The following is a 230,686-nucleotide window of genomic DNA, read 5'->3' on the forward strand; positions in this document are numbered from 1 at the left end:
ATCCATTTCCTCAGAGGAAAAGTGATCACCGGTAGGGTCTAGATACTCATTCATAGAAAAACAAAGATACAGGAAAGAAGGCAGAACTTTTAAATACGGGATTATCAAAAATATGGCGTTCTATTTTTTATTTCCTCAAAAACCCATGAAAAATTAAATCAAAAAAATCGTAAATTCATTTTATGCAAAAAAAAGTATACCCTCCGCAAGTATTAAAATACATTCCTCTATTTTATGTGATTTGGTCAGACAATTTGGTAACCGCTTCGGAAATCAACGTGGTTCAAAACACCATTGAACAAGATGAAAAATTATCCCCTACGGAAATAAAGGACCTTTTAAATTGGTTGCAGCCCAAAAATCCCCCCGCGGACGATGTCATGAAAAGCTGGAAGCATTTTATCTCCAACTCCCAAGTAAAGTTAATCGAGAGCGAAACGCATCCACTGGCATCCTTAAGTGAAAAAGTAATACGGCATTACCATACCGCTACCGTGGAAACAACACCCTTAGAACATATTGAAGTTAACCTAGGAATTCAACCCAATCATTACAACCATTTATTTGATGTTGAAGTAGTACATGAAAGTAGTTCCAATTACTACGACGCAACCCGTTTAGATAAACTGTTAAAAGGCAAACATGCCCCACTGATAGACAACTTTAGACAAGCCCTAAACGACCCAACTTTTAAGTGGGACATTCACCGAAATAAGGAAAACTTCCGGCAAAAAGTATTGAATCAGGTGACCTTTTTGGCCGAAAAGGGATTTGGGGCGTTAGCTTACCCAAACGACTATGGCGGTAAGAATAATATGGAAGGCTACGCTTATATGTTCGAAAATATGATGTATGCGGATGGTAGTCTTTGCATAAAATTCGGTGTTCAATTCGGACTTTTTGGAGGTAGCATTCAAAAGCTTGGCACTAAAAAACACCATGACCAGTATTTAACCGATACTGGAAAAGCAAAACTATTAGGATGCTTTGCCATGACAGAAACCGGTCACGGCTCCAATGTTAGGGGAATTAAGACGACGGCAACCTATGACCCAAAAACGGACCATATCATCATACATACACCGGGGAACAATGACAACAAGGAATACATTGGAAATGCCCTTCATTCCAAAATGGCATCTGTGTTTGCCCAGCTTATCGTTAACGGAAAGAACGAGGGAGTCCACGCTATTTTAGTGCCCCTAAGAGATAAAAACCATGAACTATTGCCCGGTGTAAAAGTAGAGGACAACGGATATAAATTGGGACTTAACGGGGTTGATAACGGTAAAATATGGTTTCATCAAGTAGCCGTACCAAGGGAAAATCTCTTAAACAAATACGGAGATATAACGAAAGATGGCAATTACAAATCAGACATCAAAAATCCTAACAAGAGGTTCTTTACCATGTTGGGCACCTTGGTGGGAGGTAGAATTTGTGTGGCTCGTGCCGGATTGGGAGGTGCAAAATATTCCCTAACCGTAGCCATAAAACATGCTTTACAAAGAAGACAGTTTAATGATAGCATAAAAGTACAAGAAGACCTTTTAATGGACTATCCTTCTCACCAACTCAGATTAACACCTTTGGTAGCTAGCGCCTACGTTTACCATTTTGCATTGGACAAAATGATGGAAACCTATTGCGATGAAAGTCAACCGGACAAACGTGTGGTGGAAACACAAGTGGCCGGACTCAAATCCATAATTACATGGTATGCCAATAGCACTATTCAGGAATGTAGAGAGGCTTGTGGAGGAAAAGGGTATTTATTGGAGAATAGAATTGCAGATTTAAAAGGTGACGTTGACATCTTCACCACATTTGAAGGGGACAATACGGTACTGCTTCTATTGGCCGCAAAAGGGGTATTAAGTGATTTTAAAGCAGAATTTAACAGTGCCGGGTTTACCGCGGTATTGAAAATACTGGGCATGCAACTTAATAATACCCTTACCACTAGTAATCCTGTTTACTCCAACAAAGTAGACAAAGAGCACTTATACAATCCTAAATTTCACAAACATGCACTTAATTATAGAACAAGAAGGTTGACCTATACACTGGCCATGCGCATACGGGATTACATAAAGCAGGGAATGCCTTCCTATCAAGCATTCTTAAAGGTTCAAACCCATTTGTTGGCTTTGGGAAAAGCCTATAGTGTTGAATTGGCTTATGAAACTTTTTCCAATTATATTAAAACTATGGAGGAAGACAAATACAAAAGTCTTTTTGAAAAAATGGCTACGCTTTATGTACTTTATGAACTAAGAAAAGACGCAGCTTGGTACTTGGAACAAGGATATTTGGGTAGCACAAAATCGAAGGCTATTAGACAAAGAGTAGAAAGGCTGTGTACAGAGTTACGACCTCATTTGAACAGTCTTATTGATGGATTTGGAATCCCTGAACATTGCTTGACCGCTCCAATAGCACAGTAAGGAAAACCCTATTTTTCCTTATGGAGTTCCGCAGTGTCATTAAACTCTAAAAGGGTCACTTGTGGACTACCATATAAATGAGTTCTGGTAGAACCGTTGGCTGTTAACTCTAAATCTTCACTTGCATTAACATCTGCATTGGCAGAATGTTGAATAGTCAAAAAGACTTTAGTAGCCTCCAACCGTTCTGCTTTTAAACTAGCGCTTTCCATAAGATCTGCAAATAATTGATCGGTAGTACCCTCCAATTTTATAGATGCGTTCTTATACATTTTAACATTGTTCAACTGCGTCATGGTATATACTTTGGCATCCACTCGATCTTTGAGAATTAGACTTATTTCACCACCATTCACATTAAAGTCCCCAAAACTATTCCCTTCCATCTTTACATTGGTAAGGTCTGCGTCCGTACTCAATTCAAGTTTAGAAGAGTTATAAGTATTTATGTATAGTTCTCGAGTACTTATAGGGCCATCAGCAATCAGTTTGCCATCCAATAGCGTTATTGCGCTCAATTCATTATAGTATACGGTAATATCTAATTTTTTCTTAACTGTGATATTATAAAATGAACTTATGACCAAGGTGCTATCCTCCACTTTAAATTTTAGAACATCAATTAGATTATCATCAGCAGTAATGGCATACCCCTCAGAAGCAGCTCTCTGTAAATGAATTTCCAAATCATCCTTTAACTCAATGGCACTATAGGGTGGTAAATCTTCCTGATAATCCACAACTTGTTTGTTCCCTTTAATTTTGGGCTTACGTTGAGCACTTACCTGTACTACACACAAAAAGGAGATAAATAAAATAAAATGCTTCATAATGGTTTAGTGTTTAAGCTACAGTTACAAATACATGATGACTGAGGATGATAAATTTCAATCCGTAAGAATTATAGCCTATCTCAATATATCAAAAAAAATGCCCAACTATATCAGTCGGGCATTTTTTATTTAATCAAGTATATTTTTAGTGATGTAGTTCCTCTTCGTCTTTTTGAAGCGGAACAATCTGTGGAACAAAATCCTGACCAGGAATGATGTATTCCCCATTTTCATCAACTTTACTGTAGTCGTAAGCCCAACGGTGTACTTCAGGTATAGGCCCGTCCCAGTTACCGTGAATATGCTTATTACCGGTAGTCCATTCCAAAGTGGTAGATTTCCAAGGGTTTTGTGGACCCTCTTTTCCATAGAAAACACTATGAATAAAGTTATAAACGAATACCAACTGAGCTGCACCAGCAATTAAAGCAAATACGGTCATCAATACTTGAACATCGGCCAATTCATCAAACATCGGGAATGCAGTATTCTCATAATATCTCCTAGGAACCCCTGCCATACCAACGAAGTGCATTGGGAAGAAAACCCCGTAAGCACATACTGCGGTTACCCAAAAGTGCACATAGCCCAAGTTCTTGTTCATCAATTTACCCTCAAACATTTTAGGGAACCAATGATAAACCCCTGCAAACATACCATATAGCGCAGAGATACCCATTACCAAGTGGAAGTGAGCCACCACAAAATAGGTGTCATGAACATTGATATCCAAGGTACTATCACCTAAAATAATCCCTGTAAGACCTCCAGTGATGAAAGTAGAAACAAGTCCTATGGAGAATAACATAGCAGGATTGAGCTGTAGGTTACCTTTCCAAAGAGTAGTGATATAGTTAAACGCTTTTACTGCAGAAGGTATAGCAATCAACAAGGTTGTAAATGTAAATACCGATCCAAGAAATGGGTTCATTCCAGAAATAAACATGTGGTGCCCCCAAACTATGGTAGATAAAAAGGCGATAGCTAAAATGGAAGCAATCATGGCCCTATAACCAAAAATTGGCTTTCTTGCGTTGGTTGACATAATTTCTGAAGTAATTCCCAATGCCGGAAGCAATACAATGTACACCTCAGGGTGTCCTAAGAACCAAAATAAGTGTTCAAACAATACAGGCGAACCCCCCTGGTAGTGCAAAACCTCTCCCTGAATGAAGATATCGGATAAGAAGAAAGAAGTACCAAAACTTCTATCCATTATCAAAAGTAAAGCTGCTGATAAAAGAACTGGGAAAGAGATAATACCAATTATAGCCGTTACAAAAAAGGCCCAAATGGTCAATGGCAGTCTTGTCATCGCCATTCCCTTTGTTCTAAGGTTGATTACAGTAACAACATAGTTCAATGATCCCAAAAGGGAGGAGGCTATGAATATGGCCATCGAAACCAACCAAAGGGTCATTCCCAAACCAGATCCTTGTTGCGCCATTGGCAAGGCACTTAATGGAGGGTAAATAGTCCATCCTGCCGCTGCAGGACCTGCTTCAATAAATAGGGAAGCCACCATTACCACACATGAAACAAAGAACATCCAAAAAGAGAGCATGTTCATAAATCCTGATGCCATATCCCGCGCACCAATCTGTAGTGGAATCAATAAGTTACTAAAAGTACCACTAAGACCTTGAGTAAGTACAAAAAATACCATCAACGTACCATGGATAGTAACCAATGCCAGATACACATCGGCATCCATAACACCTTCCGGCGCCCACTTTCCTAGAACAGCTTCAAAAACAGAGAAAGACTCCCCTGGCCATGCCAACTGCATACGGAATAATAAGGACATTGCAATACCCAAGAATCCCATTATCAATACACCAGTAATAAAATATTGCTTGGCAATCATTTTATGATCCTGGCTAAATATGTACTTGGTTACAAAAGTCTCTTTGTGATGGTGCCCATGATCGTCATGTGCATGGTCATCTACGTGTGCATGTGCTGTAACAGACATAATCTTAATTTTATTAATTTTCTTTTCTAGCTTCTAAATTTGTATTTACTCACCGAAACTTATTGAACACCGTTCATCGCAGTATCGGAATCTCCCTGATTTAAAACCGTTTCTGCAAAAGTACCTTGGTCGGCAATCCACTTCTCATACTCTTCTTGCGTTTCTACCACAATTTTCATTTGCATATTATAGTGCGATTTACCACAGATTTTATTACATAAAAGAATGTAATCAAACTCCCAAGGATCGGAGTTAGGTTCACCATTTGCGGCTCTTTCTGAACGTATTTCATTGGTACGTCTAACCTTATCCTTTATATCAGGATTTTGACGCATTTCCGCTGTAGTATAAATAGGAGTAAAAGAAAACTCCGTAATCATACCTGGCACACAATTCATCTGAGCTCTAAAATGGGGCATATAAGCCGAGTGCAGTACATCTTGAGATCTCATTTTAAAATTGACCTTTCTACCTACCGGTAAATGCAATTCCTTAACTACAACATCATCAGCTGCGTAGGAATCCCCCTCATCAAGACCCAATATATTGGCTTTGTTAATATCTATCATGCGCACATTAGCGTCACCCAATACGTTGTCCTCACCGGCATATCTAGCCGTCCAACCAAATTGCTGTGCATAAAGCTCAACTACAAGTGGGTCATCCTCATCATTCACATCCATAATAGTAGTCCAAGTGTAAAGACCCCATAAAATCAAACCTGCCAAAACAACCACAGGAATAATGGTCCAGATAAACTCCAACTTATCGTTATCAGCATAAAATAAAGCCTTATTGCCCTTTTTACCTCTGTATTTATATCCAAAGTAATGAAGTAATGCCTGAGTAATGGTTTGAACAAAAAATATAATTACAAAGGATACCAACATTAGGCTATCATACTCGTCACCGTGTGCCGAAGCCGCCTCGGGCAATAAGAATTTACCATAGTTATAGAAACTAAAGATGGTAATAGCGTAAATGAAAATTAAGAAAGCGAATAATAAATAACCATTGGTCTGGTTATCACTATCGTTTGCTATTTGGGAGGTCTCGGCCTTTAATTGTGACAATTCAAATATTTTGGTCATTTGCCAAATAGCAATTGCCACTAATACCAAAACCGCTAAAATCAATACTGTAGTCATCGTATGCTCTACTATTATACGTTAAAATTACTCTAGTAATGGAAATGCCTGCTTTCCTCTATAAATGGATTTCTCTTTGGTTGTAAAGGAACTGTTGCCAATGCTCTGAACACAAAGAATATGAACAATCCTGCAAAGAACAATACAGCACCAACCTCTGGAATACCAATAGACCATTGGTCACCCACCGTGGCCGGCATAACCATATTAAATATATCAAGGTAATGACCAAGAAGGATTACTATTCCTCCTAGGACAACAAACCAATTAATACGTTTATAATCACTATTTATTAATAGCAATACAGGGAATAGGAAGTTCATTGCTATCATTCCAAAGAAAGGTAATTTGAAGTCCTCAATTCTAGTAATGTAATAAGTAACCTCCTCGGGAATATTAGAATACCATATTAACATAAATTGAGAAAACCATAAGTACGTCCAGAAGATACTGATACCGAACATAAACTTGGCTAAATCATGGATATGACTATCATTTACGTCTGGCAACAATCCTTTGGATTTCAAATAAATAGTTACCATCGCTATTACGGTAATACCCGAAACGAACATACTCGCAAATACATACCATCCAAACAAAGTACTAAACCAGTGCGGGTCCAAACTCATAATCCAATCCCATGACATCATGGATTCAGATACCAAATAGAAAACCAAAAAGCCAGCGGACCACCTAAAATTCAATTTAAAGTTGGCATTATCATTGGCCTCGTCCTGTTGTAAAGACAATTTTCTGGAATACTGTCTGTAGAATATCCATCCTCCTAAAAATATTGCCGCCCTAATCAAAAAGAAAGTAGGATTTAAATATCCGGATTTGCCCTGAATTAGTTCATCATGAGCAACGACCTCAGGATCCATCCAAACAAAAAGATGGTTCATATGCAATACGGACATAACCAATATTACGAATACAATGATACCACCAGGCACCAAATAGGCAGTAATGCCTTCCATCACCCTAAACAACAATGGAGACCATCCAGCTTGTGCTGCACGTTGTATAGCGTAAAACGCCAAAACCCCAAGAGAAATCATAAAGAAAAAGAAAGCTCCCACATAAAGGGCAGCCCACGGTTTGTTCTGTAATTGATGCAAAACATGTTCATCATGAGAAGCATCATGTGCTCCGTCATGCGCATCAGCACCATGGCTACCTGTAGCAGCGTGAGCTTCACTGGCATGAGCTCCATGACCGTCATCATGACTGGCTACAATTGCCTTTGCTTCCTCAACGGTGCTTGGCATGCTGATAAAACCAATTGCTATACCCAGCAATCCTACAGCCATTAAAATGAACGAACCTATTTTTAGTTTGTTTGAAAACGTATACATATCGCTTCTCTAGGAATTATTTCGTTAAATCTTCTTTAAGTTTCATAACATACTCTGAAACTTGCCACATTTCTTTGGTGTTCATTTGCGAAGCATAAGAACCCATGGAATTGAGACCGTATTGAATAGTATGCATGGTAGTACCTACTGTAATATTACGAGCTACATCATCATAACTAGGCACACCTAAAATCTTTTCTCTTTTTACTAAAGTTCCTTGACCATCACCCTTATCTCCGTGACAAATAGCACAATAGATAGTGTATAATTGTCCACCCGCTGCTAAATTATCCTCACTTTCTAGAGAATCCAAAGGACTGCTCATTACCCTGGCCAATTCTTTGCCCGATGGCGAATTTTCATACGGATAAGGCATCCAACCCCTAGGTATGGTATTGTCTGGGGGTAACATTGCTTCCGAAACTCCCTTGAACAAAGCAATTCTAGTAGTTTCGTCCTCATTAAAACCTTGATACGTCTCGTAACCTACAGGCTCATACATGTTTGGCATGTATTGATAGTTTGGCTCCGTTTGATCACTCCAGCAGGATACCAATAAAAATAGGCTTGAAAACGCTAATGCTATTTTACTAAAACTGTTCATAGTTAGTGACTGTTGTTATTTTCCATTACATTGATTTCAACCGCACCGGTATCCATCAATAATTCGGTAAGCTCCTTCTCATCTCCGTGCACCTCTATCTCCATTAAAAAATGGTCATCCGTAGTTCGCTTATCTGGATTTTCAGCCTCTTTAAAAGGCCAAAGACGACTTCTTAGATAAAAAGTGATAACCATTAAGTGAGCCGCAAAGAAAACCGTAAGCTCAAACATAATAGGCACAAATGCCGGCATATTCTCCAAAAAGCTAAAGCTAGGCTTACCACCAATATCTTGAGGCCAATCCTCAATCATGATAAAATTCATCATGGTAACGGCTACGGTCAAACCTACACAGCCATACAAGAAGGAAGTAATAGCCAACCTTGTTGGAGCCAACCCCATTGCCTTGTCCAAACCGTGTACAGGAAAAGGACAATAAACCTCTTCGATATGATGTTTTGCAGCCTTTACTTTCTTTACTGCATGCATTAACACATCATCATCGTTATAATATGCATGTATCGTTTTAGACGCCATAGCCTATTTTTTATTATTTAGTAAAACCGCTTGACCGGCCCAATCATCACGTTGTGCCCTACCAGGGAAAGATCCGGTAATAGAGTCCAACAAATCGTACTCCCTTTCGGTCATTCTAGCAACTTGCGCAAAGGTATAAATACCAATCTCGTTAAGGGTTGCTTCCATCTGGGGACCTATGCCCTTTATTTTCTTTAAATCATCAGGGGTCTGAGTTGCAGCATCAAAGGTACCCAAACTGCTCAGCAAATCATTTACTCCCGTTTTATCACCCACCGTAGGAATTTCTTCACCCATCAAAACATCATCGGTGATAATTTCGCTTTTTAAATTAGCCGCCTGCATCCTTTCGATCTTATACAAAGGCTGACCAGCATCCCTTAATTTCTTGTAGCGATCACCAGAGGATTTCAAAATAGATTTTACTTCCGCCTGCGCAATTACAGGGAACGTACGAGAGTACAACAGGAACAACACGAAGAAGAATCCAATAGTACCTACAAATATTCCAATATCCACAAAAGACGGAGAGAACATCGTCCAAGAAGATGGCAAGTAATCCCTGTGCAGGGAAGTAACGATAATCACAAAACGCTCAAACCACATACCTATGTTTACCACTATGGAAATAAAGAATGAGAACATAATGCTCGTACGCAATTTCTTAAACCACATGAACTGCGGTGAGAATACGTTGCAGGTCATCATAGACCAATAAGCCCACCAGTAAGGACCTGTAGCCCTGTTCAAGAATGCATATTGTTCATATTCCACTCCAGAATACCAAGCTACAAACAATTCCGTAATATAAGCACAGCCCACAATTGAACCGGTAATCATGATTACAATGTTCATTAATTCAATATGCTGTACCGTAATATAGTCTTCCATATGACAAACCTTTCTCATAATGATGAGAAGCGTGTTTACCATTGCGAAACCTGAGAAAATCGCACCCGCAACGAAATAGGGTGGAAAAATAGTGGTATGCCATCCTGGTATTACAGATGTAGCAAAGTCAAAAGATACAATGGTATGAACCGAGAGTACCAATGGGGTAGCCAAACCTGCCAACACTAAAGATACTTCCTCAAAACGTTGCCAATCCTTGGCACGACCACTCCATCCAAAACTCAATAAACTATATATTTTTTTCTGGAAAGGAAGGATTGCCCTATCCCTTAACATTGCGAAATCCGGTAATAAACCTGTCCACCAGAAAACAAGGGAAACAGATAAGTACGTAGAGATTGCAAAAACGTCCCACAGAAGTGGAGAGTTAAAGTTCACCCATAAGGAACCAAATTGGTTTGGAATAGGTAATACCCAGTATGCCAACCATGGTCTACCCATGTGGATAATTGGAAAAAGACCTGCCTGAACCACAGAGAAAATAGTCATCGCCTCTGCAGAACGGTTAATTGCCATTCTCCATTTTTGACGGAACAATAACAATACGGCAGAAATCAATGTACCTGCGTGACCGATACCTACCCACCACACGAAGTTGGTAATATCCCAAGCCCAGTTTACTGTTCTGTTAAGCCCCCAAGTACCAATTCCGGTAGAAATAGTATAAATGATACACCCAATACCCCAAAGGAATGCCACCAAGGCAATGGAAAAAACAATCCACCAGTGTTTGTTGGCCCTTCCCTCTACAGGAGCAGCAATATCCACACTAACATCGTGGTAGCTTTTATCCCCAGTAACTAAGGGTCTTCTTATAGGTGCTTCGTAATGCGACGCCATATAATTCTGTTATAATTGTTTACTTAAAATACGGTTTATGCTTCGTTGGTATTTCTCACTTTTACGTGGTAGAAAACATTTGGTTTAGTACCTACATGCTCCAATAAATGATAAGCCCTGTCATCCTCTTCAAGAGAAGCAATTTCACTTCCTTCTTCATTTACATCCCCAAACTTAATTGCGCCGCTACTACATGCAGCCGAACAAGCAACAGCATTGTTGAATTCGCCTTCCGCAACGGGTCTACCTTCACGCTTGGCATTCAACACAACCGCCTGGGTAGCTTGGATACAGAATGAACATTTTTCCATAACACCCCTAGAACGCACAACAACATCTGGATTCAATACCATTTTACCAAGGTCATTGTTCATGTGGAAATCAAACTCATCATTGTTATTATACAAGAACCAGTTGAACCTTCTCACTTTATAAGGACAGTTGTTGGCACAATATCTGGTACCCACACAACGGTTATAGGCCATATGGTTTTGACCCTGACGACCGTGCGAGGTAGCAGCAACAGGACATACTGTTTCACATGGAGCGTGATTACAGTGTTGACACATTACGGGCTGGAAAGCCACCTGCGGATTAACTGATGGATCTTCCAATTCACCAAAACCTCCCAAGGAACCATTATCCCCACTTAAACCATCAAATTCATCTTTCTTGATATTATCCTCCTCAAAAGTACTTTCTGAAGAATAGTACCTATCAATTCGCAACCAATGCATATCCCTAGAGAGACGCATTTCTTTTTTACCAACAACAGGAACATTATTCTCAGCATGACAAGCGATTACACAAGCACCGCATCCTGTACATGCATTCAAATCAATGGACATCTTAAAGTGATGGCCGATAGAACGATCAAAACTTTCCCAGATATCCACTTCTGGCGAAGTAACCAATGTTTCTTGGTGATTCAAGGAAACATGAGGGATAGGATTCCACTCACTAGATTCTTTTGTATTGAATTCCTCCAAGGTGGTCTCTTTAATAATATCGCCCCTACCCATTAAGGTATTGTGCAACTGTATACAGGCAAATTCATGCGTGCCAGATGCTTTTTCAAGCGTAGCCGCTTGTATGTTATTAAATCCTTGGTAAAGTGGATATGCATTTACCCCGGTTTGCATTTCTTCTTTAAGACCTACTTTTTTACCGTAGCCAAAAGAGAGACCCACAGAACCTATTGCTTGACCCGGCTGTATGATTACAGGAACATTATTTATGGTTACACCATTAACAGTAATATTCACATAACTACCATCCAAACCACCGTTGGCCACATTATAGTTTTCCAAGCCCAATCTTTCCGCATCCGCTTTGGAAACTGTAACATAGTTATCCCATGACACTCGTGTAATTGGATCAGGAAACTCCTGCAACCATGGATTGCTGGCCATAGATCCATTACCCATACCTGTTTTAGGGTACAAAGTCAACTCAAGACCTTCACCGCTTGTAGCATTGGTCAGCGCACTTATTGCAGAAGCAATGGATATTGAACTTGCCGCGGCAACCATATTACCTGAAGCCGGAACTGCTTCTTTGTCATCCGCAACATCGGCAACATTTTCTGGATCGGCATTTAAAACCGAAGCCGAAATAGCGCCTCCTACAAAAACTCCATCATGCAAAGCTTTGTTCCAATCAGCACCATTCAAAATGCCATTGGCCCAAGTCTCTTTTATAAATTCATAATAGTTCTTATCCGAACCCATCCACTTCAACAGGGAGGATTGGAACTGTCTCGTATCAAACAATTCACGAATGGTAGGCTGCATTAAGCCATAATGTCCTTTTTTAATCTGGACATCTCCCCAAGATTCCAAATAATGGTTGGCAGCAGCCGCAAATTGAGCCACTTCGGTAGTCTCGTTCCAATTGGTTGAGAACACCACTGATAAGCCCACCTTTTCAAGTCCGCTCACAAATTCAGCAGCATTCGGCAAACTGTAGGCAGGGTTAACACCATCCACAAAAAGAGCACCTACTTTTCCGCTGTTCATATCAGCTATCAAAGTGTTTACCGCTTTAGCACTACCCTGTCTCGTATATTTAGGAGCTGCAGCATCAAAAGCTTTGCTACCCAACATTTCATTAATTGCCAGGACAACAGTCTGGGCATTCACATCATCCAACCCGGTAACTACCACTGCATTACTAGCAGCACTACGTATTTGGGCAGCCACACTGTCAACCGAAGCCTGCACATTTTCAGGCAATTCACCACCGGCAGATGTACCGTTTAACTTGGCATACAATTTAGCCAGAGCAATTTTCTGCTGCATTGGAGTCAAAGGAATCCTTTTATCAGCATTTGCCCCGGAGAGTGTCATATTCGCCTCAAATTGAACATGACGTGACATTTTCCCTTTATTGGGAACACGACCCTTCGCGTAGCTGGAATCATATCCACCACCTTGCCAATCTCCAAGAAAATCAGCCCCAAAAGAAACTATCAAATCCGATTTTGAAAAATCATAATCAGCTAAAGCCCTTTCACCAAACTTTGCTTCAAAAGCGGTCAATGCAGCTTCTTCTCCTATTGCATCGTAAACAACATGCTTCACATTGGAGTACTCCGCTTTCATTTCAGCAATCAACCTATCCGTTGAAGGACTGGCATATGTTTGCGTAAGCAATGCTATTTGTTGTCCAGAATTCTTTAATGCCGCCAATTTAGACTTAACCGCAGCGTCCAACGCACTCCAATCAACAGGCTCGCCATTGGCAACTGGCCCTTGTAAGCGGGTGCTATCATAAAGGGAAAGAACGGAAGCGTTTACACGTGCATTTGCACCACCTCCCACTAAGGCATCCCTATTATTTTCAACTTTTATTGGACGACCCTCGCGCGTCTTTATCAATACGCTTGCAAAGTCAAAACCATCCGCAATAGTGGTCGCATAGTAATTAGCAACACCAGGAACTATATTTTCCGGCTGAACCACATAAGGTATGGACTTACGAACCGGACCTTGACATGCCGCCAAAGAAGCTGCAGCGGTACTAAAGCCCACATATTTCAAAAAGTCCCTCCTATTAGTATTGGTTGAAGAAAGATTTTCTTTATCCCCCAAAAACTCATCAACGGGAATATCCTCAACAAATTCATTTTGCCTTAGCGTCTCAACAATGGAATCATTCGGATTTAACTCCGCTTCGTTCTTCCAATATTTTTTGTTTGATGCCATACGTCTCTATGTAATTAGCTACTCTTTCTTAATCTATTAATAGTGGCACTTTCCACATTCCAGTCCGCCCATTTGAGCAGCTGTCAACTTCTCAACACCGTACTTTTTGGAAAGCTCATCGTGTATTTTCTCGTAATATTCGTTGCCCTCAATCTTTACATTGGTTTCACGGTGACAATTGATACACCAACCCATGGTCAACGGAGAATGTTGCGAAACAATTTCCATTTCTTCAATAGGCCCGTGACATTCTTGACACTGAACACCCGCTACCGTTACGTGCTGAGAGTGATTGAAATACACAAAATCTGGAAGGTTATGAATTCGAACCCACTCCACCGGTTTTGTATTTCCAGTATATCTTTGGTTTTCTTCATCCCAACCAACGGCAGCATAAAGCTTTTTAATCTCCTGATTGTAGTCCACCCCATATTCCTGCTTACCTTCTGCCAAAGTTTCCTCGGACACCTGATAGATGGATTTATGACAGTTCATACACACGTTCAACGAAGGAATACCCGAATGCTTGGAAACCCTAGCAGATGAATGGCAGTACTTACACTCAATTTTATTCTCACCAGCATGAATTCTATGTGAGTAATGTATTGGCTGAATAGGCTCATACCCTTGATCAATACCCACTTGCATCATCCAACCATAAGCGAAATAAGCACTCCCCAACAACAAAACGATGACGGACACCAACACCAAGAACTGATTATCTACGAACGCCTTCCAAATAGGTTTTCTTTTAACCGCTTCCTCCTCGGCAAAAACAACACCATTGGCCTCCGCAATCCTCTTAAGTGTACGGTTGACCAACACCAGCATCACCACCAACAAGCCAAAAACCAAGGCAAGCGCCCCAAGAATAACATTATTGGAAACCCCAGACCCAGAACCGCCCGCAGCACCAGGAGAAGCTTCCGAAGCGACATCAACAGCAGGCTTTTTTGGAGGAGCCGCCGTATATGCCAATATATTATCTATATCCACATTGGACAACGTAGGAAAAGCGGTCATTGCCGCTTGGTTGTACTCATTATAAATTTTGTTGGCATAAGCATCGCCCGAAGCAATCATCCCAGGACTGTTCTTAATCCAAGAATACAACCACTCACGATCCAGACCCTCATCTTCAGCCAATCTCGCTTCAACGTTTGCCAAAGCAGGACCGGTCATCTTACGATCTAATGCATGACAAGCTGCACAGTTTTGATTGAATAAGTTTTTACCTGCCGCAGGATCACCATCCGTTTCAGCAGCAGCTTCGGTTTGCTCAGAAGATGCCTCAGCAGCAGCCTCGTCTTGCGCATAGATTGAAGTGGAAATCAGTAGGAAAAATAATACAGTTACACCTAGAATCTTAGAAAATGGATGGAGGTACGGAACCTTTTTCATATGGATTTTATTTCTATCAAATCTTGGCACGATAATTTCTGTTGTATGAAAAATAAGCTTTGCTTTATCAGTGCTAAAATTGATGGCAAAAATACGACATAGACTTTATTTTGTAAATGTTAAAGGATTGATAATTGCTAATTTATATTTATTCTAAATAAATTGCGAGCACCAGTGTTTGTTCAATAAAAATCTACTTTTGTATAAAACGGTAAGACCCAATAATTTCCCTCTAATGAAAACTACACTCCTATCATTTGTGAGCTTATTCTCCGTAGCAATATGCTCTGCCCAACAGGGTACAATTAACATTTCTCAGGACGAAAAAATTACGGAATTGCTGGATATTTATAAGACAGCAAATGAAAGCACGGACTATTATCGCATACAAGTAGGTTTTGGCTCCTATGCAAAAGCTCAAAATATTCAATCTAAAGTAGGTGAGGATTTTCCAGATTTACCCTCCAAAATTGAATTTGACTCCCCTACTTACAGGGTAAGGGTAGGTCGTTTTAAAGACAAGCTTGCCGCCGAAAGAAAATTTGCAGAGGTAAGAAAAAAGTATCCCGATGCGATGTTGCTACAACCAAAAAAATCGACCCGTTAGGTCGATTTTTTTTTGCATTCTATTAAAGTTTCTACCGAAGACCTTTTACTTTGTCTTTAACTTTTTCTTAACGGCCACCTCTTGGAAGGCCTCTACAATATCTCCCTCTTTGATATCATTGTAGTTTTTCACTTGCAGACCACAATCATATCCCTTGGATACCTCTTTTACATCATCCTTAAATCGCTTTAATGATGCCAGTTCTCCTGTAAACACAACTACACCATCCCTGATGAGACGTATACCTGCATTACGGAATATTTTACCGTTTGTCACCATACATCCCGCGATGGTACCCACTTTAGATATTTTAAACGTCTCCCTAATTTCGGCAGTACCGGTAATTTCCTCCTTAATTTCAGGAGACAACATACCTTCCATTGCATCTTTAAGGTCGTTAATGGCATCGTAAATAATGGAGTACATTCTGATATCGATTTCCTCCTTATCGGCTACATCACGCGCATTGCCCATTGGTCTAACATTAAACCCAATAATAATTGCATCAGATGCCGAAGCAAGCAAAACATCAGATTCCGTAATGGCACCTACTCCTTTATGAATTATGTTCACCTGAATTTCTTCCGTAGATAATTTCTGGAAAGAATCCGTCAATGCCTCTACCGAACCATCCACATCACCTTTAAGAATTATATTCAATTCTTTGAAATCACCCAACGCTATACGCCTTCCAATTTCATCAAGCGTTATATGTCGTTGTGTTCTAACGGACTGCTCACGTTGTAGCTGCGAACGCTTTGCAGCTATTTGCTTGGCCTCACGCTCATCTTCCAAAACATGGAACTTGTCACCAGCCTGGGGCGCGCCATCCAATCCCAAGATTGAAACAGGGGTAGCCGGGCCCGCTTTCTTAACGGTTTTACCACGCTCATCTTGCATGGCCTTGATTTTACCACTGTGAGTACCCGCAAGGACATAATCCCCAATCTGCAAGGTACCTCCTTGTACCAAAATAGTTGACACATACCCACGACCCTTGTCAAGGAATGCCTCCACTACGGTGCCATTTGCAACCTTATCCGGATTCGCCTTTAACTCAAGTAACTCAGCTTCAAGAAGCACTTTCTCAAGTAATTCCTTTACACCTTGACCCGTCTTGGCCGAAATATCGTGCGATTGAATCTTACCACCCCAGTCTTCCACCAATAAGTTCATTTGGGCAAGACCTTCTTTAATTTTATCAGGGTTGGCCGTTGGTCTATCTATCTTATTAATTGCAAAAACTATAGGAACTCCGGCGGCCTGCGCATGACTGATCGCTTCTTTTGTTTGAGGCATGATATCATCATCAGCAGCAACAACGATAACGGCAATATCCGTAACTTGGGCACCCCTGGCACGCATAGCGGTAAACGCCTCGTGACCTGGCGTATCCAAGAAAGTAATCCTCTGACCATCTTCCAAGGTAACACCATAAGCACCAATGTGCTGGGTTATACCTCCACTTTCACCTGCTATTACATTAGCTTCCCTCACATAATCAAGCAAGGATGTCTTACCGTGATCCACATGCCCCATAACCGTAACAATAGGAGCCCTACTTTTTAAATCTTCAGGAGCATCTTCTTGTACTTCTATGGATTCCTCCAATTCTGCGGTAACGAATTCCACTTCGTATCCAAATTCATCCGCCACTATAGAAAGTGTTTCAGCATCTAAACGTTGGTTCATGGTCACCATGATTCCCAAAGACATACAAGCAGATATAATATCCGTGGTAGTTACATCCATCATGGTAGCTACTTCACCTACTGTAACGAATTCCGTTACTTTCAATACTTTGCTTTCCAGCTCTTGCTGCTCAAGATTTTTCTCGGTTTGCTGACGGTGTTGATCTCGCTTATCCCTACGATATTTAGCTCCTTTTCCTTTCTTGGATTTACCTTGGAGCTTCTCTAGGGTTTCACGAATTTGCTTTTGCACATCTTCCTCCGTAGGCTCCACTTTGGGAGTGAAACGATTGTTTCCTGGCCCCCTTCTTTGGTTACCACCTTGGTTTCTATTTCCTCTTTGCTGGCCACCGCCACCAGTGTTACTACCTGGTTTAACTATACGTTTTCTACGCTTTTTACGGTCATTGCCATCTGAAGACGACTTGTTCTCTTCTTTCTTTTTCTTTGGCTTGTCAAATTTTGACAAGTCAATCTTGGCGGTAATTTTAGGACCTGAAAGTTTTTTGTATTTGGTAGCAAGAACATCATCACCTTCTTTTGGCTCAGGTTTGGGCTCTTCTTTTTGCTCCTTCTTTACAGGCTCTTCCTTTTTCACCTCTTTGGCCTCAACCACTTTCTCCTCTTTTAGAGGTTCTGGTTTAGGCGCTTCCTTCTCAACAACAGGCTCTACTACAGGCTTTTCCTCCTTCTTTGGTTCTTCTTGTTTTGGCTCCTCTTTTTTCTTTGGATTCAAATCAATTTTCCCCACGGTTTTTGGGCCTGTAAGCTCCACTTTGCCCAACAAAGGTTTTTCAGCGGCAGTACGCTTCTCCCTTGCCAAGCGTTTTTCTTCCTGTTCTTGCTCCAATTGCAGACGCAAAGCTTCTTTTTCTTCACGCTTTTCCTCACCCACTTTTTTAGAAGCAACTTTCTTGCTCTTATCGGTTTGGAACTCTCCTTGAAGCACCTCATAGACCTCATCGGAAATCTTTGTGGTAGGCCTAGCTTCAATCTCATGACCTTTAGAGGCCAAGAAATCCACCGCCCTATCCAAAGAAATATTAAACTCCTTGAGGACTTTGTTGAGTCTTATTTTTGCAACGTCTGCCATAAATTTCTTCTCCTAATTCTTTTAAATTGCTGCTAATATATAGCTAATCTTCCAATTCTTCTTTGAGTATACGCACAACTTCCAAAATTGTTTCCTCTTCCAAATCTGTACGTTTTACAAGATCATCTACATCTTGCTCCAAGATGCTACGGGCAGTATCCAAGCCTATCTTTTTGAACTCCTCGATAATCCAAGCATCAATTTCATCCGCAAATTCTGTAAGCTCCACATCTTCCTCTACACCTTCACGGAACACATCTATCTCATAACCAGTTAATTGACCGGCCAACCTAATATTATGTCCGCCTCGACCAATTGCCTTTGAAACCTCTTCCGGCCTTAAATAAACCTGAGCGGTCATTTTTTCATCATCCAACTTTACGGTTGTAACCCTCGCTGGACTCAATGCTCTTGTAACCATTAACTGCGGATTTGCAGTCCAATTGATTACATCTATATTTTCATTTCCTAATTCACGAACAATACCATGGATCCTAGAACCTTTCATTCCTACACAGGCACCAACTGGATCAATACGATCATCATAGGAGTCTACGGCCACTTTCGCTTTTTCCCCAGGAATACGTACAGCCTTTTTAATAGTAATCAAACCGTCATACACTTCCGGAATCTCCTGAAAGAACAATTGCTCTAAAAATTTGGGGGAGCTTCTGGACATAATAATAGAAGGCTTGCTTCCTTTAAGTTCTACGCTCTCGATAATTCCACGAACATTATCTCCTTTTCTAAAGAAATCCGAAGGTATTTGACGGTCCTTTGGAAGTATAATCTCATTACCTTCATCATCCAATAAAATTATGGCCTTATGCCTAATGTGATGCACCTCCGCAGTATAGATCTCACCTTCCAAATCCTTAAACTGCTTGTAAATGGTAGTATTATCATGCTCATGAATCTTGGAAATCAAGTTTTGACGAAGTGCCAGTATGGCCCTTCTACCCAAATCTATAAGCTTTACCTCCTCAGATACATCCTCACCAACCTCAAAATCGGGCTCAATTTTTCTAGCGTCCGTTAAGGAAATCTCCTCATTAGGCTCCTCTACTTCACCATCTTCTACAACCACACGGTTTCTCCAAATCTCCAAATCCCCCTTGTCCGGGTTAATAATGATATCAAAGTTATCATCAGATCCAAATTTCTTTTTGAGGGCGCTTCTAAAAACTTCCTCTAAAATAGCCATAAGCGTTACCCTGTCAATAAATTTATCGTCCTTAAACTCTGAAAAAGACTCAATTAACGCGATATTTTCCATTACTCTGTTACCATTAAAATGTTATTATGACTTTAGCTTCTTTAATATCAGAAAATTTGATTTCCTCTCTTTTCTGTACTGTTCTTTTTCCTTTTCCCACAGGTTTAGGCTCCCTTGCCTTCCATTCAAGAAAAATTGCCTCCTGATTGGTCTCGGTCAAACTACCCTCAAAGGTTTCCGTCTCAGTTTCAACTTTTAATTTCCTCCCTATATTTTTCGCATACTGCCTTGGCAATATCAAGGGGGAGGTTGCTCCAGCCGAGGTTACCTCCAAGGAAAAATCCTGCTCCTCTCGGTCAAGATTATGCTCAATGGCCCTGCTTATTTTCATGCAGTCTTGCAATGAGACTCCATTATCACCATCAAGGACAACTTTTATGGAATTGTCCGGAGCTACTTTAAAATCAATTAAAAATAATGATTTATCCTCTTCCAATGCATCCTGCAATAATGACGCCGCCTTGTCCTTCAACATACCATTTAGAAATAAAAAAGAGGACTTAATTGTCCCCTCATGAATACTTTTATATCCTTTCAGTGCTGCAAATATACAATTTTTTTAATTCTCACAATAGACCTAAAGCATATCTGGTTTTAAATGACGTAGTTACCTTCAATTACATCAAACCACTAAGGTAAATTACCAGAATACCTCATAAAATTGCATAAAAAATCCCGAAGCATTTACTTCGGGATCCCTTGTTGGCCTACTAGGACTCGAACCTAGAATGACTGGACCAAAACCAGTAGTGTTGCCAATTACACCATAGGCCAATACCAATTTCTAAAAACGAAATCATGTTCCGTATTAGAGCGTGCAAATTTAAAACAAAGTTTCATTTGCACAAACATTTTTATGAGTAAAATTTACTTTGCCCTAAAATCCTCAGCATTTACCCCTACAAACCCTATGAGCACTCCTCGAACGGCCCCAACAAAATGGAATACAACACCCAAACCCTGTTACTTTACCTACTAAACCTTTCAAATTACCTGTTAAACCTTTATGAAAAACACCTCCCTGTATTTATATTAATTAGTAAATTCGCCGCATTGGTTAAACCACTTAGTACATGTTTGCAAAGAACTTCAACAAATGGGACACCCTTTTGGGGTGGGCCGTATTTGCCATAGCCCTCATTACCTATATTATTACCGTTGAACCTACCAATAGTTTTTGGGATGCGGGCGAATACATTGCCACATCGGCAAAATTACAGGTAGGCCACCCTCCCGGAGCTCCTTTACAACAAATGATAGGAGCCTTTTTTGCCATGTTTGCATTTGAACCGGACCAGGTGGCCCGTATGGTCAATTACGTATCTGGCGTATCTAGTGCCTTTACCATTCTATTCATGTTTTGGACCATTACCAATCTTGCCAGAAAATTGGTAAGCAAGAAAGATGAAGTTATGACCAATAGCAAGGCTATTGCTATTTTAGGAAGCGGACTTGTAGGTGCTCTGGCGTTTACCTATTCGGATAGTTTTTGGTTCAACGCCGTAGAAACGGAAGTTTATGCCATGGCGAGCCTCATAATGGCTCTTCAATTATGGTTAGGCCTTAAATGGACAGATAATTTGGACGACCCCAGAGGTCACCGTTGGCTCATTTTAATTTGTTTTGTAGTAGGGCTAACGTTCGGGGTCCAGTTCATGGGCTTTTTGGCAATACCTTCCATTGGACTTTTATATTATTTTCAAACGTACAGGACAACTACGGTCAAGAATTTTCTTTTGGCCAACCTTGCCGTGATTGCGGTGTTGATGCTCGTTTATAAGTTTTCGTTAACCTATGTTTTAAAACTATTTGGATGGAGCGAGGTATTCTTTATCAATAGTATTGGTTTGCCATTTAACTCTGGCTCCATAATCATGGGACTTATCTTCATAGCCGCCTTTTATTTTGGCCTCAATTACACCAGAAAAAACAATTATAGAACGGCCAACCTCATTGTGCTTTGTTCCATGTTTATTTTCCTAGGGTTCTCTACTTGGCTAATGCTCCCTATACGTGCCAACGCTAGAGTGGTAATCAACGAAAATAATCCTGAAGACGCTCGGGCACTTTTAGCTTATTACAACAGGGAACAGTACCCTGGGGTAGATAGTCCGGTATATGGCACTTACTATTCCAATACTTTTGGCGATGCCGGCGAGGACAAAGACGAGGCTCCTAAGTATGAAAAGGACGAGAAGTTGGGCAAATATGTTATAACAAATTATTACAAAGGCGCGGTACCGGGGGACGATCCCAAACATGTTGGGCTTTTACCCAGAATGTGGAGCGGCCAACATGCAGAAAACTACATGCGCTACTTTGGGCCATTGGACTTTAAAATGAAACAATCCAATGAAGAACTCAGAAGAGCGGTAAAACAAGTTAAGGACGGCTTTGCCAATGGTGAAATAGACGCAGAGCAATATATTAGTTTCTTAAGAAGGTTTAGTGATTATCTAGAAGTAGAACCTCCATCATTATGGCAAAACATCAAATACATGGCCCAATTTCAATTTGGCTACATGTATTGGAGGTATTTTATGTGGAATTTCTCCGGAAAGAACAATGACGTGCAGGGCCGTTACAATGGTAATGGCGAATGGATCAGCGGCATCCCTTTCCTTGACAGCATCCGTTTGGGAAGTCAGGATAATTTGCCGGACGAAGTCAAAAATAACAAAGCAAGGAACACGTATTTCCTACTTCCCTTGCTTTTAGGGATAATTGGAATTCTGTTCCAAATTGCTAAAAACCCGAAACAATTCTGGGTATTGTTAATTTTCTTCCTGTTTACAGGTCTGGCAATCCAATTTTACACCAATCCTTCTATATTTCAGCCTAGGGAGCGAGATTATTCTCTAGTAGGCTCTTTCTATATTTTCGCAATTTGGATAGGGCTAGGTGTATATGGTTTGTTTGAGGAACTAAGAAAATACCTTACCCCTAAAATTTTGGCTCCTGCCATAACCATTGTTTGCCTTCTGGCGGTACCTACAGTGATGGCGGTACAAAATTGGGATGACCATAATCGCTCCAATCGTTTCACTGCCAATGCTTCGGCCAGGGCCTATTTAGATTCATGTCAAGAAGATGTGGGAGCTATTTTATTTACGATCGGTGACAATGATACCTTCCCACTATGGTATGCCCAAGAAATTGAAGGTTACCGTACGGATGTTCGCATCGTATGCACCAGTCTCTTTGAAACGGATTGGTACATTGACCAAATGAAGCGTAAAGCCTATGAAAGCGACCCCATTCCTTCACAGATTGAACATGATAAATACCGATGGGGATCCAGGGACGTGCTCTACTATCAAACTGTTGACCCATTATTTAACAAAAAGATTTCTGAAAGCAGATGGTCTATTCATGATTTTATCAAGTGGGTAGATAGTGATGAACCCCAGACCAAACTAAAATACATTTTGGAAAGACAAGAAAACATTGATATGGAGGCCTATTCCGAAAGTGCACAGAATATTGTTTACTACCCCACCAATAAATTACGCATTCCCGTAAACAAGAAAAATGTTCTGGAAAGCGGTCTGGTCAAGGAAAAAGATAGCGCCCAAATTGTAGACTTTATTGATATAGACCTTCCTCGTAGCGCTATCACTAAAAAGAGTATGATGATGCTGGATATCATTGCCAACAATGACTGGAAAAGACCTATCTATTTTTCAGGCGGAAGTTTTGATGATGCCGAATTTATCTGGATGAAAGATTACCTACAGCTGGACGGAATGGCCTATAAATTGGTTCCAATCAAGACCGAAAGAAAGAACTCCTATGAAATGGGAAGAATAGACAGTGACCTTATGTATGATATTGTCACCAATTGGTATTGGGGGAATTCCGGAAGCCCGGATATCTACCACGATCCGCAAACAAGAATTCAAGGGCTTTCTTATAGAAGTAACCTTGCCCGCTTGGTTGAAACGCTATTGAACGAAGACAAAATTGAAAAGGCAAAGGACATCATCAATATAGCCATGGACAATATTCCGGTAGACTATTTTGAATATTACACCTTTGTTGAACCGTTTGTAGATGGATATTATAAGGTTGGAGAGACCAACAAAGCAAGGGAATTATTTGAAAAACTAAAATACATCTATCAAGACCGTTTAGACTATTATGCAGGTATTCCTTTAGATGAGCAATATGACCAAATTGATGAAATCATTGCAGATATGGAAGGATACCGCAGGAACATTGATATTTTGATTGGCAATAATGACCGTGAGAAAGCTGAAAAGGAAACCCTTATATTCAATGAATATATAGATAAGTTTCAACACTTTTACAGGGATAACCTTTTAGAGGAAGAACCCTTGAATCCTAACGGTAATCCAGATTTGAAAGACACCATGCCCGTATCTGACACTACTGTAATTGATGCCACTACCACAACCGATGAGATACCGGATAGTATTCCTGTTCAATAAGAATACCATTCAATAAAAAAGCCCCGTTCCTTTTGAGACGGGGCTTTTTTATTAAACTATTAATTCTTTATATGTACTCGTTTAAAATACCGATTAACGTGTTGGCATCCTGTTCACCACTCTGTCTCCAAACCATTTCCCCCTTTTTATAAATCATCAGGGTTGGTAACCCCTTCACCCTCAATGCCTGAGACAATTCCTTATTTTTATCTATATCGATTTTTATTACCTTACCCCTATCCCCCAAGGCGGCAGCTACGTCACGTAGCACCGAATGCATGGCAGTACTCTGCTCGTTCCATTCGGCATAAAAATCCAACAATACGGGGATTTTCAAATCTATAAGTTCACCAAACTTTGACATAGGTAATTCATTGGGTTAAAAATCAAATGTAGTAAAAAATGTTAAATCCGCTTACCGCACCCGAATTTTAAAGACAACGCCCGGCGTTAAAATCATGTTAAGGGTTTTCGCTTTAAGGTAATCACACTAATTTCTGGCCATATACCTACTCTCCCTGGATATCCCAAGAACCCGAAACCCCTGTTAACATTAATAAATTGCCCCATCTCCTTATAGATGCCGGCCCAATATTTATAACGCCATTTAACCGGACTCCATTTGATCCAGCCCGGTATTTCAATTCCAAACTGCATTCCGTGGGTATGCCCGCTTAAGGTCAAATGATAGTGATACTTATCTTGAAGGACCACATCTTCCCAATGTGATGGATCGTGGCTCATTAGTATTTTAAAGTCTTCCGGCTCTATTTGTGTTGAGGCCTTGGTAAGGTCGCCAGCTTTTTTAAATCCGCCCCTTCCCCAGTTCTCAACTCCTACCAGCGCAATTTTTGCACCTTCTTTTTCAAGATATCTGTGCTCGTTCAGAAGCAAATCAAAGCCCATTTCCCGCTGAAGGTTTTTCAGATCGTCCAAATTTTTCCTTTTTAACTCCGGCGTATCCCAAGCAACATAATCCCCATAGTCATGGTTTCCCAACACGGAAAACTTACCGTCCTTTGCCCGTAAAGTAGAGAACAAATCGGCCCATGGAATCATTTCTTCACACTTATTGTTGACCATATCCCCTGTAAACAAAATAACATCACTTTGCTGTTCATTGATAAGGTTAATGGCATATTCAATTTTCTTTCGGTCATCAAAACTTCCGCTATGCACATCGGAAATTTGGGTAATCTGGTATCCATCAAATTCCTCTGGTAGATCTTCAAACTCCAAATTATACTTCAGTACTTGAAAATTATACTTCCCCCTGTACATACCATATAATAATGCCCCAAAGGGAATGGCTGCCAACCCCAACCCGATAAGACTCAAAAACTTACGCCTTTGCGGTAAGGTAAAAGTCTTATCGTTTCCAGAAAACTTATGGTACAATCCCGCAACCAGCCTAAAAATATCCTCTGAAAAAAGAAATAGAATAGTAATGAGCTGAAAGGCCATAACTGTAAGCAACAGGCCAAAAGCATAGCTTTTAGGTTTACTTAGTACACGCCCCTCTTCTTCACCCAAGGTAAATTGATAGATAAAATTCCCCAATACCAAGAGCGCGATGGCAATAAACAGATAATGAACCCAAGGGTATCGCGTCACCGTTTTAAGCGCCTGAAGAGCGTAAAGCCCCAGTGCAAGGTAGATAGCTATAAAAATAATCCAACGTAACATAGGACAAAGATATCCCATCCATAGCGCCGGATTGCCCCATTTAGATCTTATTTAACCGCTTTCACCACATTCTCAATGTTTTCCAATTTGGAAACTGCCAATTGGTTGTCCAATAGAAACGAAGGGGAGTTCATGGAAACTTTAGGGTCTACTTTTAAGCTAGGGACAAAGTGGGTTCCTGATAAATGAATTGCCTTAATGCCGGCCTCCTTAAAAAGGTGCGCATTGCCCGGTTTTACGCCACCACCAGGCATGATACTTATTTTTTTACTTTTGAGTTGGAGCGATTTAAGCAATTCCAATCCTTCAACAGAAGAGGTAGACTGCCCAGATGACAAAATGGTTTTCACGCCTATTTCTTGTAATTGTAGAAGTGACTCTTCAGGATTTGGAAGCCAATCAAAAGCACGGTGAAAGGTAAAATGCAGATTTCCTGTTAACATTACCAACTGCGCTGTTCGCTCTACATCCAAATTATTATGGTCATCCAACACACCGGAAACAATTCCTGCAAAACCAATATCCTTGCACAACTGGATATTTTCTTTCATAATCTCAAACTCTACTTCGGAATAAGTAAAATCCCCACTTCTTGGCCTAATCAAAACATGTACGGGAATAGAAATGATTTCCCGAATTTTCTTTAGCAATCCGTAGGATGGGGTAATGCCGCCTACGGCAAGTTCTGAGCACAATTCAATTCGGTCAGCTCCCGCTTTCTGTGCATTTAGGGCCGATTGAACTGAATTTGCACAAACTTCTACAAGCATAATCGTATATTTAGCCGACTAAATTAAACAACCGAAAATGAAAAGGAGAAAATTCTTAAAAAATTCAAGCCTTACCGCGGCGGGAGCCTTATCAGCCCCATTAATGGCCAACTACCAAAAGGATGGCATTAGCAATCCAGAAAATGAAGTAGACCTACCTGTTAAACCCATTGCCGTGTGCACTTGGAACTTTAAAAATGCTACGGCAAAAGCATGGGAAATACTTGAAAAAGGAGGCAACTCTTTAGACGCTGTAGAACAAGGTGTAATGGTAGAGGAAGCAGATGTTAAAAATGAAACCGTAGGTAAGGGCGGTAGACCGGACCGTGATGGAAATGTAACCCTTGATGCCTGTATTATGGATAAGGACGGTAATTGTGGTTCCGTGGTTTACCTTCAAAATATTGTACACCCGGTTTCCGTGGCCCGAAAGGTTATGGAAGAAACCCCCCATATCATCCTTGCCGGAAGAGGTGCTGAACAATTTGCCTACGAACAAGGGTTTAAGAAAGAGGACTTGTTTACGGAAAGTACCCGAAAACAATATAAGGAATGGAAAAAGACCTCTAAGTACGAAACTATCATCAACATTGAAAACCATGACACTATTGGTATGCTGGCTATGGATGAAAATGGGGATATTTCAGGAGCCTGTACTACTAGTGGCATGGCATATAAAGTTGGTGGCCGTGTTGGTGATAGTCCAATAATTGGCGCCGGACTATTCGTGGATAACGAGGTGGGGGCCGCAACTGCCACCGGAGTTGGAGAAGAGGTAATCCGCACCGTAGGCAGCTTTCTGATTGTTGAACTGATGAGGCAAGGCAAGAGTCCGCAAGAAGCGTGCGAAGAAGGCGTAAAAAGAATTATGGCCAAGAATAAAAACCGAAAGGATTTTCAGATAGGATTCCTGGCGCTTAACAAAAAAGGGGAAACGGGCGGATATTGTGTGCACCCAGGTTTCACCTATAGCCAATATACCGAGAAAGGACAAGAGAACGTGAATGTTGAAAGCTTTTATCAAAAAAACTAAAACCACCGTTTCGGGTAGATAAAAGCGGGCGTGGCCCGCTTTTTTTATTCACAATTTCGGGGTAATTAAATGCAAATTCATAATTTGAACCGCTAACTTCGTATTTTAAATACCGTTTTCATGTCCGAACAAAAAAGACTTTTCCTTTTAGATGCCTACGCCCTTATTTTCCGTGGTTATTATGCCCTAATAAAAAATCCAAGAATTAACTCCAAGGGCATGGATACCAGCGCCATCATGGGGTTTATGAATTCCCTTTTCGATGTAATCAAAAGGGAAAAACCGGATCATTTGGCGGTTTGTTTTGATAAAGGGGGAAGTGCAGAACGTACCGAGCTTTTTCCGGAATACAAGGCCAACAGAGATGAAACACCCGATGCGATTAGAATTGCCATTCCGTATATCCAAGATATTTTAAAGGCGATGCACATTCCATCTGTGGTTTTGGAAGGTTGGGAAGCCGATGATATTATCGGAACCTTGTCCAAACAGGCCGAAAAAGAAGGTTATAAAGTCTATATGGTCACTCCTGATAAGGATTTTGGACAATTGGTTACTGAAAATGTATTTATGTACCGCCCTGCAAGAATGGGCAACGGCATTGAAATTTGGGGAATACCAGAAGTGCAAAAACGTTTTGGAGTAGAAAGACCGGAACAGGTGATTGATTACCTAGGTATGATGGGCGATGCTAGTGATAATATTCCAGGGCTTCCCGGGGTAGGCGATAAAACCGCCAAGAAATTCATTGCCCAGTTCGGATCCATGGAAGGTCTTTTTGAAAATATCGACCAGCTTAAAGGTAAAATGAAGGAGAAGGTAGAGGAGAACCAAGAGTTGGGACTACTTTCCAAAAAATTGGCGACTATTTGTACCGATTGTGATGTGACTTTTAACGCTGAAGACTATGAACTATCCGTTCCTGACAGCGAAAAAGTTCAAGAGATATTTGAAGAACTCGAGTTTAGAAGGCTAAAAGACCAGTTTATCAAAATTTTCTCAGGCGAAACCGAGGAAACCCAAACCCAAGTAACGAGTACTGAAACCGCCAAAAATCAAGCGCAAACGGCCGGTAGCGGTCAATTCACTTTATTTGGTGGCGATGGCGCCGCTCCAGCAACCATCAAGGATAGTTCTAGCAGAATGACCATCAACGATGTGGCACACTCCTATCAAAGTGTGGCCCCTGGTATGGCCATGAAACTATTTTTACAAAATTTGATGAAACAGACTTCTGTTTGTTTTGATACGGAAACGACTTCTATCAATCCGCTGGAAGCCCATTTGGTGGGTATAGCCTTTTCATGGGAAGCCACCAAAGGCTTTTACATTCCCTTTCCGGAGGAAAAAGAAAAAGCGCAAGAACTGATAGAAGAACTGCGTCCGTTTTTTGAATCCGAAGAAATTGAAAAAATTGGTCAGAACCTCAAATATGACATCAAAGTGTTGGATAAATATGGGGTTGATGTGAAGGGCAAGTTGTTCGACACCATGTTGGCACATTACCTGATCAATCCGGATATGAGGCATAATATGGATGTGCTTTCGGAAACCTATCTAAACTACACCCCTATTTCCATTACGGAACTTATTGGCAAAAAAGGAAAGAACCAGTTAAGCATGCGCCAAGTTCCCTTAGAAAAACAGACCGAATACGCTGTTGAAGACGCAGATGTCACTTTTCAATTGGCCCAACATTTTAGACCGGAACTGGCCGAAGCTAAAACCGAGGATTTATTTAATGATATTGAAATTCCGCTTTTGCGGGTATTGGCGGATATGGAATTGGAAGGAATAAATCTGGACAAGGACTTTTTAAATTCTCTTTCGGATGACCTTACCAATGACATAAAAGCCTTGGAAGAAAAAATATACGAAGCGGCCGGGGAAGAATTCAACATAGGCTCACCTAAACAGTTGGGAGAAACTCTATTCAGCAAAATGAAGTTAGTGGACAAGCCCAAGAAAACCAAAACGGGCCAGTTTTCCACTTCAGAAGATGTGCTTTCCTATTTGGCAAAAGACCATGAAATTATCCAGCATGTGCTGGATTACCGCGGACTTACCAAATTAAAAAGTACGTATGTAGACGCTTTACCGGAACAGGTTGAGGCCACAACCGGACGGGTGCATACGGATTATATGCAAACCGTAGCCGCTACCGGACGTTTGAGCAGCAACAATCCCAACCTCCAAAATATTCCCATACGAACCGAACGCGGGAGACAAGTAAGAAAAGCTTTTGTTCCCAAGAATGAGGAGTACACTCTGCTAGCCGCAGATTATTCCCAAATAGAACTACGTATCATTGCCGCTTTGAGCGAGGAGACTACCATGATCGAAGCTTTTAAAAACGGAGAGGATATTCATGCCTCTACGGCTTCTAAGGTTTTTAATGTTCCCATTGATGAAGTTACTAGGGAACAACGCAGCAACGCCAAAACGGTCAATTTTGGAATTATCTATGGAGTATCGGCATTTGGCCTAAGCAATCAAACGGACCTGTCCCGTTCCGAAGCCAAGGAGTTGATAGACACCTATTATAAGACCTACCCCAAACTCCGTAACTACATTAGTGAACAGGTTGATTTTGCGCGGGAGAACGGTTATGTGCAAACAGTTTTGGGACGCAGACGCTATTTAAAGGACATTAACGGAAGTAATGCTGTGGTACGAGGTGCCGCAGAACGCAATGCTGTAAACGCGCCTATACAAGGAAGCGCCGCGGATATCATTAAAATTGCCATGATCAACATTCATAAAAAGTTGGAAGCAGGCAACTATAAAAGTAAAATGCTGCTCCAAGTTCATGATGAATTGGTCTTTGATGTGTATAAGCCGGAGTTGGAAGAATTAAAACCCTTGATTCAATCTGAAATGGAGAATGCCTACCAATTATCGGTACCCTTAGACGTGGAGCTTGGCTTAGGCGATAATTGGCTAGTGGCGCATTAGAGAGTAGTTGCTGAATCCAATTTAGAGCAAGAAAAGATAATTGAATGCCTAAATTATTGTTAATACAATACCAATTTCCCTCTCTACAACGTTGTAAGGGAGGTAATTGATATCAACAAACAATGAAGGTTAAATGGTTTTTAGGGGTAATTTTGCTTTTTATGCCGTTGGCATTAGTTGCTCAAGAGGAACCTAATACTCAAAAGGTTTCTATACCACAAAAAATTAAAGTCTTCCCCAATCCGGCCACCAATGTGGTGAATATACTAGGATTGACCAATAGTGATAAAGCAAATATTACCATATATGATATTTATGGCAACCCAATCTTTTCAAGACAATGGGAAATTAGAAAAAATGCCCTAAACATACCAGTGTCCTCCTTAGAAGCCGGTGCATACATTATTACCATCAACTCCAATCAACAAAACGTACGTACCAAGTTCTACAAGAAATAAATTGAAATTCTACTTTGTGGTAGGTACTATTTAAATAATCTTACCTTAGCAAATACTTTGGGTGCCCAATACAAAATGTCCCCTCTTTTTCCTTTTATTTTTTTTAAAAAATATTCTGAAATAACCATTTGTTATTCAGAAGAATTAGTGTACATTTGCAGCCCGTTTATCGGGATTGAAGTGTTTAATTAAAAAGTAACCGTAGTGGATACATTAAGTTATAAGACCGTTTCTGCCAATAAATCAACTGTAGACAAGCAGTGGGTGTTGGTTGATGCTGAAGGGGAAGCTCTAGGGCGTTTAGCTTCTAAAGTTGCTAAAGTACTTAGAGGGAAACATAAGCCAAGTTACACTCCCCATGTAGATTGTGGTGATAACGTTATTATCATCAATGCCGAGAAGATTGAAATGAGCGGCAACAAGTGGAACGAGAAAGTTTATTTGAGATACACAGGGTATCCAGGTGGTCAACGTTCTACTTCCGCTAAGGAGCTTTTAGCTAAAAATCCAGCTCAAATTGTTGAGAAAGCGGTAAAAGGAATGCTACCAAAAAACAGATTGGGCGCCGACCTTTTTAGAAACCTAAAAGTTTATGTTGGTTCAGAGCATGATCACGAAGCTCAAAAACCAACGGTAATCAACTTAAAAGAATTCAAGTAATGGAGACCATTCACAAAATCGGAAGAAGAAAAACAGCTGTGGCCCGTGTTTACGTTTCTACTGGAAGCGGAAAAATCACGGTAAACCAGAGAGAATTGAACGATTATTTTCCTACTGCTACACTTCAATACAAGGTGAAGCAACCTTTTTCCCTAACGAATACCGAAGACGCGTATGACGTTAAGGTAAATGTTTACGGAGGTGGTATAACTGGTCAAGCAGAAGCTGTTCGTCTTGCTTTGTCAAGAGCTATGTGCGAAGTTGACGGCGAAAATCGTTCTGTTTTGAAACCGGAAGGTCTATTAACTCGTGACCCAAGAATGGTGGAGCGTAAGAAATACGGTCAGAAAAAGGCACGTAAGAAGTTCCAGTTCTCTAAACGTTAAGACAGAATTTTATATTTGGCACCTTCTTATTGGAAGGTGCCAATTTTTATATTTTTAACCTAAGTTCATTGAAAGTTCGCCTCTTGGCGAATAAATTAAGGCTGTGTTCCATACCAAGGGAAACAGTATCCGGGAGACCCAAAAGAACCCTAAATTTGATTGGGCACCGTTAGTTTAGCATCTAAATGATAGAGGCTCCTTACATTTAAGGTACCACTTTGTCATTGCCTATTCAAAAGAACGTAAACTAAATTAAAATGGCGAAAGTCGAAGTAAAACAATTATTGGAAGCAGGTGTGCATTTTGGACACCTTACACGAAAGTGGAACCCTAACATGGCTCCTTACATCTACATGGAGCGTAACGGCATCCACGTTATCAATCTTTACAAAACCGTTGCAAAATTAGAAGAGTCTAAGGAAGCATTAAAGAAAATTGCTGCTTCAGGACGTAAAATTCTTTTTGTAGCAACCAAGAAACAAGCTAAGGACATTGTTGCAGAAAAAGTTGCCAATGTAAACATGCCCTACATCACAGAGAGATGGCCAGGTGGTATGTTAACCAACTTTGTGACCATCCGTAAGGCGGTTAAGAAAATGGCCTCTATCGACCGTATGAAAAAAGACGGTACATTCAACACCCTTTCAAAAAAGGAGAGATTACAAGTAGACCGTTTACGTGCCAAATTGGAAAAGAACCTTGGTTCTATTTCTGATATGACACGCCTACCAGGTGCTATTTTTATTGTTGATACCATGCGTGAGCACATTGCGGTTAAGGAAGCTCAAAAATTGAACATTCCAATTTTCGCAATGGTCGATACCAATTCTGACCCTAGGGATGTCGATTATTTAATTCCATCCAATGATGATGCTTCTAAGTCTATCAACATCATTATGCAAGAGGTAACCGATGCGATAGCAGAAGGACTTTCTGAAAGAAAATCTGAGAAGCAAGCCGATAAAGAAGGTGCCGATGACGCAAAAAAGGCTAAAAAAGAGTCTAAAAAATTGGAGCCTACACCAGAAACGGTCGAAACCAAAGCTCCTCCTGTTGTAGCAAAAACCCCTAAACCTGAAGTAAATGTGGAGGCTACCAAGGAAGCTGTAGCCAAAGAAACGGCTGCTGATGACCTAACAAAAGTGGAGGGTATTGGCCCTAAAGCTGCCGAGGCTTTAGTGAACGCAGGAATAGCTACCTATTCTGATCTAGCAAAGGCTGATCCGGAAAAAGTAAAGGAGATTTTGACTGAAGCCAGCTCTAGAATGTCTCATTTAGACCCAACCTCTTGGCCTAAGCAAGCCCAAATGGCTGCAGATGGTAAATGGGACGAGTTGAAAGAGTGGCAAGACAGCGTTAGCGGTGGTGTTGAATAACCACTTTTCTCAGAAGTAAATTAAATTAAAAATAACGTTTGCTTTATGAAGATTGCCTTCAACCGAACTATCTTCCAGCAAATTGAAAAATAGCATAGAAAATGGCAAAAATTACAGCCGCAGAAGTAAATAAATTAAGAAAGACCACTGGCGCAGGTATGATGGACTGCAAAAAAGCCTTGGTTGAAGCAGAAGGGGATTTTGACAAAGCTATCGAAATCCTTCGTAAAAAAGGTCAGAAAGTAGCAGCTAAAAGAGCCGATAGGGATTCCTCAGAAGGTGCAGCTATCGCTAAAGTGAATGCTGATAATACGCAAGGTGTTATCATTTCATTGAATTGCGAAACTGACTTTGTTGCCAAAAATGACAGTTTTGTGACATTGGCCAATGAATTGGCAGATTTAGCTCTTGGTTTTGACAGCAAAGATGCTTTCTTGTCTGCTGATTTTAAAGGAATGACGGTTCAGGACAAATTAACGGAGCAAACTGGCGTAATTGGTGAAAAAATTGAAATTGGAGGGTTCGAGAAATTGAGTGCGCCTTTCGTAGGAAGCTATATTCACGCAGGTAACAAAATTGCCGTTCTTACAGGACTTTCTGCTGCCGTTGACGGTGCAGAAGAAGCTGCAAAGGATGTTGCAATGCAAGCTGCCGCTATGAACCCTGTTGCTCTAAACGAAGACGGTGTTGACCAATCTGTAATCGACAAAGAAATCGAAATTGCAAAAGATCAATTGCGTCAAGAAGGTAAGCCAGAGGAAATGTTGGATAAAATCGCTAAAGGTAAAATTAAGCGATTCTTTAAAGACAACACCTTGGTAAACCAAGATTTCATTAAAGACAGCAAGCAAAGTGTTGCCCAATATGTGAAATCTGTAGATTCTAGCTTGGAAGTTACCGATTTTAAAAGGGTCGCTTTAGGATAATAACGAACCCTTTTGGTTCACAAAAAAACCCGCTACACTTCTAGCGGGTTTTTTTATGTAATAATAACTTAGAGCTAATTTATATCTAACCTTTTAACCAACGTTGCCTTAACTCTGATTCTTTATTACTTACAGACGCTACCGGAACAATAGTTTCTACTTCCAACATTGGGGTGCCAGCCAAGCCTTTCAACGTAACATCTTCTCCTCCCCTTCTAACCACCATTTCAATCTCCGTTTCAGGAGACCAAGTAAAACTTTGGCCAATTACGTTTCTAATAGAGTTCAAGTCTATCGTAGTTCCATTGATGCTTTTTATGACATCACCACCTTTGACACCTAATGTTTTAAAGAAACTATTTAATTCCAATCCCTTTCTTATATAGATTTGGTCTTCATTTTCTTGATCTACATCAATGAATGGATTTTCACCATCTAAAAAGAAACCCGTTTGTTTTTCAACAATTTCCGTGGAAAGACCCATCTTCCCTAAGTACTCATTATAATCAATTGGAGTATCACCTATAACATGTGTGTCAAAGAAGCTTCTAATTTCCGGGTAGGTCATTGCAACAATTTCATCGATCAGTTCATCGTCTTTGAAAGGTGTATTGTTTCCATATTTTTTAGAAAGCTCCTTCATCAACCACCGTACTCCTTTCTCACCATTACTCAATCTCCTTAACTCAATATCCAGAACCATATTGATTAAAGCACCCTTTTCATATACATTGGCATAATTTTCCTCATATGGTTCCTCCAAAATATTCTCGCTCATCACCGTAAAGGACATTTCATCATCATATGCCTTGGCATTGTTTACCTTATCCATAATACGCTCATAGAACTCCGCCTCGTCTATCAACCCTTGCTGAATTTGAAATAAATTAGCAAAATACTCCGTGGTCCCTTCATACATCCAAAGATGTTGGGACATTTTAGGATCATTAAAATCAAAGTATTGCACCTCCTCAGAATGCACATTTAGCGGAGTAACAATATGGAAAAACTCATGTGAAACCACATCTACCATGGCTTGCTCCAAACGATCCTGGGGCATAGCTTCAGGTAAAACCACTACTGTAGAAGTATGGTGTTCCAAGGCACCAAACCCTTGCGCATCATCTGCTTCCATTGTTGACAAATACAGGAGAATATTGTATTCTTTTGTACCATCAATATCTCCCAAAAACGCCTTTTGCGCACTCATCATCTTCTCCATACGCTCCTTTAAACTCGCAGCCGTATATACTCCATTGGGCGAGTAGACACTCAAAGTGACAGTAATATCATTAATCTGAAAGGTCTCGGTATTTGGTTTCGTATATTGAATGGGACTATCTATTACCTCAAAATAACGACTTGCCAAAAAAACATCTTTACCAACTTCTGTTTCCTCCACGATTTTACTTTTTAAGGAAGTTGTTGCTTTAAGGCCTTCAGGGTAGTTGACCGTTATCTCATACGGCACTTCCTTTAAACCTTTAAAATATCCCACAAAACCATGAAGATTTAGCACGAAATTTTCATTTTTAAGAATATTGGTTCCAGATGGAGAAAAGACCTTTTCACTGGTCTCACTTTCTGTATCGTAGGTATCGTTTACCCTGTAAGTAACCTTATCCAGATTTTTACCTGATTCAACTTTCCATGTATTATCATCCAATTTTTCAAAGTTTAATTCATTGCCTTCATAGTCCAAAGCTTTGAAATCCTCGATATATTTTCCATAGTTATCCTCACTGTAAGTTCCAGGAACAGTTTTTGGAATATAGAAAAACACCTCTTCTGTCGTAAAAGCCCCAGGGTTCATGGACACCTGTACTTTATCGTCTTCTATATGTACCAAATCCAAAGTGGTAAACATTGGGGTTTTATCTGCCGTCAATACACTTTTACCGGCACCACAACCCAGTAGCAGCAAGCTAAAAAAGCAGCCTAAAAAAATCCTTTTCATAAAACTGTAAGTATAATTCATAATTTTCCAATTCAGTAAAACTGTACAAGGTTATAAAAATTAACACAACTCCGGAGTATTATTAGGAAATAATTAAGGGTGACCTTTCCTACAAAACGCATCTAGATTCCAAACATTTTTTGATTATTTTTGCTCCAACGAAATCGTAGCGCATGCAATACAAAAGAATTCTCCTAAAGCTAAGTGGCGAAGCTTTAATGGGAAACAAGCAGTACGGAATTGACTCAGAAAGGCTTTCTGAATACGCCCAAGAAATTAAAAATGTTGCGGACAAAGGCGTAGAAATTGCCATCGTTATTGGCGGAGGCAATATCTTTAGAGGATTAACAGGGGCCGCCATGGGCATGGACCGTGTGCAAGGAGACCACATGGGCATGTTGGCAACAGTTATCAATGGCCTGGCCCTGCAAAGCGCTTTGGAGACACAAGGAATACAAACCAGGTTACAGTCTGCCATCCATATCAATGAAGTTGCAGAACCTTTTATTAGAAGAAGGGCCATGAGGCACTTGGAGAAAGGAAGGGTGGTCATCTTTGGAGGTGGCACTGGAAACCCTTATTTCACGACAGATTCTGCAGCGGTTTTGAGGGCTATTGAAATTGAAGCCGATGTTATTCTAAAGGGCACACGAGTTGATGGCATTTACACTTCGGACCCTGAAAAAGACAAGAACGCCACCAAATTCGACTCCATATCCTTTGCTGATGTTTTACTCAAAGGACTAAAAGTAATGGACACCACGGCCTTTACATTGAGCCAAGAAAACGAGTTGCCCATTGTGGTTTTCGATATGAATAAAAAAGGCAATCTTACCAAATTGGTAGAGGGAGAAAATATAGGTACCGTGGTCAACCTTTAACAGACACTTATTACGCATAATTTTTTTAACTATGAACGAAGAGGTACAGTTTATACTTGATTCCGCCAAGGAAAGCATGGATGCGGCATTGAAGCATCTAGAAAAGGAATTTGTTAAGATACGTGCGGGTAAGGCCAGCCCGGCAATGCTCTCATCCGTAAAAGTGGAATATTACGGTTCGCTTACGCCATTGGCACAAGTTGCCAACGTAAACACACCAGATGGCCGTACCATTTCCGTTCAGCCATGGGAGAAAAATATGTTGCAGGAAATTGAAAAGGCCATTATAAATTCCAACTTGGGCTTCAACCCTATGAACAATGGCGATTTTGTAATCATCAACGTTCCACCTTTAACAGAAGAACGCAGGATTCAGTTGACAAAACAGGCTAAAGCGGAAGCAGAAGATGCCAAAGTTGGTATTAGAAGTGCCCGTCAAGAGGCCAATAAAGAGATTAAAAATTTGGATGCATCCGAAGATTTGCAAAAAAACGCAGAGGTAGACGTGCAGGAACTTACTGATGAATACATCAAAAAAACCGATGCCTTTTTGGCAAAAAAAGAAAAGGAAATTATGACGGTGTAATTACTAATTATTCAAAATTTTAACAAAGCGGTTCAAGGACCGCTTTTTTTATACACTTAATGTAACAACAGTTAATTTTAAAAGCTCTAGTCCATTTAAATCCTTTGTGTTAGGAACACAACTTGGCAATAACTACCTTTGCGCTCGGTAAAAATCTACCATGACGAGTAAATTCACGAAAGGTTTTTGGGAAAAGACGGCGCGGATCATCCTACGGAATAGGATTTTGATTCTAATCCTTATTGCAGGTATTACGGTATTTCTTGGCATGCAATGGGAGAATATGCGGTTTAGCAATTCCCAGGCCAATCTACTTCCAGACAATCACCCTGTTAACATAGAATATCGGTCTTTCTTAAAACAGTTTGGTGAAGAGGGTAATGCCATTGTTTTTGCTATCAAAGACCAAGCTTTATTCACCCCGGAAAACATTAACCGTTGGAATCGCTTTAGCAAGCAACTCGTCGCTTTCCCTGAAGTAGATTTTGTATTAAGCTTGGACAATCTTCAAGAGCTGGTCAAGGATAATGAAAAGCAGGAGTTTCAATTAAGACCTTTAATTGATGGCCAATTAAAAACACAGAAGGAACTGGACAGTATTAAAGAACACTTGTTTACCGAACTTCCGTTTTATGATAAGCTATTGTTCAATAAGGAAAGTGCTACCATTAGAACGGTAGTAAATATGGACAAGGACATTGTGAACACAACGGTTCGTAAAGACTTTGTCTTGAAAGACCTCACTAATTTGGTTGAAAATTTTGAGGAAGAAACCGGTTTGGATGTTCATGTTTCGGGAATGCCCTATATCCGCACCATGAATTCCCAGAATATCATCGATGAAATTGGAAAGTTTATTTTAGCGGCCCTGGGGGTTACCTCGTTAATATTTTTCTTCTTTTTTAGAAGTTTTAGGGCCACCCTTATTTCCATGTGCATTGTTATCATTGGTGTCATGTGGGCTTTTGGTGTTCTGGGATTGCTGCAGTATGAGATAACGGTATTAACAGCATTGATACCCCCTTTAATCATCGTTATAGGTATCCCTAACTGTATTTTTCTAATCAACAAGTACCAGCAGGAGGTCAAAAAACATGGTAACCAAGCACTATCCTTACAAAGGGTAATTTCCAAAATTGGGAATGCAACGCTTATGACCAACATGACTACAGCTTCCGGCTTTGCCACTTTTATTATTACGGACAGCAAACTACTTAAAGAATTTGGAATTGTAGCCTCAATAAATATCATTGGTATTTTCGTTTTGTCCCTTTTGATTATTCCAATTATCTACAGTTTTTTATCCCTTCCCAAAACAAGACATCTTAAACATTTGAACAAAAAATGGGTAGACGGTTTTGTTAATTGGATGGAAGGTATAGTCAGGGAACGGCGAATTTCAGTCTACATAGTTTCCTTGATTTTACTGGTTACTAGTATTATTGGTATCTATCAAATTGAAATTTCAGGGAGCCCCATAGAAGACATGCCCAAAAAAGCCCAGTTCTTCAAGGACATTCGCTTTTTCGAGAAAGAATTTGATGGCATAATGCCTGTAGAAATAGTGGTAGATACTAAACGACCGAAAGGGGTGATGCGCTCTACCAACCTAAAACGCATTGATCAACTAAGTGAGGTCATTACGGAAATCCCGGAGTTATCAAAGCCTATTTCCGTGGTTAACTTGGTAAAATATTCCAAACAGGCCTTTTATAATGGCCTACCCAAGTACTACCAGTTGCCCACCAATCAAGAGAGCAATTTTATTTTGTCCGTGGCACAAAAGTCTTCCGGAAATGAAAATCTTTTAAAGAATTTTGTTGATAGCACAGGACAAACTGCTAGGATAACCACTTTCATGAAGGACGTTAAAACGGATCGAATGGAAGAAATTGAAGCTAGACTACAAGAAAATATTGATAAGTTCTTCCCCGCCGAGAGGTACAACGTTTACATGACAGGGAGTGCCTTAATTTTCTTAAAAGGAACCAAGTACTTGGTCAAAAACCTAATTTTATCCTTGGCTTTCGCCATATTTCTGATAGCGCTGTTCATGGCTTACTTATTCAGGTCCTTTAGAATGATTGTAATTTCCCTAATTCCCAACTTGCTCCCGTTGGTAATCACCGCTGGCGTAATGGGTTATGCCGGAGTACCAATTAAGCCATCTACCATACTTGTTTTCAGCATCGCATTCGGTATTTCCGTTGACGACACCATTCACTTTTTGGCAAAATACCGTCAAGAACTGATCACCAATAAATGGCACATTAAAAAATCCGTTTATGCAGCATTAAGGGAAACCGGAGTAAGCATGTTCTACACCTCTATCGTATTATTTTTTGGTTTTTCTGTCTTTATCATTTCTAATTTTGGAGGAACAGTAGCACTAGGAGCATTGGTTTCGGCCACTCTAATGTTCGCTATGTTAGCGAATCTTATTTTGTTGCCTTCCTTATTACTTTCATTGGAACGAAACATTGCAAGCAAAAAAATCCTTAAAAAACCGCAAATAGATATCCTTCCAAAAAAGGATGAGGACAATTAAGCAAAAATCTTCAGTGATTTAACCAACTACTTGCTCATATCTTTTTATTCAAAAAGTTATCTTTGCCCTTCAATTTTCAAGTGACCAAAACATGAACACGAAGAGCGTAAAGGAAATATTAAAAGGGGAACTTTTATTACAGGAAGTTACCGTAAACGGTTGGGTTAAAACTTTTAGAAGCAACAGGTTTATTGCTTTAAATGACGGTTCTACTCTTTCGAATATTCAATGCGTAGTAGACTTTGAAAATTTTGACCAGGATACATTGAAGCAAATCAATACCGGAGCCGCCATAAAGGTAACCGGAACCTTGGCCGAAAGTCAAGGAAGAGGCCAAAGTGTGGAAATTCAGGTAAAGGAAATTTTAGTACATGGAGGAGCGGATCCAGAGGTTTACCCAATTCAGCCTAAAAAACATTCCTTAGAGTTTTTACGAGAGAAGGCCCACCTGCGTGTTAGAACCAATACATTTTCCGCCGTAATGCGTGTACGTTCTGCCTTGTCATTTGCTATTCACCAGTATTTTAGAGAAAATGGATTTTATTATTTTCATGCGCCTATTATTACTGGTTCCGATGCTGAAGGAGCCGGTGAAATGTTCCGGGTCACCACCTTGGATGATAAAAACCCAAAACTCACTGAAGAGGGAACGGTAGACTACAAAGAAGATTTCTTTGGAAAGGAAACCAATCTTACAGTTTCCGGACAATTGGAAGCGGAGGCCTATGCCATGGCATTGGGAAAAGTATATACTTTTGGACCTACATTTAGAGCGGAAAACTCCAACACCTCTAGACATTTAGCGGAGTTTTGGATGATCGAACCGGAGATGGCCTTCTATGATTTGGACGCCAATATGGATCTGGCAGAAGATTTCATTAAAAGTGTTCTAAAATATGTTTTGGAGCATTGTGCCGAGGACTTAGAATTCTTGGAAAAGAGGTTATTAGACGAAGAAAAAACCAAGCCACAGGCTGAAAGAAGTGAAATGGCGCTTTTGGAAAAGCTGAAATTCGTAACTGAAAATGGCTTTAAAAGAGTAAGCTACACCGAAGCAATAGATATCTTAAGAAACTCAAAGCCCAATAAAAAGAAAAAATTTCAATATATCATTGATGAATGGGGTGCCGATCTGCAAAGTGAGCATGAAAGATACTTGGTAGAAAAGCATTTTAAATGCCCCGTAATTCTTTTTGACTATCCTGCAAAAATAAAGGCATTTTATATGCGCCTCAACGAAGACGGAAAAACCGTGAGGGCCATGGACATTCTCTTTCCGGGAATTGGAGAAATCGTAGGCGGCTCTCAGCGTGAAGAAAGATTGGATGTACTTAAGGAAAAAATGGCAGCACTTAACATCCCTGAAGAAGAACTTTGGTGGTATTTAGACCTACGTAAGTTTGGCACCGCCACCCATAGTGGTTTTGGCCTAGGTTTTGAAAGATTGGTACTTTTCGCCACTGGAATGGGTAACATAAGAGACGTTATTCCGTTTCCTAGGACACCGCAGAATGCCGAATTTTAACGGGAATTGGTTAACTTTATATAGGTTCAATTAAATTTTTCAATGCTAAAGCAACATCTACAATTCAAGTTATCGCAAAAACTATCGCCTCAGCAGATACAACTGATGAAGCTCATTCAATTGCCTACCCAGGCTTTTGAACAAAGGTTGAAGCAAGAATTGGAAGAAAATCCTGCTTTGGAGGGTGGAAAAGAAGAATTGGACACCTATGATGATGAATTTTCAGACCCCTACGAAACTGAAAATGACAATGAAACCATCAATACGGAAGATATCAACATTGATGATTATCTAAGTGATGATGAAATTCCTGATTACAGAACCAAGGCCAACAATTACAGTTCAGATGACGAGGAAAAAAGCGTGCCTTATGCAGCAGGTGTTTCCTTTAACCAGTACTTGATCAATCAATTGAATACTGTATATTTAAGCGATGACGAATGGAGCATTGCCGAGTTTTTAGTGGGAAGTGTGGATGAAAGCGGTTATATAAGAAGGCCTTTATCCGATATCCTGGACGATTTGGCCTTTACCCAAAATATATACACGGACGAAGAGACTATTGAGAAGGTATTAAGGATAGTTCAAAAACTTGATCCCCCGGGTGTAGCCGCACGTTCTCTAGAAGAATGTCTTACCATACAACTAAAACGAAAAGAGGCTACGCCGCCCGTAGAATTGGCCATAGCGATTTTGGAGAAATCCTTTGAGCAGTTTACAAAGAAGCATTACAAAAAACTTATTCAAAAACATAACATTACCGAAGAACAACTTCGTGATGCTATTTCAGAAATAGAAAAGCTAAATCCGAAACCTGGGGGTTCGTATTCGGGTAATAACCGCATGGTAGAGCATGTTGTCCCGGATTTCTCCATAAGGATTGTGGAAGGAGAACTAGAACTATCCTTAAATGGCAGAAACGCTCCCGAACTGCATGTTTCCAAGGAGTATAGTAATATGCTAAAAGGGTATAAGGAAACTAAGGAGAAATCAAAATCGCAAAAAGATACCATCCTGTTCATCAAACAAAAGTTGGATGCCGCCAAATGGTTTATAGATGCCATAAGACAAAGACAGCAGACACTGTTCGTAACCATGAACGCCATCATGCAATATCAACACGAATATTTCCTTACTGGAGACGAGCGTAACTTAAGACCGATGATCCTGAAGGATATCGCCGATGAAATAGATATGGACGTTTCTACGGTATCCCGTGTGGCCAATAGTAAATACGTAGATACACCTTATGGTACCAAATTGATTAAGGAGTTCTTTTCAGAGTCCATGAAAAATGATCAAGGTGAAGATGTTTCTACTAGGGAGATAAAAAAAATATTGGAAACGGTCATCGGGGAAGAATCCAAGAAAAAACCACTTACCGATGATAAGTTGGCCGCCATATTAAAAGAAAAAGGATATCCTATTGCCAGGCGAACCGTTGCCAAATATAGGGAGCAATTGGATATTCCCGTTGCGAGGTTACGCAAACAGATTTAATGAGAATTTTTCTCTTAGTTATATCTTATATTTTCCACCCCCTATTCACTCCAATTGGGGGCACAGTTGCCTACTTTATACTAACACCTAAATTCACGCCACCAGAATTAAAATACGGCAACCTACTGCCCATTTTTATCCTAACGGTCATCATTCCTGTCATAGCGTATTTTATTTTAAGGAATTTAGGCGTGGTATCAACCGTATTTGTACCTAATCTAAAAGAAAGGAAATACCCCCTATACATCAACCTTTTAATTTTATTTCTAGTGGTTTATAAGGTCATTGGAAGTTATTTTATCGTAGAATTACATTTCTTCTTTATAGGCTTAATAATAGCCACAATGACCACCTTACTTCTACTCTTTTTCAAATTAAAAGCGAGCATTCACTTAATGGGTATGGGAAGCATTTACATGTTTTTGGTTTGCCTAAGTATTCATTTTGAAATAAATATTACATTGGGCTTAAGTCTATTGACCATCGCTACGGGCCTTGTAGCAACCTCACGGATTTACCTAAAAGCACATACAAAGCCAGAGTTGGTTATAGGGTTATTTATAGGCCTCCTTTCCCAGCTAATTACGATTCAGTATTGGTTATAAGAACACTTAAAGAATATAGAAGATCAGCCCAATACGAAGAGAATGAACCTTTAGGTCATTACCATTCAACCCAACATTGTCATTAAAAAGATTACTAAGGGCATAATAAGCGTGTAGATTGAAAGTGTTGTATCCAAAATTCAGCGTAGGACCGTATTGAAATCTTTTAATATCCTCATTATAAAAAGATATTTTTGCACCCTCCGTTGGTACATATTTTGACCTGCCACCAACCACGTAACCAAATTTCACACCTGCATATATCCTCCAAAACTTGTGAGACAATGCATTGGAATTTCGCCAGCGAAACTCTACTGGAAGCTCTAACATATGGGTTTCAACTTTACTTCGTTTAAAATCATCTTTGTCTTCTATTATATCATAAACAAAGGAATCATCACTTTCTAAAGCCCTTAAGTTGGAGTAATAGGTATAATAGCCATAACCCAACCCCAGTCCCATAGCTATATTTCTTTCTTTGTTAAGTGGAATGTCTTTAATAAGACCACCTTGGAGACCATAAGAAAGGTTACTTTGACTTACAGCATCTGGCTTTTCCAGTAAAAAGTTATAGGTTAAACCCAAATAAAATTGATCTTCCAAATACTTATTATCTACTAATAACGTATCCGTTTGAACTTGCCCATACCCAAGAAAGCAGACCAATAAAAGAAAAGAGAACACTAATTTTTGCATATGAACAAAAATAAAACAAAAACGCCCTGAACTTTAAAGCTCAGGGCGTTTCTTGTATTAAATATGCTGTTAAACGCTACTGCAAGTTATTAAAAGCATCTCCATCATAAGTGGTATAATTCACTTTGAGGGCATTTACTTTTCTCAATTCTTGCTTAATATCGGAGATAAGACCCATATTGGCATTTTTATCAACTTTTAAGGCTGTAGTTAGCACATTCTGTAGTTCCTGAGCTTTCTTAGCCCTTTCCTGCAAAATATAATCTCCAACCGCAGATGGATCTGCAAACTTGTCGTTTAATTGAATCTTTGGCTCAGAACCAAATTGAGAAGAATATTGACTGGTAGGAGCACCTACGTAAATGTAGATTACCCTATCCTTCTTTTCTAACTTCTTAATTTCACTGGCATTTGGCAAAGTATTCTCCACCTTAAGCGAACTATCCTTCATAACGGTCACCGTCATAAAGAAAAATAACAGCATGAAAACAATGTCCGGTAATGCAGCAGTGTTAACCGCTGGTAAACCTTCATCTTTTTTCTTTGCAAACTTTGACATAGTATTCTGGTTTAACTGTTATTCTAATTAGTACTGGTCTCAGCTTCAGAAAGCTTTTGGGGGAATAGATCTTGAATTCTCTTCACCTTATCCTTCAATTCATCCTTTACGCTAGACTCTGTCTCAGGGTTCAAATATTCAGCTTCCATATCGGTAAAATTCCGATTAAAAAGTCGCTGAGCTTCCCTATTTCTAAGGTCATTATAAGCACCTACCAATTCATTTTGAACAGTGATGTAAGTACTATACTTAGTCTCCCTATCGTTTTTAAGAGAAATAATCGCTTTAGTTGGGTTATCCGATGACTCAGTATTTTTAGCACCCTTACAATAAGTACAAGTACCGTCACCACCATTATCCAAAAAGGCAATAGCTCTTTCCCTAAGGTTCTTTATTTCGGTAAGCTGATCCTCTACCAACAACTGACCATTTTTATTGATATTAACCTCAAAGATATTTTTCTGCTTAATAACAACATCATTCTCGGGCGGTTCTATCGGCGGTAACATACGGTCCAAACCGGCATCTGTCTCGATCGTTGTCGTTACCAAGAAGAAAATAAGTAACAAGAACGCGATGTCTGCCATAGATCCCGCATTTACCTCTGCTGGTGCTCCTCTTTTTGGCATAGTTTAAATTTTAATTATTTAGTCATCTTTCTAATACCACCCCAAATCATGGAGCCAACAGCGATGATAGTCAATATAAAGAATACATTGATACCAGCACCAATTTGCTTTACTTCACTTTCTGTGGTAGCTACGCCTCTATCGGCCATTTCTTGAAGGTTTACATCAGTACCATCGGCCATTACGTAACCAATTCCTACGACTAACAGAAAACCAACGATTACGAACAAACTTTTCTTTAAGCTTGCCGGATTAGCAAATAAATTCTTAATAGAAAATATAAGGCTAAAGAATACCGCTACAGCTAATAAGATGTAGGTAATGATGAACATGGTATTTAGTGCGCCACTACTAGCAGCTTCGGCTGCAGGCATTTCAGACTCTGGCAACAAGAACCAAAGCACGGCACCTATCAAACCAACTGCAATGAGCGCAATTTTTATAATCTTATGCATAATTTTTAGGTTTTAAAGGTGTGCGAATTACTTCTTGTGGTCTACCAACAAATCTATCAATACGATAGAAGAATCTTCCATATCATTAACAATACTGTCAATCTTAGCAATAATGTAGTTATAGAAAATCTGAAGGATAATAGCGGTAATAAGACCAAATACCGTTGTTAATAACGCCACCTGAATATCACCTGCAATAAGGGATGCACTCAAGTTACCAACAGCACTAATTTTCTGGAAGGCCTGAATCATACCGATTACCGTACCCATGAACCCAAGCATTGGAGCAATAGCGATGAACAAGGACAACCAAGAAACATTTTTTTCCAACTGACCCATCTGTACACCACCGTAGGCAACAACAGCCTTTTCAGCAGACTCAATGCTTTCTCCAGCCCTATCCAATCCTTGGTAATAGATGGAAGCAACAGGTCCTTTTGTGTTTCTACAAACTTCTTTTGCAGCTTCAACACCACCGGAAGCCAAAGCATCTTCTACTTGTTGCTTCAATTTAGTAGTGTTAGTAGTAGCCATGTTCAAATAGATAATTCTTTCGATAGCTACGGCCAAGCCCAAAATCAAACATAAAAGTACAATACCCATGAAACCGGCACCACCCTGGATAAACATTTCTTTCAATACCTGGGTAAAACCTTTTTCAGCTTCAGCGGGAGCATCTTGCAACATAGTTGCGGCAGTAGCCATTGCATTTACAGTATTTGTGCTCAATACAAACAACCCGCCCATGGCTAGGATAGAGGATAATTTTTTCATTTTTTCAAACTTAGATTAGTTATTTAATAGGGTTAAAGATAAAAAAAAATCGTAACAAAAAAAGTAAAACTTCCATGTGCGCAAGAAGCTAAAAATGTAGACTTTACAAGGGATAAACATTCATTGAACCTATAAACCCCTTACAATTTAACCACATCAAAAAGCTACTATTTTTTACATAGAAACCAAACTTACACTTATTTTCCTTACTTACGTCTTTTACGGAAAATGTTTTTTGTACTTGCAGAGAGGAAGGGATTCGAACCCTCGATACACTTTTGGTGTATACACACTTTCCAGGCGTGCGCCTTCGACCACTCGGCCACCTCTCTAAATCTTTTCTGCCCCTTCCTTCATCATTAAATCAGGACTAGATAGGCTTACCTTATTAGGGCTGCCAAATAACAAAAAAAATATTAGTTGATGAAATTATAAACTGTTTTTTATTGCATTTCTCCCCTTAAAGAAGTCTCAAATACTGTTTTGAAGAGATTAGAGGATATATTATCGCCCAAAAGGTACATTAATTTAGTAATTGCCGCTTCCGTAGTGATGTCTTTCCCATTAATGACTCCCGCTTCTTCTAAATGCTTGCTAGTCTCATATCTCCCCATAACAACAGACCCTCCCGAGCACTGGGTCACGTTTACTATATGAATACCATTTTCAAATGCCCTTTGCAAACAACTTATCAACCATTTTTCTGTAGGGGCATTTCCAGAGCCATAGGTTTCCAGCACCAAGCCTTTTAACCCAGGTATTTTCAATACACTCTCCAACACATTTGGAGACATATTTGGAAACAACTTTAGAATGGCCACATTGGCATCCATCCTTTTATGTACTTTTAACTTTTTTCTTTCATCCTTAACCAAATGATTTCCAAACACCTTGAGATGCACGCCCGACTCGATCAACGGCGGATAGTTGAGTGACGCAAAGGCTTGAAAATGTTCGGCATTTATTTTAGTAGTTCGGTTCGCTCGGTACAGTTTATATTCAAAATATAACCCCACCTCTTGAATTACCGGTTTTCCTCTTTCTTGTAAAGCCGCTATTTGTACGGCAGTTATTAAATTCTCCTTGGCATCGGTTCTTAAATCACCAATAGGCAATTGGGACCCCGTAAATATTACCGGTTTCGATAAATTCTCCAACATAAAACTCAAGGCTGACGATGTATAGCTCATGGTGTCACTCCCATGCAAGACCACAAAACCATCGTGCGTCTGGTAATTTTCCTCAATCAGTGAAGCTATCTTTTCCCAATGACCGGAGTTCATATTAGAGGAATCAATAGGGGTTTCAAATGAAATCGCATCAATTTTACAATCCAACTGCTTAAGCTCAGGTATCCTCTTTAAAAGTTCACTAAAGTCAAACGCTTTTAAAGCTCCGGATTTATAGTCCTTAACCATACCAATGGTACCACCAGTGTATATAATAAGTATGTTCACCTTATCCACTTACATCTTACTTTTAAATTCCGAAAATAGCTTTTGAGTTTTCAGTGGTTATTCTTGCCACCTCTTCTTTTGATTCACGATAGATTTCCGAAAGTTTTTCCAAGATATTTACCAAGTATAAGCTTTCGTTTCTTTTACCCCTAAAAGGAGTGGGCGCCAAATAAGGAGCGTCGGTCTCCAAAACTATTTCCGTAAGTGGCACTTCATTAAGGAACTTATCTATTTTGCCATTCTTAAATGTAACCACTCCACCAATTCCTAATTTCATATTATATGAAATGGCTCTTTGCGCTTGTTCTAAGTCGCCGGTAAAGCAATGGAAAATTCCGAAAAGCCCGTCTCCCTTTTCACTCTCCAACACCTCAAAAACCTCATCGAAAGCATCCCTACAATGTATTACAATGGGCAGTTGAAATCTTTTAGCCAATCTAATTTGATGAGCAAAGGCCTCCTGTTGTTCCACTAGTAGTGATTTATCCCAATATAAATCCACTCCTATTTCACCAATCGCATAGAACTTTCTTTTACCCAACATCTCTTCCACGTGAGCCAACTCCTCTTTGTAATTCTCCTTCACATGTGTAGGGTGCAAACCGGTCATTAAAAACATATGTTCCGGAAATTCTGCCTCCAATTCCAGCATACTTTCCGTATAAGTAGAGTCGATTGCCGGGATAAAAAACCGTTGAACCCCCGCATCAATAGCACGTTGTACCACTTGACTTCTATCATCATCAAATGCCTCACTGTATAAATGTGTATGTGTATCCGTCAAAATCATGTGGCAAAAGTAAGCCTATCTTTTAGCATTTTGAAACTATTACCTTTTAACAGTAATTTGAAATGAAGAACATTAGCTTAACGTACCTTTACTCCCTTAAAAAATGTTTGACTTAAGAGCTTACGAATGTCATTAAAGAAATTTCTCCAAAAGAAAGGTTACTGCAAAATAGATTTAAAGGTGACGGCTACTGACCATTTTGAGATAAAAGCAAAAATTAATGGGATTACCGGGAGGTTTATCTTAGACACCGGAGCTTCCAATACCTGCATTGGTTTTGATAAGGTTGAACAATTCAAACTAACCTCCGAAGCTTCTGAAATTAAGGCCGCCGGTGCAGGAGGCACCAACCTAGAAACTCTTATTTCAGTAAAAAACAAAATTGAAATAGGCGAATGGAAAAAGAAAAAAGTCAAAATTGTCCTTTTTGACCTTATCCATGTGAACGAAGCACTAGTGGCACATAATGTAAACCCGGTAGATGGGATTATTGGTGCTGATGTTTTGAAGAAAGCAAAGGCTGTTATAGATTACGATAAATCTTGCGTATACCTTAAAATGTAACCCAATAAAAAACCCCGGAGTATCTACCCCAGGGTTATCATATGGTTTAATTTAAGTTTTACAACTCCAAAGCTCTTTGCTCATTTCCATCCATTAGTAATTCTACCGGATTTTCCAAAGCTTCCTTGATAGCCACTAAGAAGCCAACAGACTCCTTGCCATCAATAATTCTATGGTCGTAGGACAGCGCTACGTACATGATCGGAGCAATAGCAATGGCACCATCACGAACAATAGGTCTTTCCACTATATTATGCATTCCTAAAATAGCACTTTGAGGTGGATTGATAATTGGAGTGGACAACATGGAACCAAAAACACCCCCATTGGTTATGGTAAATGTGCCTCCGGTCATCTCATCAACGGTAATTTCACCTTCCCTAGCACGGATTGCCAATCGTTTAACCTCAGACTCAACACCTCTAAAGCTCAAATTTTCAGCATTTCTGATAACTGGAACCATCAATCCCTTAGGCCCGGATACAGCAATACTGATATCACAAAAATCATAGGATATCATTTCCTTACCATCTATCATGGAATTTACCGCTGGAAATTGCTTCAAGGCCCTAACTACGGCCAAAGTGAAAAAGGACATAAAACCTAAACCTACGCCGTGCTTTGACTTAAAATCCTCTTTGTATTTAGACCGAAGTTCAAAAATAGGTGACATGTCCACTTCGTTAAAGGTGGTAAGCATGGCCGTTTCATTTTTCACGGAAACCAACCTTTCTGCCACTTTACGTCTTAACATGGACAATTTAGACCTAGTTTCTCCCCTACTTGCTCCAGATGGAGACCCCATGGAAGGAACCGCCTTTACGGCATCATCCTTGGTAATCCTACCATCCTTACCCGTTCCTTTCACGGAGGAGGCATCAATTCCTTTTTCGTTCAATATTTTCTTGGCAGCGGGAGATGCCACTCCTGAAGCATAGGTCTCTTTTGCCTGAGCGGGCTGAGAAGCTTTCGCATCATTATTGGACGGAGCCTTTTCTTGATCTTTGGCCAAATCCTTTTCCGCTTTGTTACCAGCACCCTCATCCCCACTTCCAGCGGTTGAATCTGCACCAGCACTAGCACCATCCGGTTTGGGTGCATCCGTATCAATTAAACAAACCACTTCGCCTACAGCAACGGCATCGCCAACCTCGGCCTTTAAAGTAATAATCCCACTTTGCTCTGCGGGTAGTTCAAGGGTTGCCTTATCGGAATCCACTTCGGCAATGGCCTGGTCTTTCTCTACATAATCTCCATCTTCAACCAACCATTCCGCAATCTCCACTTCGGTAATAGATTCGCCCGGAGATGGAACTTTCATTTCTAATATCATGCTATTGTGTATTTTCTAGGTTATGATAGTTAAATTCAAAATTCTTTTAAAACTATGCTTTCGCACTTTCTTTAGGTTTTGGAATTGGCTTTGTCATGTTATCCTTTTCCTTGTCAAAAACATAGTCAATTACTTGCTGATGTCTCATTTTGGAGCGAACTGCACTACCCGCCGCAGGCGAGGCATAAAATCTTCTTGAAGCCACCCTAAATTTTTGAGACTCCGGAAAATGCATCATCATATGGCTCCACGCCCCCATATTCCTTGGTTCTTCTTGAGCCCAAACAATATCATCAGCATTACTGTACTTCGCAATAATCTCTTGCATCTGCTCTACCGGTACTGGGAACAACTGCTCCACGCGAACCAAAGCCACATCTTCCCTAGCATGTTCTTCCTTGGCCGCGAGCAAGTCATAGTAAAACTTACCGGTACAGAAAACAAGACTTTTTACTTTCTTGGCGTCAGCTGAAGAATCATCCAAAACTTCTTTAAACTCCCCATTGGCTAGCTCGGAAACGGTAGAAACCGCTTTTGGATGCCTCAATAAACTTTTAGGAGTAAAGATGATCAATGGCTTTCTAAAATTCACCTTCATCTGCCTTCTTAAAATATGGAACATTTGCGCGGGAGTGGTCACATCTGCTATATACATATTGTCCCTGGCACATAACTGCAAGTACCTTTCCATACGAGCCGAAGAATGCTCTGCACCCTGACCTTCATACCCATGCGGTAACAGCATTACCAAACCGTTCTGTAATTTCCATTTATCTTCTGCGGCAGAAATATATTGGTCAATCATAATCTGAGCCCCATTACTGAAGTCCCCAAACTGAGCTTCCCAAATCGTCAAGGTATTGGGACTGGCCATGGCATACCCATAATCAAACCCTACAACACCATATTCCGAAAGAAGGGAATTATAAATCTGAAAAGCGCCTTGGTCTTGAGAAAGGTGGTTTAACAACAAAACTTCTTCCTCACTCTCCTCTACCTTCATGACGGCATGCCTGTGCGAAAATGTACCGCGCTCCACATCCTGACCGGACATACGAACACCGTAACCCTCCGAAAGCAGGGTACCGTAAGCCAATAGCTCACCCATGGCCCAATCCAGAGAATCTGTTTCAAAATACATTTTCTTGCGATCCTTGATAAGTTTTTCCACTTTTCTCAAGAACTTTTTGTCCTTTGGCAGTTCTGTAATCACCTTTGCGATTTCAGTAAGCTTCTTTTCATCAAAGCTTGTATCTACCTTATCCATCATCTCCCATTCGCGAACATTGGAAAATCCTTTCCATTCATCCGCCATAAAAGGAGTGATCTTTGTTTTATCTTCTTTACGAGAATCTTCCAATTCTTCTTCAAGAGAAGCTTTGTACTCATCCTCCAAATGCTTCACATAGTCCTGATCAATGATTCCATCCTGTATTAATTTTTCAGCATAGATATCCCTTGGGTTTTGGTGCTTGGCAATGGCCTTATACAATTTAGGTTGCGTGAAACGGGGTTCATCTCCTTCATTGTGACCATATTTTCTATACCCTAAAAGATCAAGAAATACATCCCTATTAAACCGCATTCTATATTCCAATGCGAACAAAGATGCGTGCACTACCGCCTCAGCATCATCCGCATTTACGTGCAGCACCGGACTTAACGTAACTTTACCGACGTCTGTACAGTAGGTAGAACTACGAGCATCTAAATAATTGGTGGTAAAACCAATTTGGTTGTTGACCACTATATGAATGGTTCCATTGGTCTTATAACCATCTAGAGTAGCCATCTGCACAACCTCATATACCAAACCTTGTCCGGCTATGGCAGCATCTCCATGAACCACTATGGGCAATACCTTTGAAAAATCTTCCGGAAAATGAGTATCCTGTTTAGCTCTGGCGATACCTTCCACAACAGCACCTACAGTTTCTAAGTGCGAAGGATTGGGCGCAATGTTCATCTTTATACGCTTACCGTTATCGGTTTTACGATCGGAGGTCCAACCTAAATGATATTTAACATCGCCATCAAAAATCTCCTGCTCATAATCTTTACCATCAAACTCACTAAAAATATCCTTGGCGGCCTTGCCAAAAATATTGGTAAGCACATTTAACCTACCTCTATGAGCCATTCCCATAACAAATTGCTCCACACCTAGTTCAGCAGCACGTTCAACAACAGCGTCCAAAGCAGGTATTAGTGATTCGTTCCCTTCCAAGGAAAATCTTTTTTGGCCTACGTATTTGGTATGTAAAAAGCCTTCAAAAGAAACCGCTTGGTTCAACTTTCTAAGAATCCTCTTTTTGTGGTCTACGTCAAATTTTGGATGGTTATCATTTACATTGAGCCATTGCTGAATCCATTCAATACGCTCCGGATCACGAATATACATATACTCTACCCCAATGGCATCGCAATAAATCCGCTGTAAATGATCAACAATTTGAGCCAATGTACTTGCCCCTATACCGATAATTTCGCCCGCGCTAAAAACTATGGACATATCTTCTTTGGCTAGACCAAAGTTCTCGATATCCAAGGTTGGCTCATATTTTCTTCTCTCCCTTACAGGATTGGTTTTAGTAAAGAGGTGTCCGCGACTTCTATAGCCATCAATCAATCTAATGACCTGAAATTCTTTTTGTAGCGAACTTGGCACTTCTACATATTGCCCATTTTGAGAAAGGGAACCAGAACCTATTGTTTCCAAATCCAATTCATCCAAGGCCATTTCCGAGCCAAAATCAAATCCCTGAAAAAAGGCCCTCCAACTGGGCTCTATACTATCTGGGGCTTTAAGGTACTTGTCATATAAATCCGCAAAAAAAGCAGTATGTGCGGCATTTAGAAAGGAATACTTATCCATAAAAGGTTATCTGTCGTGCAAATAAAATTAGAACTTGTCCTCGAATTTTTTAAAAAAATAGATTTTCTTGTCCTTACGCCCATAGGACCTACAGATTCCTTTTTTATCATACAAAAAGAATCCAAAGATCTCAAAACAGCCATAATTCTTTAAAAACCTATCCAAACAAAAACGAAGATAAGCTCATACAAAAATACAATAATTCCCATATTTCTGGGACATCTAATGTCTTGATAATAAAAATTCAAAGATAACGATCAAAAATTGCCCTGATTGTTGAAAACCTAAAAAAATTAGCTGCAAAAACTTCGGTTATTCCTTATGGCGCCAAACTTTTACCAAGCCCATTTAGCCATACTTCTTCTTAAGAAATACTTTTTGAAATTCTCTTTTAAGTATTAAGCCAGAAACTTGGTCTGCAACCTCTACCACATCTGTCACCTGTATTTGCTTAAAAAGCCGCTCTGGAACATCAACTACATATAAAAGATTAAGATATTCCCCAAACTTTTCCATTATGAGGTAATAGACCTTTTCCTTTAATTTCTGAAAAAGTTTAGCGGGTACAATTCCATCGGAAATCTCAAAATCTATGTTGGCCAAAACAAAATCCTTCTTTAATTGAAGAACAAGATTAGGATACAAGCTATTTTTTACCGCATCTTCAAGCACATCCAAACCTTTAGCATTATAGGAATTCATACCTTACTTACGGTTGAGTAGTAGAATTAGATGCATTCAAGACTAAAAATATCAGCCTCTTATCTTACGTTCCCAGTCCCACGCAGATTTCATTGCCTCATCCAAGGTGTATTGAGCTTTCCAACCCAAAACTTCATTTGCTTTCGTGGTATCTGCATAAGCTTCGGTAATATCTCCGGCCCTGCGGTCTACAATCTTATAATTCAACTTTTCGCCAGAAACCCGTTCAAAACTATTGATTACTTGCAAAACGGAACTCCCTTTACCCGTTCCCAAATTGAACACTTCATAATTGTCACCGTTTTTAGCTTGCAACAGTCTTTTTAAAGCTTGCACATGGGCCTTTGCCAAATCTACCACGTAGATATAATCCCTGACACAAGTACCATCCTCCGTAGGATAATCGTCGCCAAAAACAGATAATTGTTCCCTCATGCCAACACCGGTCTGTGTTATAAATGGCACCAAATTTTGAGGAACTCCAATAGGCAACTCTCCAATTTCCGTGCTAGGATGCGCACCCATTGGATTAAAATAGCGTAAGGCTATAGCCTTGAGTGACGGTGTTACACGGCAAGTTTCACTTATAATCTCTTCACCAATTTGTTTAGTATTGCCATAAGGAGATTCTGCAGGTTTTACAGGAGCGTTCTCCGTTATGGGCATAGCATCTGCCTGACCATAAACCGTACAGGAAGAGCTGAAAATAAAGTTGGAACTATCCTTTTTAGCTAGTTCCTTTAAAAGGTAGACCAACGTTCCAATATTGTTCTCATAGTACAACAAAGGTTTTTCTACGCTTTCCCCTACCGCCTTGGAAGCCGCGAAATGAATTACCCCTTCAACGTCATGGTGTCTTTTAAAAAAGTCTTCGACCTTACTTTTCTCTTTTAAATCTATTTTTTCAAAGAGTGGCAATTTACCGGTAATGGCCTTAATTCCGTCTAAAACCTTTTCCGTAGAATTGGAACAATCATCAATGATAACAACCTCAAACCCTTCATTCTGTAACTCCACGACGGTATGTGACCCAATAAAACCTAGGCCTCCGGTAACTAATATTTTCATATGGACTTTTTTATTGATTGGTATTTGGAATAGTTTACAATATTATTTAAAAGTTACCCCTCTACATATTCGATTACCGACTTTGCAATAAATGCTATCTGCTCATCATCCAACTCCGTATGCATGGGCAAAGAAATTACCTCTTTTACCAGCTTATTGGTTACTTCAAAATCTTCCTCTTTATACCTTTCGTCCAGATAGGCTTTTTGCTGATGTAGTGGAATAGGATAATAAATTCCGAAAGGAATGCCTCTTTGCGTTAGGTGTTGCGCCAAACCATCACGTTTACCGTTTGTTATTTTCAAGGTATATTGATGAAAAACATGACATTTACACAATTGTATTTCACAGTTGCAGCTTGAAGTAATGGCAGGAACGATTATGTGCTCTGTATTTTTGAAAGCTATGCTATACTTAGCCGCGGCGGCTCTTCTTTTATCACAGTATTCATTTAGAAGAGGAAGCTTCGCCCTTAACACAGCCGCTTGAATAGAATCCAAGCGAGAGTTTACGCCCACCACATCATGATGATATCTTTCATACATACCATGGTTAACTATTCCCCTTAGCGTATGCGCAAGTTCGTCATCATTTGTAAAAATAGCACCCCCATCTCCGTAAGCTCCTAGATTTTTGGAGGGAAAAAAAGAGGTGGCTCCTACATGCCCAATAGTACCGGCCTTTTGACTACTTCCATCTTCAAATATATAATCCGCCCCAATAGCCTGGGCATTATCTTCTATAACAAACAGATTGTGCTTGTTGGCCAACCTCATAATGCCTTCCATATTTGCACATTGCCCAAATAAATGAACAGGAACAATCGCCTTGGTTTTTGGAGTAATAGCTTTCTCCAACGCTTCCAAATCAATATTAAAACTATCTGGATATACATCTACCAAAACTGGCGTAAGCTGTAATAGCGCTATAACTTCTACGGTAGCCGCAAAAGTAAAATCTGAAGTAATCACTTCATCTCCAGGCTTTAAGCCAAGCCCCATCATAGCTATTTGTAATGCATCTGTACCATTGGCACATGGTATTACATGCTTGACACCCAAATAGGATTCCAGTTCACGTGAAAAAGAATGTACCTGCGGACCATTTATAAAGGCAGAGGTTTCCAAAATTTCAGTTATAGCATCATTGACTTGTTCCTTGATACCTTCATATTGGCCGCCCAAATCGACCATTTGAATCTTTTTCATCTACAATTTATTACTATGCAGGCACAAAAATACGAAACGGAAAACTAACTATTTCTCCCAAGTACCGTAATTTAGCCCAAAATAAAGAAGCGTGCATTTTATCTATAATGTTACTGCCCAAATGTCTTGGTTCATACTAAGGATGGTGGCCCTTTTTAATTCTAAAATCAAACTCTTTGTAGAGGGTAGAAAACAAACACTTTCTATATTAAAAGAGAAGCTTTCTCCAAACGAAGGTACCATCTGGGTCCATGTTGCCTCATTAGGCGAATTTGAACAGGGGCTTCCTATAATTGAAAAACTAAAAATCAAATACCCCCAACACAAAATTTTAGTCACGTTCTTTTCCCCTTCAGGTTATGAGGTGAAAAAAAATACCAAAATAGCAGATGCCGTTTGCTATTTACCCCTAGACACCAAAAAAAACGCCCAGGAGTTTATTGAAAAGGTCAATCCGGTTCTGGCACTTTTTGTAAAATATGAGGTTTGGCCCAATTACTTATCTGAATTAGCAAATAGAAAGATTCCAACACTACTCGTCTCAGCCATTTTTAATGAGAACAAAATTTACTTTAAGCCCTACGGAAAATTTATGCGGCGAGCCCTAGAAAAATTTGACCACATATTTGTACAGGATGATACTTCCAAACAATTACTGAGCGATATAGGGATAAAAAACGCAACGATAAGCGGTGATACCCGACTAGATAGGGTTTCCGAAATTTTGGAAAGCGACAACCATTTAGATTTCATGGAGGCCTTCAAAAAAGATAGGCTTTGCTTTGTTGCTGGAAGCACGTGGCCAGAAGACGAAAACATATTGGTAGATTACATTAACAATTCTACAAAAAACATCAAGTTCGTCCTTGCCCCACATACCATAAAGAGTGATAAGATTCATGGACTCGCAGGTGCCATATCTAAAAAGACCATGTTATATTCCAAAATGAACAGCAACACTATTGGAGAGCATGATGTACTTATCATTGACCATATTGGCTTGTTGACAAAAATTTACAGTTATGCCGAAATTGCCTATGTGGGAGGTGGTTTTGCAACCGGACTGCATAATACGTTAGAGCCAGCCGTTTTTGGAATTCCCGTAATCATAGGTCCAAAATTCAAAGGTTTCAATGAAGCGGAAGACTTGGTCGCCTCCAAAGGAATACTGACCATAAACGATCAATGGACATTTGGGGAGACCATGAAAAAACTTACCGAAAATACTGAATTTAGAGAGCGCACAGGACAGATCAACGCAAATTACATAAGTAAAAACAAAGGTGCGAGTTCTCTAATCATTCAAAAAATAGATACTATTCTAACTAAGTAGACTTATTCTGTTCATTTATCCCCTCCAAAGTTGATTTATATTTTCAACAATTAAATTTTTGTTAGTTTTATCTCAATCAACAGAACTACTCAATGAATTCCAAGCTTTTTAAAATATCCCTCACTGCGGCTTTGTCCGGTTTTCTATTTGGCTTTGACACCGTAGTTATAAGTGGTGCCAACCTACCTATTAAAGAATTATGGAACACCTCTCCATGGTTCCATGGAACCTTTATCATGTCCATGGCACTTTGGGGTACCGTTATTGGGTCATTGTTTGGAGGCATACCATGCGATAGATTTGGACGTAAAAAAACCCTCTTTTGGATTGGTATTTTGTATGCAGTTTCCGCTTTAGGTTCGGCCATGGCTCCAGACCCGTATACCTTTTCCTTTTTTAGGTTTATTGGTGGTTTGGGTGTAGGAGCATCATCCGTTGCGGCGCCTATTTATATTTCGGAAATTTCGTCTCCCAACAATAGAGGACAACTTGGTGCGCTTTACCAATTTAATCTAGTATTGGGTATTTTAATCGCATTTATATCCAATTTCCTTTTAAAAGGATTTGACGGTACAAATGATTGGAGGTGGATGCTTGGCGTTGAAGCTATTCCTGCAATAATTTATACCTTAATGGTTTTTAGCATACCGAACAGCCCAAGATGGTTGATTTTAAAAAGAAATGATTTTGAAGGCGCTTTCAAAACATTGAGACTTCTAGTTACCGAGGAGGAGGCAACTTCCAAAATAGAGGAAATAAAATCGTTTTCACCAACATCCCAAAAAACCGAAGGATTATTTTCCGGCAGGTATAAAACGCCATTGATACTAGCTTTTTTGATCGCTTTTTTCAATCAACTATCCGGTATCAATTTTGTACTTTACTATGCACCGGAAATATTGGAAAGGGCTGGTTTGGCAGCCCAAGAATCTTTATTTAGCTCCATATCAATTGGCGTTGTGAATCTCATTTTCACTTTTGTAGGAGTCTGGTTAATTGATAAGTTGGGTAGAAGACAACTTATGAAAATTGGTTCTGTGGGCTATATTATAAGTTTAGGTATGGTTGCCTGGTGCTTTTTCAGTGGTGCCAGTTCAACCCTACTACTTACATTCATCCTTATTTTTATCGCATCTCACGCAGTTGGCCAAGGTGCCGTAATTTGGGTATTTATATCCGAAATTTTCCCTAATAAGGTACGAGCATTTGGACAGTCTTGGGGTACAGGAACGCATTGGGTTTTTGCTGCCCTAATCACATTAATAACTCCTATTTTTCTGGATAGCGAAAGCGGCATATTTAAAGATAATCCTTGGCCCATATTTGTATTTTTTGCCGGAATGATGTTTTTGCAGTTACTTTTTGTCCTGTTCATGATGCCCGAGACAAAAGGAGTCTCTTTAGAGGAATTAAGCAAAAAACTTAGCCAATAACTCAAGATTAAATTCAAGAACATAGCATATACCAAGTAAGGCATCACCAAAATAACTTATTAAATAACAGAATGGTAGCGTTATTTTTCTTAACTTTAAGTAAACGTTAAGAAAATGGAACAAGAACTACCCGTAGGCGTTAAAATGCTCAATCTATTTTTACGGATAATGGTAGGCTGCCTCGTCCTCGTTTTGGCAGCAGTCCCCGTAATGCTTATTTTAGATAAGATTGGACTTTTCGAGTAACTTCCTTTTTAAATCAAAAGGATTAAAAAATTTAACTTAGTAAATAAAATTAAATAGCCCCGTAAATGGGGCTATTTTGTTAATGAACATTCAGTCAACGAATAATTTAATTTTTTGTCCAAAATTTTAACTAAAACGTGTTTTACATCGTTGTAACATTTAAGATTTCTTTTACGTACAAGGCTTAACTTTGATAGTCCTTTTTAGGAAATTTAATATTATCATGATTCAGACCATAACCAATAAGCAAGAGTGGAAAAAATGCATAAACACTTTTCCACATCATGATTTTTACCACACGTATAGCTACCATGAATTATCTAAAAAACAAGAGGAACAGCCTATTCTGTTTTCTTATGAAGACGCTAATGGGCTTGTAGCCCTACCCCTTTTAATCAGAAATATAAAAGGCACCAATTACAAAGATGCCACCTCAGTTTATGGATATGCCGGACCGTTAGTTTACAAATTCAAAACGGAATATGATAATTCAAAATTTAAAATTGAATTTCAAAAATTTCTTATTAGTGAAAATATCGTATCCATATTCTCTAGGCTACATCCATTTATAGAATACCAAGATCAAGTTTTAAAGGGGTTGGGCGAAATTTCCAATCCAGGTTCCCTCGTGAACATAGACTTAAAAAAACCTATTGAGGAGCAAAGGGCGTGTTATGGTAGCAGGCTCAAAACTTATCTGAACAAGGCCAGAAAAAGTTGTAGTGTTTATCTAGGCAGCACGGAAGAGGACATTCAGGAATTTATATCCATATATCACGAAAATATGGATCGGGTGGGAGCAAACGAAGGTTACTTTTTTGATGAAAGATATTTCTACAGGCTTTTATTAAGCTCTGAATATGAAACCGAACTTCTTCTTTGCAAATCAAATGAGACCGATGAAATAATTGCCGGGGCCATTTTTATTCTAACCGATGATATCGTGCAATATCATTTGTCTGGAGCGAAAACGGAATATTTAGACCTAGGAGGTATCAAACTAATAATAGACGAAATGCGATTAAGAGCTAATGAGATGGGCTTCAAATATTTTAATCTAGGAGGAGGAAGAGCCAACAGAGAAGACTCACTTTTGTCCTTTAAATCAAGCTTCAGTAAAGACCTGGTTCCCTTTAAACTATGGAAATATATTGTTAACCAAGAAATTTATGACTACCTAATTGAAAAAGAGCTTAAAAGAGTGAGTAGTTCCATAACGGATGAAGAACTGGAGTTTTTCCCTGCATACAGAATTATCCCTAAAAAAAATTCTTTGACCAATGGTTGAAAACAATCCATTTTTATCCAAGGAGTTCTCTGGCGTTTGGATGAAGCATTTTGGCGAATCCCAAGAAATTGAATCACCAAACTTTATAAATCCGGTTAAATTTATAAGGCATCCGAAACTACCGGTCAAGCAAAACATAGGTAGCACACTTACGAAAGGGATTGGCTACCAAAAGAGCAAGCCCGAAAAGATGGAAATTAACGGTACGTATCTCCTTTATGATATACCTTCCTATTTTAACAATGAAACAGCAGAATCTAAAAAAATTGGATTTCTAAGCACTAAACAATACCCCGGTTATTTAATTGAGCTTACCGCATTTGCCAACTACCAAGAGTACTTACAAAAGACTTTTAGCAAAAGTAGCCGCTACAAGCTTAATAAATACAAAAAGAGATTGGAGGAATGCTTTGATATAAGATATCAAATGATATGGGGGACTGTGGAAATCGAAGCTTATGATAAAATTTTTGATACGTTCAAAAATCTTTTGGAAAAGCGTTTTGATGACAAGGAGGTGTATAATAATAATTTGGACCCAAAGGAATGGAACTTTTACAAAGAGGTAGTCTACCCTTTACTCCTAGAGAAAAAAGCAGGCCTTTTTGTTATCTATGATGAGGAAACCCCTATTGGGATTACTCTTAATTACTTTTCTGACACTATTATTTTCGATGCCATAACAGTTTTTGATATTGATTATGCCAAGTTTCATTTAGGGTCAGTGACCATAATGAAAATTCTAGAATGGGGATGGGAACACCATTTTAAGATTTTTGATTTCTCAAAAGGTCATTATGAATATAAAACGCGTTGGGCCACTCAAAAATATGATTTTGAATATCATATCTATTATGATAGAGATTCTATCAAATCTAAAATGCTTGCCAATTGTATACAGCAATTTTATCAACTGAAACAACAATTAAGAGACAGAAAATTAAATGAAAGATTGCATAAACTCACCTACGTTTTAAAAAAGAATAAGAAGCTAAAAGAGAAAACATTCGATTATTCCTTTTCAAACCTGGAATCAGAAATTATACCAGACCATTTAGAAGAGTTAAATCCTAAGAAATTAGTGAATAAACACCTTAAAACAATTGCTTTTGACTTTCTATATCTAAACAATGAGTGTATGAAAAATCTTAGAATCTATAAGAGCGACCAGAACGAAATTGACTATTTGCTCATAGGAAACCAAAGGCAAATTGGGGTAAAAATCAATAATCACTAGAAATCAATTTAAACCACGATACTTGTTATTTAACTCCTTAGAATTTTTACTATTTCTACCCTTGGTCTTCATTTTGTACTGGATGGTTTTTCACAAAAACCTAAGAGCCCAGAACATTCTGATCATCATTGCCAGTTATATTTTTTACGGCTGGTGGGATTGGCGTTTTCTTCTACTCATTTTAATGAGCACATTAGTAGACTTCTTTGTAGGTCAACAAATATATAAGCATCAAAATTCGGGGAAAGCAAAATATTGGCTCTGGGTTAGCATGGCCTTCAATCTAGGACTATTAGGTTTTTTTAAATATTTCAACTTTTTTGTTGACTCATTTATTGACATGTGGTCATTCTTTGGGTACGAAATGAAAAGTACATGGACGCTAAGGGTGATTTTACCTGTAGGTATTTCGTTTTATACCTTCCAAACAATGTCGTATTCATTTGACATCTATTTTAAAAAACTGAAGCCCGCAAATGACCTTGTTGCTTTTACAGCCTTTGTTGCATTTTTTCCACAGCTAGTTGCCGGACCCATTGAAAGAGCTTCCAATTTGTTACACCAGATTTCGAATAAAAGAGTTTTCAATTTTGACCAGGCCTCTAGCGGGATTAAACTTATGCTTTGGGGTTTCTTCAAAAAACTGGTGATTGCCGATGCTTTGGCTCCCATTGTCGATGATATTTTTCAAAACTATAGTGATTATCCGGCATCTACACTTATACTAGGTGTTTGCCTTTTTAGCTTTCAGGTGTATGGCGATTTCAGCGGTTATACGGACATTGCCCTAGGAACCGCAAAGTTATTGGGGGTTGAATTAATGTCTAACTTTAAGTTCCCTAACTTCTCGCGTAACGTGGCCGAATATTGGCAACGTTGGCACATCTCGTTATCGACATGGTTCAGGCACTATCTTTATATTCCCTTGGGTGGTAATAGGGTAGGTAAACTTTTATCCATTAGAAATATTACCATAATTTTCGTGGTTAGTGGCTTTTGGCATGGTGCGAATTGGACCTTTATTTTCTGGGGAGCATTGCATGCGCTTTTCTATATTCCCGTATTCTTAATGGGAAGAAACCGAATCTATGCCGACAATGTAATAGCAGAAAATAGTTGGTTACCATCCCTAAAGGAAATCGGACAGGTATTATTGACCTTTGCTTTGGTCACTTTCTCCAGAATCTTTTTTAGGTCTCCCACCCTAACCGATTCTTTTGCCTACATTAATAAAATTATCGAAGATTTCAGTTACGCTCCCTATGTTCATCCGATGGGTTACCGAATGATCGATTTTTATGTTTTGATAGCCCTATTTACCTTTTATGAATATCTAATTAGAAAAGACGAGCGAAACCCGTTCAAATTTAAATCTAGATATGTGAGGTTTTTTGTATACTCTGTTCTCATATTACTTATGTTGCTATTCTATGATGATGGTGTCAATAGATCGTTTATTTATTTCCAATTTTAAGGGATGAAGAAATTTGTATTAAAATGCTTGGTTTACGTATTTCTGATTTTACTGACCTTAGAAGGATTGGTAAGGCTTTTACACCTATACACCGAAGACCCACCGAGATACATTGATGAGTATGGTGTAGAAAAGCGTGTTCCCGGTAGTTCAGGATACGCTGTAACCGGAAATAGAAATCAGAATTTTTCAGAGTTCAGGATCAATGAAGAAGGTTTTAACTCCAAAAATGAATTCAACCCCACCGCGGAAGATTATGAAATAGCATTAATTGGAGATTCATTCATAGAAGGCTTTCATCAAGATTACTACATTTCTACCGGCGAGAAAGTAGAAGAAAAAATCAAAGATATTAGCATATATGAATATGGTTACGCCGGTTATGACTTGGCGAATCAAATGCATTTGATACACGCTTATAAAGAACAATTTGAATTAATTGATAAGATAGTCATCTACCTTAATTATGAAAGCGACCTTTCTAGGGGCGAGTACAGCCCTAATTATGCAAGGATCAAAATGCTGAATTCCACACTTTTCAAGATTCGTGATAACATCAAACTTTTGGCCTACGGTTCAAAAATTGGCATTCTAGAACCTTTCAAAAGACTTGCTCAAGGCAAAGCTTTTAGGGAGCCCCAAAATGGCTATCAAGAAAACGAGGTAAAGCTGTCGCAAGAAGAAATAGACGCACAAGAATTAAAACGACTTAACAATTTCAAAAGCCTGGTCACTCTTTACGGTTTTGACAAAGAAAAAACGGTTATTCTGCTAGACTCAAGAAAAACGGCCGATAGCTTTTTAAGATACTGTAAAGCCGAAAATATTGAGGTTTTAGATTTTGCATCCCATTTTAAAGCATCAAAAAAATCGACCACCTTAATTTACGACCATCATTGGAATGAACATGGCAGGGAGCTGATTGCGAAAACTATAGCAAATTACATTAAGGAAAATCCATGATAACTTTTCTTTTTTAACTGAATTAAAATGAAGAAAAATTCAATTTATATACAAAATTGGCAATTGAAGTAAAATATCGGTTTGTTTTTGATTTTTTTATGAAGGGTACCGTACCTCCAATGTACAAAGCCCCCATAAAAAATAAATTGACCAACAAATCTTTGCCCATCTCAATCAATCAAGCAGATTTTAAGAATATAAAACTCATCACAGTTTGGGATATTCCCGAGTATATAGATGTGCCTGAAGCCCCCCTTAACAAGAATATTTCCCGAAGAAAAATACGCCAATATAAAGGTTTCTTAATAGATCTTACAGGTTCTAAAAGTGTTGACGATTATCTTTTGAAACAGCTAAGTGCACGCAATAGAAAAAAGCTTCGCTCAAAAAAGAAAAGACTGGAAGCTGATCACAACATCGAGTACTGTTTCTTTTATGGCAAAATGGAAAGAGCCGCCTACGATAAGCTCTTTTCTCAATTCGCAGCTCTTCTTGAAAAGAGGTTCGACGAAAAAAGAGTACACAACAACAACTTACATATTTGGCATTATTATCAAGAATTAGCATACCCCCTTTTACTTAAAAAAAGAGCCTCTCTTTTTGTGATTTATGATAAGGAACAGCCCATAAACATTGCCCTTCACTTTCATTTAGAGGATACCGTTTTCAGTTATATTCAAACCTATGATATTGCATATTCTGACTACAATATGGGCGATATAAGCATGTTAAAAAGGCTGGAACTATTTTTTAGGCTGGGTATTAAGACCATCGATTTATCAATGGGAACTACGGATTATAAAATCAAATGGTGCAACTACCCTTATCATCTATACTTTCATCTGTTTTACAGAAAAAACAATCTGATTTCATGGAGTAAAATGATAACAACTGCCTATAAACTTAGATTAAAACAATACCTAAGAGATAAAGATATCTTAGGTAAGCGCTTTCGACTTGACAAACTGAAGTACCGCCTGAAAGGTGCTTCTTCAGCATAAAAAAGCCCCTGAAAAATCAGAGGCTTAGATTACAATCAATTGCTTATAGTTTTGGCTCCCAACCTGGGGCGTACTCCCTTTTCCACCAGTCTTTCATCACTTTATCATTATTCAAGACTTTACCAGTGGTTGTATCAATCTTTATGGTTTCCCCGGCATCTTGAGCCATATTGCCCAAATGGCAAAGCATGGTGGTAATGCTGGCATCCTTAATGTCCGAGTTCAATGATTTATCCTCACGAATTCCCGCAAAGAAATTGCTTACGTGGTTGACATCTAAAACACCTTCTCCCCTAGTATTGGTTCCGGTACTTTGGTCTCCATCTTCCTTTACATCTTTAATTTGGTTTCCTCCCAAATCATATAGTTGGTAACCTCCCCTACTAAGGGTGATAATACCTTTGCTACCATAAATGGTAATACCTCTACCCGGTTGATTAGGCATAATAAGACCCCTACTATGACCCGTCCAGGTGATAAATTTATCATCCCCGAACTTATAAGTAACCTGCTGGTTATCTACAAATTCCCAATCGTCATCATATGCGTATTTTCCGCCATAGGAAGTTACACTATCGGGTAAATCAACCCCTAATGCCCATCTACAAACATCAATTTCATGGGTACCATTGTTATGAACTTCCCCGGTTCCCCAATTTTTGAACCAGTGCCAATTATACGGATGAATATTATCCCTAAAATCTTCCCTTACGGCAGGTCCTTGCCACATTTCCCAATCTAAGGTTGAGGGAACAGGAACCTTTTTACCCGTTCCTATAGAATCTCTGTTGTTGGAATAATAGGCTTCACCCTTAAAGACATCTCCGATAATACCCTCTTTGATCTCTTTTACTGCCAGCGCCGAAGATTTGGCCGATCGTTGCTGGTTACCCATTTGCACCTTCTTACCATATTTCTTTTGAGCCTCTACCAGTAAAGTATTCTCATAAGGGTTATGGCTACATGGCTTTTCAACGTACACGTGTTTACCTGCCTGCAGGGCTAAAATCGCCATTGGTGCATGCCAATGTTCAGGTGTCGCAATAAAAACGGCATCTACCTTTTTGTCTTCCAAAACCTTTCTAAAGTCTTTTTCGACCTTAGGAACATACCCGATATTCTTTTTACACCATTCATTATGCTCTTCAATAATCTTATCATCTACATCGCAACTATAGATAATTTTGGCATTCGAATCGGTATGAATAGCTTTGATATGTGCTTTTGCCCTGCTACGCACCCCAATGATAGCGCAATTTATTTTATCGTTTGCCCCTAAAATTCTGGAATACCCCAAGGGTGACATCGCATTCATACTGCCGCCAAACGCCAAACCTGCGGCACCCACGGAGGCTTTTTTGATAAAGTTTCTTCTATCCGAACTCATATTCTTTAGTTTAAGTTTAGTTTGATATATACGTATTACGAACCTAAATAGTGGATTACTTACTTAAATCCTTAATTTTAATATTTTTGAAAAAGACCAAATCTCCATGATCCTGAAGTAAGATATGCCCTTTATCCGCCTCCCCAAAATTGGGCCATTTTACATATTTGCTTTCAGAAACCAATTTTCTGTATGCATCACTTTTTCGCTCGTATTCCAATACTTTTTCACCATTTAACCAATGTTCTACATGATTATCTTTTGAAATGATATGGGCTGTGTTCCATTCTCCAATGGGGTTAATAGGTTTATCCTCAGCTGCAGTTATTAAGTCATACAGAGAAGAAACTGTTCTGTTGCCATCTTTCCCCATTTTTGCATCGGGATGTTTATCATCATCCAATATTTGGTATTCCAGACCAATGGATGAACCCGGGCCCTTATTGATATCTGTATTGACGTAGTATTTAATGCCACTATTACCTCCTTCTGTCAATTTAAAATCTACCTTTAATTCAAAGTCGCCGTACAATTCTTTGGTAACTATGTCACCTCCGGCAGCAGATTCTTCTCCTCCTGAAGACAAAACACTTAACACACCATCTTTGATTTCCCAGCCATGATCCGGAAACTCATCCAATCTGGCACCTCTCCATCCATTCGTGGTTTTACCGTCCCATAACATTGCCCAACCGTTATCCTTCTCAGATTTTGTAAGATTATTTTTGGTTACCACTGGGGCTACAGGATGCGGCTTGTTATATTTTGAAAGACTATCCGTTAGGATTTTTATATTTCTCCACATAATTTCCGTACCCTCCTTATTTTCTTTTGGAATACTATGCACCTGAAGACCAATAAATCCGCTAGCCGTTTTCTCATCGATTAGATTGGCTGCCGGCACACCGTTGATCCATGTTTGTAGGGTATCTCCAATAGCTTCGATTCGATAGTGGTTCCAATCATTTTGTTTAAAAGCCTTTTGTGCCTCTTTATTGTCAGGAAGCGGATTTAGCCACCCTCTTCTGGCTTCATCATATATACCAGCACTCCAGGCCCTATCAGATGGATCTATCTCAATTTGATAGCCATGAACCCGACCGTTTTTATAATGTGGGAAACTATTACTTCTTATTTGAATTCCGGAGTTCATGGTAGAATCAACCTTGTATTCCAGTTCCAATATGAAATCTCCGTACATTTTATCGGAGGTCATAAATGAATTAGGCGTATCGTGCACCGTACTCCCTACTATCATACCATCCCTAACTTCATAATTTGCTTCACCCCCTTTTTGAGACCAGCCACTAAGGGTCTTACCATCAAAAATTTCAATCCAAGGAGTATCATCCTTTACGGATTCCCCACAAGAACTAAATAAAATTAGTGCTGCCACAGCTAAGCTATTCACAACATTAGACCTTTTAAATTCAATAATTTTCATTTGTATGATTCGTTTTTTTGGATTTTGCCTCAAGATAGGAATTTTTATACTCCTTTTTGGCAGTATACCTTTTTAATCAATAATGTGAGATTTAAAACTAAAAAAGAAGGCTGGAGCACAAGTACCCCAGCCTTCAACTAAAATTAAAAACCTGAAATTATTGCGGATACCCTGGATTCTGTGGGTAACCACCTAATGTTCTATCTATTTGTTCTTGTGGAATAGGCCTTAAAACATGATAATCCTGAATATTTGGAGAGGCTGTTGGATTATGTAATCTAACACGCTCAACTAACTTACCTGTTCTGGTCAAATCCCACCAACGCCAACCTTCGCCAATTAACTCTCTAGCGCGTTCATCTAGGATAAAATCTATATCAACATCACCGGCACCTATCTGGATTGCAGCCTCTTGCCCCGGAACAGCAGATCTAACCCGTACAACGTTCAAATCTGCTGCTGCACCAGCAGCATCATTATTTTGCAATCGTGCTTCGGCACGCAACAAATAAGCATCTGCCAATCTCATTAACATAAAATCACGTTGACCGTTCACTTTTTGCCTATCAGGCCTTGTAGGATCAATCCATTTATTCATAGATGGAAATAACCTTTCAGAATACTCTTCTTCCGTAATGACCAGATAAGGTACTTGGTCTTGTCTAGATTGTGGCCAAAGGTCGTCCCGCTGAGGACCTGGAATAAAAATAGCTGTATCCCCCACTGCTAAAGCGGCCCTAGCTGGCTCCGTTTCCGTAGCTTCTGTGGCAGGTTCCTCCTTATTTGCATACCAAACATGCTTAAAGGTTTTATCATATCTAGTGTCTATATCTCGATCCCAAAGACCTAATGTAAATGGAGTTGGTCTAAACCTTTTCCAAGGTCTACCATTGGCGATATCCCTAGTCATACCACGACGAACATCGTATTCCTGCAGAAAATACAAATGACCACGATGACCGTAAGGGTCAATATCCGTATCTACTTGGGACTTTGCATTTGGTATTGCAAAGACCATTTCACTATTCTCTTGGTTTGTGATATCGAAAACATCGGCAAAATCATCCAATAATGCGAAATCATAGTTGTTTATGACATTACTGAATAAAGTTTCAGCCCTAGTTGCATCGTTACCTTCAGCAAATGATTTATAACTTCTGGTCAATAGAACCTTACCTAAAAGAAACTCTGCCGCAGGTTTTGTTGCCCTACCGTAATCTGACTGTGAATCTGGCAGGTTCGCAATAGCAAATTCCAAATCTGGTACAATGGCCTGCGTGTATATCTCAGATTGTGCCGTTCTATTGGCCTCTATCTCGATATTCTCTGTTTCTTCTAAACTAAGATGGGCGTCGCCATAAGTGATTACAATATTAAAATAATACAAAGCCCTTAAAAACCGCACTTCAGCAAGACGTGTTGTTTTCTCAGCCTCATCCATCTCAACGCTCTCAGATCGGTTAATAACACCATTTGCTTGGTTTACTCCTCTGTACCAAGTCTGCCATGCATCTCTAGCGTATGCCGAAGCTGCATTTAAACTGGTGTCGTAAAAGTTAAAGAACTTATGACCACCATCAGCCCCATTATTGTAAGTATCGGTACCAAATACAGTCATCGTAAAACCAATTTCCTGTCCATAAAATGGCTTAAGAAATGAGTAAGTTGCATTTACTGCATCCTGCAAGCCTTTTTCGGTCGTATAATACGAAGCTGCAGATACATCTGTCACCAGCTCTTCTTCCAGAGCATCGTTGCACGAAGTGATCAAAAGCCCAAAGGCCAATAACCAAATCCCATATATATTTCCTTTCATAATATCTGAATTAAATTTTTTAGATGATCCCATGATTAAAATCTAGCCTTTAATGATAAAGAGTACATTTTATTACTTGGCACCACGCCACTACCTAAGGAACCTGCATCATTTCCACTTTCAGCTACCTCTGGATCAAATGTTTCAAAATCGGTAATAAACCAAAGATTTTGACCTGAAACAGACAGTTTAAGTTCTTCCATACCCAATTTTTCTACGAACGAACCGGGCAATGCATAACTTAGTGATACATTTCTTAGCTTCACAAAGCTACCATCAAAATATCTCAAGGTAGATCCGTTACGCGGACTCTCTTGATTCTCGTTTGGCCTAGGGTAGGCATTGGTAGGATTGTCAATGGTCCAATAATCAACATCTAAGTTGTTGTACCTTGCGAACAAGGAATTGTTTCCGCTATGGAAGTTAGACGTTACAGTTTGTCCTTGGCGGAAATAAAAGAAAACGCCCAACTCCAAACCTTTGTACGAGAATTTATTGGTAATACCACCATAGAAGTCAGGTGTATCGTCACCAAGAATTCTACGATCATCAGGATCGATAATACCGTTATTGTTGGTATCCCTTAACTTGATTTCACCAGGTTCTTTTTGCTCCATTGTATTGGCCAACTCAACTTCATCCGCTTGATAAATACCAATTTTCTCATAATCGTATATAACACTAATCGGATGGCCAATGAACCAGTTGTTACCCACATCATCAATAGGATTACCATTTTCATCCTTTAGGGCCAATTCTACAATTTCTTCTCTGTAACCCGCAATATTGAAATCCAGTTTCCAAGAGAACGCCTCAGGATTATCAAAAACTTTGGTACTAATAGCGAATTCCAAACCTTGGGTTCTTGTTGCACCGATATTCTGAAGGATACTCTCGTAACCAGAAGTATATGGCAAACTTCTATTCAACAAGATATCCACGGTATTGGTTCTGAAGAAATCAAAGGTTCCATCTAACCTACCATTGAACAGTCCAAAATCCAGACCAACATCCAACGTCTTGGAAACCTCCCATCCTAAATCAGGATTTGGAATTTCCGATAATGCACGTCCTAAAGCATTTGATTCTCCCCAAGCATAGGCAACTCCTTCCAATCTACCCGCTGTTTGGTACGGGGCAACCGAAGTATTACCTACTTCTCCGTAAGATGCCCTTAACATCAACTGGGTGATGGAAGAATCAGCCAAAAAGTTTTCCTCGGAAATCCTCCAACCAACAGACGCACCAGGGAAATAATTCCACTTATTTCCTTCCGCCAGTCTAGAAGAACCATCCGCCCTTAGCGAAGCTTGGAAGAGATATTTCCCAGCGATATCATAATTGATTCTTCCCATGAAAGAATTCAAGGTCCACTCCGTTAAGTTGGAAGCAACAATACTATTGTCGGCAGAACCAAGATTATAAAACTTTTGGGATTCATAGGGAATACCCGTTACAGAGGCACTTGAAAATTCTGTTTTTGAATTTTGCGTACTCTGCAGAAGTGTAACCTTAAGGTTATGATCATTTCCTATTTCCTTATCATAAGTCAATAAGTTTTCGATTGTATAGGCAAAATTGTCAACACGATCAATAGAAGCATCTCCTGGGCCTCCCCTGTTATCGTTCGTTAAACTACCTCTAAATTGGCCTCTTCTACCTAAACGAATGTCTGGGCCGAACAAAGTTCTCCATTGCAAACCTTCTGTAATATCAATATCAAGAAATACCGGAGCAAAAATTCGTGTCCATTTTCTTTCATCTATATAGGCATCTTCTACCAACTCGTTCAAGGGGTTGGTACGAATACCGTCATTTGTTGGCAAGAAATTCAAATTACCTTCATCGTCATATGGTTTACCCAATGGGTTATTTGCCAGGGCTTCACCAATAGTTGCATTGGACCCCCAGTTTTGAACAGAGTTGGAAATCATGAACGAAGAACCAATTTTGAAAATATCATTTATTCTATGATCTACATTTATTCTTCCTGTAAACCTTTCGTAGTCCTGATTACTTATAATACCTTGTTCCTTAAAATAACCTATAGAGGTATTAAAAGTGGTATTCTCTGAACCACCGCTTACCCCTAACTGGTGATTGGTTTGATAACCATTGCCGACTACCAAATCCAAATAATCTATAGATCTACCTTGCTCTAAAGACTCTAACTCTACTGGATCAAAGAAAACATCTATATCAGCAGGAATAGTTCCGTTCCAATTTGGATCAGCCTCTGTAGCTCCCTTTCTTCTGGCTTCTCTTTTTAAAGCGGCATATTCCTCACCGTTCATCATATCTACCAGTCTAGTGGCGGAAGTCAAACCAATTTGACTACTATAACGAACTTGTGTTTTACCCACTCTTCCTCTATTGGTAGTTACCAATATTACACCATTTGCACCTCGGGAACCATATACCGCAGTAGCGGCAGCATCCTTCAAAATTTGCATAGATGCTATATCTTGAGGGTTGATATCGGACATGGACTCCGATCCATCAATCAAGGGAATTCCATCCACGACGTATAGGGGGTCATTAGAGGCCGTAATAGATCTTCTACCCCTAATTCTTACACTAGAGGTTTGTCCAGGCCTACCACCACCAGCTTGAATATCAACACCAGCAATTTGACCCTTTACGGCATCTATAGTACTGGATGTCTGCACAATTCCAATTTGTTCTGCCTCAACTGAAGCAATGGCCGCGGTTACCTCCCCCTTCTTTTGGGTACCATAACCTACCACAACCACCTCATCGAGCAGGGCAGAATCTTCTTCCAAAGTTACATTGAGTGTTGATTGATTATTTACCGAAATCTCGGCCGTTTTATAGCCAATATAGCTAACTCCCAAAACAGCGTTACCAGCTGCCTGAATGGAGAAATTACCGTCAAAATCGGTTGTAGTACCACGAGTAGTTCCTTTTACTACCACACTTGCTCCTGCAAGTGGCACACCGTTCGTATCCTTTACCGTTCCTGTAATTGTAGATTGGTCCGGTAATTCTAAATTAAAACTTGGGTCCGCTTTTTTGTCTGTAAACGCATGACCAAAAATAGGCACAACAAGTAAAATCATGAATAGTGTCCTAAAAAACTGAGTATAGAACACGCCAAAACTTGTACCCACTAAACGTGTAGTGTTTTTCATGTTGTAGTTAGTTAAAAATTGTTAGTTACTTAATTGTTCAGATTGTGAAGAGTTGATTCCATAAATTGGAAATCTTTAGTGACTTTTTCATTTCATAGCTTGTGTTTTAGTAGTTAATTAATTGAGTTTTTAATTAGGTTGCCTAAGAAGTGTATCGATTGCACAACTGTTAAAATTTGTGTTAAAATTACACTGCTCATGAACGAAAATAGGTTGAGGAATTCACTTAACCAAATTAAATTTCAAAAAATAAATGTCAATAATTATCTATTTAAACCCATTTATTAAATAATTTTATGGAGTTCGTAATTATTATTAAAAATAAACCGATCTCCTTGTTTTTTAAAGAAACTCAAATTTCCTACAAAAATTAGATTTGTTAATAATATGTTAGACCCCAAATAATAGGGCCTTAACACACACAGGAAAGACTTTGTAGGAAAATTAAGGTTCAAAATTTTAGTTAAAAAAAATGTAATCGATTACCGCAATCGGTTACACAAACAACCAAAATCTCACAAATAAAGAAATTTTTGTAACTGAATTAAAAATTAAGAAAGAAATTAGGAAAAATACTACAATAATATAAACAGGACCTAGCTATTTCCTTTTTTATTGACCAAACCTTTGGTAAACTCATTCAAGGTCTCGACCTTCTGTTCAAAGTCGCCTTTGATGGTTTTTCTGTATTCATTGAGATTCTTCACCAAATCGTCAATATTGTCCGGTAATACATCCTCAAAAAACTGCCGCAGTCTCTTCGCAGTAGTAGGAGACTTCCCGTTGGTTGATATAGCCACTTTCACATTTCCTTTCGTTACAATACCTCCCATGTAAAAATCACATAAGGGCGGATTATCGGCTACATTTACCAAAATACTTCTCTCCCTACAATCCAGAAACACTTGTTGGTTAACCATAGGAACATCAGTTGTGGCAATCACGATATGTTTATTCTTAAGGAAAGAAGGATCATAAGAAGCATTATGCATGGTTACGTTAAAATTACGTGCATGTTCAACGGTTTCCTCTCTAAACATAGGGGAAACCATTTCAACCTTTGCAGCGGGGCTTGACTTAAGAAGAAAAGTCAATTTTTCCAATGCCACATTGCCACCGCCAACAATCAAAACGTTCAACTCAGAAACCTTTAAAAATATGGGATATAAGGGATTGCGCTCCATCTATAGAATTTAATAACCAATGCTAATTTACAATTATCCCCTGAGGACTTAAAATATAAAAAAACAGTTATTGTCTCATTATGAAACAATAAACTTTGGAAATTGGATTTTTTTGTCCTTTATTTGACACTCAACTCCTTAACTATTAAACATCAAACGATGAAAATCACCTCTTTTTTATTCGGTCTATACATTCTTCTTCATATAAACTTTTTGGGAGCACAAGTACTGCAAACAGGTAAAGATGTTGCTGTAACTACAACTGAATCCGGAAAAGTTCGCGGCTACGTTCATAACGGAATTTTTACCTACAAAGGCATTCCCTATGCCAAAGCCAAACGTTTTGAAGCCCCAACCAGACCGGATTCTTGGGAGGGTATTAGAAGCTCTACCACCTACGGACCGGTAGCTCCTCTACTGACTCCCACAACAGAAGTCACCGATGAGCCGGAATTTGTTTTTGACCATGATTGGGGATATACGAGCGAAGATTGTTTAAGAATCAATATTTGGACACCCAGTATTTCCGATGGCAGAAAAAGGCCTGTACTTTTCTGGATACACGGCGGTGGATTCACCGCAGGTTCTAGCCAAGAACTTCCATCTTATGACGGTGAAAACCTAAGCAAGCGAGGAGATGTGGTGGTTGTATCCATCAACCATCGATTAAACGTATTGGGCTTCTTGGACCTTTCCGCATATGGCGAAAAATACAAGTATTCAGCAAACAACAGTATTCTGGATATGGCCGAGGCACTTAAATGGGTACAGACCAACATCACAAACTTTGGAGGCGACCCTAACAATGTCACCATTTTTGGCCAATCTGGAGGAGGTGCTAAGGTTAATACCCTAATGGGCATGCCACAGGCAAAAGGGTTGTTCCATAAGGCGATAAACCAAAGCGGATCATTTAGAACGCAGCTACTGGAAAAAGAAGACACACAAGCCATTGGAGCGGAAGTACTTTCCCTGTTAGATTTAAAGAGCACAGAGGTTGACAGCCTACAAAATATTCCCTTTGAAAAACTGAGTAACGTAAGCTCACAAGCGCTAAAGAATGTGGCCGCGAAGATGCGAGAACAAGGGAAACCTGTCATTGGTTTTGGCCTCAATTGGGGTCCTAGCAAAGACGGAGAGATACTACCCTACCAACTCTTTTCCCAGGAGGCCTTTGAACTTTCCAAAGACATTCCGTTAATGTTAGGAACAACTAAAAATGAATTTGCCCCCTTTGCCAATATGAGATTTGTTGGCGCTTCCGATGAAGAAATATATGCCCATATTAAACAAGAATGGGGAGCAAAATCCGAAGAGTATATCAAAGCTGTAAAAAAAGCCTATCCTAATGATACTGAAGTCAAGGATTTAATTGATGTGGACACAATGTTTAGGCCCGGCGCAGTACATCAGGCCAATGAAAAGTCAAAACTTGATAGTGGAGCAGCGGTTTACATGTATCTATTTACATGGCAATCGCCCGTCTTTGACGGAAAATACAAATCATTACACTGTATGGAATTGCCCTTTATGTTCGACAATATTAAAAAAGCCGAAAACATGACAGGTGGAGGCGGAAAAGCCCAAGAGCTGGCAGGCAAAATGAGCGAAGCCTGGATTGCCTTTGCTAAAAATGGAGACCCCAACCACCCCGGTTTACCACAATGGCCCGAATACAATAGCGATAACACCGCTACCATGCATTTGGATACTCGCTGTGTTGTTCAACCGCAATTGGACAAGGAGTTATTTGAATTAGTGGCAAACAAACAACCCTGATAATACTAATTGATTTTCCGCTTTTGAAACCAGACGTCTTTTAAGCCAAGGTTCAAAGTTACTAGATGAAAGTTCTCCTTAATCATTATATTTTGAATTTGACCTTGGGAACCGTAACTGTAGGATAAATTTAATCTGGATTTCCAACCTTGGCCCACAGGCAGGCCAATTCCCGCCGTAAAGGAGTAACCATCTATTTTACTTCCGTTCATTGAAAGGTACCCTGTATCATAATTATAACCTAACCGATACTGTATTCTATCTACGTATTTAAAACTGTCACTATTTTTCTCATACTCCATTCCTAGGGCAAAAACACTTTGGTCTACGTAAGAGCCTAAATTTTCTGTTTGCTGCGTATCACTCCAGTAATTGTTCTTATAATCCCCGGCAAGGGTAAGCGATTTGAATATTTTGGCGCTGAAACCCAATCCTACCTGTAGCGGCATTTTAAAGTCGTCCGTGCTATCTGTACCCTCATTTTCAACTGTAATTTCTGTCTGGTCCACATTTTTCAAGACAGACCTTTTAAGCGTTCCTTTCAAAGAGGTTGGCAATTGAATAGTACTCCCTAGAGTAATATTCTCGGAAACGTCAAACTGAATTCCGGTGTTTAGGCGAAATCCCGTATAGTTGGTGTTTTCCGTAAGCTCAAAATTACTGGAGCTTATTTCAAAGGTCTCAGTTTCTTCAATATTGCCAAATAGAAGGGACCCTCCTAAACCCAATCTTAGCCCTGGCAAAAGTTCATATCCCAAGTTCAATTTTAAATCACTTAGTCCTCCCACTCCCGTTACCGAACTTTCAAAAGTTTCGTTTGACCCTTCAATATTCGTCTTTATCCCCACCAAAGAATAACCAACATCACTGTAGGGTACAAGTGATAGTCCTGCACCTAAACCTTGTCCAATTCTAAAGGCCACTGCAAGATTGGAAAAATTCAATGTAGTTTTTGTCTCTTGATCCGCCCTATTGCTAAAAGTATTGTATAAACCCTTTAAACCCACGTCATATATAAATAGGTTTTGAGGCACAAGGGCAAAATTTGCGGTGTTGATATTATTGATTTCTTCTGGTGTTTTTAAGCCTATACCCACATATCCCATCCCATTGGTTTTACCAATTCCAGATTGGTTTATAGTACCCAGACCATATAAAGAATAGGGAGAACTGGTCAATCCTTCTGATTGGGCTAAAATAGTTGAAATGGAAAAAAACAGCATCACAGAAAATTGTACTTTATTCATCCTCATCATATATGGCATACGTAATTTGTAGTGTGGAACTTTGAATTCCGTTATTGCTATCATTTAGCACAAAACGGTCTATGGTAGAAATGTAGTTGTTGGGAAACAGTATAAGAGCATCATCCAAACTTCTTTCACCCATTAAAATGCTTTCTATATAAGTGCTTAGGGGTAACTCATAATAGATATCGTTGAACTCTTCGCCATCCCTGTTTAAAATGGCCTGAACGGTTGCCACATCCTCTATTGCCAATTGCTCCGTTATATCATTATTCTGATCTACCACAAATACCGAAAGGGTATCCCGCAAAGCCAGTTGATCGTTGAAGGACCCAAAGCTTGGCTTTATTTTTAAGACTGCTCCCAACAGTGTTCCTTCACCTTGAATTTCAAAAAGAGTTTTTATATGAGGAAATTCAATTCTTGTTGCAATACCAGTGCCTGATTGTATATAGGACTGATTATTGGTATCTGTACTGTATCTAATATCTTCTTGATTAGTAAATCCGGATAAATAATCGATGGGGTTCTGCGCTAGTACCCTATTAAAAAAAGGAGTTGGGGACGATGTTGTATTTATTGTAAAGTCCAAGGAACTTTGCTCCTGACTTGTTTCTTCGGCTTCGGAAAAGTAAAGGCGCATCAAACTGGCCGATAAGGAATAGCCTAAAACCGCCCCATTGTCATTGGATGCAGGTTTTAACTGAAGCCCTTTAAAAAAGTTTGTAAATTCATCTGAATTAACAATATCCTTTTGCTGAAGTCTATTAAATATTTCCAAACCCAGACTATCCTTAATTTTAATCTCCAATGAGTCCCCTCCGCTAGGTCTTGGATTAAAAGTAAGGTTGCCAATTGCCTCTTCTTTTACAGATACTTCACTTGTGTTAAAATACCCACTTTCACCCGGGTTTAAACTCTCAGCCAATTCATAAACATCCATATTTATAGACTGTAGGGTATCCGCATAAAAATATCCATCATATTTAAGATATAGGACAATACTGTCATAAACCGCTTCAGAAGCTATAGAATAAGATTGGGGAATCAATTCCATAAAACTCGATGCCTTTACCGTTCCAAAAATTGAGTCAGAATATTGCCCTACCATAATCCTACTAGCTTCAGAAGTAAGAATACTGTCATACTTTATAGTAGAGGTAAGTACAGTAGCCGTATCCAAAAGCATCACCCTAATATTACTGTCCGTAAAGGTTTCTCCCGCCTCAAAATCAGAAGTATTTATAGTATCCGTACTACAAGAAGCAATACCACCTAAAAGCAGCAGATACAATATTGTTTTTTTAATCATTGCCATTATTTTCCGTAAAAGTAGCTGGGAACGTAATGGTCCTGAAGCCTAATAGATAAACCAAGAATCTTTTGAGACCTATGGCTTAAAAAAAGCTACGAACGTGGTTTAATCCATTCGCAGATAAATTCCCCTGATTCATACCTTAAAAAAGCGTATTTATCTATTTCAGTTTCTGCCCCTACAGCATTGCCTTAGCTTTGACCAGAAATTATAAATCAACAAAATGAACCAGGAATATTTTAGAACTATAGGTGCAGCCTTTTTATCCATTTTGGCTTTAAATAGCTGTTCCAACGATGAGGATGAAGATGATTTGGGCAATTGGGTAGACCGTTCCGTTTTTGATGGCAGTCCTCGTAGTGGCGTGAGCGGTTTTACCATAGACAACATAGGTTATACCGGTGTTGGTTATGATGGAGATGATTATTTGACCTCCTTTTGGGCCTATAATATAGAGGGTGATTTCTGGTCACAAAAAGCAGATTTTCCTGGAAGTGCAAGAAATGCTGCGGTAGGGTTCAGTGTAGATGGCAAAGGGTACATTGGTTCCGGTTATGACGGTCTTGATGAATTGAGTGACTTTTATTCTTATAACCCGTCCAGTAATACTTGGACTCAAATATCCTCATTACCTGCAACCGCAAGAAGAAGTGCAGTGGCATTTGGCATTAACGGTTATGGATATTTTGGAACCGGTTTTGATGGTGATAATGACCGTAAAGATTTTTGGAAGTACAATCCCGCAACGGACACTTGGACGGAGCTCATAGGCTTTGGCGGTGACAAACGGCGTTCGGCCACCACCTTCACCATAGGAGAAAAAGTCTACTTGGGTACCGGTGTTTCCAACGGAATATACTTGGACGACTTCTGGGAATTTGATAGCACTACCGAAAGTTGGAGTAAAAAATTGGACTTGGACGAAGAAGATGATTACAACATAATGCGAAGCAATGCGGTAGCCTTTACCATAAATGGCTACGGTTATATTGCATGTGGAGCATCTAGTGGCGCCCTTTCAACAGTTTGGGAATATGACCCCAGTTTAGATAGTTGGGAGATGAAAACCAGTTTTGAAGGAACTACCAGACAAGATGCCATCGCATTCTCAAACGGCACTCAAGCTTTTGTAGGACTAGGAAGGTCTGGAACCTTGTACTTAGATGATTTAGATGAATTTATGCCGTTTGATGAATATGAGGAAGAGGATTAACATGGCACCAAAAATACGGAGCAAAACGGTTTTATTTGTTTTAGCTAGCACCTTTACTGTTTTTACCATTGTGTCATTCCTTTTACCGGAGGGCACCATGATAGAAACTGAGGTTGTTGATTTGAAGGCCGAAACCATTTCTCTTGAGGAAGGTTTCGGTTATCAAATTTGGCATGGTAAAAATTTGTTAATCAGGCAGGAAAACATTCCTGGACTATCAGGAGACATTACTTTTACCAATCGCCAGGAAGCGATCCTCATTGCAAAAAAAGTTGTTCACAGGTTGAAAAATTCCCGAAATCCCGAAATCACCGCACAAGACCTAAAAAACTTGAACATAACCATTCCAGAACACTAAGAAAGTTAACAAATGGAATTGCACAAACTACCACTGAAACTCATTTTGGCCCACATGGCGGTATGGTTGTGCTTTGCCCTCTTCTTAATTTACCCAAGTATTGAGTTTGGTAGAAAAACACCTACGGATATCCCTATAAATATTGGGCTAACCATTGTCATATTTTATCTCAATTATTTTTATTTGGTTCCCAACTTTCTTTTAAGGAAAAAGTTAAACACCTATATATTCTGGAGTTTTTTCACCATCACACTCACCATTTTAATTTCCAATTATTTTAGTGTACCTCCATTTGAAGACCGAATGCCTCCTTTTGTGAGAGAGCCCAGAAGTAGGATTTTAAGACAACCTTTAATTTTCACTTTGGTCTTTATAATTCCCTTTACGGTAAGTACTGTTCTAAAAATGTATGCCGAATGGAGAAAGAATGAAGATTTGAGAAAGGTTACGGAAAAGGAAAAAATCAATTCCGAGCTACAATTTCTTAAAACCCAATTAAACCCCCATTTTCTGTTCAACTCTCTAAATACCATTTACTCCCTTTCGGTAAAGAAATCTTCGGACACTTCAGAGGCCATCCTGAACATATCAGAGCTAATGCGATATATGTTGTACGAAGCCAATCGCGAATTGGTACCACTGGAAAAGGAAATAAATTATTTAAAGAACTATGTACAATTACAACGACTTAGGCTCCCGGACGGAGAAAGTGTTAAGTTAAAAATTAACGGTGATGCACACGGTAAACTAATTGCTCCTTTGTTGTTTATCGCCTTTATAGAAAATGCCTTCAAATATGGAACAGACTTCCAGGGAAACACAGATATTGAAATTTGTTTAGAAATATTGGATTCCTCCATAAAACTATACGTTAAAAATATAGTAGGGGCCTATGTAAGCAAAGAAGGAAGCTCGGGAGTGGGCATTGTGAACGTAGAAAACAGATTGAAGCTCCTATACCCAAACACCCATGAATTGGATATAAAAAATGACGGCACCTATTATACGGTCTTCTTACGCGTTAATCTAAAATAAAATATTGTGAAGTGTATTATCATTGATGACGAGCCATTAGCTATAGATGTACTAAAGGACTACTGTCTAAAATTAGATTTTCTGGAACTGGAAGGAACTTTTACCAATCCATTAGATTCCATACCTTTTATTAAAGCCAAGCAAATAGACCTTATCTTTTGCGACATTGAAATGCCACAAATGAACGGAATCGACTTTATAGACTCTTTGGAGAACAGACCATTGTTCATTTTTACCACCGCCTACCCCCATTATGCCGTTGATGGGTTTGAGCTCAATGCTGTTGACTACCTTGTTAAACCCATTCGCTACGGCAGGTTCGTAAAAGCTGTCTCTAGAGCACAAGGGCTATTCAAAAAAAGAAGGGATTTGAGCGATGCCCACATTTTCTCCTCCAGTGGGTTTGCGGAAAACAGCGATAATTTCATTTTTGTAAAAGCTGAATATGAAAACGTAAAGATTAAGATAGACAGTATAAAATATGTACAGGGCCTGAAGGACTATCTTAAAATTCACATTGAGCACAGCAACAAACCTATATTAACCCTTATGAGTTTTAAGGAACTTTATGAGAGGCTTCCAAAAAACCAATTTGAAAGAGCCCATAAATCCTTTCTTATCAATGTAAACCACATTGGTTCCATTCAGAGAAACAGAGTGGTAATAGATGATATTCGAATCCCCATTGGTGAAAGCTACCGAGTAAATTTCTTGACCCGTTTGGGGTTGAGGTAATTAAAAATTAAAAACTGTATTTAAATCAAAAAAGCCTTTCAGTTTCCTGAAAGGCTTTCTAGTTGTACAGGCGGAGAGACTCGAACTCTCACACCTTGCGGCACTAGATCCTAAGTCTAGCGTGTCTACCAATTCCACCACGCCTGCATCAATATTTTCGTATCAAGAACTTCAATTTCTTTACATTCTTGATTTAAATTAAGACTTTGAAAATTTAACTGTGTCTACCTCCCGATAGCTATCGGGACCACCACGCCTGCAACTCCAAAATCAAATTGGGATGCAAATATAAAGCAAAATTTGATATCTCTAAATTTTAAAGCATCAAAACTTACTTTTTTGTAATTTTAAAAACTAGCCTAATTTCGCAACATGCAACATGTACAGGAATACCTTGCCAAAAACAAGGATAGATTTATCGAAGAACTTATTGAACTGCTTAAAATTCCATCTATTAGTGCGGATTCAGCATTCTCGCAAGATGTTATTGACACGGCGGAAGCCATAAAATCTGCTTTGGAAAGAGCGGGGTGTGATACCGTTGAAATCTGTGAAACCAATGGATACCCCATTGTTTATGGTGAAAAAATCATCGATTCTAACCTGCCCACCGTCCTGGTTTATGGGCATTATGATGTACAACCGCCAGATCCAATGGACTTATGGAACTCTCCTCCTTTTGAACCGGAAATAAGAAAAACCGAAACCCACCCAGAAGGCGCTATTTATGCCCGTGGTGCTTGTGACGACAAAGGTCAAATGTATATGCACGTTAAGGCATTTGAGTTTATGGTCAAGACCCAGCAACTTCCTTGTAATGTAAAATTCATGATTGAAGGGGAAGAGGAAGTCGGCAGTAAGAATTTGGGTGATTTTGTAGCCCTGAACAAGGAAAAACTTGCTAATGACGTTATACTGATTTCCGATACTGGCATGATTGCCAATGACATTCCGTCTATCACCACTGGTCTAAGAGGGCTGAGTTATGTAGAAGTGGAAGTAACCGGACCTAACCGTGATTTACATTCGGGATTGTACGGTGGGGCTGTGGCCAACCCTAACAATATATTGGCTAAAATGATCGCTTCCCTCCACGATGAAAACAACCATATTACTATTCCTGGGTTTTATGACAAGGTAGAAGAACTTTCAAAAGATGAACGCAATCAAATGGCCGAAGCGCCATTTAGCCTTGAGCGCTATAAAAAGGCTTTGGATATTAATGATGTGCATGGAGAGGAAGGATACCTTACCAATGAACGAAATGCCATTAGACCTACCTTGGATGTCAATGGAATGTGGGGCGGCTACACAGGGGAAGGTGCCAAAACAGTGATTCCCAGTAAGGCTTTTGCCAAAATTAGCATGCGATTGGTTCCTAATCAAGATTGGCAAGAAATTACGGAGCTATTTCAACAACACTTTGAGTCCATAGCGCCCAAAAGTGTAACGGTAAAGGTGAAACCCCATCATGGCGGACAAGGGTACGTAACCCCTATTGACACCGTAGCGTACCAAGCAGCTTCAAAAGCGTACGAGACTACATTTGGCAAAATTCCCATTCCACAGAGAAGTGGCGGAAGCATTCCTATCGTCTCCCTTTTTGAACGGGAATTGGAAAGCAAGACAATTTTAATGGGTTTTGGATTGGATAGTGATGCCATTCACTCCCCTAACGAACATTTTGGAATATGGAATTACCTCAAGGGCATTGAAACGATACCCTACTTCTATCAGTACTTTACGCAGCTGAGTTAAGATGGTTGAAATAAACTAATTTAAATGTAATACTTTATAGAGCTGCAAATATGATCGTAAAATTCATCGACTTAATACAATCCAATAGAAGTGAATCAAAAATTGAATTTCTTCAAATTGAAGTTTTTGACATTCTTGCAAATCAATTAAATTTTCGCGTTATCAATTTTAATGGTAAAGAGTTATTTCTTGAAAGGATTAACGACCAATATCAAATAGTACCATTTCAAAAACTAAGAGATAAGTTTTTAGATTATCTGCGTAATGATATTAATATAGAAAAGTTACCAAGTGAAATTAGCTACGAAAACATGATGAATAAATATTACAAAAAGAATCCAATAACTAAAAGCTACGCAAGGAATTATTTCAAATCTAAGTTACCACTTCATGAAAAGGACTTCGTTTTAAATAATTCAATCCTCCTTCCTAAGTCCTAAGTCTTAAGTCCTTTGAACAACTAACTCTTCTTCACATATTTCGTGATAATCACAATTTGTTGACCGTCAACCTTACCCTCAATATATTCGGAATTTTCACGGTCCAAGGAAATACGGCGTACGGCCGTACCCTGTTTAGCAACCATACTGGAGCCCTTCACCTTCAAGTCCTTAATAAGTACAACGTTATCGCCATTTTCTAAAATGGCTCCGTTGGCATCACGATGAATGATTTTTTCAGCTTCTGAGAGTCCTTCTCCAGTAGCCTTCGCCCATGCCAAGGTCTCATCTTCCAAATACATCATATCCAACAAATCTTTGGGCCAGCCTTCCTCTTTTAATCTTGAAAGCATACGCCATGCAACCACTTTTACAGCCTCGTGCTCGCTCCACATACTATCGTTCAGACACCGCCAGTGATTGGCCTCCATGGCAACATCTCCTTCAATTTGTACCAGACAATGGGCACAAACCAACATACTACCATCCAATCCACCAGTGGAGACGGGTGGCACTTCAAAAACAGACAATTCATTTTCAGCACTGCACAGTTCACATTTTGAATCACTTCTGATTTTTAAGGCATCCAATACGTTCATAAAATAAGACTTAAGGCTGCAAACTTAATTTTTTTTGGATTTTTCAAAACTGGAGATAGTTATTTTTTCAATCTTTTTTTGTATATTGGATATATGAGCGGACATATCATTGACATGGTAAATAGGATTAAGCAAAACTCCATTCCTGCGAGAAAGAAGTTTCAGGGAGAAAATAGGAGTATGCTTTTTCATGAAGCTTCCTCGATAACTTATGACTTTCCTAATCCTACTCCCGAAAAACTGGAAGCAATAAAGAGCAACATAAGAGAAAAAGCATCACAAGAGCAAAGAAAATCACTCCTTATACTGGCCATTTGCATTGCAGTCATAGCCGTCTTGATTACTCTTTTTCTGATCAACTACAATTATCGTTTTTCAACACTGGTCTAATTTTAACTCTACATTTGTAGAATTAAATATTTTGTTCTATGTTTGTAGAACAAAAGAAAAGCGTCATGCAATTATCAAAATCAGAGGAAGAATTAATGAATATTTTATGGAAGCTGAAAAAAGCTTTTATGAAAGATTTACTGGAAGCCTATCCTGAACCTAAACCGGCTACCACCACCATTGCTACCCTCCTCAAAAGAATGACCGAAAAGGGCTTTGTAGACTATCAGCTTCAAGGCAGGTCACGAGAATACCTTCCCCTAGTAAAAAAGAAAGACTACTTTTCAAAACACGTTAACGGACTTATTCGAAACTTTTTTAATAATAGTCCGGGTCAATTCGCTTCCTTCTTCACGGAAACTACCCATTTAAGCAAGGAAGAACTGGAAGATTTACGCAAGTTGATTGACAACGAAATAAAAAAGCGTTGATTATGCTGCTCTATCTTTTAAAATCAGCAGCATGTTTAGCTGCATTTATGTCACTCTACAAATTGCTTTTGGAGAAAGAACCCATGCACTATGTAAAAAGATTTTATTTGCTGGCCGCTGTAGTGCTTTCCTTTATCATTCCACAAATTGTCTTTGTAGAATATGTAGAATTACCGCCAACCACTTTTAATTATGAAAATTCATTTAACACTTCCGAAATAACCACTACTATCGCCCCTGAAAAAGAAAACCCATGGGAATGGTGGTATTTGCTACTGCCCATATATTTAGTAGGGGGCCTCTTTTTTACCATCCGCTTTATCATTCATCTTAGTTCTCTCGTAAAAAACATCAGGAACAACCCAAAAGTGAGAACCAAATCTTGGGTCAATGTTTTGTTGGAAGATTTTACGGCTCCACATACCTTTCTTCACTACATTTTCTTAAGTCGAGAAGGGTTTGAAAATAAGGCAATTCCCAAAGAAGTTTTACTTCATGAAGCGGCCCATGTGAAGCAAAAACACAGTTTGGATGTACTGCTAATGGAGCTACTACAGATTGTTTTTTGGTTCAATCCGTTAATCTTCATCCTAAAAAATTGGATCAAACTAAATCACGAATTTTTAGCGGATCATGCCGTTCTAAAGCAAGGTACGCCAGCAAAAGATTACCAACATACCCTTTTAGAGTTTGCCTCATCAGCAACTCATAATCATCAGTTAAACAGAGTTTATTCATCAATCGGTGCAGAGGGAATCCAAAGCATCAAAAAACGATTCATCATCATGAAAAAAAGAAAATCGACCACTTCTGTGGTTCTTAGAAGTTTCGCGGCCGTACCACTACTGGCGGCCCTTGTAATAGGATTTAGCGAACAAGTGACAGTAGTTCAACCACAAACGCCAGCGATAGAAATACAGGCGAGAGCTAGCGCATCAGAAATTGAAACGTACAATGACTTGGCCAGCGAATACAACGCCCTTCCAATTCAAGAACGTAAAATACCTCTGAACGACTTGCAAACACTCGAGGTTATTTACAAGAAAATGTCCACCAGCCAAAAGGAGAAAGCGCTACCCTTTCCGGAATGCAATAAAAATAACCAGCAACAAAGGACAGTTCACCTAATTGAAATTGCCATAAACAAAAACGGGTTGTTGTTGGTTGGTAATCAGCTTGTAGAATTGGAAGACCTTAAAAGCCATTTAAAACAATTAAACACCGCCGATACCTTTGAAGAAAGAGCAAAAAGCCTTCGAGTAATCATTACAGCGGATAAAAACGCGCCAAAGGAAGTTTTGGAACAAATAGATGCCATAATCTCCGATTTTGGAGCTGCCACCGTGAATATTATGGAACACCGCGCCTATGTACAAGAATCGAGCATAACGAAAAAAGAGTTGAAAGAATACAATTCTCTGGCAAGGAAGTACAATAAAATGTTAGAAAAAGAGGAGGGTATCCAAATTCTAAAAAGGGATGTAGACCGAATGGAATACCTATTCAACAACATGTCCGAAGAACAACGGGCAAATGCAGAGCCATTTCCTGCATTACCTGAACCTCCCAAGCCTCCTTTACCACCCAATGCCCCAGTGCCACCGCAAAAACCAAAGGCGCCATTACCACCCGATGAAGCTCAGCAGGTAGAAAAAGAAGTAGAAATGGTCATGGAAGTCAATGAAAATGCGATGGAAGAGATACTTGTAAAAAAGAATGCTTCCGATACCGAGTATGCCAACTATCAAATAGAAAAAATAGTTGATACGAAAGAAATCTATGATGAGCTAAACCCAACCATTTATTTAACCAAAGATGGAACGAAAGAAGAAGTTCGTATTCAAACCTCATACAAATATTACAGTCCAAAAGATGAGCAAAATCCTTTAGTCGATTTGGAAACCGGCCACCCCACTTTAAAACTTACCCTTTTTGATACGCCTTACTTTGGACCGGAAACAACACAATATAATCCCTCAGCCGTTTTTGAAAAAATGGTTCAAGCCGGCTCTAAAATATGGCTCAAAGGCAAAATTATTAGTAAAGAGGAAGGTTTAGATTTATTAAAGAAACATAAGTTCATACAGTTAGAAAAACATGAAACACCGCACGATATTCCATCCATGATCTTGGAGGAATTGAAGTAATGGAATAAATAGCCCTTAAAACAAGGGCTTTTTTGTAACAATTTGTCGAAAACTGCGTTCTAACAGTATCATCAATCATCAAATGTCTTCTTTGCAAAATTTTCCATTTATCGGGAAGATGTGCTGGGAGACACAAAAAACGAGCACTTATGTTACAACGTTTCTTCATTCTCTGTTCCGGGGCCGATACTGATATTCTTAACACTTGTTCTAAAGGGGAACAAAACAAATATGCCGGTATTGGAGCTACCGTATTTTTTACGGCCTTAATGGCCACGATTGCCTGTAGTTATGCCCTGTATACCGTTTTTGATACTATTTACAGTGCTGTATTTTTTGGAATCATATGGGGCCTGCTCATTTTTAATCTAGACCGATATATTGTGTCTACCATTAAAAAGCGGAACAGCTTTGGCCAGGAGTTTGTACAGGCGATACCAAGACTTATCCTAGCCATCATCATTGCTGTAGTGATTTCCAAACCCTTGGAAATGAAAATTTTTGAAAAGGAAATCAACCAAGTACTGCTTGAAGAAAAAAATGAAATGACACTGGCCAATCAGCAGCAATTGGTACAACAATTTTCTCCTAACATCAATAAGCTACAAGAAGAAATAAGTGCCTTAAAACAGGAAATCACGGACAAGCAAGCAGAAACCGATGCCCTGTACGAAATTTATATCAACGAAGCAGAAGGTACAGCCGGCACGGGACTATTGGGAAAAGGGCCCGTTTATGAAGAAAAACGGGAAAAACACGATGCTTCGCTTTCAGAGCTTAATTCCTTAAAAGCAGGCAATCATCAAAAAATTGAGGAAAAAGAAAATCAAATTGCGCAATTGAACGCCAATTATGAGGAAAGCGTTACCAAAACACAGCCCATTATAGATGGATTTGACGGACTAATGGCTCGCATCAACGCTTTAGAAAAGTTACCTTGGCTACCTTCCTTTTTTATATTTCTTCTTTTCTTGGCCATCGAAACATCTCCGATCATTGCAAAGTTATTGGCACCTAAAGGAGAATATGATCTCAAGCTACAGGACCAAGAAACCAGCTTAGAAACTTGGGTTCATCAAAAAGTGATGCAACGGTCGCACATTCTTCAAACGGATACGGAGCTTAGTCAGAAAATCTATAACGAAATCAAGGAAGAGGAAGCTGTTTATGCCTATAAAAAACAAAAAGCCGAAGAGCTCATGAAGCTTCAAACGGATGCTTTTCAAAAAGCGGAAATAAAAAGTCTATAAGATTTAGGCCTGGTCTAGAAAATTGGACACTTTTTTAAGTATTACCTTAAAAACATCATCAAGTGATGTGTCTCCTGATTCCAATTTCTCCTTATGGGCTTCGGCGAATTCGAAGGTTTTCTCCATTCCCAATACGCTAAACTTGTATTTAAGTTTATGCACCAGTTCTGCAGCTGTCCTGGGTTCCCCTATCTTAATATGATAGAGATATTTTCCCAAATCAGAAGTGTATTCGGTCTTCATAATGGCCACAAACTTAGCTTGGAACTCAAAATCCTGTGTTCCTACCAGCTCTACCACGTAATCTAAGTTGGGTATTTCCCTTAAAAAATCTTGTTTCGCCTCCATTGTTAAAGCTCGTTCTTCTATTCTTTATGTGGGGGATAAAGAAACGAACAAATCAAATGTACGAATTATACTACTTTAATTTGAGAAAATGTTGTAAAAAATATAAAAACCATATCCTAGGACCAGCAACCATGTGGTCATAAGTTAAGATGGTCTAAAATAACGGATTAAAAAATGAGATATTGCTCTGTAAAATTCAAAGGCTATTTCAAAAACATTATTTGTTGAAAAAAGACATTAATTTCCCCAAATCCGTTTCCATAAAGCAGCCAACAACTTTTTGGCATCTCCCCTATCCCTAGGTATTTCTTTTACCTGCAAATCTCCGCTTTCGGAAGAAAGTAGATAACTGAAAGCGAAACGTTCTTCATCTGGGTTCATACTCATCAAACCAAATCGCAAATCATTGAAATAAAGTCCATCGTCCTTTTTCTGAATGGTGTACCATCCTTCTGAGATTTCAGCAAGTCTTTTAAACTTATCATTTTTCTGAAGGTTTCCTAACAAATCTCTATTCTTTGGATATCTCTTAAATTGAATACCCTGCGTATCAAAAAAGGAATAATCGGCTATCAAATAGGCATCTCCCACATCAATGTTCGCAGACCACAGTAGGGTATTGAACGGACTTGGCCTCGTATTCATTTCCCGGTAATCAATTCCCTGTTCTTTTAAATTTCTATCAAATTGATAAAAGGACGCCGCCTTTAAAACCAAGGTCAGTAACAAATAAATAGAGCTGATTTTCAATCCCAAGTCATTCAGTTTTCTGCGCTTCGCGGATGTTCTTTTATGAAACATCGCCAAGACCAAACAAAATAAAAAGGGCAAGGTGTATAAAGGGTCGATGACAAAAATGCTCTGAAATGCCAACCGTATATCAAATGGCCAGAACAACTGCGTTCCCCAAGTTGTAAACGCATCCAGTAATGGATGGGTAATCAAACCCCAAAACATTAGCCAAGACCAGTCTTTGGCCGTTGCCCTACTCCTCCTTTCTACTTTGGAAATCATCCACCCAAAAACGGGAGCGAACAGTACCGAAAAGAAAATGGAATGACTGAAACCTCTATGCATTTCGGTAGCGGTAACGGTATCTACAAAGTGTTTTGAAAGTACATCCAAATCAGGAATTGTACCGGCAATGGCACCGTAAAGCATTGCTTTGTTGCCCACCCGTCTTCCTAGTACCGCTTCACCAACCGCGGCACCTAAAACTATTTGTGTGAGGGAATCCATCTACTCTACAATTTCCATTTTTTTCAACAAAAAGGAAGCATTCATATTTTGGCAAATTCCCTTTTTGAACCGGTAGTCAAAATGAAGTTCATTATCGACTATTTCGGCATCAAAATAATGATTTTCCACTTCGGGCATTTCCTCTGCCACTTCACACAGGCTTAAATCATGGGTAGCAATTATCCCCGTAGCTTTAGAGTTCACCAACCGTTCCACAAACTTTCTACTACCCTCAGCCTTATCGGTACTATTGGTTCCTTTCAAGATTTCATCCAGCACAATAAAATATTGGTCTTTTTGAATTTCATTGACAATAAATTTGAGCCGCTTTAACTCAGAAAAGAAATAGGATTCATCATCTGTAAGGGAATCTGTAGTTCGCATGCTCGTAATGAGCTTTATAGGCGAATAGGAAACCTCATCGGCACAAAGGGGAAGACCAGCATTGGCCATTACAATCTGTAAAGAAACCGTTCTTAAGAAAGTACTTTTTCCCGCCATATTGGCCCCGGTGATGATAAAAAAATGCTCCTTTGCTATTTGAAAATCGTTAAGAACCATCTTTTCAGGATTCAATAAAGGATGACCTGCATTCTTGGAGGCCAAAACTACTTTTTGGCTTTCGTTTACATTTGGGTAACTGTAATTTGGGTGGTTAAAAGCAAAATTGCCCAAGCTATTGTAGGCATCAAACTTTGCCACTGTTTCGAACCATTTCTCGACCGAATCGCCATGTTGGCGCATCCATTTTTCTAAATGAAAGCAATGGTGCAAGGTCCTAAGGAAAAAGCCGTTCGCGAGGATCAAATAAATAAGATTATTGTTTCGGTCGAGACTATTTAGGGAAGCGGAAAACTTGGAAATTAACTTGGAAACCACTTCGCCATTGGATTTCATTTCCTTCTTAAACTCATTGAGATACGAGGAAGAAAATTCTTTTTCTTCCAATAGCGACAATAATTTTTGATACTGCTGAAACGTACTTTGCAATTTGGAAGCATCGGTAACCAAACCAGTGATATTCTTGGTATAAGCTCCCGTAATAGCAAAACCAACAACAAACCAGAATAACAAAAGGGATTCCGGAATCACATCTAGAAAATATAAGGTAAATAGAATGACCGAACCGATTGAAAAAACCAATGGTAAAAACTTCATGTAAGAAGGCACGAAGTATTTATAACTCTTAAGCCAACTAGCAATAAATTTTGTACTGGTTTCCGTTTTTGTTAACGATGCCGTTGCCGAAAAATGTTGACGCCATTCCGGTGTTTGGGCCAATTCTTTAATGGCTTCCTGCTTCTCCTCAATGCGGTCTATATGATTATTTGTTAGAATTGAAGCAAGTGATTGGGAACCCGAGGTCAAGGTCGTTCTATTGGCATACTGATAAAAGGAACCTTTCCCAAACAAATCAATATCCTGACTATAATAGTGCTCCCCATTTTTAAATTCATCGCCCGCAGGCAAATCATGAAAATCACGTTTTAAAACCTTTAATTCTACTTCATTGATTTCGATTAACGCTACCAATAAATTTTTAGCGTATTGAAGGTTACTATGCCGATTTACCAAAACCAAGAAAAGAATAATGGCCACTAAAACTACGCCTAAAACCAGTCTCGTATTACCATAGACAAAGTATACACCTAAAATAGCAGCGCAAAAAATAGCAAGGCGAATCATGCTAGAAACAAATAATTGCTTTTTTACGTTGCTTAACTCCGTCTGATGCTTTGAAATCTGGTTTATATAGAAGTGCTCCAATTCTTGCATAGGTCAATTTATCAATAGCTATCAAAGATACGTCTAAAGAATGGGCAAATAGTTTCAAGAATCTTTTAAAATGGAGTGTAACAGGGATATTTGACCCAAATGATAAGTGTCGTGTTCTATTAATCCCCGGAGCATATACCTGTAATTATAGTTCTCTCCGGGAACGTTAGCCCACAATAAATCATCAGATAAGTGGGCTAAAAGCTCTAATATTTTTCTTTGGGAAGCTTCTAACTCGGAGAGTAAATTTTTCCAGTCACTGTCGGATTTGATTTCTACTGCGGGCCAGTCGCTTTCAGTGTTCATTTCAATTTTAAAAAGCGCCTCTCCCTCCAGTTTTTTGATGACAAATTCACGCCAAGCCAGTAAATGCTTTACGAATTTTACAATGGTCTTGGGGTAATCAGGAACAGAAGCCACTGCTTCCTCTACTGTAATTTGATTCAGTTTTTCCATCAGGGATATACCGTACCAGGGCTCCCCTTTGAAAGTGGCATTTAACTCCTCTACTATTTCTGGAATCTGGGTGTTATTCAAGACGGATATTATAAATTATCCAATTCGGATTTTAATTTTTTGGTCAATTTAGAAACCACCAATTCATAAGAATGGTCTATCAACTCAGTAATCAATTGGGGCGGCACCTCATTTAGCATTACCGTATTCCAATGAACTTTGTTCATGTGATATCCAGGAATAATGGACCCATCATGCTCTTCCCGTAGCAAAATGGCCCTATCTGGGTCGCACTTTAGATTTACCTGTGGTGGTAGCCGATCTAATGCGGAAAGAGCGAACATTTTACCCATTACCTTAAACACCAAGGCATCAGGACCAAAGGGAAGCTCTTCTGTAACGCCCTTTTTGGCCAAACAGTAATCTCTAAATGCCTCAATATTCATTTTTAGTTCTTTTTTACCAAAACGCTATTTACTAAGTCTTGAGCTTTTTCCCAATGATACCGCACCTTCCTAATTTCAAGGTCGCCAATATCGTTTCCCTTTATAGTTTCGATAACTTTTCCTCCCAAAGCTTTGTAAAATGGATGCGCACCTTCATTCTTTTCAAGCACCCACAGGTAAATGCCGGTGTCGGGGTATTTTTGATTCACTTCTTCGGCAGCTACACGTAATAATTGAGAACCTACCCCTTTGCCTTTCATTATTGGTGAGACATGTAGATTATCAACCAACGAGCCGTAGGTTTCGTCATCTTGAAAAAAGGTACAAATAAAACCCGCAAACTCTCCACCTGATCTAGCGACCCAGACACTTTGGTTCGGTTGCGGATTGCTTAAACGCTCCCGCCAAACTTTTTGCCGTTCTTCACCCACCTCATTATCCAAAAATTGGTCGCTAAAAGAACCGCGGTAGTTCTGCTGCCAACTTAAGGCGTGTAGAACGGCAATTTCTTCGGCATTGGCCATGCTTGCCTTTTTGATATCAAGCATTCGTTACTTTTGGGTGGTCATGGAATCGTAAACGATTACCTTGCTCCACAAATCAGAAGATTCTTCAATAAAAAGTTTATGAGGCGGCTCATCTTGGTACTTCTGTTGCGCCTCGGCAGACTCAAAAGTCACGATTAGGGAATAGGTAAAAGACCCATCTACAACATCTCTGCTTGCCTTTGGCGGCTTACCGATAAAGCAGGTTTTGGCGTAAGCGGAATTGTCCAAAAACTTCTGTAAAGAGGTCTCGAAAGCCTTTCTGTCTTCTTGACTATCCGGATTCTTAAACCAGAAATAAACGGTATGGGCAAAATTAGGATCAAATTCTCTCATTTTATCATTTGTTTGGCCATAAACATTCATGGCTGTGGTTATAAATAGTATTGCTAATAACTTTTTCATTTTCTAATATTTATTCTTGTAGTAATTTTTTTTGGTTCTCTGAAATTTCTAAAGCGGAGTAATCCAACTTCCAGCCTATTGTCTCCACAATTTTTTCAATAAGCAATACGGCTTGTATCGCCTCTTTTCTAGCTGTGTCCATTAATCCACTCTCCGGAATTTTATCTCGTATGTGCTCTTTTGCTTCTTTGTTCAAAAGGGTTAGGTCATTGGGCGAGAAAAAATTGAACATGCCGCTTTGAATATCATAAAACTGAATATCCGGCTCAATGGACAGTATTTCCGGCTCCGGAAAATTGGTGAGAATAATCTTTTTATTGGCCTTATCGGCCTTTATTTCTACCTTTTGAAGGTCGTAACCAATTTGAGCTTTCGCATTGATGACCATCAGCGCTTTTTTCTTACTGGTGACCAAGCTCATAAAACGTTCCTTGATATTCTCGTAGCGGTAGATTTCAGCAAAATCACCTTCCACGGATACCAATTTACATACACTTCTGATTTTTTCGAGCAACACTTCAGATTGGTGTTCCGTCTCCTCTTTGCGCTCCTTTTTTTTCATAAAGGTATATACCCAATACGTAAGGATGGCACCCAGAATTAAACCTAAAAAAGAATCAAAAATAGTATCCATTAGTTTCCAATTTCACCCAAATGGGTAAACTTAAAGCCCTTTTCGTATTTGAGTCCGTACCCGAACAAGCGGTCCATTGCCGAATGCGAAAACCAAATAACACCCACCAGTTGTAATAAGGGCACCGAAAGATAACTTCCTAAAAGATAAATTGCAACGGCTATCCCCTTATGATGAAAAAAATTATACATCCATGCGCCTATTCTTTCATTTAGCAAATAGCCCAACATTCCTACATCGGGCACTAGAATCAAGGCTAAGAACCACCACCAACTATAGGGCAATAAAGAGAAGAGATAGATTCCCAACAGTAACTGCCCCAGTTCTTCTAATTTTAAAATTGTCTTCATTTAGCACCATCAATTTTATAAAGTACCGGACGGCTTGGGCTGGCATCGTTTTCAAAGGGAGCCATCTGTAGATTCAGCATATACCGCCCATCTTCAATAGCATCGGGCACATAAATAAATTCTGTAATGGTAGCCTGCTTTCGAAGCGTGCCGTGGTAATTCCAAAAAGCTTTATGCGCGCTTAACGCTCCCTCATCTTTTTCCTTATCTACGGATGGAAGGTCCACCAGTAAATGCTCCACTCCTTTTTCCAAAAGGAAAATAATCGCCTCTTCTAACAGATATGGTGGGTTGCTATGGGAATACTGCTTGGTCAATTTGGTTCGCTCATTGGGTGAAGTTCTAATCACCAGCGTCTTTACGTTCTCGCCTTTTAGGGCTACTTCCAAAATATGTTTTGAAATCACCCAATCATCATCTTGCAATTCTGGAACCACGGTAATCAAATCAGCTAAAAAAAAGTATTGGTTAAGGTGCTGATTGACCGAATAAAACTCTTCCGTTATGTGGCCCACACATTCGGTGTGCGTACCATGGGCGTGCGGATTGAACCAAATATCATTAAAATTGACCGAAGCTCCCTCAGCAACCTTTCCCACGAAATCTCCGTCTCTATGGGGTTCTATTTTTGGATGGGACACATACCAGGCATTTACATTTTGTGCATTGCCCCTAAGCGGAATGGATATATCCAAAGGTTGGGCTAAATCGATGTTGAATTTCTGGTTTTCATACTCAATTTCAGCTTTCATAAAGGCTCTTTTAATGCATTGATATCGATGTGCTAATCATCGGATAAATTAAGCATAAATAAGTCGGCCGCCAGCCCATCGGCTAGAAATTTTCCTTTTTGGGTAGTCAGCAGAACGTCGCCATCTAGGTATAACAAATGCTCCGCTATGTGTTTTTCGGCTTGCTGAAGGGCATATTTCTTAAAGTTTTTCCCAAAGTCTTTTTCAAGTGTACCCAAAGAAACGCCCCAAACGGTCCGAAGTCCCGTCATGACATACTCGTTATACCGGTCCGTTACCGAGAGTACCTCCTTTTCGATGGGAAGCTCCCCATTTTCGATTGCTTTCAAATATTTGGGATTGTTGTTAATGTTCCAAGCGCGACTTGTTCCATCAAAAGAATGGGCAGACGGACCAATGCCTAAATATTTCTTTTGTTGCCAGTAGGCCGTATTGTTACGGGAAAAATATTCCGGCTTTCCAAAATTGGAAATTTCATAGTTGACAAAACCTTCTTTCTCCAATCTATCCACCAAAATATGGAAGTGTTCCTGTGCCACCTCATCGTCCACATTTTTCACCAACCCCTTTTTTATAAAACTCGCCAAGGCCGTTTGCGGTTCCACAGTTAGCGCATAACTCGAAATATGTGGAACACCGAGAGAAAGTGCCGTTTCTATATTTTCCAACCAACGCGCGTTGCTCATATCCGGAACACCGTATATTAAGTCCAGCGAAATATTATCAAAATGGTCGGTCGCAAGTTTTAGGGATTCCAAGGCTTCCTTCGCTGAATGGGCACGGTTCATCAATTTTAAATCTTCCTCAAAAAAGGACTGTACCCCAATACTCAAGCGGTTGATAGGACTCTGGGCCAGTTCCTTTATTTTTTCTTCGGAAAGATCATCAGGGTTCGCCTCTAAAGTCACTTCAGAATTTGGAGCTACTTTAAATTCATCAAAAACGGTTTGAATGAGGGAATTGATTTCCTCACTGGAAAGCACGCTCGGGGTGCCTCCGCCAAAATAAATAGTCTCCACGGTCTCGTTCCCCAACTCTCCCCTTCTCATTGCCAATTCTTTCTTCAATGCGTTGACCATTGCCTCTTTCTTCCCTATAGAAGTTGAAAAATGAAAATCGCAATAATGGCAGGCTTGTTTGCAAAACGGTATGTGAATATAGATGCCGCTCATATATTATTCGGTTCCTCGTTGATGGTTGATGGTTGATGGTTGATGGTTAATGGTAAGAAAAAACTAAATTCTTATATCTAATATCTTTAAACTTTTAACTCATGAGTCCTATGTCAATATTCAACCTTCTTATTTATAAAACATTCTCAATACTCATATCTCATCACTCAAACCAATCCACTTATAACTTTTAACTTAAGAGCATCACCCCTTTTTCACTCGCTTTTCATTTTGTTTTACAAAGGCTTCCCAGCCAGTATAACTTTTACCGACTTCTACCCTACCTTCATTATAAAAATGGCAAACGGCAGCGGCGAGACCATCGGTACTATCCAAGTTCTTTGGTAAGGATTTCAATTTGAGCATCCCTTGTAGCATTTTTGCTACTTGCTCTTTACTGGCATTTCCGTTACCGGTGATGGCCATTTTTATCTTTTTGGGCAGGTATTCAGTGATAGGAATTTGACGTGAGAGTCCGGCAGCCATGGCCACCCCCTGCGCCCTACCTAATTTGAGCATGGACTGTACATTTTTACCATAAAATGGGGCCTCAATGGCTATTTCATCGGGATGATAGGTATCGATCAATTCAAGGGTACGTTCAAAAATGAGCTTTAATTTAATGTACGGGTCGTCGTATTTTTGAAGCAAAAGCTCATTCATCTGAACGAACTCCATTTTTTTGTTCACCACTTTGATCAGTCCGAATCCCATAATGGTAGTTCCGGGGTCAATGCCTAATATGATTTTTTCTGATTTCAAAGACTTTTTAGTTGTTGGTTGTTGGTTGATGGTTGTTGGTTGTTGGTTGATGGTTGATGGTTGATGGTTGATGGTTGATGGTTGTTGGTTGTTGGTTGTTGGTTGTTGGTTGTTGGTTGTTGGTTGTTGGTTGTTGGTTGTTGGTTGTTGGTTGTTGGTAAGAAAAAACTCAATTCTCACATCTCAATTCTCAAGACTAAAAACTCATAACCAAACACTCACTACTCACATCTAAATTACACATAACTAGGAAAACCTTACTGCGGACTCAACACAATCGGGACCCTGAATTTGGCTTTTACGGGAATACCCCTTTTCAGTGCTGGTTTTAGCTCTGGCAGACTGTCTAAACTGGTTTTAATTTGAGAGGTGAAATATGATAAATCATCTTGTAGCAATTCACCGTTTATGATGTCCATTACCTGTAATTCGCCTGTTTCCTTCATCAGCAAATCAATATAAATGGTGTCTTGGGAAGTAAGCTCGGTAGCATAAAACGCATCATCCAAATAATTTGAAAAATGGGTCAATAGCACTTGTGCGAAGCAATTTTTCTGTTCCTCTTTGGAAACCGTTTCATCACAGGAATCAAAAAGAGGGTATTTATCTACCTCTTCCCAATCAATATTCCCAATTTCCTCATTGAGATATTCCCGAGTTTTCTTTTCCCGAGAGGCGGTCCAGTTGCAACTGGAACCGACCAATAAAAGAATAAATAATGTGAGATATCGCATTGCCCTTTAATCTAGGCGGAAATTACGATTTTTTAAGAAGAACCTACTTTTTGCTAAAATGAATCTCTTGCTTTAACTGTGAGACCCTTTTCTTGACCATCTCAATGGCATACCCCTTTTCGTTTCCATACCTCTCAACATATTCTTCGTAAAAAGGAAGCACATTTTCCGGTTTGTCATACACCTGATCGGCTAGGGTGCACACATTGTGAAACAACATGGAAACCTCGGGAGCTTCTTGATGGGCCCTTTGATAGTATTCCAAGGCTTTTCTGGGGTTTTCCCTTACTCTTTCAATTCTGGCCAAGGCTTCATACTCACGCGCCAAAACCGGTGTTTGTACTACAATGGATTTTTGAACAAACCAATGGGCACTGTCCGCCCGCTGCTCTTTTAAGTGGATGAGGCCCAAATTGTAATAGGCATCGGCATTTTGGTCATTAATACGAAGTACTTGGCTGTAAGTAGACCTTGCCTTTTCAAACTCCCAACTTTTAAAATAGCAGAATGCCAATTTGGAAAGAATGTATTCTTGGGTCTCGCCAAGAGCTACCAACCTTTCAAACAAGGGCAACGCTTTTTGGTGTTCATCGTTGTTGAAATAGGCCAAGGCTTTCAAGTTGATAAGAGATACATCATCAGGATATACCCTTAACCCCTGGTCTAAATACTTTAACGCCGTTTCTTTTTCTCGCTTGACCACAAAATACTTTCCTAAACGAAATAGACTCTTTAAATGCTACTGTCTTTTTCAATAGCTTTTTTATAGGAATTCAAGCTACTGGCGGGTTGATTCAATTCTGTAAAAATTTCACCCAGGTAGTAATGGTATTCGGGATTTGAATCATTGGAAGCAATCAATTTTGAAAACAGTTTACGCCCCTCCCTATAAGACTTCGTTTTAAAATACAATTTCCCCAATTCAAACCCGGCAATCTCAGCTTCAGGTCGCTTTGCAACCACATCTTCATATTGCGCAATAGCCCTATCGTATCTGCCCAAGGCATAGTAAGATCGTGCAATTTGAAGGCTCGCATTTGGGTCATTTGATTGGGCATAATGATTAACGGCTTGGGTATAATCACCGATAACATAAAGGCTATCGGCCACCGAATGCTTATTTAGCTGAGCCAATAGGGCGTATTGAAAAACGGCAATTACACCTATTACTATGATATATCTTTTCAAATCTTGCTGATTAGTGAAAGAAACAAAAACTTTTAATTAAGCTCCCATTTTTACACTTAACAAGGGATAGTTAAGATATTGAAACTCTAGCACATCGTTCTTTTGAACATTCAACGTAAAATTTCCGTCAAAATCCGAAACTGTTCGAATGCCCCTTCCCTTTACGACAATATTTACGCCCGGCAGAGGCCTATACCCGTCTGTAGCTTTAGCAATAAATTCTCCGGAGCTCGCATTATAGGAACGTTCGGCAATGACAATTTGCTTTCTCTTACCATCGAGTTTTCTGTCCAACGTCGCACCCTGATCTAGTGAAGGTTGATTCGCCCCGTCGAGCCCCTTAGTTAAAATCTCAATAACCCCGTTTTTACCTTTATCCCCATATTTCTCAACGGCTACCTCTTCTTTTAAAACATTCATGGAAGCAATTTGATCGGGATTCATTTTTTCTAGCTCTTCATAAGAACTCTCCACACCATCTACATAAACCAAAGGTTTAAGATTAGGGCCTTCTGTGCTGCTTATGCTTGTAGTACTGCTATCCTCCGGCCCTTGCAATTTGAAAGTTATAGGCACCGAATAAGCCACCGCCACACTTTTACCCTTGTTTTGAGCCGGTTGCATCTGCGGTAATTTCTTGATGATTCTTAGAGCTTCCTGTTCTAAAGACGCATCTGGACCCCTGTATTGGATACCTTGAATGCTTCCGTCTTCTCCTATGGTAAACATTATGGCCACCCTGCCCTGAATACCCCTTGCCTGTGCATCTTCAGGATATCTAAAGTGTTTACCAACATGTTTGTATAAGCTTTGCTTAAAGCATTCTTTAGAATCTGAAGCGTTCTCACAACCCGGAAAAACAGGTGCTTTTTCTACCGTTGCGAAGGGCACCGCATTTAAATTGGCCATCACATCGTCCATAGACATACGCTGCGGGTTATTGGTTGACATCTCTACCTTAGCTCCTATAGCATTGGTTTGAGCTAACTTAAATTCTATAGGTATCGAGAAGGGTACTTTTACCGCCTTTCCTTGGTGAATCCCAGGAGTCATTTTAGGCAGACGGGCAATGATTCTTTCGGTTTCCTCTTCTAAAAGTGGATGCGGACCACGTTTTCTGATATCGGTGATACTTCCATCCTCGGCAATGGTAAACAGAACAGATACCCTGCCCTCTGCACCAAGTTTTTGTGCTTCTTCGGGATATCTAAAATTCTTGCTTATGTGTTTTTGAATACTTTGACGAAAACATGCCCTTGGGTCGGCTGCATTTTCACACCCGGGAAAAACAGGTACCTCATCCACAGTGGAAAAGGGCACTCCGTCTGAATATCCTACGGCCACCATACTATTGGTACTGTGTTCAAAAATGTCAAAATCACTTGCCAATACCTTTGAGGTTATTTGCATCGCCGCCTTAATCGGCACGCCATTGGGACCGGAAATATAGGAGTATTCACTAACGGGATGTGTAAAGGTGATAGTAGAGTTATCGTCTTTGAGTGCTAACTTCCATTCTCCTCCCTGTTTCGACAGATCTAACAAACGAACATAAAAATCCTGTTCTTCTTCCGGTGTCAGGCTTTCCACATTGTCCACTTCAAAAGTGTTTGAAAGGGTGTTTTCGTTTAAATCCATTTCACAAGAAGTATAGACCAACATCCCCAAAAGTACGGGGAGCAAGGCTAGGTATTTTAACTTCCAGATAGTTCCTGATTTTGCTTTTTGTAACATGACTATTCGTTTTTTGATTAATGATGATTTAAAAAATTGATTGATGAATGAAATATTTTGTGATTGAAAAACTTGGGAGAGCAAAAGCTCGCAATGCTTTGTTCTTTCGTTTTTGGCAACCTCTGCATCGGCGATGAACTCGTGCAGTTCAGATAATCGGTTTTGGTAGACATAAACCAGGGGGTTGAACCATGATATGATGCGCATGAACTCAAAGAACAGCAAATCGTAGGTGTGGTTTTGCCGAATATGCACCAGTTCATGATCGATGATGTTCTTATGCTCCCTTGCAAGTACCCTATCCCCTAAGAAAATGGACTTAAAAAAGGAAAATGCGGCGTCGCTATTTTTTAAAACCACCTTTGTAAATTGGCTATAATGCTCCAACTCACCGTTCTTTCTAAGGGAGTAAAGTTTTCCCAATTTATAGGTGAACAGTGCAAAGGACAAAAAAACTCCCATCAGGAAAACGATGGCTGGCCAACTAAAATTTAAGGAATCATCTTGGGCCACAACGGCCACTTCAGCAGCATTGTTCATGTTCCACCATTCCTCCGGGTATACGTACAAACGTTCAGGCACCTGTGTTTTTAACGCTTCGATTTTTACCCAAGGCAATAGCAAAGAAATGAGGTAAGTACCAATAAGATACAATCGGTTCCATTGAAAAAAGGTCTCCCTTTTCAAAAACAAGTCGTACACCAACAAAAAAACCAATTGAAAGGCGATGCATTCTAAGATGTACTGTATCATTGGAACTCCATTTATAGTTTTCTATTTATTTTTCGGGGATGTATTCTCTACTTTTTTTATTTCCTGAAGGATGGATTCCAGCTCTTTCAGGCTCATGTCGTTCTTCTTCATAAAAAAGGAGACCATACTTTTAAAAGAGCCTTGAAAATAGCCATCCACCAACTTATTAATACTTTGGTTGCTGTAATCCGCTTTTTTCACCACTGGAAAGTACAGATAACCCTTACCCTGTTTTTCGTGGTCCACAAAACCCTTTCCCTCTAAAATCCTAACAATGGTTGAAACCGTATTGTACGCTGGCTTAGGTTCAGGCAACTCTTCTATGATAGAGGCTACATTGCATTTTTGCAACTGCCACAATACGTGCATTACTTCCTCTTCGGCCTTGGTCAATTGCTTCATTCAACTATTTTTTTAGTTTAACAACATTCAAATATAACTAAATTTTTAGTTTAAACTATTTTTTTAGTTGAAAATTTTAATTTACCCGTACTCAATTGTAACTTTTTACGGCTACCTTAGTCCTATTACCAAACAGTACACTATGGATATTGCCCTATTAATAGTTGGATTCGTTTTTACCATAATAGGTATTTTAGGAAGCTTCCTTCCTGTATTGCCGGGTCCACCCTTAAGCTGGGTAGGTCTCCTTTTGTTACACCTCACGGTTGCCGTTCCCCAAGATTGGTGGTTTTTGGGCATAACTGCTGCAGTAGCCCTTATTGTTTTCGCTCTGGATTATGTGATTCCTGCCATGGGAACCAAAAAATTCGGGGGTACCAAAGCAGGTATGATAGGCACCACCATGGGACTCATAGTGGCGCTTGTGTTCCCTATTTTTGGAGCCTTCGGAATTATTATTTGGCCATTCATTGGGGCTTTGGTGGGAGAATTATTGAACAAGGCCGATAAAAAAACCGCGACCAAAGCTGCCTTCGGTTCCTTTCTAGGCTTTTTGACCGGCACTTTTTTAAAGTTTTTAGTTACCATTGTCTATATGGGACTTTTCATTTCAAAGGCCTGGCAATATCGGGAAGGTTTGTTTCCCTTTTTGAATTAACAATCAAAAAATATCATGAGAAAAATAGCTCTACTTTTTTTCCTGTTAGTAATCTTCCAGAACTCGCTTCACGCGCAGGAAGTTTCATTCGCCAAATTGGACAGTCTGTTTCTTATTTTGGAAGAAAATGACCGGTGGATGGGCAGTTTTTCTATGAGTCACGATGGAAAAGAAATCTATAAAAAATCAATTGGCTACGCTGATATCGCTAACGAGATACCGAACCATAAGAATACCAAGTTTAGGGTAGGTTCCATTTCCAAAATGTTTACTTCCGTTTTGGTATTTATGGCGGCAGAAGACGGCTTACTTACTTTGAGCGACACTATTGAGGTATATTTTCCCGATGTACCCAATGCCGAAAAAATTACCATCGGCAATTTACTCAACCACCGCAGTGGTATTTTCAATTTTACCAGCAATCCTCTTTATCTTCAATGGAGTACCCAACCAAAAACCCGAGAGGAACTAATCGAGATAATCAGCGAAACAGAATCTGTTTTTGAACCTAACAGCAAAGCGGAGTACAGCAATTCCAATTACGTCCTACTTACCTTTATTTTGGAGGACACTTTTAAAAAATCTTATGCCGATTTGGTCTCGGAGCGAATTGTCAATCCCCTAAAATTGCCAAACACCTACCTAGGAGGTAAAACCGACATCAGTACAAATGAATCTTACTCCTATAAATTTACCGATACATGGAAAAAGGAAAGTGAAACGAATATGTCCATTCCATTAGGTGCCGGTGCCATGGTCTCCACCCCTAGTGATCTCAATATGTTTATTACAGGCCTGTTTGCCGAAAAATTAATTTCTCAAAAAAGCTTGGATCAGATGAAAACCATCACCGATGGTTACGGGAAGGGAATTTTTCAAATGCCCTTTTATGATAAAAAAGGTTTTGGACATAACGGCGGTATTGACGGTTTTACCTCCATGCTCGGTTATCTTCCCGAAGACCAATTGGCGTTTAGTGTTACCTCTAACGGCTCACGAATCAACAACAATGATATTGTCATTGCTGCGCTAAGTTCCTATTTCAATAAACCGTTTGAACTGCCTTCTTTTCAAACTATAACAGTGAAGCCAGAGATGCTCAAATACTATGTTGGCACGTATGCAAGTAACGATATTTCTTTAAAAATCACCATAAGCCATAATGAGAATGGGCTAATGGCCCAAGCGACCGGTCAACCCTCCTTTCCTTTGGAAGCCACCGCCAAAGATACTTTCGAGTTTCAACAAGCAGGTGTTCGTTTAGAATTTGACGCAGAAAATAGCACCATGGTACTTAAGCAGGCCGGCAAGGTTTATAATTATACCAAGGAATAAATTAATCTGCCCAGACCACTTTATCTTCGATAGGTTCACGAGTGCCTTCTGGCAGTTCGCCATCAAAATGACCCATGTAGAAAAATCCAAGGCATTTTTCTCCAGGTTCCATTTCAAAAAACTCGTCCATGAATTTTATTAATGGCGGAGAACTCCAGTAAGAACCGATTCCCATTTCAGTACAGCAAAGCCACATATTTTGGACAGCCATTGACGTGGCGGCAATCTCCTCCCACTCGGGAAGGCTTTCTTTGGGGTCACGCTGCATGCAAATCGCAATGATGGCACCGGCCATTTTAGGGTTTTCAATAAGTTTTTTCGCTTTCATTTGCTTCGGGTCCGCTACATTTTCCATGTATTTGAGCGAAAGGAACAAACCCAATTTTTCCTTGGTTTTCCCGGTCATCACCTTAAACCGCCAAGGTTCGGTTTTTTTGTGATTCGGGGCCCAATTGGCCGCTTCCAACACTTTTTCTATATCTGCCTTTGCTACAGGCTTGTCATTATATTGAGCGGGAAAGACAGAACGTCTTTTTCTTATTAAATCTAATATCACGCGTAAAATTTTAGTAAATCAAAAATACCCATTACCTAATGAGAAATAATCGCATTTAGGAAAAAGATAACACCCAAAATATTGTTACAACCAACTTTGGTAATACGTACCGTCATCGATATCAAGAGCGGCTTGCGTCAATTGCAGCGGCTTGAAGGTATCCACCATAACGGCCAATTCTTCGGTTCCTTTTTTTCCTATACTTGCCTCATAAGTACCAGGGTGCGGACCATGGGGTATACCCGCCGGATGCAAAGAAATATACCCCTTATCAATTCCCTTTCGACTCATAAAATCCCCATCCACATAATACAGCACCTCATCCGAATCAATATTGGAATGGTTATAGGGTGCCGGAATAGCTTCTGGATGGTAATCATACAATCTGGGGCAAAAGGAGCAAACCACAAAAGCACTGGTCTCAAAAGTTTGATGTACCGGAGGCGGTTGATGCACCCTGCCCGTAATAGGCTCAAAATTGTGGATTGAAAATCCGTAAGGGAAATTATAACCGTCCCACCCTACCACATCAAACGGGTGTGTCGCATACACCATATGATGTAACTGACCTTGCTTTTTGACTTTTATGACAAAATCTCCCTTTTCATCATGTGCCTTTAAATTTTGTGGCAGTTTAAAATCTCGCTCACAAAAGGGCGAATGTTCCAGATGTTGCCCAAACCAGTTTCGGTAGCGTTTAGGCGTATAAATGGGATGATAGCTTTCCGTTATGAACAACCGATTATTAGGCGTATCAAAATGAATTTGATAAATCATTCCTCGCGGGATAAGCAAATAATCCCCGTACTCAAAATCAATATCGCCCATCAAGGTTTTTAGGGTTCCCCCACCCTCATGAACGAACAGAAGTTCATCGGCATCGGCATTTTTATAGAAATAATCCGTCATCGATTCTTGAGGTGCGGCCAGTACTATATGCACATCGGAATTAAAAAGAACCGTTTTTCTACTTTGCAGATAATCATCCTCAGGTCTTACTTCCAATCCTTTTAATAAGCGGGATTTTATATTGTATTCCACGGCAGCCCTAGGCGCTACATCTAGGGTCTTGCCAACCTCCTTGACCTGCGTTGGTCTATGCAAGTGGTACAAAAGAGAGGACATACCATCGAAACCAATGGTACCGAACAACTGCTCATAATGTAATGAACCGTCCTTTTTACGGAACTGCGTATGTCTTTTTTGGGGAATGGCTCCCAATTTGTGATACAGGGGCATAGTATAGTGTTAAGTGAGTTCTTTAAAATTACGACAATTTTTCATCCTGAAGAAGTAATGAATTGAAGACGTACCTACAGTACTTGCGTTAAAAAATTCAGCTATCAAGAACGCTTTATAAAATCTACTTGGGTAGCTTGTGTGGTATGAAAAAGAATAACAAAATGGAAAAGGAACAGAATAAAAAATACAACCCTAATTTAACCGAAGAAGACCTTAGAATTCTAAAAGACAAAAACCTCAGCATGGATAACGGTGACGATCGTTTATTGCAAAATAGAAAGAATCCCGTTGATTTTTCAGGAGAACAGCTTGATGTACCTGGTAGAAATAGAAATAAACCAACTCGCTTAAACGACGAAGAAAATACTCTCTTTGCACAAGGTGGGGAACGGAATGAAAATTTAGAACAGCCAGAACGAGCAAACTCCACAAAATCCGATAGCTAACTTCACTCATGCAAACCTAAGATTGATTTGGCAAAAACAAATGATTATTCTAATGAAATTGAAAGAAGAAAGAAAACAAAATAGTATGGGAGCTACAAGTAATTCTTCGGGGAGCAAGGTAGGTTATAAAGAAGATGTTGGAAATTTTGATATGGAAAAATCCGTTAAAATTCCGTGGAACACGATAGTTATAGTCCTTATACTATTAATGATTGTGGCTGCCATTGTAATTCTTGCTCGCGCATAGTCAGAACCATAATACATAAAAAAAGCCTTCCGATTTGGAAAGCCTTTCATTGGCCCTTACCTTATTGAAGGTTTTGGGTCACAACACAACGGTACAAATATACTAAAGCCATTTTATTTTAAGGCGTCAAAACAAATTATTCTATTTCTTAGAATGAAATGGTCTAACGATTAGCCTTGCTGCTTTGTCGTAATTTATATAATTGTAGGCCCAATTAAAAAATACTACCACCCTATTTCTAAAACCGACCAAAGCCATAAGGTGAACAAACATCCAAACGAACCAAGCTAAAAACCCCGAGAATTTCATTTTGTTCAAGTCCACAACAGCCTTGTTTCTTCCCACGGTAGCCATTGTTCCCTTATCGTTGTAACTAAAAGGTTTCAAATCTTCTCCTTTTAAAAGTCGAAACAGGTTTTCGGCTAAGTGCTCTCCCTGTTGAATGGCAGGTTGCGCTACTTGCGGATGACCTCTTTTGTATTCCTCCGTTTCCATATAGGCTATGTCGCCTATAGCAAAAATATTAGGATAACCCTCCACCCTATTGAACCTATCCACTTTAAAACGATTCAGTTTGTCTACAAGGACTTTTCCATCCAATCCGGGCAAAGATGCTCCGGTTACCCCTGCTGCCCATACCAAATTTTTACATTTCATAGTAGTACCGTCATTAAGGGTTACAGTTTCTCCATCATAATGGCTAACAAGGGTTTCCAAATGTATTTGCACCCCAAGTTCTTTTAAAAATTGGGTCGCTTTTTTGGAAGCATGCTCACTCATAGGCGGCAGAACACGACCAGTACCCTCAAATAGATGAATTTCCATTTCGTCGATATTCAAATGTTTGTAATCCTTAGGAAAAACGTTGTTTTTTAATTCGGCTAAAGCTCCGGATAATTCTACGCCTGTAGGTCCACCGCCCACGATACAGAAATTAAGCAGGGCCTTTCTTTCCTCTAAACTTTCTGAATCATCTGCTTTTTCAAAATTTTGAAGCATCAAACTTCTTATGTTCAAAGCCTGGGGAACGTTTTTCATGGGCATCGCATTTGATTCGAGCTCCTTATTACCATAAAAATTGGTTTTGGTGCCGGTGGCTATGACCAAATAATTGTAGTCCAATTCCCCAATATTGGTTATCACTTTTTGTAAAGTAGGCTCTATTTTACTGACTTCGGCCAGCCTAAAGTGAAAGTTATTCAGTCTTTTTAAGACTTTTCGTATTGGATACGCTATGGAATCGGGCTCTAATCCGCTTGTAGAAACTTGATATAAAAGAGGCTGAAACGTATGATAATTGTGCTTGTCTATAAGCACTATTTGCATGTCTAGGTCTTTCAATTTTTTTGCCAAGGATACCCCAGCAAAGCCACCACCAATAATAATCAGACGTTTTTGGTCCGTTTTGGGTAAGTTCATTCGGTTTTTTTGTAAAATTACGGCTTAGAACCATAGCAATTGGCTCCTATGTCAACTAAATAGTGCGCTATCCCATAAATTTTTAACAGTGCCCGATTGTTCTCAATGTTTAAGCTTTTATATATTTAATGCCATATTTTTCAAATCGACCAACTAATGAAAAACATTGCCCTTTTAGTTTTAACTATAATTGCGTTTAATGCTACCTTAAGTTCTCAGGACAATAGGCACGAAGAACCTATGGGAACTGAAAATATTGCCTATAAATGGGGGAAGCTAGCTCTTGACGCCACCGCCTTAGATACGGATAGATTTGCAGGCTAACCTAACCGATGAAGACAAGGCCTTGGTCGAATTTATGAGAGACGGGCCGCAGTCAGTTCAACGGGCCGGTCACTGGTTAAAATTTGCCCAAGATGTTTCAAGAAGAGACAACCATACCCTTGATGAAGATGTAAAAATGTACTTTCTAACCGAAATAACGGCGATGGATGCCTTTATAGCTTCTTGGGATTCAAAAATGTTCTACGATTATACGAGACCTTACGCTCTAGTACATGACTATTACCAAGACCAAATAATCAAAGCTTGGGGCGGTCCGGGCAAGGGGGTTGTTGAAATGAAGGGACAAGAATGGAGACCATATTCACCAGACGTTTTTCTATGTCCTCCTTTTCCTAGTTATACTTCTGGACACAGCACCATAAGTGGCGCCTGTGCCGAAGCGCTTAGACTATTTACGGGAAGTGATCATTTTGGGGAAGAGGTAACCCTTATTCCGGGGTCGATGACAGAATTGGACGAGGCCCATTTTGGCAAACCTGTGACTTTAAAGTTCCCGACCTTTACCGAAACAGCGAACATGGCCGGCATTTCACGTGTGATGGGAGGCTATCATATACAAGCCGATAATGTTGCCGGTCTTGAATTAGGGAGAGATGTAGCAGGACAAGCTTGGAAATTCTACAACACCCATTTGGGCAATTAGGAACAAATGGGCAAAAAGCTGCTTCGGAACCGTAAGGACGTGCATCTTTTGGTCACTCATTTTTATGGTAAAATAAGGGAGCATGCTACCCTAGGCCCTATTTTTAATATAATCATAGAAGACTGGGATGCTCATTTTGAGGTACTCACCAATTTCTGGGAATCCCAACTCTTTTTGAAAAGAAACTATCACAATAATCCGATCAAGGTGCATAATGAAGTGGACAAAAAAATGGAACACATGATAAAGTCGGAACATTTTGGGATGTGGCTCAACCTTTGGTTCGAGACCTTGGACGAGCTGTTTGAAGGCGAGGTGGCCTATATTGCTAAAAATCGCGCTCAAAAAATGAGCAGTATGCTTTTCATAGAAATGTTCAAAGCAAGACCTAAATAGGTAAAAACGGACAGTTACGACCAGTTTTGGTTTTGCGGGTTTAGCATTTTCTTCACTTTTATTTTTGCTAAATTGCCGACCTCAACCTAGAAGCATCACACATGAAGGTTCGCGAAAAGTTTTTGCTTATTTCGTTTATTAGTATAGCCTTGATTATAGGCATATCATTTCTCTGGAAACCAATTCTTTGGACGTTTCTCATCGTAGCACCTCTTTTTATTATGGGGGTTTTCGATATAGTTCAGACCAAACACACCATTAGAAGAAACTTTCCCGTCATTGGTAGGTTTAGGTATATGCTAGAGTCCATTCGACCTGAAATCATGCAATATTTTGTAGAAACCGATACGGAAGGCCGACCTTTGAACCGAATTCTACGATCACTTATTTACAGGCGAGCAAAAGGGGCCAACGATACCGAACCTTTCGGCACACAAATGGATTTGTACCGTGCCGGTTATGAGTGGATGGAACACTCCATGTACGCCAAGAAAAATCCACAGGAGATTGGCAAATTTCCAAGATTGACCATAGGTGGCAAAGATTGCAAACAGCCGTATTCTTCAAGTCTATTGAATATATCGGCCATGAGTTTTGGCTCCTTGAGCAAAAATGCCGTTTTGGCTATGAACAAAGGGGCCAAAATGGGAAACTTTGCCCATAATACGGGCGAAGGGGGCATTAGCGATTATCATTTAGAAGGTGGTGGTGACCTCATCTGGCAAATAGGAACCGGCTATTTTGGGTGCCGAAATGATGACGGTACCTTCAATGAAAAGACATTCAGGGAAAATGCCTTGAGACCTACCGTAAAGATGATTGAAATAAAATTATCGCAAGGCGCCAAACCCGGTCACGGTGGCATACTTCCCGCTGTAAAGAATACTCCTGAAATTGCCAAGATACGACATATACAACCGGGTATTGCCGTACATTCCCCACCATCACATTCCGCATTTTCCAACCCTATCGAGTTCATGTACTTTATCAAAAAACTGCGTGAACTTTCAGATGGGAAACCCATAGGTTTCAAACTATGTATTGGTAGGAAACAAGAATTTATGGACTTCTGTGAAGCCATGATCCATACGGGTATTACTCCGGATTTTATTACCGTAGACGGAGGAGAAGGAGGAACGGGCGCCGCTCCGGTAGAATTTTCAAATACCATGGGTATGCCCTCACGGGAGGGGCTGGTTTTTGTTCACGACACTTTAGTTGGATTTGGATTGAGAAGAGATATCAAGGTCATTATCGCCGGAAAAATAATATCTGGATTTCATATGGCAAGAGCCATTGCCCTAGGTGCCGATGGATGCAACAGCGCCCGAGCCATGATGTTGGCCGTGGGTTGTATTCAAGCATTGCAATGCAACACCAACACCTGTCCTGTTGGGGTGGCCACTCAAAACAAATCACTCATGAAAGGGTTGGTGGTCAATGATAAGGCCCCACGAATCAAAAACTATCAAGAAGCGACTATACACAGCTTTTTAGAGCTAGTGGCCGCTGCCGGTCTCAACCACCCTTCAGAACTTAGAAGGGAACATATCAGCAAACGCATTGGCATGTACAAGGTAGCTACCTACGATGAAATTTACCCGTATATGGAAGAAGGATGCCTTTTAAATTTGGCAAACATCCCAAAGGACTATCAAAAGTTCTTTAAATTGACCAGGATCATGTCCAACTAATAACTATAAAAAATAGCAGAGGGTTTTACTTTTGACATTCCATCGGAAAAAATGTAAATTTCTCCGCCCGATTTCAAACCAACCCTACCAAAAAATCATTCATGAAAAAAAATGCATCTAGAAGATCATTTCTAAAAAAAGCTACCCTAGGTTCCGCAGCCCTCACTTCTGCACCCATGGTTTTTGCTTCCTCCAAGGACCAAAAGTTACCACTTTACAGACGCTATGAAGAAATTCGTTATTCGGCGAACGACCATATCAATATTGGTGTTATTGGCGTAGGCATCCAAGGTATTTTTGATGCTAGGGATGCGCTCACCGTTAGTGGTTCTAGAATTACGGCAGCTTGTGACCTGTATACAGGAAGACTGGACAGAGCGAAAGAACTATGGGGTGAAGAACTATTTATTACCCGAGATTACAGAGAACTTTTGGAAAGAAAGGATGTGGATGTTGTTATCGTTGCCACGCCCGACCATTGGCACACAAAAATCACCATAGATGCCCTAAATGCCGGTAAACATGTGTATTGCGAAAAACCCATGGTTCAAAAATGGGAAGAAGGGCAAGCAATTATTGATGCCCAGAAGAAAACCGGAAATTTTTGTCAAGTAGGTAGCCAAGCCATGGCCTCTTTAGGTAATGAGAAGGCAAAACAGCTATATGAAGAAGGTGCTATAGGCGATATTGTTATGCTGGATTTTTACAACGACCGCTATTCTGCGGAAGGGGCATGGCAATATCCCATTCCCCCAGATGCCAGCAAAAAAACGGTGGATTTCGATACGTTTTTGGGGAACGCCCCAAAAGTTGCCTTTGAGCCAAAAAGGTTTTTTAGATGGAGAAACTATCGGGATTATGGTACCGGAGTGGCAGGAGACCTTTTTGTTCACGCATTCTCAACACTTAACCATGTTATTAGCTCCCATGGTCCCAATAGAGCCTTGGCTACTGGAGGACTCCGCTATTGGAAAGATGGTAGGGATGTACCTGATGTGAGCATCACACTCTACGACTACCCAAAAACAGACACCCACGCGGCCTTTAATGCAGCCTTCAGAATCAATTTTATTGCCGGAAGTGGAGGTGGCGGCGGATTCAAACTAGTGGGCACCGAAGGTGAAATGGAAGTAGGACAAAATTCTGTAACCCTAAAAAGGTCTAAATTAGGCTTAGTTCCCGGTGGCTATTCGCTAACCGCATTTACTGAAGAAATGCAAGAAAAAATAAAACAGGGCTATGCGGAACAAAATTTAGAAAAACGTTCCTCTGCCTTGAGTACGGGTACGACCACTTGGAAAGCCCCCAGTGATTATAAAGGTGCCAGACACGACCATTTTTTTAATTTATTCCAAGCCATTCGCGGTAAGGGCAAGGTAATACAGGATCCAACTTTTGGCCTAAGGGCAGCAGGGGCTGCACTACTTGCCAACGATAGTTATTATTCAAAGGCACCCGTTAATTGGGACCCAACAAAAATGAAAATTATATAATCCAAATATTCAACAAATGCTTATTACTAAAACACGTTTGAAAAATGAAAAAACTAGCACCTTGCGACAGAAATCGCGTTTTCCGGTCAATAAGAGGTATGGCCTTTATTCTAATTATGTTTTGGGTATGCCAAATCAACGCCCAAGTGCAATTTCCCGTAGACGTCGGAGTAAAACCGGAGAGCATAACCAAAGGGTTCAACGGCAATTACTACGTAACCTTGATGAACGGCAAAGATAAGGGTGACGGCCAGGTAGCTGAAATATCTGAAAGTGGTGTAAAGGTCTTTGCAAAAGGTTTTGATGAGCCCAAGGGCATCGTATTTTTAGAGGGGCACCTTTACTTTTCTGATTTGAACAGAATTTGGAAAGTTGACTCAAACGGAAAGGCGAACGTATTTGTTCAAAAAGAAGACTTTCCTAAAGAGCCGTTATACCTTAACGATGTGTCCGTTGATGCCGATGGAAAAGGTATTTATGTGGCCGATATGGGCGACACCAAATACATGAGAGACGGGAATAACGACCTTTGGCCGCTTGATAGCGACGAAGCTAAAAAGATACCACAGGTAGGAAGAATTTACCATATTGACCTCAAGGGCCAAGTGACCATAGTCCAAGACGGTTCCCCCTTAATGACCAATCCCAACGGGGTAGGTGTCGACAACAATGGCGAAATAATGGTAGGCGCCTTCTTTCAAGGAAATTTTCTAGTCAAAAAAGAAGGGAAGCTTACCCCATTGAAAGGCACTTTTAGAGGAGCCGATGCGGTAGAGCAAGACAGTCAAGGTAATTACTACATCAGTAGCTGGGTACAAGGTACGGTTTGGAAAATCGATGGAAAAACCGAAGAGGCCACAGTTCTCATTTCAGATCTGCAATCTGCAGCAGATTTTCTTTTGGAAGAGGAACATGGCAGATTACTTTTACCCGATATGATGGCAGGACAAATTTTGTCCGTGGCCATTCACCCATAAATTCAAAAAAGGGACAGATGATCAAAACTGTCCCTTTTTTTCTACCCTATTTTAATCTATTGCTCATCACCAATTTTAAACGTAATGACCGGCACTTTCGAGTGATTGGCAATATCTTCGCCTATACTTCCCATAAAGAAATGTGCCAATCCCCTTCTACCGTGCGTGGGTATGCCAATGGCATCCGCCCCATTATTTTCGCTATAGTTGATGACCCCACTCTCTACCGTATAGTCATTGTGTATGCTTACCTCATCAGTACTTTTGGCCTCGTGCAAAAATTTATTGATACGTTTATAGGCATCCGCACTACTCAAAAAACTATCTCCAGGTGTATTCACATACACCAGGTTTAATTCGGCATCAAAGAGCTTTGCAAATTGTTTTGCCCTCGCGAAAGCGGACAAGTTTTCCAGTTCAAAATCACATGCGAAAACGAATCGGTCAATTTTAAAATCGGCCATCTCCTCTTTTACCACAATAACAGGAATATCAGAGGTTCTAACCACTTTTTCAGCATTGCTACCGATAAAGATTTCCGAGAGGCCATCGGCTCCATGAGAACCCATAATCACCAAATCAGCTTCATGTTTTTTAGCAATTTCGTTCACCTCACTAAACACTTTATAATGTTTGATAATCGGGGTGACCTTCACCTGCTTTAAAAACGGTTTTTGCAAAAAGTCATCAAAGCGTTTTTCTGCCAATTTTATTAAAAATACCATCTGTTCAGGGTGGTAGCCTTCCGATGAAGTTATCATGGCTTGGTTCAACTCCAACATATGCAAGGCGAATATTTCCGCTCCGTACCTTTTGGACAGTGATACCGCCACCTTCATGGCATATTCCGATTGTTCGGAAAAATCTACGGGGACAATTATTTTTTTCATGATGTTGCTATTTTAATTGCTAATACCTTTCGTATACCATCAAAGCTAGCAAACACTTTGTTGAAAAAATATGACAAACGTCATGTATTTTAGCACGAACGCTCCCCTATTTGGAGGTTCTTTTAACCCTTTTCAAATTCTCCTGAACCCGAAAAGCAACTATCTTTCCAATTAGTTCTAGGGGCAAAGGTTCGTTTAAAGGGAATTGAACCGACCCCTTGCCTTGTTGATACCCTGATAATTCTTTTTTAAAAGCTTCATGCCCAGATGGTGTTGCATAAAAACCAATGTGATTTTTATAGGCAGCAAAATAAACCAGTGGCTTCCCCTGTGTTTTATAAGCCGGCATACCATAGCTAATAGATTCTTGGGCATCCGACGCTACTTTTAATATTATATTTCGCATTTTGCGAAGTAAGGCCTGTACTTCAGGAGAAAATTCCTCGATGTAAGCATCTACGGTTGTCACCTTTTTGGTCTTCATACTGGCCTATTTTGTTTACGATTTCCCCTCTGCATATTTCTTGAAATTTTGCAGTATGGCATTCCAACCCTGTTCTTGCATTTCCAGTGGATTCCTGCTTTCCGGTTCAAAAGTTTCAGTAATTTGTGTTCCGTCACCAACATCATCAAAAGTGACCAGAACCTTTCTACCATCCTCCAAAACGTATTCCAATTTGGCAGGAGATTCCACCAAGGTGAAGTGTCCACCAAAATCGAAACCCATGCTTCCATCTTTTGCTTCCATTCGGGATGAAAATTTACCTCCAGGCCTTAAATCATTTTCCGCACGAGGACAGCACCAATCATCGGAGGCAAAATTCCAATGAACAATATGTTCAGGCTGATTCCAATATTCCCAAACTTTGGCTCTTTTCCTTTTTACAATAGTTTCTATAGTAATTGTATTCATAACGAGATAGGTTTATTCGAGTTTTATAACATGAGAAACGAGTTTGGAAATCTCCGTACCCTTGGCATTTTTAAATGTGTAGATATCGGCAAAAGAATACCGGCTACCGTCATTCAGCAAAAGTTCGCCTTGAACGGCTGCCTCCCGACCGTGAGTAATGATATTCGTTAGAATCATCTCTTTTGAAGGATAGACTTTCATAGTTTCCAAAACAGCCTTAAAGTTTTCCTTTCCCTGTATTGACTTATCTCCTACCAAAACCCATTCAAAATTGTCGGAAACACTTTTAATCATAAAATCGATGGCCGCTTCGGCAAAGGCTTTATTGAACTCCAATAAGAACCTCTTTTTTGGGGCGTTCCCACAGGTTGTTTTGCAAGCAAATTTCACCATATTAAAACACTTTGTAACTTAGCAACTATTGACCATCGAGCGGTTTGACAGGCTTTAACTCATTACCATCCCCATCTAACAAATAAGGTTCAAAATCATCATCGTTTACCCAACCGGCCTTAGGTTTTTCACCACGCATAAAGTGACCGTAAAAATCCCTTCCCCTAACAAAGGGAGCCTGCTCATATAGGTGTCCGTAACCTTGCATTCTTAAATCACCTTGTTGTAAAAGTTTAGCTTCCATTTCTTCCTTCATGGCTGATTTTATGCTCGCATAAGCTGGGTCGTAAGCCAAATTGTTCATACAAAAAGGGTCTTTGGCCACATCATAGAGCTCTTCTTGCACTCTTTTTCCAAAAGAAAGTTTCCAATAACTTGCATCGCCATTTCTACGAAGTTTTAAAATTTCAGTCTTAGTGGGACTTCCATCTGTATTTAAATAGCCCGTTTCCGGATTGCCTTTTGGCCAGCGGTCAATTTCATAATTTTTCACATAAAGCATGTTGTTTTTATGAAGGCCACGAATTGGGTAGCCCACATCATTGGGCCGGCCGGTATCATGCCTTTCCTTTCCCACCAAAACAAAGTCGCGAGACGGTTCAACTTGTCCATCTTTACCAGATGCCAAAAGGTCCTTTAAACTATTTCCGGCCGTTGGATGCATACCTGAACTTTTCCAATCGATTCCTGCAACATCTAAAAAAGTAGGTGCTAAATCGATAAAACTGATATAGTCATCTACTACCCTATCTTTAGTTTTCATCTGTGCTGGCCAAACCGCAGCCATAGGCACATGATTGGCATTTTCATATTGATCGCCCTTTACCCTAGGAAAGGGCATGCCATGATCGGAAGTCACTATAATCAAGGTATTCTCGTAAGCCCCTTTCTCTTTTAAAGTTTGAACGATTTTCTGTATATGGGCATCAAAATCTTCGATTTCCAGCGCATAATCCAACAAATCATTTCGGGTCACTTCATTGTCCGGCCAGTAGGGAGGAAAGTCTTTGATCATGGCTTCGGTTTTACCGCCCAAGCGTTTTCCCGATCCATATTCATATCCGCGGTGCGGTTCCAGACTACCTACCCAAAAACTCCAAGGTTGTCCTTTTGGTGCTTGTTCTATAAAATCCGAAAAATTAGAACTATAGTCGTTATCGGAAATACTAGGAGTCAAAGGTTCCAAGGTCTTTTTATTAAAAGCCGGACCTAGTACTTCCCGCTGTTTTCCGTCGGCCGTTAGGGTGATTGCAGGTCCATAACCCTTCGCGGTATGCCCTACGGTGTAACCGTTTTCCTTTAATACTTCTTGATAGGATTTGAACTTCGAAGGAAAGTAAATGACGTGGTTGGCAGCTGCATCCAACTGCCAAGAATTTCTTCCCGTAATTATCGACGCTCTGGAAGGGGCACATTTGGCATTGGGAGTATAGGCCCTATTAAAAAGTAACCCTTCTTTGGCAATGGCATCAAAACCCGGGGTGTTTACATAGGTACTTCCGTAGGCACCCATATCCAAACCGGCGTCATCAAAAATCAATACAAGAATATTAGGCCTTTCCTTATTTTGAGCAAGGATAGAGATGGTAGAAAAGAAACAAAATAAGAGGCAATAAATTATTTTCATAGTTGGTTGGGTTGATTGTAGAAAATTAAAGAATAAAACCAGGCAATGTGCAACCGATTATCAAAAAAATGTTATGTATACACCTCATCCTTCAACATTTTAGGCATAAAACCCTATTTTTGCCCGAACTTAATAAATTCAGCAGAAAATGACATTACTTCTTATGGCGGCCGGATCCGGAAGTCGATACGGTAAATTGAAACAGTTTGACGACCTTGGCCCCAATGGCGAATTTCTAATGGAATTTGGAATAAGCGATGCCTTAAAAAATGGCTTTGACCATATTGTACTGATAACCAAAAAGGACAATGTTACTTTTTTGGAAGATCATCTCAGAAACCGTTTACCATCAAACATCAAATTAGATGTTTTGGCCCAAGAGTTAACCGATATGCCTGAAGGTTGCACATTTGAAGGGGAAAGAACCAAACCATGGGGTACCGCACATGCCGTTTGGACAGCTAGAAACGTAATTTCCGGTCCGTTTGCAGTATTGAATGCCGATGATTTCTATGGACAGCCTGCTTACGAAAACGCCGCTAATTTTATGCGCGCCCACAAAGATGACAACACCTATGCCTTAGTTGGCTATACCCTTAAAAACACCCTATCTGAGCATGGATCGGTGTCTAGAGGTGTTTGCCAAGTAAACGGGGATGATTTAGTATCCGTAGACGAGCGGTTAAAACTGGAAGCCAAGGAAGGTAAGGTAATTGATGAAGATTCAGGAAACGAGTATACCGGGGAAGAACATGTGAGCATGAACTTTTGGGTATGCAAACCTTCCATTTTTGATAAAATAGAAAACGATTTTAGAGCTTTTCTTGACAGCGCGGACCTTGGCGCTAAAAGTGAGCTTTACATACCAAAAATAATACAGGACATGCTTCAGGCGGGAGAAATCTCTGTTAAGGTAGTACCTTCTGGCGGTGATTGGTTTGGGGTAACCTATGCCAGTGATCGAGAGACTGCGGTAAACTATCTTAAAGAAAAGACCGCTGCCGGCAAATATAGTTCGCCACTTTGGCCTAACGAATGAATGACCATACCAACCACCAACTAAACCAATTATTGACCCATTTTTCCGTTGCGGACAAAACGTATAGTTTTAGTCCGCTTACCGACGGATTTATCAATGACACTTTTTTGGTCCTTGACGGAACTGATCCGTTGTATATATTACAGCGGATCAACCACAACGTATTTACCAATGTCAATGGGTTAATGAACAACATTCATGATGCCTTTAAACATCTGAATGACACGGATTATCAAAAAATAACATTGGTCCCTTCTTTGGATGGCCAGAGTTATTACAAGAACAAAGGGGCCGAACCGTCCTACTGGCGAGTGATGACCTACATTAAAGATAGTACCGCCCACAACACCACCAAGAATACTGATGTTGCTTTTGAAGCAGGTAAAATAATTGCCAAGTTCAACATATTGTTGGAAAAGGCTGAAGCCAACAACTATGTGGATACCATTCCACAATTTCACGATTTACAGCTTCGCGAGAACCAATTTATTGCTGCCTTGGCCCAAGCTCCAGAAGAAAAACTGAAAATTGCCAACGAGGCCATTGCTTTTTCAAATAAAGTGTTGGAGCTGTTAAACAAGGTGAATTTAAACCATTTACCCATTCGGGTTTGTCACAATGATACCAAATTAAATAACATTCTTTTCTCAAAAAGTACCAACAAAGCCTTATGCCTCATTGATTTGGACACTCTAATGAAGGGTAAATTCCTGTTTGATTTTGGAGATGCTGTGCGTACCATAGTCAATACCGCCCCGGAAGACGAACAAAATCATGATAAAATCACTTTTGAAAAAGAGTTGTTTAAAGCCTTTATATCCGGTTTGGCGGCTAACGGTCCTTTTTTATCTAAAGAAGAAATTGAAACGTTGCATTGGGGTGCTGTTTTAATGCCTTTTCTTCATGGAGTAAGAGCACTTACAGATTACCTAAATGGCAATATTTACTACAAAGTGGCTTACGAGAACCAAAATTATGACCGAAGCCTAAGTCTCTTGAATTTTACAAAAAAGGCTCTTGAGCAGACTTCCTTTATGCAGAAAATAATAATGGAAAAAGTAACTTCCAAAAGCTAATTTTAAAGGTTAATTGGCGCTTTCGGCTATATCAAAATATTAATTAGCTCAATACGATTTTTCTGTCTTAAAGCTTCCTTAATTACTATTTCAAAAGGTTTTTACATCTCTATGTTTGCAGGTACAACACCTAAATTAATAGATGATGAAAACAATATCGAATTACATAGGCATCATACTTTTGATTGCCACCGTTACAATTTCTTGCAGCAAGGATAATGACCCTACGGACGATAATCTTTTTGTGGGTACTTATAATGGATCCATAAGTTATTCTGAACCGGAAAGCGAAACCAATATTACCACAGAAGATGGCCGGGTAACGGTTGTTAAAGTAGGTGATAATTATCGTTTTGACTTCTCCAACGGCATCCCCAGCATCAATGGCATTACCATGGAAAAAAATCAAAATATCTTGATCAACAGTTCCGGAAGCATCAAAATTGACGAAGGAGAATTACTTATAACTTATACCGAAGAAGGAGAAACCTGGGGCGCTGATTGCAGCCGTTAATCCTTGTTTAAAACCAGTGTTCAATTAAATAGCAAAACATGACGCAACATATCATATTTGACCGTTTGGAATCCATTTATTCTGAGTTAAATACGGCCGAAAACATTTATGCTACCTTGATTCAATCAGATAGGTTTCCTCATAAAAGACCGTACTTTAAACACCGTCATATTCAATTTGGAACCTATGCAAAAAATCTTCATGAGGAAATCGTTGCCGTAACAGGTCATAAACCGCTGCCTAACGTCGTAAATGAGGATCATTCAATTTATAAGAGCTTGGAAGGTCCCATTTTGGAAGAGCCCCTCACTGCACAAGAAGTAGATGCCCTTATAGTTACAACAGAAAAGAAATTAATTTCTAGGTACCAACAAGTTCTCAAATATTCTGAGTTGCCCAACACAACTCAAGCTATATTGGAATCGCAGGTGGAAGAACTTAACAACGAATGGCAAAAACTACGTTCCAATTTGCAAATTGAATTGCATAAAAATTAGAACAGAATTGGATATCCAAGATAGATGTCATGTTAAAATGCTTTAGGAACTCCTTAACTTGAGTTTGGCAATGTTAGTTGGAATATTGAGTAATTTTGTTCTCTTATTCCAATGAATATGGCTACTAAAAAAATACCTTTTTCCATTCTTGAACTAGCGACTATTGGCGCTGGATTCAGTACTACCGAAGTTTTTCAGAATAGTTTAAAGTTAGCTCAGAAGGCTGAAGAGTTTGGATACAAACGATTTTGGTTGGCCGAACATCACAATATGGCAAGTATTGCCAGCACGGCCACTTCCGTATTGATGGGGCATATTGCGGGTGGTACCGAAAAAATAAGGGTAGGTTCTGGAGGAATCATGCTGCCCAACCACTCTTCCATGCTCATTGCTGAGCAATTTGCTACTCTTAGCGCTTTGTACCCCAATAGAATTGATATGGGCTTAGGTAGAGCTCCGGGCACGGACCAAACCACCGCTCAGGCCATTAGGCCCGATAGAATGCAGGCGGTATATCGTTTTCCGGAAGAATTAAAGAATATACAGCAGTATTTTTCTACAGAAAACAAGCATGCCAAGGTACGGGTGCCCATTGCCGAGGGAGTCCATATGCCCATTTATATTTTAGGTTCCAGTACGGACAGTGCTCATTTAGCCGCTAAGGAAGGCTTGCCTTACGTGTTCGCCAGCCACTTTGCCCCTACCCATCTTTTTGAGGCATTTCATATATACCATAACAATTTTAAGCCGTCCAAGTATTTGGACAAGCCGTTTACCATGGCCTGTGTGAACGTTTTGGCCGCTGATACGGATGAGGAGGCCGAGCGAATGTCTACCTCCAGTATTCGGATGATTCTTGGGGTGCTTTCGGGTAAAATCGATTATTTACAGCCACCAATGGAGATGACGCCACAATTGCAGGAAATTTCGATGAATCCAGCGGTTCAGAGAATGATGAAGTATTCCTTTATTGGCAGTAAGGATACGGTGAAAGTTCAGATTGCTAAATTCTTGGATGAGACAGGGGTCGATGAGATTATGGTTGCTTCCCATATTTACGACCCAGGGGCTAGAATACATTCGTATCGCCTATTTTCGGAGATTATGGAGGAATTGGAAAATGAAAAACTGGAAATCTTGAGCTAACGAAAGCTTTATGGTCGTATATTACAGAAAAAACCAAATAGCCCCTTTTAATTTTAAGTAGTACATTTAGAGTAATGTAGGGATTTAGACACCTATTTCCAGCCAAGCTCTAAGTGATGAAAGACCTCAACTTCCTCTTCTTATTTTTAGCTCTCATTGCCGAGATACTAGGTACTATAGGAGGTTTTGGTTCCTCTGTCTTTTTTGTACCCGTTGCGAATTTATATTTCGATTTTGAATCTGTTTTAGGGTTAACCGCCATTTACCATTTATCGAGCAACATCAGCAAGATTGTACTCTTCAAAAAGGGACTTAACAAAAAACTTTTATTACATATAGGAATACCCTCCGTGATATTTGTAATCGTTGGAGGACTGCTTACAAAACTTTTTAAAAGCACTTACTTAGAACTTTTTCTCGCGGTTTTTCTAATTGTATTGGCCTTGGTCTTTCTCATAAAAAAGGAATTGATTATCCTACCAAATAAAAAGAACGCCATTATTGGTGGTAGTCTTAGCGGGTTTTCGGCAGGTCTTCTCGGTACAGGTGGGGCCATAAGAGGCTTAACAATGGCCGCGTTTAATCTTGAAAAGAATATGTTCATAGCCACATCTGCATTCATAGATTTTCTCATAGATTTTTCACGCACATTTGTCTACTACTTCAATGGTTTTATTCACAAAGATGACTTGATTTACGTCCCTTTTTTACTGGTAATTGGCTTTGTTGGAACGGTAATAGGAAAGAAAATACTAGAGTTTATTCCACAAGATAAGTTCAAAAGAATATCACTTGGCCTTATTCTGGTTATTGGAATAGTTACACTCACCAATGTTTTGTTGAACTAATTTTTAAAAAGGATAGCCTATCGCAAAATTGAAGACTAAATTGTTGCTTCCTCCATCAAAAAAGGGCGTTCTGGTTCTTTGTCCTTTTACCCAATAAGGTACCCTTACGGGTGAGGCCAAATCTAAACGGATTACAAAACTTTGAATATCTACCCGTAACCCAAAACCCACCCCAACTCCCAGTTCACTCATCCAATCCTTACCAAATTTACCTTCGGTCTGTAATCTTTCATTAAAGTCGATGGCCTCTTCAGTTTCACCTTCGGTCAATTCGGACTCCGTAGTCAACCAAACATTGCCCGCATCTGCAAAAAGAGCTCCCTTTAAATAGGAAAAAATAGGAAAACGATATTCCAAATTAGCCTCTAGGCTTAAGTTACCGGATTGGTCAAAAAAACTGGTGGTATTATCATCTGTAGCGGTAAAGGTACCAGGACCCAAAGATCTTATAGGAAATGCCCGAACACTGTAGGGTCCGCCGGAAAAGAATTGTTTCACAAAGGGTAAGGTATTGGAGTTGCCATAAGGAATTCCCCAACCTGCATACACCCTAGCGATCAAGGATTGTTCTTTAGCCCATCTATAATAATACCTCAAGTCCACATCGGCCTTGGCATATTGTGCAAATTCAAGTCCAAAAATAGTTTCGTCACCACTTACCAGACCTAGCATGTTTCCGGCCAAATCTATATTCGTAGAAAAGAAGAAAGGAAATTTCTTATCCTGATCCACCAGTTCATTGTAGGTGAAGGTGTAGGTAAGACCGGCTATAAATTGCTGTTCAAAACTTCTGCGGAGAAAGGGATTTTTATCCAAAATAGCCTCAAACTCCTCTGTAGTATTGGTCAAGTTCACATAATTAACGCTGATGGGGTTAAGCTCGTGAAAGACGTATTTATTGGCATTCCAAGTATATCCGAAAGAAGAATTAAAAGAGGTTAGACTGTATAGCTTACTTCGGTTTAAAAAATCGCCCCCTAGACTTATTTTGGTTTTAGGTACGGCGTACTTAAATCTTTTTGGAGAAAAAGGAACCAATCGGGGAATGGTCAAATCGGCTTTTAAGCCGCCACCTATACTACTCAGGTTTTCATTTTCCCCTCCTGAAATCTGTGCTCCGTACTGAAAATTGCCTGATAAGCTCAACGTTTCCCCGCCTTTGAAAAGATTTCTATTACTGTAAGAAACCGAAATTCCTGGGCCCGCCAAACCATTACTTTTGGTCACCGCTTGCAGTTCTGCCCTAACGGACCTTTTGGTCAAGGGTGAAAGAAAAAGTTCTGCATGAAGTGAACCCAATCCGTCCTTATTTGCAGTGGTATCCATTTCCGTGAACTGGATGTTTACAAATTTATAACTACCAATGGCTGAAAGTCTATTGCTCGTTAATTGAGCGGTGCGGGCATTGTATTCTTGCCCTTTTTCAAAAAGGATATAGGGTTCCAACTGTTCCGGTTTAAAATACTCCTCGTTTTGGACAAATGCCAATCCGTTTACATTCTTGGGGGTTGCCAACTCTGTAGTATCACCCAATGTGTAATTGGGGTATACGGTGATAGAGTCTATTTGATAAGGAATAACCGAGCGTTCCGGCACTTGCGATTTCAACCTAAGAAACAGGTCGAATTTTCTATTATCATACCTATTGGTATCCGCCTCGAAAATTAAAAAATCAGGATTGAAGTTATAATAACCCTTGGTCTTTAAATCGTTATCGATTCTTTCACGCTCAAATTTCATAAGGCTCAAGTCAAAACGTTCTCCTTTTTTAAAAGGACTATCTTCTATAGTAGCCGCAATATCACCATAGATTTGCATGGAATCCTTTTCCAATTGAAAAGTCTCCATGGTATAAGGCTTAGGCAGTTCCGCCGTGTATTTCACCCTTGCAAAACTTTTGCTACTATCAATTTGGGAAGCTGCTTTACTATAGAAAAATCCGCGATTATCAAGTCGGTTTAAAATCAAATTTTCAACTCTTTCCGGATTGACCTGTGGGAGGTACACTGGTTCCTCACCAAACTTTTTATTGAGCCATTTATTAAAAAATCCCGGCTTATCTTTTTGTGCTTTGTAGTGATAATACAATCCTAATCGCATTCCCAATATGGAAGAATTGGGTTCCGGCTGCAAGAGCGAATTTAGTTCCGTTTTTACTTTTTTAAGGTCTTTTACCTTCTCATCTGCCACTACGATTGTTTCAAGATCGGCGCCTGTATACAATGCTTCCCCTTCCGGAATGAATTTCTCCACACCACATCCCAACAGCAAACCAAGTACTACTAAAGAAAACCATGGTTTCCAATGATATTTCCCTAGTATCAATTTACAACCGTTCATTCCTTCTCTTTTGCTTTGGATTTCTCTTCCTTCTTATCGTCCAAGGGACTAAAAAGCTGACTGAAATTATTGAATTCCCTATTGAAAATAAGGGCCAACCCTGTAACTATCAACTGACCGTCAATCACATTTTCATATTCATTCTTGCGATAGCCCCGTAATCTATAAATACCGTCTTGAGTGAGTAAATATTCCAAACTCACATTACCTATAATGGGTGTCTGTTCTTGCCCGGCCTGGGCACTTCCCTCAACGTCAACGGCACTGCCTGCAGTAACCACCAAACGGTCATCAAACAATTTCTTTTTCGCATTGATGTTCAGCTGGGTTCTATCTTGTGGTCCGTCTCCTTGATAATCCGTAAAACTATCCAAATCAAAATCCACTTCAAAGCCAGTTTTCCCAAAGACCTTATCCGAAAAAGCATTTAGCTGACCGGAAAGTACCTTGTTTACATTGTTTCTGGCCAAGGCAGCAGTACCTCCTGCACTACCATCACTACCTGAATCAGGAAAAAACCTGTTAAGCGCCAATAGCGAAAATACTTGTTTGTTCAAAGCGGCCTCCTGTTCGTTTAATTGCTGCACCCTACCGTAAACGGCACCGCCTAAGGAACCTTGTTCATCTTCCGGCATATCTAAATCAAAAGAAAGTTCGGGTTTCAACAACTCACCATCAACATTAAGATATACTAGAAAGGGCAATACCTGTTGGTATTTTCCCGTAACGCTCACATCCTGACCCGAAGTAACCGCAGCCATCAAGGGAGCTGCGGAAGTCTCCACCTCATAAATGGCCGTAACATCCAAAGCGGCATCGGTAGGATCGCCACGCCAAGTAATACTTCCGCCCGGCTTTATGGTAAACCTTCTATTCACTAAATTATAAAGACTGGTTTCGTAATGTCCATCTTTAAGCTCATAACGCCCCGTTAGATTTATACGACCGTTGGGTGACATGTTCAAGTTAAGTTCCGCATCCCCTGAAACCTGAAGATTGTCTCCCGTACGTTCATCTATAATAATATGAAAAACTGCATCATTAGAAATTTCAAGGACAGCACTCAAATCGAAACCTTGAAAAATGGGCGCAGTCTCTTCTTGGTCATTTCGGGTTAAAATGGCATCGGGGTTCTCCTTGTTTACAAAAATTACCACCCCATCACGTTCTTCTACGTCCAATTGTGCTTCGGGTACTACATAAGTAACATCTGTAACCTTTCTAATTTTTAATTTACCATCTATATCGGGCAAGTCCAGATTACCTGAGATATCTACATCGGCATCAATACTGGCGGTACCGTAGTACAGTTCGTTATCTTCTTTTGTGGAGTTAAGCACCCTGAATTCGTTCGCCTTTATATTCAGGTCAAAAGCAGGATTCGTAATATTCTCCGTAAGAATTTGACCTTCCAATTCAAAGGTTCCTTTGTAATCATCTTTTACGCTAAAAGTATCAAAAGCTATCCCTTCATTATTTATCGTCAAGGTTTCACCGTTCACCTTAAAAACGGAATTGAAGGTAGCAATATTAAATTGCGTACCATTAAATTGGAAGTCTCCCTCATATATAGGCTCCACCGTTGTGCCATTAAGCGCCATCCGACCAGAAATATACCCTTGGGTATCTTTAATTTGTCCTTCGGACAGGCCTTCAAGCACTTTCAGTTCCAACTTAGTCAAATCTAGATCTAAATTGAGCTTGGCACCCGTTTCGGCAGCGGCATAATCCCCAGTTAAATCCAAATCTACCCCTCCATCTTTAAGCGAAAGATTAAAATCATAATCCGATTGTCCTTTGGATTGGGCGTCCAATGCTAAGTTTCCCAGAGAATTATCCATCACTCCAAGGTTCGCAATATTAAAATTAGCAACAATACCCGGGGCTGTAAAGGGATTTTCAACTACTAACCTACCCTTTACCTCCCCGGAAGCCAAGGCTTCATCAGGATTGAGTAGACTTACAAAAGTTTGTAACTTAAAATTGCTAAAAACTATACCCAAGTGTTCTTTCTCTATTTCAGGCAGGGATGTACTCAGGGAAAGTTCTTGGCTATTTCTACTAAACACAACATTTATAAGGCTTAAGCGATTTTCCGCAATAACGATTTTGTTTTCATTTGGAATTTGCCACTCCTTTCTATTGAACAACAATTTTTCTGGGTTGATATGAAGACGGATACTATCCTTTTCCAGAACCATTTCCGAGGCCACATGCATTAGTTGCTCTTGGTCATCAAAAGAATTAAAATCCAGAAGCAACTCTTTATTTTGTAAAGTTCCATCAAAGAAGGTCTTCTTTATGTTTACAGGACCCGCCATTAAAGCCCCAAAACCTGCTGAAAAGTTCAAATCCGTTGGTGTACCGATTACAGACACCTCCAAACTATCCAACGAATTCCCATTATAAACTATAGAAGGTAGATGCACCCTACCCTGTAAACTTTTTGATTTGGAGTCAAAATTGGCCCTAACATGTACGGAATCCAATCGCTCTACCCCGTTTAGAAAAACTTGGGTGAGAATAGGTACAGGAGAAAGTGAAAAATTTACATCTAAATTCACCGGATTCGTTATACTATCTAGCGATTTATTCTCCTTAAAATAGCTTTGAAGTTGCTTAGTCAAAGCATCGGTCACCATTGCCGGGGAGGCATTCGATTTTAATTGTCCATTGAGAAAATCACTATCCACGGAAACGTTGGTATCCTCTTCTCCAATAATGGCTTTTAGCCTTAGGTCGCCCATTTGGTATTGGTCATTTTCATAAACCGCAATACCCTTTTTGAACAGGGCATCAACCTCAAAATCTTCGGCATTTCCAGAATAGGTGGCATTCAATTCTACGGCCGCTTTGATATTTTCTTTCGTAATGCCCAAGGCATACAGGTCTGCACCAATTACTTTTAAATCTACATTTAATTGGGTATTTGCGGAATCTAACTCTATGCCTGTAGAGGAGGTGAAATTTAAGTTCTCATCCTTGAAATCCATTTTTATTTGCCCATCACCATTTTTCATTTGCCCATTGAGCATTAGGTTTGAAAAATCATATGTACTTAACTGCAACTGGGTGAAATTGGAAGTAAGACTGGCATCTAAGGAATTTAAATCCTTCCCTTGACCATCAGCATTCAAGGTCATGGAAACAGGACCCAACTGTTCATTTCTTAAAATATTCTGTAGTTGAAGACTATCAACATCCATTTGGGCATTAAAAGCAATTTGAGAAATATTGCTGTAGCTTCCCTTTAAGCTGAGATTTCCATCCGTGGTAGTCAATTTTAAGTCGGCCATCAAATCCTGTACAGATCCAGAAGCCTTGGCATTCAGCGTTAATTTTTGAGGAATGGAAACACCTAGAGAATCCTCATTTACCAATCTATTGAGATCTTTTCGCGTAGTTGTAAAACTGATATCGTTAAATTCAAACCCCAAGGAGTCGGGTGTCATAAGATATGAAAGTCTACCCTCCGTCTCAAGGCTTGTCTCCTTTCCCCAGTGAAGTCGAAAATTGGGAACATTCAAATTCTCCAATGTACCGTTCGCAAGTAGCTCAGCAGAGATAGGAAGTTCAGAAGCATCATTTAAATACTGATTGGTTTTTAAATTTGGTTGGAATATGTAAACGTCGGCCAACCCCAACTGTGCGTCTTCAATAGCAACATCAAAGATTGCCAATTCTGGATTTTTTAAGAAGTCATCAAAACTGGAATAATTTAAATTGACATTTCCTAATATGGCGCTATAACGCGTTTGTAAAGTCAAATCCGTTAATGAGGCCATGTCATTATTTAGCTTGGCCTTAAATTGCGCCCTTTGGATACCAAATCCGCTATGTTCTTGAAAGGTTAAATTCTCCAGTGCCAACTGAACGTCCTTTGGCCGGTATCTTACGTTTCTTGCTTGAAGACCTAGATGAGATAGCTGAATATTTTCCGGGTTAAAACCGTTTGGTATACTATCATTGTTTCCTATCTGAAAGACCAAGTTATTCTCTTCTAAATCAATTTTCTCGATATCGATCAGAAACTCTGGCCAAGAAAAAGGTTGGATAATTTCAGTTTTTAGCGAATCGGACTTTTCAACCGAAATACCTTGCGAAGCTTGTTGAATATCTATTTTGGAGTTCTGGAGCCGTAGTAAATCCAATTCAAACTGATTGGTCGCCAAATCTGCTTTTGGCAACTCCAATCCAAATTCTTGAATTATGAAATTCATGTCTAGGCCATCGGGATTGGATTTGTAGTTGGTCTCTATATTTGCCAACGTAAAATCATCCACCCTTAAAAATGGCAGTTGGGTCGTAGTCGTATCTTCTGTTTCAGGAAAGGGTTTGGACTGTTCATAGCTTAGGGAAACATCTTGTAAATAAAATTCGTCCACTTCAAAACGCATCGTTTCCAAATCGAAATTATCTACATCTGCCTCCAATTTACCGAGTTTTAACCGAGTATCCAATCCCATATAACCATCGGTATAAATCACATCAAAATCCTGAAAATCCAACGTACCAATGGAAAAGGTCATGGGTTCGGTATTTGTGGTGTCTACCGTTGTAGTATCGGCTGCCGCAAAGGCATCAATCAAAAATGTAAAGTTGAAGTCTTCCGTATCTTCTCCCCTAAATATGCGTGCCCTTAGACCACTCCAAGTCGCAGTTTTGAGCGAAAGTTTATTACCGAATGCTATCGGAGATAAAGGAACATTGGCCTCCAGAGCTTGTGAATAAATTAGTGTATCGCCCTTTTGGTCTTCCAAATAAAGTCCTTCTACCATTAAATTACCGGAAAAAGTAAGATACAACCGGTCAATTTCTACTCTGGTTCCCGTCTTATTTTCGATAAAATTAGTTGCCTTACCAACAATGAAATTCTGACCCCACTCACTTCTTATAAAAAGGACCAAAAGAAGAAATAGTAGGAGCAACACCAAGAGAATTCGACCTATAATTCGAAGTACACGATATTTTTTAGGGTTTGCCAAGGATTGTTGATTGTTGATACTGGTTGCAAAGCTACACTTATGATGGATAGATATTTCAAAATTAACCTAATCTTAGGGCATAGCTTATCATCGCAATTAAGGAAGGATTCTTCATAACATAGGATGCTATAGGATAAATTTTTGAGCGGAAGCAATTTGTAAATAGGATAGTTTTCCTAAAAACAACATCTTTGCTTTTTTGTAAATTAGGTAACCATCCAAAATATTGAACTAAAATTGCTTCAAGCTCGGGTCATGATTACGCGGCTACTCTCCTTTTTCTTTTTGGTCGTACCCATTTTACTAGTGGGACAAAACCTCCTACCCCCCATTTATAATTATAAAGCATTTGAATACAATGCAGCGGGACAAAATTGGGGATTGTCTACCAACGAAAAGGGCGAGCTTTTTTCTGCGAATGATAAAGGTCTGCTTTATTTTAATGGAGAAGAATGGACACTTTACAAGCTGCCCAATGCTACTATTATAAGATCCGTAAAATGTATTGGAGATAGAATTTATACAGGTTCCTATGAGGAATTCGGATTTTGGAAAAAAGAACCGAATGGTATTTTCAAATACACCTCCCTAACGCATTTAATTACGAATCACACTTTTACAAATGAGGAGTTCTGGCAAATTCTACCCATTGGAGACCAAATTATCTTTAGGTCTTTTTCGGCCATCTATATTTATTCCAACAATCAAATAAATGTTGTACAGCCTGGCTTTACGGTAACCCATATTGCAATTCATAGTAACAAAATTTATGTTGCCTCAAAATCCAAAGGATTGTTTTTACTTGAGGATGAACAATTAAAACCCCTCGCAACCCCAAGCGTTTTCAATGACGCTACGATTATAAGCATGAACAGTTTTAAAGATAAGCTGCTCATTGGCACCCAATTAAAAGGTGCTTACTTTTACTTTGATGGCGAAGCAACCGCATTGGAAACCAATATCAACGCGCTACTTAAGCAACATCAATTGAATAAAGTAGAGGTGCTATCTGACCAAGAATTGGCATTCGGAACCATAAAAAACGGAATATATCTGTACGATATAAATGATAGGACCATTAAAAACCTCAACAGGGCAACAGGGTTACAAAACAATACGGTCCTGTCCCTAACCAAATTTGAAGATCAGATATGGGCCGGGTTGGAAAATGGACTTGACCGGATCGGAAACAACTCCGCCATCACTTATTTTACGGATTACTCCGGCCTTTTAGGCACCACGCACGATATCGTCATTCAAGGCAAAAATTCTTATCTAGGAAGTAATACCGGCATTTTTCAGCTTTTGGGAAATGATTTAGAGTTCATTCCTGGATCACAAGGTCATGTGTGGGATATGGAGCTAATAGAGAAAGATGTCATGGCCGGGCATAACGCAGGAACATTTAGGGTTCAATCCAAGTCTTTGGACCAAATATCCCATATTGCCGGAGGGTATCAATTTGTTAAAGTCCCTGAGAGCAACAACCTTTATTTACAGGGAACATATACTGGGGTAGCTCTCTTTGATAAGCGTGATGAGGATTGGTCTGCCAGGCCAGTTTTTGGCATCGACTTTCCCGTTAAACAATTATGTTTTGAAGATCGGCGCACTCTCTGGGCCGCTCACCCCTACAAAGGGCTATTTAGATTTGGCCTAGATGACAATTTGGAGAAGGTCACGGATAAAAAAGAATTTGGTCCAGATGTACTTCCCAACAATTATCAGGTAAAACTGTATCGGATTAAAAATCAGATTATCATACAGAGCGATGGAAAATGGTTCAAGTATGACCCAATAATTGAAGAAATCAATCTTTTTAAGGAGTTTGAGGCGTATAACGACAAATCCTTAATTTATTCGGATGGTGATAATTTCTGGTTTATAGATAATAAGCCAAACAAGGAACTGATTTATACCAATCTCAAGGATCAACATATTTCTATTGGTAAATCCCAATTGAACGAAAGACTCGTTCCCGATATGGAACACATTTCCAAAAGAAACGACTCCATTTATCTGCTTACATTGAGTGATGGTTTCGCACAATTGAACTTAAGCAAACTACAGAGAAATTTATCTAACCTACGTTCCAATGCTCCCGTGTTATCTTATTTCAAAGATAGTCATCAGAGTTACGCAACAACTGATTCCGCTTTTGCGATACCGTATAAATATGCGAGCGACATCCAACTTCAAGTAGCTTCTCCAAATCTAATAAAGCCCAGATACTATTACGAATTAAAGGGTCCGCTATCGCAAAAAAAGTATAAAAGTAACGGTAACATCACTTTTCAAAACTTACCCTACGGAGATTATATCTTGAAGCTTCATACAGTAAGTATGGACAATAAGATTTCCGAGCCAAAATTAGTGCAGCTAAGTATTGCACCTCCCTGGTTCCTTAGTACATATAGCATACTCGCTTATTTGATTGTATTGTTATCGATAATTCTCTTAATCCGATGGTACAATCAAAGAAAACTGAAGAGAAAGCAATTAGCTTTACAAATTAAACTTGAACAACAACAAGATGAGCGCTTGGCCCAATTAGAAAAAGATAGATTGGAAAAAGAAATTAAGAATAAACAAAACGAGCTTGCCAGGACCACTATGAGCGTTGCAAAAAAGAACGAACTCATTTTGGAACTAAAAGACCTCATGGTATTGAACAAGGATGCCTTTAAAAATAAACAACGCTACCGCTCCTTAACAAAGAAATTGGACAGTTCCATAAATGAAGATGAAGATTGGCAGCAATTTGAAGTCAACTTTAAGGAACTCCATAATGACTTTTTCGAAAATTTATTAAAAGAGTATCCAAAGCTCACCCCAAAGGATCTCAAACTCTGTGCATATCTTAAAATGAATTTATCCACTAAGGAAATTGCTCCCTTAATGGCCATCACGGTAAGAGGAGTTGAAATCCACAGGTACCGTTTACGAAAGAAGTTGGGAATAGATAGCTCTCAAAACTTATCCAACTACCTTATCCAATACAAACAATAAGCTCTTCAAACGCGATAGAGCACATAATTCTGATTTTCACCTTATTATCCTACTACATCAACACTACATCACAGTGTTAAAATTAAAGATTACGTAACATCTAAAACTACTGCAATATCCTTGAAAGAAAGGCTTTGTAAGCCCATATTGTGCTGATGTAGTTTTTATGTATGTTCTTAAAATTTTCTCAACATCCCCTTTTTATACCTTGCGAACAACTTGACGACTTAATAAAATATCAATTCAATTTTTAAACTATCATGAAAATAAGAGGCTATTTTTTACCTATCTGTATATTTATGCTTCATTTAGGCATGTATGCACAGTCTGGTATTTCGGTTTCTGGAACTGTAAGTGATGCAGACGGGGCTCCCTTACCAGGGGCTAGTGTTGTGGTCAAAGGAACCACAACAGGTACCCAAACGGATTTCGATGGAGTCTACACACTTACCAATGTAGCACCAGAAGCCACACTTTCCGTAAGTTATATTGGATTTACCTCCAAAGACGTATCGGTTAACAATCAAACCACTATAAACGTTTCATTGCAAGAAGACACACAAGCGTTGGACGAAGTAGTGGTCATTGGCTATGGAGAAATGAAATCCAAAGACCTTACATCTTCCATTACCACGGTAAAGGCGGAAGAAATATCCGCAACGCCTACGGCATCTCCTATGCAGGCGCTACAAGGGAAAGTGGCGGGTTTGCAGGTAGTGAACAATGGTAGCCCAGGTCAAGGGCCTACCATCAGGGTCCGCGGTATTGGTTCCTATGATACAGGAGCATCCGGTCCTTTATATGTGGTCGACGGAATGTTCTTTGACAACATTGATTTCCTCAACACCGCCGACATTACCTCCATTTCCATTTTAAAAGATGCCTCTGCAGCGGCAATTTATGGTGTTAGGGCAGCCAACGGTGTAGTATTGATTGAAACCAAATCCGGTGCCTACAATAAAAAATCCGAGATTACCTATGATGGGTACTCAGGCTTTCAGGTAGCACAAAATATACTCAAGCTGGCCAACTCTGAGCAATTCGCCACCTTAGCAAGGGAGTCAGGATCCGCACCCGATATTCAGTTTATTGACAATGCCATGCAGCGGTATGGTAGAAGCAGAATCAACCCCAACGTACCCAATGTCAATACCGATTGGTATGATGAAATTTTGAGGCCAGCCCTTATTCAAAACCACAGTCTTGGTGTCACCGGAGGTAGTGAAAATGCTACCTATGCCATTGGAGCCAATTATTTTGAGCAACAAGGTATTCTCAAAATGAAAAATGAATACGAGCGCTTCAACCTTAGAAGTAAAATCGATTTTAAAGTGAATGACAGGGTTACAATTGGAGGGAATGCCGTCATCAGCAACGCCACTCGCTTTGATCCCGAAAATTCAGCCTTTCGTTTGGCCTATTATGCAGTACCTATTCTGCCCGTTTTTGACAACAACTTGGCAAATAATGAAGCGGTATTCCCAACCAACCATGCCAATGCACAGGATTTAGGATACAGAGGTGGACAAAACCCATTTCCTACCATGGACAATAGTGAACTCCGTTCTAAAATCAGGAATGTACTCGCCAATTTTTATGCTCAAGTAGAAATAGTTCCTGAAAAACTAACATTTAAAACGGCCTACAATCATAATTTCCAAACGATTGAAAGAAGAGAAGTACGTTTACCTTATTTCATAGGAAACGGATTTCAGCGTGAAAATGCAGAACTCGTAAAACGTAATGAAACCTACTCCAACCAAATCTGGGACAACACTCTAACTTTTACCGATTCTTATGGAGACCATAACTTCACCGTTTTGGCAGGATCATCTTTTCGTGATGAATCGTACGAACAACTGCAAGCAAAAGGCCTCAATTTTCCATTATCAGGGGAGGAAGCTTACTATTTAGACCAAGCCCAGACCATTGTTCAAGATGATGTGGGAGATGACGGCAGGCGTGAATACGGTTTATCTTTCTTTGGAAGGGTTTCCTATAACTACGCTAATAAATACTTGTTATATGGTACCTATCGTGCGGATGGCACCAATAAATACCAAGAAAAATGGGGGTATTTCCCCACCATTGGTGCTGGTTGGGTTGTTTCCGAAGAGAATTTTATGCAAAACAACGGCATATTTGACTTCCTGAAATTACGCGGTAGCTGGGGTAAACTAGGGAATGATAAAGTGCCAGGAAGCGAGGGTGCAATTACTTCTACCGTAGTCACCACGGCTTTTGGAGATACCATGGTAAACGGTGTAAACACGACTAGTAATTTCACTTCGCTCAAGTGGGAAGTCACGGAAGAAATCAATGCCGGTATTTCCGCTAGAACCTTCAATAACAAATTATCATTGGAAGCGGATTATTATGTTCGCGATACCAAAGACGCAGTTATTCCTATTGAAGTTCCCTTAATTCCTGATGCCACACGTCAAAATGTTGGCGAAATCAGAAATCAAGGTTTTGAATTGGCTCTTAATTGGAGTGATCAGGTTTCCGAAGATTTCAGCTATTCCGTAGGAGCCAATTTTGCAACTTTAAACAATGAAGTCTTGGATACGGACAGGGAACCTTATATCGATACCGGTTCTGCAGAATTTAGACAACGAACCAGGGTTGGAGACCCCGTTTTCTCATTTTTTGGTCTTGAAGTAGATGGAGTTTATCAAACCCAAGCTCAAATTGATGCTGACCCTTCAGCGCAGTTTGAAATAGACAATGGTAGGACGATTGTTCCTGGTGACCTAAAGTTTAAGGATCAAGATGGTGTGGAAGGTATTACAGCTGACGACCGGGTGATGTTAGGAAATTATTTACCTACTTATTCTTTCGGTTTTAACCTTGGTTTCAATTATAAGGCGTGGGATTTTTCCGCTGCAGCGATGGGACAAGGAGGAAACAGCATTCTCAACCGTAAACGGGGCGAGGTCATTTTTACCAATGACACCAATTGGGACCGTGATTTTGCCGTCAACCGCTGGCATGGTGAAGGTACCTCTAACAGCTACCCTTCTTCTGCTGGTATCAGAAAAGGTTGGAACCAGCAATTAAGCGACTTCTTTATTGAAAAAGGAGATTTCTTCAGAATCCAAAATTTAACGCTCGGCTATACCATCAATAAAGGTGGTGCTCTTAAAGGCATTCCCCAAACACGAGTTTATGTGACCGCAGAAAAGCCTTTAACCATTTTTGACTATAACGGTTTTAATCCAGAGGTATCCAATGGAGTGGATAATGAAACGTATCCTATACCAGCTATTTATACCCTTGGCGTAAATATTAAGATCTAAAAAATTGCAACTATGAAACTATTGATAACTAATACGAAATGGATCCTAGCAATTTTAGCAGTTGTAGGGATAGGCGCTTGTACGGACAAACTGGATGAGCCAGAACTAAACAACAACTTTGCAGGAGGTACGGATTTTACGGATGCTTCTGGAATGATTCAATCTACCGTGGGTGCCTATGAGGCATTTTATTCCAGAGGTTGGGAACAGCCATTGATCATAGCCGTTCGTGGAGATGATGTAAATGCAGGAGGTCTGGGTGACCAACCCGAATTTTCCGAGATGGATAAATTCAACTACAGTAAAGACCACTGGATGGTCAACTCCCTATGGGAAAATATTTATGCCGATGTGATATCTGCACATACGGCCATGGAACAAATTACACGTTACCAAGAGTTCGGAAATGAGTCGGAAATTGCTTTGGGAAACCAATACATAGCTGAAATTCAGGTGTTGAGAGCGATGATGTTGTTTCAGATATCCCAAGTATACGGGGATGTATTTATTCCTGAATCTTCGGATACGGAACTGCTATTGGAACTTGAGAGTGTACCTTCCAAAACAGAGGTGATGCAACATATCTCCGATCAGATGGATTTGGCCATTCCATTACTTCCAAATGTACGCCCTAACGAACGCACTGATCTAGAAGGCGGGGTTACCAGATTTACAGCTCTTGCCGTGAAGGCATTGGCCAACCAAGAATTGGAAAATTACCAAGTTGTTGCAGATGCTACGGGTCAAATCGTCTCCTCTGGCAAATTCAGCCTATACCCAGATTACTATGAGCTTTTTAAAACTCCGGGGAAATTAAGCGATGAAAGTATTTTAGACCTTCAATATTCAGATTTTAATCAAGGTGAAGGTGATAGATTCGCCCATCTGTACGCCCCCTACGGGCCACAAAACTGGACTCCGGCAGTAGAAGGTAGTAATAGCGGATGGGGCTTTTTTGAGCCTAGCTTTAAATTTATAAAGTTCATGTTAGATCGAGGTGAGACGGTTCGATTAGAAACCAGCGTGCTTTTTACTGATGAAGGCATTGCCCAATTACAATCGGATCCTGATTATAGCACCTTACCGTCATTTGTTAGCAAAACGACCCGAGATGGGGATGTAATCAATGATTTTGCCCGCGCCTTATTCTCTAGCGGAAAACACTATTTACCTTCCAACCAATTAATAGAAGGTAGAACAGCCTATGGCAGTAATAAGAACTATCCGGTAATAAGGTATGCCGAAATCCTGTTGATGTATGCCGAAGCACTTACCCAAGGTGCCTCGGGAAATGCCCTATCTGCTGACCAAGCTGTAAATTTAGTTAGGGAAAGAGCAGGAATGCCTCCATTAAGCGGTGTGACGTTAGACGACGTCATAGATGAAAAATTCGCGGAATTATCTATGGAGTGGGGAAAAAGGTACTATGACCTCATCCGCTTAAATAGATTTGATGAGCTCAACTATGATGGTCGCACTTTTACGGAGGCAAAAACCTATTTACCCTATCCTCAGGCACAGATAGACCAGTTTCCCATCCTAGGAAATTAACAACATAACTCAACTCAAATAATATGAAAACATTTAATAATATTCTGCTGGGCCTTATAGGCTTGCTTGTCTTGAATTCCTGTGAGCAAGGTATTGACTCCTTGACAGAAGTTGACCCGGGCCCTGATACTACGGCACCCTCAGTACAAATAAGTTCCCCCTCTGAGGGGGCGGCCGTTAAAGTCAACGAAGAATTGGCCACCATTACCATCCAATTTGAAGCACAAGATGATATTGAGCTAGGCTCCGTAGAGGTATGGCTGAACGGAGTACGATTAAGTACCTATAACAATTTTGTAGATTATCGTAAGCTTATAGTTGACGACTTGGTTTACGACCAACTGGCAGATGGTTCCCACGAACTTTCGGTAGTCGCTACGGACCTTGACGGGAAAAGCACCACAGAAACCGTAAATTTCACGAAGGAACCGGCTTACATCTCCAAATACGACGGAGAACTTCTGTACATGCCCTTTGACGGAGGTTTTGTAGACCTTTTAAGCTTTGAAGAAGCCGCCCAAAATGGCACTCCTCTTACCAGTGAAGAGACTTTAGCGGGCAGCGGTTCTTACTTAGGTGCGGAAGGCGCCTATTTAACCCTAGATCCAGAGCGATTTAAAAATGCCGAATTCAGTGCTATTTTTTGGCTTAAGTTAAATGCCGTACCGGATCGGGCAGGTATTTTGGCCATGAGTCCGCCATTGAACGAAACCGGAGGAAATGTACTTACTAGCGGATTCCGTCTATTCCGTGAAAATTCTAATGGAAATCAGAAAATAGTACTAAATGTAGGAACGGGAGACTCAAACACACCCCTGAATGGTTGGGAAGTCGCAGAGGTTGACCCAAATAGGGATGAGTGGGTAAATATTGCCATTTCCATCTCTCAAACAAATTCTACACTTTTTATAGACGGGCAACTCGTAAGAATTGACGAAATTTCCGGTATTGACTGGACGGACGTTAATGTACTTTCCATCATGTCCGGCGCACCTAATTTTTCTGGATGGAATCATTTATCAGACCAAAGTATGATGGATGAACTCCGGATATTTGACAGAGCCATCAGCCAAGAAGAAGTCCAACAAATTATTATGGATGATTCTGGAATTGTGATTTCAGATTACCCACCGACTTTCAATGGTGAAAAGTTCTACATGCCATTCGATGGCGATTATAAAAACCTATTTACCGATACCGAGGCAGACATTGTTGGTGATCCCAAATTTGCAGCAGAAGGTGCAGCGGGTAATGACGCCTATGCTGGAGCCGAAGGTTCCTACCTCACCTACCCTTCCACTGGTTTAACCTCCGATACCTTTAGTGCTACTTTCTGGTACAAGGTAAATCCTGAACCGGGCCGAGCAGGTATTTTGGTTGCCGGGCCGGAAGACACTGAAAAAGAAGGTTATCCAGACGTGCAAAACTTGCGTACCAGTGGTTTCCGATTCTTGAGGGAAGGAGATGCTACAAGACAAATCTTTAAATTGAACGTAGGAACAGGAGATGCAGAAGTTTGGGTAGACGGTGGGGATGCCGCCGCTTTTGACCCTACAGGATCCGGATGGGTTCACATGGCCATTACCATTTCAGAAAATACGGCCACCATTTATTTTGACGGAGAGGCAGTGGCCTCCAATACGCTAAGCGCACCATTGGATTGGGCCGGATGCGACCTCTTCTCCATTGGCTCTGGAGCTCCCAGATTTACAGAATGGGGGCACCTATCAGACCAAAGTTTTATCGATGAGCTACGCTTTTTTGATAAAGCTTTAACACCTGAAGAAATTCAAGCAATAAGAAATCAAGATTTATAAAACAGTTGAGTTGTTAGCTTATGTTAGTTAATTTCAATGTAAATAGCATCTTTATGAGGTTATTTATCTTAGCAATGGCCATCACATCGTTGTTAGTTGGTTGCGGTGGCCATTCTTCTAAAAAAGAAAAAGTAGCAGAGACATCGGCCACGAATGCCGACATGACCAATGAACAATTGTTAGACTCTGTTCAGCGACAGACCTTTGATTATTTCTGGGGCGGTGCAGAACCGGTTTCCGGCCTTGCCCGAGAACGGATTCATATGGATAATATTTATCCGGCGCATGATAAGGACATCATCACTATTGGTGGCTCCGGTTTTGGCCTTATGGCCATACTTGTAGGTGTAGAAAGAGATTTTATCACTCGCGAACAAGCTTTGGAACGATATGAAAAAGCCATCGACTTTCTCGCAAAAGCGGATAGATTTTACGGTGCCTGGCCCCATTGGCTTACCCCTGATGGAAAAATGACCCCTTTCAGCCAAAAAGACAATGGCGGAGACCTCGTTGAAACGGCCTTTCTGGTTCAAGGGATGCTTACCGTCAAAGAATATTTCAAAGATGGAAACGAGCGCGAAAAGAAGCTCGCCCAGAAGATTCAAAAGCTTTGGGAAGAAGTTGAGTGGGATTGGTACACCAAAGGAGGCGAAAACGTTCTATACTGGCACTGGTCTCCCGAATACGAGTGGGAAATGAATTTTCCCGTTGGTGGTTATAATGAAGCGCTGATCATGTACATTTTGGCAGCGGCCTCACCCACCCACTCTATTAACAAGGAGGTATATGAGGAGGGTTGGGCCCTTGGCGGTGAAATTGCCAAGGATACCGTGTACTACGGACTGGAGACAGAACTAAACCATTATGAGCATGACAAGGCTCCAGTAGGCCCAATGTTCTGGGCACACTATTCCTACTTGGGTCTAGACCCTAATGGACTTACGGACCAATATGCGGATTACTGGAAATTGAATGTCAATCACACGCTCATTCAATACAAACATGCAGTAGAAAATCCCAGTAATTTTGAAGGATATGGTGAAAACCTTTGGGGATTGACCTCTAGCTATTCCATAAAGGGGTATGCAGGGCACCGGCCTGATCAAGACCTCGGAGTTATTTCTCCCACTGCTGCCCTTTCTTCCATGCCCTATGCCCCTGAAGAAAGTCAGCAATTCTTAAGGCACCTTTATACCGAACAAGATTCGTTAATAGGAAAATATGGACCCTACGATGCGTTTAGCCTAGAGCACGATTGGTATTTACCTAGGTATTTGGCGATTGACCAAGGACCTATTCCCGTTATGATAGAAAATTACAGAAGCGGCCTTTTCTGGAAGCTTTTTATGGAAAATGAAGACCTTAAAAGGGGATTGGACAAACTTGGTTTTTCTTATAAGATGAGAAAATGAAAGAGTTTTGCTTCTCCATCTTTATAGTCATTTTACTATTTTCCTGCTCTGGGGACGATGGCGCAGCCCCTATTGGTGAATCTGAACTACCAGAAAGCCCTATTGAAACTCCCACCGAAGAGGAAGAGGATGATGACACAGAGGAAGTTGAAGACGAGACTCCTGTAGATATTTCCGATGAAGAACTTTTAGATTTCACCCAAAAGGAAACCTTTAAATATTTTTGGGATTACGCCCAAACCGAATCTGGTTGCGCTCGGGAACGCTTTCATCCTAACGAGCCCCTTAATGACCCCAATACCGTTACCATTGGTGGTACAGGTTTTGGTCTTATGGCCATTATTGTAGGTGTAGAGCGAGGTTTTATCTCACGATCAGATGCCACAGGAAGATTAACAAAGATGCTCGATTTCCTGGATAATGCCGACCGTTTTCACGGTGCATGGCCCCATTGGCTCGATGGTACCACTGGCAAGGTAAGACCTTTTAGCGAGAAGGATAATGGAGCCGATTTGGTAGAAACAGCTTTTCTAGCTCAAGGTTTGATTTGTATTCAAGAATATTTTAAAAATGGCACTGAAGAAGAGCAACTTATTTCCCAAGAAGCGGAAGCCCTTTGGACAGGTGTTGAATGGAATTGGTTTACCCAGAATCAAAACACCTTATACTGGCATTGGAATCCTGATTTTGGTTTTGATATAGGTCTAGAACTTAAAGGCTATAATGAAGTGCTGATTACTTACGTGATGGCGGCGGCTTCAGAAAACTTCGGAATCGGAAAACAGGTATACGATAATGGGTGGGCATCCAATGGAAGTATCGTAAGTAGTGCTACGGCCTACGGCCTTCCCCTTTGGGTGGACCATGCCGGAAATGCCCCTAAGGGCGGGCCTTTATTTTGGGCACACTATTCTTATCTAGGCCTAAACCCAAACGGGCTTTCGGATGCTTACAACAACTATTGGGACGTAAACGTCAACCATTCTAAAATCAACTACAATTACTGTGTAGAAAATCCAAAGAAATTTGCTGATTACGGGGAAGATTGCTGGGGACTTACTGCAAGTTATTCGAGGAATACCGATGGCAGTCTGGGCTACAATGCCCATAGTCCGTCCAATGATACAGGTATCATTTCCCCAACGGCGGCTATAAGTTCGATTCCATACACACCAACAGAATCCCTAAATGCCTTACGTTATTTTTATTCCCATAAGGACAAATTAGTAGGGCCAGCAGGATTCTACGATGCTTTTAGCCCTGAACATGACTTTTGGGTGGCAGAAGCTTACTTGGCAATTGACCAAGGCCCCATCATCATCATGATAGAAAACCATCGCAGTGGCCTATTGTGGAATTTATTCATGCAAAATCCATCCATACAAAAAGGGCTGGATGCCTTAGGTTTCACCTATTCAATTTAAAAAATCTACATTGTGCTTTTTCATAAAATACAACTGAATCTCCCTGTCAGGTATTTTCTTCTATTTCTGTTGCTTATTTCAGCCTGCAAACAACGAGAAGAACCCCTTGCCGAAAAAAAAGAAGAAAGACCGAATATTATTTTTATGATGGCAGATGACCATGCCCTACAAGCCATTAGCGCCTACGGTCACCCAATCAGCCAATTGGCGCCTACTCCAAATATCGACAGGCTGGCAAAAAACGGGGCCCTTTTTACCCACAGTTATGTGACCAACTCTATCTGTGGCCCCAGTAGGGCCGTGATCCTTACCGGAAAACACAGTCACCTTAACGGGTTCAGGCAAAATGGAGATCAATTTGATGGGAACCAGCCTACCCTACCAAAAATGCTCCAAACCGTAGGCTACCAAACCGCCATTTTTGGAAAATGGCATTTGCATGGGCACCCAAAAGGCTTTGACCATTGGAAAATAATTGTGGATCAAGGAAATTATTATAATCCGGATTTTATAGCTAACGGCGATACCACGAGAATAGAAGGCTATGCTACGGATATAATTACGAACGATGCATTGGACTGGCTCCAAAACAAACGAAAAGATTCAGTTCCCTTCTTTATGATGGTCCACCACAAGGCACCCCATCGCAATTGGATGCCTGCCCTGCGGCATTTAAACAAATACGACTCCGTAACCTTTCCATTACCGGAAACCTATTTTCCCAAATTGGAAAATCAACCTGCCGCCGAAGCCCAACTTCAGACCATTTATGAGGATATGTATGAAGGGCACGATTTAAAATTAAGCAAGGAATTCGGGAGCACGGAACTGGCCCACAATCCATGGACGACCGATTTTGAAAGAATGTCCCCGGAACAACGAAAAATTTGGGATACTGCTTACCTCCAAAAAAACAATTCTTTTTGGGAAGCTGACCTGCACGGGGAGGAATTGGCAAGATGGAAAGGACAACGTTACTTACAGGATTACATGGCTACCATAGCCTCAGTAGACGAAGGCGTAGGAAAACTGTTGGATTATCTGGACACGAATGGACTAGCTGAAAACACCTTGGTCATCTATACCTCCGATCAAGGTTTCTATATGGGTGAAAAAGGAATGTTCGATAAGCGATTTATGTACGAAACCTCATTTGGCACCCCTCTGCTCATGCAATTGCCCAATAGAATTGAAGCGGGCACCAAAGTTAATGGCTTGGTACAAAATCTGGACTTTGCCCAAACCATGTTGGATTACGCGGATAATTCGGAATTAGGAAATGAGATGCAGGGAAAATCGTTGAGACCACTACTAGATGGTAGTATTTCCGATGATAATTTTAGGGATGTGGTCTATTACCATTACTATGATTACCCCGCCTTTCACATGGTCAAAAAACATTATGGTATTAGGACCAAGCGCTATAAACTGATCCACTTTTATGACGATATAAACCAGTGGGAATTTTATGATTTACATAATGACTCATTGGAGCTTCACAATAAAATAGAAGACCCTGCATATTCAAAGGTAATTACACAATTACATGCAAAATTGGACAGTGTACAAAAAGCGTATGGAGTTACCGAAAAAGAATTTGAAAAAGCCCCGAAAGAAACTATAGAACGGGCTGAAAAACAATTTAAAAGATTAAGGGGCCAAGCGATACGCTAAGCCCCTCTTCTAAGTCTATTTTTGAGCAGTGATCACCCCAACCTCAGCAAAAGAGGCTCGATAATCATCGCCGTCTACCATAACGCCTTTTAATTTAATATATCGGGCAGTGGCAGGATTAAAGTTTATCGTCTGAAGAATTCGGTTATTGACCACATTCCCAAACTCTCCTTTACTCACCGTTTTAAAATTACGACCATCCGTACTAACGGAAAATTCATAATCCGTAACAATTCCGAAAGGATATCTATCTTGAATAGGTAAATACGTAAAACCAGTAAGGGAATAGGTTTTTCCTAAATCTATTACAATTTCTTGAGGGGACTTTGCTCCGGCTTCGGTAGCCCACGAAGAATTTGGATTTTCGTCAATCAGCTTATGGGCATCTTCCAATTTACCGGAAGAAACGTTCACCACTTTCCAATCAGACTTTGGAATATCCAAATATGTCAACTGGGTTTCAGATTGGTCTCCTGTTTCTGCATCATACCCAATGGTCTTTAGAGTGGTTGCCTCGGTTACCATAAAAGGTTCTGTGTACCTATTGCTCTTGTTAGTAGGTTCGCTACCATCCAACGTATAGAAGATTTCCACATTGTCATCGGCAACGGATAGCGTAACAGTACCCTCTCGATCCCTAGAAATATCCGGGGCGGTCAAGAAATTAGGCGCTCTGTAGAGTTCGATATTATTGATAACCAATGGACCTTTGGATTCCAAAAAGTCAACTCTAAGCTTGGAAGCTTTTACGGTATCAAAACGTAAAATACGCTTGTTCCCAATCGTAGTCTGCTCGTCAATTTTTTGCCAAACACCATCTACTTCGGCTTCTACCGAAAATTTGATAACACGCTGCCCTAAAGGAATATATTCCTGTATAAGAATTCGGTTTACTTCGGTAGGCTCCTTAAATTCAAAAGTGAGGGATGCATTGGTCACGCCTTCATTGGTGGCCCAATACGAGTTTTCATCGCCGTCGTTTACGTTTTCGGCCATGTAGGAATCACTATTACCTCTTACATCGGTAGCTGTAACGGTAACTCCCTTGGCCAACTCCGTAGCAAAATCCTTATCAATCTGCTTCTTTAAAGCCAACAGTTGTTTTTCATCCGTTTCATGCACTAAGCCCCTAGTATCAACAGGAAGGTTCAAAAGAAAACTCCCGTTTCTACCAATGGACTCATAATACGTCTGTACCAAACGGGCCAAGCTCTTTACTTGATGATCTTCCCGTGGATGGTAATACCAACCCGGACGTATAGAGGTATTTACTTCTGCAGGCAACCAATGGGTTCCATCTTGGTGACCGGAACGTAGCTCTTTGTATCTAGGCCACCCGGGATAAATTTCATCCCTTCTCATGATGCTCCAGTTGGTTTCATTGGCAAAACCTTCCTCTGTTCCAACCCAACGTATATCTGGTCCACCATCACTAAAAATCACGGCATTGGGTTGTAGTTCGCGAACAATTTCAGTTACCTTGTCCCACTCGTAATACGTTTTATTATCAATTTTTCGCTCCTCATTGGCACCTCCGTAATAACCGGTTCCACCGTTGGCACCATCGAACCAAACTTCAAAAACCTCTCCGTAATTGGTTAAAAGCTCCCGTAATTGTTCATGGTACCGAGCTACATATTCCGGTTTGCCATAATCCGCGTCATTACGGTCCCAAGGAGAGAGATACACTCCGAATTTTAAACCGAATTCTTCACAGGCCTCGGATAGGTCTTTTACTAAATCTCCTTTTCCGTCTTTCCAAGGGGAATTTTTAACGGAGTGCTCCGTAGTCTTGGTTGGCCAAAGGCAAAATCCATCGTGGTGTTTGGCGGTGATGATAATACCCTTCATACCTGCTTCTTTAGCGATTCTGGCCCATTGTCTAACATCCAATTCGGTTGGATTGAAAGTTTCAGGAGATTCGCCTCCCAGACCCCATTCCATATCGGTAAAGGTGTTCATGTTAAAATGAACGAAGGCGTAATATTCCAAATCATGCCACGCCAGTTGTCTTTCTGAAGGTAGGGGACCTACTGGTTTTGGAGGCTCCACTGTCTTACAAGAAAACAGAAGGCCAAAAATTGCAATTGCGATTAGTTTGGTTTTGATCATGGTAATTGGATTAGTTACTTTCTATTACAGAACCTTTTTCCCTATAAAGGTCTACTTCACCGTCTAGCATTACTGCCAATACAGTCATATTTTCATCTAATACGTGTTTTGGCAATTTTATGTACTTAATGCCAGGATAATGGCTCCAATACACCTTGCCAACTTCTTGGTGGTTGATTTTGGATCCTTGACCCACCACATAAATTCGATTGATGTTATTCTTCAATCCTCTGAGAACTACCTCCCCGTTGGAATCACCTTTAACGAATAAATAAAGGGTCTTTTTATCTTTAGATAGGGTGGTTGGCCCATAAAAATGTTCTTTGGGTATACCGGCGATGGTTCCATAGATGGCTTCATTGTGTTTTTGTGTCCACCTACCTAAACCTTTTAAAATCGCTATTTGTTCCTGTGGTATACTCCCGTCTCCTTTGGGACCTATATCCAAAAGTAGATTCCCTCCATTTGTAAGGACATCTGCAAATATTCCAATCACCTGGTCGGTTGTTTTATAATCCGAATCATTCTTTTGATAGCCCCATGAATTGTTCATGGTCATACAAAGTTCCCAATAAGGATTGGAAGGCCTAGTAATGGGCATTCCTTGTTCAGGAGTATCATAATCACCTTCATTTTTTAATCGGGAGTTAAGAATTACGTCAGGATTTTTTTCTTGTAACATATTTCGAACTTTGGGCGCTTCCCATTCCTCAGAACTATGTTCCCAATCCCCATCAAACCAATATAAATCAGGATTGTAATTTTCCGAAAGTTCTTTTAACTGACCTTGATAAAGTTTCAAGAATTTATTCCATCTGCTAGGTTCATCCTGTACCTTGTACCTAATTGAATCACGGGTAAAATGGGTATAATCTGAATGCGACCAATCTGGCAAACTGTAATAGATTCCCAATTTTAGATTTTCCTTCCTAACGGCCTCTACAAAAGGGGTTAAAACATCCTGTTTGGCCAAGGCACTTTTAACTGAATTAAAATCACCTAATTTCGAATCCCAAAGGGCAAATCCTTCATGATGCTTGGAGGTAATTACGGTATATTTTGCCCCTGCTTCCTTAATTAACTTTGCCCATTCTTTTGGTTGATAGTTTTTAGCCGAAAAACCTGAAGTCTGTTTTAAGTAGTCTTCATGAGAAATATAACCGTTAAAGAATGACCAAGACTCATCAATTCCATCCACGGAGTAAAGTCCCCAATGAATAAAAACACCCAGCTTGGCATCTTTAAACCATTGCATTTTCTCCTTCTTTTTTGTGGAATCAGTAATCTGAGCCTGCAGGGCGAAGGATGCTAAAATTGATAAACCAAAAATCCACTTCCGCATTTATTCTTATTTATAATTACAAACTCTCTGAAATTCAATCTATCTATTTCACTTAAAAAAGCGAAAGCCAATTTTCTTTAAAATTTAAGCGTGAATGCTTCTGTTTTTAGAAGCTGCGGTTTTAAAGTCTCAGGAATTTCAATGACTATTCCCTTGCCACTCTTCTTCCATTTAAGTCGTTTATTGAAACCTACGAGTTGCGCTCGTCCTCCTTTTGGTACCCAACCTTCAAAATAAATTTCGGAAGGTATGTTATCCTGTCCTTCCTTCACCAAATAAATAAGGTAGGTTTCCCCGGTTGGTTTAGAGGTTACGCATATATTTTCGTATTTGTAAGGGGCCATGGCCTCTGTACCATAAATGGCTTCGTCATTTGCATTCATCCAAGTACCAATTTCCTCCAGTAATTTATACGCACCGGCATCCCATTCTCCTTCCGGGCTGGGAGCGATATTCAAAAGTAAGTTGCCTCCCTTTGCTACAATATCTACCAAGGTATGTACAGCTTCCCTACCGCTCATATAGGTAGCATTTGGGGAATAGGACCATCCACCACCTGCAATTATACAAGATTCCCAAGGATAAGGAAGTGGTTTTTCCGGAACCCTGTTCTCAGGCGTTAGGTAGTTCTGGTTTTTACCGTGAACGGCCCTATCCACCACAATTAATCCGGGTTGTTCCTTTCTAGCCTTTTCAACCAATTCATCCATTTTGATGTCTTGGTTGACAATTCGGTTTTTCAGGTAGCCACTTTCGTTATCTTTCAATTGTGCATCATACCAGCTGGTAATTTCGGACTTGGGCGTTTTGGCAACCCAACCTCCGTCTAGCCATAAAATATCCACCTTACCATAGCCCGTAAGCAACTCTAATATTTGATTATGGGTGAAATCTGTAAACTCCTGCCATTTTTCCGGGTTTTCAGACGGACTATAGTTCACGTTTCTATCCCTTGGCGGGTAATAGGGATCCCAGTAGGAATCAACGTTCCAATCCGGTTTTGAGAAATAAGCTCCTGCCCATAGACCTTCATTTCTAAACGCTTCAAAAACCTCCTTTGTAATGTTTGCCTTAGGATTGGAGCTAAATGGAGTCTTGGGGTCCGTTATTTTGTAATCCGTATACTTGCTGTCAAACATAGAAAAGCCATCATGATGCTTGGTAGTGAAAACTACATACTTCATACCAGCATCTTTAGCAGCCTTCGCCCATTTTTGAGGGTTGAATTTCGTTGGGTTAAAAGTGGTCTGTAAGCCCTCATATTCTTTTTTATAAGCAAAGTAATTCTCAGGACTGGAACCCTTTTTACGTTCGCACCACCCATATTCTTCAGGGCAAATGGACCAGGATTCCACAACGCCCCACTGGCTATATGGCCCCCAATGCATTAGTAGTCCAAATTTAATATCTTGCCATTTGTCCAGTTTTTCCAGGACCAAGGGGTCCGTTTCCGGAACATACCTTTCATCTTCATAAATGGCTTGGCCATTTATCAATTGAACAAAAAATAAAAACAAAAAACTGGTGGGGGCTAAAAATTTCATGCGCAACTTTTTATTATTCTGAATATGCTTTTGCTATTTGTTTGGAGCTTCCTAAACCTTCTATTCCCAATTCTACTACATCTCCGGGTTTCAAGTATTTTGGAGGATTAAAACCTAAACCAACTCCCGAAGGCGTTCCTGTAGAGATGATATCCCCAGGCAATAAAGTCATATACTGGCTGATGTAACTTACCACATGTTGCACATTGAAAATAAAATCTGAAGTAGAACTATCTTGAATTTTTTCCCCATTGAGTTTCAACCAAAGGTTAAGATTGTTAGGATCTTTAATTTCGTCTTTGGTAGCTATGAAGGGACCTATGGGGGCAAAGGTATCACAACCCTTTCCTTTGCACCATTGCCCTTCTTTTTCAATCTGAAAGGCTCTTTCACTATAATCGTTATGTAGAACGTAACCTGCAATGTGATCGAAAGCGTTTTCCTCAGAAACGTACGATGCTTTTTTACCGATAACAATAGCCAATTCCACCTCCCAGTCTGTTTTTTCACTATTCTTTGGAATGACAACATCATCGTTAGGGCCCACGATTGCCGATGTAGACTTAAAGAATAGCACAGGCTCCTTGGGTACCGCCATTCCGCCTTCTTCAGCATGTTTGGCATAATTCAATCCTACACACACTATTTTTGACGGTCTGGTCATTGGAGGCGCCAAACGTGCATCCTCATCAATTTTTGGGCAGGATTCCTCATTTTCCAAGAGCCACTTTCCCAAACGCTCAATCCCGTCTCCTCCAAAAAAATTCTCATTAAAGTCTTCACCAAAGGCAGAAACATCAATACGGGTACCATTTTCCAATTGAACCCCTGGTTTTTCCGCACCTTTTTTTCCGTAACGTACTAATTTCATATTGCTAATAGTGTTTTAAGTTGTTCTCACTTTTTTGAGCTTGAAAATTAAGGTAATTCTTTCGTTTATAACACCACTTCCTTTTCTCCTAATATCTCTTGCCAAACAGGTCCATGTGGAAACGAATACTCCTCTAAGGATTCTCCTTTCATAGTGATACTAAAACCAGGCATTATGGGTGGCATATAAGCCCCGTTCTTGATGACCACAGGATCATGAAAATGTTCATGTAAATGATCAACATATTCTATAATTCTATTTTCCATAGAACCGCTCACAGAAATATAATCAATCATAGAAAGATGTTGCACGTATTCGCACAAACCAACACCTCCTGCATGCGGACAAACTGGAATATCAAACTTGGCCGCCATTAAGAGTATGGCCAAAATCTCATTAACACCCCCAACCCTACAACTATCTATTTGACAAATGCCAATGGCATTTGCCTGCATCAATTGCTTGAACATTACCCTATTTTGGCAATGTTCTCCAGTTGCAACCTTAATTGGAGCTACTTCGGCAGCTATCTTGGCGTGGCCCAAAACATCATCCGGGCTCGTGGGCTCCTCTATCCAATACGGATTGAATTTTGCCAAACTGGCCATGTTTTCTATAGCTTCGTCCACATCCCATTTTTGATTGGCATCCATCATCAACCTCAAATCAGGACCAATTTCTTCGCGTATAATTTGGGCACGTCGCATGTCATCCTTTAAATCCGACCCTACCTTTATTTTAATGTGATCAAAACCAAGTTCCTTCGCCTCGCGGCACAGACGGCGCATTTTATCATCAGAATATCCTAACCAACCCGCCGAAGTAGTGTAGGCCCTGTAACCATCCTTCTCCAACCTATTAATTCGTTCATATTTGGTAGCCTCTTGTTTCTTTAATAGTTCCAGAGCTTCTTCAGGAGTAATGGCATCGGTGATATAGGTGAAATCTACACAGGAGATAAACTCCTCCGGACTCATATCCGCAATTAACCTCCACAGCGGCTTGCCTTCCACTTTAGCATAAAGATCCCAAACGGCGTTTACCATAGCGCCCGTTGCCAAATGAATAACCCCTTTCTCAGGACCTAACCACCTCAACTGGCTATCTCCAGTAATCATTCTATAAAAGGAAGCCATATTACCCGTAAAACTTTCCAAGGTTTTACCTACTACAAGAGGCGCAAGGGACTCCAGTGCCGCTGCACAAAGTTCATTACCGCGGCCAATGGTAAATGTTAGCCCATGGCCCTCAAGACCTTGGGGGTGATCGGTTTTTAAGATAACATACGCCGCAGAATAATCAGGATCGGGATTCATAGCATCCGATCCGTCTAGCGATTTACTTGTAGGAAAGCGTACATCCTTAACTTCTATTCCTGTCATTAATATGCTCATGGTCTGTGATTAGATTTACTAAAGCAAAACTAATTGCCACGAACTTTAATCGCTACACCAAAACCAACGTATATTGATACTTTTTTTGCTTAAATTGTATTAATGACAAATTTTAGGTATGCAACTTCACATAATCACTAGGAGACATTCCTGTAATTGCCTTAAATTGTCTATTAAAGTTGGAAATGTTATTGAATCCAGACTCGTAACATACTTCTGAAACCGATTTATTGTGCTCCATTAGCAATTTACATGAAAAACCCACCCTGATTTCATTTAGGTATCTGGTAAAAGTTTTTCTATGTACCCTTTTGAAAAATCTACTAAAAGCCGATGGGTTCATATGTGCAATCTCTGCCACATCCTTGGAATGAATGGGAGTATTAAAATTCTTGAAAATAAAGGAATAAATCCGATCAAGGTTTTCGTCATCGGATTTCCGAAATGAAGAAACAAACCCTGCACTGGACAATAAAGTATAGCTGGGGTGCTTCGCCAATTTATTCAATATTTTTACAAAGCTTACAGCTTTATCAAATCCTTGTAGTTGAAGTAAACCTTCTATTTCATCAATGGTCTTAGGAGACAATCCCTCAAATTTTACACCCTGCTGTGCAAGTTCAAAAAGGCGGGCTATGGGCTGAACCTCTGGAGTAGACAACCATCCCTCACCAAAAAAATCCTGTATAAAATGGACTGCAATAGCCTCAGCTGTCAATTCAGAATTATCGGAAAAATAGACATCATCGTTCAACCACATATGAGGAAGGTTCTTACCAATTAGCACCACCTCTCCTTCTACAAACTTTTCAATACTATCGCCTATAAACCTGGTTCCGGTACTTTTCTTAATCGCCACCAACTCCAATTCCGGATGATGGTGCCAAATTTTAAGAAAGTGGGGGTAACTGTTCATACTAACCGTAAAGGAACTATTCTTGGCACTTGCCCTGTCTAATAAATGCAGTTTCATTTTATGGTTTTCTAAACATTAATTTAACAAAGAGGCATACTAAAAATATCAAATCAATCAAATATAGTCAGTTGTGGCAAAAAAAATACCAATGAGTGTATAATTTTTAGTAGGGCATCCCAATTATGACTTCTAATTTTGGAGCCGTGGTTTAGCAAATTGTTAATTCTTCAATAAAAATTGGATATCCGTTGAAACTTTTTAGCAAGTGATTTTCAGTTATTAAAAATCGAGACAAACAATTAAAAAATCATAAAAAAATCAGCACAAACTAAGTCTAACTAACGCTTTCATCGATTATGAAAAAACGACCAAAGTTCAGAAGTTCCCAACGGGCACTTCCAAAACTTGATTACAAAACAGCGGTACTACTGCTGTTGACGTTAATCATTCAAAATGGTGTTACTGCATCTGATAATGTGTACGTACCCACAAACAAAACTAACGTTCAAACAACAATCTCCGGAACCGTCACGGACGAAAGTGGATATCCCCTACCGGGTGCCACGGTGGTTGAAGTTGGTACTTCCAATGGAGTTTCTACGGATTTTGATGGTAATTACTCCATAACCCCAACGGGAGATAACCCCGTATTAGAAGTTTCTTATATAGGTTTTGCCAAAAAAACCGTAAATGTAAATGGCCAGACTTCCATTAATATTGTACTTACCGAAGATGCAAGTGAACTTGACGAAGTGGTGGTTACTGCCCTTGGTATCAAGAAAGACGCTAAAGCCCTAGGGTATTCCGTTGCAAGTGTGGATAGTGAAAGGATTCTTGCCAGTGGTACTCCCGTAAACGCGCTACAATCTCTTTATGGTGCAGCAGCCGGTGTAAATATCGCATCAACGGCAACAGGACCTTCTGGAGGTGTAAAAATCAATATTAGAAATGCTGTTTCCTTTGATGAGAACTCTACAACAAGGCCTCTTATCGTAGTTGATGGTATCCCAATACATGATGAAAATACTGGCATTAGCGCCAATGCACGAACTGGAAGAGACAATGGTACCGGCATTAATGACATTAACCCTGACGATATTGCCTCGTTTGAAATTTTGAAGGGCGCCAAGGCTTCTGTTCTATACGGAAGTGAGGGTGCTAATGGCGTTCTATTGATTACTACAAAAAGTGGTTCTAAAGCTAGAGGATTAGGAATTTCTGCCTCTTTAACCACCTCCATGGAAAAAAGCGCCTTTACCCCAGATTTGCAAGATCAATATGGAACGGGTAGAAGCCCAAGTAATACTGCAAGCGATGACCAAGGTTATTACATTAACGAAAATGGAGAAAGAGCATTGGATATTGCGGGACCTGCTTTTGGCCCCAAATATGACCCTAGCGTAAATTTAAGATGGTGGGATGGTTCCTTAAGACCGTGGCAAGCCACAAGACAGGATGTATACGATCAATTATTCAAAACGGGACATCAAAGAACTGCCAATGTTGCCTTAAGCGCCGGTAGCGATAAAGGCTCCGTTAGGTTTTCATATACCAACCTACAGTACACTCCTATCATTCGCAATTCTGAATTTGACAAAAATACCTTCAGTTTCAACGCCTCCTACGATCTAAACGATCATATATCTGTTAAATACGTTGGAAACTACTTTGTTTCCAATAACCTTAACTCCTCATATGCCGGATCTTTTGATGCTCAAGGAGCAGGGTCAGCTTTAGGTGGTTACTCTAGGGATATAGATATCGACTTACTTCGCAGTTATTTGGTTACCGAAAATGGCTATAACTATTTTCAAAATGAGGAAAGAAGACAAAACTTCATTTCTAATGGTAGGGCATCATTAGTAGGTACCCTTTGGGATTGGACTCAGAATGAATCAAGCTTTAACCGTATTCATAACATTCAATCCCTAACGCTGGATTTAACATTTAACGATACTTTTAGTGCCACCATCCTTGGAGGTATAGACAATACTGTTGAAAGAACTGAATACAAAGGTAAACTACAAGATCCGTCTTTAATTGGACCAAATAGTGGTTCTGCATATACAGATATTACAAGGTTAATTAGAAAGACCTACGGTCAGGGAACTTTAAACTTTGACACGGATTTCAATGATTTTGGATTGTCCGGTTTTGTCGGAGGTGTCATTAGGGAAAACTATTCTGAAAGTAAAGGAGCTGAAAAAATTGGAGGGATGGTAATCCCTAACTACTTTTCTTTCACCAACCTTCCGTCGGGAATCCAGCCACAATATCAGTTCGGTAACGGAGAAGATATTTTGTACAGTGCTTTGGGTTCTTTACAAGTTGATTGGAAAGACCAAATTTATGTGGAAGCACAAGCAAGACAGGATTGGTCTTCCATCCTTCCTCCTGGAAACAACAGCTACTTTTATCCTGGTGCTAGTGCAACGTGGATCGCATCTAACAGTTTTGATTTACCTGCGGCAGTGAAGTTTTTAAAGCTTAGAACCTCTTGGGCAGATGTAGGTAGACCCGGCCCTAGATATTTCAGTAATGTTAATTTAGACGTTTCACAATCAGGTGGTGGGTTTATACTCTCTCCTCCAAGTGATTTACCTCCAATTGACGATGACTTCGTACCTAACTTAAAACCGGAAAGAAAAAGAGAATACGAAGTAGGTATAGAAGGGTATTTCTTCGAAAACCAAAGAGTTGGTATTGATTTTTCCGTTTACCATTCCAACACTTATGACCAAATTATGAAGGTGACTGCACCTCCAGGATTGGGCGTTAATAACATTAGAATTAATGCTGGTGACGTTGCCAATACAGGATGGGAACTTGCACTAAAGACCAAACCCGTCTTTAAAGAAGATTTCTCTTGGAATCTTGATATGACATTTGCAGCTAGCAAGACAAAAATTGAAAGATTGGACGGGGAATTAACTTCTCTTTCCCTATGGAGCACCAATGGCCTAAATGCCGTTGCAGAAGTAGGAGGAGAATATGGTGTTATTATTCAACAGCAAGGCCATCAACACTACATCAACCCTTCTAACGATAACGACCCAAATAACGGAGAACTTATTGTAGATCCCAATGGACAACGCTACAGCTACTCAAGACAGAGCAACCGCAAAGTAGGTAAGTTACTTCCAGATGTTACTGGTGGTCTTTTCAGTAGGTTCAATTATAAAAATGTAAGCTTAGTAGTAAATATGGACTACTCATTTGGAGCCACTTTTATCAACGAAGCAGAAAGTTATATGATGGCTTCTGGGGTGTTAGAAGAGTCTTTGGCTTACAGGGACGCTGCCAGTGGTGGTGTTGCTTATCACTTAAATGAAGAAGGTGCAAGGGTTGCCGGCACCAATCCAGGTACGGGGGCAACATTTAATGATGGTGTTCTCTTGCAAGGTGTAAATGCCAACGGGGAACCTAATACACAGATATCTTCTGCCCAGGACTATTATTATGCTTCCTATTTCTCCAATGGCTTTTTTCCAGAAGACAGATTGTTTAAAAGTGATTACATAGCTTTAAGGAACGTATCCTTGGATTATAGACTTCCAAATTTCTCCAAGAATATTGGATTGAGCGATATAGTAGTTTCGGTATTTGCTAACAATTTAGCATACATTTATAAAGCAGCGCCCAATACCATACCTGAGTCTTCTAACGGCACTGGTTGGTCTGGCGGATCATATGGAACCACTGCTCTACCTGCTCAACGTTCATTAGGACTTTCCGTAAAGGCAAAACTTTAATAAAAAAAATAGCAACATGAAAAATTCAATAATAACATCAATTCTAGCGGTCTTTGTTCTGTTGGCCTCAACAGCGTGTGAAGACAATCTAGAAGAACTATATCAAGACCCAGATGGTTTTTCTAAAGGACAGGCAGATGAAGCCGGAGTTAGTATAATTGCTGGATATTTTACTTCCCAACTTACTCGAGGATTTTTTCTCAGGGGTGAATATGGCGCTCATTATCACCAATTAAGGAGTGGCTCTAGGGTTATGGGAACAGGTGTTCAATTATATTACACCACCAATGTTCAAGGCGTACCATACGCGCTTGCAAATGTTGAAAACGACTGGGGTTCCAATGGTTTTAACAGGACTGTTTTTGACAAATTGAACAGTGATTGGATCAAACAAGTTCTTTGGGCACAAAAAGAGTACAATAAGATTGCAGAAGAGGACCGATCGAAAATGGATGTTCTTTTTATGAGATTATTGCATGTGTTGAAGGCCTATGCCTACCAACGCGCCATTGATGGTTACGATGAAGTTCCCTATTTTGAAACAGGTTCTGCCGGAGCTTTGGACGGTGAAAAAGCTCAATATTTAGGTCAAGAGGAAATTTATCCAATTATCATAGAGGAGCTTAAAGGAATTGAAGACTACTTAGCAACCGTAGATTTAGATGCTAGTGAGTTGGCCATATTCCAATCGCAAGATGTGATCTTCAATGGAAGTCTGCTTCAATGGAGAAAGTATATTAATTCCCTAAGATTAAGGTGGGCCATGACGGTAAGCGAAAGATTACCTGACCTTACCTCAACCGTTTTATCCGAGTTGGAAGCCAAACCTATTTTCGAAAACTACGATGATGTAGCGGGACTTGCGGATATTGCTATAGTAGAACCCAACAGACTTCAAGTGGAATTGGGTATTACCCGGGCCTTTAGGGAAAGAGGTGATGAAAGCCGCGCACCAAAACGTTATCTACAGGACGTTATGCATGTAGAGCCTACAGAAAAAAGCGTGGTCATCAATGGTGAAACCCTTTATTATTTTGATGGGGACAATTCAGAAGAAGGCCTAGCTAACGGTACGGTTGACCCAAGGGTAGCTTATTTATTCTCAAAAGATATTTTAGGAAGGTATATTGGTTCAGAGACCGGATGGGATAATGGAACCGACCCCAATAGTTTTCTGAACAAGACTTTACGTGCTTATTATATCAACCACCCCATTATGACAGATATATCCGTTACGGAAATATCTTTTGGAACCGAAGGAGGAGATGAACAAGTTATTTCTTTAAATGATGAAGCAGCTGCAGACCTTAGCAAAAGGGAAGCCTTTTTATTGAAAGCTTTTAGAGAGCAAGTTGGTTTTTATAGGGACACCAATTACACTATTGGTACTGATAATAATTTGGTTGCGGAGTTTAATACGCGCCCACAATACAATTTCGATTTAAGGTACCCAACCCTACACGCAGTTGAAACACAACTTTCTTTGGCCGAAGCAGCGGTAAGAGGTTTTGGTTCTGGTTCTGCCAGTTCATATTATCAAAAAGCAATTGAGCTTTCATGTAACTATTGGTATTTAATAAATGTAGACAATAGATACTCGAAGCAAACGACACCTTCGTTCCCAAGCACTATGGATGAGACCAGAATTGCTAGAGATCGAGCAAGCGAGGAATATGATGCCGCCGCCTACGCCGCATTTGAGGCGCAGCGATTTGAAGGGTTGACGGACCAAGAAAAAGTTCATGCTATTTTCAACCAACTACAACTGCATTATAATATGTTCAACTTTGAAGTTCCTTGGACTTCTGCAAGGCGTTTGATCAACTATCTAGGAGGAGAAAACCCAGGTTCTCCGTACGAGATTTTTACTTGGAAAGAGCGTTTTCTATACAATCCTGGAATCCAAGCTACCGATCCAGAAGCTTGGGCTATAATTAGTCAGCATGACGATCCAGGCTTACCTATGTGGTTTACCGGTCGTACCGCTAAATGGAGAAACACTTTGGAATAAAACATCAAAATTATAACAAGAAAACATGAAAAAGATTCTATTTTTTGTAATGGCCTTAGTTCTTACTGCATCCTGTAGTAAAGATGATGAAGCGTCCATTATTGGAACCGCAAGTGCAAACGACGGAGAGGTAGTTTCCGGCATTACTGTAAAATTATATACAGAAGATACCAACCTACTTATGGACACCAGCACAGATAGTGAAGGCAAATTTGCCTTTACTGATCTAGATGTGGGCAACTACTATATTGGTGCAACTACTGTCATAAATGATACGGTTTGGGATACGGGAAATACCCCACAGATTATTTATGTAGGTGGAGAAATCCAAAAAGAAGTGTCACTTACGCTTACACAAAAGCAATAACCACCAAACGAGCCAAGATTAATCCCCCAAAATCTAAATCTTGGCTCTTTTAACCCATTAACAGGACTTCTTTTAAGGGAATTTACCTAACCGCTCCCTAACCAAAAAGACCTGTCATTAGTACCGTTTTGTGAAATTATTTTTTTATGTTAGTTTCATGATTAGTTGAGTTCAGCAATGGCCGGCCCTAAAGCCGGCCATATCTGTTTTAATACAAACCATTTATACCAGATTATTTAGATGAAACCCCTCCATCACCCCCTAAAAATTGTACGCCGTTCTTTTTTTTCGCGTACCTTAATTTACCTTCTTTTCGTCTGCTGTTTATTTAATGCTTCATGCACGGAACAAGAAAAAAAACTCTTGGTATTTAGTAAAACTGCCGGTTTTAGACATGGAAGTATAGAAAGTGGTGTAACAGCACTGAAAAAATTGGGCAAAGAGAACGGTTTTAAGGTAATAGCTACAGAGGACTCCAATTTAATTGTTGAAGATTCCCTAAAAACCTATTCCGCCGTAGTTTTTTTAAATACCACAAGAGATATACTTAATGATGTTCAACAGGCAGATTTTGAAAGATACATACAATCGGGTGGTGGCTTTGTAGGAATCCATGCGGCAACGGATACGGAATATGATTGGCCTTGGTACAATAAACTGGTAGGAGCCGTGTTTGAAGGACATCCAAAAATTCAAGAAGCAAAACTTTTAATTAAAGACAAAAACCATCCATCAACCAAAATCTTTAAAGATTCCGTTTGGACTAAAAGTGATGAGTGGTACAATTTCAAAAACATCAATCCGGACATCAATGTGGTCCTAAGTATTGATGAAAACAGTTATGAAGGGGGTACTAATGGAGACAATCACCCTATATCTTGGTATCATGCATACGATGGAGGTCGTTCCTTTTACACGGAATTAGGACATACGGACCAAACTTTTGAAAATCCCATTTTTCTATCCCACCTTTTAGGGGGAATTAATTATGCCGTTGGCAACAATTCAAGGGATTATACAAAAACCAAGACTCAAAGGGTTCCTCCAGAGGACAGATTTGCCAAAAAAATACTCGATTTTAACCTGAACGAACCTATGGAACTAGATGAACTTCCAGGTCAGGGAATTATTTTTGTAGAACGTAGGGGTGCTGTTAAACTTTTTGATTTTGCATCGGAGAGTACCAAAATTATGGCACAACTGGATGTTTGGTACGGTAACGAAGATGGATTGTTAGGAGTGGCCGTTGACCCCGGTTATCTCAAAAATCACTGGGTGTACTTCTTTTACACACAGCCAAGCGAAGAATCTGTTCAAAGGGTCTCGAGATTTACCATTAGAGACAATAAAGTGGATATCTCATCAGAAAAAATCCTACTTGAAATTCCAACGGACCGTCAATGCTGCCATAGTGGGGGAGCATTGGAATTTGGTCCCAATGGAAATCTTTTCATAACCGTTGGCGATAACACCAATCCGTTTGAATCATCGGGTTTTGCTCCTATAGACGAAAGGGAAGGTAGGCGTGCTTGGGACGCTCAAAAATCCGCGGCCAACACCAATGACCTACGAGGTAAGATACTAAGAATAAAGCCAGAAGATAACGGCACCTATTCCATTCCCGAAGGCAACCTATTCCCAAAGGGCACGCCTAAAACCAGGCCTGAAATTTATGTGATGGGGAATAGAAACCCCTTTCGTCACTCTATAGACAGTAAAACCGGATATTTATATTGGGGAGATATTGGCCCCGATGCCGGAAAGGCAGATCCGGATAGAGGACCCAGCGGAATGGGCGAATATGATCAGGCCAGGGAAGCGGGATTTTGGGGCTGGCCCTACACAAGGGGGTATAACGAACCTTACAATGACTATAACTTTGAAACGAAAACCTCTGGACCAAAGTTTGACCCCAATAATCTAATTAATGATTCACGCCATAATACTGGACTTCAAAAATTACCGCCCGCCCAAAAATCGATGATACCCATGACGTATTATAGATCTGAAGAATTTCCTTGGATGGGAGCCGGAGGAATCAACCCTATGGCAGGCCCAGTTTTTCATGCCAGTGATTATCCAGAGGCAACCGATCCTTTCCCCAATTACTTTGAAGATAAACTGTTCCTTTACGAATGGATGCGTGATTGGATTTACGTAATTACCTTGGATGAGAACCAAAATTATGTAAAAGCAGATGCCTTTATGCCCCATACAGAATTCTCCCATCCCATGGATATGGTTTTTGGTTCCGACGGAAAATTATATGTGTTGGAATATGGCCAAAAATGGAATTCCCAAAATTTGGATGCCCGTTTAAGCAGTATTACTTATTTAGCCGGAAACAGGGAGCCCATTGCCCAAATCACCCAAGACAAAGTAGTTGGTGCCGCCCCGCTCACTATACAGTTTCAAGGGGAAAACTCATTGGATTATGACAAGGATACCATTAGTTACGAATGGTTTTTTGAAGGAAGTGAAGTTCAGTCCACAGAGATGAATCCAAGTTTTACCTTTGAAAAAGACGGAATATACAATGTTCGTTTAAAGGTTACGGATACCGAAGGAAATACTTCCTCTGCACAATCAAAAATAATGGTAGGAAACGATGCCCCAGAATTAAAAATCACCATTAAAGATAACGACTCTATTTACTGGTACGGAAAAAAGATTTCCTACCAGGTAAGTGTATCGGACAAGCAAGATGGTTCCACAGAAGACAACAGCATCCCCAGTGAAAATGTAAAAGTGACTTTTGATTATATTCCCGAAGGCAAGGATATAGTGAAAGCCGCCATTGGCCACCAAAGAAATATTATACCAGAAGGAAAAAAGGCTATTGATGGTTCTGATTGTAAAGCCTGTCACGCTCCAATGGAAAAAGTCAATGGACCTAGCTATTTGGACATTGCCAAAAAATATGATCAAGCAGATACCGGCTACCTCGTTTCAAAAGTCATTAAAGGCGGTGGTGGTGTTTGGGGCGAAAATGCCATGTCTGCCCACCCTCAATTAAATGTGGAGGAGGTAACCCAAATGATCGAATATATCCTAAGCCTTCAACCTAAGGAAAATGAAAATGAGAAATCACTTCCTCTTAGTGGAACCTTAACTTTTGACAAACATACTACCAGTGGTGGGGAAGGAACCTATATTCTCATGGCTTCCTACAGGGATAATGGAAACCCAAATCAGCCAGAATCCGAATTAACCGCCAACGATCAAGTGGTATTCAAAAGTCAAAAGATTCAAGCTGAGGACGCCAATGAAATAAGTGAGGGCATCAACACTTGGAGAACCAATTACTCCAAGGTAGTAGGTGGTATGGTCCACAACTCGTATTTGAGGTTTGATAATGTGAATTTGAAAGACTTAAAACAATTGAAATATGCTACTTTTTATAATTCCGATTATGATTTCAACGGCGTTCTGGAAATAAGGGAAAACGCTTTAGACGGAGCCATCTTAGGAAAACAAGACCTAATCTATATGGGGCCGGAGAAAACAGCCTATTATCAAATTCCATTGAAGAGTGAAGCAGAAAAAGCCACTATTTTCTTAGTCTACAAGAACCCAAATCATCCTAAAAGAAATATGGGCCACGCAGATTATATATCATTTGACTACAAAAGATAATTGCAAAAAAATAGCCGGTTGGCCATTGGGTTAGCCGGCTTCAAAAATTATGGATACCGGTTGATTGTTATCATTGATTACTTCTTTGAAACTCCTTAGTTCCAAACCACTTTTAGAAATTAGCTGAAACCAATCCTCAAATGTACGTGCATACCAAGAATGGCCATCTGTAAAATTACCGGGTAGTCCTTTCCAGGAATCCGTTATAAATTGGCTTTTATATTCATAGCCGTTTTGAAGTAGAAAAAAAGGATGCAAGGTCTGAACCACAATACTTCCATCTGCCAAAAGGTTTGTTTTTACGGCTTTAAACAATTGGCGTAAGTTATCCCTCTGATAAATACTGAAATTAAATACCGCCAAATCAAATGGCGCTTCGGGAATTATTTGGCCTTCAATTACATCTTCATAAGACATATGATAATAAGATTCTAGTCCTTTCAAACGGGCATTGGTCAATAATGCTTCGGTAGCATCAAGACCCACAACTTTTTTTCCTGACTTAGAAAGCTCTCTTGTAAGCCATCCTTCTCCACACCCCATATCCAATACTCTATTACCTATCATATTGGAAATGAAAGAAACAATGGAGGCATTGGTAAATTTACGGGAACCTATGGAATTGGAATCCAATACCTTTATCCACTCCCCCGCGTTTTTTCTCCATGACGATTTGATTTTATCCATACCAAAGCAATTTAATTTAAAATTACAAAAGGCCTAACATTGATTAAATGTAGGCCCTCTGCTCTTAAAATGAACTCAACAAACAATTATAAACTCGGGTTATCCGGTGTATTGGGGTTACTATTTCTTTCCGTTTCAGGATATGGGTAGTAATTTCTGTTCCTTTCCTCATCATACTGCATGGCCGTGCCGCTAGGTTCAGGCCTGTTAAACCTTCTACTATCCTCAAGACTCAATCCCGTAAGAAAAAGTTCTGCCCGCCTGTTTTTGTAAATAGCCTCCAAAAGCGCATCGGAAGTCATGTCTCCACTGTAAGGGGCGACATTGGCATTAATATCCAAAGGGTCATCCGTATCTGTTAACACAGCATTTAAAGCGGTTTCGGCAGTTGCCAAGTCAGGACTACTTTTGCGAATACTTGCTTCTGCAATAATCAGATTCATTTCATCAGGAATATATAATGGAATGGGAGCCACATTTACATTAAAAAAACCTGCTAAATCTTCAATGGGCAATCCATTTTGATTGGTTTCATCTAAGGCAACGAGATAAAAAGCCAAGCGACCGTCCGTTTCCTCAAAAACAAATTCTGAAGGCAACCCGAAGTTATCCCTAGGCTTAAAGTTGGGGGAATCATTTAAAAACACCCTACTCCAAATTGGATTCAGGTTTTGTAAATCATAAACAAAGTTGGAAACCTCTGTTTGACTCACGGACTGTGCACTGGCAATGGCCTCCTCATAATTACCGGTAAAAAGGTTATATCTTGCCGTAAATGCTTCAATGCTATTGCTCAAATCAATATTACCAAGGGTAACTGCCTCCGTAAACTCAGAGGAAACCGCAGTGCTTGAAATAGCACTTTTGGCCTCGGCAAGCAAACCTATCGCAATATTGTAAGCTTCCAACCTTGGAACAAATGTAGCGCTGTTTTCTGGGTTGGTTTGAACTACAACCTGCTCATAGTGCTGCGCCAAAGCACCAATTGCCATAGCTTTAAATAATTTTGCATGAGCCAAAAGCCCACTTTTAGTGCCAGCGGCCAACTCAATGTTTTCCGCATTGGTTTCAATGTCTTCAGCTATCTTAATGACTCTAAGCATGGTAGACCAAAGTCCTTGAACATTGGAATTGAAATCAGGGAGCGGGGTTCCCCCATCTTCCAGCTCGATCATATTTTGAAATGTTGTAGTTATACCACCTTCCCTTGTTGTCACGGCTGGTGTTTCCACCAGATATCTTACACCAGTAGTAGAGTACAATTGTTGCAACCCAACCGCAGCAGCCAAAATTCCCTCTCGAGATGCATAGGCCTGTTCCGTGGTGGCTGAATTAGGGTTATCAAAATCAGTTTCACAAGAGGCAAGTGTCAAAACAGTTATCAACAAAAGCCCTTTTAGTTTTATTTGTATAAATTTCATCTTAATTCTTTTTTAGAAGTTGACACTTAAACCTAGCTGATAGGTTCTTGGAATGGGAACCCCGGCAAAATCGAACCCTCTAACTCCATTGCTTTGTCCCGCGGTATTAATTTCAGGATCCCATCCGCTATAATCGTCCCAAGAAATCAAGTTTCTACCAATAAGACTTATCTTAATATTATCTACGGATTCAAAAGGTTCTTGAAGATTATAGCTTAATGCCAATTCACGAAGCTTAACAAAGGACCCATCCTCAACAAATTCCTCAAAAATCCCTGCTTGGGCACCACCGTAACCTTTGGGCAAGTTTCCTTGTAATTCTTGGCCAACATTATACCCGCCTCCAAAAATTACGTTATCCATCAGCCTTCTGTTCCAGTTAAAAACATCAAAACCTTGAACAGCATCAAACTGAACGCGTAAGTCTACATTTTTATATGAAAACTCATTGATCAAAGAACCAAACCATTCTGGATTGGGATTTCCTATTACCTTAGAAGAAGAACCATCTTCTGTAGTTCCGGTGAAAGGATAACCATTTTCATCCAGAGCAATATTACCATCTGCGTCCCTTGCATAAAATTGTCGGTAGAATACTCCCAAAGGCTCTCCTTCAATTACATAGTTGGTAGCGAAACTTCCAGCCAATGCAAATTGTCCGCCACCTGCTACACTAGTAACTTCATTCTCATTTTTGGAGTACGTAGCTGTAATGTCCCAAGTGAAGTCCTCTGACTTAACAGGAGCTCCTTTTAACAAAACTTCCAAACCGGTATTCTCCAAATTACCTACGTTCTCAATCCTAGAAGAATAGCCGGTAGATGGGGACAACTCCCTTGGAAGCAATAAATCTGTAACTTCTTGCTTGTAATAAGTTAGCTCCACACCCAACCTATTATTCAAGAAACCAGCATCAAAACCAAATTCTATTTCTTCCTGCCTCTCAGGAGCAATATCCAAATCACCTTGCTGCGTATTTGGGATAAGCCCTGGAGAACCATTAATGGAAATAGGACTAAGTAGGGTAAATCTTTGAAATGCGGAGAGAGCCGTAAGGTTTCCTGCTTGTCCCCAAGAACCACGCAATTTAAAGGTACTAAAGGTATCACCAAATGTATTTTCCCAAAAATCCTCCTCAGATATAATGTAAGACAGACTTGCCTTGGCATATAATTGGGATCTTTCATCCTTACCAAAGGTAGAGGCCCCATCACTTCTTAACGCCCCATTTAGATATAATTTATCTTTATAACTAAAGGATTGTTGAACAAAGGCGCCCCAGTAGGATATTTGAGACCTACTTTCGCCCTGTTCTACAATACTACCGCTGGTTGCTGTTTCTACAATTGGAGGAAGACCAGTGGCATTAATACCTATCCTATCAAACTCTTCATATTGCCATGAACCTCCTAAGGTAGTTGTAGAGGAAATATCGTCATTAATAGCTGCCTTATAAGATAGATTTAAATCACTGTTGTATTGAAAGTTATTAATATCAGACCTACGTGCAAAACCGTCACCATTAGGAGAAGTATTATTGATAGGGATAAAAGCAGTGGCCGATTGGTTGAAAAAATCAAGACCCAATGTATAATTGGCCGTAAGATTATCTGTAATCTGCGCATCCAAACCAACACTAGTTATTACACGATTTATTTTTTGTCCAAAATCAAATCTATCAACGGCTTCAGCAGGATTGGTCCTGGGAACCAACAAAGAAGTTTGTGGATAAACCCCTGAAGCATTTGGTGCTGGATCAATAGAGTTATCACTGAAAACAAAACCGGTAATAGCCCCATAAGCGGCATTTATACCTCCATTAGGCACTTCTTCACTCTTGCTTCGCACATAATTTAAACTTGCATTTATCCCTAACCAATCAAATGCCTTTTGCGTTACATTGGCCTTAAAACCTATTCGCTGGAAATTGGTATTTTTTATAATACCTTCATTGTCCAAGTGAGAACCCGAAATAAAATAGGTTGTCTTTTCATTACCGCCACTAACCGATAAATAATTTTCTACTCCAAAACCTGATTCAAAAATTTCATCTTGCAAATCATACCTTTCTACAGGCACCGTTGCTAAATTGGCCCTATCAAAAGGGTCTTCCCAAGCCAATGGCACATCATTATAATCTATGGTCTTTCTTAGCTCATTGATTTTTGCGTTTGTAGAAAAACTAAATCTAGGCTCACCAGATTTTCCTTTTTTGGTAAAAATCTGTACCACACCGTTACTGGCACGAGAACCGTAAATTGCAGCGGCAGCCGCACCTTTAATTATTTCAATTCTCTCAACATCATTGGGATTTAAATCTGCCAAACGATTTTGTGTGTTTCCTCCGGTATCAATCAATTCCGCACTGGAGTTGCTTACAATTATCCCATCTACAATATAAAGCGGGTCAGAGCTACCTAAAACCGTGCTAGGACCACGTAATCTAATACTGATTCCTCCAGCGGGATCACCAGAATTCTGTTGTACCAATGCCCCGGTTATTTTACCTGAAATCGCTTGGTCTACTGCAGTGGCACCGTTATTGACCAAATCTTCGGATTTTACAGAAGATATAGCATTACCCAAGGTTCTTTTGTTTACACCTACGGTACTACCGGTCACGACAACCTCATCTAAGCTCAATAGATCTTCGGATAATTGAGCGTTTGCTTCAATTTCTTGAGAAGCTTGTGCCGAGACTTTAATTCTTTTAGTAGAATACCCTAGGTAACTGGCCAATAAGGTATAATCACCAGGCTCAAGCGCAGCCTTGAATTCATAATAACCGTCAAAATCGGTTACGCCTCCATAAGATGTGTTCTCCAAGAATACCGAAACTCCCGGTATAGGAAGTTCATCATTGGCATCTGTAATAGTCCCCTTAAAAGTATACTGCTCTTGCCCATAGCCAAAAGCCATACAAAGTAGCATCAACAATGCTACCCAAAAGGGTGATTTTCTTTTAATTAAACTTGTTTTTTTCATACGTGTACTTGAGTTAGATTCTAAAAGAGTGAGTGAAACAGCAAGTTGTACTTCTGACAATTTTCCGCCTTCTGCGTAAAAATAGGGAAAAAATATCTTTTGCAGTATTTTGCAACCTTTTTTTGCAAAAACTCGAAAATTGTATAATTTTCGTATTCACATACGGAAAACCCTGCAGTAAAAGTTATATATTTCGCATTGCAGGTAGAAAGTCAACCAAACCTAGACCATGCTCAAACAAGAACGGCAACAAGTCATACTTAACGAAGTAGCTCTTCATAATAGAGTCTTATTAACCGATATAGCTGAAGTACTTAATGTTTCTGTAGATACGATAAGAAGGGATGTTATTCAATTGGATTCTGAAAGAAAGTTGAAAAAAGTTCACGGTGGAGCCATCTCATTAGGTTACACCAACGAAGGTATACCGCAACAAAAGGTGTACGCCTTGGACAAAAAATCCAAAATTGCGGATAAAGCAGTGCAATTATTAAAAAGTGGAAACGTCATTATAGTGCATGGAGGAACTACCTGTTTAGAATTCGCAAAAAAAATACCTAGCAATTTAAGCCTTACCTGTTTTACCATGAGTTTACCAATTGCTCTGGAATTAGCAAAAAAACCAAAGGTAGAAGTGATAATAATAGGTGGGACGCTATCCAAAGAATCTTTAATTGCCTCCGGTGCTAACGCCATACACAATCTCTCCAAAATCACAGTAGACTATAGTTTTCTTGGTACCGGATATGTAGATGCAAATTATGGACTCACGGAATTTGACTGGGAAAGTGTGCAAGTAAAGAAAGCTATTGTACAATCTTCCAAAAAGGCAGTACTACTTACCATCTCTGAGAAATTAAATTCGCAAAACAGATATAAAACTTGTGACCTGCAGGAAATTTCCATAATGATTACCGAACTTTCTCCAAGTGACAGTAAACTGGAGGACTTTAGAGAAAAGAACATTACATTGTTATAAATTTCAGACTTGTATTACCAGATACTTTTGGAACTGCTGTAACACTAAAATCATCGTATGCACCCACCCTTTATCACAGATAAAACCTTTAAAGGAAAAGACTTCACGAAAGAAAAATTGGTAAAAGGGGAGTACGAGAACTGTGTTTTTGAAGGTTGTAATTTTGAAAAGGGATTTTTGGACAACCAAAATTTTATGGAATGTACTTTTAATGAATGTAACCTAAGCAATGCCAATATTACCAATACTACCTTTAAAGAGACTAATTTCGTTAATTGCAAAATGATCGGTGTGCATTTTGAAACAAGTAATACCTTTCTTATGGACTTCACATTTGAAGACTGCAACCTACACCTCTCATCCTTTTACAACCTCGAGTTACGAAAACAAGTATTTAACTCATGCCTTCTTACCCAAGTTGACTTCAGTCAAGCCAATTTAAAAGAAAGTGCTTTTAATAAATGTGATTTGAAAGGGGCCATTTTTGACCAAACCAATTTACAAGGTTCCCTTTTTACTACAGCTTTTAACTTCCAAATTGACCCGGAAAAAAACAACATAACTAATGCTACTTTTTCTAAAGAGGGGCTTTTAGGCCTTCTTGCCAAATACAAAATCAAAATACACTAGCATTACTTTTAATCGGCTACATGTGCATCATAATTTGTATCTTGTGTGTAAAGATGCCTCTATGCGGTCTATTATTGTTCCAATTCTTTTCTTTACGCTGCAAGTTTTTTCACAAAACACTATATCACACCCAATAAGTAGTACACCTCCAAAAGTCACTATTGAAGCCGTTTCCTTTATGCAAGGACACTGGAGAGGTGAAGCATTTGGTGGAATTACGGAGGAAATATGGGCCCCGCCCCTTGGTGGCTCCATGATGTTTTGTTTTAAACTGGTGGTTAACGGCAATGTAAGTTTTTATGAATTGGGTCACATTAGAGAATTGGACGGCTCCTTAATTTATGAGTTAAAACACTTTAATGCTGATATGACGGCATGGGAGGAAAAAGAGGAGGTTCAACAATTCAAGCTTGTAAAGGTTGAGAAAGACAAAGTCTTTTTTGAGGGTTTCACTTTTGAACGTGTTGGTGAAAATGAGGTTGTAATTTATGCGCTTATTGATGGTGAGAAGGATAAGCCCAAGGAGGTGACTTTTAATTTTAAACGTTTGTAGGTTGAAGAAAAAGTGCGAAGAATGCGGAAGGGAACTAATGGGAAGAACAGACAAGAAGTTTTGTTCAGATTATTGTCGCAATGCCTATCATAACAAACTTAATAAGGACAGTAACAATCTCATTAGAAACGTTAATAACCGACTTCGAAAAAATTATCGGATTTTAGACAGTTTTACCCTAAAAGAGGGGAAAACCACGACGCCCAAATCAAAGCTAATTGACAAAGGTTTTGACTTTGAACACTTTACCAACCTCTACACAACCAAAAAAGGTACTGTTTACTATTTTGTCTATGACCTGGGCTATCTTCCACTAGACAACGATTTCTATATGATTGTAAGGAGGGAATAAAAAAAGGCGCTCATGGCGCCTTCATTATTTTTTACAGAGCGTTATTTCCAATTCTGCCCATTTAATTTCAAGGCAGCAACTACAATGTCCTTCCTGCTTATTTGACCAACGAGAAGGCCGTCTCTCATTACCGGAAGCCTACGCCTATTGTGCCTATCAAAAATGCCGGCAGCATCAAAAATGGATATATCATGAGGAATAGTCTCCACCTCTTTGGTCATAAACTTTTCCACGCTCTTATCCAATATAGGCTGATTAAAATACCTACTTTCGGAAATTTGCTTCATACAATCCGCCTCTGAAATAATTCCCACTAAAAACCCATTATCATCTAATACGGGCCCTCCGGAAATATTATGTTTGGTAAATTGTTCCATTACCTCCAAAATGGATTGATCGGTGGTGAAGGTAACCAGATTTTGGGTCATGTAATCAGATACCAATATGGGGGCATCATACTCTTTTTTTGAAACTGTCTTGGCCCTAGGGCCCATGAAACTCTTTATTCCCATAACGATTTGGTTTTATTTCTGCACAATTGGCAGATGGTTAATTACTAAATATAGGTAAAATTTAAATACATTCACCTATATTTCAGCTAATTAATTACCAAATATGCAATAAAACACAAACAATCATAACACTCTTCAAAATTCTAAAGGCGTTTAAATCCATCTGTTATTTCACATTTTAGTACCTTTAAATCAGCTTATGACTTATGGATAGATTTCCTTCATATTTGGTTCTAATTTACCTGACCGCCGCTATTTTTGTTGGATTCTATGTCTCCACTCCGTCACCCAATCCGGAAGACAAAACATCCGAAAACGAGTTCTCATTAGAAAATACCCTGGAACACGTAAGGCAGATGTCCAAAAATCCTCATGCTACGGGATTTCCCGCCCATCAAGAAGTACAAAAATATCTCGTTGAAGAATTAAGAACCTTAGGGCTTTCTCCTGAAATTCAAAGTGGTTATTCCTTGGGAAAGGGCCGTAACCTTACCAAGGCAACGAACATATTGGCCAAAATTAAAGGCAGGGAACAAGGCAAAGCTCTTTTGTTGCTTTCCCATTATGACAGCAACCCCCACTCCTCCCTGGGAGCCAGTGATGCAGCAAGTGGAGTAGCCACTATATTGGAAGGAATTAGAGCTTTTTTGTCAAATAATACAACACCTAAGAACGATATCATTGTTCTCTTTACGGATGCCGAAGAATTAGGATTAAACGGAGCCTCTCTCTTTGTGGATGAACATCCTTGGGCAAAACAAATTGGTATAATATTAAATTTTGAAGCTCGTGGCAGTGGTGGGCCAAGTTATGGATTTATAGAAACGAACCGAGGCAATAAAAACCTACTACAGGAATTCATTAAAGCAAACCCCAAGTATCCTGTTGCCAATTCTTTATACTATAGCATTTACAAAATGCTCCCGAATGATACAGATTTAACCGTATTTAGGGAAAATAGGGATATTGACGGATTTAATTTTGCCTTCATAGATGACCATTTTGATTACCATACGGCACAAGACTCTTATGAAAGGCTAGACCATAAAAGTTTGGCCCATCAAGGGAGCTATTTAATGCCTTTGCTAGCACATTTTAGCGAAGCGGATATCACGCAACTCAAAAGTCTCACTGATTATGTCTATTTTAACTTTCCTTTCTTTGAAGTTGTCTCTTATCCCTTCGATTGGATTTGGCCCATGCTTCTTATTGCGTTGGTTTTTTACGTTCTAATATTGGCCAGAGGCATTAAAAAAGGGACAATTTCACTCAAAGGCGTCCTTCAAGGTTTTTTACCATTGTTCATTGTACTCATAATTAATGGGTCCGTTGCATATGCCGTCTGGCCATTATTAAAGACTATTTATCCTAGTTACGAAAATATACTGCACGGCTTCACCTATAATGGACATACCTATATTTGGAGTGTAGTGTTTTTTGCTTTATCTACATGCATTTTTACTTATAGCCGCTTTAAAAAAGTACCCCTAGCAAATTTACTTGTTGCCCCTCTATTTTTGTGGATACTTATCTGCGCAGCTATCGCAAACTACTTACCAGGCGCCAGCTTTTTTATAATTCCCCTTTACGCACTTATGGCTATGTGGTTTGTATGCTTAAACCAAAAAGAGCCAAGTATTTGGCCCTTACTTCTTTTGGCTTTGCCCGCAATTTGGCTGTATTCGCCATTTATCAGCGGGTTCGCCATAGGATTAGGCCTTAAGATGTTAGTGGCTTCGTCCCTATTACTATCACTCACATTTGTACTTATTCTACCGATATTCTCCAGAATAGGATTCCCCAGGTCATGGGCACAGGTGTTTTTTGTTTTTTCTATTGCCGGTATGGTATACGCCCACATTCAAACCGAATATACAACTGAAAACAGATTTCCAAACAGTTTGGTTTTTATTCAGGATGATAATGCCAATAAATCGTACTGGGCCAGTTATGATGCTGTTTTAAGTGGTTGGAACGAAAGTTATTTTACAGGAAAGGAACTTGCAACTTCTCCGATCAAGGATACCATAATTAGCAAATACAATACTCACTTCAGGCATAACGCTAATGCGATGTCTATTTCGTTAAAGTCCCCTTCCATTGAGTCTTCCCTAGATTCTATAATAAATGGAAATAGACATCTTACCCTTTGCGTTACTCCCAACCGCCCTATAAACAGAATTGAGGTGTATACCAATAACATCCCTTTAACGAAGGCGAAAATTAATGGTCTATCTATTTCACATTATGACTTGTTAGAAAGGACTTCTGGTAAATTGTTTACCCATTTTTATTCACCAGGTGATTATACTGAAATAGAACTGGTTTATCCCGAAAACGAAAAACTCCAGCTTACCATACTAGAGGCAAGCAATGATCTTTTGGAAAACCCGAAATTAAATATTAAAAAAAGATCTGAAAATAACATGCCCATGCCTTTTGTATTAAATGATGCTGTAATAACCTTAAAAACATTTCTCTATGAATAAAATCGCTGTAATGGGTTGTGGCTGGTTGGGTCTTCCTCTTGCAAAAGCCTTACTTGCAAAAAATTTCTCGGTAAAGGGTAGTACTACCTCTAATGAAAAGCTTTTGAAATTGAAAGAACTTGGAATTGAACCGGCTTTATTGATTTTAAGCGAAACGGAAATTAAAGGTAACATCCATGATTTTTTGACCGATGTAGACATTTTGATTATTAATATACCACCGAGGTTACGAAGTGGTAACGGCGAAAATTATGTAAAAAAGATGCAGCTCGTTTACGAAGCCATACTCAAATCGTCAGTAAAGAAAATAGTGTTTGTTAGTAGCACATCTGTATATGGGGATGTACAAGGTGAAGTGGACGAATACACCCCTCCCAACCCCACTACTGAATCGGGAAAACAATTAACAGAAGTAGAAAAAATTTTTAAAGAAGCCAAAAATTTTGAAACCACTTTAGTTAGATTTGGCGGACTTATTGGTCCTAACAGACATCCGGTAACCATGCTTTCCGGTAGAAAGAATTTGAAAAACGGCCACCACCCTATCAACCTCATACATTTAAACGATTGTATTAAAATTATAGAGGAAATAATTCTCAATAATTGGTGGAACGAAACCTTCAACGGCGTTTATCCATATCATCCTGCAAAAAGTATATACTATAATGCCGAAGCTAAGAAAAGGTCTATACAACCATTTGATTATGAGAAAAATAATGCCAAATCAGGTAAAACCGTTCGTTCTAAGAATCTTATTTCTGTTAAAGGTTTTAAATTTACTACAACGTTATAGTTAGATTTCACAACACATTTTAGACACTTCACAACAAAACGATTCAAAACTTGTTAAATCAAGATTCCATTCATCTTTTAAGGGTTACTTTTGAAATAGATATAAAAACTATTTGCCATGGAAAATTCAACTTTACATGGGCGAATTTTAGAAGAAATGAATTACCTTCTCGCCCAAGAAGTACCCAAGCAAAAAGTTCCCCAAAAATTAGAAAATTTACATAAGGATTTACTTAGAAAGCATTACAATGCAGCCGATGTATCCATAGATTACCACAGAAGAAGAGTGAAATTGGCTATTGTAATGGATGATGCAGATTATGATCCAAAAAAAATAAATCTTCATTTACCAACGTTGCACACCAATCTATGGTTCAGGAATCTTTATGATTTTTTAAAAGCTTGTTTGGATAAGGATGCCAAAAGCGTAGCATTTTACTCCTCTCTGCTTCAAACCTATACGAACAATAAAAAAGAATTGGCTTACTAGAAGCTACATTTATAGTTCTAATGAGGTGGGATATCTTAGGGGTATCCCATTTTTTTTGTTCGTTCCCCACTTTCTATCGAATTACATTAACAACTCAATAGACAGATTATTAGTACTTTTGCCCACCAACAAATTAGATTTTACAATCACTAAACACATTTACATGAAAAAAATACTCTTTTTGATGTTTTTGGGCCTACCATTTATTACTGAAGCCCAATCCAAGAGCGAACTGCAAAAGCACTATGAAGATTTCTATAAAGAAATGAGGTTGCAGGGAGATATCACAGGAGTTATCAACGCACTTACCCATTTGAATGTACTTTCTCCTTCCAAGGAACGTAGAGATACCTTGGCCTATGTATATGCAAATAATGGCCAGCATATGCAAGCTCTTAACACTATTGGTGTTGAAAAAAATACGACCGATTCAGATATGGCGGTTCAAGTGAAGGCGATCTCCTTAAAAGCCCTCAACCAACCTAAAAGAGCATTGGAACAATTTGAAGAGTTATTTAAAAGAAATGAAAACCCCTATTTAGCCTATGAGATAGCGGATTTAAAAATACAGACGGGTGATAATACGGGTGCCATAACTAATATTGATTATGGTATTGCCAACGCCAAGGAAGACATGAAATACGCTTTTTATGAAAGACAACAACCCTACGAAGTTCCTCTAAAAGCGGCCTTTTTACACCTTAAAGCTTTGACTGAGTATAATAAAGACAAAGAAAATATAGACGGTGCTATTGGATTAATTGACCAAGCTTTGGCCCTGGACCCCAACTTTAATTTGGCAAGTTTGAGCAAACAAGCATTGGAAGCAAGAAAAAATCCGCCAGCCGCCGCGCCAGAAAAGAAGGAATAGTCAACGATACTTAGAAAAATAGAAAAGTCCCTTTCGGGACTTTTTTTTATTCTAAAATTAGATTGGTGTCCAAAGTATTGTTCATGGTAACATTGAACTGATTTCTAAAGGCATTGTAGGCCTCGAACATTTGTATAATAGATTCATCAGGGTTTAACCTATAATGCAAATCTCCCTTTATTTTATGCAAATAGGTTAGAAAAACCTTTTGCCTACTTTTAATCTGAGGAATATCAAATACTTCCGGATAAGTAGATGCCGCCAATTCTTTTTGCTTTTCAATAAGGTCATCAATGGTCAAACCCAAATCATCTTTATTCTCCACCCGGTATAAAGCTTCAAAACTGGTCTCAAAAGACTGAAACTCATCCCAATCCTTTAGAACATCCATAGCCAAACTATTTACAACTTGCTTGTTGGGCCATTTTTCAGCATTCAATTCATATGTCTCCTCCCCTGTATTTTCAACAACTTCTGTTCTGTTTTTACAGGCAAGGACAATTAAAATGGACAATGGAATGAAAAACAATCTTCTCATGCAGCGAATGTACAAATTTTGCAAACAGTTATATTTGCTTGAATATACGTTTTAACGTCCTTTTAATGCAGAAATACATACTTATTATTGGTGCCTGCGGGCAAATAGGAACGGAGTTGACCCTTACCCTTCGCGAACAATACGGAAATGATAAAGTTATTGCCAGCGATATTAGAGAAGGGAGCCATAGTCTAATGCAATCAGGTCCATTTGAAATTTTGGATGCCACGGATTACGATGCCCTAGAAGAGGTTATTGCCTATTATGAAATTAGCGAAGTTTACCTAATGGCTGCTATGCTAAGCGCCACTGCGGAAAAGTTTCCTATGAGGGCATGGAATTTAAACATGAATTCCTTGTTTAACGTACTTAATCTCGCCAAAGAAAAAAAGATAGACAAGATATTTTGGCCGTCCAGTATTGCTGTTTTTGGCCCCAATACCCCGGAAAACCAAACGCCCCAGAGCACAATTATGGAACCTACAACGGTCTATGGGATCAGCAAGCAATCTGGAGAGCGTTGGTGCAGTTACTATCACCATAAGTTTGGTGTGGATGTTAGAAGTTTAAGGTATCCTGGTCTCATAAGCTGGAAAACGATGCCCGGCGGGGGTACTACGGATTATGCCGTTGAAATCTATCATAAGGCGTTGACCGAAAGTGCTTATACCTGCTTTTTAAAAGAAGACACTTCCCTACCTATGATGTTCATGGACGATGCCATAAGAGCCACCTTGGAACTCATGGAGGCCGACGAGCAAAAAATAAAGGTCCGTTCCTCATACAATCTGGCGGCAATGAGTTTTACACCTAGTGAAATTGCCAAGAGCATTCAAGCATATATCCCCAATTTTGAAATGAGTTATGACCCTGATTTTAGACAGGATATAGCAGATACATGGCCCAGTAGTATAGATGATTCCCAGGCCCGAGAAGATTGGGGCTGGGAACCAGCTTTTGATTTAAAAAAGACCACCCGGGAAATGTTGGACAATCTTGATAAATCTTAATTATGGAATCGTAATTTTTTCTCAATTGCCACAATCATGGCATTTGCTAAATCTTTGCCTGTAGCATTTTCTATGCCCTCTAAACCAGGTGAGGAATTTACCTCTAGTAATAATGGCCCTTTATTGGAGCGGATAATATCTACACCAGCTACGGCCAAATTCAACACTTTTGCCGCCTTTTGGGCCAGCTTACGTTCCTCTGCCGTAATCTTAATAATGGATGCCTTCCCGCCTTGATGGATGTTTGCCCTAAATTCTCCTTTTTCCGCCTGTCTTTGCATAGAGGCCACTACCTTACCGTTTATCACAAAACAGCGAATATCTTGGCCGTTGGCTTCTTTTATAAATTCCTGAACCAAAATATTGGTGTTTACACTTTTAAAGGCGTTGATAACACTTTCGGCAGCCTTGTTGGTCTCGGCAAGTACAACACCTTTACCTTGGGTACTTTCCAATAATTTAATAATCAACGGCGCACCGTTTACCATTTTTATAAGGTCTTTGGTATCCATAGGAGATTTGGCAAATCCTGTAATGGGAATATGAATATCGTTCTTAGCGAACAACTGAGACGAAAACAATTTATCCCGGGATTGAGATATAGCTTCGGCGGAATTCTGGCAATATACCCCTAAAGTATTGAATTGCCTGATCAGGGCACAACCATAAAAGGTTACAGCAGGTTTGATCCTAGGAATAATGGCATCATATTCCTTTAATATATTACCGCCTCTATACCTAATTTCCGGGGAATGGGCATCTAATTTCATGTAGGCAAGCTCCGCATTTAAAAAGACAATTTCGTGTCCTCTTGCTTCAGCTGCTTCCATAATTCGTTTATTACTGTACAAGTTGGGGTTACTGGCTAAAAGACCAATCTTCAAACCAGTTTTTTCCTTATAAAACGGTGCATATTTATCGTTGACCTCCTCATCTGTAAACGACTGAACCTGAAAACTCTCTGCAGGGTTCACTATAAAACGATCGATGAGTGCCTCCCTACCCAGTAACATACGAAACTCCATGGTATCCCTATTGGCCAAAGTAAGCTCCAAATCAAATTTGTGCTCACCCATTTTAACCAAGCTGCGCACCACCAATCGTTCTTCTGAAATACCGGAGGAACTTTTAACCATTCTCCTATCTACCAATTTGGCTTCGCAGAGGATGGTGATACTTCTATTTTCTTGAAGCGGGTTGACTTCAAACTTAACCCATTCTTGCGCCCCTCTGTTTACAACCTTAATGTTGGTGGCTTGAATTGATGAAGTTTTTGCCCCGGAATCTACCCTGGCCTTTATGGCCGGTATTCCCAAGTTTTCAAAAACACACCACTCTTCGCTTCCTATAATCTGTAAATCTGTCAATTTCCTTTTTTTGTAAGTTTAAAAATATCAGTTCTTCTGTCCTTCAAATTTCTCACCGCACCAAACTGGTTTAATTCGCGAAGCAAATCTATATCCACATCGGCAATTAGAATCATTTCCGCATTGGGAGTGGCTTCTGCCTTTATTCCATTGGTAGGAAATGAAAAATCGCAAGGAGTAAATACCATACTCTGGGCAAATTGTATATCCATATTGTTCACCTTCGGAAGGTTACCAACGCTACCTGCAATGGCTACATAACATTCATTCTCAATGGCCCGTGCCTGGGCACAATGTCTTACCCTACTAAATCCGTTTTGGGTATCTGTTAAAAATGGTACGAACAAAATATCCATTCCTTCCTCAGCAAGGAGTCGGCTTAACTCCGGAAATTCCACATCATAGCAAATAAGGATTCCTATTTTGCCACAATCCGTATCAAAGGTTTTTAATTGGGTTCCTCCCTGCATTCCCCATACCTTGGATTCATCCGGGGTAACGTGAATTTTCTCAAATCGTTCTACGGAACCGTCCCTTTTACATAAATAACCCACATTAAATAAGCGGTTATCCTTCATTTCGGGCATGCTTCCCGTAATAATATTGATGTTGTAGGATATAGAAAATTCAGAAAATTTTTGAACAATGGTCTCTGTATGCTTTGCCAATTCCCTAATGGCCTCCGACTCTGATAAATGATTGTTTTCCGCCATCAAAGGAGCATTGAAGAACTCTGGGAACAAGGCAAAATCCGATCGGTAACCGGAAACAGAATCTATAAAAAATTCTGCCTGCTCCAATAATTCTTCCATTTTCTTATACGGCCGCATCTGCCATTGAATTAACCCTAGCCTAACTACTTTCTTTTTGGTGGCCGCTTTTTTCGTGGGTTTTTGATAATAGATATTGTCCCACTCCATTAGAACGGCAAACTCTTTGGATGCCTTATCACCCTCTAAGTACCCTTTAAGGATTTTAGCAGGATGAAAATCATTATTTATCTGAAAGCTTAGGACCGGATCATGAATTTCCTTTCTCCTTACTTTATCTATGTATTGTTTAGGAGTTAACTTATTGGCATACTGATGGTAATTAGGAATTCTACCACCAAAGGCTATACCCTTAAGATTCAGTTTTTCGCAAAGCTCCTTTCTGTAATCATACAACCTTCTACCCAAGCGCAAGCCCCTAAACTCTGGCTTAATGAATACATCAATACCGTAAAGGATATCTCCGTCCTCCGTATGGGTACTAAATGTTTCTTGTCCCGTTATTTCTTGGAAGGTATGGTTATCCTCAAAATTGTCATAATCGACAATTATGGATAAGGAACATCCGGCCAATTGACCGTTGACCTTAATTACCACTTGCCCCTCGGGAAAAAGCTTGATCAAGGATTTGATCTGCTTTGCAGCCCAAAAGGAATCTGGCATATTTTTATACACTTCCTTCATGGCCGTTTTTAGTTCCTGATAGTCTTTCAGGTCTAAAAACTTGAGCTCAACGTTTTCTATGTCTTTAGATATCATAGGTAGATGATGTTACGGAATTCTCCCCAACTCACAAATTAATCATGGGAAGAATTCCGTTATTTTTTCTAATCATCGTCTTCCATGTCGCCCATTGCTTCTGGGTCTGGCTCTACAACGGCATCTGGATCATCATCGTCAAAATCCTCGTAATCATCCTCGTCATAGTTTTCCATGGTGTATTCAAGCTTGGCACTAATTTTTACCAAGTATTTGGTATCTTCAGTTAAAACTTCCACGGCCTCGATACGTTCACCTTGTGCATTACGGAAAGAAATAATATTTCGGTCATCGTAACCGTCAGGATACTTTTCCACCAAAAGCCTTAAAACTTCGGGGGTAAGTTTTTTAAAATCAACGATTACTCGTTTTAGATTTGAATGGTCTTTTTTATTGCTCATAGGTCTAAAAGATAGGCAAAAATTAAAGGTGCAACAATGGTGGCATCACTTTCTACGATAAACTTTGGCGTATCGATATCTAGCTTGCCCCACGTAATTTTTTCGTTGGGAACAGCTCCTGAATAAGAGCCATAACTTGTGGTTGAATCACTGATTTGGCAGAAATAGCTCCAAAACGGAGTGTCTGTACGCTCCATATCCTGATACAGCATTGGAACCACACAGATAGGAAAATCTCCAGCAATTCCACCACCAATTTGAAAGAATCCAATACCATTTTCCGAATTATCGGTATACCAGTCAGCCAAAAAAGTCATATACTCAATTCCCGATTTCATGGTGCTGGCCTTTAACTCCCCTTTCAACACGTAAGAAGCAAAAATGTTACCCATGGTACTATCTTCCCAACCTGGGCAGACAATAGGTATATTTTTTTCTGCGGCAGCGTACATCCAAGAATCCTTGAGGTCTATTTCATAGTACTCCTCCAAAACTCCGGATAATAACATCTTATACATAAACTCATGTGGCAAGTAGCGCTCACCCTTATTCTCAGCATCTTTCCAAATTTTAAAAATATGCTCTTGCAAGCGGCGAAAAGCCTCTTCCTCTGGAATACAGGTATCCGTAACCCTATTAAGCCCTTTTTCCAAAAGGTCCCATTCCTGTTGAGGGGTAAGGTCCCTATAATTGGGCACCCTTTTATAATGGCTATGGGCTACCAGGTTCATAATGTCTTCCTCTAGATTGGCACCGGTACAGGAGACAATATGTACTTTATCTTGGCGTATCATCTCTGCGAAGATTTTTCCCAGCTCTGCAGTACTCATTGCTCCTGCCAAGGAAACCAACATTTTGGCTCCTTTGTTCAACTGGTCTTCGTAACCCTTTGCGGCGTCTACCAAAGCAGCCGCATTAAAGTGCAAGTAGTACTTTTCAATGAATTTGGATATTTCTCCTTTAGTCTTCGTCATCTTCAAATTTTAGATTGGTATTGCCCCCTTTGTAATCTAGATTATAGGTGTTGTCATATTCGTCATCTACGGCCTGTCCCATAAATTTATAGCTTAACATCTTGTAGTACAATTTTGCAGCCAAGAAATCTGAACTTTTATCGTTGGTGTTGGGGCAGAGTTCTACAATATCAAAACCAACTACATTTTTCTCTTCAAATACTTGCTTGAGAAATTCTAGGGTTTCGTACCAAAAAAGGCCTCCTGGCTCCGGTGTACCTGTAGACGGTAAAATAGATGGGTCAAAGGCATCTAGGTCCAATGTAATAAAAACGTTGTCCGTCAACAGATCAATCACCTTGTCAGTCCAATATTCATCATTTACCATGTCATGGGCAAAGAAAGTTTTTTCCTCGTCCATGAAAGTCTTCTCAATCGCATCCATAGAGCGTATACCTACCTGCACCAAGTTAGTGTTCTGGCTAGCTTCATGTACTGCACAGGCGTGATTGCAACTAGTACCTTCATAGGTCTTTCTTAAATCTGCATGGGCATCAATATGCAACACGCTCAAATTATCAAAACACTCATTGAATGCTCTAATAGAACCGATAGAAATGGAATGCTCTCCTCCAAAAAGGGTAACAAACTTGTTTCTCTTAATGTAATCCTTGGTCACTTTATGAACGGCGTTTACCATAGCTTCCGGCGAACTTTTTTCAGATACAGGTTCACTCAGGTAGATACCTTGTTCGTAAACCTCGGTATCCGTTTCTATGTCATAAAGCTCCATATTTTCGGAAGCTTCCAAAAATGCTTGGGGACCTTTATCGGCTCCTTTCCCCCAAGTACTGGTTCCATCATACGGCACCGGTATCAAAATTACCTTGGCCGTTTCTAGTTGGGCGAATTCGTCGGGAATTCCGGCGTAATTCTTTTTTGCACTCATTTTAGTAAAATTAAAGAGTTTGTTTTAAAAATTTATACTTGAAATTACTTGACCCTATTGGTCAATTTTTGCTTTTTTCTTTGTCGTTTCTACCTTTTTCAATCCATTATAACCTAAAATGGACAAAAGATCTTCTGCTGTTTGTTGTTCGCTGAACAGCTCATAAGTAAGCTCACCTTGAGCATCCCTATCAATTAAAATATGTTTAGGCTGAGGAATCAAACAGTGTTGTAAACCGCCAAAACCACCAATAGTTTCTTGGTAGGCCCCTGTATTGAAAAACCCAATATAGAGGGGTTTATCCCTTCTAAATTTAGGTAAGTAAATAGCGTTCATATTCTGTTCACTATTGTAATAATCATCGCTATCACAGGTGAGACCTCCTAACAATACCCGTTCATACTCGTCCTTCCACCTATTAATAGGCAAAAGAATAAAGCGTTTATTTATCGCCCAAGTATCTGGCAAAGTCGTAATGAAAGAAGAATCTATCATGTTCCACTTTTCGCGATCGTTCTGCTGTTTTTGGTATAATATTTCATAGATGGCGCCTCCACTTTCACCTACGGTAAAACTTCCGAATTCGGTAAAAATATTGGGAACGGGAACATCTGCCTCTTTACAGGCAATGTTTATCTGGTTAATAATTTCATCCACCATATATTGATAGTCATACTCAAAGGCCAAAGAGTTCTTGATAGGAAAACCGCCCCCTATGTTCAAACTATCCAAACTTGGACAAATCTTCCTTAGTCTAATATAGACCTTTAGACATTTAAGAAGTTCGTTCCAATAATAGGAGTTGTCCCTAATACCCGTATTAATAAAAAAGTGAAGCATCTTTAGCTCAACCTTATCATTATCCTTTATTTGGTTTTCGTAAAATGGGACAATGTTTTTATACCCGATTCCTAAGCGGGATGTATAAAACTCAAATTTGGGTTCCTCTTCAGAAGCTATACGAATACCTACTTGGTAATCTCCATTGATTTCATCTGAAAGCAAATCAATTTCTTCATAATTGTCAATGATGGGAATACAATTCTGATGCCCTTCATTTATCAACCTTCCAATATTGGTAATGTATTGCTCACGTTTGAAGCCGTTGCAAATTACATAGGTGTCATTTTTTATCTTTCCTGCCTTCTTCAATTGCTCTACGATATTAATATCAAAAGCGGAGGAAGTCTCTATATGGACTTCATTATTTAAAACTTCACCTAAAACATGGCTAAAATGAGAGCTTTTGGTACAATAACAATAATGGTATTTTCCCTTGTATTGATGTTTCTCAATGGCCGTTGCAAACCACTTTTTAGCTAGATTAATATTTTGTGAAATTTTTGGCAGGTAGGTAAATTTTAGAGGACTACCGTATTTCTCTACCAGTTCATTTAAGGGAATATCATGAAACTTTAGAAATTCACCTTCCAGATTAAATTCCTCTTGAGGAAAATAATAAGTCTGATCAATAAGATCAATGTACTTAGTGTTCATTTAATTGTTGATTGCATTACTGGGTGGAAAATATAGGAATGGCCATTAATTAAATAGCGCAATAAAAAAGATAAATGGCTCAATCCCTTAACTAAAAATTATATCTGTAATGTGTTAATTTGGTCTAACAAATGAAAACAAAAAATATTAGAAAACAAGCATTAGCCGAGAAATTACGACAAATTGTTCATTATGGATTTTAATAGTGGTCTTAATACCTAAATTTTTTCACAATTCACTCATTACAAGTTACTTAATTTTTATATTTTCAATTTATACTATTAAAAACGCTGTTCCATGAAATATAGATGTCATATTATTTTACTGTTAACAATTACAATGAGCTTTTTTACGGCTCCCTTTGCCTATTCACAAATAAAAAACGGAGCCTATTTTTCTACGTTAAAAGACGAAAAACATGAATTGAAAATTGATGGCGATTACCTAACATGGACAGTTTATAAAGAAGAGCCCGCAAATTTTATTAGGACCGTAGGTGGATTTTTCACAGTAGAAACGGGAAAATTGTTGGTGAATTTAGAATTCAACTCGGAATATGACGACAATAATAGGAAGCAATTGGCTTACCCTATTGATTTTTCTAACGGACAAATTCTTATAAGTATCCCTGAAAAATTGATTTTCGATAAAACAAAAGAAAACACGCAAGAACTTGACGGTAAGTGGCTTTTTGCCACCAGAGGCCCCGATACCGGACAAGAAAGACGCGGTGACGACAACCCCAGAAAGACTTTAAAATTTTTAATGGATGGAAGGTTTCAGTGGATTGCCTATAATACAGAAACATTTAAATTTCATGGCACAGGAGGAGGTTCATTTACCTCTACCAGCGGAAATTATATAGAGGAAATAGAGTATTTTTCAAGGGACGACTCCAGAGTGGGCGCCACCCTAAAATTCCATTACGAATTAAAAGACAACGATTGGCACCACACTGGAAAAAATTCGAAGGGCGAGCCTATGTATGAAATTTGGTCCAAACGTTGAATAATTTTACAAAAAGTCAATTTGGAAAAAGTAGCCCCGGCAAGAATCGAACTTGCATCTAAAGTTTAGGAAACTTCTATTCTATCCATTGAACTACGGGGCCAATTGTAGAGGGAGGCAAAATTAAGAATACTTTTTTAAGAGCCTCTTACTTATCTCCGGATATTTTAATAAATTTTCTAGATAGACCCTACTTTTCATCTTTTTGATATGTTTTTCGATTCCCAATGCAATCGTCCTATTAGGAACCGGCAAGGTAAAATGATACTGCCAAGGAATTGAGTTTTTAGTTACGCCAATGTTCAGTTCAACATTATTATGCCAGTTCAGACGGGTTTCTAAATTCGCTGTCTCACCAATGTAGAATCCTTTGGTTTTTTCCGATTGGATTACATATACATAATGCATACATAAATTTAGGAAACTTCTCCCGATAGCTATCGGGACTATCCATTGAACTACGGGGCCAATTGTAGAGGGAGGCAAAATTAAGAATACTTTTTTAAGAGCCTCTTACTTATTTCCGGATATTTTAATAAATTTTATAAATAGACCCTACTTTTTATCATATTTCCACTTAAAAAGGGCATCTACGTTTCGTATATGCCCTTCCTTTAATTAGTATCTATCGAAGAACTTTTTAAACGTTCTCAGGAACCTCAAATCCTTCGCGATAATCTCTAGTTAAATAGGTATCTGCCTCAGCGTCATTTATAAATTTCTCCGTTTTTGGATCAAAATTCAGAACTCGTCCCGTTCTGTAGGCAATGTTTCCTAAATGGGCCAGACCAGAAGACAAATGCGCTGTTTCTACTGGGCCATTAAGTATAGATTTGTCGTGTTTACGAACCGCTTCAATAAAATTGGCAAAATGTCCATCGGTACCACCGTTACCACGATCCATACCAGTGCCGGACTCTCCTCCGTCTTCTCCAGATTTTCCAGGAGTTCTATCTTTACCTAGATAGGTTTTGTATTTATCATAGCCATCAACTACCAATACCCCTTTATCTCCATAAAAAATATTCCCTACTGTAGCACCTCCCTCAGTATTGGTACACCAAGGACGTACTTCAAATTGAATAATCTTGTTCTCTTCTGGATATTTATATACCGAGGTTAGTACTTCGGGAGTTTCCTTACTATCGTCCCAAAGGAATTTACCCCCCATCGCAGTAATTTCTGAAGGTAGACCAACATCAAGTCCCCACATACAGAGGTCCGTTTCATGGATACCTTGGTTACCAACATCACCATTGCCATAATCCCAATGCCAATGCCAGTTGTAGTGGACCAGGTTTTCCGTAAAAGGTTCCTTTTGGGCAGGTCCTGTCCAAAGATCATAATCCAATCCTTCGGGAACTTGGGAAAGACCTTTGTCCCCAATATCGGGCCTCCATCTAAATACCAATCCACGAGACATATAGACCCTACCAATATAACCATCGCGCATTAACTGAATCGCCTCATTTATAGCCGGTGAACTTCTTAACTGAACACCATGTTGTACAATACGATCATATTTATTAGCAGCCTCGACCATTTTTCTTCCTTCCCAAATATTATGGGACCCGGGCTTTTCAACGTACACGTCTTTCCCCGCTTGACAAGCCCATATAACGGAAAGAGCATGCCAATGGTTAGGACTTGCAATACTGACCACATCAATATCCTTATCGTCAAAAACCCTGCGTAAGTCTTGCTCTAAAGAAACTTTTTTATCATATGTCTCTTTAAATTCTTTCTGTCTGTCCTTCAAAACATTCATATCGGGATCGCACAAGGTAGCCACCCTAACATTGTCTTGGTTCATTAAGCTTTTAATGTGTGATTTGCCCCTTCCATTTACCCCAAGAACGGCCGCATTGATTCGGTCATTTGCCCCGAAAACGTTTGCGGACACAATAGTTGGAGCTGCAACAATTCCTGTTCCCGCAACGGCAGTTTTTTTGATAAATGATCTTCTACTAGATGATTTCATTTTCTCGTTAATTAGTTTTAGTTAAGTTTTAAAGAATAAATCTTCAGGGTATAATTGTGCAATCGAATACGCAACAAAACCCAAAAGAACAAGGTGAAGATAAGAATTCTCTACATAAATTCTCCTAAAAAATTAGTAATTTGCCAATTAAACACTTCTGAAACTGATTATCCAGCCACCCAGACAACCAAAACCATAGAGACCAAAGTAGACCCTATCAATTTGCAAGCTGTGAAATCGGAAGGTTTTTTTATTGTTCTCCCGTTGAAAAGACGATGAACAAACAGGCTATTACAAAACAAATAGCGAAAAAACAGAAAAGGACAATATAGTTATCCATAAGTAGGTGTTTTCCTCAAAAGTACTCAAAATCACCTGATACAAATTGAATGAATATTAATTTTCGATGAAATCCCCGTTATTAATAAGTCGTACTGATTTTAATCGATCATAATGTTTTGTTAATCGGAAAGAAGGACATTCATCGATAAACCACACATAGGTTGAGTCTGAGCCTCACCCACAAACTAAATATTTCTTTAACAGTTATTTAAAACTTCCTTGAATAGAGCAATATTCTTTCTTTTAAGGTCACTAGTGAAAATTCATGTATTGTAATTTCATGATAGTTCAAAATCGTATGGGATAATTAATAATCTAAAAAACAATCATTATGAATAAAGATCAGTTAGAAGGAAAATGGAAACAGATCAAGGGAGAGTTTAAACAGAAATATGGTAAAGTGACCGGAGACGACCTCACCTTTACCGAAGGAAAGTTTGACGAAATGTTAGGAAATCTTCAAGAGCAGACAGGTAAAACCAAAGAAGAGCTGAAAGAGGAGATAAGAACTTGGTAATATGAACTGAGCCCCGATGTACGGGGCTCTTAACATTTCTTATAGGCCAATCACACGCTAATCATAAATCTCAACTACCATATCAACCTCAATAGCAATATCACCTGGAAGAGACCCCATACCAACTGCCGCTCTCGCATGTTTCCCCCTTTCTCCAAAAACGGCTACCAGTAAATCTGAATACCCGTTCACTACTTTTGGCTGGTCTGTAAAATCTGAAGTGCAATTGACCATTCCTTTAACTTTAACGATTCGCTTTACCTTATTAAGATTTCCTAATTCTGCTTTTAAAACTGACAGTTGATTGATTCCCGTAAGCCTAGCTGCCTCATAACCATCCTCAATACTTAATTCCTTCCCAACTTTCCCCGTAATATTCTTCCCATCTGGCTTTAGTGGTCCTTTACCGGACAGAAATATAAGATTACCCGTTCTAACAGCATTCACATAATTAGCCATGGGGGAAGAAGGGGTATTTAGCGTAATTCCCATTTCTTTTAGCTTGAGTTCGGGGTTGTAATCGGGATCTATTTCAGGATTACGAGAAGAAACGGCATCGGGTTGAATGGACTCCTCTTCGCTTGCCTTATTTTCCCTAAAGCAGGACATCACCAAGAAGATACACAGAAAATATAAAGATATGAATGTGAATCTAGATTTCATTTAAAGTGGAAAGTTTGGTTCGGTAAAATTCAATGATCAAAACGTTAAATTAAGGGATTTATCTTAATCAAAAGAAGCAAGACCAAAAAAAAGTGCTCGAACACACAATTTTTATTAATCTGACAATTAAGTACTACATAATTATACTAATCGTATCTAATGTACTTACTAATTAATCGAATTTAAGGGTTCCAAAAAATTCCGGACGGTGAAAATCCGGTTTTTCCGTACCAACGGCATTCCAAGTTACATAATGTGGTTTGGATGTATCATCTCCACATTTATAGAAATTAGCCTTTGAAACTAATCCCTGTAAATTGATTTCCTTAGAGAAAGTCCATGCCTCTTCCTGAATCAATACCGTCATTTCCCATTGGTGGTTACCACTTTTTTCTTCAAACGGTGCATCACCCAAACTTGAAATTGTTTTGATGTATTTTTCTATTACTTCCTTATCCACAAATTGACGTTCTCCCCTACCCGGACCATAGGCCAGATGAGTGGTGCCAATGCAGTTAAACTCAAAATTATAGTAGTGGCCATCTTGCAAAGGGTCTATAAAGAATTCCACGCAACTATCTCTGTGGGTAGGAGAATTAGCTTCTGAAAATTGGGCTAGAATATGCCCTTCTTCCACATAAAATTTGAGCCAAATTTCGTTTTGATGACGTGCTATTCTAAATTGTACCGTTGGTCGATACGAAAAGGAGTCCCAATTAATTGTAGCAATTTCCTGAAGGGCAGTGTGTTTCTCCAACAATTCGGAAACCTGCTTCAAATCTCCATTGGCATTGGTGGTGATTTCTTTAACCATCAAGGTCTTTCCCATATTCTTTTCTGTTTGTGACATGGTCATTAAATGTATTAAAAGGGCGGGTATGATGAAAATTCTAAGAATCATGAATGTCCTTACTTAAAATCCGAAGGTACATAATTTTGAGGCTTGCTATTTCGGGAAGTTCTTTTGCCGCATTTTTAAGTCTACGCTTCACAATTGAAATTATCTTTTTTGTATCTTGTTAGTCAATCCTTTACCAAACTCAACTAATGAAACTCACTCAATACCCAGTCTATTTGACTCTGGTAATCTTTTATTGTCTCAGTAGTTGTGGCCCCAGCCTAGATGATGAGGTGGCCGAAGCTTACGAAAGGCTTCCCGATAAAATAGATTTTAATTTTCACGTAAGGCCCATCTTGTCCGATCGTTGTTTCCATTGCCACGGACCCGATGAAAATACCCGAATGGCAGATTTACGATTAGATACTGAAGAAGGAATGTTCTCCTACATTCCCGGTAAAGAAGAATTTCCGGTGGTAGGTGGGTCTCCATCCAAAAGTGTTCTTATTGATCGTATTCTGAGTGGCAACCCCGAAACGGTCATGCCCACCCCTGAGTCTAATTTGAATTTGAGTCCGGACGAAAAGGCTACTTTGATCAAATGGGTAGAGCAGGGCGCAGAATTTAAAAACCACTGGGCCTATTCCCCTCCCCAAAAGGCACCTTTACCGAAAACCTCCCAAACTGATTGGCCCCTTAACCCCATCGATTATTTTGTTCTCAATAAGTTGGAACAAAACGGATTGCAACCATCACCGCAGGCCAGTAAAGAAACCCTCATCAGAAGGTTGACTTTTGATTTAAACGGACTGCCCCCTAGTTTAATGGAAATCGAAGATTTTATCAATGACACCTCGCCCCAGGCGTATGAAAAATTGGTCGATAGACTGCTCGCGTCCCCTAGATTCGGTGAACGATGGGCTTGGGAATGGTTAGATGTTGCCCGATATTCAGACACTAACGGTTTTCAAGGCGATTTTGAACGCGACATGTGGCCGTGGCGCGATTGGGTCATCAAGGCTTTTAACGACAACATGCCTTATGATGAATTCACCATCAAACAATTGGCGGGCGATCTACTCCCTAACGCAACGGAAAACGATATACTCGCTACCGGCTTCAACCGTAACCATACTTACAACGCGGAAGGCGGCACCATTCCTGAAGAAACACGGGTTACGAATGTTTTTGACCGCGTAGAGACTACCGGAACCACGTGGTTGGGGCTCACTATGAACTGCGCAAGATGCCACGACCATAAGTACGATAACATCACACAAAAAGAATATTACCAGATGTTCGACTATTTTAATCAAACTTCTGAAAAGGGCGGGCAATACACCGGCAATGTAAAACCTCTTTTGAATATGAGTTCAGAGGAAAAAAAGAACCAAATGGCACAGTTGGAAGCATATATTCAACAACTGAACCAAAAAGTAGATGAATTTGAGCTTAAAAAATTTCCTAGGGCAAAAGGCTTACCGGCATCGGAATCCGAGGTTGCAAAAAATATTAAAGGGGTAGACCCACGTATTCTCTTGGGCTCCGCAGCGGGGCGCGGTAATTATGGTTTAAAACAACTGGTCAACTATTTTAAAACCAGAGACCGCACTTATACGGCTATACTCAAAGAGCTAGTTGACACAAAGGATAAATTGGGAAAGGAATCAAAAACAGCCGTTCAAGTAATGGTGATGGATGAATTGCCCGAACCTCGTTATACTTTTATTTTGGAGCGCGGGGGGTATAACAAGCCCCAAATGACAGAAACTATTTGTGCCGATGTACCATCTGTTCTTCCAGCAGTAAAAAATAAAAACAATCAAAACCGACTCAGTTTGGCGCAATGGTTGGTATCCGACGAACAACCGCTGACACCCCGAGTAACCGTCAACCGCTATTGGCAGGCTTTTTTCGGGAATGGCATCGTAAAGACCATTGAAGATTTTGGGGTACAAGGAGCTTTGCCTAGCCATCCGGAATTGCTCGATTGGTTGGCCGTTGATTTTAAGGAAAATGATTGGGATCTTAAAAAACTGATCAAAACCATAGTGATGAGTGCTACCTACCGGCAATCTTCTATTATGACCGAAGAGCTAAAGGAACGCGACCCCGAAAACCAACTATTAGCACGAGCTACCCGACTACGTTATCCTTCGTGGATGTTACGTGACCAAGCGCTTTTTACCAGTGGACTAATGGTCGATTCCCTAGGTGGAAAACCGGTTAAACCCTATCAACCCGAAGGTATATGGTCAGAGGCCACTTTTGGAAAAACCATTTACCAACAAGATGTGGGCGAAGGTCTCTACCGTAGAAGCCTGTACACCTTTTGGCGAAGAATTGTGGGCCCTACTTTTCTGTTCGACAATGCTTCAAGGCAGGTATGTGAAGTAAAAACACTCAAAACGAACACACCCCTACATGCCCTTACCACCCTAAATGATATCACTTATATGGAAGCCGCTCGGGTATTGGCAGAAAAAATAATAATCAATAAAGGTCCCGATTTAGACCGATTGACCTACGGCTTTCGGCTGGTCACTTCCCGAAAACCAAAAAGCGAGGAACTCCATATTCTTCAAAATCGACTGAAGAAATTGCGGGCTGAATTTTCTAAAAATCTTCCTGAGGCCGAAAAAATGGTAAGCATCGGAGATTATAGAACCGACAACACCCTCGACTTGGTAGATTATGCCTCGTATACTGTCCTGAGCTCCATCCTTTTTAATCTAGACGAATCGATTACCCGACAATAATGAAGAACCAAAAACTACACCCGTTCGATGCCTATCAAGCGCAGATTACCCGTCGCAATTTTTTCGGTAAAATGGCGCAAGGTATCGGGGGCATGGCCCTCGCCAGCATGCTGAATCCGATTTCGGTACTCGCCAAAGAGCCCTTTTCTACGGCAGGCCCCAGCAGATTGCCCCACTTCGCCCCAAAAGCGAAAAGGGTTATTTACCTATTTCAAAATGGGGCTCCTTCTCATGTAGACCTTTTTGACTATAAACCTATGCTCAAAAAATGGCACGGGAAACAGATTCCCGATTCGTTAACCGCAGGTAAACGTTTTTCAACCATGACGGGTGGGCAAGCAGCTAGGCCGGTAATAGGGGAAATTAGCAACTTCGCCCAGCATGGCCATAGTGGTGCATGGGTATCGGACTTTATGCCCGAAACGGCCAAGGTAGCCGATGACTTATGCTTTGTTAAATCGATGTACACTGAATCGGTCAACCACGCCCCTGCCATTACTTTTTTTCTAACGGGTTCTGAACAGCCCGGAAGACCGAGCATGGGTTCATGGCTTACCTACGGATTGGGAAGTACGGCCAAAGACCTTCCTGATTTTGTTTGTATGACTTCTAGGGATAAGGAGGCCAGTTGCGGACAGATTTTTTACGATTACTACTGGGGAAGCGGTTTTCTGCCCACCAAGTTTCAAGGAGTGAAATTCCGAGGGGGAGGCGACCCCGTACTCTATTTGAAAAATCCTGAGGGACTCAACAGAAGTCTGAGAAGGGATATGTTGGACGACATTCAACAACTCAATGAAATTAACCTGAAAGAATACGGCGACCCGGAAATAAATACCCGAATTGCCCAATATGAAATGGCCTATAAAATGCAGGTGAGTGTACCCGACCTCACCGATTTCTCCAATGAACCCCAACATATTTTAGATATGTACGGGCCCGATGTTCACCGTAAGGGAAGTTTTGCCTATAACTGTCTGATGGCAAGAAGACTTGCCGAGCGCGATGTGCGATTTATTCAATGCATGCACGCGGGTTGGGATCAACATACCAACCTCAACCATCAGTTGATTATACAATGTAAAGATACCGACCAGCCCAGTGCCGCCCTCATTAAAGATTTAAAACAACGGGGCATGCTCGAAGACACCTTGGTAATCTGGGGCGGGGAGTTTGGCCGTACCCCTTTTTTACAAGGTAATATCAAAGACACTTACAATTGGGGCCGAGACCACCACCCTTACGTTTTCACTTTATGGATGGCAGGTGCGGGTGTAAAACCAGGTTTGACTTATGGGGCTTCGGATGAGTTTGGCTTCAACCCTGTTGAAAACAAGGTACACGTACACGATTTTCAGGCCACCGTCATGCACCTTATGGGTATCGACCATGAACAATTCACCTTTAAGCACCAAGGACGAAGGTACCGCCTCACCGATGTACACGGTCATGTGGTTAAGGGCATTCTGACTTAAATCTCTAAAATTTCCGATACGCTCGGTTCGTGATAGATTTTCGCTACCCAATCTTTTCGGTTGGTCAATACGGCCCGTTGGTTTATAGAACCCTTTTCAGTAAGTTCCCCTCTTTTAGCACTAGGTTCAAAATCTGCAATCAACGCCTTTTTGACAAAGGTGGAAGCGCCCGTATTTCGTTTAAAAATGGCCGTCAACGCCTTAATTAATCGTAAACGTAGCTCCTCCAAAGTCATTTTTTGGCGCATGTTCGCATCTAGAAATAGTAAGGCCCCTACAAAACTTTGGTCGTGACCGGTAAGCACCACGTCTTTAATAATTCCGTTCGACTTATTTATCAACTGGGTACGAAGTAAACCGACATTTACCCAAGTTCCGGTATTCAATTTAAAATTTTCGGTGATGCGCCCATCGTAGACCAACCCTTGGTTCGCGTCTTCGGCATCTTGGAATTTTAAGGCGTCACCGCTTTTAAAATAACCCTCTTCGTCAAAAGCATTTTTAGTCTGAAGGTCATCGCGCCAATAGCCGGGCGTTAAATTGGGACCTTTAAAGCGTACTTCAAAGGCATCATCGCAAGGCACTAATTTGGCACTGATTCCCGGAACGGGCACTCCTAAATTTCCCGAAAGTTGATCATATCGGGTATTGAACATGGTCGACGGACAAGCTTCGGTCATTCCGTATCCGGAAGAAATCAAAATTCGCTTCCCAACCGTTCGCAAAGCGAGCGCGTCTAATCGATCACGCACGTGCTGCGATAAACTAGCCCCCCCGAAGAACAGCATTTTTAACTGACTAAAAAATAAGGAACAGAAATTCTTGTCCTGCTCTAATTGTACTACTAGTTCTTCAAAACCTTTGGGCACGTTAAAGTATACGGTGGGTGCAATCTCTTGTAAATTTCTCACGGTAATTTCGGTGCCAGCAGGAGTGGGGTTTCCCTCATCGATATATAAAGTACCGCCATTGTAAAAAACGAGTCCGAAATTATGATTGCCTCCAAAGGTGTGGCTCCAAGGCAGCCAATCCATCAGGAGCAATCCGCCATTGGCCATAAAGGGATAGGTTTGCGTAATCTGTTGAAGGTTACAACTGAGATTCCCTTGGGTATTGATGACTCCTTTGGGCATACCTGTAGACCCTGAAGTGAATAATATTTTTGCAATCGTATCGGCTGTTAGTTGCTTATGAGCTTGTTCAACTGCCTTTGTAGGGGACACGCCGAGCAATTGATCAAATAACATAGACCCGTTAATCGGGTTTTCCGCTACGACCAAGGGCGTATCAACACCCAAAACCGCATTAAGTGCATTTTGATAACGCTGTCCATCTTGAACGAAGACCAAACCCGGGGTCAATAACTGAATGCAATGCTTCAGTTTTTTATAATCTTTAGATTTTAAGGAATAGGCCGAACTAATGGCCGAAAACGGAATACCTACATGTTGGGCCGCCAAGGCCAAAAGGGCATGCTGCCAACTATTGCCCGAAAGTACCACTATGGGGTGCTCTTTATCCGCACCGCTATCAATTAAAAACTGAGCTACACTCAACATTTTTTTCCAGACCTCGGCGTAGGTCAAACGGTACCAATTACCATCGGCATCTCGTTGGGCCAATAAGATTTTCTCAGGATTTTTATCCGCCCAATACCGCAGTCGCTCCGTTATTTTTTCAGGATAGGTATCCAAAGGAAGACTAGAACGCAATAAAATACTGCCGTCGCTTCTAGTGTTTTTTTCGATGTCTATAGCGGCAGTCGGAACTTCTAAGTAGGCGATATCTTGTTTGGTTTCCAAAAATGGGATGTTATTTAGCGGCCATACGAATGGCCCCGTCCAAACGGATGGTCTCCCCATTCAGCATTTGATTTTCGATAATTTGTTGGGCCAACTGGGCGTATTCTTCGGGTTTTCCCAAGCGGGAAGGAAAAGGAACCTGTTGCCCTAACGATTCTTTGACTTCCTCTGAAAAGCCCATCAACAAAGGGGTTTCAAAAGTTCCGGGCGCAATGGTCATCACACGAATACCAAAGCGGGCCAATTCGCGAGCTATCGGAAGCATCATGGCAATAATGCCGCCTTTGGAAGCCGAATAAGCGGCCTGCCCGATTTGTCCTTCATAGGCGGCTACCGAGGCAGTATTGATAATAATGCCACGTTCACCACTCGCTTCGGGCTTGTTTTTCTGAATGGCTTCCGCTGCCAATCGCAACACATTAAAAGTACCGATCAAATTGATTTGGATCACCTTTGAAAAAGTTTCAAGCCGGTGTACGCCTTTTCTACCCAAAACCCGTTCTCCTGGACCTATACCCGCACAATTAATGGCACCGTGCAAAGCTCCAAAATGAGCTAAGGCATTGGCTATTGTTTGTTTAACATTTTCTTCGTCGGTAACATCGGTTTTAAGAAATAGGGTAGCTGCTCCCAATTCTTCTTGGGCTTGTTGACCAGCAGCTTCGTTTACATCGGCAAGCACCGCATTGCCACCTTTGCTTACAATCAATTGGGCGGTGGCCAACCCCAAACCGGAGACCCCTCCGGTAATCAAAAAAGTCTTGTTCTCTATTTGCATAGGTTATGTTTGGCTAACTTGAAATCAACATGCTTGAAGTAGCCCGTATTTTAATTTCCAACACGAATATAAGGATATCCGTTGGGACAGCTACCGGAAAAATACATGCCCCATTTGATTAAAACCATTTATTTCCTTGAAGTTTAGTAACTTGTAGGGAACTCAGCAACACTTTTACGACATATGAAACGGAAACAGTTCATTAAAACTACCTCAGCGGCCGTTGTAGGAAGTATACTTACCCCCATGGTTTCTTGCAAAACTGAAAAAAAACCTACCCCAAAAACAATAGAAACTATGCAAAGAACCAACTGGGCGGGTAATTACACGTATAAAGCGGAGCAGATACACGAACCCAAATCAGTAACGGAAGTACAGGAACTGGTTAAAAAATTGGATGTTCAAAAAGCCTTGGGCTCCACACATTGCTTTAATGATATTGCGGACAGTCCTAAAAACCAAATTTCCACCAAACACTTAAACAAGATAATTGAAATCAATAAAGAAAATAAAACCGTACGGGTAGAGGCCGGCGCCCGATATGGGGATTTTGCCGAAATACTACATAATAAAGGGTTCGCCCTTCATAATTTAGCTTCCCTACCCCACATTTCCGTTGCAGGTGCCTGTGCCACAGCCACACACGGCTCCGGTGTTAACAACAAAAATCTTGCTGGTCAAGTAGTATCCGTAGAATTGGTAAAACCAGATGGTAGCCTAGTAGAGCTTAGTAGAGAACATCCAGATTTTGGGGCCGTTGTAGTTGGCCTTGGTGCCTTTGGTATTATCACAAAGGTTACCCTCATGCTACAAGATACTTTTGATGTTCAACAGGATGTTTTCCTAGACCTTCCCTTGGAATCCTTAAAAAGCAATTTTGAAAACATCATGCAAAGTGGCTATAGTGTGAGCCTTTTTACCGATTGGATGGACAATAAAGTGAGTGAGGTCTGGGTGAAACGAACATTTACCCCGGATATGACCGATTTGGGAACGAATTTTTTTGGAGCGGTGCCGGCCTCAAAAAATATTCACCCCATAGTAGCCCTGGATGCCGTAAACTGTACGGAACAAATGGGAGTTCCCGGACCTTGGTACGATAGACTTCCCCATTTTAAAATGGGCTTTACCCCTAGCGCGGGCGAAGAACTGCAATCTGAATATTTTATACCTAGGGAACATGCCGTTGATGCTATTTTGGCCATTGAGAAAATGAAGGATGAGATTTATCCGCATATACTTATATCCGAAATTAGGGCCATTGCGGCAGATGGTTTTTGGATGAGTCCCTGTTTTCAACAAGATTGTATCACCATTCATACCACCTGGCAGCAAAAACCACAGGAAGTAATGGCTTTGTTACCTAAAATCGAAAAAGCCTTAGCTCCGTTTAATGCTAAGCCACACTGGGGCAAACTGTTTACTCTAGATGCTAAAACCCTGCAGGCACGATACCCCAAGTACAACGATTTTGTGGCATTGGCCCAAAAATACGATCCACAAGGTAAATTTAAGAACAGCTTTTTAACCGAACATATTTATAGATAAATAGCGTATTAGAAATTAAATTTATAAGAATAAGTAATAGCTATTGCACTAATATAGTAGAATAGCAGAACTATATTAACCAACAACAGCACTAAAAGAACGCTCTTGACCTTTATTTAAGAGGAAATTCATAATTTCAAACAAAACTTTTCAATCATGGCTTCATTCAACTTAAAAATCAACGGTACCACCCAAAAAGTGGAAGCAGACCCCAGTACACCCATGCTTTGGGTATTGCGCGATCACCTAAAATTAGTGGGAACCAAATTTGGTTGTGGCATTGCCCAGTGTGGTGCCTGCACCGTACATTTGGGAGACAATGCAGTACGTAGCTGCCAATTACCGGTATCCGCTGTAGGAGAGCAGCCAATTACAACCATCGAGGGACTTTCGGAAAATGGCGATCACCCGGTTCAAAAAGCTTGGCTGGAGGTTGATGTTCCCCAATGCGGTTATTGCCAAGCAGGGCAGATCATGACGGCCTCGGCTTTTTTAAAGAGCAACCCAAACCCTACAGACGAGGAAATCTCTACGGCCATGAACGGTAATATTTGCCGCTGTGGAACGTATACAAGAATCAAAAAAGCGGTAAAGTTAGCGGCCGCAGATTCCGAATAAGCCTGTACCTCAACTACTCTAAAACCTAGAAAAAATGACACTCGTAAAAACTAAAATAGGCAGACGCTCCTTTATAAGAACATCCGCCCTTGCCGGAGGTGGAATGATGGTGGGCTTTAGCTGGCTAGCATCATGTAAGATGACCCCAGAGCAAGCAAACAACCTGCCCAAGGAATGGTTCGACATCAATGGATTTTTAAAAATTGCGGACAATGGCCAGGTAACCATAATGAGCCCCAATCCGGAAATTGGCCAAAACGTAAAAACGGCCATGCCCATGATCGTGGCAGATGAATTGGATGTGGATTGGAAGGATGTGATCGTAGAACAGGCACCTTTAAATCTAGATGTCTTTCAACGTCAATTGGCCGGTGGCAGCCAATCCATCAGGCATGGCTGGGAAGGTCTCCGCATGGCAGGTGCCACGGCACGAAAAATGCTGAAACAAGCAGCAGCCAAGGCTTGGGAAGTACCTGAAGAGGAAATTAGCACGGCAATGGGAAGATTGGAGCATAAGGCTAGTGGTAAATCGGCTGGATATGGCGAAATGGCATCCGCTGCGGTGCAGGTAGAAAAACCGGACGAAGCCCCAGAATCCATTGAGGCACCGGAAGAGGTAGAACTTAAAAGTATCGACCAATTTACCATTATTGGAACAGACCGCAAGAATGTGGACGGACCCAACATCATAACGGGAAAGCCTCTTTTTGGAATAGATATCTATGAAGAAGGAATGCTAACCGCTATGATCGTACATCCACCGGCATTTGGGCTTACCTATAAATCCATGAATGCCGATGAAGCCAAAGGCATGCCGGGAATCAAGGATATCTTTCATGTAACCGTTTATCCAGAAGATGCTGAAAAGCAATGGAGTGACGGTGGCGGAATCCCAGAGTTGGTCGCCATTGTTGGGGAAAGTACCTGGCAATGTTTGCAGGCTAAAAAAGCTTTACATGTAGAATGGGACACTACCGAAGTTCTGGAAAGTACCAAAAGCTATGGGGATGATCTTAGCAAATTATTGGAAGCACCCCTTGAAAAACCAGCACGTGCAGATGGCGATTTCAAAAAAGCATTTGCAGGTGCCCACAAAACTATAGAACGCACTTACAGTGCGCCTTTTTTAGCACATAATACCATGGAGCCCATGAACTTTTATGCCAGTGTTACGGCAGACAAAGCGGTTTTAAAGGGCCCCATTCAAACTCCTGAATTCTTAGAGAAGACGCTTGCGAGCGTCTTGAAAATGCCACTGGAAAAAATTGATATTGACATGACCCGCATGGGTGGCGGATTTGGCCGTAGACTTTATGGCCACTTTGGTGTTGAAGCTGCCGTAATTTCGCAAAAGGTGGGTGCACCTATCAAATTGGTCTATAGCCGTGAGGATGATATGACCCAAGGAACCTACCGCCCTGCCTACAAAGTCAATTTTAAGGCCGGATTGGATGCCAATAATCAATTGATCGCTTGGTACGTAAAAGGGGTAGGCACCAATGATGACCTCATCTTTGAAAACCGATTTCCTGCTGGCGCAGTAGATAATTATTTAGCGGAAAAGAACAGTCTAAATACCAAGATTACAACCGGAGCTTGGCGTGCTCCCCGTTCCAATTTTATCGCGGGCGCAGAACAATCTTTTATGGATGAAGTAGCGGAACTGGCCGGAAAGGACCCAATTGAATTTCGTTTGGAACTGTTTGATAGAGCTACTTCCAACCCAGTGGGCGACCCGGAAAAGAACGATTATGACCCACAACGATATGCCGGTGTATTAAAACTGGTCAAGGAGAAGAGCAATTGGGGCAATGGGGATAAAGCTAGGGGGGTAAGTGCCTACTATTGCCACAACTCCTATGTGGCCCAAGTTCTTGATTTGGAGATGAAGGGCAACCAACCACAAGTAGATGAGGTGTGGTGTGCGGTGGACTGCGGAATTGTAATCAACCCTATAAGTGCAAAGAACCAAATTGAGGGCGGAATTATAGATGGCATAGGGCATGCCACTTTTTCTCAAATGACCTTTGAAAAGGGCGCGCCCCAACAGCAAAATTTTGATGATTACCGTCTTATTAGACATTCTGAAGCTCCCAAAGCCATACACTCCTATTTTGTGGATAACGGTATAGACCCCACAGGTCTGGGAGAACCTTCACTGCCACCCATAGTTGGCGCTTTGGCAAATGCCATGTACAAGGCTACGGGTAAGAGGGTATATAACCAACCATACATTCTGGAAAAGGAAGTGGTGGGATAATTGTATTTGGAAGGCAAGATGAACAAACGGGCAAAGGAAAATTCCTTTGCCCGTTTCTTTTGTACTTTATTTTAATAATCTTCTAAAAATAGCAGAAAGTTAGCCCTTGTCTTTTATTGCATTATACCATCAACTCTTAAAAATTAAAACCAAAACTGAACAAGAGCCTATTACCTTCATCTCCATGGTAAAACCCTAAATTTCCGGTGAAGGCACTGAATCCTGTTACCCAAACGGAACCTCCAAAATTGTTTTTCCAAGGAGATGAATTATCTTCCTCTAACCATACCCTACCATAGTCAAATCCAGCACTTACCCCTAACTGTAGAGGAACGAAATTAGTCCGAAATCTGGAGATCCCTACGCGTAAATCGGTACTTTGATAAAAAGCGGATTTACCATTAAAACGTTCATTTCTATAAGCTCTCAAACTTTGATTCCCCCCCGCTAAGGCACCATGATAAAATTCATAGTTATCACCTAAAATGGTCTCTCCTGCCAGCTTGGTCGCAATTACGGCAATACCGCTGGGATGCAAAGGATAAATTAGGGCTATACTTGGTTTTATATATCCAAACCTATTGTCCTCGCCGCTAATACTACTCTTATAACCTGCAACCAAATCAAAGTCCATAGCCCTATTGGGAAAAGAAGGGTCGTTCTTGTTCTCATAGGAATAACCAACTTCGGCAGATGCGTATACCTGTCTCTCAAAAACGTCGTTATTGGCAGCAAAGGCTTGTCCCACAAAACGGTCGTTATCATCTGAAACATCAAAAGACTCCAACGCGGGACTGATATGAAATTTACTTCCACCGGTTCCATGAACCAAATATGGGGCAACCTTCCATTGGCGAATACGAACGCGATTGAAATCACGATCTAGACTTGTGTCATATCGAGTGTCATTGCCTTCTCCAAAATAATTCATTGTAAAATTAGGGCTAGTGTAACGGAGATCCAGCCCTAGGTTCCAATTCTGGAAGACATGAGCGAACTCCCCATTGTAATCCACCGAAAATCCATTGGTGGCAAAATAATATTCTGCACCAAAAGTATGTTGTGCCCTAAACGGGTTGTTAGCCAACCCATAGGTAGTAAAACGGTCTTCTAGTCCCAACCTGAAACCGGTATCACCATCATAACCGGCACTTGGGTAAAGAATGTTTTGATGATATTTTCGCTTTTGATAATCATATGTATTCACATCGTAAGAATCGGTCAGCCATTTTTTAGACTTGGGGTTCACCACCGTATTATTTTTGCTCTTGTAATCATAGAGCTTTACTTTCTTTACCGATCGAAAGTCGTAGGTATCGTTTTTCTTTCCTCCAATTATTTTTAGGTCGATAAGTTTTGTATCCTTCCCCGTTACTGTAAACTTGTCGTTACCATCCAATCCATAAATCCAAATCTCTTTGGTCTGGTCTGCGAAGTATGAATTTTCAAAGACTACGGAATCTTGGATGATGGAAATATGGGTCTCCCCATTCGATTTTCTGGTAATCAAGAACTCATCATTGTCTTCGGTTCCAATAACCGTTTCAAATTTCTTCATGTAATCGTAATACGATTTCGCGATGGATTCGAGTCCGTCGCGTCGGGCCTTCAGATATTTCTTGATAGTTTCAATACTGTTATCCTGTGCTTCTTCAGGAAGGGTGGCAAAGGCACTTTCAATTCCTTCATCGGTCAAATTTTCTTGTATAAACGACACCTGTGTTTTCCAATCATCCCAAGTTGCCTTTTTTATAAAGGCCTTATCCAACGGATAACCAGAAAGATTGAACCACTTGGCATTCTTTACATCGGTATCATAACTCTCCATTTTTCTTAAAATGGGAAAAGAAAACTTTAAAAGAGCGATTAACGGGCCATCATATTTTGGAAATGCCTGATCCCAATCCCTAGGTATGGCCTCATAACGTTTTCTACCGTCTTCCGTTTCAAATTCTGCCCATCTCCATTGGTCTTGGTGCCTATCCCAATTGCCTACCAGCATATCGAACAACCGAGCACGAATAAAACTGGCCTCGTCTACAAAGGCCTCTTTAGATTCGCGTAACTCAAATCGTAAATCATGCGTGCTTAAGATATCATCGGGTTTTCCAAAAGTTCCAAAATCCTTGTTTTCATCTCCGGCATGTTCTTCCAACATAAACAGGGCGTCGCCGTAATCTTCATTGTAAATACCCAATCTATCTTGTTTGGGAACATAGTAAATTTTAGGATTGGCATGAAGTACCCCGAGGGTTTTGGAAAGGTCATTCATCGCAAAAGGGGCGTAAGGGTGGGCGGTAGTATAGAAATCGAGCAGAATACGCTCCGCAACGGTATCATCCAAATAATCAATAACGTAATGGTCATCAATGGCGTTAGTCTGTAAAAAACGTAAGGCACTTTTCCTCAATGCGCGAAGCGTATATTCGTTTTCATTATCGTCAATTAGCCGTAACGATCTTGATTGGGTGCCACCACCTTCGGAAATCGGACGAACATTATAGGGCATCTCATCTATCTGTAAAACAGGGGCTTCAATTTTTCTACTATAAATGGCTCTGTAATGGTCTCCCCAAAGCCATTTGTAGAATCCACTCTTATTGGTTTCCTCATCGATATAAATGGAAGCTTTGACCGTTGGACTATAATTTTTTTCTGGATAAGAAATCTCATCTTGGTACAAACGGGCCCTCTTAATTTCTTTAGTAAATACAGGAACAGAACTACCTTTTTCGAGTTCAAAAAAATCTACTTTAGAACTGCCGTCCTTAAATACGGTTAGTTTGGCAAACCCTTGATCCTGGCTTTCAAAATGCTCTTCTTTGCGCGCCCTAGCCTTTTCCGTTTTTCCTATGGCCCCACTAATAATTTGAGGAATGCCATCATCTTCCAAATACTGTAGATTTCGGTCCTTTCCTGAAACAAAAATTACATCTTCGAACTGACTCGCAATAGTTTCCATTCGCCCTCTTAAGTACCTGTTTTGGGAATTCTGATAGGATTCAGGCGTAAAACCTCCCATCTTGTCCAATACGGAAATTTTAGAATTGCTCATAACCGGTTGGTACACGGCAACAATCACCGTTTTGCCTTGACTGTCCTTTAAATCATCCTTGAATTCCGCCCAAAATTGTGCTCGGGTCTTGTATTCACATTTTTCATTAATGTATACGTGTTCATCCCAATCTTCCAAAAACCATTGGGAATCTACCATTTCCAGAACCACCTCATCATTAATGGTTTCCTTTTCCAAAGGACATCCATCATTGGGCCAAAATTTGGCCTTGCTATTATCTTGCAAAAAAGATTCCAGGTCATCTATACTCTGCGGAGCACCGGTGAGCCATTCATTTTCTCCAGGTGTTATAATGACCTTACCATTGAAGTTATTCCAAACCTCCATTAATGGTTTTAAATAAGTTTCTGCCTTTTTCTGTTTTTTGTCTTTGGAAGGAAAACCTTCAGAATCAAGGGTATTGCCCAAGAGTAATAGCGTGGCATTCTTGTCACCCTTTGAAGCCAGATTAATGGTCTCCAACATTTCCTTTGCTGCCGAAAATGGAACATTTGCCACATTGGAAGTGATATAAAAGGAATGCGAGACTTCTTTCTCCGAAATGGATTTTGGCCTTTCCGGCGACTGTGAAAAAACAGCGGTAGAACCAAATAATAAAGTACTGATTAAAAATAGGATACGCATGCAGATGGCTTTTGTCATATAGTTTTGCTAACAGGGCGCAACTTAGCAAATGGGGACGGGCCGGCTTATCCAAAAAGAATTTTAACTTACCTCAAACGAATTCCGGTCAAGAATCATCTAAAGTAGAAATAACAACGCCCAATGAAATTATCACTGGGCGTTGTCCTAGGTATCAATAACCAGTGTTAATGTCCAAAACTCCCTGCCAACCTGCCAGACAGTTTTTTGGGACTTCTGAATACGTTCGCTAATCTGGACACGAACGTATTGGATTTAAAAGGAACAAAATCAAACCGAAGCACCGCTATGGGTGATTCCGCTCCTGTGATGGTCAACCCGTTGCTTAATTCAAAATCCAAATAGCCAAAGCCGGCAGGTGTTTCTTTGCTAGCATCACTATAGGTAAAAAAACTATCTGCATCCTTAATATAGAACCTCAACTTTCTATATACACCACATCGTAAGGAAACCAAACTTCTGCTACGAAGTGATTGCCCTTGACTTAAACTATGCAGAGTTACATGCGTTCCATGAAGGAAATTGGTAATGGTATGCTCCATACCGTTCTCATCAAACGCGGACAACTTTAGAATGGAAAGGTCCATTTGCGAAACTTGCATATCCGTTGCAAATTCATTGTTAAGAACAAGGTCCACAACTTTTCTACCTTCGCCATCAATTTGAAATGAGCTGGTCGTAAAAGGGTGTGAAACTATATAATTAGAGTAGAAAGGGGAATTTTTCATCTGGTACTTATTTATGGACAAAATTAGATGCCCTAAGGGAGCTGTAATACTACCTAATTTTCCTATTTCTATGCTATTTTAACCAAATGATCGGATTTAAACTTCATTTAACGCAATTTTAGCAAACCTTAGCCCGTATCAAGGTGAATTTAAGACACCAATTATTCATTAAGGGAAAGTGGTTTAACAAATTTTAAGTAGGGAAAATCAACCCTCATACAAGGAATATGAATCTACTATTTAAATAATGGTTCAGTTAATAATTTCCTAAAATAAAGCGCCCTAAAGCCCCGTATTTACAAATATTGCAACAAAATTACCAGTATACGCTTCAGGAGTTTTATCCAGTAGAATAGCTCGAAAATATATTTGTCTTACATGTTTTGCCGTACAAGCTGAACGCGGCACATACAACTTAACTTAAACTCAACATTATGATCAAACTCAAATTGGCGTTTATTGCTTTATTTGTAATGGTAGGTCATTACACAATGGCGCAAACAACCGTAAGTGGTGTAGTGTCCGACGAGGCTGGAGTTCCCCTACCGGGAGCTTCCGTGGTAGTTTCGGGAACCACAAACGGTACACAAACTGATTTTGACGGGAATTTTTCCTTGTCAGACGTTCCATCAACTGGAACATTATCTGTTAGTTACATTGGTTATGTAACACAACAGATACCCGTAAATAGCAGAACAACCATTAACGTAACACTAGCAGAAGATACCGCACAACTGGAAGAAGTTGTTGTAGTAGGTTATGGAGCGCAAAAAAAGGAAGCGGTGACAGGCGCTGTCTCCACCGTATCTACAGAGGAAATAACTGCGCTTCCAGTTGCCGGTTTTACAGAAGCTATACAAGGTCGTATGCCAGGTGTACAAATTACCAACAACGGATCACCAGGCAGCGACCCCATTGTTAGGATTAGGGGTATTGGTTCGATCTCTTTTTCACCTAATCCACTTTATGTTGTGGATGGTTATCCTGTGGGAAGTCTATCAGATTTTGACAACAATGACATCCAATCCATATCCGTATTGAAAGATGCAAGTGCCGCTGCTATCTATGGTTCACGTGCTGCTAACGGTGTTGTTATCGTAACGACCAAAAAGGGAAGACCTACTGGCGATCTGGAGGTCAACTACCATGGATTTAGTGGTTTTGCCCAGGACACCAAAAGACTTGACCTTTTAAATACAGAGCAATACTTACAGTTTGGCCGCACTTTGTTGACAAACGGCGAGGCAGCGTTTCCATCACGTTGGTCCAATTTAGACCAACCTGTTTATGCAGGAGCAAGCCAAACTTACGCCCAAACAGATGTAGATTATCAAGATGCCTTTTTTCAGACAGGCATTACAAACCAGCATCATTTGAGTGTGAGGGGCGGCTCTGAAAAATCTCAAATATATGGATCATTCGGTTATTTTAAGCAAGATGGTATTGTTGTAGGTACAGAGTATGATAGATATAACTTAAGGTTAAATTCCGACCATCAAGTTGGAAGGGGACTCGAAATAGGACAGACTTTGACAGTTTCCACTGCCTATAGAAAAAATGAACAAGACCCAGGAGGTAGAACTCCTTTGCAAAACCTGATAAGAAGTGTCCCCTATATACCAATTTACGACCCTACATTGCCCGGTGGTTATAGAGCACCGGATGGTTCTGATGGTACGGACCCTGTAAACCCTTTAAAACAAGCTCTTCTCGATCAGAGCACAAACAGAGGAGTACGTATTTTTGGAACCGCTTATGCGCAATTAAACTTTTCGGAATCTTTTAACTATCGTTTTACAACGGGTATAGACTGGAGAGAAGATACTGCTAACCAGCTTTTCCCCATTTATTTTGACGGTTTCGCGGGGAACCCTACAGCAGACATTTCCGAAACCAATAACACCTTTAGTGGCAAATATTTCTCCAATCAGTTAAATTTCAATAAATCTTTTGGAGACCACAATGTAGATGCCATCGCTGTTGCTGAAAGACAAGATAATAAATCTACTTCTTTAGGTGTTAGAGGTGAAAGAAGTTCAAACGATATAACTGTCTTAGGTGGTGCGGACAATGCCACCATCACTGTTGGAAGTCTTTCAGAAGACACACTTTATTCATTTCTAACAAGGGTAAATTATGACTTTGATGGTAGATATCTTTTAAGTGCTTCCATAAGACGTGATGGTTCTTCCAAGTTTGGCGATGGATATAAATGGGGTACCTTTCCTGGTGTATCTGCAGGTTGGAATATTGCGGCAGAACCGTTTATGTCCAACTTGAGTAACCTATCAGAACTAAAAATAAGAGGAAGTTGGGGACAAGTTGGTTTTGAAGGGGTAAGCTCTTACGCCAGCCAAGCCGGTATACAATCGAATACCACCTACGTTTGGGGCAATAATGAAGCTACAGGAACCTATTATGACCAATTGGCAAACCCCCTTTTAGAATGGGAAATTACCGAAATGGTAAATGTTGGTTTAGATGTGGGGTTATTTGACAACCGCCTTCAGTTTTCTGGTGAGTGGTACGAAAGAACTACGGACAATCTTATCTTACAAGCTCCTAACATTCCCTCCTTAGGATTTACCCAATCAACCGTTGCTAACTTAGGAGCCATGGAGAACTGGGGTCTTGAATTTCAAGGTGTGTATTATAATAATCCGGACAGGGAATTTCAATGGAACGTTGCTGCAAATATAAGTATGTACAGAAATAACATTTCCGCATTATCCACACCGGGGGCCACCATTTTTGCTGGTGCAAATTCAGATTTTGGTGGAACGGACATAACCAGAACGGCGGTAGGTGACCCTATTCAAAGTTTTTATGGCTGGAGAGTTGAAGGTATTTTTCAAAGCGAGGCTGAAATTGCACAATATGATAATTTAGATAACGACCCAAGCACAAGTTATCAACCAAGTTCGGCTCCGGGAGATTTGATATTTAAAGATTTGGACAACAATGGAGTCATTGATGATAATGACAGAGAGGTAATTGGAAGTTTTATACCGGATTTTACCTATGGATTTAATTTTGAGGCAGAATACAAAAATTTTGTAGCCTCTATGTTCTGGAGCGGAGTACAGGGCAATGATATTTACAATGCCTTACAAGTTACAAGGCAGGGTGGCTTAAGGCTTTTTAACTCAGACGTTGCCGTATTGGATGCCTGGTCTCCAAGTAATACTGATACTGACATCCCTAGAATGGTAAATGGTGATCCCAACAAGAATACAAGAACTTCGGACAGATTTATAGAAGATGGCTCATATCTAAGATTGCAGAATATGAGAATTGGATATAATATTCCTGTAGAAAACCTAGACATCTTTGGTAAAAATGTGGTGAAAAAGGCACAAATATACTTCTCGGGAACCAACCTCTTAACCTTCTCCAAATATGATGGTTACGACCCAGAAATTGGTTCCAGAAACAACAATACTTTGACCATAGGTGTCGATTATGGTCAGTATCCAAGACCTAGGACAATTTTGGCAGGTGTTCAATTAGGATTTTAAAAACTAAAAAAATAGAGATGAAAAGAATTAATAGCTTACTAATTGTAGGTCTCATATTAGTCTCACAGTCGTGTAATAGGGATGATTTAAATACTTCTAACCCTAACATTACGCAGACTACTGAATTCTATAGCGACCTAGACCAAATGGAAACTAGTGTATCCGGTATTTTTGCCGCCGTACAAGGTAGAAACCTTATTGGACGTGAATATTGGTTTTTACATGATTTAAGAGGTGATGACAATCAATCAGGTGGCGGCCAGTTAGAAGCCCCAAGAAATCAGTTACTTATTGGCACTAACGGTCCAACAAACTATGTGTCAGACCAAAATTGGGAAGGCTGGTATACCACCATTCATAGAGCGAATGCTACCCTATTTTATGGTACGGATGCTGAAATTGCAACCGCAGATAAGGATAGATTATTGGCAGAGGCCCGTTTTGCTCGAGGTTGGGCCTTTTTTGAACTAGGCACTCTTTGGGGAGGTGTTCCTATGCCTTTAGAACCTGCATTGACTTTAGAGGATAATCTTCCAAAATCTTCTCAGCAAGAAGTTTTAGCCCAAGCCTTAAGCGATTTTCAATTTGCAATAGCCAACCTACCGGTGGCCTCTGCGGCCGAGGAAGGAAGACCAACCAAAGGTGCGGCCCAAGCTATGGCGGGAAGATTGCTTATGTGGAACGGAGACTATGCGGCTGCAAAAACTCTTTTTGAAGCTATTGTCAACTCTAATGAATATGCTCTAGTAGACGAGTATGACCATAATTTTCAAGAAGAAACTGAATATAACAGTGAATCCATTCTTGAAATCGGTTATGCAGAGATTGGGGATTTTAATTGGAACGAAGATAGTAATGGTAGAAATGAGTTGAGCGTGAGAACACAGGAATATTCAGCCATTGGTTGGAGGAACTTGATACCTTCTCTTTCCCTATTGAATGAATTTGAAAGGGAAAGTAATGGAGCTACCAAAAATGACCCAAGATTTGAAAAAAGCTTTTACTCCATAGGGGACACTTTTAACAATGGAGAGGATATCCTTGAAGGAGATGCTGTTCAAGGTAATACGGTCAACTTTGAAGGTGAAAATCAAAAAATAAGCTGGAGAAAGTACTCTTTAATGTATAAACTCAATCCAGGTGGATTTTTGATGGGAGGTATCAATATGCGAATTATTCGCTACGCCGAAGTATTATTGAATCTAGCCGAATGTGAGTACGAAGTAGGAACCAATGCAAGCGCCATTGCCTATCTTAATCAAATTAGAACTAGGGCCAGTGTTGATATGCCCGAATATCCCACTGCAAATTACCCTGTGGACACAGATGCGGAGGTAATGAGGGCCATTATCCACGAGAAAAGGGTAGAACTAAATTCTGAACAAATCAGAAATAGGGATATCTTAAGATGGAGAAGTGAAGGAAAGTTAACTACAGAACCCCTTTCACATTTCCAAGCTAATAAGTTTGAACTTTTACCCATACCTCAAGAGGAAATTGATAACAACGGTGCCCTGACATCTGCAGATCAAAATCCTGGGTATTAACAATACTATTTTAGGATAGTTTCTTTAAGTTAGTTTAGTAATTTTAGTGCCATGGCCAATGTCATGGCACTTTTTTTTAAAAGGCTTATGAATTGTAATCTACCCTCTCCAATCTATATATTAGTTTACTTCTCCTTATTTATGGGCCTTACGGGCTGCAAGCAAGAAAAACAAGAAGTTTACTTATTTAAAAAACTACCGGTTGAACATACCAAGGTTCAATTCAATAATGAAATTATTGAAAATGAAACCTTGAATATTTTGGATTATGAATATATATACAATGGGGGCGGTGTAGGAGTTGCAGACTTTAACAATGATGGCCTACCAGACATTTGCTTTACAGGAAATATGGTAAGTAGCAAAGTTTATTTAAATCTTGGGAATTTTAAATTTAAGGATATAACAGAGGAAAGTGGCTTATTCACGGACAAATGGTGTTCAGGAATATCCATAGTGGACATCAATAATGACGGCAAACCAGATATCCATATATCCACTTCTCATGACTTAAACCTTATGGACACCCCCAATTACTTTTTCATCAATAGAACAGATAAAGACGGCAATGTACGCTTTGAAAACGTGGCACAACAAATAGGTTTGGACAACACAGCATATTCTGTACAATCTGTATGGTTAGATTATGATCAAGATGGAGATTTGGATATGTTCCTTGCCAATAACTCAAAGGAAGAATATCCAAAAAACAATCCTTTTGGTCAAAAGAAAAATGGCAGTGGAAAAAGTACAGATTTTCTCTACAGAAATGATGGTATAGGCAAAGAAGGTCTACCAATTTTTACGGATGTTTCAAAAGAAGCTGGAATTACTAGTGAGGGTTGGAGCTTAGGAGTTGCGGTTACAGACATAAATAATGATGGCCTCCCTGACATATATGTAGCCAATGATTTTTTGTCCAACGATCTATTATATGTTAATCAAGGGGATGGTACATTTAAAAATGAAATTGCAAACTATTTTAAACATCAGAGCCATAATAGTATGGGTATTGATATTGCGGACATCAATAATGATCAACTCCAAGATATAATAGTTCTTGATATGTTACCCGAGGATAATTTAAGAAAGAAAACCATGTTTTCTGAAATTCCTTTTGACCGTTTCAATACCTCCTTGCGCGTTGGGTATCAACCCCAATTTGTTAGAAATGTACTTCAGATTAATAATAACAGCCAGCCATTTAGCGATATTGGATACTATGCGGGCATTGCCGAAACTGATTGGAGTTGGGCGCCACTTATGGCAGATTTTGACAATGATGGATTGAGAGATATTTACATAACCAATGGATATTTAAAGGATATAACGGACATGGATTTTGTCGACTTTTATAATTCCATGAATATTTCCGGCACTGTTGATGAAAAAAGAGGTAAGCTTAAGGAGCAATTAAAAAATATGAAAGGAATAAAAAAATCCAATTTCATGTTTAAAAATTTGGGCCAGGGTTCTTTTGTAAATCAAACAAAAGCAAGCGGGTTAGAACTACCTAGCTATAGCAATGGTGCTGTTTATACAGATTTAGACCTTGACGGTGATCTGGATTTGGTTGTCAACAATATTAATGACCATGCCTTTATATTTGAAAATCAACTGCATCAACAGAAAAACAGCAGTCATAATTACTTAAAAATTGAATTACCAATAACTGCTGAATTTTTAGGAAGCAAGGTTAGAGTTTTCTCTAATTCTCGAACACTATACGCTGAGTTTTTTCCTCACAGAGGATATTTATCTTCCTATGACCCCATTATGCATTTTGGGTTGGGCAGTGTAACAACTATAGACTCTGTAGAAATTGAGTGGCCAAACCAGAGACAATCTACCTATAAGGAAATTGCAGTTAATCAAATCTGGAAACCAGGTAAATCGCAAGAAGGCATTATTAAAAAGAAACCAATAAATGATACTGCCAATGCACCCTACTTTAAAAATTGGCAAACAAAGGGACTCGATTCATTGGTGCATATTGGAGAGAACTTGTTTGATGACTTTAAGAAATGGCCGCTCAATTTTAGGGAATATAGTAAACCCGGACCTATTATAACCGCAGGGGACATAAATAACGATGGCCTTGATGATTTATTTATTGGAGGAACGGCCGGGCACTCTAATTATATTTATCAACAGAATAGTGACGGTAGCTTTAGCGCTAAAAAACTTATGAACGAAATTAACTCTAGCTCTAAAGAATGCTCCCAAGCAATTTTTTTGGATGTGGACAATGATAACGACCTGGACCTTTATATAGCTTACGGAAGTTCTGAAAATTACTCTAATCCCGAGCTTTATCAAGACGAGTTATATATAAACAATGGCAAAGGCAAATTTCATTGGGATCCACAAGCCTTACCTAAAATAGGTTATCCTACCAATACAATTGTCCCATTTGACTTTGACAATGATGGCTTTTTAGATCTATTTATTGGAGGTAGGCTAAACCCCGCTAATTATCCATTTTCGCCTCAATCGTATCTATTACAAAATAAAAATGGAAAGTTTAAGGATGTTACACAAAAACTAGCACCTGAAATATCTAAAATGGGAATGGTCACGGACGCCCTTGCAACGGATATTGACAAAAATGGATCAGAGGATTTAATTGTTGTAGGGGAATGGGAGCCTATTAAAATTATTTACAACCACCAACGTCAATTTAATATAACTGAAATACCCAATAGCCAGGGTTGGTGGAACTGCATTGCTCAAGTTGATGCAAACCAGGACAGCAACAATGATTTTGTAGTAGGTAATTGGGGACTTAACAACCCTTTTGATGCAAGTGAAAATGAGCCAATAACCATGTACGCCAAAGATTTTGATGGTAATGGCTCAATTGAACCACTCATAACCTATTATATTGAAGGCTACGAACACCTTATACACCCCAAAGGCACACTAGCAAAACAACTTCCCCTCATTCGCAAGCGTTCTAAAAACTACAAGGACTATGGTGAGAAAACATTTGATCAACTATTCAATAAAAAGGATATTCAGGATTCAGCAATTTTTAAGGTTCATGAGTTGGCTTCCGTATTGCTGGAAAATTTGGGCAACGGTGAATTTATACTTAATAAATTACCTTCCAATGCTCAACTGAGCCCAATTATGGATTGGGAAATAATGGACTTTAATAAGGATAACTTTCCTGATATAGTTGGCGTGGGCAATTTTACGGGTACCGAAGTACTTAGTGGGCACTATGATGCAGGTAATGGAGTAAGTCTCCAAAATAATAGAAACGGGTCGTTTTCCTCCATATTCAATGGCTTTTCGGTTCCTCAAGAAGCAAGAAAAATAGTGAAGCTAAAAGCTGAGAACAACTCAATAATTTATGCTGTAATCACTCAAAAAGAAGGTATTAAATTATTCAAAATTTAAGATTTAGAAGTTCCTTAGAACTTCAAGTTTCTCCCATACGGATCAATGGTTTCTATACTTCCATCCGCACAATGCGTCAATTTAGCCACTTTAACGGAGCGCAAATGAGTAACCCCCTTAGAAAGACTTGAATCATGATAAAAAAGATACCATTGCCCCTCTACCTGACAAATGGAATGATGTGAAGTCCACCCCACCACGGGGTTTAAGATTCTACCCCCGTAAGTAAAGGGTCCGTAAGGAGAATCGCCCACCGCATAACAGATAAAATGGGTATCCCCGGTGGAATAGGAAAAGTAGTATTTTCCATTATACTTGTGCATCCAAGCAGCTTCAAAAAATCTTCGGTCATTATCACCTGCCAACAAAAGCTTTCCGTTTTCGTCAATAATTTGAAGCTCTTTGGGCTTTTCAGCAAATTCAAGCATGTCATCGCTCATTTTTGCAACGTAAGGCAACAGTGCTGGTTCGTCATCTTTAGGTAAGAAAGTCACGGGACTTTCAGGCTGATCAGGGTTAAATTTACCGTCTCGCCAGCGCTGCAACTGTCCGCCCCAAAGTCCGCCAAAATACATGTAATATTCCCCGTCCTCATTTTCAAAAACGGCAGGGTCTATACTAAAACTATTTTTAATCGCTTCCGGTCGGGGAATAAAAGGACCATCTGGAGTATCGCTAACCCCTACCCCGATCCTAAAAATACCATCATAGTCCTTTGCCGGAAAATAGAGATAATACTTGCCGTTCTTGTGTGCGGCATCCGGTGCCCACATCTGCTTTTCTGCCCAAGGAACATCATTAACATGTAGGGCCTCACCACAATCTATTCCTTCTGAATCCACACTATCCATGGAAATCACATGATAATCTTCCATGGCAAAATGACTACCCAAATCATCAAATGCCTCTCCGGCATCAATATCATGCGATGGATAGATATAAATTTTGCCATTAAACACATGAGCAGAAGGATCTGCTGTATACATATGCTTGACCAAAGGTTGGGAAATAGCCTTTTTGTTAAGTTCTTTAAAATCTATATGTGCTATGGAATCTTCTGGCATACTTCTTTATTTTATTTTATTAAATGGCATTGGTTCTTCTTTTACTTAGTTCTGTTTCAATCTCCACCTCCATTTTTTTATTGATTTCGTAGAAAAACAAGAGTCCCGCGCCAACGAAAAAAGGTATAGCTGGAAAAATACTTACCAACAACTTTATTCCTTCTATGGCCGTGTCCGCTTGTTCCGGAGCTTTGGCTATATAATTAAAAACTCCCAATACCCAAGTGGTAATGGCACCCCCTATGCTCAGACCTGCCTTTAAACCTACCATCATGGCCGAAAAAATAATGGCAGTTGCGCGACGGCTATTTTTCCAATCTGAATAATCTGCAACATCTGCAATCATTGCCCACAAAATGGGAATGGTGATACCATAGAAAAATCCGTGACAAATTTGTGCCATGAACATGAGCCCTACAGATTCAGGTTTAAAGACATAAAAAAGGGCTACAAACACTGCAGAAACAAACAAAAAGGTACCAAAAACGTCCCGCTTTCCATATTTATCCGCTAAACCTTTGGAGAGGGTGATACCTACAATCATAAAAATAATACCTCCGGCATTAAAAAGTCCGAACCCCGCAGAAATAGGGTCTTCACCAAATTGATTGAGTCCTATACCAGAAAGAAAATCCAATATGGGAGCTATAAAGGTGGCAAGGCTTTCCTTATCCACAAAATTTTCAAAATAATAGACATAAGCCCCTCCCTTCATTGCCAAGGTTATGAAAACCAAGGTGGTCAAAGTAAGCATTATCACCCAAGGTCTGTTCTTGACTAAATCACCTAAATCTTCCATTACACTGGATTTCTGTTCCGGTGCAGGAACGATTCGTTCCTTCGTGGTCAAAAATGTGATTATAAGCATAAGGGTACCAACAATGGCCAGAACCGTCATCACTTTTTCGATGCCCAAGGCCATGTCACCTCCTCCCGCACTTTTTATAATTCCCAACATAAAAACCTGCACAAAGAATTGCGCAAACATAACCGCAACAAACCTATAGGAAGACAGACTGTTACGTTCCCCCATATCCCCAGTAATCACCCCGCTTAATGCAGAATAAGGTAAGTTATTGGCGGCGTAGAGCAATAATAACAAAGTATAGGTCACAATGGCATACAATACTTTTCCCTTATATGAAAAATCTGGCGTAGTGAAGGCAAATAAAGCAACGGCACCCAAGGGTATAGCAGTAAACAACACCCAGGGTCTAAATTTTCCCCATTTGGAATGGGTTCTATCTGCCAAAGCACCAATTAGAGGATTAAACACAAAAGCTGCAATAAGGCCTACCGTAAGCATTATGGCAGACGAATCCTTGGGAGAGAGGCCATATATATCCGTGTAGAAAAAGGCTAAATAAGTAATGAGGGTCTGAAAGACCAAATTGGCGGCCAAATCACCAAGGCTATAGCCTATTTTTTCCCTTACGGATAGTTTCTGAGATTGAGATGTCATAGTAAGTTGAGTTGGGTTCTAGTACTAGTTCTTTAAGGCCAATACGCTGTGATAGGCCTCCTTTGGCCGGTAGGACCTATCAAACAACAACGGATAATTGGTCCTGTTCTTTATGGGCCAGCCATTGAGCCAAGAACTACCATCGTTCATTCCCCAAAAAGTGACACGGTCAATTTTATCCTTGTGTTTAAGAAATAGTTTGAAAATACTTTGGTAACGATCGGCCAATTCTTTTTGTACGGAATCCGGTAAACTCTCAGGATAGGGATTCATAAATTCGCTACCTTCAAAATTCTGACTCACCTCTGCCCCTTCCAAATCCCAAGGATTGGGCAATACGGTAATATCCAGTTCTGTTATGGCCACTTTTACCCCGGCATTATGATAGGCTAAAATACTTTCCTCAATTTCCTTCAAGGAGGGTCCTTTTAAATTCCAATGCCCCTGCATACCAACAACATCAATTTTAAGTCCCTTATCCTTTAATTGTTTGACAATTGATATGGCCCCGGCCCTTTTTTCGGGATTGGTCAAATTGTAATCATTGTAGGTCAATTGGGCTTCTGGATCAGCCTCGGCAGCCAATTCAAATGCCCACTCGAGATATTTTTCTCCCGCGAGCTCGTAAAATACCGACTCTCGTAAGCTTCCGTCTTCATTTAAAGCTTCGTTCACCACATCCCAAGAATCAATTTTACCTTTATACCTTCCCACAATGGTATTGATATGGTCTTCCATGACTTCCTTCAGCTCTGTGCTATCCTTGACTTCCGTGACCCACTCAGCTAATTGACTGTGCCAAACTAAGGTATGTCCAACCGTGAAATGCTGATGCCTTTCTCCCAAATCAACATACGCATCCGGAAGGCTAAAATCATAAACCTCCTTACCGGGATGTATATGCATCCACTTCATAATATTTTCTGGGGTGATACTATTGAATTCTGTCTCTAATAGCTCTAGCCCCAAACTATCTCTTTTTTCAATTAAAGCATGATTAATGGCGGCCCCTATAAAAAAATCATCTTTATAATTCTGCTTTAGTCCGATGGGTTTCGAAGGTATTTCCTTCTCTGAAGTCAGCTTCTTGTCATATTCTTTACAGCCGAACAAGGTGAAAAGAATAAGTACGAATAATGCATACAAAAGACGATAAATATGAACCATAGTTTAAGATTGATACCGGGCACGCATTTGGAAAATCGGCATATTCCACATCCAATTAAGCGCAAAATCCTGTTTAAGGACGGTATGGTGACAACTATGTAAAAATCGGAGAATTAAGTTGCCTTGCTTAATAGATTTGAAGCAAGAACTGTCAATCTTGTGGCATGGCGCGTTGAATATACTAATCCTGCTTTAACTCCGTGGGGAGAATACCAAAATGGGCCTTAAAACATTTAGTAAAATAGGAAGGGGAAGAAAACCCAACTTGAAAGCAAACTTCACTGATCGAGGCATCTCCCTTTTCAATTATTTCTTTGGCCTTCTCCAATCTTAACTTTCTTAAAAACTCGTTGGCAGTACAACCGGTAAGTGCCTTTATTTTTCGGTAAAGCTGACTTCTACTAAGGTTAAGCTCTTCCGCCAATAACTCCACATTAAGGTTTTCATCAGCAATATTCTTTACAATGAAGTCTATTACTTTTTCAATAAAGTTCTTATCCAATTGAGTGGTATGCTCCGGTATCTTAACGCTGGTGCCATCACTACCAAACTTATCCAATAAAATTTGCCTACTGGTGAGTAACCTTCTCAACTGTGTTCTTAACACCGTCATGTCAAATGGCTTGCTCAAATAAATATCCGCCCCGCACTCAATGCCCTTAACCCAATCTTCATTCATGGTTTTTGCAGTTAGCATCACGATTGGGATATGACAGGTTTTTATATCCTTTTTTATCTCTTCGGAAAATTCAAAACCATCCATTTCCGGCATAACAACATCTGTTATAATTAAGTGTGGTGTTTTTTTGGCAGCCATTTCCAGTCCTAATATCCCATTGGCAGCTTCCAGTACCTTAAACTCATGCTGCAGTTCATCTCTTAGGTAGGATCGTAACTCCGTATTGTCCTCTACCAGCAGAACCGTTTTTTTGGATGAGGCATTGTTGAACGTCTCTATCAGGTCAAGAACATGAACAGTACTATTACTACCGGACTCCTCTAGCGGTATTTGGGGTTCTTTGTAAAGGAACTCTCCTTGCTCAAAATGTGTCTTACCTAAAGGAAGAAAAATCCGAAATTTGGTTCCGACGGTTTCCTCACTTTCTACCTCAACTGTACCTTTCAACAGATCTACAAAACTTTTTACCACTTCAAGACCAATACCGGTGCCACCGTAATATTGGCTGTTCATGTTCTTGACCTGATAGAAACGTTCAAAAACATTCTTTACTTCCTCCTGGCTAATACCACTACCGGTATCTTCTATGAATATTTCAATGCCCTCCATTGGTTTTTTATCATCTACCAACGGAAACCTTTTTCCTTTTTCGCATTTAGATAAACCAACAGTTATGGTTCCATTATCAGGTGTAATCTTAAATGCATTACTTAGAATATTAAAGAGAACTTTTTCCAACATGCCTTGATCGCTCCATAAAGAAATGTCTTCCTCAGGCGTTTCCAACATAAGGGCAATGTTTTTTAAAGTTGCTTCCTCTTTAAAATGTTCAACTACTTCCTTGGTAAAATCAACCGCATCTATTTTCGAAACCTTTAATGAAAATTTATTGAGCTGTAGCTTTCTAAAATCCATAAGCTCATCAATCAACCTTTTAAGTCTTCCCGTGTTTTTTCTTACCGTTAGCAACTTATCTTTCAGTGCAACGGGCAATTTGGTATCCCGCTCTGAAATAATGGCCTCCAAAGGGTTTAAAATCAATGTTAGCGGTGTTCTGAATTCGTGGGAAATATTCGTAAAAAATTGGATTTTTCTGCTATTTAATTCTTCCTCCTGCAGACGTTTTTCCCGTTCTAACTGTGCTATTCTCTTCTCACGCAACCGATCCCTAACCAAACGAGTTGCAAAGAGGGTAACGGAGCCAAGCATAATGAAATAACAGGCAAAAGCCATATGGGTTTTCCACCAGGGAGGTAGGACTGTGATAGAAAGACTTTTCACTTCCTCATTCCAGACGCCATCATTATTGGAAGCCTTTACCCTAAAGGTATAATCACCTGGGGAAAGATTCGTATAATGTGCGGTAGTTGTATTACCTACAAAATTCCAGGTTTCTTCTAATCCTTCCAAAAAATAGGCATACTGGTTCTTTTCCGGTCGGGTGTAATTAACCGCTGCAAATTCAATTGTAAAAACGGATTGCTGATGGCCGAGCTCAATATGATCTGTCTTACCAAAAGCTCTAGTCAACGGGGTGTTTTTATCACCAACCCTTGTGCTTTTATTGTGAATCTTTAGGTCCGTAAAATAAATAGGTGGCCTGTTTTCGTTAGTAACGATACGTTTGGGGTCTACAATGTTGATGCCCTCATAATTACCAAAGTACATAATGCCGTTCTCGTCCTTATAAGAAGCATTGTAATTAAAATCATTGGACAATAAACCGTCATTGGTATTGAAGTTAACGAACTTATCATTTTCCGAATTTAAATAAGAAAGCCCGTTATTACCCCCCACCCACAGTACGCCTTCATCACTTTCAAGAATTGTTACAATGTTTTCCTGTTCTAGATTACTGGAGCTGCGGTTAAACCATGTAATTTCCTTACTTCTAAAATCATGTTTCCATAACCCGGCCCCATCTGTACCGATCCAAATATTACCGTAACGATCTTCACACAATGAAACCACCATGTTCAACATGCTTTTCTCTGCGGCAATAGTCTTCTTATCCTCTATCAAATCTACTTTTTCAAAAGGTTTCGTTGCCAAGTGGGAACGCTTGAACAAGCCTTTATTCGTGGCGACCCAAATGGTATTCTCCCGGTCTACCAACACTTTTCTAATTTCGGCCTCGTTATTAAAATCATCATCAGGGACAGAACCAAATGCTTCTTTCTTGGTGTCGTAAAAATAGAGTCCGCTTGCACTGGTTCCTATCCAGACCACTCCCTCAATATCCTCTGCAAAATTCATCACTCTATAAAAATGCATTCGATCATTCACGCTCTCGATCTCAAAATGCTTGAATTCTCGAGAACCCTTTTTTAGATAGTAAACACCAGAATTCCACGTGGCTACCCATAGATTTCCTGAACTATCATAAAATAGATTTTGGACATCCACAGCATCCAAGCCAGTAGCTATAGGATTATTGGGGTCTATGAGATGGGTAAAATGTTTATTCTTAGGGTCATAAACATCTATACCCCCACCATCCATTCCTATCCAGAGCCTGTTTTTCTTATCTTTTACAATGCTCGTAACAGATGAGGATTGTAAAGAATTCTGCACGTTTTGAACGCTTTGTAAGTCCTTGAACTTATCATAGGAACGGTCATAGACACTTACACCTGCGTTGTAATACCCCATCCAGATACGTTCCTCCCTATCCACAAAAACAGACCAGATAGAATTGGACTTTATCCCATTTACTTCAAACTTATCATACTTATAGTTTTTTATGAGATAACCATCTTTCTTTAGAACCAACAAGCCATCATTCTCAGTAGCGCATAAAATATTACCATCAGGGGCCTGTGCCATAGCAAAAACACGTTCGTTCGTAAGGGTTAAATGGGTAGTTTGGTAGGTATTCATCTTATCTGCTTCTACCTTGAGCAAGCCACTACTGAAGGTTCCCAACCAAAGTGAACCGGAATCATCAATAAGCATGGACTCGATACCAAAGGGTAAGCCCTTTTCAGTTGCTACACCCTGTAGAGCAATGGGAGTTGCATTTTTACCATTAAATTCAAAAAGTCCCTTATTGGTACCAATAAGAATTTTTCCGTCATCCCTTTTCTTAAAACATTTTATAATGAGGTTTTTCTCCGGCCGGGGCACTAACGGAACAGAGCTTGCAGTCAAACTTTTGGCATCTACCTTAAAGAGGCCATCCACATTGGTTCCTGCGAGTAAATGACCATCATCAGTTTCTATAACGTCCCAAACAACGGTACTTTCTAAAAATTCATCCCCTAACTTAAATTTCACTCGATTAAATTGATCTAAATCTTCATCATAAACATTGAGACCAACTTCTGTTCCCACCCAAATCCTATTGTTGGAATCCACATAGGCATTTTGTATCAAAGAACTATTTAAGGAATGAGGATTGTTGAATTCTTGACGATATGTTTTTAATTCTGCACCAAAGTTTTTGTAGAGTCCGCCCCCATAGGAACCAATCCATACCACGCCATTTTGATCTTGAACAATGGTGGAAATGGCCTTTTGTGAAATGCCCTTTTCTATATCAATAAAAGCGTATTCTTCATCTGTTATTTGACAGGATACGGAAACACAGACCATTAAAAGAATAGCCAAAAAGAGCTGCTTAGAGAATTTCATATAGTTGAGTTAAGCCGTAAACTGCACTTTAACTAAGAGTTAGGGGAATTTACGAGCTTAAAAATAGGAAATTGATTTTAATGTGTAATCACTACACCTAGCAATTACTCTAACTTCCGGGCAACTAGTAAGCCAGGTATGACATGCGTACACTTTTGAATGCTTCAAATGTAGTAGTAAGGGACTCGATCTTTCTATTATTTCATCAATCATTCCAACATATTTGTCTTTCATCTATTTACTGTAAGGTCCACACATATTTTGTACCTTTTATATCTTGTAACACAAAACCCAAAAGGGACTTTTTACTAGCAATTATAAATGCACTATGTTGAAAACAAACCTCTTCTCACTGCTATTTTTCGCTCTAACTTTTTTAGGAACATCCCAGACTCCCGGTTATGAACTATGGATGGATTATAAAAAAGTCGAAATGCCAAGTTTGTCTTCACAAAATTCAAACATCGCCAACGAAGTAACTGTTTTAGGTGAAGGGGAAACCATTCAAGTGATTAAGAATGAACTACTATTGGCCCTGCCTCAAATGTTGGGAAGCCAATTTGAAATCAAAAAAGAGATTGGTGAAAAATCAAGTATGATTATTGCTACTTGGGCCCAGCTGCCTCAAAACATTAAAAAACAAATTGAGCTTGATGATGAAAGTTTTGGCAATGAAGGCTTTGCCCTTAAGTCTTTAAACACAAAAAAAGCACAAAAAATAATAGTGACTGCCAGAACCCAGATAGGTTTACTTTATGGCGCCTTTAGGTTGTTGGCACTTATGCAACAGCACAGCGACCTTACTAATATAGATCTAACGGACTCCCCCAAAATAGATATTCGTATGCTCAATCATTGGGATAATCTAGACCGTACCGTTGAGAGGGGCTATGCCGGATTTTCGCTTTGGAATTGGCAAAAACTACCTGAATATATAGACCAGCGCTATGTCGATTATGCCCGAGCCAATGCATCGGTAGGCATCAATGCCGTTTCACTCACCAATGTGAACGCCAATGCTTTGATTTTAACGCCCATGTATTTGGAAAAGGTAAAGGCCTTGGCCGAGACCTTTCGGCCTTACGGCATAAAAGTATATTTAACTGCACGGTTTTCCGCTCCCATTGAAATTGGCGGATTGGAAACGGCGGATCCGCTTGATCAAAAGGTGATTGAATGGTGGCAAGCTAAAGCGGATGAAATTTATGAATTGATACCTGATTTTGGCGGATTTTTAGTGAAGGCTAATTCCGAGGGGCAACCAGGACCGCAAAATTATGACCGTAACCATGTAGACGGCGCCAATATGATGGCGAAAGCGCTCTCCCCCCACAAAGGAAATGTTATCTGGAGGGCTTTTGTGTATTCCGAACACGATGCCGATGACCGAGCCAAACAAGCGTATTCAGAGTTCGTACCCTACGACGGTCAATTTCTACCCAATGTATTAGTACAAGTAAAGAACGGAGCCATCGACTTCCAGCCTCGGGAGCCTTTTCACCCCATGTTCGGCGCCATGCCTAAAACGCCCATTATGATGGAGTTTCAGATTACCAAAGAGTATCTGGGCTTTAGCACACATATGGTATACCTACCCAAATTGTACGAAGAAGTATTGGAAGCCGACACCTATCAAGAAGGTAAAGGGTCTACAGTAGCTAAGGTCTTGGACGGATCGTTGCAAGGTCAACAAATTACGGGAATGGCAGGGGTGGCCAATATAGGAAATGACCTTAACTGGACGGGGCATCCTTTTGGGCAAGCAGATTGGTATGGCTTTGGTAGGCAGGCATGGAATCCTTATCTAGACTCCGAAAAGATTGCGGACGAGTGGTTACGAATGACCTTTAGCACCGATGAAAAATTTATAGAACCCATCAAAGAAATGATGGTTACTTCCCGAGAAGCAGTAGTCAATTATATGAATCCTCTGGGTCTCCATCACATTTTTGATACGGGCCACCACTATGGCCCTGGGCCTTGGGTAAGTGAACTCAGCAGACCGGAATGGAATCCCGTTTATTACCATCAAGCAGATGAAAACGGAATTGGTTTTGACCGTACTCCTTCAGGGAGTAATGCAACCGCTCAATATGCACAGCCTGTGGCAGAAATGTTCAACGACCCCAAGACCTGCCCTGAGGAGTATTTACTTTGGTTCCATCACCTGCCTTGGGATTATCAACTAAAGAACGGGGAGACACTCTGGAACGGATTGGCAAAAAAATACCAAGAAGGCGTGAACCAAGTGGCTAAAATGCAAGAAACTTGGAACCAAATGAAATCTTATGTGAGTGCAGAGCAACACAAAGAAGTTAACATGCTGCTCACTATTCAGTATAAAGAAGCTAAATGGTGGCGCGATGCCTGTTTGCTTTATTTCCAGACCTTTTCCAAACAAGAATTGCCCGTAGGTGTAGAAAAACCGGAGCACGACTTAGAATACTACAAATCTTTAAAATTTCCTTTTGCACCTGGTATTAGGCCGCGTTGGTAAAGACAACTTATAATCATCCTGTTCTACATGAAATATCTATATACCTCCTTAACTTTTCTTTTCTTCTTCGTTAACATATACGCCCAGGAAAATATTATAACCGTTAAGGTAAACGAACCCCAAGACACCATAAGCAAACATATTTATGGCCATTTTGCAGAGCACTTGGGCCGTGGAATCTATGATGGTTTTTATGTAGGCAAAGATTCGAAAATTCCCAATACCAATGGAATTAGAACCGATGTGGTAGAAGCACTTAGAGAGCTACAAATTCCGGTTTTGCGTTGGCCCGGTGGATGCTTTGCCGAGCAGTACCAATGGCGAGACGGAATTGGTCCTGTAGATGAACGCCCCTTGGTGGTCAATACTTTTTGGGGAGGCGTTACCGAGGATAATTCCTTTGGCACACATGAGTTTTTGCAACTCTGTGAAATGCTCGACACCGAACCTTACATTGCCGTAAATATCGCTAGTGGAACCGTAAAGGATGCCAGCCAATGGATTGAATATGTAACCTCTGATAAGGATAGTGAAGTAACCAGATTGCGGAAGCAAAACGGTCGAGAAAAACCTTGGGATGTAAAATTTTGGGGAATCGGAAATGAAAACTGGGGCTGTGGCGGCAGTATGGATGCCAATTATTACACCAACGTTTTTAAACGGTACAGTACCTATTGCAATGCCGAATATAAAATTGCAAGCGGAGGTGAGTGGGACGACCTTGACTGGACTCGCACCTTTATGACCAAAATAAAAGAAGTACCCAATTTTATTGATATTGCCCACGGAATGTCGTACCACTACTATACCATCGCTAATGATTGGACGGTGAAAGGTTCTGCTACGGATTTTGTTGAAGAGGAATGGTTTAGAAGTATGGACCAGACCATGAAAATGGAAGACAACCTCAAAGACCATATCGCCATTATGGACGAGCACGACCCTGACAACAAAATTGCACTTATTGCGGATGAGTGGGGAACTTGGTATGATGTGGAAGAGGGCACCAATCCTGGTTTTCTATACCAACAAAACACGCTGAGGGATGCATTGGTGGCAGCCTTGGGCCTCAACATTTTTAATAATAATGCCCGGCGAATAAAAATGGCCAATATAGCACAGACTGTAAATGTACTTCAGGCCATGATTCTTACCAAAGAAGAACAAATGGTAAAAACACCTACATTTTATCTGTTCAAAATGTATAAAGAGCACCAAGATGCGGTACAACTACCAAGTGATTTTCAAGGAAAAACGTATAAAACAGAGCAAGGGGAAATTCCTACGTTATCGGTTTCAGCATCCAAGAACGGCAAAGGCGAAATTCATGTTTCCATTGCAAATGTGCATCCTCGTGCCGATTTAAAAACCACCTTGGATCTACAGGGGCTGAATAAACTGAATACCGTTTCGGCCTCCATTATTTCAGCGGACAAAATGAACTCCTTTAATGATTTTGGCAAAGAAGAGCAGGTAAAGATTGCTTCCTTCGATGCGTTCAAAAAGAAAAAAGGTAAGTTGGAAATAGAAATACCAGCGAAGTCGGTCATCCAATTTAAAGTTCAATAAACCACCTTGTAATGAAGTATTTCACTTGGCGCTCATTTTATTTAATTATTCTCGTTTTCTTTGTTGGTAGCAACAGTCTTTTAGCACAGATTAAACTACCCAAGTTAATAAGTGATGGTGCCATCTTTCAGCGGGATACGGAACTTAAAATTTGGGGATGGGCCTCTCCGCAAGAAAAAATAGAATTAACCTTTAATGGCGATATTTTTACCGCCACCACTAACAGTCAAGGGGAATGGGAGCTTATACTACCCCCTCAAAAAGCAGGTGGGCCTCATCAATTTATATTTAAGGGAAGTAATGAAATTACCCTAAGCAACATCCTTTTCGGGGAGGTTTGGGTATGTTCAGGACAATCGAACATGGAACTGACCATGAACCGGTTACGCGACAATTATCCGGAAGTTATAGCCAACTCTAAAAATTCACAGATTAGGCAGTTTTTGGTGGCCGACAAATATGATTTTAAAGAGGCGCATTCCGATTTTGATTCAGGCGAATGGAAGGAAGCCAACCCTGAAAATCTCATGGATTTTTCCGGAGTTGCTTACTTCTTTGCCAAAGATATTTACGAAAAATACGATGTTCCGGTAGGCTTGATTAATGCCGCTTTGGGCGGCTCACCCGTAGAAGCATGGATGAGCGAAGATGCCCTAAGAGAATTCCCTAAAGCCTATGAAGAAATGAAACGGTATAAAAATGACGACCTTATTGCCTCTACAGAAGAAAAAGACCAAGCTCGACAAAAGGCATGGTATCAGAAATTAAACACGGAGGACCAAGGCTTTCAAACCGGAAAAGAATGGTTTCAAAAAAATCTGGATGACTCCCCATGGAAAACCATGAAAATGCCCAATTTCTGGCATGAGCTAGGATTAAAAAACACCAACGGCGTAGTGTGGTTTAGGAAGCACATCGATCTGCCAAAAAATTGGTCTGCCGAAAATAATAAACTGTGGTTGGGTAGAATGGTGGATCAGGACCATGTTTTTGTTAATGGACATTTTGTTGGTACTACGGGTTACCAATATCCGCCCAGAAAATATCAGGTCCCTGACTCCCTATTAAACGAAGTTGACAATGTAATTACCGTTAGACTCATCAACGAAAGCGGAAAAGGAGGTTTTATCAAAGACAAGCCTTATTTTCTAACTAACGGGAAGGACACCCTCGATCTGAAAGGAGATTGGAAGTATCGATTGGGTACTAAAATGGAACCTTTACAAGGACCTACTTTTATACGCTGGAAACCTGGCGGACTCTACAACAAGATGATTGCGCCCTTGTTGAACTACAAAATAAAAGGTGCCATCTGGTATCAAGGGGAGTCTAACACCAATGACCCCAATAGTTATTTTAAAACCTTTCCGGCGCTCATTAAAAACTGGAGGGCTAAATGGGATATGGGCGATTTCCCTTTTCTATTTGTACAGTTGGCCAATTTTATGGAGGAAACCCTCAAACCGGTAGAAAGTGATTGGGCACAATTAAGGCAGGCCCAGCTACAAACTTTAGCCCTTCCGAATACCGGAATGACAGTCATTACAGATATTGGTGAGTGGAATGACATCCACCCTTTAAATAAGAGAGATGTAGGTAAACGTTTGGCCCAACTCTCTTTTCGATTAGCGTACGAAGATGAAAATGCATTGACCAGCCCGGTACCCAAGAACGCTGATTTTCTAACCGATAGAATTGAAATAGAATTCAATTATTTGAAAGAAGGATTAATGTCGAAGAACGGAAAGCCCTTGCAAACTTTTGAGCTTTCCGATGATGGCAAAATATTTCAAATGGCACAAGCAAGGCTTGAAGGGGATATGGTGTTGGTACACCAAAAAGGAATCAAAAACCCTGTGGCAGTGCGCTATGCATGGTCTAACAACCCCGCAAAAGCCAATCTGTTTTCAAAAGAAGGTTTGCCTGTTTCTCCATTCGAGTTAAGAAAAGATTAGTTCCATTTAAAGGCGAAGTAACGACAAGAACCTTCCCCAAGATTTTTAATGCCGTGTAAAGACCCTGATTTCGCCAAGTAAAAATCACCGGGGCCTGCCTGGTACGTTTTACCTGCAATGGTCATCTCGGTATTACCGGCCATCATTAAAATAATTTCCGTTTCAACGTGTGTATGTGGTTCGTGACTGGGGCCTAATTTATCCAGTTGGGTTACATGCATTTCGTAACGCTCGCACATGGCTGTTTCCCTATCAAAATAGGGTACACCTCCCCCTCTAGAACTTGGCTTATAGGTAAGCGAATCGGCATTAATCATCAAAGAGCCTCCCGCTTTTGAACCCCGCTCAATATTCATTGGCTTTTTAGATCGGTACCGAATCACATAATAGGTCAAATCGGTATCGCCCACGTTTTCCATTTGGTGCATCTGTTGGGGCATTAGTAAAATAACGCCCTCAGGACCTAAAATTTTACTTTCGCCCTCAATGGTAATTTTCATGGTGCCTTCTCGTACTATAATACATTCCTCAATATCTTCATTTGCATGTGCAGGGCCCGGAGTTGCGCCCGGTTTCTGGGTGGTTGCATGCATTTCAATATATTCTAAATGTGGCGAAGTGCCCTCAAGAATGGCGCGACCTTCCTTTAAATCAGATTTCTTGACCGGAAATTCATCCCACGTGTAAAGTCCTTCTTTTATAGGTTCCATTTGAGCGTTAAGTAATAGAGAAGTGAACAAGACCACTCCTGTTAGCAAGTTTTTCATTTTAATAGTGTATAGTTGAAGTTGAGATTTCCATTACGGCGACATCAAACCAAGATAGTGAAAAAGAAGATGTTAAGTACTATTTAAGCAAATAATGATGCTAAAATCCAACTTTTTAAGAAGGAAAAATGATTTACTTTTGTATTTTTATGTAATCGATTACTTAAAGCATTCTAATGAAACTCAACTACCACAACTTACGACCCTTAATTTTACTCTTTATTATACTTTTGGCATCCTGTAAAGCAGAAAAGAAGAAACAAGAAGAGGAGGTTGTTAGTTTAGACAATTTTGCAAAGGCAGATTCCATTATCGCTTCTATTACCTTACCCACTTTCCCTGATAAAACATTTGATATTACTGAATTTGGTGCTGTTAATGATGGGAGCACAAATAATACAGATGCTATTAAAAAGGCCATTGAAGCCTGTAACCAAGCTGGAGGTGGAAAAGTGTTGGTACCCTCTGGCAAGTATCTAACAGGCCCTATCCACCTTTTAGACAATGTAAACCTTCATTTGTCCGAAGGTGCGGAAGTACTCTTTTCCACAGACAAAAGCCTTTACCTCCCTGCCGTACATACATCCTATGAAGGGGTTGAGCTAATGAACTATTCTCCCTTAGTTTATGCCTACAAGAAAAGGAACATTGCGGTTACCGGTAAAGGAACATTTAATGGTCAAGCCAACGAGAGCAATTGGTGGCCATGGTGCGGAGCTGAACGTTATGGTCACAAAAAAGGAGAGGCTCAGCAAAGAGACGACCACAACTTGCCACGATTGAGAAAAATGAACGAAGATGCTGTACCCTATCAAGATCGTGTTTTTGGGGAAGGGCATCAATTACGCCCTGCGTTCTTTCAACCTTTTGGCTGCGAAAATGTATTGATACAAGGCGTGACTTTCACCAATGCCCCGTTCTGGGTAATGCACCCTATAAAATCAACGAATGTTACGGTAGATGGTGTCACCGTTAGTAGCCATGGACCCAATAATGACGGGTGTGACCCCGAATATTCTAAAAATGTGCATATAAAAAATTGCATTTTTGATACGGGTGACGATTGTATTGCCATCAAATCTGGCAGAAACGATGAGGGGCGCCGCGTTAACATTCCAAGTGAAAATATAGTGGTAGAAGATTGCCAAATGAAAGATGGCCATGGAGGAGTGGTTATGGGCAGTGAGATTTCCGCTGGGGTACGCAATGTATTTGTGAGAAACTGTCAAATGGATAGCCCTGAATTGGATAGGGCAATTCGCATAAAAACCAACACCCTAAGAGGTGGATTCGTAGAAAACATATTTGTCAAGGATATTAAAGTCGGGCAAGTAAAGGAGGCCGTATTGAAAATCAATACCTATTATGGTATTTATGATAACCAAGAAGGCGAACATATACCGACCATACAGAACATCCATTTGGAAAACATCACGGTTGAAAAAGGTGGTAAATATGGCATTTTAGTTCAAGGAAGGGAGGAACGCCCGGTCAAAAATATTACTTTGAAAAACATAGAAATCAAAGGTGCGGAAAACCCTATGCTCGTTGAAAATTCAGAGCTCATTGGATTTGAAAATGTTTTAATAAATGGTGAGAAAATAAATGCACAATAGACCATGACACTACAAATCAAATACAGCCCTTCCTCTGAAGATTACAGCAAATCAAAAAATACTTTGTTTTTATTATTTTTAGTATGCCTAATGTGCGCTGGCGTTTATACGATGGAAGCTCAAGAAATTCGTCCCAGAATATTGATCAGCAGCGATATTGGCGGTACCGACCCGGACGATTTTCAATCGATGATTCATTTACTGATGTATGCCAATGAGGTTTCCATAG

General features: G+C 40.0%; 179 protein-coding genes, 4 tRNA genes and 3 pseudogenes (2 of these 186 only partly in view). 87 read left to right on the top strand and 99 right to left on the bottom strand.

From position 1 onward, the window contains the following. Positions 1-54, bottom strand: partial view of a Holliday junction branch migration DNA helicase RuvB gene (gene ruvB / locus BIZ36_RS01500; protein WP_187456094.1) — the start only. It extends 969 nt beyond the left edge of the window; the window shows 54 of its 1,023 coding nt (coding positions 1-54); the start codon lies at positions 52-54; the stop codon falls past the left edge of the window. Between the two features lie 128 nt (positions 55-182). Between ruvB and BIZ36_RS01505 the strand changes: the two genes are divergently transcribed. Further along, positions 183-2,447: an acyl-CoA dehydrogenase family protein gene (locus tag BIZ36_RS01505; protein ID WP_187456095.1), complete on the top strand. Its 2,265-nt coding sequence runs from the start codon at positions 183-185 to the stop codon at positions 2,445-2,447. An 8-nt stretch (positions 2,448-2,455) separates the two neighbouring features. On the opposite strand, the gene BIZ36_RS01510 is transcribed toward BIZ36_RS01505, so the two are convergent. The 10 genes and pseudogenes from BIZ36_RS01510 to BIZ36_RS01550 form a co-directional block, all read right to left on the bottom strand. Beyond that, positions 2,456-3,277, bottom strand: coding sequence for a GIN domain-containing protein (locus BIZ36_RS01510; protein WP_187456096.1), 822 nt, complete (start codon positions 3,275-3,277; stop codon positions 2,456-2,458). A 148-nt stretch (positions 3,278-3,425) separates the two neighbouring features. Then, entirely contained in the window at positions 3,426-5,255 is a 1,830-nt protein-coding gene (locus BIZ36_RS01515) for a cytochrome c oxidase subunit I (RefSeq protein ID WP_187456097.1), read from the bottom strand. A gap of 59 nt (positions 5,256-5,314) precedes the next feature. Next, complete coding sequence (locus tag BIZ36_RS01520) at positions 5,315-6,403, bottom strand: cytochrome c oxidase subunit II (RefSeq protein WP_187456098.1); 1,089 nt, start codon at positions 6,401-6,403, stop codon at positions 5,315-5,317. 32 nt (positions 6,404-6,435) lie between these two features. Next, the gene (locus BIZ36_RS01525) at positions 6,436-7,758 is read right to left on the bottom strand and encodes a quinol:cytochrome C oxidoreductase (RefSeq protein WP_187456099.1); all 1,323 of its coding nucleotides are present in this window, start codon (positions 7,756-7,758) and stop codon (positions 6,436-6,438) included. A 16-nt stretch (positions 7,759-7,774) separates the two neighbouring features. Then, a complete protein-coding gene (locus BIZ36_RS01530; RefSeq protein WP_187456100.1) occupies positions 7,775-8,362 on the bottom strand; it encodes a c-type cytochrome in 588 nt (195 codons plus the stop codon). Positions 8,363-8,364: 2 nt separating this feature from the next. Further along, positions 8,365-8,898: a DUF3341 domain-containing protein gene (locus BIZ36_RS01535; protein WP_187456101.1), complete on the bottom strand. Its 534-nt coding sequence runs from the start codon at positions 8,896-8,898 to the stop codon at positions 8,365-8,367. Between the two features lie 3 nt (positions 8,899-8,901). After that, complete coding sequence (locus BIZ36_RS21380) at positions 8,902-9,243, bottom strand: helix-hairpin-helix domain-containing protein (protein WP_502709161.1); 342 nt, start codon at positions 9,241-9,243, stop codon at positions 8,902-8,904. Between the two features lie 39 nt (positions 9,244-9,282). Then, positions 9,283-10,650, bottom strand: a pseudogene (gene nrfD, locus BIZ36_RS01540) (NrfD/PsrC family molybdoenzyme membrane anchor subunit); the annotation flags it as partial. Positions 10,651-10,685: 35 nt separating this feature from the next. After that, on the bottom strand, positions 10,686-13,856 hold the full coding sequence (locus tag BIZ36_RS01545) for a TAT-variant-translocated molybdopterin oxidoreductase (protein WP_187456103.1): 3,171 nt from the start codon (positions 13,854-13,856) through the stop codon (positions 10,686-10,688). Between the two features lie 36 nt (positions 13,857-13,892). Further along, on the bottom strand, positions 13,893-15,257 hold the full coding sequence (locus BIZ36_RS01550) for a cytochrome c3 family protein (protein ID WP_187456104.1): 1,365 nt from the start codon (positions 15,255-15,257) through the stop codon (positions 13,893-13,895). A gap of 235 nt (positions 15,258-15,492) precedes the next feature. On the opposite strand from BIZ36_RS01550, the gene BIZ36_RS01555 reads away from it, so the two are divergent. Then, a complete protein-coding gene (locus tag BIZ36_RS01555) occupies positions 15,493-15,864 on the top strand; it encodes an SPOR domain-containing protein (RefSeq protein ID WP_187456105.1) in 372 nt (123 codons plus the stop codon). Positions 15,865-15,909: 45 nt separating this feature from the next. Here the strand turns inward: BIZ36_RS01555 and infB are convergent, their stop codons facing one another. The 4 genes from infB to BIZ36_RS01575 all read right to left on the bottom strand — a co-directional run bounded on the left by infB (position 15,910) and on the right by BIZ36_RS01575 (position 20,698). Beyond that, a complete protein-coding gene (gene infB / locus BIZ36_RS01560; protein WP_187456106.1) occupies positions 15,910-18,648 on the bottom strand; it encodes a translation initiation factor IF-2 in 2,739 nt (912 codons plus the stop codon). Between the two features lie 43 nt (positions 18,649-18,691). Beyond that, complete coding sequence (gene nusA / locus BIZ36_RS01565; RefSeq protein WP_187456107.1) at positions 18,692-19,924, bottom strand: transcription termination factor NusA; 1,233 nt, start codon at positions 19,922-19,924, stop codon at positions 18,692-18,694. A 13-nt stretch (positions 19,925-19,937) separates the two neighbouring features. After that, positions 19,938-20,399 (bottom strand): ribosome assembly cofactor RimP, encoded by a 462-nt coding sequence (gene rimP / locus BIZ36_RS01570; RefSeq protein WP_187456108.1) that lies wholly within the window; start codon positions 20,397-20,399, stop codon positions 19,938-19,940. 227 nt (positions 20,400-20,626) lie between these two features. Beyond that, positions 20,627-20,698, bottom strand: a tRNA-Gln gene (locus tag BIZ36_RS01575). 299 nt (positions 20,699-20,997) lie between these two features. Between BIZ36_RS01575 and BIZ36_RS01580 the strand changes: the two genes are divergently transcribed. Continuing rightward, on the top strand, positions 20,998-24,375 hold the full coding sequence (locus tag BIZ36_RS01580; RefSeq protein ID WP_187456109.1) for a glycosyltransferase family 117 protein: 3,378 nt from the start codon (positions 20,998-21,000) through the stop codon (positions 24,373-24,375). A 67-nt stretch (positions 24,376-24,442) separates the two neighbouring features. On the opposite strand, the gene BIZ36_RS01585 is transcribed toward BIZ36_RS01580, so the two are convergent. The 3 genes from BIZ36_RS01585 to BIZ36_RS01595 form a co-directional block, all read right to left on the bottom strand. Continuing rightward, positions 24,443-24,739, bottom strand: coding sequence for a thioredoxin family protein (locus BIZ36_RS01585; protein WP_187456110.1), 297 nt, complete (start codon positions 24,737-24,739; stop codon positions 24,443-24,445). 92 nt (positions 24,740-24,831) lie between these two features. Continuing rightward, positions 24,832-26,079 carry a metallophosphoesterase gene (locus tag BIZ36_RS01590; protein ID WP_286174507.1) on the bottom strand — a complete coding sequence of 416 codons (1,248 nt, stop codon included), beginning with the start codon at positions 26,077-26,079 and terminating at the stop codon, positions 24,832-24,834. A gap of 29 nt (positions 26,080-26,108) precedes the next feature. Next, positions 26,109-26,831, bottom strand: coding sequence for a copper homeostasis protein CutC (locus BIZ36_RS01595; RefSeq protein ID WP_187456111.1), 723 nt, complete (start codon positions 26,829-26,831; stop codon positions 26,109-26,111). A gap of 37 nt (positions 26,832-26,868) precedes the next feature. Here BIZ36_RS01595 and BIZ36_RS01600 point away from each other — a divergent pair, with 37 nt between their 5' ends. From BIZ36_RS01600 to tsf, 8 genes and pseudogenes are all read left to right on the top strand, one after another. After that, entirely contained in the window at positions 26,869-27,864 is a 996-nt protein-coding gene (locus BIZ36_RS01600; protein WP_187456112.1) for an isoaspartyl peptidase/L-asparaginase family protein, read from the top strand. A gap of 120 nt (positions 27,865-27,984) precedes the next feature. Beyond that, on the top strand, positions 27,985-30,819 hold the full coding sequence (gene polA / locus BIZ36_RS01605) for a DNA polymerase I (protein ID WP_187456113.1): 2,835 nt from the start codon (positions 27,985-27,987) through the stop codon (positions 30,817-30,819). 122 nt (positions 30,820-30,941) lie between these two features. After that, positions 30,942-31,277 (top strand): T9SS type A sorting domain-containing protein, encoded by a 336-nt coding sequence (locus BIZ36_RS01610; protein ID WP_187456114.1) that lies wholly within the window; start codon positions 30,942-30,944, stop codon positions 31,275-31,277. Between the two features lie 204 nt (positions 31,278-31,481). After that, entirely contained in the window at positions 31,482-31,937 is a 456-nt protein-coding gene (gene rplM, locus BIZ36_RS01615; protein ID WP_187456115.1) for a 50S ribosomal protein L13, read from the top strand. Continuing rightward, a complete protein-coding gene (gene rpsI / locus BIZ36_RS01620; protein WP_187456116.1) occupies positions 31,937-32,323 on the top strand; it encodes a 30S ribosomal protein S9 in 387 nt (128 codons plus the stop codon). Before rplM ends, rpsI begins: the two co-directional genes overlap by 1 nt. Before the next feature lie 257 nt (positions 32,324-32,580). Then, positions 32,581-33,333 (top strand): annotated as a pseudogene (gene rpsB / locus BIZ36_RS01625) (30S ribosomal protein S2); the annotation flags it as partial. Positions 33,334-33,408: 75 nt separating this feature from the next. Beyond that, positions 33,409-33,699 (top strand): DUF4332 domain-containing protein, encoded by a 291-nt coding sequence (locus tag BIZ36_RS21015; RefSeq protein ID WP_353616808.1) that lies wholly within the window; start codon positions 33,409-33,411, stop codon positions 33,697-33,699. Positions 33,700-33,800: 101 nt separating this feature from the next. Then, positions 33,801-34,625 (top strand): translation elongation factor Ts, encoded by an 825-nt coding sequence (tsf, locus tag BIZ36_RS01630; RefSeq protein WP_187456118.1) that lies wholly within the window; start codon positions 33,801-33,803, stop codon positions 34,623-34,625. Between the two features lie 85 nt (positions 34,626-34,710). On the opposite strand, the gene BIZ36_RS01635 is transcribed toward tsf, so the two are convergent. Continuing rightward, positions 34,711-36,582: a M61 family metallopeptidase gene (locus BIZ36_RS01635; protein ID WP_187456119.1), complete on the bottom strand. Its 1,872-nt coding sequence runs from the start codon at positions 36,580-36,582 to the stop codon at positions 34,711-34,713. Positions 36,583-36,755: 173 nt separating this feature from the next. On the opposite strand from BIZ36_RS01635, the gene pyrH reads away from it, so the two are divergent. The 6 genes from pyrH (at position 36,756) to BIZ36_RS01665 (ending at position 44,227) form a co-directional block, all read left to right on the top strand. Beyond that, the gene (pyrH, locus tag BIZ36_RS01640; protein WP_187456120.1) at positions 36,756-37,463 is read left to right on the top strand and encodes a UMP kinase; all 708 of its coding nucleotides are present in this window, start codon (positions 36,756-36,758) and stop codon (positions 37,461-37,463) included. A 31-nt stretch (positions 37,464-37,494) separates the two neighbouring features. Further along, entirely contained in the window at positions 37,495-38,049 is a 555-nt protein-coding gene (gene frr / locus BIZ36_RS01645; RefSeq protein ID WP_187456121.1) for a ribosome recycling factor, read from the top strand. Between the two features lie 160 nt (positions 38,050-38,209). Further along, the gene (locus BIZ36_RS01650; protein ID WP_187456122.1) at positions 38,210-40,597 is read left to right on the top strand and encodes an efflux RND transporter permease subunit; all 2,388 of its coding nucleotides are present in this window, start codon (positions 38,210-38,212) and stop codon (positions 40,595-40,597) included. Positions 40,598-40,688: 91 nt separating this feature from the next. After that, positions 40,689-42,122 carry an asparagine--tRNA ligase gene (asnS, locus tag BIZ36_RS01655; RefSeq protein ID WP_187456123.1) on the top strand — a complete coding sequence of 478 codons (1,434 nt, stop codon included), beginning with the start codon at positions 40,689-40,691 and terminating at the stop codon, positions 42,120-42,122. A gap of 42 nt (positions 42,123-42,164) precedes the next feature. Then, on the top strand, positions 42,165-43,622 hold the full coding sequence (rpoN, locus tag BIZ36_RS01660) for an RNA polymerase factor sigma-54 (protein ID WP_187456124.1): 1,458 nt from the start codon (positions 42,165-42,167) through the stop codon (positions 43,620-43,622). After that, on the top strand, positions 43,622-44,227 hold the full coding sequence (locus BIZ36_RS01665; RefSeq protein WP_187456125.1) for a hypothetical protein: 606 nt from the start codon (positions 43,622-43,624) through the stop codon (positions 44,225-44,227). Before rpoN ends, BIZ36_RS01665 begins: the two co-directional genes overlap by 1 nt. A 6-nt stretch (positions 44,228-44,233) precedes the next feature. Here BIZ36_RS01665 and BIZ36_RS01670 read toward each other — a convergent pair whose 3' ends face one another. The 8 genes from BIZ36_RS01670 to BIZ36_RS01705 form a co-directional block, all read right to left on the bottom strand. Then, positions 44,234-44,923, bottom strand: a complete 690-nt coding sequence (locus tag BIZ36_RS01670; protein WP_187456126.1) for a porin family protein — start codon at positions 44,921-44,923, stop codon at positions 44,234-44,236. Between the two features lie 76 nt (positions 44,924-44,999). Next, complete coding sequence (locus BIZ36_RS01675; protein WP_187456127.1) at positions 45,000-45,482, bottom strand: ExbD/TolR family protein; 483 nt, start codon at positions 45,480-45,482, stop codon at positions 45,000-45,002. 23 nt (positions 45,483-45,505) lie between these two features. Next, on the bottom strand, positions 45,506-46,111 hold the full coding sequence (locus BIZ36_RS01680) for an ExbD/TolR family protein (RefSeq protein ID WP_187456128.1): 606 nt from the start codon (positions 46,109-46,111) through the stop codon (positions 45,506-45,508). A gap of 14 nt (positions 46,112-46,125) precedes the next feature. Beyond that, entirely contained in the window at positions 46,126-46,566 is a 441-nt protein-coding gene (locus BIZ36_RS01685) for a hypothetical protein (RefSeq protein ID WP_187456129.1), read from the bottom strand. A gap of 27 nt (positions 46,567-46,593) precedes the next feature. Beyond that, positions 46,594-47,340 (bottom strand): MotA/TolQ/ExbB proton channel family protein, encoded by a 747-nt coding sequence (locus tag BIZ36_RS01690; protein ID WP_187456130.1) that lies wholly within the window; start codon positions 47,338-47,340, stop codon positions 46,594-46,596. Between the two features lie 244 nt (positions 47,341-47,584). After that, a tRNA-Ser gene (locus tag BIZ36_RS01695) sits at positions 47,585-47,672 on the bottom strand. Between the two features lie 111 nt (positions 47,673-47,783). Next, positions 47,784-48,797 carry an asparaginase gene (locus BIZ36_RS01700; protein ID WP_353616804.1) on the bottom strand — a complete coding sequence of 338 codons (1,014 nt, stop codon included), beginning with the start codon at positions 48,795-48,797 and terminating at the stop codon, positions 47,784-47,786. Positions 48,798-48,819: 22 nt separating this feature from the next. Further along, positions 48,820-49,587, bottom strand: coding sequence for a TatD family hydrolase (locus BIZ36_RS01705; RefSeq protein ID WP_187456132.1), 768 nt, complete (start codon positions 49,585-49,587; stop codon positions 48,820-48,822). Between the two features lie 126 nt (positions 49,588-49,713). Between BIZ36_RS01705 and BIZ36_RS01710 the strand changes: the two genes are divergently transcribed. Beyond that, positions 49,714-50,151: a retropepsin-like aspartic protease family protein gene (locus tag BIZ36_RS01710; RefSeq protein ID WP_187456133.1), complete on the top strand. Its 438-nt coding sequence runs from the start codon at positions 49,714-49,716 to the stop codon at positions 50,149-50,151. 58 nt (positions 50,152-50,209) lie between these two features. Here the strand turns inward: BIZ36_RS01710 and odhB are convergent, their stop codons facing one another. The 5 genes from odhB to BIZ36_RS01735 form a co-directional block, all read right to left on the bottom strand. After that, positions 50,210-51,484: a 2-oxoglutarate dehydrogenase complex dihydrolipoyllysine-residue succinyltransferase gene (gene odhB, locus BIZ36_RS01715; protein WP_187456134.1), complete on the bottom strand. Its 1,275-nt coding sequence runs from the start codon at positions 51,482-51,484 to the stop codon at positions 50,210-50,212. 52 nt (positions 51,485-51,536) lie between these two features. Continuing rightward, positions 51,537-54,359: a 2-oxoglutarate dehydrogenase E1 component gene (locus BIZ36_RS01720; RefSeq protein WP_187456135.1), complete on the bottom strand. Its 2,823-nt coding sequence runs from the start codon at positions 54,357-54,359 to the stop codon at positions 51,537-51,539. 348 nt (positions 54,360-54,707) lie between these two features. Next, positions 54,708-55,061: a hypothetical protein gene (locus BIZ36_RS01725; protein ID WP_187456136.1), complete on the bottom strand. Its 354-nt coding sequence runs from the start codon at positions 55,059-55,061 to the stop codon at positions 54,708-54,710. Between the two features lie 51 nt (positions 55,062-55,112). Then, the gene (gene galE / locus BIZ36_RS01730; RefSeq protein ID WP_187456137.1) at positions 55,113-56,129 is read right to left on the bottom strand and encodes a UDP-glucose 4-epimerase GalE; all 1,017 of its coding nucleotides are present in this window, start codon (positions 56,127-56,129) and stop codon (positions 55,113-55,115) included. A 53-nt stretch (positions 56,130-56,182) separates the two neighbouring features. Then, a complete protein-coding gene (locus tag BIZ36_RS01735) occupies positions 56,183-57,337 on the bottom strand; it encodes a DegT/DnrJ/EryC1/StrS family aminotransferase (RefSeq protein WP_187456138.1) in 1,155 nt (384 codons plus the stop codon). 91 nt (positions 57,338-57,428) lie between these two features. Here BIZ36_RS01735 and BIZ36_RS01740 point away from each other — a divergent pair, with 91 nt between their 5' ends. The 8 genes from BIZ36_RS01740 (at position 57,429) to BIZ36_RS01770 (ending at position 66,312) form a co-directional block, all read left to right on the top strand. After that, positions 57,429-58,670, top strand: coding sequence for a 3-deoxy-D-manno-octulosonic acid transferase (locus BIZ36_RS01740; RefSeq protein WP_187456139.1), 1,242 nt, complete (start codon positions 57,429-57,431; stop codon positions 58,668-58,670). A gap of 92 nt (positions 58,671-58,762) precedes the next feature. After that, complete coding sequence (locus BIZ36_RS01745; protein ID WP_187456140.1) at positions 58,763-60,103, top strand: sugar porter family MFS transporter; 1,341 nt, start codon at positions 58,763-58,765, stop codon at positions 60,101-60,103. A 114-nt stretch (positions 60,104-60,217) separates the two neighbouring features. Beyond that, positions 60,218-60,349 carry a hypothetical protein gene (locus BIZ36_RS21020; protein WP_262892174.1) on the top strand — a complete coding sequence of 44 codons (132 nt, stop codon included), beginning with the start codon at positions 60,218-60,220 and terminating at the stop codon, positions 60,347-60,349. Between the two features lie 223 nt (positions 60,350-60,572). Then, a complete protein-coding gene (locus BIZ36_RS01750) occupies positions 60,573-61,637 on the top strand; it encodes a peptidoglycan bridge formation glycyltransferase FemA/FemB family protein (protein WP_187456141.1) in 1,065 nt (354 codons plus the stop codon). After that, on the top strand, positions 61,630-62,874 hold the full coding sequence (locus BIZ36_RS01755; RefSeq protein WP_187456142.1) for a GNAT family N-acetyltransferase: 1,245 nt from the start codon (positions 61,630-61,632) through the stop codon (positions 62,872-62,874). The genes BIZ36_RS01750 and BIZ36_RS01755 overlap by 8 nt, the downstream gene beginning before the upstream one ends. Positions 62,875-63,058: 184 nt before the next feature. Beyond that, on the top strand, positions 63,059-64,348 hold the full coding sequence (locus BIZ36_RS01760; RefSeq protein WP_353616805.1) for an MBOAT family O-acyltransferase: 1,290 nt from the start codon (positions 63,059-63,061) through the stop codon (positions 64,346-64,348). A 3-nt stretch (positions 64,349-64,351) separates the two neighbouring features. Beyond that, positions 64,352-65,311, top strand: a complete 960-nt coding sequence (locus tag BIZ36_RS01765; RefSeq protein WP_187456144.1) for a hypothetical protein — start codon at positions 64,352-64,354, stop codon at positions 65,309-65,311. Between the two features lie 56 nt (positions 65,312-65,367). Then, positions 65,368-66,312 (top strand): GNAT family N-acetyltransferase, encoded by a 945-nt coding sequence (locus tag BIZ36_RS01770; RefSeq protein ID WP_187456145.1) that lies wholly within the window; start codon positions 65,368-65,370, stop codon positions 66,310-66,312. Positions 66,313-66,355: 43 nt separating this feature from the next. On the opposite strand, the gene BIZ36_RS01775 is transcribed toward BIZ36_RS01770, so the two are convergent. From BIZ36_RS01775 to BIZ36_RS01795, 5 genes are all read right to left on the bottom strand, one after another. Next, positions 66,356-67,699, bottom strand: coding sequence for a Gfo/Idh/MocA family protein (locus BIZ36_RS01775; protein ID WP_187456146.1), 1,344 nt, complete (start codon positions 67,697-67,699; stop codon positions 66,356-66,358). 55 nt (positions 67,700-67,754) lie between these two features. After that, positions 67,755-69,143, bottom strand: coding sequence for a 3-keto-disaccharide hydrolase (locus tag BIZ36_RS01780; protein WP_187456147.1), 1,389 nt, complete (start codon positions 69,141-69,143; stop codon positions 67,755-67,757). Between the two features lie 157 nt (positions 69,144-69,300). Beyond that, a complete protein-coding gene (locus BIZ36_RS01785; protein ID WP_187456148.1) occupies positions 69,301-70,959 on the bottom strand; it encodes a RagB/SusD family nutrient uptake outer membrane protein in 1,659 nt (552 codons plus the stop codon). Positions 70,960-70,994: 35 nt separating this feature from the next. After that, a complete protein-coding gene (locus BIZ36_RS01790) occupies positions 70,995-74,111 on the bottom strand; it encodes a SusC/RagA family TonB-linked outer membrane protein (RefSeq protein ID WP_187456149.1) in 3,117 nt (1,038 codons plus the stop codon). Positions 74,112-74,707: 596 nt separating this feature from the next. Continuing rightward, on the bottom strand, positions 74,708-75,295 hold the full coding sequence (locus tag BIZ36_RS01795; protein ID WP_187456150.1) for a precorrin-2 dehydrogenase/sirohydrochlorin ferrochelatase family protein: 588 nt from the start codon (positions 75,293-75,295) through the stop codon (positions 74,708-74,710). A 159-nt stretch (positions 75,296-75,454) separates the two neighbouring features. Here BIZ36_RS01795 and BIZ36_RS01800 point away from each other — a divergent pair, with 159 nt between their 5' ends. Next, positions 75,455-77,074: a carboxylesterase/lipase family protein gene (locus BIZ36_RS01800; protein WP_187456151.1), complete on the top strand. Its 1,620-nt coding sequence runs from the start codon at positions 75,455-75,457 to the stop codon at positions 77,072-77,074. Between the two features lie 5 nt (positions 77,075-77,079). Here the strand turns inward: BIZ36_RS01800 and bamG are convergent, their stop codons facing one another. Then, positions 77,080-78,321, bottom strand: a complete 1,242-nt coding sequence (bamG, locus tag BIZ36_RS01805) for a BamG family beta-barrel-assembly machinery protein (RefSeq protein ID WP_222937155.1) — start codon at positions 78,319-78,321, stop codon at positions 77,080-77,082. Next, positions 78,314-79,633, bottom strand: a complete 1,320-nt coding sequence (locus BIZ36_RS01810; RefSeq protein WP_187456153.1) for a DUF4270 family protein — start codon at positions 79,631-79,633, stop codon at positions 78,314-78,316. The genes bamG and BIZ36_RS01810 overlap by 8 nt, the downstream gene beginning before the upstream one ends. Before the next feature lie 226 nt (positions 79,634-79,859). On the opposite strand from BIZ36_RS01810, the gene BIZ36_RS01815 reads away from it, so the two are divergent. From BIZ36_RS01815 to BIZ36_RS21235, 4 genes are read left to right on the top strand one after another with little or no spacing between them, the layout of a single operon-like run. Continuing rightward, positions 79,860-80,849, top strand: a complete 990-nt coding sequence (locus tag BIZ36_RS01815) for a Kelch repeat-containing protein (RefSeq protein ID WP_187456154.1) — start codon at positions 79,860-79,862, stop codon at positions 80,847-80,849. Between the two features lies 1 nt (position 80,850). Continuing rightward, positions 80,851-81,207, top strand: coding sequence for a DUF4907 domain-containing protein (locus BIZ36_RS01820; protein WP_187456155.1), 357 nt, complete (start codon positions 80,851-80,853; stop codon positions 81,205-81,207). A gap of 12 nt (positions 81,208-81,219) precedes the next feature. After that, positions 81,220-82,242 carry a sensor histidine kinase gene (locus BIZ36_RS01825; RefSeq protein ID WP_187456156.1) on the top strand — a complete coding sequence of 341 codons (1,023 nt, stop codon included), beginning with the start codon at positions 81,220-81,222 and terminating at the stop codon, positions 82,240-82,242. 6 nt (positions 82,243-82,248) lie between these two features. Further along, entirely contained in the window at positions 82,249-82,977 is a 729-nt protein-coding gene (locus BIZ36_RS21235; RefSeq protein WP_187456157.1) for a LytR/AlgR family response regulator transcription factor, read from the top strand. Between the two features lie 65 nt (positions 82,978-83,042). Here the strand turns inward: BIZ36_RS21235 and BIZ36_RS01835 are convergent. Further along, a tRNA-Leu gene (locus tag BIZ36_RS01835) sits at positions 83,043-83,124 on the bottom strand. A 225-nt stretch (positions 83,125-83,349) separates the two neighbouring features. Between BIZ36_RS01835 and BIZ36_RS01840 the strand changes: the two genes are divergently transcribed. Next, on the top strand, positions 83,350-84,735 hold the full coding sequence (locus tag BIZ36_RS01840) for a dipeptidase (protein ID WP_187456158.1): 1,386 nt from the start codon (positions 83,350-83,352) through the stop codon (positions 84,733-84,735). A gap of 460 nt (positions 84,736-85,195) precedes the next feature. Here BIZ36_RS01840 and BIZ36_RS01845 read toward each other — a convergent pair whose 3' ends face one another. Beyond that, positions 85,196-85,774, bottom strand: a complete 579-nt coding sequence (locus BIZ36_RS01845) for a PhnA domain-containing protein (protein ID WP_187456159.1) — start codon at positions 85,772-85,774, stop codon at positions 85,196-85,198. Between the two features lie 93 nt (positions 85,775-85,867). On the opposite strand from BIZ36_RS01845, the gene BIZ36_RS01850 reads away from it, so the two are divergent. From BIZ36_RS01850 to BIZ36_RS01865, 4 genes are all read left to right on the top strand, one after another. After that, positions 85,868-86,164 (top strand): hypothetical protein, encoded by a 297-nt coding sequence (locus BIZ36_RS01850; RefSeq protein WP_187456160.1) that lies wholly within the window; start codon positions 85,868-85,870, stop codon positions 86,162-86,164. 65 nt (positions 86,165-86,229) lie between these two features. Then, positions 86,230-86,595 (top strand): BlaI/MecI/CopY family transcriptional regulator, encoded by a 366-nt coding sequence (locus tag BIZ36_RS01855; RefSeq protein WP_187456281.1) that lies wholly within the window; start codon positions 86,230-86,232, stop codon positions 86,593-86,595. Between the two features lie 47 nt (positions 86,596-86,642). Next, complete coding sequence (locus BIZ36_RS01860; protein WP_187456161.1) at positions 86,643-88,742, top strand: M56 family metallopeptidase; 2,100 nt, start codon at positions 86,643-86,645, stop codon at positions 88,740-88,742. 149 nt (positions 88,743-88,891) lie between these two features. After that, positions 88,892-89,992, top strand: coding sequence for a DUF4407 domain-containing protein (locus BIZ36_RS01865; protein WP_187456162.1), 1,101 nt, complete (start codon positions 88,892-88,894; stop codon positions 89,990-89,992). Positions 89,993-89,995: 3 nt separating this feature from the next. Here the strand turns inward: BIZ36_RS01865 and BIZ36_RS01870 are convergent, their stop codons facing one another. The 17 genes and pseudogenes from BIZ36_RS01870 to BIZ36_RS01950 all read right to left on the bottom strand — a co-directional run bounded on the left by BIZ36_RS01870 (position 89,996) and on the right by BIZ36_RS01950 (position 103,688). After that, positions 89,996-90,340, bottom strand: a complete 345-nt coding sequence (locus BIZ36_RS01870) for an Hpt domain-containing protein (protein ID WP_187456163.1) — start codon at positions 90,338-90,340, stop codon at positions 89,996-89,998. Positions 90,341-90,577: 237 nt separating this feature from the next. Beyond that, positions 90,578-91,579 carry a metal-dependent hydrolase gene (locus tag BIZ36_RS01875; RefSeq protein WP_187456164.1) on the bottom strand — a complete coding sequence of 334 codons (1,002 nt, stop codon included), beginning with the start codon at positions 91,577-91,579 and terminating at the stop codon, positions 90,578-90,580. Continuing rightward, entirely contained in the window at positions 91,580-93,355 is a 1,776-nt protein-coding gene (locus tag BIZ36_RS01880; RefSeq protein ID WP_187456165.1) for a MutS-related protein, read from the bottom strand. Between the two features lie 54 nt (positions 93,356-93,409). Continuing rightward, the gene (locus BIZ36_RS01885) at positions 93,410-93,892 is read right to left on the bottom strand and encodes a DinB family protein (protein WP_187456166.1); all 483 of its coding nucleotides are present in this window, start codon (positions 93,890-93,892) and stop codon (positions 93,410-93,412) included. Between the two features lie 8 nt (positions 93,893-93,900). Continuing rightward, on the bottom strand, positions 93,901-94,257 hold the full coding sequence (locus tag BIZ36_RS01890; RefSeq protein ID WP_187456167.1) for an MmcQ/YjbR family DNA-binding protein: 357 nt from the start codon (positions 94,255-94,257) through the stop codon (positions 93,901-93,903). Between the two features lie 2 nt (positions 94,258-94,259). Continuing rightward, positions 94,260-94,805: a GNAT family N-acetyltransferase gene (locus tag BIZ36_RS01895; RefSeq protein ID WP_187456168.1), complete on the bottom strand. Its 546-nt coding sequence runs from the start codon at positions 94,803-94,805 to the stop codon at positions 94,260-94,262. A 3-nt stretch (positions 94,806-94,808) separates the two neighbouring features. After that, the gene (locus BIZ36_RS01900; protein ID WP_187456169.1) at positions 94,809-95,207 is read right to left on the bottom strand and encodes a Dabb family protein; all 399 of its coding nucleotides are present in this window, start codon (positions 95,205-95,207) and stop codon (positions 94,809-94,811) included. Between the two features lie 10 nt (positions 95,208-95,217). Beyond that, positions 95,218-95,841 carry a DUF4230 domain-containing protein gene (locus BIZ36_RS01905; protein WP_187456170.1) on the bottom strand — a complete coding sequence of 208 codons (624 nt, stop codon included), beginning with the start codon at positions 95,839-95,841 and terminating at the stop codon, positions 95,218-95,220. Further along, positions 95,841-96,191, bottom strand: coding sequence for a DUF4260 domain-containing protein (locus tag BIZ36_RS01910; RefSeq protein ID WP_187456171.1), 351 nt, complete (start codon positions 96,189-96,191; stop codon positions 95,841-95,843). Before BIZ36_RS01910 ends, BIZ36_RS01905 begins: the two co-directional genes overlap by 1 nt. Beyond that, positions 96,188-96,943, bottom strand: coding sequence for a cyclase family protein (locus BIZ36_RS01915; RefSeq protein ID WP_187456172.1), 756 nt, complete (start codon positions 96,941-96,943; stop codon positions 96,188-96,190). The genes BIZ36_RS01910 and BIZ36_RS01915 overlap by 4 nt, the downstream gene beginning before the upstream one ends. Before the next feature lie 32 nt (positions 96,944-96,975). After that, entirely contained in the window at positions 96,976-98,115 is a 1,140-nt protein-coding gene (hemW, locus tag BIZ36_RS01920; protein WP_187456173.1) for a radical SAM family heme chaperone HemW, read from the bottom strand. Positions 98,116-98,319: 204 nt separating this feature from the next. Continuing rightward, complete coding sequence (gene ruvC / locus BIZ36_RS01925) at positions 98,320-99,057, bottom strand: crossover junction endodeoxyribonuclease RuvC (RefSeq protein ID WP_353616806.1); 738 nt, start codon at positions 99,055-99,057, stop codon at positions 98,320-98,322. A 77-nt stretch (positions 99,058-99,134) separates the two neighbouring features. Next, a complete protein-coding gene (locus tag BIZ36_RS01930) occupies positions 99,135-99,611 on the bottom strand; it encodes a hypothetical protein (RefSeq protein ID WP_187456174.1) in 477 nt (158 codons plus the stop codon). A gap of 43 nt (positions 99,612-99,654) precedes the next feature. Continuing rightward, positions 99,655-100,320: pseudogene (locus tag BIZ36_RS01935) on the bottom strand (tetratricopeptide repeat protein); the annotation flags it as partial. Positions 100,321-100,343: 23 nt separating this feature from the next. Beyond that, on the bottom strand, positions 100,344-100,799 hold the full coding sequence (locus tag BIZ36_RS01940) for a tetratricopeptide repeat protein (protein WP_187456176.1): 456 nt from the start codon (positions 100,797-100,799) through the stop codon (positions 100,344-100,346). Between the two features lie 36 nt (positions 100,800-100,835). Further along, the gene (locus BIZ36_RS01945; RefSeq protein ID WP_187456177.1) at positions 100,836-103,286 is read right to left on the bottom strand and encodes a TonB family protein; all 2,451 of its coding nucleotides are present in this window, start codon (positions 103,284-103,286) and stop codon (positions 100,836-100,838) included. Between the two features lie 21 nt (positions 103,287-103,307). After that, entirely contained in the window at positions 103,308-103,688 is a 381-nt protein-coding gene (locus tag BIZ36_RS01950) for a BlaI/MecI/CopY family transcriptional regulator (protein ID WP_187456178.1), read from the bottom strand. A 142-nt stretch (positions 103,689-103,830) separates the two neighbouring features. Here BIZ36_RS01950 and BIZ36_RS01955 point away from each other — a divergent pair, with 142 nt between their 5' ends. Both BIZ36_RS01955 and BIZ36_RS01960 read left to right on the top strand, forming a co-directional pair. Beyond that, a complete protein-coding gene (locus tag BIZ36_RS01955; RefSeq protein ID WP_187456179.1) occupies positions 103,831-104,346 on the top strand; it encodes a DUF456 domain-containing protein in 516 nt (171 codons plus the stop codon). 15 nt (positions 104,347-104,361) lie between these two features. Continuing rightward, positions 104,362-105,681 (top strand): serine hydrolase domain-containing protein, encoded by a 1,320-nt coding sequence (locus BIZ36_RS01960; protein ID WP_187456180.1) that lies wholly within the window; start codon positions 104,362-104,364, stop codon positions 105,679-105,681. A gap of 1 nt (position 105,682) precedes the next feature. Here the strand turns inward: BIZ36_RS01960 and BIZ36_RS01965 are convergent, their stop codons facing one another. Continuing rightward, on the bottom strand, positions 105,683-106,237 hold the full coding sequence (locus tag BIZ36_RS01965) for a nitroreductase family protein (RefSeq protein WP_187456181.1): 555 nt from the start codon (positions 106,235-106,237) through the stop codon (positions 105,683-105,685). Between the two features lie 84 nt (positions 106,238-106,321). Next, entirely contained in the window at positions 106,322-107,476 is a 1,155-nt protein-coding gene (locus BIZ36_RS01970; RefSeq protein ID WP_187456182.1) for a homogentisate 1,2-dioxygenase, read from the bottom strand. Between the two features lie 146 nt (positions 107,477-107,622). On the opposite strand from BIZ36_RS01970, the gene BIZ36_RS01975 reads away from it, so the two are divergent. Further along, the gene (locus BIZ36_RS01975) at positions 107,623-107,925 is read left to right on the top strand and encodes a hypothetical protein (RefSeq protein WP_187456183.1); all 303 of its coding nucleotides are present in this window, start codon (positions 107,623-107,625) and stop codon (positions 107,923-107,925) included. Positions 107,926-108,010: 85 nt separating this feature from the next. Then, a complete protein-coding gene (locus tag BIZ36_RS01980; RefSeq protein WP_187456184.1) occupies positions 108,011-108,172 on the top strand; it encodes a hypothetical protein in 162 nt (53 codons plus the stop codon). A 141-nt stretch (positions 108,173-108,313) separates the two neighbouring features. Here the strand turns inward: BIZ36_RS01980 and BIZ36_RS01985 are convergent, their stop codons facing one another. Beyond that, complete coding sequence (locus BIZ36_RS01985) at positions 108,314-109,591, bottom strand: NAD(P)/FAD-dependent oxidoreductase (protein WP_187456185.1); 1,278 nt, start codon at positions 109,589-109,591, stop codon at positions 108,314-108,316. 156 nt (positions 109,592-109,747) lie between these two features. Here BIZ36_RS01985 and BIZ36_RS01990 point away from each other — a divergent pair, with 156 nt between their 5' ends. The 6 genes from BIZ36_RS01990 (at position 109,748) to BIZ36_RS02015 (ending at position 115,139) form a co-directional block, all read left to right on the top strand. Beyond that, positions 109,748-109,915, top strand: coding sequence for a hypothetical protein (locus BIZ36_RS01990; RefSeq protein WP_187456186.1), 168 nt, complete (start codon positions 109,748-109,750; stop codon positions 109,913-109,915). Continuing rightward, positions 109,905-110,579 carry a vanadium-dependent haloperoxidase gene (locus BIZ36_RS01995; protein WP_286174508.1) on the top strand — a complete coding sequence of 225 codons (675 nt, stop codon included), beginning with the start codon at positions 109,905-109,907 and terminating at the stop codon, positions 110,577-110,579. Before BIZ36_RS01990 ends, BIZ36_RS01995 begins: the two co-directional genes overlap by 11 nt. 6 nt (positions 110,580-110,585) lie before the next feature. Further along, positions 110,586-110,975, top strand: a complete 390-nt coding sequence (locus BIZ36_RS02000) for a group III truncated hemoglobin (protein WP_187456187.1) — start codon at positions 110,586-110,588, stop codon at positions 110,973-110,975. Between the two features lie 101 nt (positions 110,976-111,076). Further along, on the top strand, positions 111,077-112,669 hold the full coding sequence (locus BIZ36_RS02005; RefSeq protein ID WP_187456188.1) for an FMN-binding glutamate synthase family protein: 1,593 nt from the start codon (positions 111,077-111,079) through the stop codon (positions 112,667-112,669). 101 nt (positions 112,670-112,770) lie between these two features. After that, a complete protein-coding gene (locus tag BIZ36_RS02010; RefSeq protein WP_187456189.1) occupies positions 112,771-114,162 on the top strand; it encodes a Gfo/Idh/MocA family protein in 1,392 nt (463 codons plus the stop codon). 44 nt (positions 114,163-114,206) lie between these two features. Beyond that, positions 114,207-115,139 (top strand): SMP-30/gluconolactonase/LRE family protein, encoded by a 933-nt coding sequence (locus BIZ36_RS02015; protein WP_187456190.1) that lies wholly within the window; start codon positions 114,207-114,209, stop codon positions 115,137-115,139. A gap of 56 nt (positions 115,140-115,195) precedes the next feature. Here the strand turns inward: BIZ36_RS02015 and BIZ36_RS02020 are convergent, their stop codons facing one another. From BIZ36_RS02020 to BIZ36_RS02040, 5 genes are all read right to left on the bottom strand, one after another. Further along, a complete protein-coding gene (locus tag BIZ36_RS02020; protein ID WP_187456191.1) occupies positions 115,196-116,029 on the bottom strand; it encodes a universal stress protein in 834 nt (277 codons plus the stop codon). Between the two features lie 106 nt (positions 116,030-116,135). After that, positions 116,136-116,513, bottom strand: a complete 378-nt coding sequence (locus BIZ36_RS02025; RefSeq protein ID WP_187456192.1) for an iron chaperone — start codon at positions 116,511-116,513, stop codon at positions 116,136-116,138. 15 nt (positions 116,514-116,528) lie between these two features. Further along, on the bottom strand, positions 116,529-116,942 hold the full coding sequence (locus BIZ36_RS02030; RefSeq protein WP_187456193.1) for an SRPBCC family protein: 414 nt from the start codon (positions 116,940-116,942) through the stop codon (positions 116,529-116,531). A gap of 12 nt (positions 116,943-116,954) precedes the next feature. Further along, the gene (locus tag BIZ36_RS02035; RefSeq protein ID WP_187456194.1) at positions 116,955-117,278 is read right to left on the bottom strand and encodes a nuclear transport factor 2 family protein; all 324 of its coding nucleotides are present in this window, start codon (positions 117,276-117,278) and stop codon (positions 116,955-116,957) included. 82 nt (positions 117,279-117,360) lie between these two features. After that, positions 117,361-118,962 carry a sulfatase family protein gene (locus BIZ36_RS02040; RefSeq protein ID WP_187456195.1) on the bottom strand — a complete coding sequence of 534 codons (1,602 nt, stop codon included), beginning with the start codon at positions 118,960-118,962 and terminating at the stop codon, positions 117,361-117,363. A gap of 148 nt (positions 118,963-119,110) precedes the next feature. On the opposite strand from BIZ36_RS02040, the gene BIZ36_RS02045 reads away from it, so the two are divergent. From BIZ36_RS02045 to BIZ36_RS02070, 6 genes are all read left to right on the top strand, one after another. Then, positions 119,111-120,001 carry a nucleotidyltransferase family protein gene (locus BIZ36_RS02045; RefSeq protein WP_187456196.1) on the top strand — a complete coding sequence of 297 codons (891 nt, stop codon included), beginning with the start codon at positions 119,111-119,113 and terminating at the stop codon, positions 119,999-120,001. After that, a complete protein-coding gene (locus BIZ36_RS02050; protein WP_187456197.1) occupies positions 119,998-121,077 on the top strand; it encodes a phosphotransferase enzyme family protein in 1,080 nt (359 codons plus the stop codon). Before BIZ36_RS02045 ends, BIZ36_RS02050 begins: the two co-directional genes overlap by 4 nt. Before the next feature lie 142 nt (positions 121,078-121,219). Further along, positions 121,220-121,591: a hypothetical protein gene (locus BIZ36_RS02055; RefSeq protein ID WP_222937156.1), complete on the top strand. Its 372-nt coding sequence runs from the start codon at positions 121,220-121,222 to the stop codon at positions 121,589-121,591. Positions 121,592-121,629: 38 nt separating this feature from the next. Continuing rightward, positions 121,630-122,088: a hypothetical protein gene (locus tag BIZ36_RS02060; RefSeq protein ID WP_187456198.1), complete on the top strand. Its 459-nt coding sequence runs from the start codon at positions 121,630-121,632 to the stop codon at positions 122,086-122,088. 117 nt (positions 122,089-122,205) lie between these two features. After that, positions 122,206-123,234, top strand: a complete 1,029-nt coding sequence (locus BIZ36_RS02065) for an LLM class flavin-dependent oxidoreductase (protein WP_187456199.1) — start codon at positions 122,206-122,208, stop codon at positions 123,232-123,234. 116 nt (positions 123,235-123,350) lie between these two features. Beyond that, positions 123,351-124,082 carry a sulfite exporter TauE/SafE family protein gene (locus BIZ36_RS02070; protein WP_187456200.1) on the top strand — a complete coding sequence of 244 codons (732 nt, stop codon included), beginning with the start codon at positions 123,351-123,353 and terminating at the stop codon, positions 124,080-124,082. 3 nt (positions 124,083-124,085) lie between these two features. Here the strand turns inward: BIZ36_RS02070 and tamL are convergent, their stop codons facing one another. Together tamL and BIZ36_RS02080 are read right to left on the bottom strand one after the other, a co-directional pair. Beyond that, positions 124,086-126,422, bottom strand: a complete 2,337-nt coding sequence (tamL, locus tag BIZ36_RS02075; protein WP_187456201.1) for a translocation and assembly module lipoprotein TamL — start codon at positions 126,420-126,422, stop codon at positions 124,086-124,088. Beyond that, a complete protein-coding gene (locus tag BIZ36_RS02080) occupies positions 126,419-131,407 on the bottom strand; it encodes a translocation/assembly module TamB domain-containing protein (RefSeq protein WP_187456202.1) in 4,989 nt (1,662 codons plus the stop codon). Before BIZ36_RS02080 ends, tamL begins: the two co-directional genes overlap by 4 nt. 255 nt (positions 131,408-131,662) lie before the next feature. On the opposite strand from BIZ36_RS02080, the gene BIZ36_RS02085 reads away from it, so the two are divergent. The 7 genes from BIZ36_RS02085 (at position 131,663) to BIZ36_RS02115 (ending at position 145,593) form a co-directional block, all read left to right on the top strand. Beyond that, entirely contained in the window at positions 131,663-134,416 is a 2,754-nt protein-coding gene (locus tag BIZ36_RS02085; RefSeq protein WP_187456203.1) for a helix-turn-helix and ligand-binding sensor domain-containing protein, read from the top strand. A gap of 260 nt (positions 134,417-134,676) precedes the next feature. Next, positions 134,677-137,715, top strand: coding sequence for a SusC/RagA family TonB-linked outer membrane protein (locus BIZ36_RS02090; RefSeq protein WP_187456204.1), 3,039 nt, complete (start codon positions 134,677-134,679; stop codon positions 137,713-137,715). 12 nt (positions 137,716-137,727) lie between these two features. Continuing rightward, complete coding sequence (locus tag BIZ36_RS02095; RefSeq protein WP_187456205.1) at positions 137,728-139,266, top strand: RagB/SusD family nutrient uptake outer membrane protein; 1,539 nt, start codon at positions 137,728-137,730, stop codon at positions 139,264-139,266. Between the two features lie 23 nt (positions 139,267-139,289). Further along, on the top strand, positions 139,290-141,083 hold the full coding sequence (locus tag BIZ36_RS02100; protein WP_187456206.1) for a LamG-like jellyroll fold domain-containing protein: 1,794 nt from the start codon (positions 139,290-139,292) through the stop codon (positions 141,081-141,083). Between the two features lie 53 nt (positions 141,084-141,136). Continuing rightward, positions 141,137-142,495, top strand: a complete 1,359-nt coding sequence (locus BIZ36_RS02105; protein WP_187456207.1) for a glucoamylase family protein — start codon at positions 141,137-141,139, stop codon at positions 142,493-142,495. Further along, positions 142,492-143,919, top strand: a complete 1,428-nt coding sequence (locus BIZ36_RS02110) for a glucoamylase family protein (protein ID WP_187456208.1) — start codon at positions 142,492-142,494, stop codon at positions 143,917-143,919. Before BIZ36_RS02105 ends, BIZ36_RS02110 begins: the two co-directional genes overlap by 4 nt. A 12-nt stretch (positions 143,920-143,931) precedes the next feature. Then, positions 143,932-145,593 carry a sulfatase family protein gene (locus tag BIZ36_RS02115; protein WP_353616807.1) on the top strand — a complete coding sequence of 554 codons (1,662 nt, stop codon included), beginning with the start codon at positions 143,932-143,934 and terminating at the stop codon, positions 145,591-145,593. Between the two features lie 15 nt (positions 145,594-145,608). Here the strand turns inward: BIZ36_RS02115 and BIZ36_RS02120 are convergent, their stop codons facing one another. The 6 genes from BIZ36_RS02120 to BIZ36_RS02145 form a co-directional block, all read right to left on the bottom strand. Beyond that, positions 145,609-147,705 carry an alpha-L-fucosidase gene (locus tag BIZ36_RS02120; RefSeq protein ID WP_187456209.1) on the bottom strand — a complete coding sequence of 699 codons (2,097 nt, stop codon included), beginning with the start codon at positions 147,703-147,705 and terminating at the stop codon, positions 145,609-145,611. Positions 147,706-147,715: 10 nt separating this feature from the next. After that, positions 147,716-149,047: an alpha-L-fucosidase gene (locus BIZ36_RS02125; protein ID WP_187456210.1), complete on the bottom strand. Its 1,332-nt coding sequence runs from the start codon at positions 149,045-149,047 to the stop codon at positions 147,716-147,718. Between the two features lie 77 nt (positions 149,048-149,124). Next, entirely contained in the window at positions 149,125-150,591 is a 1,467-nt protein-coding gene (locus BIZ36_RS02130) for an alpha-L-fucosidase (protein WP_187456211.1), read from the bottom strand. 13 nt (positions 150,592-150,604) lie between these two features. Beyond that, on the bottom strand, positions 150,605-151,462 hold the full coding sequence (locus BIZ36_RS02135; RefSeq protein ID WP_187456212.1) for a fumarylacetoacetate hydrolase family protein: 858 nt from the start codon (positions 151,460-151,462) through the stop codon (positions 150,605-150,607). Positions 151,463-151,527: 65 nt separating this feature from the next. Beyond that, positions 151,528-152,856, bottom strand: coding sequence for an L-fuconate dehydratase (locus BIZ36_RS02140; RefSeq protein WP_187456213.1), 1,329 nt, complete (start codon positions 152,854-152,856; stop codon positions 151,528-151,530). A gap of 112 nt (positions 152,857-152,968) precedes the next feature. Further along, a complete protein-coding gene (locus BIZ36_RS02145; protein ID WP_187456214.1) occupies positions 152,969-153,829 on the bottom strand; it encodes an AraC family transcriptional regulator in 861 nt (286 codons plus the stop codon). A gap of 299 nt (positions 153,830-154,128) precedes the next feature. Here BIZ36_RS02145 and BIZ36_RS02150 point away from each other — a divergent pair, with 299 nt between their 5' ends. From BIZ36_RS02150 to BIZ36_RS02165, 4 genes are all read left to right on the top strand, one after another. After that, positions 154,129-157,524 (top strand): SusC/RagA family TonB-linked outer membrane protein, encoded by a 3,396-nt coding sequence (locus BIZ36_RS02150; protein WP_187456215.1) that lies wholly within the window; start codon positions 154,129-154,131, stop codon positions 157,522-157,524. A 16-nt stretch (positions 157,525-157,540) separates the two neighbouring features. Next, positions 157,541-159,535 carry a SusD/RagB family nutrient-binding outer membrane lipoprotein gene (locus BIZ36_RS02155; protein ID WP_187456216.1) on the top strand — a complete coding sequence of 665 codons (1,995 nt, stop codon included), beginning with the start codon at positions 157,541-157,543 and terminating at the stop codon, positions 159,533-159,535. Between the two features lie 25 nt (positions 159,536-159,560). After that, a complete protein-coding gene (locus BIZ36_RS02160) occupies positions 159,561-159,902 on the top strand; it encodes an SdrD B-like domain-containing protein (RefSeq protein ID WP_187456217.1) in 342 nt (113 codons plus the stop codon). Positions 159,903-160,265: 363 nt separating this feature from the next. After that, entirely contained in the window at positions 160,266-163,538 is a 3,273-nt protein-coding gene (locus BIZ36_RS02165; protein WP_187456218.1) for a ThuA domain-containing protein, read from the top strand. Between the two features lie 30 nt (positions 163,539-163,568). Here BIZ36_RS02165 and BIZ36_RS02170 read toward each other — a convergent pair whose 3' ends face one another. The 3 genes from BIZ36_RS02170 to BIZ36_RS02180 form a co-directional block, all read right to left on the bottom strand. After that, positions 163,569-164,225, bottom strand: a complete 657-nt coding sequence (locus tag BIZ36_RS02170; protein WP_187456219.1) for a class I SAM-dependent methyltransferase — start codon at positions 164,223-164,225, stop codon at positions 163,569-163,571. Between the two features lie 86 nt (positions 164,226-164,311). Next, positions 164,312-165,646 carry a RagB/SusD family nutrient uptake outer membrane protein gene (locus BIZ36_RS02175; RefSeq protein ID WP_187456220.1) on the bottom strand — a complete coding sequence of 445 codons (1,335 nt, stop codon included), beginning with the start codon at positions 165,644-165,646 and terminating at the stop codon, positions 164,312-164,314. Between the two features lie 12 nt (positions 165,647-165,658). Then, on the bottom strand, positions 165,659-168,631 hold the full coding sequence (locus BIZ36_RS02180) for a SusC/RagA family TonB-linked outer membrane protein (protein WP_187456221.1): 2,973 nt from the start codon (positions 168,629-168,631) through the stop codon (positions 165,659-165,661). Positions 168,632-168,860: 229 nt separating this feature from the next. On the opposite strand from BIZ36_RS02180, the gene BIZ36_RS02185 reads away from it, so the two are divergent. The 4 genes from BIZ36_RS02185 to BIZ36_RS02200 all read left to right on the top strand — a co-directional run bounded on the left by BIZ36_RS02185 (position 168,861) and on the right by BIZ36_RS02200 (position 171,145). Next, positions 168,861-169,610 carry a DeoR/GlpR family DNA-binding transcription regulator gene (locus BIZ36_RS02185; RefSeq protein WP_187456222.1) on the top strand — a complete coding sequence of 250 codons (750 nt, stop codon included), beginning with the start codon at positions 168,861-168,863 and terminating at the stop codon, positions 169,608-169,610. A gap of 57 nt (positions 169,611-169,667) precedes the next feature. Further along, entirely contained in the window at positions 169,668-170,240 is a 573-nt protein-coding gene (locus tag BIZ36_RS02190; protein ID WP_187456223.1) for a pentapeptide repeat-containing protein, read from the top strand. Between the two features lie 61 nt (positions 170,241-170,301). Next, on the top strand, positions 170,302-170,793 hold the full coding sequence (locus BIZ36_RS02195) for a DUF6265 family protein (RefSeq protein ID WP_187456224.1): 492 nt from the start codon (positions 170,302-170,304) through the stop codon (positions 170,791-170,793). Position 170,794: 1 nt separating this feature from the next. Beyond that, the gene (locus tag BIZ36_RS02200) at positions 170,795-171,145 is read left to right on the top strand and encodes a hypothetical protein (protein WP_187456225.1); all 351 of its coding nucleotides are present in this window, start codon (positions 170,795-170,797) and stop codon (positions 171,143-171,145) included. 41 nt (positions 171,146-171,186) lie between these two features. Here BIZ36_RS02200 and BIZ36_RS02205 read toward each other — a convergent pair whose 3' ends face one another. Further along, complete coding sequence (locus BIZ36_RS02205) at positions 171,187-171,657, bottom strand: CBS domain-containing protein (RefSeq protein WP_187456226.1); 471 nt, start codon at positions 171,655-171,657, stop codon at positions 171,187-171,189. Between the two features lie 206 nt (positions 171,658-171,863). On the opposite strand from BIZ36_RS02205, the gene BIZ36_RS02210 reads away from it, so the two are divergent. The 4 genes from BIZ36_RS02210 (at position 171,864) to BIZ36_RS02225 (ending at position 176,299) form a co-directional block, all read left to right on the top strand. Next, complete coding sequence (locus tag BIZ36_RS02210) at positions 171,864-174,146, top strand: M20/M25/M40 family metallo-hydrolase (protein WP_187456227.1); 2,283 nt, start codon at positions 171,864-171,866, stop codon at positions 174,144-174,146. Next, on the top strand, positions 174,139-174,939 hold the full coding sequence (locus BIZ36_RS02215) for an NAD(P)H-binding protein (protein WP_187456228.1): 801 nt from the start codon (positions 174,139-174,141) through the stop codon (positions 174,937-174,939). The genes BIZ36_RS02210 and BIZ36_RS02215 overlap by 8 nt, the downstream gene beginning before the upstream one ends. A gap of 117 nt (positions 174,940-175,056) precedes the next feature. Further along, positions 175,057-175,428 carry a hypothetical protein gene (locus BIZ36_RS02220; RefSeq protein ID WP_187456229.1) on the top strand — a complete coding sequence of 124 codons (372 nt, stop codon included), beginning with the start codon at positions 175,057-175,059 and terminating at the stop codon, positions 175,426-175,428. A 163-nt stretch (positions 175,429-175,591) separates the two neighbouring features. Then, the gene (locus BIZ36_RS02225; protein WP_187456230.1) at positions 175,592-176,299 is read left to right on the top strand and encodes a hypothetical protein; all 708 of its coding nucleotides are present in this window, start codon (positions 175,592-175,594) and stop codon (positions 176,297-176,299) included. Between the two features lie 46 nt (positions 176,300-176,345). Here BIZ36_RS02225 and BIZ36_RS02230 read toward each other — a convergent pair whose 3' ends face one another. Beyond that, positions 176,346-176,837, bottom strand: a complete 492-nt coding sequence (locus BIZ36_RS02230) for a hypothetical protein (RefSeq protein WP_187456231.1) — start codon at positions 176,835-176,837, stop codon at positions 176,346-176,348. 65 nt (positions 176,838-176,902) lie between these two features. On the opposite strand from BIZ36_RS02230, the gene BIZ36_RS02235 reads away from it, so the two are divergent. Beyond that, positions 176,903-177,847 carry an NAD-dependent epimerase/dehydratase family protein gene (locus BIZ36_RS02235; RefSeq protein ID WP_187456232.1) on the top strand — a complete coding sequence of 315 codons (945 nt, stop codon included), beginning with the start codon at positions 176,903-176,905 and terminating at the stop codon, positions 177,845-177,847. Here BIZ36_RS02235 and rimK read toward each other — a convergent pair. The 6 genes from rimK to BIZ36_RS02265 all read right to left on the bottom strand — a co-directional run bounded on the left by rimK (position 177,844) and on the right by BIZ36_RS02265 (position 184,543). Next, the gene (gene rimK / locus BIZ36_RS21385; protein WP_187456233.1) at positions 177,844-179,214 is read right to left on the bottom strand and encodes a 30S ribosomal protein S6--L-glutamate ligase; all 1,371 of its coding nucleotides are present in this window, start codon (positions 179,212-179,214) and stop codon (positions 177,844-177,846) included. The two genes, BIZ36_RS02235 and rimK, sit on opposite strands and share 4 nt — an antisense overlap. Further along, positions 179,211-180,743 (bottom strand): bifunctional GNAT family N-acetyltransferase/carbon-nitrogen hydrolase family protein, encoded by a 1,533-nt coding sequence (locus tag BIZ36_RS02245; RefSeq protein ID WP_187456234.1) that lies wholly within the window; start codon positions 180,741-180,743, stop codon positions 179,211-179,213. The genes rimK and BIZ36_RS02245 overlap by 4 nt, the downstream gene beginning before the upstream one ends. A 68-nt stretch (positions 180,744-180,811) precedes the next feature. Beyond that, positions 180,812-181,144: a hypothetical protein gene (locus tag BIZ36_RS02250; protein WP_187456235.1), complete on the bottom strand. Its 333-nt coding sequence runs from the start codon at positions 181,142-181,144 to the stop codon at positions 180,812-180,814. After that, positions 181,141-182,118, bottom strand: coding sequence for a deoxyhypusine synthase family protein (locus tag BIZ36_RS02255; protein ID WP_187456236.1), 978 nt, complete (start codon positions 182,116-182,118; stop codon positions 181,141-181,143). Before BIZ36_RS02255 ends, BIZ36_RS02250 begins: the two co-directional genes overlap by 4 nt. Next, the gene (gene speB / locus BIZ36_RS02260; RefSeq protein WP_187456237.1) at positions 182,105-183,046 is read right to left on the bottom strand and encodes an agmatinase; all 942 of its coding nucleotides are present in this window, start codon (positions 183,044-183,046) and stop codon (positions 182,105-182,107) included. The genes BIZ36_RS02255 and speB overlap by 14 nt, the downstream gene beginning before the upstream one ends. A gap of 54 nt (positions 183,047-183,100) precedes the next feature. Continuing rightward, the gene (locus BIZ36_RS02265; RefSeq protein WP_187456238.1) at positions 183,101-184,543 is read right to left on the bottom strand and encodes a type III PLP-dependent enzyme domain-containing protein; all 1,443 of its coding nucleotides are present in this window, start codon (positions 184,541-184,543) and stop codon (positions 183,101-183,103) included. A gap of 297 nt (positions 184,544-184,840) precedes the next feature. On the opposite strand from BIZ36_RS02265, the gene BIZ36_RS02270 reads away from it, so the two are divergent. Beyond that, complete coding sequence (locus tag BIZ36_RS02270; protein WP_187456239.1) at positions 184,841-185,551, top strand: hypothetical protein; 711 nt, start codon at positions 184,841-184,843, stop codon at positions 185,549-185,551. Positions 185,552-185,582: 31 nt separating this feature from the next. Here the strand turns inward: BIZ36_RS02270 and BIZ36_RS02275 are convergent. The 3 genes from BIZ36_RS02275 to BIZ36_RS02285 form a co-directional block, all read right to left on the bottom strand. Continuing rightward, a tRNA-Arg gene (locus BIZ36_RS02275) sits at positions 185,583-185,654 on the bottom strand. Between the two features lie 20 nt (positions 185,655-185,674). Then, entirely contained in the window at positions 185,675-185,959 is a 285-nt protein-coding gene (locus BIZ36_RS21240; protein WP_187456240.1) for a GIY-YIG nuclease family protein, read from the bottom strand. Between the two features lie 232 nt (positions 185,960-186,191). Then, positions 186,192-187,532 carry a Gfo/Idh/MocA family protein gene (locus BIZ36_RS02285; RefSeq protein WP_187456241.1) on the bottom strand — a complete coding sequence of 447 codons (1,341 nt, stop codon included), beginning with the start codon at positions 187,530-187,532 and terminating at the stop codon, positions 186,192-186,194. Positions 187,533-188,205: 673 nt separating this feature from the next. On the opposite strand from BIZ36_RS02285, the gene BIZ36_RS02290 reads away from it, so the two are divergent. After that, positions 188,206-188,391, top strand: coding sequence for a CsbD family protein (locus tag BIZ36_RS02290; protein WP_187456242.1), 186 nt, complete (start codon positions 188,206-188,208; stop codon positions 188,389-188,391). 57 nt (positions 188,392-188,448) lie between these two features. Here the strand turns inward: BIZ36_RS02290 and BIZ36_RS02295 are convergent, their stop codons facing one another. Both BIZ36_RS02295 and BIZ36_RS02300 read right to left on the bottom strand, forming a co-directional pair. Then, positions 188,449-189,054 carry a RidA family protein gene (locus BIZ36_RS02295; protein ID WP_286174509.1) on the bottom strand — a complete coding sequence of 202 codons (606 nt, stop codon included), beginning with the start codon at positions 189,052-189,054 and terminating at the stop codon, positions 188,449-188,451. A gap of 172 nt (positions 189,055-189,226) precedes the next feature. Continuing rightward, on the bottom strand, positions 189,227-189,955 hold the full coding sequence (locus BIZ36_RS02300; protein WP_187456243.1) for a carbohydrate-binding family 9-like protein: 729 nt from the start codon (positions 189,953-189,955) through the stop codon (positions 189,227-189,229). Positions 189,956-190,101: 146 nt separating this feature from the next. Between BIZ36_RS02300 and BIZ36_RS02305 the strand changes: the two genes are divergently transcribed. Next, a complete protein-coding gene (locus BIZ36_RS02305) occupies positions 190,102-192,651 on the top strand; it encodes a PSD1 and planctomycete cytochrome C domain-containing protein (protein WP_187456244.1) in 2,550 nt (849 codons plus the stop codon). Then, positions 192,651-194,126 carry a DUF1501 domain-containing protein gene (locus BIZ36_RS02310; RefSeq protein ID WP_187456245.1) on the top strand — a complete coding sequence of 492 codons (1,476 nt, stop codon included), beginning with the start codon at positions 192,651-192,653 and terminating at the stop codon, positions 194,124-194,126. The genes BIZ36_RS02305 and BIZ36_RS02310 overlap by 1 nt, the downstream gene beginning before the upstream one ends. Here BIZ36_RS02310 and BIZ36_RS02315 read toward each other — a convergent pair. Both BIZ36_RS02315 and BIZ36_RS02320 read right to left on the bottom strand, forming a co-directional pair. Further along, positions 194,123-195,928 carry a feruloyl-CoA synthase gene (locus tag BIZ36_RS02315; RefSeq protein ID WP_286174510.1) on the bottom strand — a complete coding sequence of 602 codons (1,806 nt, stop codon included), beginning with the start codon at positions 195,926-195,928 and terminating at the stop codon, positions 194,123-194,125. The genes BIZ36_RS02310 and BIZ36_RS02315 overlap by 4 nt on opposite strands. 10 nt (positions 195,929-195,938) lie before the next feature. Beyond that, positions 195,939-196,706 (bottom strand): 3-hydroxyacyl-CoA dehydrogenase, encoded by a 768-nt coding sequence (locus tag BIZ36_RS02320; protein ID WP_187456247.1) that lies wholly within the window; start codon positions 196,704-196,706, stop codon positions 195,939-195,941. Between the two features lie 183 nt (positions 196,707-196,889). Here BIZ36_RS02320 and BIZ36_RS02325 point away from each other — a divergent pair, with 183 nt between their 5' ends. The 3 genes from BIZ36_RS02325 (at position 196,890) to BIZ36_RS02335 (ending at position 201,132) form a co-directional block, all read left to right on the top strand. After that, complete coding sequence (locus BIZ36_RS02325; RefSeq protein WP_187456248.1) at positions 196,890-198,254, top strand: D-arabinono-1,4-lactone oxidase; 1,365 nt, start codon at positions 196,890-196,892, stop codon at positions 198,252-198,254. Positions 198,255-198,410: 156 nt separating this feature from the next. Then, entirely contained in the window at positions 198,411-198,872 is a 462-nt protein-coding gene (locus tag BIZ36_RS02330) for a (2Fe-2S)-binding protein (RefSeq protein WP_187456249.1), read from the top strand. A 34-nt stretch (positions 198,873-198,906) separates the two neighbouring features. Next, the gene (locus BIZ36_RS02335) at positions 198,907-201,132 is read left to right on the top strand and encodes a xanthine dehydrogenase family protein molybdopterin-binding subunit (protein WP_187456250.1); all 2,226 of its coding nucleotides are present in this window, start codon (positions 198,907-198,909) and stop codon (positions 201,130-201,132) included. Between the two features lie 136 nt (positions 201,133-201,268). On the opposite strand, the gene BIZ36_RS02340 is transcribed toward BIZ36_RS02335, so the two are convergent. Together BIZ36_RS02340 and BIZ36_RS02345 are read right to left on the bottom strand one after the other, a co-directional pair. Beyond that, the gene (locus tag BIZ36_RS02340; RefSeq protein WP_187456251.1) at positions 201,269-204,850 is read right to left on the bottom strand and encodes a BamA/TamA family outer membrane protein; all 3,582 of its coding nucleotides are present in this window, start codon (positions 204,848-204,850) and stop codon (positions 201,269-201,271) included. 167 nt (positions 204,851-205,017) lie between these two features. Further along, complete coding sequence (locus tag BIZ36_RS02345; protein WP_187456252.1) at positions 205,018-205,578, bottom strand: hypothetical protein; 561 nt, start codon at positions 205,576-205,578, stop codon at positions 205,018-205,020. A 434-nt stretch (positions 205,579-206,012) separates the two neighbouring features. Between BIZ36_RS02345 and BIZ36_RS02350 the strand changes: the two genes are divergently transcribed. The 3 genes from BIZ36_RS02350 to BIZ36_RS02360 all read left to right on the top strand — a co-directional run bounded on the left by BIZ36_RS02350 (position 206,013) and on the right by BIZ36_RS02360 (position 214,048). Further along, the gene (locus BIZ36_RS02350; protein ID WP_187456253.1) at positions 206,013-209,096 is read left to right on the top strand and encodes a SusC/RagA family TonB-linked outer membrane protein; all 3,084 of its coding nucleotides are present in this window, start codon (positions 206,013-206,015) and stop codon (positions 209,094-209,096) included. Positions 209,097-209,113: 17 nt separating this feature from the next. Then, positions 209,114-210,643, top strand: a complete 1,530-nt coding sequence (locus tag BIZ36_RS02355) for a RagB/SusD family nutrient uptake outer membrane protein (protein ID WP_187456254.1) — start codon at positions 209,114-209,116, stop codon at positions 210,641-210,643. A gap of 87 nt (positions 210,644-210,730) precedes the next feature. Continuing rightward, positions 210,731-214,048, top strand: coding sequence for a VCBS repeat-containing protein (locus BIZ36_RS02360; protein ID WP_187456255.1), 3,318 nt, complete (start codon positions 210,731-210,733; stop codon positions 214,046-214,048). A 14-nt stretch (positions 214,049-214,062) separates the two neighbouring features. Here BIZ36_RS02360 and BIZ36_RS02365 read toward each other — a convergent pair whose 3' ends face one another. From BIZ36_RS02365 to BIZ36_RS02380, 4 genes are all read right to left on the bottom strand, one after another. Continuing rightward, complete coding sequence (locus BIZ36_RS02365) at positions 214,063-215,112, bottom strand: glycoside hydrolase family 43 protein (protein WP_187456256.1); 1,050 nt, start codon at positions 215,110-215,112, stop codon at positions 214,063-214,065. A gap of 19 nt (positions 215,113-215,131) precedes the next feature. Then, positions 215,132-216,574, bottom strand: coding sequence for an MFS transporter (locus tag BIZ36_RS02370; protein WP_187456257.1), 1,443 nt, complete (start codon positions 216,572-216,574; stop codon positions 215,132-215,134). 24 nt (positions 216,575-216,598) lie between these two features. Next, on the bottom strand, positions 216,599-217,741 hold the full coding sequence (locus tag BIZ36_RS02375) for an endo-1,4-beta-xylanase (RefSeq protein WP_187456258.1): 1,143 nt from the start codon (positions 217,739-217,741) through the stop codon (positions 216,599-216,601). A gap of 181 nt (positions 217,742-217,922) precedes the next feature. Continuing rightward, positions 217,923-222,053, bottom strand: a complete 4,131-nt coding sequence (locus BIZ36_RS02380) for a hybrid sensor histidine kinase/response regulator transcription factor (RefSeq protein ID WP_187456259.1) — start codon at positions 222,051-222,053, stop codon at positions 217,923-217,925. 328 nt (positions 222,054-222,381) lie between these two features. Here BIZ36_RS02380 and BIZ36_RS02385 point away from each other — a divergent pair, with 328 nt between their 5' ends. From BIZ36_RS02385 to BIZ36_RS02395, 3 genes are read left to right on the top strand one after another with little or no spacing between them, the layout of a single operon-like run. After that, positions 222,382-224,550: an alpha-glucuronidase family glycosyl hydrolase gene (locus BIZ36_RS02385; protein ID WP_187456260.1), complete on the top strand. Its 2,169-nt coding sequence runs from the start codon at positions 222,382-222,384 to the stop codon at positions 224,548-224,550. A 27-nt stretch (positions 224,551-224,577) separates the two neighbouring features. Beyond that, the gene (locus BIZ36_RS02390; protein ID WP_187456261.1) at positions 224,578-226,119 is read left to right on the top strand and encodes an alpha-N-arabinofuranosidase; all 1,542 of its coding nucleotides are present in this window, start codon (positions 224,578-224,580) and stop codon (positions 226,117-226,119) included. A gap of 11 nt (positions 226,120-226,130) precedes the next feature. After that, positions 226,131-228,074: a sialate O-acetylesterase gene (locus tag BIZ36_RS02395; RefSeq protein WP_187456262.1), complete on the top strand. Its 1,944-nt coding sequence runs from the start codon at positions 226,131-226,133 to the stop codon at positions 228,072-228,074. On the opposite strand, the gene BIZ36_RS02400 is transcribed toward BIZ36_RS02395, so the two are convergent. Beyond that, positions 228,071-228,841, bottom strand: coding sequence for a cupin domain-containing protein (locus tag BIZ36_RS02400; protein ID WP_187456263.1), 771 nt, complete (start codon positions 228,839-228,841; stop codon positions 228,071-228,073). The two genes, BIZ36_RS02395 and BIZ36_RS02400, sit on opposite strands and share 4 nt — an antisense overlap. A gap of 176 nt (positions 228,842-229,017) precedes the next feature. On the opposite strand from BIZ36_RS02400, the gene BIZ36_RS02405 reads away from it, so the two are divergent. Beyond that, positions 229,018-230,457 carry a glycoside hydrolase family 28 protein gene (locus tag BIZ36_RS02405; RefSeq protein WP_187456264.1) on the top strand — a complete coding sequence of 480 codons (1,440 nt, stop codon included), beginning with the start codon at positions 229,018-229,020 and terminating at the stop codon, positions 230,455-230,457. Between the two features lie 3 nt (positions 230,458-230,460). Further along, positions 230,461-230,686: the 5' end (the start) of a nucleoside hydrolase-like domain-containing protein gene (locus BIZ36_RS02410; RefSeq protein ID WP_286174511.1), read on the top strand. 1,100 nt of this gene lie beyond the right edge of the window; the window shows 226 of its 1,326 coding nt (coding positions 1-226); it begins with the start codon at positions 230,461-230,463; its stop codon lies beyond the right edge, outside the window.

Origin of the sequence: Cytophaga sp. FL35, assembly GCF_014349235.1 — a bacterium.
GTDB lineage: Bacteria > Bacteroidota > Bacteroidia > Flavobacteriales > Flavobacteriaceae > Euzebyella.

Coding starts and splice junctions, on each gene's coding strand:
- BIZ36_RS02210 (WP_187456227.1), top strand. CDS start 171,864: ATGGATAGATTTCCTTCATATTTGGTTCTAATTTACCTGACCGCCGCT.
- BIZ36_RS02105 (WP_187456207.1), top strand. CDS start 141,137: ATGAGGTTATTTATCTTAGCAATGGCCATCACATCGTTGTTAGTTGGT.
- BIZ36_RS01975 (WP_187456183.1), top strand. CDS start 107,623: ATGAAAAAGAATAACAAAATGGAAAAGGAACAGAATAAAAAATACAAC.
- BIZ36_RS02305 (WP_187456244.1), top strand. CDS start 190,102: ATGAAACTCACTCAATACCCAGTCTATTTGACTCTGGTAATCTTTTAT.
- BIZ36_RS02025 (WP_187456192.1), bottom strand. CDS start 116,513: ATGAAGACCAAAAAGGTGACAACCGTAGATGCTTACATCGAGGAATTT.
- BIZ36_RS01515 (WP_187456097.1), bottom strand. CDS start 5,255: ATGTCTGTTACAGCACATGCACACGTAGATGACCATGCACATGACGAT.
- rpoN (WP_187456124.1), top strand. CDS start 42,165: ATGCTAAAGCAACATCTACAATTCAAGTTATCGCAAAAACTATCGCCT.
- BIZ36_RS01760 (WP_353616805.1), top strand. CDS start 63,059: ATGAGCACATTAGTAGACTTCTTTGTAGGTCAACAAATATATAAGCAT.
- BIZ36_RS02000 (WP_187456187.1), top strand. CDS start 110,586: ATGGGCAAAAAGCTGCTTCGGAACCGTAAGGACGTGCATCTTTTGGTC.
- BIZ36_RS02350 (WP_187456253.1), top strand. CDS start 206,013: ATGATCAAACTCAAATTGGCGTTTATTGCTTTATTTGTAATGGTAGGT.
- BIZ36_RS01720 (WP_187456135.1), bottom strand. CDS start 54,359: ATGGATAAGTATTCCTTTCTAAATGCCGCACATACTGCTTTTTTTGCG.
- BIZ36_RS01810 (WP_187456153.1), bottom strand. CDS start 79,633: ATGATTAAAAAAACAATATTGTATCTGCTGCTTTTAGGTGGTATTGCT.
- BIZ36_RS02170 (WP_187456219.1), bottom strand. CDS start 164,225: ATGGATAAAATCAAATCGTCATGGAGAAAAAACGCGGGGGAGTGGATA.
- BIZ36_RS01595 (WP_187456111.1), bottom strand. CDS start 26,831: ATGCTTGTAGAAGTTTGTGCAAATTCAGTTCAATCGGCCCTAAATGCA.
- BIZ36_RS01600 (WP_187456112.1), top strand. CDS start 26,869: ATGAAAAGGAGAAAATTCTTAAAAAATTCAAGCCTTACCGCGGCGGGA.
- BIZ36_RS02365 (WP_187456256.1), bottom strand. CDS start 215,112: ATGCCAGAAGATTCCATAGCACATATAGATTTTAAAGAACTTAACAAA.
- BIZ36_RS01800 (WP_187456151.1), top strand. CDS start 75,455: ATGAAAATCACCTCTTTTTTATTCGGTCTATACATTCTTCTTCATATA.
- BIZ36_RS01535 (WP_187456101.1), bottom strand. CDS start 8,898: ATGGCGTCTAAAACGATACATGCATATTATAACGATGATGATGTGTTA.
- BIZ36_RS02040 (WP_187456195.1), bottom strand. CDS start 118,962: ATGAAAATAATTTATTGCCTCTTATTTTGTTTCTTTTCTACCATCTCT.
- BIZ36_RS02235 (WP_187456232.1), top strand. CDS start 176,903: ATGCAGAAATACATACTTATTATTGGTGCCTGCGGGCAAATAGGAACG.
- BIZ36_RS02160 (WP_187456217.1), top strand. CDS start 159,561: ATGAAAAAGATTCTATTTTTTGTAATGGCCTTAGTTCTTACTGCATCC.
- BIZ36_RS01590 (WP_286174507.1), bottom strand. CDS start 26,079: ATGGGATATCTTTGTCCTATGTTACGTTGGATTATTTTTATAGCTATC.
- BIZ36_RS01815 (WP_187456154.1), top strand. CDS start 79,860: ATGAACCAGGAATATTTTAGAACTATAGGTGCAGCCTTTTTATCCATT.
- BIZ36_RS02300 (WP_187456243.1), bottom strand. CDS start 189,955: ATGATTCTTAGAATTTTCATCATACCCGCCCTTTTAATACATTTAATG.
- BIZ36_RS02220 (WP_187456229.1), top strand. CDS start 175,057: ATGGAAAATTCAACTTTACATGGGCGAATTTTAGAAGAAATGAATTAC.
- BIZ36_RS02330 (WP_187456249.1), top strand. CDS start 198,411: ATGGCTTCATTCAACTTAAAAATCAACGGTACCACCCAAAAAGTGGAA.
- BIZ36_RS02230 (WP_187456231.1), bottom strand. CDS start 176,837: ATGAGAAGATTGTTTTTCATTCCATTGTCCATTTTAATTGTCCTTGCC.
- BIZ36_RS01980 (WP_187456184.1), top strand. CDS start 108,011: ATGGGAGCTACAAGTAATTCTTCGGGGAGCAAGGTAGGTTATAAAGAA.
- BIZ36_RS02065 (WP_187456199.1), top strand. CDS start 122,206: ATGGCTACTAAAAAAATACCTTTTTCCATTCTTGAACTAGCGACTATT.
- BIZ36_RS02140 (WP_187456213.1), bottom strand. CDS start 152,856: ATGAGCATATTAATGACAGGAATAGAAGTTAAGGATGTACGCTTTCCT.
- BIZ36_RS01865 (WP_187456162.1), top strand. CDS start 88,892: ATGTTACAACGTTTCTTCATTCTCTGTTCCGGGGCCGATACTGATATT.
- BIZ36_RS01610 (WP_187456114.1), top strand. CDS start 30,942: ATGAAGGTTAAATGGTTTTTAGGGGTAATTTTGCTTTTTATGCCGTTG.
- BIZ36_RS01650 (WP_187456122.1), top strand. CDS start 38,210: ATGACGAGTAAATTCACGAAAGGTTTTTGGGAAAAGACGGCGCGGATC.
- BIZ36_RS02390 (WP_187456261.1), top strand. CDS start 224,578: ATGAAATATCTATATACCTCCTTAACTTTTCTTTTCTTCTTCGTTAAC.
- polA (WP_187456113.1), top strand. CDS start 27,985: ATGTCCGAACAAAAAAGACTTTTCCTTTTAGATGCCTACGCCCTTATT.
- BIZ36_RS01525 (WP_187456099.1), bottom strand. CDS start 7,758: ATGTATACGTTTTCAAACAAACTAAAAATAGGTTCGTTCATTTTAATG.
- BIZ36_RS02285 (WP_187456241.1), bottom strand. CDS start 187,532: ATGAAATCATCTAGTAGAAGATCATTTATCAAAAAAACTGCCGTTGCG.
- BIZ36_RS02130 (WP_187456211.1), bottom strand. CDS start 150,591: ATGAAATTTTTAGCCCCCACCAGTTTTTTGTTTTTATTTTTTGTTCAA.
- BIZ36_RS01750 (WP_187456141.1), top strand. CDS start 60,573: ATGATTCAGACCATAACCAATAAGCAAGAGTGGAAAAAATGCATAAAC.
- BIZ36_RS02355 (WP_187456254.1), top strand. CDS start 209,114: ATGAAAAGAATTAATAGCTTACTAATTGTAGGTCTCATATTAGTCTCA.
- BIZ36_RS02090 (WP_187456204.1), top strand. CDS start 134,677: ATGAAAATAAGAGGCTATTTTTTACCTATCTGTATATTTATGCTTCAT.
- BIZ36_RS01510 (WP_187456096.1), bottom strand. CDS start 3,277: ATGAAGCATTTTATTTTATTTATCTCCTTTTTGTGTGTAGTACAGGTA.
- BIZ36_RS01690 (WP_187456130.1), bottom strand. CDS start 47,340: ATGAAAAAATTATCCTCTATCCTAGCCATGGGCGGGTTGTTTGTATTG.
- BIZ36_RS02290 (WP_187456242.1), top strand. CDS start 188,206: ATGAATAAAGATCAGTTAGAAGGAAAATGGAAACAGATCAAGGGAGAG.
- BIZ36_RS02010 (WP_187456189.1), top strand. CDS start 112,771: ATGAAAAAAAATGCATCTAGAAGATCATTTCTAAAAAAAGCTACCCTA.
- BIZ36_RS21240 (WP_187456240.1), bottom strand. CDS start 185,959: ATGCATTATGTATATGTAATCCAATCGGAAAAAACCAAAGGATTCTAC.
- BIZ36_RS02180 (WP_187456221.1), bottom strand. CDS start 168,631: ATGAAAAAAACAAGTTTAATTAAAAGAAAATCACCCTTTTGGGTAGCA.
- BIZ36_RS21020 (WP_262892174.1), top strand. CDS start 60,218: ATGGAACAAGAACTACCCGTAGGCGTTAAAATGCTCAATCTATTTTTA.
- BIZ36_RS02135 (WP_187456212.1), bottom strand. CDS start 151,462: ATGAAATTAGTACGTTACGGAAAAAAAGGTGCGGAAAAACCAGGGGTT.
- BIZ36_RS01845 (WP_187456159.1), bottom strand. CDS start 85,774: ATGAACGTATTGGATGCCTTAAAAATCAGAAGTGATTCAAAATGTGAA.
- BIZ36_RS02380 (WP_187456259.1), bottom strand. CDS start 222,053: ATGAAATTCTCTAAGCAGCTCTTTTTGGCTATTCTTTTAATGGTCTGT.
- BIZ36_RS02400 (WP_187456263.1), bottom strand. CDS start 228,841: ATGAAAAACTTGCTAACAGGAGTGGTCTTGTTCACTTCTCTATTACTT.
- BIZ36_RS01915 (WP_187456172.1), bottom strand. CDS start 96,943: ATGAAAGCTGAAATTGAGTATGAAAACCAGAAATTCAACATCGATTTA.
- BIZ36_RS01785 (WP_187456148.1), bottom strand. CDS start 70,959: ATGAAAGGAAATATATATGGGATTTGGTTATTGGCCTTTGGGCTTTTG.
- BIZ36_RS01850 (WP_187456160.1), top strand. CDS start 85,868: ATGAGCGGACATATCATTGACATGGTAAATAGGATTAAGCAAAACTCC.
- BIZ36_RS01725 (WP_187456136.1), bottom strand. CDS start 55,061: ATGAATTCCTATAATGCTAAAGGTTTGGATGTGCTTGAAGATGCGGTA.
- BIZ36_RS02360 (WP_187456255.1), top strand. CDS start 210,731: ATGAATTGTAATCTACCCTCTCCAATCTATATATTAGTTTACTTCTCC.
- BIZ36_RS02405 (WP_187456264.1), top strand. CDS start 229,018: ATGAAACTCAACTACCACAACTTACGACCCTTAATTTTACTCTTTATT.
- BIZ36_RS02085 (WP_187456203.1), top strand. CDS start 131,663: ATGATTACGCGGCTACTCTCCTTTTTCTTTTTGGTCGTACCCATTTTA.
- BIZ36_RS01670 (WP_187456126.1), bottom strand. CDS start 44,923: ATGCAAAAATTAGTGTTCTCTTTTCTTTTATTGGTCTGCTTTCTTGGG.
- BIZ36_RS02030 (WP_187456193.1), bottom strand. CDS start 116,942: ATGAATACAATTACTATAGAAACTATTGTAAAAAGGAAAAGAGCCAAA.
- BIZ36_RS01795 (WP_187456150.1), bottom strand. CDS start 75,295: ATGGAGCGCAATCCCTTATATCCCATATTTTTAAAGGTTTCTGAGTTG.
- BIZ36_RS01585 (WP_187456110.1), bottom strand. CDS start 24,739: ATGTCAAAGTTTGGTGAACTTATAGATTTGAAAATCCCCGTATTGTTG.
- BIZ36_RS21380 (WP_502709161.1), bottom strand. CDS start 9,243: ATGCAGGCGGCTAATTTAAAAAGCGAAATTATCACCGATGATGTTTTG.
- BIZ36_RS02190 (WP_187456223.1), top strand. CDS start 169,668: ATGCACCCACCCTTTATCACAGATAAAACCTTTAAAGGAAAAGACTTC.
- BIZ36_RS02120 (WP_187456209.1), bottom strand. CDS start 147,705: ATGATCAAAACCAAACTAATCGCAATTGCAATTTTTGGCCTTCTGTTT.
- BIZ36_RS02345 (WP_187456252.1), bottom strand. CDS start 205,578: ATGAAAAATTCCCCTTTCTACTCTAATTATATAGTTTCACACCCTTTT.
- BIZ36_RS01580 (WP_187456109.1), top strand. CDS start 20,998: ATGTTTGCAAAGAACTTCAACAAATGGGACACCCTTTTGGGGTGGGCC.
- BIZ36_RS02060 (WP_187456198.1), top strand. CDS start 121,630: ATGACGCAACATATCATATTTGACCGTTTGGAATCCATTTATTCTGAG.
- BIZ36_RS01530 (WP_187456100.1), bottom strand. CDS start 8,362: ATGAACAGTTTTAGTAAAATAGCATTAGCGTTTTCAAGCCTATTTTTA.
- BIZ36_RS02125 (WP_187456210.1), bottom strand. CDS start 149,047: ATGCGGAAGTGGATTTTTGGTTTATCAATTTTAGCATCCTTCGCCCTG.
- BIZ36_RS02320 (WP_187456247.1), bottom strand. CDS start 196,706: ATGCAAATAGAGAACAAGACTTTTTTGATTACCGGAGGGGTCTCCGGT.
- BIZ36_RS02100 (WP_187456206.1), top strand. CDS start 139,290: ATGAAAACATTTAATAATATTCTGCTGGGCCTTATAGGCTTGCTTGTC.
- BIZ36_RS02150 (WP_187456215.1), top strand. CDS start 154,129: ATGAAAAAACGACCAAAGTTCAGAAGTTCCCAACGGGCACTTCCAAAA.
- BIZ36_RS02225 (WP_187456230.1), top strand. CDS start 175,592: ATGAAAAAAATACTCTTTTTGATGTTTTTGGGCCTACCATTTATTACT.
- asnS (WP_187456123.1), top strand. CDS start 40,689: ATGAACACGAAGAGCGTAAAGGAAATATTAAAAGGGGAACTTTTATTA.
- frr (WP_187456121.1), top strand. CDS start 37,495: ATGAACGAAGAGGTACAGTTTATACTTGATTCCGCCAAGGAAAGCATG.
- BIZ36_RS02215 (WP_187456228.1), top strand. CDS start 174,139: ATGAATAAAATCGCTGTAATGGGTTGTGGCTGGTTGGGTCTTCCTCTT.
- BIZ36_RS02020 (WP_187456191.1), bottom strand. CDS start 116,029: ATGAAAAAAATAATTGTCCCCGTAGATTTTTCCGAACAATCGGAATAT.
- tsf (WP_187456118.1), top strand. CDS start 33,801: ATGGCAAAAATTACAGCCGCAGAAGTAAATAAATTAAGAAAGACCACT.
- BIZ36_RS01955 (WP_187456179.1), top strand. CDS start 103,831: ATGGATATTGCCCTATTAATAGTTGGATTCGTTTTTACCATAATAGGT.
- BIZ36_RS02110 (WP_187456208.1), top strand. CDS start 142,492: ATGAAAGAGTTTTGCTTCTCCATCTTTATAGTCATTTTACTATTTTCC.
- galE (WP_187456137.1), bottom strand. CDS start 56,129: ATGAAAATATTAGTTACCGGAGGCCTAGGTTTTATTGGGTCACATACC.
- BIZ36_RS01775 (WP_187456146.1), bottom strand. CDS start 67,699: ATGAGTTCGGATAGAAGAAACTTTATCAAAAAAGCCTCCGTGGGTGCC.
- BIZ36_RS01900 (WP_187456169.1), bottom strand. CDS start 95,207: ATGAAAAAGTTATTAGCAATACTATTTATAACCACAGCCATGAATGTT.
- speB (WP_187456237.1), bottom strand. CDS start 183,046: ATGAGTGCAAAAAAGAATTACGCCGGAATTCCCGACGAATTCGCCCAA.
- BIZ36_RS01960 (WP_187456180.1), top strand. CDS start 104,362: ATGAGAAAAATAGCTCTACTTTTTTTCCTGTTAGTAATCTTCCAGAAC.
- BIZ36_RS01905 (WP_187456170.1), bottom strand. CDS start 95,841: ATGGATACTATTTTTGATTCTTTTTTAGGTTTAATTCTGGGTGCCATC.
- BIZ36_RS02265 (WP_187456238.1), bottom strand. CDS start 184,543: ATGAACACTAAGTACATTGATCTTATTGATCAGACTTATTATTTTCCT.
- BIZ36_RS02395 (WP_187456262.1), top strand. CDS start 226,131: ATGAAGTATTTCACTTGGCGCTCATTTTATTTAATTATTCTCGTTTTC.
- BIZ36_RS02145 (WP_187456214.1), bottom strand. CDS start 153,829: ATGAAACTGCATTTATTAGACAGGGCAAGTGCCAAGAATAGTTCCTTT.
- BIZ36_RS02070 (WP_187456200.1), top strand. CDS start 123,351: ATGAAAGACCTCAACTTCCTCTTCTTATTTTTAGCTCTCATTGCCGAG.
- hemW (WP_187456173.1), bottom strand. CDS start 98,115: ATGAGCGGCATCTATATTCACATACCGTTTTGCAAACAAGCCTGCCAT.
- rimP (WP_187456108.1), bottom strand. CDS start 20,399: ATGTTGAAGGACAAGGCGGCGTCATTATTGCAGGATGCATTGGAAGAG.
- BIZ36_RS01855 (WP_187456281.1), top strand. CDS start 86,230: ATGCAATTATCAAAATCAGAGGAAGAATTAATGAATATTTTATGGAAG.
- BIZ36_RS02340 (WP_187456251.1), bottom strand. CDS start 204,850: ATGACAAAAGCCATCTGCATGCGTATCCTATTTTTAATCAGTACTTTA.
- infB (WP_187456106.1), bottom strand. CDS start 18,648: ATGGCAGACGTTGCAAAAATAAGACTCAACAAAGTCCTCAAGGAGTTT.
- BIZ36_RS01840 (WP_187456158.1), top strand. CDS start 83,350: ATGCAACATGTACAGGAATACCTTGCCAAAAACAAGGATAGATTTATC.
- BIZ36_RS02205 (WP_187456226.1), bottom strand. CDS start 171,657: ATGGGAATAAAGAGTTTCATGGGCCCTAGGGCCAAGACAGTTTCAAAA.
- BIZ36_RS01870 (WP_187456163.1), bottom strand. CDS start 90,340: ATGGAGGCGAAACAAGATTTTTTAAGGGAAATACCCAACTTAGATTAC.
- BIZ36_RS01745 (WP_187456140.1), top strand. CDS start 58,763: ATGAATTCCAAGCTTTTTAAAATATCCCTCACTGCGGCTTTGTCCGGT.
- BIZ36_RS02255 (WP_187456236.1), bottom strand. CDS start 182,118: ATGACGAAGACTAAAGGAGAAATATCCAAATTCATTGAAAAGTACTAC.
- BIZ36_RS02050 (WP_187456197.1), top strand. CDS start 119,998: ATGAATGACCATACCAACCACCAACTAAACCAATTATTGACCCATTTT.
- BIZ36_RS01970 (WP_187456182.1), bottom strand. CDS start 107,476: ATGCCCCTGTATCACAAATTGGGAGCCATTCCCCAAAAAAGACATACG.
- BIZ36_RS01635 (WP_187456119.1), bottom strand. CDS start 36,582: ATGAAAAGGATTTTTTTAGGCTGCTTTTTTAGCTTGCTGCTACTGGGT.
- BIZ36_RS01880 (WP_187456165.1), bottom strand. CDS start 93,355: ATGCAAGAATTGGAGCACTTCTATATAAACCAGATTTCAAAGCATCAG.
- BIZ36_RS01505 (WP_187456095.1), top strand. CDS start 183: ATGCAAAAAAAAGTATACCCTCCGCAAGTATTAAAATACATTCCTCTA.
- BIZ36_RS01685 (WP_187456129.1), bottom strand. CDS start 46,566: ATGCATAAGATTATAAAAATTGCGCTCATTGCAGTTGGTTTGATAGGT.
- BIZ36_RS01755 (WP_187456142.1), top strand. CDS start 61,630: ATGGTTGAAAACAATCCATTTTTATCCAAGGAGTTCTCTGGCGTTTGG.
- BIZ36_RS02185 (WP_187456222.1), top strand. CDS start 168,861: ATGCTCAAACAAGAACGGCAACAAGTCATACTTAACGAAGTAGCTCTT.
- BIZ36_RS01710 (WP_187456133.1), top strand. CDS start 49,714: ATGTCATTAAAGAAATTTCTCCAAAAGAAAGGTTACTGCAAAATAGAT.
- rpsI (WP_187456116.1), top strand. CDS start 31,937: ATGGAGACCATTCACAAAATCGGAAGAAGAAAAACAGCTGTGGCCCGT.
- pyrH (WP_187456120.1), top strand. CDS start 36,756: ATGCAATACAAAAGAATTCTCCTAAAGCTAAGTGGCGAAGCTTTAATG.
- BIZ36_RS01895 (WP_187456168.1), bottom strand. CDS start 94,805: ATGCTTGATATCAAAAAGGCAAGCATGGCCAATGCCGAAGAAATTGCC.
- BIZ36_RS02375 (WP_187456258.1), bottom strand. CDS start 217,741: ATGGTTCATATTTATCGTCTTTTGTATGCATTATTCGTACTTATTCTT.
- BIZ36_RS01550 (WP_187456104.1), bottom strand. CDS start 15,257: ATGAAAAAGGTTCCGTACCTCCATCCATTTTCTAAGATTCTAGGTGTA.
- BIZ36_RS01945 (WP_187456177.1), bottom strand. CDS start 103,286: ATGATACAGTACATCTTAGAATGCATCGCCTTTCAATTGGTTTTTTTG.
- BIZ36_RS01765 (WP_187456144.1), top strand. CDS start 64,352: ATGAAGAAATTTGTATTAAAATGCTTGGTTTACGTATTTCTGATTTTA.
- BIZ36_RS02370 (WP_187456257.1), bottom strand. CDS start 216,574: ATGACATCTCAATCTCAGAAACTATCCGTAAGGGAAAAAATAGGCTAT.
- BIZ36_RS01705 (WP_187456132.1), bottom strand. CDS start 49,587: ATGATTTTGACGGATACACATACACATTTATACAGTGAGGCATTTGAT.
- BIZ36_RS01680 (WP_187456128.1), bottom strand. CDS start 46,111: ATGCCAAAAAGAGGAGCACCAGCAGAGGTAAATGCGGGATCTATGGCA.
- BIZ36_RS01675 (WP_187456127.1), bottom strand. CDS start 45,482: ATGTCAAAGTTTGCAAAGAAAAAAGATGAAGGTTTACCAGCGGTTAAC.
- BIZ36_RS01910 (WP_187456171.1), bottom strand. CDS start 96,191: ATGAAGACAATTTTAAAATTAGAAGAACTGGGGCAGTTACTGTTGGGA.
- BIZ36_RS01665 (WP_187456125.1), top strand. CDS start 43,622: ATGAGAATTTTTCTCTTAGTTATATCTTATATTTTCCACCCCCTATTC.
- BIZ36_RS01780 (WP_187456147.1), bottom strand. CDS start 69,143: ATGAAAATTATTGAATTTAAAAGGTCTAATGTTGTGAATAGCTTAGCT.
- BIZ36_RS01860 (WP_187456161.1), top strand. CDS start 86,643: ATGTCACTCTACAAATTGCTTTTGGAGAAAGAACCCATGCACTATGTA.
- BIZ36_RS01875 (WP_187456164.1), bottom strand. CDS start 91,579: ATGGATTCCCTCACACAAATAGTTTTAGGTGCCGCGGTTGGTGAAGCG.
- BIZ36_RS02250 (WP_187456235.1), bottom strand. CDS start 181,144: ATGAGCAATAAAAAAGACCATTCAAATCTAAAACGAGTAATCGTTGAT.
- BIZ36_RS02175 (WP_187456220.1), bottom strand. CDS start 165,646: ATGAAATTTATACAAATAAAACTAAAAGGGCTTTTGTTGATAACTGTT.
- BIZ36_RS02245 (WP_187456234.1), bottom strand. CDS start 180,743: ATGATATCTAAAGACATAGAAAACGTTGAGCTCAAGTTTTTAGACCTG.
- BIZ36_RS02270 (WP_187456239.1), top strand. CDS start 184,841: ATGAAATATAGATGTCATATTATTTTACTGTTAACAATTACAATGAGC.
- BIZ36_RS02325 (WP_187456248.1), top strand. CDS start 196,890: ATGAAACGGAAACAGTTCATTAAAACTACCTCAGCGGCCGTTGTAGGA.
- BIZ36_RS01990 (WP_187456186.1), top strand. CDS start 109,748: ATGAAAAACATTGCCCTTTTAGTTTTAACTATAATTGCGTTTAATGCT.
- BIZ36_RS01930 (WP_187456174.1), bottom strand. CDS start 99,611: ATGCGATATCTCACATTATTTATTCTTTTATTGGTCGGTTCCAGTTGC.
- BIZ36_RS02195 (WP_187456224.1), top strand. CDS start 170,302: ATGCGGTCTATTATTGTTCCAATTCTTTTCTTTACGCTGCAAGTTTTT.
- BIZ36_RS02335 (WP_187456250.1), top strand. CDS start 198,907: ATGACACTCGTAAAAACTAAAATAGGCAGACGCTCCTTTATAAGAACA.
- BIZ36_RS01555 (WP_187456105.1), top strand. CDS start 15,493: ATGAAAACTACACTCCTATCATTTGTGAGCTTATTCTCCGTAGCAATA.
- tamL (WP_187456201.1), bottom strand. CDS start 126,422: ATGAACGGTTGTAAATTGATACTAGGGAAATATCATTGGAAACCATGG.
- BIZ36_RS01950 (WP_187456178.1), bottom strand. CDS start 103,688: ATGAAGCAATTGACCAAGGCCGAAGAGGAAGTAATGCACGTATTGTGG.
- BIZ36_RS02005 (WP_187456188.1), top strand. CDS start 111,077: ATGAAGGTTCGCGAAAAGTTTTTGCTTATTTCGTTTATTAGTATAGCC.
- BIZ36_RS02045 (WP_187456196.1), top strand. CDS start 119,111: ATGACATTACTTCTTATGGCGGCCGGATCCGGAAGTCGATACGGTAAA.
- BIZ36_RS02155 (WP_187456216.1), top strand. CDS start 157,541: ATGAAAAATTCAATAATAACATCAATTCTAGCGGTCTTTGTTCTGTTG.
- BIZ36_RS02055 (WP_222937156.1), top strand. CDS start 121,220: ATGATGAAAACAATATCGAATTACATAGGCATCATACTTTTGATTGCC.
- BIZ36_RS02385 (WP_187456260.1), top strand. CDS start 222,382: ATGTTGAAAACAAACCTCTTCTCACTGCTATTTTTCGCTCTAACTTTT.
- BIZ36_RS01735 (WP_187456138.1), bottom strand. CDS start 57,337: ATGAAAAAGATTCAAATGGTCGATTTGGGCGGCCAATATGAAGGTATC.
- odhB (WP_187456134.1), bottom strand. CDS start 51,484: ATGATATTAGAAATGAAAGTTCCATCTCCGGGCGAATCTATTACCGAA.
- BIZ36_RS01790 (WP_187456149.1), bottom strand. CDS start 74,111: ATGAAAAACACTACACGTTTAGTGGGTACAAGTTTTGGCGTGTTCTAT.
- BIZ36_RS02295 (WP_286174509.1), bottom strand. CDS start 189,054: ATGAAATCTAGATTCACATTCATATCTTTATATTTTCTGTGTATCTTC.
- nusA (WP_187456107.1), bottom strand. CDS start 19,924: ATGGAAAATATCGCGTTAATTGAGTCTTTTTCAGAGTTTAAGGACGAT.
- BIZ36_RS02310 (WP_187456245.1), top strand. CDS start 192,651: ATGAAGAACCAAAAACTACACCCGTTCGATGCCTATCAAGCGCAGATT.
- BIZ36_RS02015 (WP_187456190.1), top strand. CDS start 114,207: ATGAAAAAACTAGCACCTTGCGACAGAAATCGCGTTTTCCGGTCAATA.
- BIZ36_RS01825 (WP_187456156.1), top strand. CDS start 81,220: ATGGAATTGCACAAACTACCACTGAAACTCATTTTGGCCCACATGGCG.
- BIZ36_RS02095 (WP_187456205.1), top strand. CDS start 137,728: ATGAAACTATTGATAACTAATACGAAATGGATCCTAGCAATTTTAGCA.
- BIZ36_RS01890 (WP_187456167.1), bottom strand. CDS start 94,257: ATGAATATTGAGGCATTTAGAGATTACTGTTTGGCCAAAAAGGGCGTT.
- BIZ36_RS01985 (WP_187456185.1), bottom strand. CDS start 109,591: ATGAACTTACCCAAAACGGACCAAAAACGTCTGATTATTATTGGTGGT.
- bamG (WP_222937155.1), bottom strand. CDS start 78,321: ATGAATAAAGTACAATTTTCTGTGATGCTGTTTTTTTCCATTTCAACT.
- BIZ36_RS01520 (WP_187456098.1), bottom strand. CDS start 6,403: ATGACTACAGTATTGATTTTAGCGGTTTTGGTATTAGTGGCAATTGCT.
- BIZ36_RS01820 (WP_187456155.1), top strand. CDS start 80,851: ATGGCACCAAAAATACGGAGCAAAACGGTTTTATTTGTTTTAGCTAGC.
- BIZ36_RS01545 (WP_187456103.1), bottom strand. CDS start 13,856: ATGGCATCAAACAAAAAATATTGGAAGAACGAAGCGGAGTTAAATCCG.